The sequence below is a fragment of the Methylophilus sp. E2MeOHC9 genome (assembly GCF_058744375.1).
Map to the genome: position 1 here is coordinate 689,168 of NZ_CP196024.1, position 230,686 is coordinate 919,853.

Here is a 230,686-nt window from a genome sequence, read left to right on the forward strand (position 1 = left end):
CAGGGCCTGGAACAGTATATCCAGGCGCATCACGGCCAGGACATCATGATCGTATTACACCAGATGGGCAATCATGGCCCAGAATATTACCGCCGCTACCCAAAAGCTTTTGAGAAATTCACGCCGGTGTGCCGCAGCAGTGATTTATCCCAATGCAGCCAGCAGGAGATTGATAACGCCTATGACAACGCTATTTTATATACCGATTACTTTTTGAGTGAGGTCATTCAATTACTGAAGAAATACGACAACAGCCATGAAACGGCAATGCTGTATGTGGCTGACCACGGCGAGTCGCTGGGTGAGCACGGCCTGTATCTGCACGCAGCGCCTTATATGATTGCACCCAAAGAGCAAACCCATGTACCAGCCATCTTATGGCTAGGTAAACAATTTGATTACGCCATCAACCAGGTGCAGCCCTACCGGGATTATCCTCTGAGCCATGATGACCTGTTCTGCACCCTGCTGACAGCTTATGAGTTGAAATCAGATACTTGCCACTCACATTACAACTGGCTGATTGCTAATCCTGAGGTACGTGCAGAACTTAAACTGCCGCCTTTACCTGCATTGCCGGCAGCGCCGCAGGTGATGCCAACGGTGGTCCGTCAGGAAACACCACCAGACACAGCGAAAGCCATCCGCAACGCAGCGTTAAGGCGTAGCAGCGCTGCAACGTAGACTGGGCGGCGGGTCGCTGAGGACTTTATTGCCCGCAACCCACAAAATGGCGCGCACGCGGTCATCGAGTTTGCAGGCATCGATATAGCCAATTGCGCTTTCGGTATAAGCCACATAGCGGATCATTGCCTCTTGCGACTCCACGGTATAGGGCGGTTGCGTGCCGTGGAAGTAAAGCTCGTTCCAGTACCCCACCTGCGACCTGGGGCTACTATGTAATACCTGCTGCGAAAAGCGCAGGCGTAACGGGTGGTCACTGGATAAATTAGCCGGGTGTAAGGGTTTGCCGTGGTTGTCGTATAACTTTTTGCGCCAGTAAACTGGTGCCAGGTCATTGGTTGACACCGGCACGCTATACGCTGGTTGCGCCGATACAATGACGGCAATCACAGCGTCATCAGCCATGGCGACTACGGGCAATAGCGCCATGAGTAACAAGCAATATATGCGGTAGTGCAAATGCATCAATACATCATCGCAAATGAAGTGGTAAAGCCACGCGGAACATCTTCATATTCGCCGCTGCCGCCCACCACCTCAAACTTCAGCAACTGATTCGGTTTGAGCCTCTTGGTTAACCCGATCACCCAGCGGTCTGCATCCTGGTCAGCCCGCTGATGCAGGCTTTCGAACCTGGTGATCCAGTACCAGTCATCCTTGATCAGGAAGGCACTTTGGAGATAGGAGCCTTTGCCGCCGATTTTTCCTTGCTCCGATTTACGGGTATAAGCTTCACCGCTGAACTCCCAGCGACCAAATTCCAATAGAAAATCTACCCCCACTAACTGGTATTTTGGTCCGTTCGGTTTCTCGTCACGGAACCTGGAAACATTGAGGCCTATCGTATTCAGGCCGGCGTTTTCATCGGTGAAATTAAAAATATTATTAATGGCAATACGGGCACCCTGCATGTCCTTGTATTGTGTCTCGCCACGGCTTTCAGGTTGCGCATTCATGGTCGCCATATACAATTGGTAGTCCAGCGAACGTTCTTGAAATGGCAGGTTACCAAACAGCTGCAAGCCGCTGGTGAAACTCGGGAATAGTTCAGTGGTCGCCAGCGGCCTACTGGCCGTCCACACCAGCGGAGAGGCATGCAATTGGTTCCAGCGGCCTAATGGCGTCAAAAAACGCCCTATGCGCAAGTTAGCGCTTTGATTCAGGTTCACATCAAAATACAAACGCTCGGGATTGATATAGGCATCGCGAAAATCGAGCCCTTGCTTATGGGTATAAGTCGCGACATTTTCCAGGTCGAGCTCGCCGAAAAACTTGATACGTGAGTTCTTATCCCAGGTCACGATCATGCTTAACTCGTTCCAGTTCAACCGGGTAGGTTCCGTGCGTGGCACATGCAAATCCACGCTGGTATATCCTCCGACGCGGAAACCATCCCAGAAGGATGACTCCTCCTCGGCCAGCAGTGGCTTGCACATCATGCACAGGCTGATTACACTGACCGCGCAACGCAGTAAAATAGTGGACATAAACATTTTCCGATTAAGCTAACGCAACGCCTGGGGAAAGCGATGATTCAATAACAATGTCTTAGCCCGCCTAGGCGCGAATAAAGATTTCGACGTAGTATATGTTGAATATATTAAGTAGAAAATTTTTATGCGTCACACCGTAAGGCGACCAAGCTTTATTGAATCAATGCTTCCCTATGATTGAGCCTCTATTTTCTCATACTCCATGCCAAAACACGCCCCTTTAACCATCCGGAAAATGCTGCTGATCGCATTCTTGCTGGCCGGATTACTGCCCGCACTGCTGGTGAGTGTGCTCAGCTTTTACCAGGCACGCACAGCCTTACGCACCGAGATCAAACATGACCTGCAAACCACAGGTAAGGCAGTCGGCGAACACATAGACCGTGTATTGTTTGAGCGTGTACAGAACGTACGCAGCTGGAGCCAGCTGGCCATCATGCAGGATATGCAGATTGGCGATATCGATAAACGGTTGTCGGTATTTCTTGAAGAGACGCGCTTAAGTTACGCCGCACAATATATTTCAATTGATGTTGCCGACCTACAATCCACCATTGTTGCATCCAGCGATCCGCGCCACATCAACCAGCGGCTAAGCAGCCCACCGGTCTGGTTTTCGTTCAAAGAGGATGACCAGCCGATTACCATCTACCATCTGCAAAATGATCAATTGATGATTTCCACGCCAATCAACTCTGATTTCACCTTGCAACCCATGGGCCACCTGATCGCAACATTTAACTGGTCAGTGATCCAGGATTTACTCAACCATGCCGCTCAACATGCAACAGAACTGGCACTGGTTGACGAGCATGAACGCCTGCTGGCGCAATCCAGAAACTGGTCGCAGCCGCGCTACAACCTGCATACCCATATCCCTATGCAAAGCACCCTGCCCATCTATGGCTGGGAAGTAAAACTCAATAAAGAGCATGATGTAGCAGTCGCCCCTGTGCACAGGCTGGGGCTTATTTTCCTGATCCTACTGATTGTGATCCTGCTTTTCTCCCTTATCCTGGTCAGGCCCATTGCCAGGCAGATTACCCAACCACTGGATGATTTACTACGCTTTGTGAAAAAACTGCGGCAGCCGGATGTGGTGACCCCACCCCTCAGCGGCCCGGTCGAAGTACAAGCGCTGCACCAGACATTTACCAAGATGGCGGCAGATCTGGCCGAATCAGAACAGCAACTGACGCGGGCAGCCAAACTGGCAGTAGTGGGTGAAATGGCCGCGGCCATGAGCCACGAAGTACGCACGCCCTTAGGCATCATGCGCTCTTCTGCCGATGTACTGAAACGCGAACCGACACTCAGTGACGACGGCCGTGAAGTATTGGGGTTTATTATTTCCGAGACCGAACGCCTGAATAAGCTAGTGACAACCTTAATTGATTCGGCGCGGCCACGCTTGCCCAGCAAGACGCCTCTGGAGCTGCAATCGCATCTGCAACACGTATGCGATATGCTGCAAAAACAGGCGCTCGATAAACATATCCAGTTGTCCTTACATGCTCCAGCGCCGCTGATCATTCCGGTAGACCAGGATCAGATGACACAAGTCATGGTGAACCTGGTCATCAATGCCATCCAGATATTGCCCGAACACGGCCAGGTCGCCGTCTCGCTTTCGCATGACTCCCAGTTCGCGCATATCTCAGTGGCAGATAATGGCCCTGGCGTGCCGCCCCCACAGCAAGCCCATTTATTTGAAGCCTTTTTTACCCAGCGGGCTGGGGGTGTAGGCCTGGGGCTGGCGGTGGTCAAACAAATCGTGGAAGCACACGGTGGTACAATTACCTATAGCACCAGCCCATGGCAAGGTGCCCAATTTAACCTGGCACTGCCGTTAAACCCTTAACCATGCATTCAGCAGATTCCAGATACCCAATGTCCACCCCACCACTCACTATACTGGCCGTTGATGATGAACCGAATATGCGGCGCCTGCTGGAAATCAGCCTGCGTCAGGCCGGTTATCGCGCGTTATCAGCGGGCAATGGCCGTGAAGCACTGGAGATTATCCGCCAGCAACAAATAGACCTGGTGGTCAGTGACCTGCATATGCCGGGCATGAATGGCCTGCAGCTGCTGGAGGTTTTGCGTAACGAACATGAACATTTGCCCTTGATCATGGTCACGGCACAAGGTGAAATCAAAACCGCGGTGGAGGCCATGAAACTGGGCGCCAGTGATTATATTCTGCGTCCGTTTGAGCTGGAAACACTGGAAATCGCCATTGAAAAAGCACTGACCGTCAAACGCATTCACCAGGAAAACACTTTCCTCAAGCAAAACCAGCAGCCGGATATTACCGGGCTGATCGGCAACAGTCCGGCCATGCAATCCCTGAAACAGATGATTCAGCAAGTCGCGCCGGAGCGGGCCACGGTATTTATTGTGGGTGAAACCGGCACCGGCAAAGAACTGGTGGCGAAAGCCTTGCATGAAGCCTCTCCCCGCCATGCGGCACTATTTGTCGCCATCAACTGTGCGGCTATCCCGGCGGATATCCTGGAATCCGAATTATTCGGCCATGAGAAAGGCGCGTTTACTGGCGCAGTGAAAGAGCGTATCGGTAAATTCGAACTGGCGAATGGCGGCACGCTGTTCCTGGATGAGATCACCGAAATGCCTATCCAGTTGCAGTCAAAATTACTGCGGGTCTTGCAGGAAAATGTAGTGGAAAAGCTGGGTGGTAACCGTCAGATCGCACTGGACGTGCGGGTAGTGGCCGCCACCAATAGAGACCCGATACAAGCGGTTAAAGAAGGCAAACTGCGTGAGGATTTGTATTACCGTTTGAACGTGCTGCAATTACAGATTGCGCCATTGCGCGAACGTCATGACGACATCGCCCTTCTGGCTGAGTTTTTTCTCGGTAAACGGCAATGTCAATTAAGCGAAGAGGCGCGCTTATGCCTGCAGCATTATGACTGGCCAGGCAATGTGCGCGAGCTGGAAAACATTCTGGAACGAGCAGCGATTCTGGCAGGTAACCAGACCATACAACCGCAGCATCTACCAGCCGATATCGGCCAGCACCCGGCGCAGGTGCCTGCCGAAATAACTGCCACTGCAGAGACAAATATGCTTTCGATTCCGCGTACGACAGAAGCCATGGAACGCAGGTTGATCATGCAGGCGCTGGATACGTGCCAGGGAAATAAAACCAAGGCAGCTAAGTTGCTGGAGATCAGTGAGCGTTCACTCTGGAACAAACTGAATCAATATGAATTACGTTAAAGTGATTATTGTTGCTTGCTGTTGCATGGCGTTTTTTAACTAGCTTTGCCAAACATAGGCATCCATCGCCAGAATGCCGTAAGTGGTTTCCGGCGTGAATCTTTTGGGCACTCCCTGCCCACTACCTGCCGCGACAAACAGCGGCATCAGGTGATCCTCACTTGGGTGCGCCTGTATGCCATGGTCACTTTCATGCCGGTAATTCAACAATGTCTCTGCCTGTTGTGCACCTAGCTGACCAGCCACCCAATCGGCAAAACTTGCCACATATGCCAGTGGTGTAGCATCCCGGTTGGCGCTGAAAAAATCTGACAGATTATGGGTAACCGCGCCAGAAGCCAGTATCAGGACATTCTGCGCATGCAGGGACTGTAACGCCTGGCCTAAAGCAAACTGTTCCGCCGGGGTACTGCGGCTTTGTATCGATAATTGCGTGACCGGAATATCGGCCTCGGGATACATCAGCGCAAGTGGCACCCAGGCACCATGGTCTAAGCCACGCTCGGTATGGGTATGCACTGCGATTCCGCTTGCTTGCAACAAGGCAACGACTTGATTGGCTAGCGCTGGTGCGCCCGGTGCCGGATATTGAATCTCGTAAAGTGCCGGCGGGAAGCCGGAGAAATCATGAATGGTGGCCGGATGTGCCGCCAGGCTAACCGTAGCCACGCGGGTATCCCAGTGCGCGGAAACCACCAGAATCGCATCCGGCCTCGGCAATGAAGCAGCCAGATGTGCCAGCATCTGGCCGGTTTCACCCGACTCCAGTATCAACGTAGGCGCCCCATGCGAGACAAACAAGGTGGTCATTCAATGACTTCCGGCAAATATCTACAACTAAGGGCAGTGTTTAACGGCGTCGATTATCCAGGCTATAAGCGCCTGCACCAAACGCCACCACAATCAGCAAACCACCGGCAATGGTGAGGTTTTTCAGGAACATGATCTGCTGAATCTGGTCAGCGAGGTTGAAGTGGAACAGGAATGCCGTAGCAAAGGTAAACAGTGCAATCCCTGCAGCAGCCCAGCGTGCCTTAAAACCCACCAGCAACGCGATACCCAGGCCCAGCTCTACAATCAGGGCAATCGCGTAAGCGACTTCTGGCAATGGCGCCCCTAAGCTCTGGATATAACCGATGGTTCCCTCAGGATTAGCGGCTTTACCCACACCGCTGATAATAAAAATCTGCGATAACAAAATGCGGCCAATCACGCTGACAACGGCTTGAAATTGAGTCATGTTGTACTCCTCCAGTTTAATTTTATTGGGATGACCGGCCACTTTGATTGTAGCTGGCAATGCGTATTGTATGCCTGAATTCGCATTTGGGAATCCCTAATCATATCGTGATAACTGCCTGACGTTAACTAGCTTCACACTGCCATTCATTGAACACCTGACTCACTGCCCGAACCTGATCCGGGCAGTGACCTTCACTCGAGCGCGCTTAAGCGCCTGCCGCCATCCACACTGTAGCCGCCAGGGCCAAACGCGATCACCACCAGCAAGCCACCAATAATCGTCGTGTTTTTCAGAAACATCACGACCTGCACCGGATCAGCCATATTGCTGTGAAACATCAATGCCGTGATGAAGGTAAAGATGGCAATCCCGGCAGCAGCCAGTTGCGCGTGAAATCCCACCAGCAAAGCAACACCCAAACCCAGCTCGACAAACAAGGCCACCACATATGCCACCTGTGGCAGCGGTAGATGTGCGCTTTCGATATAAGCGATGGTGCCTGCGGGATCAAGTAATTTAACGACCCCGCTGATGATAAAAATCAAAGATAACAATACCCGCCCCACTAAACTGACCCAACGTTGCCGCACATTCATATTCATCGCTCCTAATCATGATTGGACTCGGCGTCCGCGCATCTCTATGGACGCTACGGACATCGGTATGATGCATGCCGGACGGTTGGGGCACTGATCACCACTCAGCAACTCAGCCCTGCCTGACTACCGGTGTATCACATTTGTTACTCTGCACCATTCTGGCGCGAAATACCAGCACATATCCCTACTGGCGTTGACTTTATAAATTAACGGTGTTAAGTTAACGATGTTAATGTTTAAAAACCGCACTTTTCCATGCCGCCAAAAGTAAAAACCGAAGCTGAAAAACAGGTCCTGCGCACCGTGATCATCGATGCAGCGCGTGAACTGTTTATTCATCAGGGGGTAGAAGCGGTGACCATGCGCGCCATTGCCACCAAAATCGGTTATTCCGCCACCAGCCTTTACCTTTACTTTAGCGACAAGGAACAATTACTGCGCGAGGTGGTAGACACCGATGTACTGAAACTGGCACACGCGCTGCAATCCACACTAACAATTGCCGACCCCTTACAACGCTTTCTGCAATTCGCGCAGCACTACGTGCAGTTTGCGCTGACCAACCCCAACCACTACCGCATGATGTTTATGACCCAGCATCCGCCCTGTGACCCGACCCTCTCCAGCATAGAGCAAAATAATCCCGAGCAGGATGCCTATGCACAACTGATAGGCGTGGTCAGCAGCGCTTATGAAGCCGGTATTTTCAAACCGGCATTTACCGATGCGACCTTGATTGCCCAAACAGTGTGGGCCGCCATGCATGGGCTGTGCTCATTGCAGATCAACATGGCGGAAGATGCCTGGATCAATTGGCGTCCGCTGGAAACCCGCATCGATTCCATGGTGCAGATGTGTATGCATGGACTCCTGAAAGAGGCGCAGCATGAATAAACTCATTATCATTTTGACTAGCACGGTGCTGCTTGGTGCCTGCCACAAGGAAAGTCAGGAAACCGCAGCGCCACGCCCGGTCTGGGTGATGACAGTCGGCGCAGCCGACCAAGTGAGCAGCAGCTATACCGGTGAAGTGCGCTCCCGCTATGAATCAAGCATCGGCTTTCGCATTGCAGGCAAAATCACTGAGCGCGCTGCCAATGTCGGCGATCAGGTAAAAAAAGGCCAGCTGATTGCGCGGCTGGACCCGAATGACTCTAGGCTAAACGCACAAGCGGCCAGCGCCGATGTGCAAGCCGCACAAGCCAACCTGGCTCTGGCGCAATCTGAACTGGAGCGCCGCCAGCAACTTTACCGGCAACAATTCATTTCAAAATCTGCTCTGGACAGTTACGACACCCAGGTCAAAACAGCCCAGGCGCGCGTGACGCAGGCGCAATCGCAAGCCGCCGTCAGCCAGCACCAAACCGCCTATACGCAACTGCTCGCTGACCGTGCCGGCGTGATTGGCATGATCCAGGCCGAGCCTGGGCAAGTAGTGGCCGCCGGACAAACCGTGGCGCAAATCTACGATCTGCAAACATTGGAAATACAGATCTCAGTGCCCGAAACCGCGATCGCCCGTTTACAGGTCGGAGACCAGGCACAGGTGACACTAAGCGACGCGGCACAAACCCACTCCGGACGCATCCGCGAAATCTCGCCAGCCGCTAACAGCCAGACACATGCATTTGATTTGCGTATCCAGTTACTACAGCCTGACCCGCGCATCAAACTAGGTATGACGGCACAGGTGGCTTTCAGCCCGGCAAACGTGACACAAAAAATCATCGTCCCCGTCACCGCTGTCACACAACATGGCGGCCAGCCTGCGGTATGGGTGATCGCTAAAAACAATCAGGCACACAAACGGCCAGTCACCACTGGCGCCCTCAGCGAAGCGGGCATAGAAGTCACTTCTGGCCTGCAAGCACAGGAAACCATCGCCGCCATAGGCGTGCACACCCTGACTGAAGGCATGCAGGTGCGAGCAGTGACGCCGGCGCCGGAGGTACTCCACTGATGCCAGAGCCGCATATGCCCACACCGAGTATGCCGGATGAGCAGCTACACCATCGTTTCAACCTTTCCACCTGGGCACTCAAAAACCAGGCGCTGGTACTGTATTTTATTATTCTGACATTGCTGGGCGGCATGCTGGCCTATACCCACCTCGGCCAATCCGAAGACCCGCCTTTCACATTCAAAGTCATGCTGATCCGCAGCAGTTGGCCTGGGGCTTCCGCGCAAGAAGTCGAACAGCAGGTCACCGACAAGATTGAGAAAAAGCTACAGGAAATTCCGTCTATCGATTACATGAACAGCTATTCGCGCCCCGGCGAATCGGTCGTATTCGTAGTGATCCGCGATGACATTTTCTCGGAGAAGATTCCCGAGTTGTGGTACCAGATACGTAAAAAGATCGGTGATATCCGCCATACCTTCCCCGGCGACTTGCAAAGCCTGACTTTTAACGATGAGTTCAGCGATGTCTACGGCACCATGTACGCCATGACAGCCGATGGCCTGACGCCACAACAACTGAAACGTCAGGCGGAATGGGTGCGTGCCCGCCTGCTCAAATTGCCGGATATCGAAAAAGTCGACCTGTTTGGCGAACAGCCGCAAAAAATCATTATTGAGCTGTCTAACCAGAAACTCACTTCCCTGGGCATCAGCCCCGCGCAACTGGCGCAAATACTGCAACAGCAAAATGCCGTGACCGGCGCAGGCACTTTTGACGCCGGCCCTGAGCGCATTCGTATGAGTGTAAGTGGTCGCTTGCAAACCCAGGAAGACCTGCGCAACCTCCCTATCCGCACTGGCAACCAGAACCTGACCTTGGGTGAGATTGCGACGATTAAGCGCGGCTATGCAAACCCGCCTGCACAACGTATCCACTTTAACGGCAAAGCCGCGTTATTGATTGGCGTCAGCATGCAACAGGGCGGTGATGTCATCGCGCTGGGTAAAGCTTTGCAGCAAAATATCACCAGCGTACAAAAACAATTACCGGTGGGTGTGCAGTTGCAACTGGTCACCTCACAACCAGAGATCGTTCAGCATTCAGTGCAAGACTTTGTCCATTCACTGACTGAAGCGCTGCTGATTGTGCTGGCAGTCAGCCTGCTGTCGCTGGGCTGGCGCACCGGCATTGTCGTCGCCGTGGCCATTCCCATCGTGCTGGCAGGTACATTCCTGCTGATGGACTGGTTCAATATCGGCCTGCACAAAATATCCCTGGGCGCATTGATTCTGGCATTGGGCCTGTTGGTGGATGACGCGATTATTGCGGTCGAAATGATGGCAGCGAAAATGGAACAAGGCTGGGAGCGCATGCAGGCGGCCTCATTTGCATTCACCTCTACCGCCATGCCCATGCTGACCGGCACCCTGGTGACTGTGGCCGGCTTTTTGCCGATTGCCACTGCGGTTTCTTCGACTGGCGAATACACGCGTTCTATTTTCCAGGTGTCAGCGATTGCCCTGACCTTGTCCTGGGTGGCAGCCGTGATTGTGGTGCCGTTCCTGGGCTACCACCTGTTACCTGGTGCGGCGCAGCATAGTAACGATTCCCCGAGCAGACTCTCCAGAATCAAGCAATCTTTAGGTTGGAAAGCAAAGCCTATAAGCGCAGCAAGCACTCACCACACCGCGCTTTACGAAACGCGTTTTTACCAGCGCCTGCACAGTGTCGTCAGCTGGTGTGTGCTGCATAAGGGCAGTGTGATCATCGCCACCATTCTGCTGTTTGCGGTGTCCATGCTCAGCTTCAGCAAAGTACAACAACAGTTTTTCCCTGATTCCACGCGCCTGGAAATCGTGGTCGATTTACGACTGGCTGAAAATGCCAGCGACCAGGCCACGGATGATGCGGTCAAACAACTCGAGCGCTGGCTGCAACAATGGCAACAAAGCCATGCGCCATTACAGAATGTGGTGTCTTATGTAGGCTCCGGTGCGCCGCGCTACTACCTGCCGCTGGACGTGCAACTGCCGCATCGCGCATTTGCGCAACTGGTGATCCTGTGTAGCGACCTGCAACAACGCGAAGCGTTGCGCAATGATTTACTCACGCTGTTTGAACACGATTTCCCGCAGTTGCGTGCGTCCATCCTGCGCCTGGAAAATGGCCCGCCAGTGGGATTCCCGGTCCAGTTCAGAATCAACGGCCAGGATCTGCAGGCCATCCGGAAGGTATCAAACCACATTGCCGATGCCATGCGCGCCAATCCGCACCTGCGCAATGTGCAACTGAGCTGGGAAGAACCAAGCAAAGTCATGCGGGTGGACATAGACCAGCATAAAGCGCGTTTGCTAGGCGTCAGCTCTGCCGATATCGCACAACTGCTGAATACCCAGTATTACGAGCAAGTGATCAGCGAGTTCCGCGAAGGCAACGAACGCATAGACTTGGTCATGCGCAGCACCGATGACGAGCATGCAAAATTATCCCAGCTGGCGCAATTGACAGTATTAAGCCAGCGCGGTGAACGCGTGCCATTAGCGCAAATCGCCAATATCCATTATGGCTTTGAAGAAGGCGTGATCTGGCGCCGCAACCGGATACCCTCGATCACTGTCAGGGCACATTTGAACGGCAATATGCAGGCGCCTGTGATTTCGGGACAAATCCAGCAAGCCATCCAGCCGGTATTACAAACACTCCCGGCTGGCGTGACAGTGGATACTGGCGGTGCGATTGAAGAATCCGCCAAAGGCGCACAATCGGTGGTCAAAGGGGTGCCGCTGTTTTTAGCAGCCGTGTTTACCTTATTAATGCTGCAACTGCGGAGTATCAGCAATGTGCTGTTAGTCGTACTCACCGCGCCGCTGGGAATGATAGGCATTACTTTCGCCCTGTTGATATTCAACATGCCATTCGGCTTTGTTGCCATGCTGGGCAGTATTGCATTGTCGGGCATGATCATGCGTAACTCGGTCATCCTGGTGGACCAGATCAACCAGGATATTGCCGAAGGCGCTACGCTGCAACAGGCAGTGGTGCAATCCACCGTGCGACGCTTCCGGCCCATAGTACTCACTGCGGCGGCAGCGATTCTGGCCATGATCCCGCTGACACGCAGCGTGTTTTTCGGGCCTATGGCAGTGGCGATCATGGGTGGCCTGGCAGTAGCGACGGTGCTGACAATATTATTTGTCCCCGCACTGTATACATTCTGGGCCGGATTCACCGCCAGAGCCGCGAAATGAGGGCGCAATAAACTATAATAGTGAGAGAAACAGGCATTAAATGCAGGGCAGCATGCAATGGCGATTGCCTTGCATTCTGCAAGTAGATGGACATTGAACTTATAGACAGGACTAGACCATGACAGACCAGGCAACCGCACGTTTTAACATGATTGAGCAACAGATCCGCACCTGGGAGGTGCTGGATCCCAAGGTATTGGCGACGCTCAATAGCATCCCGCGTGAAAACTTTGTGCCGGATGCCTACCGCGGGCTGGCTTTTGCCGATATTGAAATCCCCCTGGCGCATGAGCAGCAAATGCTGAGCCCGAAAGTGGAAGGCCGCTTTTTGCAGGCACTGCAACTACAGGCGACCGACAAAGTATTACTGATTGGGGCCGGTAGCGGCTATCTGGCGGCGCTGATGGCGCAGCATAGTGCACAAGTGACAGCACTCGAAATCTTCCCTGATCTATGTGCACTGGCCACGCAGAACCTGAGCAAGCAAGGTATCCACAATGTGCAAGTCATAGAAGCAGACGGCCACAGTGGTTATGAATCGCATGCGCCGTTTGACGCCATTGTATTCACCGCTTCCAGCCCGGTAGAAGCCGAAGGTGTTCGCCGCCAGTTGAGCATTGGTGGCCGCATGCTGATCGTGCTCGGCAAAGCGCCGGTGATGCAGGCAACCCTGATCCAGCGGCTGGCTGAGCACAGCTACAAACAGGATGTGCTATTTGAGACCAGCCTGACCGAGATGCAGAATGCCCCGCAAGCGCAGGCATTTTCATTCTAGGCTATTAGCACCCATGCCAGTCGCCAGTTTCATCCGCAGCTTATTGCTGACAGGGCTCAGCCTGGCATTACCGGCCTGGGCCTCTTCACAAAGCCTGCTGGATATTTACCAGGAGGCCAAAGCCAATGACCCGGTACTGGCTTCTGCCGGCAGTGCCAATCAGGCAGCACAGGAAATCATAGAGCAAGCCAAGGCCGGTTACCGGCCTTCGGTCAACTTTCTGGCCGGGGCCAATGCCAACCGTACCGATTTAAAGATTGTCGGCAGTCAGGCGCCTTTTCCTGGCGGGCGTAATAACTTCGAAGGCTACCAGGCCCAATTGCAAGCCAAGCAGCCCATCTTCCGCAAAGAAAATCTTGAGCGCATAGATCAAAGCAAAGTGCAGGTGAGCATCGCAGACAAGCAATATCACCTGGTACAGCAAAACCTCATGCTAAGGACGACGCAGGCGTATTTTGATACGTTGCTGGCGCAAGACCGTATTACCCTGATCGACGCACAGAAAAAAGCCATTCAACGCCAGCTACAACAGGCCAAAGCCACTTTCGATGTAGGTTCGGCCACCATTACCGATGTCAATGAAGCGCAGGCCCGCTATGACCTGATTGCCGCGCAAGAACTTTCTGCGCTGAATGACATGGAGATCGCCAAACGCAGCCTGCAGGCGCTGACTGGCAAACTGCCGGAACAGCTCGCCAGTGTCCGTCAAGATATCCAGGTCACCCCCAGCCTGAAACCCATGCAGGAATGGCAGGATGTGACCAATGCCAGCAACCTGAATATCCAGATCCAGCAGGAAACCATACAGGTCAGTGAAAAAGACATCGAAATCGCCCGCGCCGGTCACTATCCATCAGTAGATGCGGTCGCTAGCTACCAAGACAGTTACAGCAATGGCGGCCAGTATGGTTTTGGCGGCGACCTGAAAAGCGCCAGCATAGGCGTTGAAGTATCCATGCCCTTATACCAGGGCGGCGCCGTGACTTCGCGCGTACGCCAGGCCGCTTTTAACCGGCAGAAAGCACTGGATGATTTGCAGAACGCCTTCCGCCAGACCACCCTGGAAACCCAGCGCGCTTATTTGAACCTGAATACCAGCATCGCTCAGGTCAAAGCACTGGAACAAGCCCTGAAAAGCAGCCAGAGCCAGGTGGATTCTACCCAGCTGGGATACGAAGTCGGCATACGCACCAGCGTAGATGTGCTAAACGCGCAGCAGCAGTACTTCAGCGCCAACCGCGATTTATTGCAGGCGCGTTATAACTACCTGGTGAATATCATCCGCCTCAAAACCGCCAGTGGCATTGTGTCAGAAGCGGATTTGCAAGATATCGATCAGCAACTCGCCAAAAAGTAAAAAGGTCATCAGTATGAATCCTGTCATCGCCAGCACTGACGCCGTCTGGATGTTAATCGATGTGCAAACGCGTTTGTGCCAGGTCATGCTGGAAGCGCACATGGCAACTGTCATCCGGAATATCCAGCGCCTGCTGCAAGCCGCGCAACTGCTCAATATTCCGCTATGGGTCACCGAGCAGTATCCGGAAAAGCTGGGCGAAACACTGCCGGTTTTGCAGACGCTTTTACCGGATTACACCCCCCGCTATGGCAAACTGGCCTTCTCAGCCTGGCAAGAACCTGCCCTGCAGAAGTCCTCCGTCAGCGTCGCCCCGCAAGTGGTGCTGTTCGGCTTAGAAGCACATATCTGTGTATTGCAAACCGCACTGGATGCGCTGGCGGCAGGCAAACAGGTGTTTATTGTGGAAGACGCCATCATCTCCCGCACTGAAGCGAATAGGCAGAATGCCCTCGCGCGATTGCGTGACGCCGGTTGCATCATCACCAACACCGAATCCATGTTGTTTGAGCCATTGCAAGGCGCAACCCATCCGCAATTCAAGGCGATTTCAGCGTTGATTCGTTAACCAGCACGCGACTTTGAGCGCCGCTTTTTTCTGCGATAATGTGCTGTCGCTATCTAGTGTTTATCGCAAAAATGCATCACATAGAATGGAATGATTTCACCAAAATAGAATTACGTGTCGGCCGCGTGATTGCTGCTGAAGCGTTTCCCGAGGCGCGGAAACCCGCTTACAAACTGCATATTGATTTCGGCCCCGAGATAGGCATGCGAAAATCCAGCGCACAAATCACTGCACATTACTCACCGCAAGATTTGATAGGCAAACTGGTTGTTGCCGTGGTGAATTTCCCCGCCAAACAGATAGGCCCGTTCGTTTCCGAATGCCTGGTCACCGGCTTTAACGATGCCAATGGCCATGTCACGCTTTGCGTCCCCGAACATGAAGTGCCACTAGGCACCAAACTCCTTTAAGCCATCAAGAAAAACCTTATTCATGCATATCCGTGAAGCCACCCTGTCCGATTTTGAACAAATATGGCCCATCTTCCAGGCCATTGTGGCCGCCGGGGAAACCTACGCCTACCCTCGCGACACCACCCGTGAGCAGGCCATCGTCCTCTGGCTACAGACGCCGAGAAAAACCTTTGTTGTAGAAGAAAACGGCGTCATCCTCGGCACCTATTACATCAAGACCAACCAGCTAGGCGGCGGTGACCACGTCTGTAACTGCGGCTACATGGTGTCGTCTGCCGCGCGTGGCCGTGGCCTGGCAACTACCATGTGTGAGCACTCTCAAGAAATTGCAAAATCTTTGGGTTACAAAGCCATGCAATTCAATTTTGTCGCCTCGACTAATGAAGGTGCAGTGAGATTGTGGACCAAGCTGGGTTTTGAAACAGTGGGCAGGTTACCAAAGGCATTTCACCATCCGAGCCAGGGTTATGTCGATGCATTAGTGATGTATAAATGGCTGTCAGAAGTAGCAAGCACTTGAGAAATATGTGGATGCGCTAAATCAATAGCAAATCCCGTGGGGAAATGATATGACAGCTAAAAAATCAATGACGTTAATACGTGGTCTTGCCACTGCCCATTCATTTTTAAATAGGCTTCAGCATATCCCTCTTTCTTAAAATTTAAGCGCAGCAATAACTTCTCACTTTTATGATTATGCGGCATGTAGTTTGCCATGACCCGGTGTAGATTCAGGTCGTCTCTCGCGTATTGAAGGGTTTTTTCTAATGCAGCATGCATATACCCTTTACCCTCAAAATCCTGGTCAATTGAAAAACCAAGATGACACGCCATGAATGGTCCTCTGATGATATTGGTGTAATTAATCACGCCAATCACTGATTGATTACTAAGAATAACGAAATGCATGGCATTGCCATGCGCCATGGCAGAGAGCATATTCAATACTCGGCCTTCTGCAGCAGCCAGAGAAAAGTAACTTTCTTCTCTTGATGGTTCCCACTCTTTAAGATGCATGCGATTTCTGAGCGCATACTCATAAAGCGAGGGCGCATCTTCATGAGATATTGCACGTACTGATATTTCTGGCGTCTCGCACATTCGAGTGTAGTCTTTCTCGTTTTGAAATAGTAAATGCTCTGGCACACCTAGGCGTTATGCCACGGAATCAATATTATGCGAGGAAATACCTCAACTGATTCGCACGCGTATTATAGTAAGCAAACGCCAGCCAACAAAAAAGCCCGCTTGCGCGGGCTTTTAATTGACTGCAACCTTACTCAGCAGAAGGTGTTTCTTCTCTTGCTGGTGGTTCGATCAGGGCTTTGATGCTTAAACGCACTTTGCCTTTGTCATCGATTTCGACCACTTTCACTTTTACCACGTCACCTTCTTTGAGGTAGTCGCCTACCGCTTTGACGCGCTCGTGAGCAATTTGTGAAATATGTACCAGGCCATCTTTACCTGGCAACAAGGTCACCACTGCACCGAAATCAAGAATCTTGACTACAGGGCCTTCGTACACCTGGCCGATTTCAACTTCAGCGGTGATGGCAGCGATACGGCGTTGGGCTTCAGCGCCTTCTTCTGCACTGGTGCAGGCGATTTTCACGGTACCGTCATCTTCAATATCAATGCTGGTGTTGGTTTCTTTGGTCAGTGCCTGAATGACAGCGCCGCCTTTACCAATTACGTCACGGATTTTGTCCGGATTGATTTTCATGCTGATGATACGTGGTGCAAATTGTGACATCTCGGTGTTTACACCAGACACAGCCTGTTTCATCAAACCGAGGATATGCGCGCGGCCTTCTTTGGCTTGTGCCAGCGCAACTTCCATGATCTGTGCAGTGATGCCGGTGATTTTGATGTCCATTTGCAGGGCGGTGATGCCTTGGTCAGTACCGGCTACTTTAAAGTCCATATCGCCCAGGTGGTCTTCGTCACCCAGAATGTCGGTCAATACCGCGACACGGTTACCTTCTTTGATCAGGCCCATCGCGACACCAGCAACGTGTGCAGTCAATGGTACGCCAGCGTCCAGCATGGACAGGCAACCACCACAGACAGATGCCATGGAGCTGGAACCGTTAGATTCAGTGATCTCGGAAACAACGCGGATGGTGTAATCAAACTCACCTTTAGGCGGCAATACCGCTTTCAATGCACGTTTTGCCAGGTTGCCATGGCCGATTTCACGGCGTTTTGGCGTACCGACACGGCCAGTTTCACCAGTAGCGAACGGAGGCATGTTGTAGTGCAGCATGAAGTTTTCGTAGTATTCGCCACCCAGCGCATCGATCAGTTGCTCATCTTTGCCAGTGCCCAGTGTTGTTGCCACCAGCGCTTGTGTTTCACCACGGGTAAACAGGGCTGAACCGTGTGTGCGTGGCAATACACCAGAACGGATCACGATAGGGCGCACAGTGCGTGTATCACGGCCATCGATACGTGGCTCACCGTTCAAGATCTGGCTACGCACTGTTTTGGCTTCCAGTTTAAAGAACTCGTCTTTGATCTTGTTGGCTTCCAGGGTAGAAGTTTCTTCAGTGATCAGGGTGCTCATCACTTTAGACTTCACTTCATCCAGCTTGGCAGAGCGCTCGCCTTTGGATTTGATCTGGAAAGCGGCATTGATATCAGCGGCAGCAATGGTCTCGATTTTTGCAATCAAGGCAGTGTCTGGCTCTGGCACAGCCCAGTCCCAGGCATCTTTACCAGCTTCATTCGCCAGTTCGTTGATGATTTTGATCACAGACTGCATTTGCTCGTGGCCGTAAACAACCGCGCCCAGCATCACGTCTTCTGGCAATTCTTTCGCTTCTGATTCCACCATCATCACAGCAGTTTCTGTCGCTGCAACCACCAGGTCCAGTGCAGATTCTTTCAGTTGTGAAGCGGTTGGGTTCAATACGTATTCGCCATTGATGTAACCCACGCGGGCAGCACCCATAGGGCCATAGAATGGAATACCTGACAATGCGATCGCTGCAGAAGCACCGATCATGGCCGGGATGTCTGCATCAATTTCAGGGTCGTAAGACAATACTGTGGCAACGATTTGCACTTCGTTGTAGAACGCATCAGGGAACAGAGGGCGCATTGGGCGGTCGATCAGACGCGCAGTCAATGTCTCTTTTTCTGAAGGGCGGCCTTCACGCTTGAAGTAGCCACCAGGAATACGACCAGCAGAATAGGTCTTCTCTTGATAATCAACGGTCAGTGGAAAAAAGTCCTGGCCTTCTTTGACGCTGGTTTTGGCAGTAGCTGCGACCAATACGACTGTATCGCCATAGCTCACCATCACGGCACCGTCAGCCTGGCGTGCGACTTCCCCTGTCTCAATCGTCAGGGTATGCGCACCGAACTGGACGCTTTTTTTAGTAATTTCAAACATTGTTTTTCCTTTATCTACCATGGCTATTCACTACCTAATAGCCAATCTCAACAATAGAAACATCGAATAAGGATTTATTCTACGTTTCGCGATATGCGGTGACTTCTATCAGTACGCTATTTGCTTGAGGCATCAAACAAACGCACTCACAGAAGCCACCCCGTTAGTGAAGTTTAAATCCTGGTCTTTCATGCAAAATCTCAGGATTTTTAAAACAAAAAAGCCGAGGCAATCACCATGCCGTCGGCTTTTATTTCGTTATAAGTGAGTTGTAACTTTCGTCACTTTAAACCAAATTATTTACGCAGGTTCAGACGCTCGATCAATGTCTGATAGCGGCTGACATCTTTACCCTTCAGGTAATCCAGCAAGCTACGACGTTGGCTAACCAGCGCCAGCAGACCACGACGTGAGTGGTTGTCTTTTTTGTTGGATTTGAAGTGCTCTGTCAGGTAAGTGATGCGGTTGGTCAATAATGCAACCTGCACTTCTGGGCTGGCAGTATCGTTAGGACTGCGTTGGAAATCTTTGATAATTTTTGCGGATTGTTCTGCGGTAACAGCCATCTTTATCTTCCTAATTAGCGTCAATATCGTTGCAGCCAGACAACCTATTTGCCTTACCGCGTCGATAATCAATTTACTCGAACCCAGCATTATAGTGACAAAGCCCTGCCTTGCAAAGTGATTTGTGCAAGTAAGTTTCTGTTTTTGCTAATTTTTTGCCGATTTCAGCGTAAAGCTGGCTATGCGAAATCCTTATAAAACGCTACACCTTCAGGCACAGCACCACGGATACCACAAATGGCCGCGGCAAATCTGGCAGCCTCTGCCAGCATGGTTTGCCTGGGCATATCGGCCAGTAGGCCGCGTATGACGATTGAAGTGTAAGCATCTCCTGCGCCCACGCTATCAACAAATGGCACACGCAAAGGCACAGGTGCCTCACGGAAACTGCTGCCATGCGCATCCAGCCAGAAACTGCCTTGCTCGCCGCAGGTGACAAACATCTCGCGTAAATCGAATGCTGCCAGTAGCTGCTTTGCCTGCGTGTTTAAATCCGCTACAGCAGGCAATCCCAGCAGCTTGCTGACCTCAGGTAATTCTTCATGGTTGATCTTCAGGATATCTGCCGCACTCAAAGCCAGCGTCAAGTTGCTTTTGTCATACCAGGGCGCGCGTAGATTGATATCGCAAAACACAGTCGCGCCATGGCAAAGTTTCAGCCACTGCTTAGCCACGCCTTGCATGGGCGCATGCCTGAGCGCCAGCGTACCGAAATAGACCAAGTCAGGGGAATGCTGTTCGGCCAACGCTTCTACAGGCAGCCAATCCAGCGCATCATAGGCCTGTTCATCCAGGATTTCAAAGCGATGCCCATGTTGCTCAAAATGCACTTTCACCTGCCCGGTGGGTAAGTCAGCGTGCTGCTGCACGCCTTTGGTGGACAAGCCAGCATCATGCATTTCATCCAGGATGCGTTGCCCCAAGGCATCTTTACCCACCGCAGTTAATAAGTGCACATCGAGGCCAAAAGCATGGCAATGACGGGCGACGTTATAAGGCGCACCACCAATAATGGTTTGCTCGGGGAAAACATCTCCCAGCACTTCGCCTAAAATCATGACTGAATTTGACATACGTTTTACCCTAATTTTTTATTTAGCCACTCACAAATGCCAGGGACGAAGCTGCCGCAACTGCATGAGTGCGCGCTAAAATCCGCGCTTGCATGCCCTGCCAACCGCTTACATTCACTGCCAGGCGCAAGTGTTCGATGTTTGACCATGTGTAGAAACCATTGTTGCACCTGATTGCGAGAACGAGCAATGTTAACTGGGCAGATGCGCGAGACACCATGGCTTTCACAGAGAAAGGCAACCCGCCCGCTTGTGAAATAATCCTCCAAAAGGAAGCTGCAAAATCTGCCAGGAATTTTTTTATCTTTTGTGTGCATTCGCGAATATCTTTGCTATAATGCGCCTCTTGCAATTCGGGGCTAACTCGAATTGTTGTTGGCCAGATAGCTCAGTCGGTAGAGCAGAGGATTGAAAATCCTCGTGTCGGCAGTTCGATTCTGCCTCTGGCCACCACTTCTTCCATGCCTTCCGGCATCTTATTCCTGGGTTTGTTGATGTCATTAAAACACTTAACACCGGATGAATTACACCCCTTATTGAATGACCCGTCCTTATTGCTGATAGACATCCGCAATGATCACGAGCTTGTTTCCGGCATATTACCCGGCGCATTGCATGTGCCTTTAGGTAACCTGGCCAGCGCCTTTCACCAATTACCGCAAGATAAAAAACTGGTGTTCTATTGCCGCAGCGGCGTACGCTCTGTGTCAGCTGGTGAATTTGCCCTTGCGCAAGGCGTCGCCGATGTCTCACATCTGGCGGGTGGCATATTGGCATGGGCGGGCGCAGGTTTGCCCATCAAAGCATTGTAGTCAGCACGACATTCCAGGATATTTCGTATGGTGAGTGATAAAGAAGTTGATGCCCGTAACTTGAATTGCCCGTTACCTATCTTGCGCTGCAAAAAAGCCCTGAATGATATAGGCCCGGCGCAAGTGCTGAAGATCATGGCCACCGATCCTGGCTCAAAAAAAGATTTTGATGCCTTTTGCCGCCAGACCGGCCACACGCTACTTGAATTACAGGAAACCGATGGCGTGTTTACCTTCTGGATCAAAAAACGTACAGACTAACACCCAGTTTTAAAATGAAAAGATCAAAACAAAAAAGCCCGCATGGTTGCGGGCTTTTTTGTTTTTTGTTGCTAACACTGAGAGTTACTTCGCGTTTTCCAGGCTACCCATGGCTTTAGGGAATGTGACTACGCCCCAAGGCATGTTTTTCACTTCAACCTGCTTGGTCACTTCGAGCTTCTCGGCATCAATGACAAACACTGCGTCAGACTTACCACACGCCAACAGAATGTCTTTGTTATCCGGCGTAAAGCTGAAATGCCAGCAACGATTGCCGGTCGGGACTTCCTTGATTTTCTCAAAGGTTTTAGCATCGAATACTTGAAGCAACTTGGCTTTATTAGTTGCTACAAAAATACGCTCACCTTTAGCATCATAGGCAATACCGTACGGTGTTTCGGCAGTATCGACTGTGCGCACTACGTTAAACTCTTTATCCAGCACCAGGAATTTATTGCCGAATTCCAGGGTTGCCAGGTAAGTATTGCCGTCCGGTGAAACCTTGATACCACGAGGGCGATCGCCATGCGCATGCGTCTGCACGGTTTTGATCAACTCGCCGGTTTCAATGTTATGTACCGTCACGGTATTATCGGCTTCGTTAGTGATGACCAGCTGTTTACCATCGGCTGAAAACTCAATGCCTTCGGTTTCCGGCCCGCCAGTGATTTCGCGTACTTTTTCACCTTTGGTTAAATCAACCACTGCGATCTTGGCAGGGACTTTTTCTTCATCATCGTCATCGTCGTCTTCCTCACCTGCTTTAGGTGGCGGGCCGCCTTTAGAACTGGGCTCTGAAGACACAAATGCAAAATTGCCACTCACGCGTACAAACTCAGGGTTTTTACCGACATTGATTTGCTGTAATACTTCACCCGTCGCCGTATCAATCACAGAGATACTTTCGTTATCCTTGGTTGCGACAATCAGTTTTTTACCATCGTCAGTCACTGCCAGGCCGCGCGGGCCCGTTGCCTTTACGTCAAAGTGTCTGGCAACTTGCCAGGTGGCAAGGTCGATGACGTCCACGCCAGCATCTTGCGTGGACACATAGGCCACAGCGCCAGCAGGGGTGCTATTCGCGGCAGGGGCTGTAGCCTCTGTCGCGGATTCATCTGCCTTGTTACAGGCAGCCACGCTGGCAACCAATGCCAGCAATAGCAAACTGATGCGCGTGCGACGCGCGAAAGGTGAGTTCAACATGCAATGTATCTCCTGATTATTATTTAAAGTCTAATGACACCAGCAAAAACCATTCTCGCTCATGAAACGGGCACCCAACGCCACTTATCGCTGATTGATCACAATACATAGGCTGTGGTGGCTGATATAAACCACCACAATGGCTAATATCAGCCAATTAAATATGCATCACCCCAGGAATAATTGATAGGCGGGGTTATCACTTTCATCCCAGTAAGGATAGCCTAATTGCTCAAGAAACTGCTCAAAAGCCACTTTCTCTTGTGGTGGTACTTGCATACCCACCAGCACGCGACCGAAATCCGCGCCATGGTTACGGTAATGAAACAAACTGATGTTCCAGTTGTGACCCATAGATTCGAGAAAGTTCATCAATGCGCCGGGTTTCTCCGGAAACTCGAAGCGGTAAACCACTTCATTCTGCGCTTGCGGCGCATGGCCGCCGACTAGGTGACGCAAGTGCAATTTGGCCATTTCGTTGCCGGTCAGGTCTAAGGCTTTCAAACCGGCTGCATCCAGCGCACGCGTGATTTCCGCGGGCTCGGCTGTGTTTTGCACCGATACGCCGACGAAAATATGTGCCTGCTTAGCATCGGCATAGCGGTAATTGAACTCGGTGATATTGCGGTTTCCCAGTAGGCGGCAAAATGTTTTAAATGCGCCTGGAGTTTCCGGGATAGTCACGGCGAAGACCGCTTCCCGGTGCTCGCCCAATTCGGCCCGTTCTGCAATAAAGCGCAGGCGGTCAAAATTCATATTGGCGCCAGAGGCGACAGCCACCAGGTTTTTGCCTTGCAGCTGATGTTGCGCGGCATACGCTTTTAAGCCGGCGACTGCGAGCGCCCCGGCCGGTTCGAGTATGCTGCGGGTATCTTCAAACACATCTTTGATCGCGGCACAGATTTCATCGTTATCGACCACAATCATGTCATCGACAAACTGCTGCACCAGCGAAAAGGTATGCTCACCCACCTGCTTGACGGCGGCACCATCGGCAAACAACCCTACTTGTGCCAGCATGACGCGCTCACCGCTTTTCAGCGATTCGGTCATGGCTTCAGCATCTTGCGCCTCTACACCAATGACCTTGATCTCAGGCCGTAAAGCCTTGATGTAAGCAGCCACACCGGCCAGCAAACCACCACCGCCGACACAGCAGAAGATCGCCTCTATCGGTTCAGGATGATCCTGCAAAACTTCCATCGCGATGGTGCCCTGCCCGGCGATCACATCCGGGTCATCATAAGGGTGTACGAAGGTGAGGCCTTCGCTTTTTTCCACTTCCAGCGCATGCGCGTAAGCATCGGAATAGCTGTCGCCAAACAATAGTACTTCGGCGCCACGCGCCCTGACGGCATTGATCTTGATCGCAGGCGTGGTGGTAGGCATCACAATCACGGCCCGGCAGCCCAGCTTTTGCGCACTTAACGCCACCCCTTGCGCATGGTTACCGGCACTGGCGCAAATCACGCCACGCGCAAGCGCCTCGGCAGGGAGGTTGGCCATTTTGTTATAAGCACCACGCAATTTAAATGAGAATACCGGCTGCATGTCCTCACGTTTGAGCAAGACCTGGTTTCTCAGCCGTACGCTCAGGTTTGGCATCAGATCCAGTGGCGTGTGGCGTGCTACGGCATAGACTTGGGAGTGTTCGATTTTTTCGCGGTAGTCGGTGGTCATCAAGTGCTTTAAGGTTTTAAAACCGCAAGGTTGCAGTGTATGATAGGAAATTGTTTGTATTATAAAGAATTAATCAAGGATTTAAGCAGATGGCATTGGATAAAGCACAACAAGACGCACTAAAACTGGAAGTGGCAAAAGCAGCGATTACCTACGTAAAAGACGGCATCATCGGTGTGGGCACCGGCTCAACCGCTAACTTCTTCATTGACGAATTAGCCAAGGTCAAACATAAAATCGAAGGTGCGGTTGCCAGCTCAGAAGCCACTGCTCAACGCTTGCGTGGCCATGGCATTGAAGTATTTGACTTAAACAGTGTCGACAGCCTGGATATCTATGTCGATGGCGCCGATGAAATCACCGAGCATCTGCATATGCTCAAGGGCGGCGGCGGCGCGTTGACACGTGAAAAAATCGTGGCGGCAGTGGCGAAATCATTCATCTGTATCTGCGACGAAAGCAAATTTGTACCAGTGCTGGGTAAATTCCCATTGCCAGTTGAAGTATTGCCTATGGCGCGCAGCCAGGTAGCGCGCGAGTTAGTCAAACTCGGCGGCCAGCCAAAATTGCGTGATTTCACGACTGATAATGGCAACCTGATTCTGGATGTGCATGGCCTGACCATCAGCGACCCTATCGAGCTGGAAACCAAAATCAACCAAATCGTCGGCGTAGTAACTAACGGTTTGTTTGCGTCACGCCCAGCCAATGTCTTGCTGCTGGCAACGCCAAACGGCGTTAAAACGCTGACCAAATAATTGAACACTATCACGCTAAAAACTATCATATAGTTGTCATATTGTACTGGTAACCTAGCGGGCACAATAATTAGGAAATTACGTCATGCAATTTGAACATACCTCAAAACAATATGATGTTGAACTGGAATCGGTACGCGCCAAGGTTCTGGAAATGGGGGGGCTGGTTGAACAGCAAATTGTAAACGCGCTGGAATCGCTTACGACTGCCGATGTCAACCTGGCCAAAGACGTGATGGCGCGTGATGCACGCGTCAATGCGCTGGAAGTACAGGTCGATGAAGACTGCAGCCATATCATTGCACGTCGCCAGCCGGCAGCTCGCGACCTGCGCATGATCATGATGATGGTAAAAACCATTACCGATCTGGAGCGTATCGGCGACGAAGCAACCAAGATCGCGCGTACTGCACAACGTATTTACGAGCAGGACCGCATGTACAAGCCTCGTTTTAATGAAATTAAATCGATGGTAGGTCTCGTACGTGAAATGCTGCGTACTTCGCTGGACTCATTCGCACGCCTGGACGTGAGCCAAACCGTAGAAGTAGCCAAGCAGGATGAGCAGGTGGATGAACAGTTCCGCGCTGCCATGCGTCAACTGATTACATTTATGCTGGAAGATCCACGCACCATCTCCATGTCACTCGAAGTGTTGTTTGTGGCAAAAGCGATTGAGCGGATCGGTGATCACGCGAAGAATATTTCTGAATATGTGGTCTACATGGTGAAGGGTAAAGATATCCGCCACACCAGCCTGGAAGACATCAAACGCGAAACAATGTCTTGATCACCCAAACAAAAAGCACTCCGAGGAGTGCTTTTTTTCAGCCTGATGATTTAAGCACTGGGCGGCACATAGCCAGTGGCAACATCCGCACCATCGCCAAAGAAATACTTTTCAGTCTGCTCGGAAAGATATTTCCTGGCACTGGCATCAGCCAGGCTCAGGCGGTTCTCATTGACCAGCATGGTTTGCTGCTTAAGCCAGCCTGCCCATGCTTCCTTGGACACATGCAGATAAATCTTTTTACCCAGTTCGCCCGGATACGGTGGGAAATCCAGCCCGTCCAATTCTTTTCCCAGTTTCACGCATTGCACCAATCTTGCCATGTTCATCCTTATTCCACCGCTAAAAGCGTTATCATAGCGCATGATGTAGATTTTTAGAGAGTATCCATGCAAAACAAACCTTCACCCACTCACGAAGAAAGCCCGTTCAAAGGTAAAACCGGCCTTCGCCGCCTGGTCAACGCTTTTGGCTATTCCATGGATGGTTTCAAAGCCGCCTACCAGCACGAAGATGCCTTCAGGCAAGAAGTGTGGCTATCGCTGGTATTGATTCCACTGGCCTTTTACCTGGAAGCAGAAGCCTTGCACCGCATCCTGATGGTCGGAAGCGTGCTGCTGGTCATGATTGTGGAGTTGCTGAATTCTGCCGTGGAAGCTGTGGTAGACCGCGTATCGATAGAGCGACACGCACTGGCTAAACGCGCCAAGGATATCGGTAGTGCCGCAGTGCTGCTGGCACTCATTAACCTGGGCGTGGTCTGGGGCTTGATTCTACTCAGTTAATCTGCTCGAGTAATATTACCGGCAAATAAAAAAGGTTGGCAATCGCCAACCTTTTTTATTGCATCGTGTTGATTTGATTAAATCACGCTAACCTCTAGAAATCAGCCCTGGCACCTATCAGTACCGAACGCGACCCGGCTGGAGAAATATCCTTTAAGAAAGACGCATGTTCACGAATCTCATCATTGAGCAGGTTATTCGCTTTGGCAAATAATTCTACGTGATATTTCACTGGCAGCTTGTAAGCCAGCAGCGCACTTAGGTTGGTATAGCCATCGGTTTTCAGTTCATTTTCAGCGACGTCATTTTGCTTGAAGGCACGCAACACATCCACGCGGGCATTCCAGTTACCTAACCGATAATCCAGGCCGCCGCCTACACGCCATGGTGAAATACGCGGCAAATACTCATTGTTGCGCGTATCTTTGGCATGCACGTAGTCACCGCGTAGTTTGAGCGTCCATTCATCGTTGAGGGCGAATTTCCCGTCCAGTTCCAGGCCTTTAAATAAGGCAGGTACGGCCTGAAAGTTAGCAATCGGTAAGCCAGAAACTGCGTCTGTGGTACCGGAATCAAACAAGCCGATAAAATTCTGGAAGCGGGTGGCATAGCCACCAAAAGTGACACTATGCCCGTTAGCTTTCCATTTTAACTGCGCATCGATGCCGTTCGATACCTCTTTATCCAGATTGACACTCCCGACTTCAAATTGCCCGGTCGCCACATGCTCACCATTGGCATATAACTCGAAGTAGCTAGGCGCGCGCTCGTTATGCGACAGGTTGGCAGTCGCACTCCAGGCATCATCAATGGTATATAAGCCACCTAACGCAAAGCTGTTAGGATTAAAACGGTTGTTGAATGCCTGTGTAAACTTGTCATCAGCAGTCGAATTGACTGAGGTCTCGCCCAGGCGTCCGCCGAAAGTGATTTTGTGTTTGTCTATCGGTAATTCTTCATACACATACAGTGCCTGGGTTTGCGTGACCACGTTGGGCACAAACGCTTCTTCGCCCAGTGCCTGGAAACGCGTATTCTGGAACTGATACCCAACCACGCCGTTGACGCCGGCCCATGGCACATGCGTCGCTTCCAAGCTGCCTTCCATACCGCGGTTCTTGAAGGTGGTACCTACTTCACCATCTTCCAACTCCACGTGCTGGTAATCGGTATGCGCCACCCGCAATTTCAACTTCTGCAGCGGGCCGCGCAGCTCCCTGACTTCACCCGCCAGTTCCCAGCGTTGCTGCTCCATATCAATGCGCACATTGTCTTCAGCCACTACACCATAATTATTATTTAAACTGGCGTAGGAAATACCCAGGTAACCAGTATCAAATGTCCAGGCAGCCCCTAAAGCGCCACCGTTCGACAATGCATTACTGTTATTCAGTTTGCCTTTGCCTTTGCTATCGCGCGGCTCGCCGTCTGCCAGGCTTTTACGCTTGGACACCGCATAACCTGGGATATCAAGATGGCTGGTTTCCCGCGAATAGACATCGGCATGGATTGCGAACGTCCCGTTACCTATATCTACGACTGCGGCACCGTTACGGGCATTATCCGGCCCGCCAAAACGTGCTTCACCACGCCCGGTCATGCCATTTAAAGACTCTTTGGGGATGCGGTGATCAATCGCATTGACCACACCACCGACCGCACTGCCGCCGTAGAGCAAAGCCGCGGGCCCGCGCACGACATCAATCTGTTCAATGATCAGAGGGTCAATCGCGACTGCATGGTCAAAACTGAGCGAGCCTGCGTCAAGAATGCCTACGCCGTTTTGCATGATACGTACACGTTCACCATCCAGGCCGCGAATAATCGGGCGCGATGCATTGGGGCCAAACTGGGTGGCGGTGACGCCGGGGATGCCATTCAGCGTTTCGCCCAGCGTACCCTGGCGACGCAAACTCAATTCGCGCCCACCAAGCACCGAGACTGGCACCACCATATCATCAGAGGCAACGCCTAATGGATTACCCGTGACTGGCACATTATCGATATCCAGGGTATGGCTGTGCTCCTCGGCGTGCAAAGCTGTCATCGGCAGCGCTAATGCTGCCGTCAACGCCAGCCAGACAGGGTTTAGGGTTAACTGGGCCACATGCGTTGTGCGCTTAACTGTGTTCATCATAGTTCTTTCTCAACAATTATCCGTTCACAGGCAAGTGCTCACACCACAGTGATGTGGCAGCAGTCTCTGCAAACAATGGTTCAAACGCGCAGACGCGCGGAGATAAGGGGGTTAAAGCTGAGTAAGAACAGGTGGGGCACGTGCAGCGTAGGCCCTGGCAAAGGACTGCACACAAGCGGGAGTATTACAGGTTTGGGCGGACTGTGTCTCGATGACAACCGGGCAGACAAAAGCCGCTGTTGGCAGGGCACCTGCCATTAAAGACAAGCCTAAACAAAGCGTACACGGCTCACTGCCGGTGTGTTTAGAATCAGGCTGTGATTGACTGGCAAGATCGTTTAAGTGGCTGATTTCATGCGCAGCCAGGCTGATTTGCGAAACCGCAAATAGCATGGAAAGGAGCACAAGAATATAAAACCGCTTTAACATGTTGAATATATTAACATATTTAATAGCACCGTAAATGCAATTTTGTTGCAAAAATATGACTACTGTACTATCAAGGTCTGCAATATTGACTCAACCGCATGGGCATTATTCGCTGGCACATACCCGCCTTCCAACACCCAAACCGTTTTTTCTTTAGTGTATTGACTCGCTAGATTGATCAGTTTGCGTGCAATGGCGGCGTACCCGGCATCCGAATAACTCAACTCGCCAAGCAAATCCCCCTGGTGCGCATCCAATCCAGCTGAAATCAAAATCAGCTCTGGTTGAAAGCGTTGCATGGCAGGCACTAGTTGTTTTTCAATGGCAGCCAGCAGCAGGGTTTCGCTAGTGCCTGGGGGTACATCCACATTCATGGTGTAGCCTTGCCCATTACCATGCCCAATCTCTTCTGGCCGACCAGACCTTGGATAGAGCGGGTGTTGGTGCGCACTAAAATAAAACACACTATCATCCTGCTCAAAAATAGCCTGTGTGCCGTTGCCATGGTGCACGTCGATATCCACAATCAATAGCTTGCGCACACCATATTGCTTTTGCGCATAGCGTGCTGCCACCGCGACATGATTGTAAATACAGAAGCCCATGCCACGATTAGCCGTGGCGTGATGCCCGGGTGGCCTGACCAGCGCAAACGCACTTTTGGTCCTGCCTTGCATCACGGCATCTATACCCGCCATGGCGGCACCGCTGGCCAGCTTTGCCACAGCTAGCGAATCTTTAGAAATCACAGTGTCGCCGGTACTCAAGGTGAGATACGGCTGAGTGGTGGTCAGCTGTTGCTGCTCGTTTTCCAATAAATCCAGATAACTGGCCTGGTGTACAGCGAGCAAATCTTCACGGGTAGCCGCAGAAAAGGCGGGCCAACGCAGATCAGAGTTTAGGGTTTTGTGTTGTTTGAGATGCTGGATGATCGCTGCAAGCCGGTCCGGCTTATCCGGGTGGCCAGCGCCGGCATCATGCTGCAGGAAGCGATCACTGTAGAGGATGGTGACCGGTGAAGCCTGCGTTTCGAACGGCAAGATGGATAGCAAAAAGAAACTCAGACAATAACTGCATAGCCAGAAATGCATGCCCCCTCCTCAATTATCGTTTTACAAGGATGCGCTCAAGCAAGCAAAGCCAGGGCGCTATAAATTCACGATGCGCTTGGGCGCGATACGCCCATTCGCAAGCTGCACACCCAGTCCTAGAAACAGGCCCGCTTCACTGTAGACTCTCAAATCACCTTCAGGAATCAGCCCTGGTAACCATACCGGATTGCCCTGCTTGAAATAATACGCGGCATCCGTTGTCAGCTCTAATCTTGGCAGCGCGGTAATGGCGGTGTCTACTGGCAACAACAGCGCATCCCGTGCCTCCATCGTCATGGCTTCCAAAGCGTCCAGCGTCACAGTATGTGTGATCTGGTAAGTGGCTGTCGCCGTTCTGCGCAAGTCAATCAGGTGGGCACCTACCTTCAGCGCATGGCCAATATCTTCAGCCAGCGTACGGATATAAGTGCCTTTGCTACAAGTGACTTCAATGCGCGCAATATTATCCTGGCAATCCAGCAATTGCATCGCGAAAATCGTCACCTGGCGTGGCTTGCGTTCCAGCTCTATGCCTTCCCTTGCATAGGCATATAAAGGTTTGCCATCTACCTTGAGGGCAGAATACATAGGAGGAATCTGGGTGATTTCGCCCCTCAGTGCAGGCAAGACCGCGTTAATTTGCTGAGACTGCACATCACAAGCGACCTGCTGCAAAATATCGCCTTCTTTGTCACCTGTTGTGGTGGTGACGCCAAACTTGACTGTTGCGATATAGGTTTTATTTTCGTCTGTCAGGTGTTGCGCAAATTTAGTCGCTTCACCCAGACAAATGGGCAATACACCTGTGGCCAGCGGATCCAGTGTGCCGGTATGCCCGGCCTTTTGTGCCTGGTAGAGCCATTTTACTTTTTGCAGTGCCTGGTTGGATGAATAGCCATGCGGCTTATCCAGCAGTAACACGCCGTGAACGGCGCGTTTGATGCGTTTGGTTTGCATAGAAAGTTATTCTTGCGAGGGGGTATCGGGTGTCGCTGGCTCAGGCACCGGTGGTTCGGAGACTGCCTGATTGATCAGCTTATCCATATGCATGCCACGGTCTATGGATTCGTCATAGACAAAATGCAGTTGTGGCATGGTACGCAACATCATGCGCTTGCCTAATTGCGAGCGCAAAAAGCCGGCGGCTTTCTCAAGACCTTCTTGCAGGCCTTTACTGCTTTTAGATGCAGTGTAAAACACTTTTGCATGTGCCATGTCGCCAGCGACCTCAACATCGGTCAAGGTCACCATTTGCACACGCGGGTCTTTCACCTCGAACATGAGCAAATCCGCCAGTTCGCGGCGTATTTGTTCAGAGACACGGTCGTTACGTGAGAATGCTTTAGCCATTTATTCCTCCTGACTTTAAAAGCCTAAATGAGGCTAGGCGTCACACAAAAAATGGCGCGCGACATAGTTTGAATATGTAAGCGCACATTCTTTGGATGGCGACAATGCCTCATGACGGACTTTAAAATCAAAGCGTACGTGCCACTTCAACCACTTCGTAGATTTCCAGCGTATCACCGACTTCAATCTCATTGTAGTTCTTGAGTGACAGACCACATTCAAGGTTGTTTTTCACTTCCTTAACGTCGTCTTTAAAGCGCTTCAACGAATCCAGCTCACCGGTATGAATAATCACATTGTTACGCAGCAGGCGGACTTTAGCGTTACGCTTGACCACGCCATCCTGTACATAACAACCAGCCACGGAGCCAACTTTGGAAATGCGGTACACTTCGCGGATTTCCACGGTACCAATCATTTGCTCTTTCTGCTCTGGTGCCAGCATGCCACCCAGTGCGGCTTTGATTTCGTCTACTGCTTCATAAATAATGTTGTAGTAACGTAGATCTACACCCAAGGTTTCAACCAGCTTGCGCGCACCGGTATCGGCACGCACGTTAAAGCCGATCAACACAGCTTTAGATGCAGCCGCCAGGTTGACATCAGACTCACTGATGGCACCCACAGCGGTGTGAATAATATTCACGCGTACTTCGCTGGTAGACAGTTTTTGCAGGCTGGTCGTCAGCGCTTCGAAAGAACCCTGAACATCTGATTTAACAATCAGGTTCAGTGTCTGCACAGCGCCTTCACCCATATTTTCAAAAATATTTTCCAGCTTGGCTGCATGCTGTTTAGCCAGTTTCACATCACGGAACTTGCCTTGACGGAACAAGGCAATTTCACGTGCCTTGCGCTCGTCATTCAGCACAATGGTTTCTTCACCGGCACTTGGCACGTCAGACAAACCAAGTACCTCTACCGGGATAGAAGGACCGGCTTCTTTGATGTCATTGCCGTTTTCATCCAGCATGGCACGAACACGGCCATAAGCAGTCCCTGCCAGCAGCATGTCGCCACGGCGCAAGATACCGGATTGCACCAATACGGTAGTGACCGGACCACGACCTTTATCCAGACGGCCTTCAATCACCAGGCCAGTAGCCGGCGTATTTAGTGGTGCCATCAGTTCAAGTACTTCTGCCTGTAACAGCACGGCTTCCAGCAACTCATCAATGCCTTTACCTGTTTTAGCGGAAACCTCACGGAACATGGCTTCACCGCCGTACTCTTCCGGTACCACTTCATGGGTAATCAGTTCGCTTTTCACGCGCTCAGGCTGCGCTTCTGGTTTATCGATCTTGTTGATCGCAACCACGATAGGCACATTACCCGCTTTCGCATGGTGAATCGCTTCAATCGTTTGCGGCATCACGCCGTCATCGGCAGATACCACCAGAATCACAATATCGGTCGCTTTGGCACCACGGGCACGCATGGCTGTAAACGCCTCGTGGCCCGGAGTATCCAGGAAAGTCACCATGCCACGTGGTGTTTCCACATGGTAAGCACCGATGTGCTGGGTAATGCCGCCGGCTTCGCCAGAAGCGACGCGGCTACGACGGATATAATCCAGCAAGGAAGTTTTACCATGGTCAACGTGGCCCATGACAGTGACGACAGGCGGACGTGATTGCAACACGGCTTCCGTCATGTCGGTTTCTTCGAGGAAGCTCTCAGGATCGTTGGCAGCAGCGGCCTGGGCTTTGTGGCCCATTTCTTCCACCAGGATAATCGCTGTGTCCTGATCAAGTACCTGGTTGATGGTGACCATCATGCCCATTTTCATCAAGGCTTTGATCACTTCAGCCGCCTTGACCGACATTTTATGTGCCAGGTCAGCCACTGAAATGGTTTCAGGAATCATCACTTCTTTGATCACAGGCTCAGTTGGCGCATTAAATGCGTGCTGATCATCCTTGTTGGACTTGTGATGCTTGCCTTTAGGAGTGCGCCAGCCTTGGGAGGCGCCACCAGCGGCATCACCGCGGGTTTTGATACCGCGTTTTTTGTTCTCGTTATCGTTCCAGTCACGATTACCAGGCTTGCTCTTTTTATCTTTGCTTTCTGCTGGTTTGTCAGCGACTTTGTTCGCTGGCTTGTGCAGGGTACCTTCAGATAATTTGGTAGGTGCTGGCTTGTTCTTGGCTGCTTCAGCATCGGCCTGACGCTTCGCTTCTTCTTCTGCACGACGTAGTGTCAATGCCTGTTTGCGTTGTACATCTTCGGCTTGCAGGGCTAACAATTTCGCATGGCGTACCGCTTCGTTTTCACGTAGCGCGATTTCTTGCACAGATAAGACTGCGCCTTTGGCCTTTGCAACAGGTGCTGCTGGCGCTTCCGCTTCAACAGCAGGCTCGACGACTTCAGCCACTGGCTCTACCACTGGTTCAGGTTCAGCCTCAACCACCGGCACTTCGATTTCCGGCACTTCAACTTCTGGCTGAATATCAGCCACGATTGTTTCTTCCGGCGCTTCAGGCAGCGTAATGCCAACTTCTTCAACGGCTGCGGCGTCCACTGCAGATTCGTAACCGCCTTCTTCAGAGCGCTCTAATACACGTTTTTTGCGTACTTCAACCTGAATGGTGCGTGCTTTACCAGAGCTATCCGTTTTTTTGATTTCGGTGTTCTGTTTGCGCATCAGGGTGATTTTGTTTTTTGGGGCATTGGCAGCGCCATGCTCTTTACGCAAGTAATCCAGCAGTGCAGCCTTGTCACCTTCTTCCAAAAAATCATCCACAGACGTTTTATTGACGCCTGCGCCTTTCAGTTGCTCGATAAGCAGGGTCGTTGGAAGACCCAGCTCTGCGGCAAATTGTGCGACGGTTGAAAGTGCCATGTACTGCTCCAGTTCAATTACTTTATATTCTAATTTAAGGTGTACGCATGATTCTTGCCTGGCGGGTTATGAGAACCGCTGATTACTTAAACTCAGGTTATGCAAATCCAGACTGTTTAAACCACGATTGCTTAAATAGTGATTATTTAAACCAAGGTGCCCGTGCAGTCATAATCAATGACTTGGCACGTTCCTCATCTATTCCAGTCAACTCAACCAGCTCATCCACGGCCAGTTCAGCCAGATCTTCACTTGAATGGATGTTATTCGCAGACAGCTTGTGGGCTGTGTCCGCATCCATGCCTTCAAGCGTCATCAGGTCATGCGTGTCTTCTTCAACTTTTTCTTCTTTGGCAATCGCCTCAGTCAGCAAAGCAGCACGCGCACGCGAACGCAATTCATTCACTGTGTCTTCATCAAAGGCGTCGATTTCGGCCATTTCTGCAATCGGCACATACGCGATTTCTTCCAGCGTACTAAAGCCTTCCTGCACCAGGATATCGGCCACTTCTTCATCCACATCCAGTTTCTCGATGAATAACTGGCTGATTTTTGCGTATTCGTCCTGGTTTTTCTGGGCGGCCGCTTCTTCAGTCAAAATGTTCAGGCTCCAGCCGGTCAGCTCAGAGGCCAGGCGTACGTTTTGGCCATTACGGCCAATGGCGACAGCCAGTTGCTCTTCACTCACCACCACATCCATGCTGTGGGCATCTTCATCGACAACAATAGAGCTCACTTCAGCAGGGGCTAGTGCATTAATCACAAACTGTGCAGGATCCATGCTCCACAACACGATATCAACACGCTCGCCACCCAACTCAGAAGTCACTGCCTGTACACGTGAACCACGCATACCGACACAGGTACCTACCGGGTCCAGGCGCTGGTCATTGGTTTTTACTGCGATTTTCGAACGCAAGCCAGGATCACGGGCTGCTGAGCGGATCTCCAATAAGCCCTCTTCAATCTCAGGCACTTCCAGCTCAAACAGACGCTTGAGGAAATCAGGTGCAATACGTGACAGAATCAGTTGCGGGCCACGTCCACCACGGTCTACGCGTGACAAATAAGCACGTACGCGATCACCAACACGCAGGTTTTCTTTTTGGATCATCGCCTCACGCGGTAACAGGCACTCAATACGGCCGACCTCGATAATGGCATTGCCTTTTTCCATACGCTTGATCACGCCAGTGACCAGGCTTTCGCCACGACCCAGAAAGTCCTGGATCATTTGTTCACGTTCAGCTTCACGTACTTTTTGCAGAATGACTTGCTTGGCTGCTTGTGCGCCAATACGGCCAAAAGAGATAGACTCTAGCGGCTCCTCAACATAATCGCCAATCTGGCGACCTTCTGCGCGCGCGTCTTCTTCGTCGAATTGGTAAGTCGAACTCTCAAGTAAATCGTACTCCACATATTGCCAGCGTCTGAAAGTGCTGTAATCGCCACTTTCGCGGTCAATCTCCACACGAATGTCGGCACCTTCTTCATGGTTCTTTTTAGTTGCCGAAGCCAATGCCAGCTCCAGAGCTGTAAAAATCACTTCTTTACTGACATTCTTTTCATGTGCCAGAGCATCAACCAACAACAATATTTCACGACTCATCGCAATCTCCAACGCACCGTACGAATTAACTAAACAAATTAATCAAAAACCGGGCTCAAGCGAGCCTTGTCTATATTATCCAGCGATAAACTGTAGTTCCAGCCATCGCAATCAATCTTTACTTTACCTTCTTCAACACCTTGCAAAATACCCAAAAAGGTTTTTCTCGGCAGTGTTGTTGGCGTGGCTTTAGGGCCATCATCCTTAATCCCGATCCGCAACTTGATCTGGACGCGCTCACCGGCAAAGCGCACAAAATCACTCTCTTTACGCAATACACGGTCCAGTCCGGCAGAGGAAACTTCCAGCCGGTCATAATCAATATCCAGCTCGACTGTTAACACGTTGCCCAGCTGATTACTGACCAGCACGCAGTCATCAATGTTAACGCTGTCCTTAGTATCTGTAGGTGCCAGCTTGTCGATAAACACGCGCAGCAACTTACCGCGGTTGGATGTTTCAAAATCAACCAACTCATACCCCAATTGGGTAACCGTCTTTTCAACAACCGACTGCAAATCTTGCATGGCGATCCTTATTTCCCAAACATATCGACCAGAAACGAAAAATGGGCGCAAAGCCCATCAATCCACAGCATTATACCAAAATTCCTTTTAAATTTAAAGCCATAACTTGAAGCATCCTCCTGCCACCTGCCTAGTTAAGCGCGGCGAATAAAAACTCACTCCCCCTGATTAGCCCCAATGGGCCAATGACATATGCAGTGAGTTTTCATATGATGCTTGCAAACGAGGGAGAAGACTCAAACAACAGCCGTACAGCGCAGAACCATACTGCCACAGCGGCGTTAATAACCAGGTAGTAAGCAGTGTAGCAAGACAGATTTCATGGCAGTCTATTTAATGTTTTATCCTAATAGACTTTGATAACCCGGTGCGTGCACCGGGTTTTTTTATGCGTGTTTTGTGGTTTGTTGGCGTCAGCCAGGTCGCTGTTGTTCTATGCTGACACCGTAAAAGCAAAAACCCCGCTATTGCTAGCGGGGTTTTCTTGTAAGGAGCTTGGGGATGACCTACTTTCGCATACGAAGAGTACACTATCATTGGCGCAAGTTCGTTTCACGGCCCTGTTCGAGATGGGAAGGGGTGGTTCCAAACCGCTATTGTCCCCAAACATAACTGGTAATGTTATGCATGGTGCTGAGTGGTAGCTCAGCCTGCTTTAACAAATTGGAAGAAGTAAAGGATTCAAGCGTTTACGCTTGTTTTCAATGGGATTTAGATGTTGAAACAACGTGTTGTTTCAGTATTTCTAGATGATTGCCAAATCATATTGCTTTGAACTACACCTTATAGATTTTCTCAATGGTTTCCCATTCAGGTCGTCTAAGTTTTAAGGTTATAGGATCAAGCCTCACGAGCAATTAGTATCAGTTAGCTTAATGCATTACTGCACTTCCACACCTGACCTATCAACGTCCTGGTCTTGAACGACTCTTTAGCTGGCTTAAAGCCAGAGGCAAGTCTCATCTCGAGGCGAGTTTCACGCTTAGATGCTTTCAGCGTTTATCTCTTCCGCACTTAGCTACCCAGCTATACCATTGGCATGATAACTGGTCCACCAGAGGTGCGTCCACTCCGGTCCTCTCGTACTAGGAGCAGGTCCCCTCAAACTTGCAGCGCCCACGGCAGATAGGGACCAAACTGTCTCACGACGTTTTAAACCCAGCTCACGTACCACTTTAAATGGCGAACAGCCATACCCTTGGGACCGGCTACAGCCCCAGGATGTGATGAGCCGACATCGAGGTGCCAAACTCCCCCGTCGATATGAACTCTTGGGAGGAATCAGCCTGTTATCCCCAGAGTACCTTTTATCCGTTGAGCGATGGCCCTTCCATACAGAACCACCGGATCACTATGACCTGCTTTCGCACCTGCTCGACCTGTCCGTCTCGCAGTCAAGCAACCTTTTGCCATTGCACTATCAGTACGATTTCCGACCGTACCTAGGTTACCTTCGCACTCCTCCGTTACTCTTTGGGAGGAGACCGCCCCAGTCAAACTGCCTACCATACACGGTCCCCAGTCCGGATTACGGACCTAGGTTAGAACCTCAACAACATCAGGGTGGTATTTCAAGGTTGACTCCACGATATCTAGCGACACCGCTTCATAGTCTCCCACCTATCCTACACAAATCTTGTCAAAGTCCAATGTAAAGCTGCAGTAAAGGTTCATGGGGTCTTTCCGTCTAGCCGCGGGGAGATTGCATCTTCACAAACATTTCAACTTCGCTGAGTCCCGAGAGGAGACAGTGTGGCCATCGTTACGCCATTCGTGCGGGTCGGAACTTACCCGACAAGGAATTTCGCTACCTTAGGACCGTTATAGTTACGGCCGCCGTTTACTGGGACTTCAATCAAGAGCTTGCACCCCATCATTTAATCTTCCAGCACCGGGCAGGCGTCACACCCTATACGTCCACTTTCGTGTTTGCAGAGTGCTGTGTTTTTATTAAACAGTCGCAGCCACCTTTTCACTGCAACCCCATCACGCTTCTAGAGCAAGTCTATACACGTTACCGGGGCGCACCTTCTCCCGAAGTTACGGTGCTAATTTGCCGAGTTCCTTCTCCCGGGTTCTCTCAAGCGCCTTAGAATTCTCATCCTGCCCACCTGTGTCGGTTTGCGGTACGGTCTTATACAACTGAAGCTTAGTGGCTTTTCTTGGAAGCATGGTATCAATCACTTCACGTACAAGTACGCTCGTTATCACGTCTCAGTCTTAGCTCTCCGGATTTGCCTAAAGAACCAACCTACACGCTTGAACCGGGACATCCAACACCCGGCTGACCTAACCTTCTCCGTCCCCACATCGCATTGTATAGAGGTACAGGAATATTAACCTGTTTCCCATCAGCTACGCATCTCTGCCTCACCTTAGGGGCCGACTCACCCTGCGCCGATGAACGTTGCGCAGGAAACCTTGGGCTTTCGGCGAGGGAGCTTTTCACTCCCTTTATCGCTACTCATGTCAGCATTCGCACTTCTGATACCTCCAGCGCCCCTCACAGGACACCTTCGCAGGCCTACAGAACGCTCTCCTACCATGCACATAATAAATTATGGCATCCGAAGCTTCGGTTACGTGCTTAGCCCCGTTACATCTTCCGCGCAGGACGACTCGACCAGTGAGCTATTACGCTTTCTTTAAATGATGGCTGCTTCTAAGCCAACATCCTGGCTGTCTATGCCTTCCCACTTCGTTTTCCACTTAGCACGTCATTTGGGACCTTAGCTGTCGGTCTGGGTTGTTTCCCTCTTGACCACGGACGTTAGCACCCATGGTCTGTCTCCCGTAATTGCATTTCTCAGTATTCGGAGTTTGCAATGGTTTGGTAAGTTCTTATGAACCCCCTAGCCATAACAGTGCTCTACCCCCGAGAATGATATACGAGGCACTACCTAAATAGTTTTCGGAGAGAACCAGCTATCTCCAAGTTTGTTTAGCCTTTCACCCCTATCCACAGCTCATCCCCAAATTTTTCAACATTTGTGGGTTCGGACCTCCAGTACCTGTTACGGCACCTTCATCCTGGCCATGGATAGATCACTTGGTTTCGGGTCTACACCCAGCGACTAAAACGCCCTATTCGGACTCGATTTCTCTACGCCTCCCCTATCGGTTAAGCTTGCCACTGAATGTAAGTCGCTGACCCATTATACAAAAGGTACGCAGTCACGGAACAAGTCCGCTCCCACTGTTTGTATGCATACGGTTTCAGGATCTATTTCACTCCCCTCCCGGGGTTCTTTTCGCCTTTCCCTCACGGTACTTGTTCACTATCGGTCGATTACGAGTATTTAGCCTTGGAGGATGGTCCCCCCATGTTCAGACAAGGTTTCTCGTGCCCCGCCCTACTTTTCGTTACCCTAGTTCCACAGACGGGATTTCGTATACGGGACTATCACCCACTACGGTCGGACTTTCCATTCCGTTCTACTATCGCATCTGCTAAAAATAACAGGCTATTCCATGTTCGCTCGCCACTACTTACGGAATCTCGGTTGATTTCTTTTCCTCGAGCTACTTAGATGTTTCAGTTCACTCGGTTCGCCACCATCTCCCTATATATTCAGGAGCGGTTACCCTTGCGGGTGGGTTTCCCCATTCGGACATCTCCGGATCAAAGCTTATTTGCCAGCTCCCCGAAGCTTTTCGCAGGCTATCACGTCCTTCATCGCCTGTAATCGCCAAGGCATCCACCATATGCACTTATTCACTTGACCCTATAACGTTAAAACCTAAACCCTTTTTAAATCTAGATTTCGTCGTGCATGAGACACGCGTTACAGGTAATTCTAAAGCACTATCAAACCTCGTTAGATTTGCTTAAGTTATTGATTACTCAACAACCCAAGCTTCTCAACTTGCGTTTAATATATTTATGATTTTGCAATCAATCGATATTATTTCCGGTTAAAAAATAATATCGCCCATTGAATATAAGTTGTCATCACACAACCTATATTCCTTTACTTCTTCCATTTTGTTAAAGAGCAGACTAGTTAAAAAACTAGAAGCAAGCACTACGCAAGTAACGCTTGCTTCTAATCTCTAAATCTACAACAAAGATCTATTCACTCAAACCATCAATGAAGTGGTGGAGGATAACGGGATCGAACCGTTGACCCCCTGCTTGCAAAGCAGGTGCTCTCCCAGCTGAGCTAATCCCCCGATATAGACTGGTGGGTCTGGTTGGGCTCGAACCAACGACCCCCGCGTTATCAACACGGTGCTCTAACCAGCTGAGCTACAGACCCTAAGGCGGTTCGCCTAAATCTTTGTTGCTGCTTAATTCCAGATGACTGATAAGAGTGAATGCTTGAAGCCGAGTGATCTTCTCTAGAAAGGAGGTGATCCAGCCGCACCTTCCGATACGGCTACCTTGTTACGACTTCACCCCAGTCATGAATACTACCGTGGTAAGCGTCCCCCTTGCGGTTAGACTACCTACTTCTGGTAAAACCCACTCCCATGGTGTGACGGGCGGTGTGTACAAGGCCCGGGAACGTATTCACCGCGACATGCTGATCCGCGATTACTAGCGATTCCGACTTCATGCTCTCGAGTTGCAGAGAACAATCCGGACTACGATCGGCTTTCTGAGATTAGCTCCCCCTCGCGGGTTGGCAACTCTCTGTACCGACCATTGTATTACGTGTGAAGCCCTGGCCATAAGGGCCATGAGGACTTGACGTCATCCCCACCTTCCTCCGGTTTGTCACCGGCAGTCCCATTAAAGTGCCCAACTAAATGATGGCAATTAATGGCAAGGGTTGCGCTCGTTGCGGGACTTAACCCAACATCTCACGACACGAGCTGACGACAGCCATGCAGCACCTGTGTCCACTTTCCCTTACGGGCACCTAATGCATCTCTGCTTCGTTAGTGGCATGTCAAGGCCAGGTAAGGTTTTTCGCGTTGCATCGAATTAATCCACATAATCCACCGCTTGTGCGGGCCCCCGTCAATTCCTTTGAGTTTTAATCTTGCGACCGTACTCCCCAGGCGGTCTACTTCACGCGTTAGCTGCGTTACTCATGGATTTTACTCCACCAACAACTAGTAGACATCGTTTAGGGCGTGGACTACCAGGGTATCTAATCCTGTTTGCTCCCCACGCTTTCGTGCATGAGCGTCAATATTATCCCAGGGGGCTGCCTTCGCCATTGGTATTCCTCCACATCTCTACGCATTTCACTGCTACACGTGGAATTCTACCCCCCTCTGACATATTCTAGTCTGGCAGTTTCAAACGCAGTTCCCAAGTTGAGCTCGGGGATTTCACATCTGACTTGCCAAACCGCCTGCGCACGCTTTACGCCCAGTAATTCCGATTAACGCTCGCACCCTACGTATTACCGCGGCTGCTGGCACGTAGTTAGCCGGTGCTTCTTATCAAGGTACCGTCAGCCTCACACTTTATTAGAATGTAAGTTTTCTTCCCTTGCGAAAGAGCTTTACAACCCGAAGGCCTTCTTCACTCACGCGGAATGGCTGGATCAGGCTTTCGCCCATTGTCCAAAATTCCCCACTGCTGCCTCCCGTAGGAGTCTGGACCGTGTCTCAGTTCCAGTGTGGCTGGTCGTCCTCTCAGACCAGCTACTGATCGAAGCCTTGGTAGGCTATTACCCCACCAACTAGCTAATCAGATATCGGCCGCTCTTATAACGTAAGGTCCGAAGATCCCCTACTTTCCCCCTCAGGGCGTATGCGGTATTAGCTAATCTTTCGACTAGTTATCCCCCATTACAAGGCACGTTCCGATATATTACTCACCCGTTCGCCACTAATCCCCCTAGCAAGCTAAGGTTCATCGTTCGACTTGCATGTGTAAAGCATTCCGCCAGCGTTCAATCTGAGCCAGGATCAAACTCTTCAGTTTATTCCTAACTATTACTTTATACCTCTTTCGAGGCGGTATTCGTTTCGCTTAATTTCTCAAATTCATTTCAAGGTATGTGTGTAAAAAACACTGTACATACTTGTCATAAATCTAAGTGTAAAGCATTTGTATTTTCTGAGTTTCTACGCATTGAATGCGCTTCACTCAACTACAAACACCCACACTTATCAGTCATCCTAATTTTTAAAGAACACAGCCACTAGGGCCTTCATCACTAACGCTTTGCGTCAACGAGGTGCGCATTATACAGAGGTTTTTAAACCGGTCAACAACTATTTAAACGGCTGCTGATTGTTTCTGCTTATGGCATATTTCTTACTGCATTCCTTCGAATTAACGTTTCGTTTTCTCGAAGGAAGCCGCGCATTTTACAGCGCTGAAGATTTTCGTCAAGAAAAATATTATTTATTTTTCATTAAAAAAATCGACTATTGACATAAAAAATAGAGCCTCGCATTCACGAGGCTCTATTCGGTATAAGGAGCTTGGGGATGACCTACTTTCGCATACGAAGAGTACACTATCATTGGCGCAAGTTCGTTTCACGGCCCTGTTCGAGATGGGAAGGGGTGGTTCCAAACCGCTATTGTCCCCAAACATAACTGGTAATGTTATGCATGGTGCTGAGTGGTAGCTCAGCCTGCTTTAACAAATTGGAAGAAGTAAAGGATTCAAGCGTTTACGCTTGTTTTCAATGGGATTTAGATGTTGAAACAACGTGTTGTTTCAGTATTTCTAGATGATTGCCAAATCATATTGCTTTGAACTACACCTTATAGATTTTCTCAATGGTTTCCCATTCAGGTCGTCTAAGTTTTAAGGTTATAGGATCAAGCCTCACGAGCAATTAGTATCAGTTAGCTTAATGCATTACTGCACTTCCACACCTGACCTATCAACGTCCTGGTCTTGAACGACTCTTTAGCTGGCTTAAAGCCAGAGGCAAGTCTCATCTCGAGGCGAGTTTCACGCTTAGATGCTTTCAGCGTTTATCTCTTCCGCACTTAGCTACCCAGCTATACCATTGGCATGATAACTGGTCCACCAGAGGTGCGTCCACTCCGGTCCTCTCGTACTAGGAGCAGGTCCCCTCAAACTTGCAGCGCCCACGGCAGATAGGGACCAAACTGTCTCACGACGTTTTAAACCCAGCTCACGTACCACTTTAAATGGCGAACAGCCATACCCTTGGGACCGGCTACAGCCCCAGGATGTGATGAGCCGACATCGAGGTGCCAAACTCCCCCGTCGATATGAACTCTTGGGAGGAATCAGCCTGTTATCCCCAGAGTACCTTTTATCCGTTGAGCGATGGCCCTTCCATACAGAACCACCGGATCACTATGACCTGCTTTCGCACCTGCTCGACCTGTCCGTCTCGCAGTCAAGCAACCTTTTGCCATTGCACTATCAGTACGATTTCCGACCGTACCTAGGTTACCTTCGCACTCCTCCGTTACTCTTTGGGAGGAGACCGCCCCAGTCAAACTGCCTACCATACACGGTCCCCAGTCCGGATTACGGACCTAGGTTAGAACCTCAACAACATCAGGGTGGTATTTCAAGGTTGACTCCACGATATCTAGCGACACCGCTTCATAGTCTCCCACCTATCCTACACAAATCTTGTCAAAGTCCAATGTAAAGCTGCAGTAAAGGTTCATGGGGTCTTTCCGTCTAGCCGCGGGGAGATTGCATCTTCACAAACATTTCAACTTCGCTGAGTCCCGAGAGGAGACAGTGTGGCCATCGTTACGCCATTCGTGCGGGTCGGAACTTACCCGACAAGGAATTTCGCTACCTTAGGACCGTTATAGTTACGGCCGCCGTTTACTGGGACTTCAATCAAGAGCTTGCACCCCATCATTTAATCTTCCAGCACCGGGCAGGCGTCACACCCTATACGTCCACTTTCGTGTTTGCAGAGTGCTGTGTTTTTATTAAACAGTCGCAGCCACCTTTTCACTGCAACCCCATCACGCTTCTAGAGCAAGTCTATACACGTTACCGGGGCGCACCTTCTCCCGAAGTTACGGTGCTAATTTGCCGAGTTCCTTCTCCCGGGTTCTCTCAAGCGCCTTAGAATTCTCATCCTGCCCACCTGTGTCGGTTTGCGGTACGGTCTTATACAACTGAAGCTTAGTGGCTTTTCTTGGAAGCATGGTATCAATCACTTCACGTACAAGTACGCTCGTTATCACGTCTCAGTCTTAGCTCTCCGGATTTGCCTAAAGAACCAACCTACACGCTTGAACCGGGACATCCAACACCCGGCTGACCTAACCTTCTCCGTCCCCACATCGCATTGTATAGAGGTACAGGAATATTAACCTGTTTCCCATCAGCTACGCATCTCTGCCTCACCTTAGGGGCCGACTCACCCTGCGCCGATGAACGTTGCGCAGGAAACCTTGGGCTTTCGGCGAGGGAGCTTTTCACTCCCTTTATCGCTACTCATGTCAGCATTCGCACTTCTGATACCTCCAGCGCCCCTCACAGGACACCTTCGCAGGCCTACAGAACGCTCTCCTACCATGCACATAATAAATTATGGCATCCGAAGCTTCGGTTACGTGCTTAGCCCCGTTACATCTTCCGCGCAGGACGACTCGACCAGTGAGCTATTACGCTTTCTTTAAATGATGGCTGCTTCTAAGCCAACATCCTGGCTGTCTATGCCTTCCCACTTCGTTTTCCACTTAGCACGTCATTTGGGACCTTAGCTGTCGGTCTGGGTTGTTTCCCTCTTGACCACGGACGTTAGCACCCATGGTCTGTCTCCCGTAATTGCATTTCTCAGTATTCGGAGTTTGCAATGGTTTGGTAAGTTCTTATGAACCCCCTAGCCATAACAGTGCTCTACCCCCGAGAATGATATACGAGGCACTACCTAAATAGTTTTCGGAGAGAACCAGCTATCTCCAAGTTTGTTTAGCCTTTCACCCCTATCCACAGCTCATCCCCAAATTTTTCAACATTTGTGGGTTCGGACCTCCAGTACCTGTTACGGCACCTTCATCCTGGCCATGGATAGATCACTTGGTTTCGGGTCTACACCCAGCGACTAAAACGCCCTATTCGGACTCGATTTCTCTACGCCTCCCCTATCGGTTAAGCTTGCCACTGAATGTAAGTCGCTGACCCATTATACAAAAGGTACGCAGTCACGGAACAAGTCCGCTCCCACTGTTTGTATGCATACGGTTTCAGGATCTATTTCACTCCCCTCCCGGGGTTCTTTTCGCCTTTCCCTCACGGTACTTGTTCACTATCGGTCGATTACGAGTATTTAGCCTTGGAGGATGGTCCCCCCATGTTCAGACAAGGTTTCTCGTGCCCCGCCCTACTTTTCGTTACCCTAGTTCCACAGACGGGATTTCGTATACGGGACTATCACCCACTACGGTCGGACTTTCCATTCCGTTCTACTATCGCATCTGCTAAAAATAACAGGCTATTCCATGTTCGCTCGCCACTACTTACGGAATCTCGGTTGATTTCTTTTCCTCGAGCTACTTAGATGTTTCAGTTCACTCGGTTCGCCACCATCTCCCTATATATTCAGGAGCGGTTACCCTTGCGGGTGGGTTTCCCCATTCGGACATCTCCGGATCAAAGCTTATTTGCCAGCTCCCCGAAGCTTTTCGCAGGCTATCACGTCCTTCATCGCCTGTAATCGCCAAGGCATCCACCATATGCACTTATTCACTTGACCCTATAACGTTAAAACCTAAACCCTTTTTAAATCTAGATTTCGTCGTGCATGAGACACGCGTTACAGGTAATTCTAAAGCACTATCAAACCTCGTTAGATTTGCTTAAGTTATTGATTACTCAACAACCCAAGCTTCTCAACTTGCGTTTAATATATTTATGATTTTGCAATCAATCGATATTATTTCCGGTTAAAAAATAATATCGCCCATTGAATATAAGTTGTCATCACACAACCTATATTCCTTTACTTCTTCCATTTTGTTAAAGAGCAGACTAGTTAAAAAACTAGAAGCAAGCACTACGCAAGTAACGCTTGCTTCTAATCTCTAAATCTACAACAAAGATCTATTCACTCAAACCATCAATGAAGTGGTGGAGGATAACGGGATCGAACCGTTGACCCCCTGCTTGCAAAGCAGGTGCTCTCCCAGCTGAGCTAATCCCCCGATATAGACTGGTGGGTCTGGTTGGGCTCGAACCAACGACCCCCGCGTTATCAACACGGTGCTCTAACCAGCTGAGCTACAGACCCTAAGGCGGTTCGCCTAAATCTTTGTTGCTGCTTAATTCCAGATGACTGATAAGAGTGAATGCTTGAAGCCGAGTGATCTTCTCTAGAAAGGAGGTGATCCAGCCGCACCTTCCGATACGGCTACCTTGTTACGACTTCACCCCAGTCATGAATACTACCGTGGTAAGCGTCCCCCTTGCGGTTAGACTACCTACTTCTGGTAAAACCCACTCCCATGGTGTGACGGGCGGTGTGTACAAGGCCCGGGAACGTATTCACCGCGACATGCTGATCCGCGATTACTAGCGATTCCGACTTCATGCTCTCGAGTTGCAGAGAACAATCCGGACTACGATCGGCTTTCTGAGATTAGCTCCCCCTCGCGGGTTGGCAACTCTCTGTACCGACCATTGTATTACGTGTGAAGCCCTGGCCATAAGGGCCATGAGGACTTGACGTCATCCCCACCTTCCTCCGGTTTGTCACCGGCAGTCCCATTAAAGTGCCCAACTAAATGATGGCAATTAATGGCAAGGGTTGCGCTCGTTGCGGGACTTAACCCAACATCTCACGACACGAGCTGACGACAGCCATGCAGCACCTGTGTCCACTTTCCCTTACGGGCACCTAATGCATCTCTGCTTCGTTAGTGGCATGTCAAGGCCAGGTAAGGTTTTTCGCGTTGCATCGAATTAATCCACATAATCCACCGCTTGTGCGGGCCCCCGTCAATTCCTTTGAGTTTTAATCTTGCGACCGTACTCCCCAGGCGGTCTACTTCACGCGTTAGCTGCGTTACTCATGGATTTTACTCCACCAACAACTAGTAGACATCGTTTAGGGCGTGGACTACCAGGGTATCTAATCCTGTTTGCTCCCCACGCTTTCGTGCATGAGCGTCAATATTATCCCAGGGGGCTGCCTTCGCCATTGGTATTCCTCCACATCTCTACGCATTTCACTGCTACACGTGGAATTCTACCCCCCTCTGACATATTCTAGTCTGGCAGTTTCAAACGCAGTTCCCAAGTTGAGCTCGGGGATTTCACATCTGACTTGCCAAACCGCCTGCGCACGCTTTACGCCCAGTAATTCCGATTAACGCTCGCACCCTACGTATTACCGCGGCTGCTGGCACGTAGTTAGCCGGTGCTTCTTATCAAGGTACCGTCAGCCTCACACTTTATTAGAATGTAAGTTTTCTTCCCTTGCGAAAGAGCTTTACAACCCGAAGGCCTTCTTCACTCACGCGGAATGGCTGGATCAGGCTTTCGCCCATTGTCCAAAATTCCCCACTGCTGCCTCCCGTAGGAGTCTGGACCGTGTCTCAGTTCCAGTGTGGCTGGTCGTCCTCTCAGACCAGCTACTGATCGAAGCCTTGGTAGGCTATTACCCCACCAACTAGCTAATCAGATATCGGCCGCTCTTATAACGTAAGGTCCGAAGATCCCCTACTTTCCCCCTCAGGGCGTATGCGGTATTAGCTAATCTTTCGACTAGTTATCCCCCATTACAAGGCACGTTCCGATATATTACTCACCCGTTCGCCACTAATCCCCCTAGCAAGCTAAGGTTCATCGTTCGACTTGCATGTGTAAAGCATTCCGCCAGCGTTCAATCTGAGCCAGGATCAAACTCTTCAGTTTATTCCTAACTATTACTTTATACCTCTTTCGAGGCGGTATTCGTTTCGCTTAATTTCTCAAATTCATTTCAAGGTATGTGTGTAAAAAACACTGTACATACTTGTCATAAATCTAAGTGTAAAGCATTTGTATTTTCTGAGTTTCTACGCATTGAATGCGCTTCACTCAACTACAAACACCCACACTTATCAGTCATCCTAATTTTTAAAGAACACAGCCACTAGGGCCTTCATCACTAACGCTTTGCGTCAACGAGGTGCGCATTATATAGGGCTGAGGCCTGTGGTCAACCCTTATTTTTCATTTTTACAATTTTGTTACAAATTACTAGAATTACCTTTTTCAACACCTGCGATCAAGCGAGTTTCAAGGCTGCTTTCAGACGCTTCCATGCCTGCGTCAATGCATTGCCATCCAGCTTGTAATGTTTATGCAAGGGCTGTTTGACTTCCCACTTCACTTTTAGCCCAGCAGGGAATATAACGAAGTCACCTTTACCAAAAGACACCGGCGCGCCATTAGTTGGCGTGACTACGCATTCGCCTTCTAATATATAGGCCTGCTCTTCTTCATGAAATGTCCAATCAAAGATGGAGACTTCTTTTTGCCAGGTAGGCCATTTGGAAACACCAAGGCTGTTTAATTGTGTTTCGGCAGGATTGTGTTGAACTTGAATCTGCATGATGGAAATCCCGTGATATGAATCGTTAGCTAAAACGCGCATTTTATAGGAAGCCGATATTCAGCAGTGAAGTTGTTCAGTAGTAAAATAGCTTTTTTGTATTTTTAGAGTGTGTGATGCGCATATCCTTGGCGAAGGCGATTGAACTGTTAAAGCAGGGTGAGGTGGTCGCTATCCCGACGGAAACGGTCTATGGGCTGGCAGCGGACGCCCGCAATGCGCAGGCGATTGCAAAAATATACGCCACCAAAGAGCGGCCTGCCAATAACCCACTCATTGTGCATATTGCTGGCAGCGACCAGGTATCAGACTGGGCAAGTGAATTCTCACCCTTGGCGCAAAAGTTGGCTGAGGCATTCTGGCCAGGGCCTTTTACATTGGTGTTGCCTGCGCGCGAGGATGTTTGTTCTGCCGTGCGCGCGGGCGAGCCTACGGTTGCCTTGCGGGTGCCTGCACATGCGATTACCCAGCAGTTGTTGCTGCAAAGCGGATTAGGGCTGGCAGCGCCCTCTGCCAATAAATACACGCAATTAAGCCCGACCACGGCTGCGCATGTTGAACTGGGTCTGGGTGATGCCATCCCCGTGCTGGACGGCGGCGCTTGCCAGGTCGGCATCGAATCCACCATTGTCAGCGTCTCTGGTGATCGCTGGCAACTACTGCGTCCGGGCATGATTGCTGAAGCGGACATTGCACTGGCCGCAGGTTCGCCAGCCAGCCAGAGAGCGCTGGCTGAAACACCGAAGGCGCCAGGACAACATTTATTGCATTACTCCCCCCGCACGCCGTGCCTGCTGTTCGATTCGCGCCAATCACTAAATGACTATGCGGCGAAGAACCGCGATGCTGCCGCCTTGTTGATAGGTAACAATGCTTTGCCTGGCATTAAAAACCTGACCCTGGCAGCAGACCCTGCGCTAGCTGCCGAACAACTTTATGCGGCATTGCATACGCTAGATGCCATGCATGCGACAGTCATCCTGATTGAGTCGCCCCCGGATACTCCAGACTGGACGGCGCTGAAAGACAGGCTGCAGCGCGCGGCTTACCAGCCAGCCGCGTAAAAAGATTGAGTCTGCCAACCATGACTGGCACAATGCTAGGCATTCATCCATTTCAACGACATCAGAGCAATATTACACAATGAAGAACGCTTATCACTTTTTAATCCTGGCTGCAGTTTCAGCTTTATTGTTCGGCTGCAAAAGTTTTGAAATGCCACGCGTATTTGAGAAGGGCACCAGGGAAACGCCACGCTACGGTAAAGATGCTGTTCATTACCAATGCGAAAACTACCAGTCGTTTGGCCTGAAGCTTTCGGAAAACAAGGAAGATGCCTGGGTCATGCTGCCCGATCATGAAGTGGGCCTGGTCAGGGATGCTACTGACAAGCAGCTTTATCATTACGGCACGATGGATTTACGCTTAAACGGTGACCAGACAACGCTGGATGATAGCGACCACCTGCACCTAAAAGGCTGCAAGCCGCCAGCTGCAAGCTAGTGACTTTATTCATTCCCCAAAAACCCATCAAGTCAGCAGTTTGTATGGGCAATGCGCTGATCAGAAAATTGTCCGCGGATACGCTGAATAATCGTTTGTAATGTGCGCTGAATCAGCTGCAGTGAAGAGGGCTGGCTCAACACCGTCAGCTGTTTTGCATTAGCTGGTAGCGCTTTCTGCAAGCTTTCCAGTTGGCAAGCTGCTTGCCCCAGCGGCGCCTCATCAACAATCACCGGAATCTCATATTCATTTTTGCCGCCATAGGCATTGAATAACAACGTTTCCAGCCCCACCACCAGCGCCAGAATATGGTCACCCGTATACTCAGGGTCAAAAATCAACCCAATCGCTTCAGATTGCTGGGTACGCCGGATCGCATCAAATCTCCAGTTGGCCTTGCCATCAAATACCCATTCCGTCATTTCGCGCGCGCCGACCTGGGTGCTTTTGGCAAGCTCTTCAGGATGTTGCTCGTACAGCGTTAGCATCAGCGTGCGCAGATCATCCGTATGCTGACTCATCACCTGTTTCGCTGTTTGAGACTGACTAACAGGGGCGGCTAGCTGGGTTTTCTTTTTAGGTTGCGCTTGCGCAGCCCCTGCCACCAACCCAAACATGACCAGCACACTTGCCCATTGAAATATTCGCCAGCAACCCATTTTACGCTTGTGTTCCATAGCCACCCTACGCTCGCAATCAGTCAACAATAAAAAAGCCCGAAATGCTTCGGGCTTTAGATGCTATCGCTAAAATGATTTGATTAGAATGGGATATCGTCATCAAAATCGTCAAAATTGCCTGCGGGTTTGCTAGTTGCGGGCTGGCTAAAAGCATTACGGTTGCCGCCAGCATTCGCACCAGCAGCTGGCTGGCGAGCGGGCGCCTGGTTGTAATTATCCGCACCGCCGCTTTGATCCATGTCGCCGCCCTCATAAGAGGTACTGCCACCTTCGCGGCCGGAACCTAACATCTGCATCTGATCAGCGACGATTTCAGTCGTGTAGCGGGTGACGCCGTCTTTTTCCCACTTGCGGGTTTGCAAACGGCCTTCAATATAGACCGGACGGCCTTTTTTCAGGTACTCACCGGCGATCTCGGCCAGTTTGCGATAAATCACAATGTTGTGCCATTCGGTTTTTTCCTGCTTGACGCCGGATTTGTCTTTCCAGTTTTCAGTCGTCGCGATACTGAAGTTGGCAACGGCTTCGCCATTAGGCATAAAGCGTACTTCCGGGTCACGCCCCAGATTGCCCACCAAAATAACTTTATTCACTGATGCCATGACGACTAGCTCCCTATCCTATTCATGATTGCTTGCGACAATGTCGCCTGAAATTCTTTACTGCGCTGATTCTCTAACTTTACCATGAGCATGGTTTCCGATGGAATCGCAACCGCTTCATAGACGCCTGCCATCGCACGTACATCTTGCGCCAACTGCGCGGCCTGGTCGTCATTATACCCTTGAATATGGAACATTTTGGTCTTCACGCTGGGGGGCGGCTGCATGCCTAGCGCCAAGCCAAACCAAACCAGCATGGCAATCGCGCAAATTAAAAATACGGCGCCGCCAGCATTACTGCCAAAATAATTGGATAAACATCCACCCATGGCCGCACCTAAGAACATGCCGAAAGATTGCGCAGTATTATGCACACCCATGGCCGTGCCCTTGGCCGCGACCGGTGCCATTTTGGAGATTAACGAGGGTAGGGTGGCTTCCAGGATATTGAATGCAAGGAAATAGCTGAACAAGGCGAGCACGATGCCAGTCAGCGAATTCAAACTGAATATAAAGGCGATTTGCGTGAACATCATCAAAGCGACAGCGCTGACAAAGACCGGTTTTAACTTGGCTTTTTTTTCTGCATAAATAATCACCGGCACCATCAGTAGAAATGAGACCAGCAACACCGGCAGGTAGATTTTCCAGTGCAGGTTTTCATTAAGCCCAGTGCTATGCTTGATGGCGAACGGCACCACCATAAACATGGCCATTTGTGCCCCATGCAGACAGAAGGTGCCGAAATTCAAACGCAGCAATTGCTTGTCTTTAAGCACTTCACGCATTCTGGCAGGCACTGCTTGCGCATCGGAATGCACATGCGCATTCACAGGGTGCGGCACACCGAATTTCACCACCGCAATCGCGACAATGGATAACGCCGCCATCAGCCAGAACATGCCTGGCACACCGATATACTGGTTTAGCACCGGCCCCAGCACTAGCGAGACCGCGAACGTCAATCCTATGGTTGCGCCTATCATGGCCATGGCTTGTGTGCGATGCTCTTCACGTGTGGAATCTGCCACCAGCGCGGTAATCACGGCAGAAATCGCGCCGGCACCCTGGATGGCACGGCCAAAAATCACCATATAGATATCGGTAGCGGTGGCAGCAAACAGGCTGCCAATCGCAAACAATATCAGCCCGACATAGATCAGCTTTTTGCGGCCAAAACGGTCAGAGGCAATACCAAACGGCAATTGGAAGATCACCTGCATAAAGCCATAGGCACCTAGCGCCAAGCCAATCAGGGTGTGGTTGCTACCACCTTCCAGTTTTTCAGCGTAGATGGCAAAGATAGGCAGAATTAAAAACATGCCAAGCATGCGCAAGCCGTAGATGGAAGCGAGCGCGATGGTCGCACGTGTTTCCAGTCGGGTCATTTTTTCAGAGAACTGCATGGCAATAGTGATAAGAAACGTTGGAGCCGGAAGAAACTTTGGCTTAATTCAGAATAATTGCGTATATTATCAGGTTGGCTGTCAGTTCGTGAAAGTATCATGGAATTTATCAAAATTCGCGGGGCGCGCACCCACAATCTGAAGAACATCAATCTGGATATCCCACGCAACCAGTTAGTGGTTGTCACTGGCCTCTCCGGCTCAGGGAAATCCTCTCTTGCCTTTGATACCTTGTATGCAGAAGGGCAGCGCCGTTACGTCGAAAGCTTGTCCGCTTATGCCCGCCAGTTCCTGGCACGTATGGACAAGCCGGATGTGGACTTGATCGAAGGCTTATCGCCGGCGATTTCCATCGAGCAAAAATCCACTTCGCATAACCCGCGTTCAACTGTGGGCACTGTCACCGAGATCCATGATTATTTGCGCCTGCTGTTCGCACGCGCCGGTGACCCGGAATGCCCCGACCACGGCATCAAACTGGAATCACAAACCGTCAGCCAGATGGTGGATAGCATACTCAAACTGCCAGAAGACACCAAGCTGATGATTCTGGCGCCGGTGGTTGCTAACCGCAAGGGCGAGCAGCTGGATCTGTTTGATACGCTAAAAGCACAAGGCTTTGTACGCCTGCGTATTGATGGCAAAGTCTATGAAATGGATGAGTTACCCCAGCTGGCTAAAACCACCAAACACAGTGTGGATGTGGTGGTCGACCGCCTGAAAGTGCGCGAAGACATGAAACAGCGCATTGCCGAATCACTGGAAACGGCATTGCGACTGGCAGATGGCAAAGTCATTGTCCAGGAAATGGATGACGAAAAAGAACATTTATTCTCAGCCAAATTCTCCTGCCCTGTATGTGACTACTCACTGGCAGAACTTGAACCACGCTTGTTCAGTTTTAACAACCCGATGGGCGCTTGCCCCAAGTGCGATGGCTTGGGCAACGTCACCTTTTTTGACCCGAAACGCGTAGTCGCTTTTCCACACTTATCCCTAGCCAGTGGCGCCATCAAAGGCTGGGATAAACGTAACCAGTTTTACTTCCAGATGCTTGCCAGCCTGAGCCAGCATTATGATTTTGACCTGGAAGCGCCATTTGAGAACTTGACCGAAGAAGTCCAGCAAACCCTGTTATTTGGTTCCGGACGCGAACAGGTGACATTTAAATACCTGAACGAACGCGGCACCTTCTTCAGCAAATCACATACCTTCGAAGGCATTATCAATAACCTTCAGCGCCGTTATCGCGAAAGTGACTCCAGCGCCGTGCGCGATGAACTGGCGAAATACATCAATGCCACCACTTGCCCGGAATGCAGCGGCACGCGCTTGCGTAAAGAAGCGCGCCACGTCAAAGTGGGCGACAAAAACATCCACCAGATTTGTGAAGTGCCACTTAAACAGGCACTCAACTTTTTTGAAAGCCTGCAGCTCAGCGGACAGAAACTGGCTATTGCAGAAAAAATCGTCAAAGAGATCGAGAATCGCCTCAAATTCCTCACTAACGTTGGCCTGGATTATTTATCGCTTTCACGCTCAGCAGAAACCTTGTCCGGCGGTGAAGCACAGCGTATCCGCCTCGCTTCACAAATCGGTAGCGGCCTGACGGGGGTGATGTATGTGCTGGATGAACCTTCCATTGGCTTGCACCAACGCGATAATGACCGCCTGCTAGAGACACTCAAACGCCTGCGTGACCTCGGCAATAGTGTGATTGTGGTTGAGCATGACCAGGATGCGATTTTACTGGCCGATTTTATTGTGGATATTGGGCCTGGAGCCGGTGAGCATGGCGGCAACATTGTGTCATTTGGCACTGCCGCCCAAATTCAAGCCGACCCGAACTCTTTGACCGGGCAATATATCAGCGGCAAAAAACAGATCACCTTCAAATTACCGCGCACGCAGCCTGATCCGGCGCGCATGGTGAAACTGAATGGCACCACGGGTAATAACCTGAAAAATGTCAGTATCGAAATTCCGGTTGGCCTGCTGACTTGCGTCACCGGCGTGTCAGGCAGTGGCAAATCGACGTTGATCAACGATACGCTTTACCGCGCCGTTGCCGCGCATTTATATGGCAGCACCACTGAACCAGCGCCTTACCAGGACATTGAAGGCATGGAGTTTTTTGACAAAGTGGTGGATGTCGACCAAAGCCCGATTGGCCGCACACCGCGCTCTAACCCGGCCACTTACACCGGGCTGTTTACGCCGATTCGTGATTTATTTGCCAGCGTGCCGGATAGCCGCGCGCGTGGTTATGGCCCGGGACGCTATTCGTTCAACGTTAAAGGCGGCCGCTGTGAAGCCTGCCAGGGCGATGGTGTGCTTCGCGTCGAAATGCATTTCCTGCCTGATGTGTATGTGCCGTGTGATGTCTGCAAAGGCCACCGCTACAACCGCGAGACACTGGAGATCCAGTTCAAGGGTAAAAATATCCGAGAAGTGCTGGAGATGACGGTAGAGCAGGCGCATGACTTCTTCAATGCGCAACCAGTCATTGCACGAAAACTGAAAACGCTACTGGATGTCGGCCTTGGCTATATCACTTTAGGGCAATCTGCCACCACGCTATCTGGTGGTGAAGCACAGCGCGTGAAACTGTCTCTTGAGTTAAGCAAGCGCGACACCGGCCGTACCTTGTATATCCTGGACGAACCGACTACTGGCCTGCACTTTGCCGATATTCAGTTATTGCTGGACGTGATTCATCGCTTGCGTGATGCGGGAAATACCGTGGTGATCATTGAACACAATCTGGATGTGATTAAAACGGCAGACTGGCTGATTGATATGGGGCCGGAAGGCGGCGATGGCGGCGGCATGGTGGTTGGCGTTGGTACACCGGAGACACTGGCAAAAAATACGGCCAGTTATACCGGCCGTTACCTTACACCCTTGTTAAAACATCTCGCTGTAAAGAGCTAAGGTCAACATGCAACCTTCATGCTTCAGCATCATTGCTAGTGAGCCGTACTACATACAACTAATCTGATACTCATTGTATGTTCATCAATTCGTTATTGATTGCTTAAACAGAGGCTTTAAGTCAGGGCACTTTTACCAATCGCATGCGTGCCTGAATGGTGGCTGCATGCCGGTTTAAAAAGCGCGTGCTGCGGTGTTTATCATAAAATCGGGGGTTAGGAATCATGGCCGCCAGGCGCGACGCTTCTGCCGGGCCAACTGCGCGGGCGCTGGCATGAAAGTAATGCTTTGCCGCCGCCTCTGCACCGAACACGCCATCGCCCCATTCAATGACGTTCAGGTAAATTTCCAGGATACGACGCTTGCTCATCAGGCTTTCCACCATAAAGGTGATGATGGCTTCCTGTGCCTTACGCCAAGGCGTTCGGTGGCCGGACAAAAACAGGTTCTTTGCCAGCTGCTGGCTAATGGTTGAACCGCCAGCCACGATTCTGCCTTTTTTCAGGTTCTTTTCAAACGCCGTTTCTATCCCGTTCCAGTCAAAGCCGCGGTGCTCAACAAACTTGCTGTCTTCTGCCGCGATGACTGCGCGTTTTAAATGTGTGCTGATGCGCGCATAAGCAACCCACTGCTGTTGTAACTTGGCGTTGGGGTTAGCCTCTTGCATCGCGTCCAGGCGCGCTTCCATAAATGCGGTCGAATCAGGATTGTGATCTACCCACCACAGGATGTGTAGCAATACCCATATCTGGTAAAGAAAAATCCACAACAACAACATGCCGAAAAACAGTTTGATGACGCGCTTCATGATGTGGATGTTTGATCGTTTTGTAAGTAATCAGGATAGGCGGAACGACTGGATCACGGGCGCAGTCTCTGGGCGTACACCATGCCAGATGAAAAAAGCTTCGGCAGCCTGTTCTACCAGCATGCCCAGGCCATCGGCTACTTGCGCGCCGGCCGTATGTGCCTGCTGCATAAAAGGCGTTTCACGCCCATACATCATATCGTAGGCCAAACTGTGGGCGTAAAAAATCGCATGGCTGACAGGCAAGGCTTCCGCCTGCAATCCGGCGGAAGTGGCATTGATGACCACGTCATAGCCTTCGGATAATTCAGCAAACGTTTTCACTTCCAGGCTGACCTGGTGCAATTGTGCATCTGCGGCAAATCGGCCAGCCATGGCTTGCGCCTTATCCAGGCTGCGATTGGCTACCGTCAGCACGGCAGGTTTCTGTGCCAATAGCGGCAACATCACGCCTTGAGCAGCACCTCCTGCGCCCAGCAATAATACTTTCTGGCCATCAATCGTGCGCTGCCAATGCTTGAGGATATCATTGACCAGGCCGCAACCATCCGTGTTATCACCACTGATGTGCTCACCTTGAAAACTTAAGGTATTGACTGCGCCTGCAGCGGTTGCGCGTTCTGAAAGTGTCTGGCTCACCTCAAATGCTTCAAACTTGAATGGCACGGTCACATTCACCCCTTGATAGCCCTCAAGTTGTAACTGTTTAATCGTTGCGGCAAAGCCATCCAGGGGTGCCAGCAGTTTTTCGTAGGTCATTGTTTTACCAAACTGCCTGGCAAATGCCTGGTGTATGAAAGGCGATTTGCTGTGTTCGATTGGATGTCCAATCACTGCGAATTTTTCAGTGGTCATGTACGTTTATCAATTAGGGCGGTGCCGGTTAGTTAGTCCAGGGCAATCCGGCGTGTTTCCAGCCATTAATCAGCGTGCGCTGCTTATGCTCGTTGGCTTCACCTTCAAAGCCTTCCAGCATGTTGTAGGCTTTGCCAAACCCTAACTGTTGTGCCAGCAAGGCCGCATTGTGGCTGCGGCCACCAGTGCGGCACATGAATACAATCGTGCTTTCTTTATCGACCTGCGCTTGCAATTGCGCGGCGAAATCAGGGTTAGCCACCATACCCGGGTAAAAAGCCCACTCGATATGTGTCGCTAAAGGCACGCGGCCAACCAGTTCCAATTCTGCCCGCGAGCGTACATCGACCAGGACGACTGACTGGCCTTCACTAATCAATTGATATGTTTCTTCTGGAGTAAGCGCCCCGGCGTAGGGCAGGTTATTTTGTGTGCCGCGCGTTTGGGCACTGCCTAAAATATTTTCTACATTACTCAATGTGACACCTTTAATGTTGATCAGACTTGATAAGATAGCGAGTATACCTTTGAAAGGTAGCCTATGAACGCATGCACTATTTTTGTGCTTAATTTGTTGCAATGCACACAAATGGTGCTTAACGTTTTTACTATTTTATGCAGGTTACGTCTAAACCACGTAAAATGCATATTTTTGGGTGGCATGCTTCCTGCTAATATTACACTCTAAGATTTAGCGGGATTCAGTGTTGAGCAGAATCCCAAATCATTATTTGTATTTGCCCACGTTCCGGGACATCCGCAACATGTCCCGTTTTTTGTGTGTGCAACTTAAAATTTAGACCTTGCTCACTGAGGAGAATGTAATGTCCGTTGCAAACGTAATGAAATTGGTTGCTGAGAATGACATCAAATTTGTCGATTTCCGTTTTACCGACACCAGAGGTAAAGAGCAGCACGTGACCGTGCCAGTTTCTCACTTCGACGAAGATAAGTTTACTGAAGGTCATGCATTTGACGGCTCCTCCATCGCTGGATGGAAAGGCATTCAAGCATCTGACATGCAACTGATGCCTGATGCAAACACTGCATTCATCGACCCATTTTTTGACGAGCCAACATTGGTTCTGACCTGTGACGTTGTTGACCCTACCGATGGTAAAGGTTATGACCGTGACCCACGTAGTCTGGCTAAACGTTCTGAAGCCTACCTGAAATCCAGCGGCCTGGGCGACACAGCTTACTTCGGTCCAGAACCTGAGTTCTTCATTTTTGACAGCGTACAATGGGACGCCACCATGGGTGGTAGTTTCGTTAAAATCAACTCTGAAGAAGCTGCCTGGTCATCAGGCGAGAAATTCGAAGGCGGCAACACCGGCCACCGTCCAGGCGTGAAAGGTGGTTACTTCCCAGTACCACCAGTCGATTCATTACATGACATCCGTTCTGCCATGGTATTGACCCTGGAAGAGCTGGGCGTGCCAGTTGAAGTGCACCACCACGAAGTGGCGACTGCTGGCCAATGTGAGATTGGTACTAAATTTGCAACGTTGACACAACGTGCTGACTGGACGCAAATCCTGAAATACGTGGTGACCAATACAGCGCATGCTTACGGCAAAACTGCCACCTTTATGCCTAAACCAATGTTTGGCGATAACGGTTCTGGTATGCACGTACACCAATCTGTATGGAAAGATGGCAAAAACCTGTTTGCAGGTAATGGCTATGCAGGTTTGAGCGATTTCGCCCTGTACTACATCGGCGGTATCATCAAGCATGCGCGCGCATTGAATGCGATCACCAACCCAGGTACTAACTCATACAAACGCCTGGTTCCGCATTACGAAGCGCCGGTAAAACTGGCTTACTCTGCTAAAAACCGTTCTGCGGCTATCCGCATTCCGTTTGTACACTCAGATAAGGCACGTCGTGTTGAAGCGCGTTTCCCTGACCCGATTGCTAACCCATACCTGGCGTTTTCAGCTCTGCTGATGGCTGGCCTTGATGGCGTTCAGAACAAGATCCACCCAGGTGAACCAGCGACTAAAGACTTGTACCATCTGCCACCAGAAGAAGATGCACTGATCCCAACCGTGTGTTCATCACTGGAGCAAGCGCTTGAGTACCTGGACAAAGACCGTGAATTCCTGACACGTGGTGGCGTTTTCACTGATGACTGGATTGATGCTTACATTGCATTGAAAATGGAAGAAGTCACTAAATTGCGTCAGACACCACACCCGGTTGAGTTTGGCTTGTACTACTCCTGCTAATCACTAGAGTACGCACTAAAACAGGGCAGCTTAGGCTGCCCTGTTTTTTATTGCCGTCGCCAGCGTCAACCGTTTTAATTTTAGCGCCGTTGATAAGCATTACAATCTACTCTAAACTGTTGCCATGAAAAGACTTTTTTACTTTATTGCCACGCTGCTGGCAACCAGCCCAAGTCTTGCGGATATTTATAAATATACCGACAGCAACGGTGTCACAACCTATACCAACATCAGGCCAGATGGAAAACAAAAACCCGAGTTAGTCATTAGCGGACCCAAGGAAAGCGAAGCACCGCCCGCAGCCCGTGAAAAAAAGCCAGCCGCGAAAACGCCGACGCCTAACAACTTTCCCAAGGTGGATAACCAGGTGCAAACGCAACGCGACATGAAGCGCCGGGAAATATTACTGACTGAATTAGATCAGGAAAAACAAGCACTTGATAATGCTAGAGCGCTATATGAAGAAGCTAAAAACACACCTGAAGTGTACAAAGGTGCCAACGGAAAAACCTTCAGGAATGTCGCAAAATATGAAGAAAAACTCCACATTATCGAAGCTGAAATCCAGGCGCACGAACGAAATATCGAGCTATTAAACAAAGAGCTGAATCACTAAATGCACCATTTTGGGATTTTTTAATTTGAGATGAGATAAATCATATAGAATTGGCTTGGCTTTTGCTTTAAAACAGGGCGTCATCACTTATTTTAACAAGCTAAGGATATGGTTCAGATATCTCCACATGGGTTTAACGGTTTAGAGCATATTGCCACTGCGGTCATCTTGCTCAATAACCAGCTCGAAGTGACTTATGCCAATTCCAGTGCAGAGATTTTATTTGCCTTTAGCGCCAATCAAATCCATGGCCTGCACATCCATGATGTGTTTGTAAACTGCGAAATCCTGCAAATGGCGGTCACCAATGCCATCCAGACCCAGGGGCCTTTCCGCGAACATGAATTCACATTAACCACCCAACGTGGGCATACCACGGCTGTCACTTGTACGGTGACGCCGATTTCAACCAGCATCAACCAGACCTCTGAAGATATGTTGATCCTGGAGTTTGTACAGATGGATCAGCAATTGCGTATCGCTAGGGAAGAGCGCATGCTGATTCAGCAGCAGGCCAATTCTGAATTATTACGTAACCTGGCGCATGAAATCCGCAATCCTTTAGGTGGCCTGCGCGGCGCAGCGCAATTGCTGGAATTTGAATTGCCGCAACCGAGCCTGAAAGAATATACCCAAGTCATTATTAAAGAAGCGGACCGCCTGCATAGCCTGATGGACCGTTTGCTAGTCCCGCATCGAGTGCCAAAATATGAGCCAACCAATATTCATGAAGTTTTGGAGCGCGTGCGCAGCTTGCTGCTGGCGGAATCACCTAACAATATCAGAGTGATCCGCGACTATGACACCAGCCTGCCTGAACTGATCGGTGATCGCGAAAAACTGATACAGGCAGTACTGAATATAGCGCGTAATGCAGCGCAGGCCATGCAGCAGAACCACACTAAAGATGCCAGCATCACATTCCGCACGCGTGCCGAACGCCAGATCACGCTGGCAAGAAAACGTTACCGGGTCGGCATTCATCTGGAAATTATTGATAACGGCCCTGGCATTCCTGCCGACATTAAAGAACGCATTTTTTACCCGCTAGTATCCGGCCGGGAGGGTGGTACTGGCTTGGGCCTGGCACTGGCACAAACCTTTATCACCCAGCACCACGGCATGATTGATTGTGACTCACAACCGGGAAAAACCATTTTCCATATTTTGTTGCCCATTGAAAGCACGCTATTTAAATAATAACCATGAGATTTTTGCCGAAAAGTGGAGCCACACTTTCAGCATCTGCCTCACCCTAACATTCATCAAACAGCAATAATTCAAAGAGAAATGCCATGAAGCCAATCTGGATCTTAGATGACGACAAATCAATCCGCTGGGTATTTGAAAAAGCCCTCGCTCGCACCGATTTTGAATTTAAAACCTTTTCATCACCCGCTGAGGCGCTCAATGCCCTCAACCGCGAACAACCACAGGTGATCGTCAGCGATATCCGCATGCCCAATGGCTCAGGGCTGGACTTTTTATCCGAAGTTAAACAGCATTACCCTGAAATCCCGGTCATTATCATGACGGCGTATTCCGACCTGGAAAGTGCTGTCGCAGCGTTCCAGGGCGGCGCATTCGAGTATCTGGCCAAACCATTTGACGTCGACCAGGCGATAGAAATTATCAAACGCGCTGTCGATGAAAGCATGCGCCAAGCGGTGGAAAAAGTTGAAGATAACGAACCCACGCCAGAAATTATCGGTCAGGCGCCTGCCATGCAGGAAGTATTCCGCGCCATTGGCCGCCTAAGCCGCTCGCACTCAACCGTGTTGATTAATGGTGAATCCGGCAGCGGTAAAGAACTGGTCGCCAGCGCCTTGCACAGGCATAGCCCACGCGCTGACAAACCGTTTATTGCGATCAACACCGCCGCCATCCCTAAGGACTTGCTGGAATCAGAACTGTTCGGCCATGAACGCGGCGCGTTTACCGGCGCCGCCGCTGCCAGGCGAGGGCGTTTTGAACAAGCAGATACTGGCACCCTGTTTCTGGATGAAATCGGCGATATGCCGGCAGACCTGCAAACCAGGCTGTTACGTGTGCTTTCTGATGGCCAGTTTTATCGTGTTGGCGGCCACCAGCCGATCAAGGTCAATGTACGCGTCATTGCCGCCACTCACCAGGACCTGGAAGAGCGCGTAAAACAAGGTTTATTCAGAGAAGACCTGTTCCATCGCCTGAATGTCATACGCCTGCGTTTACCGCCTTTACGCGAACGCAGAGAGGATATCCCGTTCCTGACAAAGCACTTCCTGTCACATAGCGCCCAGCAACTTGGTGTAGAGCCGAAACAACTCTCTCCTGCCGCCTTGAAATACCTGATGTCAGTGAACTGGAGCGGTAACGTCCGTCAGCTCGAAAACGTCTGTCATTGGCTAACAGTGATGGCACCCGGCCAAAATGTAGACGTCAACGATTTACCACCAGAACTAAAAGAAGACTCGAGCAAGCACAATAGTGGCGGCTCTTGGCAAGAAGCGCTGGCGCAGGAAGTCACCGACGCACTAAACCGCGGCGAAACCAATATCCTGGATGCAAAAACCAAAGAGTTTGAGCGTATATTAATCACCCGCGCCTTGACGCATACTGATGGCCGCCGTATCGAAGCAGCCAATCAGCTGGGTATGGGACGTAACACGCTTACACGTAAGATCCAGGAATTGGGAATTGATGATTAATTATTATAAACGCATTTGTTGACTGCTATGGCTTTGAATGCCGCTATTCACTTTCTTATTCATAGCAGATTGGCTTTTTAACATCGGCACGACCAGCCTCTACCAATTAATGTGCTCTAAACGAAATAAAAAACGGCAACCGAAGTTGCCGTTTTTTACTGAATCTAACTTAAGCAGAGTAATCTGCAGTTAAACTAGAAGAACAGAATCGCGCCCAGAGAAACTGTTTTAGCATTGCCTTCAACAGTTGTTGTGCGGTTATCAAATTCACGCTCAGATTTAGAGAACTCTGCAACCAGGTTCAAGTGCTTGGTCAGTGGGTGGTAAGCACCAACTACCCACAGGCTGTCTTTGATTTGATCCAAAGCTACATCAGCAGAGTTGCCATCCAACTTAGATTGACCCCAGCTCAGACCCAATTTTGTACCAACGCCTGGCAATGTGTATGTACCTTGAACGTAGTAACCATTAGAGTCACGACGGTTACCAGCAGCGTCTAAACCACCAGCGAACTGGAATGTTTGACCGATACCTTTACCATCGTAGTAGTAACCTGTCAGGCCAAAACCAGCCAGATTAACTGTTGTACCAACGTCCCATGAGTAAGCGTTTTCGCTACCACCAGCACCTGTTACACCAGCGATTTTTTGGCTAATTGCAGAAGCCCAAACTTTACCAGCAACATCGCCTGTCCACTCGTAAGAAACTTTACCTTCGTAACCAGTGCTAGAAGCTGAACGGTCAGTAGAAGTTGCGCCAGCAGCTACACCTGGGATACCTGTGTTAGTTGCGTTCCAACCTTGTGTCAAACCAACAGTGAATTGCAGACCATTCCAGTTTGGTGAAGTGTAAGCAACTTGAGATTTCCAGTCAGCATACATGAAACCTGAACCGATACGGCCCAAAGTTGTTGTGTTACCAGACAGTGAACCAGCACCACCACCAACACCCAGCAATGTCATGTCATTCAGGATAGCGTCTGAACCGTAAATGCCCAGATCTTTACCCAGTTTGAAAGAGCCCCAAGAAGCGTCACCGAATGTCAAGAATGCTTGACGGTTTTCAGCACCACCACCGTTAGCACGATCGTTGTCTTGAATACCAGAGTTGTTTGATGAAGAACCTGGGTTGATGCTGATTGTGAAACCAACATCCAGATCGTTCTGACGTGTTTTACCAGAAACGCTCAGATAGTTTGGCAACAAACCTGTAGTGATGTTGCTTTGTGAGCTAGCATCGCCAGCACCCAAACCCAAAGCGGCTGTACCAGCACCTGCATCACCACCAAATTTTGTGTTTGTATAGTAAGCGTTAACCACACCACCGATGTCCAGTGTCCAGTCACCAGCTGGGATAACGATACCAGCTTGAGCGCCAGTAGTAGCAGCGAACAGAGCTGCTGCAACTGCAACGTTTAATTTTGTATTCATACGAATCTCCAAAAATGTTGTTTTTACAACTTGTGTAAGGATATTGCTTTTGGCCGGATAATTTAAAAAACACCCTGACCTCCAGTAACTCCCTCGGAATCGCCATGCATTTCCAAGAAGGTCAGTGCAATTTTTGCAAAATGCGCCTGTTTGGCGCAAGTGAATACGTCAAATTGCTTAGTCCTAGTTGAGATTGTTGTAGATTTGCAACAAATTCGCGTCTTAAGTTGAATGGATTTTTTAAACAGTGCGCACATACCCAGATTTTCACACTGCCTTTATTAATTAGTTTCTGCTAGCATTGTGGTGGCTCCCAGTTCTTTGCATATCGAAGCCATATTCAATAACCATAAATATATATACAATCCTTACTAAATATATATAAAGGTCCCTCATGATTTCCGATATTCAGTTATGTAGTCGATTTATAGATACATTAGACTGGATCTGCCAGGTGTTGGTCAGGCACGCTGATGACTTTAATATCGCTTTGGTCAAAATCGCCTATGGCGATGACAATAGCCTGGGAGAGGCTTACGGCGCACCCGAGGCGCTACGTCAGCTTTCATCGTTGACGCATGACTTGCAAAATTCATTCAGGAAGTCCGACCTGGTCGGCCGTGAAGGTACAGATTTCTGGATCCTGTTTCCGTATACACGCGTCACAGACAATGTTTATGACAAATTGATGGATGTATTGCAGGGTTCCGCGCACAACAACCTGAACATTGTCGAGCGCGAAATCGCGATTTTTGAATTGCCCATGATTTATCAGAAAGCCACGGTGAAGCCTGAAGATGGGCTCGCCTTATTGCATTACGCAAAAGCCAATCAGACAGAGTTAGCCAGCCATATTTTCCGCCTGGCTAATGTAACGGCTTAAATAGCGCAGCAATATCAATAGTGTGATTGCTGTAGCGTCTTAAGCAATGTCCGCACCGGGGTAGGCAAGGCGGCTTCAATCGCATCCGCCAGCGGCAACCATTGCAAATGCGCAGGCAACGCTGGCCGCTTGCCAGTAAGTTGCAGTGGTTGCGGCGTAATCTCCAGCTTGAAGTGCGTAAAGGTATGCCATAACACCGGCAAACCTTCCAATGATTCGGCCTGCATGCCATACCTTTCCTCAGTCTGCTGCACAGAAATCTGGTCTGGCTTGCACTCAGGAAAACTCCATAAGCCGCCCCATATCCCTTTGTCAGGCCGCTTTTCGAGCAGTATCTCTCCACGATCCATAATCATCAGCATGGTCGTCTGCCTTTCGGGGATGGCTTTACGCGGCTTGGTGGCAGGCAGTTGCGCGACACGTTGCTGCTGAAAAGCCTGACACTGGTCCTGCATCGGGCATTCGTGACAGCGTGGCTTGCTGCGGGTACATAAGGTGGCACCGAAATCCATCAATCCCTGGATATACGCTGGCAGATTTTTTGTAGGCAGCAGGCTTTCTGCTAATGACCATAATCGCTTTTCAATCAGCGGCAGCCCTGGCCAGCCTTCAATGGCATGCAGCCTTGCCAGCACCCGTTTTACATTACCATCCAGAATGGTCTGCGGTTGCTGAAAAGCAAATACTGAGACCGCCGCTGCGGTTGAGCGGCCAATGCCTTTCAGGCTTTGGATTTGTGTAAAGTCTTGCGGAAAAACACCACCATGCTCGCGCACGATGGTTTGGGCAGCATGGTGCAGATTACGGGCGCGGGAGTAATAGCCCAAGCCGCTCCAGTGTTGCATGACATCATCCTGCGAGGCTTCGGCCAAACTGGCAATGGTAGGGAAACGTGCCATAAAGCGGCCATAGTAGCCGATCACTGCGCTGACCTGTGTTTGCTGCAGCATGACCTCTGAGACCCATACCGCATACGGATCGCGTGTTTGCTGCCACGGCAAATCGTGCCTGCCGTGCACTTGTTGCCAGGCGATCAGTTTTTCTGCAAAAACACTCACGTTAGAAATTGAGCAGCTTTTTCAAAGCCTTTTGTTTTAATTTATCCGCAGGTTTTTCTTCTGCGGGCTTGGCTTCTTCACTACTTTTTTCGGATTCGGGTTTTGCGGCATCGCCCTCAGTATTTTTTGAAGAAGACTTGCCGTTCAGCAGCCCCTTCAAAGCGTCTGCCTTGTTTTCGCCACCAATTAAAGATTTCACTGCGCCGGCCTTGTCGCCACCCAGCTTGTCGGTCAATGCATCCAGGGCAGCAGACTTTGCCAGCGCCTGGCCTAAGGCAGCCATATCTATGCCAAACTTGGGCGCAGCGAATGTACCGGTGACTTTAACAGGGACACTAATGCCGGCCAGCTGCTCGGCGTCTTTGCCGCCTTGCCCTTTCAGGGTATTTACCAATGTAGGTTTGGCCAAGTAGTTAATTTGCTCTTTACCGATATCAATATCGCCTTTGCTTTCGCCTTTAGGCAGGCGGAAAATTGGTGCTTTCATCGCCAGATCATCATTGTGGGCAACGCCACTCTTGATATTAAAGAGCGCGGTCAGCTCACTGAAATCTGTCTTTTTGGTTTGATCTGCTTCCGCACTGGATTGGCCTTTTAACAGGTTAAGCTTACCTTTGGCGTCACGGATGGTCCCCGCCAGATCAAACCCCTTTACGGCGCCATCGGCCATACGTAGATCAACCGAGCCGCCCAGTGACTTTTTTAGTGCAGTCACCGTATTACCTTGTGCAGTGATATCCAGCGTGACATTGCCGGTGCCGGAAAGCATATCGTTATTAATGGTATCCACCAGCAAGGGGCCAACTGCGATATTCTGCAGCGTTTGCTTGATGGCAATGGCAGGGGTCGCGCGGGCGTCCACTTTCACAGCGCCACGCACAGTACCTTGGTAGACATCCACATTCAGTGGATCCAGGCTCGCCAGGCCATCCTGTGCTTTCAGGCCGATATTCAGGTTCTTGGCTTCAGTTTTGCCATATTTTAACCAGCCGATCCGGATACTACCTTGTGCATTCAGGGCTTTCAACGCAGACAAATCTAATGGCTGCTCTTCAGCAGCGGTTGTTTTGGCAGCAGGTTTACTTTCAGTCGCAGCGGATGTTTGCGGTTGTTGCGGCAGATAACGGTTCAAGTCCAGCTTGTCGATATTCAAATCAAAGGTATACAGCGGCTTGTTAAATTGGCTGATGCCGACATTGCCGTGAATACGCGAGTCATCCAGTTTCACATCCAGGCCTTGTAGCGCCAGCTTTTGCCCATCGGCCTTGATGCCTACATTCAACCCTGTCAGCGTATATGGGCTATATAAGATCTTGCCGATATTGATGCTGCCATCCAGGAACAAAGTTTTTAATGCGCTCAAATCAGTTGCCTTGGCCGGCTTTGTGTCCGCGTTGGCGCTACTGGTCGATGCAGGCGCGCTCTTTTTGGCATTGGTGTTGCCCAGCAAGGCGTTCAGGTTTAAGGTATCCGCATGCACTTTAAAACCGATATGCGGCGTTTTAAATCCGGCTACACTCACATCGCCGTTTAACCTGGTTTCTGCCAGGTTTAAATCAAAACTGGTTTTCACTTTCTCCTGCTTGACGTCAGCGTTGGCCGAGAGCTTGAACTGGCCTTGCATGGCGCCGTTCGGCAATGCCGGATCTTTGATATCAAACTTGCCCGCCAGCGCAGGCACATCAAAAATCATATCCGCCAGATTCGCTTTCACAGGCGATTCAAAGTGGCCGTCAACCTTGCGGGCACCAGCATTGACTTTCACATCGGCGGTGATGCCCTTGCTTTCAACCGCCTGCTGATTCCCTTTCAGTTCAGCCAGCACCACTTCCAGATTGATATCACCCTGTGCGTCCTGTTGTTTTAGCGCTAACAAGACTTTCTCGCTGGAGATCTGCTTAGGGTTCACCAGCAAAGCAGGTGCCTGCAAACTGACATCGCGCTTGGCACCATTAAAGTCACCCTGCATGGCCAGTTTCAAACCAGAAATATTCAGCGCTGTCTGGGCAGCATCAATATCCACTGCACCGAGTGCGGTCACATTCACATCTTTGCCGTCCAGCAATGCGCCTTTAATGCTGGCGTCCAGGCCCTTCACCACAAAGTGCTTGGCCTCCGGGTCAACCATCACATTGGCTTTGATCTTGGCCAATGCATCCACCACCGGTTGATTCGCCACCAAATGAAAATCTGCTGCCAGGTCAAACGGCGTCTTCAACGCGACTTGGCCCGTGGTCAAATTAAATTGGTCCACGCTGTATTTCGCACCGCTGGCCTCGTTGATAAAACTGGCCTGGGTGTTAGTGATCTTCACGCCCTGCACATCAAAATTGATCTGCTGAGACTCTTCCTCTTCTTTGCTGAGCAAGTCATCAAAGTTGAAGCTGCCATCCGCATGCTGGATCACATTCACCTGCGCACCATCCAGGTAAACAGTATCAACCACGATTTCTTTTCTCAGCAAAGGCAGTACAGCCAGCGCCACTTTGGCACCTTTGATTGCAGCAAACTGTTTATCTGACTGGTGCTCGGACAAGGTGATTTCACCAAGGTCAGCACCGATCTTTGGCCAGAAACTCAGTTTGATATCGCCTTTGATATCCAGCGTGCGTTGTTTTTTGTCTTTCACTAGCTGGATGACGGTAGCCTTGTAATCGTTAGGATCAAAAGTCACGGCCAGGTAAACAACCAACAGCAAAACCAAGCCAATGATGGCGGCCACTGCGTAGAGGATTTTTTTCAGAAGTGTATTTTTCATCCATTACACCTTTAAGTGAAAACTAGGCAAATTAACGCGCAAAGAACAACAGGATAAGAATACCGAACACAATGCGGTACCAGGCAAACACGGCGAAAGAATGCTGGCCGACAAATTTAATCAATGCGCGTATGACCACCAGCGCAGATAAAAATGCCGTGACAAAGCCAATCAGGAAAATAAATGCATCATCCAAAGAGAGCAAATCACGCGCCTTGAGCAGGTCATACCCCGTTGCCGCAAACATGATAGGCAAGGCCAGAAAGAAGGAAAACTCGGTGGCCGTTTGCCGGCCCAGGCCAAAACACATGCCGCCAAGAATAGTTGCACCAGAGCGCGAAACGCCTGGAATCAGCGCCAATGATTGGGCAAAACCAATCTGCAACGCCTGCTTGGCACTGATAGCGTCAATATCCTGCACCTTGCCGGCGGGGACAAACTTCTCAATCAACAAAATCAGCACGCCACCCACGATCAGGGCGATACCAACGGTGAAGGATGAAAACAGGAATTCTTTAATTTCGTGATGGAAAGCCAGGCCAAGGATAGCGGCCGGCAGGAAAGCGATAAACAGGTTACGCACCAGATGTTGCGCGTTAGGGTCGGTTTGAATGCGCTGTACCGTGTGCACCAGCCGTTGCCTGAACTCAACGCAGACAGCCAGTACCGCGCCCAGCTGGATCATGATTTCAAATACATCACGTTTATCTTTATCCAGAAAATTCAGCCACTCACCTGCAATAATCAAATGTCCGGTGCTACTAACCGGTATAAATTCGGTCGCGCCTTCGACCAGGCCCATGATGATGGCCTTCAGCATTAAGTAAATATCCATGGTTGTATTCTAGCAGACACTGGAAACTAGATTCGCCATGTTCGTGAAATTTGAGGTATTTACAGCAGGGGTAGCGTTATTGCCTGAGGACTTTGGTCATTGCTAGGCTTAACCGCTCTTGGGAGTAGTGATGGAGTTTTTATGCGTTGCTTTTCGCCCCTAGGCGAGTGACTTTTCTTTGCTTGCCCAAAGAAAACGTAACCAAAAGAAATGGTGAAATAGAGTTCTGAACCACCCAAAAAATACCGATTAGAACTTCCAAGAAATGCAATAGCAGTTCACGTATTTTCACTAAGCTACGCCTGGATTCTCCATTGCAGGCCGCACTGATTTCCGCATAGCCCACGCTATCCAAGGGCAAAGCACTGATACGCAATCTTAGTGAGTAGGTTTATCAACAAATAAAAAAGCGCCTCGATTCCTCAAGGCGCTTCCTCTTGCTACATCAACATTACTTCAAATCGAATCTATCCGCATTCATCACTTTAGTCCATGCCTTCACAAAATCCTGCACGAACTTTTGCTTGGCATCATCCTGCGCATACAATTCTGCATAAGCGCGCAATATAGAGTTAGAACCAAACACCAGGTCAACACGGGTTGCGGTCCATTTGACTGCGTCGGTAGTGCGTTCCCGCACTTCATACACATTACTGCCTACCGGTTTCCAGGTGTACTGCATCTCGGTCAAATTGACGAAGAAATCATTGCTGAGCACGCCTGGCCTCTCGGTAAACACACCATGTTTGCTGCCACCATAATTGGTATCCAGCACCCGCATGCCACCAATCAACACTGTCATTTCCGGCGCGGTTAATCCCATCAGCTGGGTTCGGTCCAGCAGTAACTCTTCTGCTGTCGGCACATAGTCGGTCTTTTGCCAGTTGCGGAAACCATCATGCAGAGGTTCCAGTACCGCAAAAGATTCCGCATCGGTCATGTCGTCTGTGGCATCGCCTCTGCCCGGCGCAAACGGCACTTCAATCGCGACACCTGCTGCATTGGCTGCCTGCTCCACGGCAGCAGAACCACCTAGTACGATCAAGTCGGCCAGGCTGACCGGTTGGTTAAATGCCGACTGGATGCCTTCTAATACCGTCAGCACTTTCTGCAATCTGGCGGGCTCGTTACCTTGCCAGTCTTTTTGTGGCGCCAAGCGAATACGGGCGCCATTAGCTCCACCGCGATAATCCGATGCGCGGAAAGTGCGTGCGCTATCCCAGGCAGTCGCCACCAGTTCAGCCGTCGTTAAGCCACTTGCCAGGATCTGCGATTTTAGTGCTGCAATATCCGCCGCACTCAGGTTGGCATTGCCTGCTGGCGTCGGGTCCTGCCAGATCAGGTCTTCCTGTGGTACATCCGGCCCCAGATAACGGGCTTTGGGGCCCAGATCACGGTGTGTCAGCTTGAACCAGGCTCGCGCAAACACCTCGGAGAAATACGCCTGGTCACGGTAAAAGCGCTCGGAAATCTCACGGTAGATGGGGTCTTTAATCATCGCCATATCCGCATCTGTCATGATAGGGTTATAACGGATAGAAGGGTCTTCTACATCCACCGGTTTATCTTCTTCCTTAATGCTTACCGGCTCCCACTGCCATGCGCCTGCTGGGCTCTTGCTCAACGCCCATTCATGCTCAAACAACATTTTGAAGTAGCCATTGTCCCAGCGAGTAGGGTGCGTGGTCCAGGCGCCCTCGATGCCACTGGTGACTGAATCGCGACCCACTCCGCGCCGGGTATGGTTGTTCCAGCCCATACCTTGCTCTTCCACACTCGCGCCTTCCGGGTTTGGCCCGAGATGCGCGGCATCGCCATTACCATGCGCTTTACCCACTGTATGGCCGCCAGCCGTCAGTGCGACCGTTTCTTCATCGTTCATCGCCATACGGGCAAAGGTCTCGCGGATATCTTTCGCCGTGCGTAACGGGTCAGGGTTACCATCCACCCCTTCAGGGTTCACATAAATCAACCCCATCATGACTGCTGCGAGCGGGTTTTCCAGATCGCGTTCACCTGAATAGCGGCTGCCCTGTGCGCCTGTCTTAGCCAGCCATTCTTTTTCATTGCCCCAGTAAATATCTGTTTCCGGATGCCAGATATCAGCGCGGCCACCCGCGAAACCAAAGATTTTCAAGCCCATGGATTCATAGGCAATGGTGCCAGACAGCACAATCAGGTCCGCCCACGAAAGCTGGTTGCCGTATTTTTTCTTGATCGGCCATAGCAAGCGGCGCGCTTTATCCAGGTTAACGTTATCCGGCCAGCTATTCAGTGGCGCAAAACGCTGGTTACCGGTGCCTGCGCCACCACGGCCATCTGCCACACGATAAGTACCTGCTGCATGCCAGGACAAGCGGATCATCAAACCGCCGTAATGGCCCCAATCGGCAGGCCACCATGACTGGCTATCCGTCATCAGCGCATGCAAGTCGGCTTTCACTGCCGCTAAATCGAGCTTTTTAAACTCCTCGGCATAATCAAAACTTTCACCTAAAGGATTGGTTTTACTATCTTGCTGATGCAAGATATCCAGGTTTAGGGCATTCGGCCACCAGCTGGTGTTCGATTTCTCTGTTGCGGTGTTACCGCCATGTCCGAATGGACATTTTCCGGTTGTGCTTTGTTGATTTTCCATTTTTTTAAGCTCCTTTTTCTTATGGCTGACCACCCTTGAATGGCCAGGTGCCAGATATACTACTGGTTAAATGTTGCGATAATTATTTTCTAGCTAATAAAATTAGCTTTGCCTAATTGCTTGCAGCATAAGCCGCCAATATTTCCTGTAATTGCGATAAATCCTGAAACCATCTTGTCATCATTTTTGTCTCCACGAATCAATGTTGGGTGATACATGAAGGCCATTTTAGGTAAGCCTGCATTATTTGTATAATTGTAAGTTTTGATATTATTGATAAATAAAATTAATGAGATTACACTATCCATTGAATCCACGCTTGGTGAGAAAAACATGACCCTGATTGAATTGAAATTTGTGCTGGCAGTAGCGCAGGAACGTAACTTTCGCCGGGCAGCGGATAAATGCTTTGTCACTCAACCGGCCTTGAGTCTGGGCATAAAAAAGCTGGAAGAAGAATTAGGACTGTTACTTTTTGAGCGCAATCGTAACGATGTGACGCCGACGCCGATTGGCGAGCAGATCATTACGCAGGCGAATATCGTGCTGGAACAGGCGGCCAAAATCAAGGAAATGGCCAAGCTTGGCAGCGACCCGCTCAATGGCTCATTTAAACTGGGCATGATTCATTCGGTAGGGCCTTACCTGCTGCCGGAAATGATTCCGCCATTGGTAAAAGCAGCGCCCAACATGCCGCTGGAAGTAGAAGAAAACATTACCGCGACACTGGAGCAGCAGCTGAGGAATGGTGTGATTGATGCAGCAGTCGTAGCTTTGCCATTTAATGTGCCTGGCATTGAAATCACGCCGCTTTATGACGAAGACTTTAATGTCGTAGTGCCCGCCAGCCATCCTTGGGCACAACGTAAAACAGTGAATCCGGATGAATTAGGCAATGAGAAAGTCTTGTTGCTGAATAGCGGCCACTGCTTCAGCAACCAGGTCACTCAGGCCTGCCCGGAGCTAGGTCGTAAGGGCGAAGTATTACAAGGCAACTCACTGGAAACCATACGTAATATGGTGGCCTCTAATCTTGGCATCACCGTGTTACCCGCTATGGCAACGGTAGCGCGCTACCAGAACCCGTTGATCCGGGTGATCCCTTTTAGCAAGCCTGCGCCCAGTCGCCGCATTGCCTTGGCCTGGCGTAAAAGTTTTGTGCGTACAGCTGCGATCGAAGTATTGGGCAAGGTGATGTCAGATATCGGTGCGCAGGCAACATTCACAGGCGAAGCCTGATTCAGAATAGCTCAATAGGCGATCGCGACACGAAAACCGGTCACGGCTTTTTCTTCCAGGCCCAGCGTGGTTTTCACCGCTTGCTCTTGTTGCGCAGCTAAACCCTCAGTGACTTTAGAAGCGGCGGGTAAATACTCGGCGGGTTTCAGGATTTTGCGCAATACCGGTTCATCCGCCATATTGGTCAGGGTCAGCTCTATCATCGGATAAGCCTGTGCGACTGCGCCGTGATTGATCAGCACACTGGAAAATACCAATACACCTTCCCGCTCCCGGTGCTCCTGGATGTCAGCATCATCAATCGTCAATTGGGTAATATCGTTAGGCAGGGCCACTGCACAATGCAAGGCTTTGCAGGCGGCCTGCAACAGCGGCTTGGTGGATGGGTAATTAGCAGCCAGGCTAGTGCGTGTGAAATACACCAGTTGCAGCAAAATGGCGATTAACAACACGCCAGATAACAGCGGGAATATCCAGGGTAACGTGATTTTTTCAGGTGCAGGCGGACGGTCATCCGTTAATGAAACATTGCGTAAAAATGCCGGGATGTCTGGATCATGCGCTTCTTCATGGCCAAGATTCCATGACAGCGCAGGCGCTTGCTCAACCACTTCAGGTTCAGCATGCGTCGGGCTGGTCTCTAATGTTTCTGTAGGGCTGTCGAGTGTAGCGACTGGGACTGCTTGAATTTCTGAATCATGCGCTTCGGAAGTAGAGACTTCTGCAGTACCAGGCTCTGCAGTCCCCGCTTCTAAAGTAAGCGTCTCTGAAACCTGTGCCGCTGGCTCAGCTATTTGTGCCTCGGTAACCAGCGCGGATTGCGCATCGAACACATGGTTACACTCGCCACAACGCACTTTGCCAGCGTAGGCTTGCAGTTGTGCGTCGTTGACTTCAAATTGTGTAAAGCAGGCAGGGCATTCAGTGATTAGAGACATTTTCTGCTTCCCGTCAGCAAGACCCATCCATCTTGCTGGATGGGGGCATCCATTTCAAACCATTCTGAGTAACGCGCCAGCAGCATTTCCTGTTGGCTATCCAATATGCCGGATAATGCAACTTTACCGCCATTTTTGCAAGATTTAGCGATCACCGGTGCCAATACCATCAAGGCACTGGAAAGAATATTGGCGACCACGATATCAAACGGTTCATGCAGATAGTCTGCCGAATCATAAAACACCGCTTCTACCTCGTTATTGGCTGCATTGTCACGGCTGGCGATCACCGCCTGCGTATCAATATCCACACCTATCACCTGACCGGCACCCAGCTTTTTGGCAGCAATGGCCAGAATGCCGGAACCACAGCCGTAATCCAGTACATTGGCTTGCTGCAACTCAGCTTTAGGTAATTGTGCCAGCCAGCTCAAGCATAAATGCGTGGTCGGATGGCTGCCGGTACCAAATGCCAGGCCGGGGTCGAGTACGATATTAATCGCCTCTGCATTCGGTGCCTGGTGCCAGGAAGGGACGATCCACAAATTGTCTGTGACGCGAATCGGGTCGAATTGCGCCTGGGTGGCGCGCACCCAATCCTGCTCTTCGATTTGCTCCAGTTGATATTTCAGGCCGTCCAGCTGCAACTCTGCCTGTACAGTAGCCAATAGCGCCTGCACATCGGCTTCATCATCCAGCATGGCAGTGACGATATTCTGTTGCCAGATACCGGGCGGTGGATCACCCGGCTCGCCGAAAATGGCCTGCTCGGCCAGCGTGTCGGCATGCGCATCTTCTATGCTGACCGACAACGCGCCATGCTCCATCAACACATCGCTGAGTGACTCCGCCTGTGGCTCGGTCGACTGAATTTTAAGTAACAACCAATGCACAATTACTTCGAGCTGATACCCAGCTTTTGCTCCAGGTAGTGAATGCTGGTGCCACCTTGCTGAAAGGCCAGGTCAGCCATCAGGTCAGAATGCAATGCAGTGTTGGTTTTAATGCCTTCTACATTCATTTCGGACAAGGCCACACGCATTCTGGCAATCGCCTGCTCGCGCGTTGCGCCATGTGTGATCAGCTTGCCTATCATGGAATCGTAGTGCGGAGGCACGGTGTAACCGCCATAGACATGGGTATCCATGCGTACGCCAGGGCCGCCAGGCATATGGAAGCGGTTGATAAAGCCTGGCGAGGGCACAAAGGTGTATGGGTCTTCAGCGTTAATCCGGCACTCAATGGCATGGCCATTGAGCACGATATCGCGCTGACGGAACGGCAGTTTTTCACCGGCAGCAATAAAGATTTGCTGTTGTACCAGGTCAATCCCGGTAATCATTTCCGTCACGGTATGCTCAACTTGCAGGCGTGTATTCATCTCAATGAAATAGAACTCGCCGTTTTCATACAGGAACTCAAAGGTGCCGGCACCGCGGTATTTGATTTTACGGCAGGCTTCGGCACAACGCTCACCGATCTTGTCACGCAATCTTGCCGGCAATAACGGTGAAGGCGCTTCTTCAATGATCTTCTGATGGCGACGCTGCATGGAACAATCACGGTCACCTAGGAACACCGCATTGCCGTGCTCGTCGGCCAGAATCTGGATTTCAATATGGCGCGGATTTTCCAGGAACTTTTCCATGTAAACCACAGGGTTGCCAAACGCGCTTTGCGCTTCGGCCTTGGTCATATTGACCGCATTCAACAATGCCGCCTCTGTATGCACCACACGCATGCCACGACCACCACCACCGCCAGCGGCTTTGATGATGACCGGATAGCCTACACGTTTGGCAGTTCTGATGATTTCAGCCGGGTCATCTGGCAAGGCTCCTTCGGAACCAGGTACACAGGGCACACCCGCTTTTTTCATCGCATCCTTGGCGGATACTTTGTCGCCCATCAGGCGAATAGTGTCCGCACGTGGCCCGATAAATACAAAACCACTTTGCTCCACACGCTCGGCAAAATCGGCATTTTCGGACAAAAAGCCATACCCAGGATGGATCGCTTGCGCATCGGTGACTTCAGCGGCGCTGATGACAGCTGGAATATTCAGGTAACTTTTAGCTGAAGGCGCCGGTCCGATACAGACAGATTCATCAGCCAATTTGACGTACTTGGCATCGCGATCAGCCTCGGAATGCACTGCAACGGTTTTAATCCCCAATTCACGGCAGGCACGCTGCACGCGCAGGGCGATCTCTCCGCGGTTGGCTATAAGGATTTTTTCAAACATAGATGCTTAACCAATCAGGAATTTTAGCCAATGAGGAATAAAGGTTCGCCGTATTCAACAGGCTGCCCGTTTTCAACGAAAATCTTCTTAATCACACCGGCATATTCACTCTCAATTTCATTGAGCAGTTTCATCGCCTCGATGATACATACGGTTTCACCGGCGTTAATGCTGCTGCCTACATCCACAAATGCTTTTGCATCGGGAGACGAAGCACGGTAGAAAGTACCTACCATAGGGGATTTGACTATTTTGCCTTCCAGCTCAGGGGCTGGCGCTGGTGCACTCGCCGCAGGTGCTGCGACCGGTGCCGCATAAGCAGGTGCCGCAGGCGCAGCTACATATTGTGTGACTGGTGCAAGGCCAGTAATCGTGCGGCTGATACGTACTTTTTCTTCGCCTTCGGTCAGTTCCAGTTCGGAAATTCCCGATTCCTCGACCAGATCAATCAATTTTTTAAGTTTGCGTAAATCCATAGAAACCTCGATTTAAGATGTTTTAGTTATAGTTGTTGGATATGGCGATAAGCGGCGTAATAGCCTTCTGCGCCCAAACCGCAGATAACGGCCGTCGCAATATCGCTGAAATAGGAGTGATGCCGAAATGGCTCTCGTGCATGTACATTTGAGAGATGTACTTCAATAAACGGCACTTTGACCGCTGAAATTGCATCACGAATCGCCACCGAAGTATGTGTGAAAGCCGCAGGATTAATAATGACATAATCAACGCGGTTAACAGACAATGTGTGTATTTTCTCAATAATGTCCGCTTCAGAATTGCTCTGAAAGGTTTCAAGCCTCGCCTGATCAGCGCGCGCAAGCGTTTGCAACCCCTGGTCGATATCTGCCAGGGTCTGGTTGCCATAATGCTGCGGCTCGCGCGTGCCAAGCATGTTGAGGTTGGGTCCATGAATCACCAGGATAGATTTGGTGCCCATTTCACATGCCTTTTAGAGAGAAATATACGACCTTCATGGCGCGAAGTTTGCCGAAGTTATTGCATTTTGTCCAGCAGAATTCGTGATTCAGGCGAAAGGGGAAAATCGCTAATCCTGCTGTTAAGTGTGGTATTTCTGCACCTAACATGCAGCCATCCAAGCACTGTCAGGGGTGTGAAAACGGTTGAAATATCCTACAACTTGAGCGCTTTTTGCAGCATGTCTCGGTTAACACGGCCAAAGAAAATATGCGTGATTTCACCTTTTGCAGACACAATCACAGTATATGGCAACACGCCTTTATTGTTACCCAACACCTCTGCCAGTGGCATGCCTTCGTTCTCTGCGATTAGTAGCGGATAAGCTACCGGGGTGCTTTCAACGAATTCATGCACTGCGGCGGCTTCATCTATCGCTACACCTAGCACAACAATTTCGGGATGTGCGGTAGCAAGCTCAGAGATTTCAGGCATTTCATCGCGACAAGGTTCGCACCAGGTGGCCCAGAAATTTAAAATCATCGGCTTGCCTTGAAATTGTGCCAGCGGGTAAGCCTTCCCTTTTTGATCACTTAAAGTCGTGTTCCACAGCGTAGCGACTGCCGATTGATCCGGCAGCGTCGTATCTGTAGCCAGAAACTGGTGCCGATTCAGGTAAAGCCAACGGAAACCGCTGCCTAGCACCACGATCAGCAATATGGTCATGACGATGCGTGCCACGTTACGCATGGGCTTGACCCTTCAATGCACGCAAGATACCCAGAAAACGATCAGCCCCCTGATAGCCTTTGATGACAGGCTGCACAGGCTGGCCTTGGGTATCAAAAAACACGATACCTGGCGGGCCAAACAAGTCGAATTTTTTCAATAAGGCGGCATCCTGGGCATTGTTAGCGGTCACATCTGCCTGCAACAAGACTATTTGATTCAACTCAGCCTGCACCTTGGGGTCGGTAAATACAAACTGCTCATATTCTTTACAAGAGACGCACCAGTCAGCGTAGAAATCCAGCATAACCCGCTTGCCTTGCGCAGCCCGCACTGCCTGCTCGAGTTCTTGTACGCTGTGCACGCGCTGAAAACGCACAGCCTGTTTACTGGTGTGGTCCCCAGAGACAAGATTTTGCAGAGGCCTGAGTGGTGAACTCGCACCTGACCAGGCGCCTATCACCAGCGCAACCCCATACAACAGCAAAAAGACGGCTGCGCCCTTGCTTAGCCTTTGTGCTGTGCTGGCAGTGGTTGGCAACGGGTCAATCGCTCGCAAATAAATCGCCGGAACGATGCTTAAGAGCGCCCATAACAGCATTTGCACTGTCACCGGCAATATAGGACTGATCACCCAGATAGCGACGGCCAGCATCAATACCCCGAATAATCGGCGGATGGCATTCATCCACTCCCCCGCTTTGGGCAATACAGACCCAGCAGAGGCACCAATTAATAATAACGGCACGCCCATGCCCAATGAGAGTGAAAACAGGGCAACAGCGCCCAGCACCACGTCATGCGTCTGGCTGATATACAGCAATGCACCTGCTAACGGCGCAGCCACGCATGGGCTGATGATCAGCGCGGAGATAGCGCCCATCAGAAAATCACTGAGCAAATGGCCGCCTTTAAAACGGTGGCTCCAGTTAAAAAAAGCATTTTCTACCGCGCTTGGCAGTTTCAGCTCATAAAAACCAAACATGGAAAAAGACAAAGCCACAAAAATCAATGCGCCGGCGGTCAACGCTAGCGGTGTTTGCAGGGCGTTGCTTAATAACTGGCCAGATAACCCGGCCGCCACGCCTGCCAGGGTATAGGTCAGGCACATGCCCAGCGTGTAGGCAAGTGATAAAGTAAACGCTTTGGCGCGTGAAGATTGCGCATTCTTTCCGACAATGATGCCTGACAGAATCGGGATCATAGGAAACACGCACGGCGTGAAAGCCAGCAATAAACCGGCGCCGAAAAAACCGGCGACGATTTGCCACCAGTGGCCGGAAGACAGTAGTTTTTCGGAGACGCCATCCTCAACCTCTATCGCAGGCGAGGTGCTGGCACTCATGGGCACAGATGACGCGGCTGCAGCCGCCAGCGGAGCTAATGGCAGTGACCTGGTTTGCGGCGGATAACATAATCCCTTCTCACTGCAGCCCTGATAACGTATTTGCAACGCGGCTGGCGCAGCGCCGGTAAAAGCGACTTCTGCCACCGTATCATGATGAAAAACTTGCTGTGGACCGAAGTTGGGGTCATTCTTGGCTTCGCCAGGCGGCAATGTGATTTGCGCAGTTTCACCAGCAGGCAATACCAGCTGTATGCGATCTCTATATAGATAATGGCCGGGCGCAATCACAAATTTAAGCTGCGCATGGGTTGGATCCACCAGCGCAGCTTCTACTTTAAATGCCTTATCGACCGGCAAGAACTCTTGCGTATCATCATTGGTAAACAGTTGGGAAAACCCTGAGTCTGCCTGCACCGGCGCCATTGTTGCCAATAGCACTGCCAAGGTCACCCACGCTTTGTTCCAGATAGTCATCATGTTTCCTGCACCCTTTATCTCACCAGTCTTATGCCAGCGTTTCCGCCGCTACCCAACGCAGGTATTCCGGCAAGCCCTCGTTCACATGGATAGCCACAATCTCGGGAAGTTCATAAGGATGCAAAGCGCGTACTCTTTCAGCCACTTTGGCATAGCCGCGGCGCGGGGTTTTGATGGCCAAGGCGATCTCTTCCGCCGTCTCGATTTGCCCCTGCCAGCGATAAACCGATTTGACGGGGCTTGAAATATTCACACATGCCGCCAACTGTTCATTAACCAGCGCGTGCGCCATGCTTTCTGCGCACGCCATATCCGGCACATGGGTAAACACGATTATAATTTCCTCTTCTGGCGTCATGGACGCTGACTCTTCAACAGGACTACTGACATGCGGTTTATCATCTTTGCTATTTTACTGGCTTTTCCGTTTCTGGAGATAGCGATCTTGATTGAACTCAGTCAACGCTATGGTTGGTGGGTACTCGCTTACCTGCTGATCATCGGCTATCTTGGCCTGAAACTCATCCGCAACGAAAAAGATCTGATCGCCGCGCGCATGTTCCAGCAATTAGGCGCGGGCGGCAATCCGATCTCCGCCATGTTCTCTACAGCACGCAATATGTTTGCTGGTGTATTGCTGCTGATCCCTGGTGTGATCAGTGATGTGATTGCGGTAGTGTTACTGTTGATGCCTGGCAATTCGCCCACCGCTGGCAAAGCCTCTAATCAAGCCAATTTTGATTACCGGGCCAGTGCCAATGACGAAGCGATTGAAGGCGAATATACTGAAATCAATGAAACCAAACCCAAAGACAACGTCGTGCGCCTGCCAGGAAAAGATTAGGCCTGCTAAAACACTGCTTGATAAAGACAACGCTCTGACACTATAAGCCATGAACCGTGTATTGATAGAAAACAGCGGCCACACTTTTGATGTGCGCCCCAGCCAAACCGTGCTGGAAGCGGCGATTGAGGCTGGCATCAACATGCCTTATGGCTGCCGCAACGGCGCCTGTGGTGCCTGCAAAGGCAAAGTGCTCACCGGCAAAGTCTTCCACGACGACTATCAGGGCAGCGCCATGAGCGATGCAGAACTGGCAAGCGGGCAAGCGCTGTTTTGTTGCGCCAGGCCGCTGGAAGACCTGGTCATTGAATGCCGCCAGATCGATATGGTGCAAGGGATCAAACCGCGCATACTCCCCGTACGTGTGCAAAAAAAAGAGCAGCTCACCGACGATGTCATGGTGTTGCACCTGCAACTACCAGGGACTGAACCGCTGACATTCATGGCCGGGCAATATCTTGAATTTTTGCTCAAAGACGGCCGCCGCCGTGCTTTTTCCATCGCCAATGCACCGCATGAAACCGGCTTTATTGAACTACATATCCGCAAGATTGCAGGCGGGCACTTTACCGAACAAGTGTTCAACGAGATGCCCTTGAAAACCATTCTGCGCGTGGAAGCACCGTTAGGCAGTTTTTTCCTGCGCGAGCAAAATGACAAACCCATCATCATGTTGGCTGGTGGCACCGGTTTTGCACCGATCAAGGGCATGATAGAGCACATGATCTACCAGAATATCCAGCGGCCAGTGCTGCTGTATCGTGGTGCCCGTCACGTGAATGACCTGTATATGGATGAGCTTTGCCAGCGCTGGGCAGAATTTATGCCTAATATTACTTATATCCCGGTGATTTCAGAGGGCGAATCTAACGAGGACTGGCATGGGCGGCGTGGATTAGTGCATCAGGCAGTGCTTGAAGACCATACGGATTTGGCTGGGTTTGAGATATATGTTTGTGGCGCGCCGGGGATGGTAGATATTGCGAAAGAAACGTTTGTCGCGCGCGGATTGCCGGAGCAAGAGTTTTATAGTGATGCGTTTACCTTCGCGCCGAAATAACCCTGCTTGTATCGTTAAATAAGATTTATTTTCGCCGCTAGGCGAGCTCCTTTTCTTGCCCAAAGGATAATAAACAGGACCCCTATCGGCGAAAAGAAACGTTACAATCTTCTGGAAAGTCATGCAAAAGACGCTCTGTTGATGGGCACAAATAAAAATTTAACAACATAGGAGCCACAATGGGATTATTCGACAATATAGCCGGTGCCATGATGAACAAAGTCATGGGCGACAAAGCCCCGATGGCGAAAATGGCGATGGAGCTGTTTCAGCAATATGGTGGTTTGCCTGGCATTCTGCAAACCTTAAAAAATGGCGGTTTGAGCGAACAAGTCGATTCTTGGGTAGGCACCGGGGCGAATGCGGATGTCTCCGCCCAGCAGATAGGCGCCGCATTGGGTACCAGCGTATTAAACGGCATTGCGGCCAAGCTGGGGATGAGCAATGAAGCACTTACAGCCAAGATTGCGGAATATATCCCGGATGTTGTCAATCAACTGACGCCAAACGGGGTGGTGGAAAATAATCCGGCACTGATCATGTCCAGGTTAATGGGCATGCTCAAATAAAAATAGCGCGTTTGATACGCGCTATTTTTAAGCAGAAATACCTATTACAAAATGCAATATTGAGCGCGATATGCCTGGATCGCCGGGAAATATTGCGCCAGGCTCTCGTTGCCTTGCAGATAAGCAAATAAATCAGCCAGCTTGGCAATGCTCACTACCGGCATCTGGTTGGTTTGTTCCACCTCTTGTACCGCCGATAATTCGCCCAGGCCTTTTTCCTGCCGGTCTAGCGCGATGCTGACGCCGCAAGGGGTTGCGCCCGCCTGGCGTATCATGTCTACCGATTCACGAATCGAAGTCCCGGCAGAAATCACATCATCGATAATCAACACGCGACCTTTGAGTGGCGCACCCACCAAGGTACCGCCTTCGCCGTGATCTTTGGCTTCTTTGCGGTTATAGGCATAAGGCAAATTCTGCCCCATGCGCGCAAATGCGATACTGATCGCGGATACCAGCGGAATACCTTTATAGGCCGGGCCAAACAGCATGTCGAATTGCAAGCCAGACTGTAGAATACTATGTGCGTAGAATTCGCCCAGTTTGAGCAGGCTTTCGCCATCATCAAACAGGCCAGCATTAAAAAAATACGGGCTTAAACGACCCGCTTTGGTTTTAAATTCCCCAAAACGTAACACCTGTTTCTGGATGGAAAAAGTAATAAAATCGGCACTAATTGGTTTTGCAGTCATTTGAGAAAAACAGAAAGAATTTGAACAATGCGTATTATAACCTTGAACCTGAATGGCATACGTTCAGCCTGCAACAAAGGCTTTTTGCCATGGCTGGCGGCCAGCCAGGCCGATATCGTCTGTTTGCAGGAGCTCAAAGCACAGGCGGCGGATCTGCAGCCGGAGATGTTGCAACCGCCCGGCTATCACGGCTACTTTCACTATGCCGAAAAAAAGGGCTATAGCGGCGTTGGCATTTACAGCAAACAGCCTGCAGATAAAGTCATTATCGGCTTGGGGCATGCATCCATCGATGCCGAAGGCCGTTACCTGGAATGCCAGTATGGCAACCTGAGCGTGGTGTCTTTATACCTGCCCAGTGGTTCTAGCGGTGAAGAGCGACAGCAATTCAAGTTTCAGGTGCTGGCCTTATTTCTGCCGCATCTGGAGCAACTGATTGCCGGCGGCCGCGAGGTGGTGATTTGCGGTGACTGGAATATTGCGCACCAGGAAATCGACCTTAAAAATTATAAAGGCAATCGAAAGAACTCCGGCTTTCTGCCTGAAGAGCGTGCGTGGATGACAGATATCCTGGGGCGGGTAGGCTGGGTAGATGTCTACCGCACTTTACACCCTGAAACCACCGATGAATGTTATACCTGGTGGAGTAACCGCGGCCAGGCCTGGGCGAAAAATGTAGGCTGGCGTATCGATTACCAGCTGGTCACGCAGGCATTGGCGCAGCGGGCAACCACGGTGAGTGTGTATAAAGCAGAGCGCTTCAGTGACCACGCGCCACTGATAGTGGATTACCAGGATTAGTCACTAGCTTATTGCTTAAAGGGGTGGATATGCATAAACAGCAAAACATATGGGCGATCATTATCGCAGCTGCTGCCATCCTGGCTGTGACTATGGGCATACGGCAATCGTTAGGCCTGTTTGTTTCGCCGCTAAACACCAGCACTGGGCTAGGCATAGTCACCATAAGCTTTGCCATGGCCATGGCCCAGTTTGCCTGGGGCTTGGCGCAACCCTTATTCGGCATGCTGGCTGACCGCGTCGGCTCATTCAAAGTGATTGTGATCGGCACCTTGCTTATGGCAGCCGGGTTGGCCGTGACCCCATTTGTCAGCTCCGAATTCGGCCTGGTATTTTCTATTGGCATCCTCACGGCGGTGGGCGCAGGGGCAGGCAGCTTCTCCATCCTGATCGGTGCTGTAGCAGCGCGATTGCCCGCCGAACGCCGTTCTTTTGCGGCCGGATTTATTAACGCCGGCGGCTCGTTCGGACAATTTATATTTGCACCCCTGGCACAAGCGCTGATCCATTCTTTTAACTGGATCAATGCCCTGCTGATGCTGGCACTCACCTCGTTAAGCAGTATTTTTCTGGCGCTACCGTTGCGAGAAAACCGGGCTGCCAGTGCACAAAACGCTGTCAATGCACCAGCAACGATTACCCTCAGGCAACAAATACGCATCGCCTTTAAAGATCGCAGCTATCTTTGCCTGCATGCCGGGTTTTTCACTTGTGGTTTCCATATTGCCTTCCTGGTCACGCACCTGCCCGGTGAAGTGAATCTTTGTGGATTATCACCAGCAGTGGGTGCCACTTCACTGGCGATTATCGGCCTGGCCAATGTGGTGGGCAGTTTATACGCAGGATGGCTGGGACAAACACAACGCATGAAAATGATCCTGTTCTGGATGTACGCGTCGCGTGCCGTTGCCGTGGGCCTCTATCTGGCAGCGCCGAAAACGGAATGGACGTTTTATCTATTTGCGGCAGTGCTTGGCTTTACCTGGCTCTCTACGGTGCCACCCACTGCCGGGCTGGTGGGCAAGTTATTTGGTCCTAGATATTTAGCTACCTTGTTTGGATTAACCTTGTTAAGTCACCAGATCGGCGGTTTTTTTGGTGCCTGGTTGGGTGGGCTGGTGTTTTATGCCAATGGGGATTATCAGTGGATGTGGGTGGGAGATATTGTGCTGGCTACATTAGCGGCGGTGGTTAACTTGCCCATTAGAGAGGTAAAGCCTAAGTAGGATTTCTCATCTGCTGTACGATTGGGTAACGGTTGAATTATGTGCGAAGCAGGTACCCCCTCCTGCAACAGGTCGTCATTCTGGCTTAGGCCAGAATGACGACCTGTTGCAGGGAATATCTGTTTAAAACGGCCTTGCTCTGTGGTTAACCGCAGAACACTTAGCGCACCCGCCACGGCGCTACCCTAAACAACAACACCATCCCCGGAATCGCCAATAACGTACACACATAAAAAAACTGTTCCCAGCCCAGGCTTTCAACCATGCCACCGGTCAGCGCGTTAAATATCGAGCGAGGCACCGCAGATAAGCTTGTGAATAATGCCAGTTGCGTCGCGGTATAGGCGGGGTTGGTTTCACGCGCCATATATGCCACATACGCAGCCGTGCCCAAACCGATGCCAAAAGCCTCTGCGCCAATCACAATGGCCAGCATGCTGCGTTCAGCCGCGCCAATCTCGAGAAAGGGGCCGCTGTGTGCCAGCCAGGCAAAACCCAAAATGGATAAAGCCTGTACCACGCCAAAAATCCACAAACCGCGGTTAATGCCAAGTTTGAGCATCCATAAGCCGCCGACAAAGGCACCGGCAATCTGCATGACCAGGCCACTGCCTTTGGCAATCGCGCCGATATCGGTCTTGCTAAAGCCCATATCAATGTAAAACGGCGTAGCCAGCGCTGTCGCCATGCTGTCGCCCAGTTTGTATAGCAGGATAAACAGCAGTACCCATAGCGCGTATTGCCAGCCATTGCGTTGCATGAATTCTTTAAAGGGCTCTACCACTGATTGCAGTAATGTTTTGGGAATAATGGTGACAGCAGGTTCTTGCGACCATAAGGTGAATCCAATGCCGGGCAGCATGAATAAGCCAACGATCAAAAATACTTGTGACCAGGCCATATGGTCTGCCAGGATCAGTGCTAGTGAGCCGGGCACCAGGCCTGCGATGCGGTAAGCATTGACGTGTATGCTGTTGCCCAGGCCCAGCTCTTCATCACTGAGTATTTCGCGGCGGTAGGCATCAATCACGATATCCTGGCTGGCGGAGAATAAGGCCACCAGCGTCGCAAGCAGGGCCACGGTGGAAATATCCAGTTGTGGCTGGCACATGCCCAGGCCAACAATACTGGCGAATAACGCCAGTTGCGTCGCCAGAATCCAGCTGCGCCGGCGGCCAAACCTGGCCAGCAATGTGTATCTGTCCATCAATGGCGCCCACAAAAACTTCCAGGTATAGGGCAGTTGCATAAAGGCAAAGGCGGCGATGGTTTTGAGGTTGAGCCCCTCGCTACGCAGCCAAGCTGGTAATAGCTGCAATAAAAGGTAAAGCGGCAGGCCGGAACTGAAGCCTAGCGCCACACACATCAGCATGCGACGGTTGAATAGCGTTTTTGCAATGGTCATGCCAGCATTGTAATCGCTTTTATTTGGCCGCCACTGACCGGGCAAAAAAAAGCCAACCCTTCCGGGTTGGCACACTCGGAGATCAAACCGTGCAAATAGGGGTACTACAAACTTAATATCCACTGGACCAGGGTTTTAATGTCCTCGTCCTTCACTTGCGGACTATTGGGCGGCATAGGCATATCCCCCCACGCGCCACTACCGCCAGCTTTCACTTTCTGGATCAGCTTGGCTTCAGCCGTTTTGTCGCCTTTGTATTTCGCGGCAACCTCTTTATAAGCTGGGCCCAGGATTTTTTTATCTATACTGTGGCACATCAAACAATTACTTTTTTGTGCCAGTGCTTCTGCGTTTGGCGCTGCCATGGCTGTGGTTGCCGTAGCAAGCAAAGCGCCTGTGATTAAGATTTCTAATTTGGTCATAGATGTTCCTTGATGATCTATTTATAAACTGAACACGTTCATGCCACCGCCACCAGGGGCAGCGTTGTACTTGGTCAGCTCTTTGTAGCCTCCGGCAGCCCCCAGGCCATCGGTTTCATTGGTCAGGCCGAGGTTCATCGCCACCCCTGCCCAGCCACCAATGCCTGACAATACCCCCACGTATTGTTTGCCTTTGTGGCCGTAAGTGATGACGTTGCCTACCACGCCGGAGCCTACCTGGAATTTCCAGAGCTCTTTACCGGTTTTGGCATCCAGTGCTTTTACCCAGCGGTCCAGCGTGCCGTAGAACACCAGGTCAGAAGCAGTCACCAGCGCACCACCCCAGGCCGAGAATTTCTCTTTGTTGTACCACTGTGCTTTGCCTTTTAACGCATCCCATGCCATAAAGCCGCCCATCACGCCGTCAGGCCCGGCAAACATGGTTAAGGTCGCTCCTACCCAAGGCTGGCCTGCCACGTACTTAGACTCAACTGGCTCATAAGTCATGCACACGTGGTTAAGTGGCACGTAGAACATTTTGTTCTTGGGTGAGTAAGCGGCGGGCTGTTCGTCCTTTACACCTAACGCTGATGGACAAATGCCTTTGGCGTTGTAATCCTGGTGCGTGGAGTATTTGGCATCTTTCACCGGGATGCCGGTTTTCAGATCAATCTTGCTCGCCCAGTTGACGAACGGATGCATTTTTTCTGCCACCAGCAGGCTGCCGTTGGTGCGGTCAAAGGTATAGCCAAAGCCGTTGCGGTCAAAATGTGAAGCCAGTTGCTTACCATTGGCTTCCCACAGGATGATTTCGTTCATACCGTCATAATCCCACTCATCGTGCGGGGTCATCTGGTAGGCCCAACGCGCCATGCCGGTGTCGAGGTCACGCGCAAAAATCGTCATCGACCACTTGTTGTCGCCAGGGCGTACATCCGGGTTCCAGGTACCAGGGTTGCCGGTGCCGTAATACATCAGGTTCAATTTCGGATCATATGAATACCAGCCCCAGGTCGGGCCACCCCCGTTCTGCCAGCCATCTTTTTGCTGCTGCGGTTTATGCCAGGTGCGTACACCCAGGTCAGCTTCCGGGTATTTCAGTTGAGATTTATCCAGAGGCTTGAAAGAACCGCCTTCTTTGTTGCCACCGTTCACATCCTGGTAGACAGACAACGCGCTGTAATGCGGATTCTCTTTGTTAAAGTCTTTGCCGATCAGCATTTCGCTATCCGGGCCGGTGCTGTAGGCTTTCCACAACAGGCTGCCGTCTTTGATGCTGTAGGCAGAGATATGGCAACGCACACCGAATTCGCCGCCTGAACAGCCGGTCACTACTTTGTCTTTAAACACGTGAGGCACGTTGGTATTGGCCGCGCCTGTTTTAGGATCGTTGACTTTTACGTCCCATAATTTGGCGCCGGTTTTTGCATCCAGCGCTACCAGCACACCATTGTTCTGCTGCAGGAAAATCTTGCCGTCGCCGTAACCCAGGCCTTTGTTCACGTTGTCACAACACAAGACAGATTGCACATCCGGATCCTGCTTGGGAAAGTAAGACCACAGGATTTTCTGGTTATCGTCCAGATTGAGGGCATACACATTGTTAGGAAACGCAGTGTGGATAAACATTGTGTTGCCGATCACCAGCGGTGCACCTTCGTGACCACGGTTAACACCAGTGGCAAATGTCCAGGCCAGTTTGACGTTTTTGACATTGCCTTTGTTGATTTGTGACAGTTTGCTATAACCCTGATTCGCGTAATCTTTACGCGCCATGGCCCATTGGTTATCGTCCTTCATTAAAGCGTCCAGCTCTGCATTGGCCCATGCGCTGGTGCTCATGCCGGCTAGCATCATTGCAGTGATGGCAAGCTTGATGTTGTGTTGCATACATACCTCCAAAAAATGGTGTGTTTGAAGCTGGAATAAGTGATTTGCACGCCAGTAAACAAAAGCTTCTTTTGCTACTCGCAGGGCAATGATTGCAACGCCTGTGCCAACAGCGTGTTTTATTTGGGTTAATGAAAAAAATGAATTAAAATCAAACGGTTATTTATTGGTACCAGGCACGACATTCCGCATTGCAACAGTGAAAACTGTTCAATGTTGTGTCAGATCGGTACAGTTGTTCAATCACGTGATACAGGTGTGCAAGCGGTCATGTCCAAGTTTTCTCCAGCCTCCTCGCAAACATCATTGCCAGCCATGCGCGATGATCAACTGGCGATTGCCGAAGCGATTGAACGCTCCTGGCGTCGCTGCATGGTCAAAGGGGTGGATGAGCAGGCACCCGCACATGACCAGATCATTACGGCACAGGAGTTGACACAGCGGCTGGAAAAAAACAGTTTGTTGCTCACCCACGCCGAACCCGAGATGCTGACCCTGAGCGGGCAGATCGCGCACACGCGTAGCCTGGTGATACTCACAGATAGCGATGGCGTGATTTTGCGCACCATGGGTGAAGGCGTTGAACAAGGCGATATCCGTGCATCGTTGTTACCCGGTGCTTCGTGGAGTGAAGAGCACCGAGGCACCAACGCCATAGGCACTGCCCTGGTGGAGCGGGCGCCTATCAGCGTCCAGGGCGCCGAACACTTTATGGCCTATCATCATTCGCTCAGTTGCTCGGCAGTGCCTATCTTTGCGGCTAACAATCAGCTGGTCGCCACGCTGGATGTGTCGAACGACTTGAACCAGCCACAGCAACACACACTGGCCCTGGTCAAAATGGCGGCACAAATGGTGGAAAACCGTTTATTCCATGCCACGGCACAAGGCGACATCGGTGTGCATTTTCATGCCCGTGCCGAGTTTATTGGCACCTTGTGGGAAGGCCTGGCGCTATTTGGCAGTGATGGCCAATTGCGGGCCATCAACCGCAGTGGCCAATTCCAGTTCGGGTTGCCGTTGGATGAGGATGTGCTGGCCAATCGCCGTGTGCTTTTTGATGATGTGTTTGATGAACCCTGGAGCGCATTCAAGCAGCGTTGCCTGGGAAGTGATGTGTTGTTTCCACTGCAATTACGTAACGGCGCCCGCCTGTTTGCACGCGCCTCGGTGAAAAATACTTCGCCTGCACGGCCGGTTGTTTCCCAGGCGCGCGAATCCGCTGCCAGCCTGGAGATGCTGGATACCGGCGACCCTCAACTGAAACAGGCCATCACCCAGGTCAAACAGGTGTTGAATCGCGATATCCCCATGCTGGTGCTGGGCGACACCGGTGCGGGCAAAGAGCTGTTTTCTCGCGCCATCCACGATGCCAGCAGCCGTCGCCATCATCCTTTTATCGCGGTCAATTGCGCCGCTTTGCCAGAAGGGCTGATTGAAGCTGAATTATTTGGCTATGAAGAGGGCGCCTACACCGGCGCCAAGCGCAAAGGCAATCAGGGCAAGATACAACAGGCAGATGGCGGCACTTTATTTTTGGATGAAATCGGTGATATGCCACTGTCTTTGCAGGCGCGGCTGTTACGCGTACTGCAAGAGCGGTGCGTGACGCCGTTGGGTGCCAGTAAATCCATTCCGGTTAATTTCATGTTAATCAGCGCCACCAACCAGAAGTTGAAAGATAAAGTCGCTGCCGGTGAGTTTCGCAGTGATCTGTATTACCGCATCAATGGCCTGGCCGTGCAGTTGCCCTCCTTAAACCAGCGCCAGGATCTGCAGCGCCTGATCAGCTTGATTTTGCAGGTAGAGCAATCACCGCACACTGAAATCAGCCCTGAAGTCATGGCGTTGTTTGCCCGCCACCCATGGCCTGGCAACGTGCGGCAACTGCATAATGTCTTGCGCACGGCAATCGCGCTGGCAGATGGTGCCGCGATCAACTTGCCACATCTCACGCAGGATTTCCTGGAGGAGCTAGAAGTCACCAGCAGTGAGCCGCTTTCACGCCCGGCACTGACTTTAAAAGCGCAATCAGATGAAGTCATACGTTCGGCAATGCAACAGCATGCCGGCAATGTCTCCGCCGTTGCACGCCAGCTCGGCATGAGCAGAAATACGCTTTATCGCCGTTTAAAAGCGTTGCATCTCACTTGATCATTCTGTAAAAAATAAAAGCCCCGGCATAAGACCGGGGCTTTTTTCATGGCTTTATTTAAAGTTTACTGGCGCCGACGTACAACAGCGCCCATCACACCCGGGCCCAGCAACATCATGGCGTAGCTGTCGGCTTCTGGTGCGCCTTTTACTTGCGCCAACTGGAAAGTCACGGATTTGCAATGACCACTGATGCTGCAGTTAACGCCGTAAGAAGTGACCGGCGCAGACAGATTGGTCAGCTGCGAGCACTTTTCAGTCGGTACATGGCCAGGTTACCCATCAGGTTCGGTAATACATGCACATCTTCGCCATCGGTGATGACTTTGCGTTCAATGACCTGGATGTGGTGATCGGTACAAAACTGGTCAAAATCATGAATGGTGCATAAGTGCACGTTGGGTGTGTCATACCATTGGTAAGGCAGGGTTTTTGATACGGGCATATTGCCCAGCGTAATTTGCATCCGGTTACGCCAGTAACCAAAGTTAGGGAAAGTCACAATCGCTTCGCGGCCGACGCGTAACATTTCTTCAACAATGGTTTCGGTATTGTGCATGGCTTGCAAAGTTTGCGACAAAATCACGGTATCAAACGATTGATCTTCAAAGCCGGATAAGCCGTCTTCCAGGTTCATCTGGATGACATCGACGCCATTCCTGAGCGCTTCCAGCCAATTGGCGTCGTCTTTTTCCACACCATAACCGGTGGTATCCAGCGTTTCGTGCAAATGCGTGAGCAAAGTGCCATCGCCGCAACCAAGGTCAAGAACTTTGGTTTTCGAACGCACCCAATTTGTTATTAATGCAAAGTCTGGGCGAATATTTGTAATATTTGCATTTTTCATACTTTGACCTGCTCTAAATAAGCACGCATGATGTCGTGATAATGTGGGTCCGGCATTAAAAATGCATCATGGCCATGCGCCGAAGTGACCTCAGCATATTTGACCGGCAAGGCGTTATCCAGCAATGCCTGCACGATTTCACGCGAGCGACTGGGTGAAAAACGCCAATCGGTGGTAAATGAGATGACGATAAACTTGGCTTGTGCCTTACTTAGCGCCTGGCTTAAATCACCACCGTATGCTTTGGCCGGGTCAAAATAATCCAGTGCGCGCGTCATGCGCAAATAGGTGTTGGCATCAAACTCACCGGCAAATTTATCGCCTTGGTAACGCAGGTAAGACTCCATCTCAAATTCAACATCGAAGCCGTATTTGAGCTCACCATGGCGCAGTTTGCGGCCGAATTTTTCACCCATCACATCGTCAGAAAGGTAGGTGATATGGCCTAGCATGCGTGCAATGCGCAAACCGCGGCGCGGCACGGTGCCATGATTGTAATAGTCGCCTTCGTAAAATTCCGGATCGGTGATAATGGCCTGGCGTGCAACTTCATTAAACGCCATGTTTTGTGCGGTCAAATTGGGGGCAGAAGCAATCACGAATGCATGCCGCACACGTTCGGGGAAAGCGATATTCCATTGCAGGGCTTGCATGCCGCCCAGGCTGCCGCCGATGACCGCAGCCAGTTGTGTTATCCCCAGATGATCCAGCAGGCGCGCTTGCGATTCCACCCAGTCTTCAACCGTCACGACCGGAAACGTCGCGCTGTAAGGCCTATCCGTCAGCGGGTCCACGCTCGATGGCCCGCTACTGCCATGACAGCCGCCCAGGTTATTGAGGCCAATCACAAAAAACTTGTTGGTATCCAGCGGCCGGCCCGGACCGATCAGGTTATCCCACCAGCCCGGGTATTTGTCATCTTCAGAATAACGGCCAGCCACATGATGATTGCCGGATAACGCATGACAGATCAGCACCGCATTGGATTTGGTCGCGTTGAGTTCGCCGTAGGTTTCATACGTAAGATGGTATTGTGGCAACACGGCGCCACTTTGCAAGGTGAGTGGCTTGTTGAAATGCGCTACCTGCGCTTTCACAATACCAACAGAATTCAATTCAGACATGCCGGGATTATACTATGTGGCGTGTATAAACGGCGAGTGGGAGCGCTGCCGCGTTTACTGCGGCGCGGCAGACAGGCAACCGAGCAAGGCCGGCAGGTCTGCCACCGAGTGGATGACCGCATCGGGGTCGACAGCAGACAGCCGCGTATATGTTTCACGGTATTTGCCGGTTTTCACCAACACGCCATGTAACCCGGCATCTTGCGCGCCACCGACATCCGCATCAATATCATCGCCTACCATCATCACCTCAGAAGGTTTCAGGCGTAAGGCATCCACCGCAATATTGAAAAAATGCCGTGAAGGTTTACCCATCAGCATGGCTTTGGTATTGCTGGCATATTCGAGACCAGTGACAAACGCGCCAATATCCATTTGCAGCCCGGTTTCGGTCTGCCAGAAACGGTTTTTATGGATGGCGATCAGTTGCGCGCCATTCACCAGGCAGTGAAACACTTCATTAAGTAATTCATAAGACCATTGGTCACCGATATCGCCAATCACCACATAGTTGGCCGCCGTGTCCGATTGATCAAAACAGGCGAAGTCCTGTTTGACGTCTTCCGCCAGGAGCAGTTTGCATACCGGGTTAGGCTGTTTATTCAAGTGTTGGATGGTCGCTTGTGGTGCACTCATGATTTCTTCAGGCACCGTATTGAAGCCAAGCCGGTTCAGCTTTTGTTGTAAAGAGGCTAGTGACAACGTGCTGGTGTTGGTGACAAAACGCACGGCGATGCCGGCTTTGCGCAACTGTGCAACCGCTGCCAGTGCGCCCGGAATCAGCTGGTTGCCGATATACAAGACCCCATCCAGATCGAACAGGACGGCTTTTATTGCGTTGAAATTAAACATAGGCGACCTTTCTTGCTGCAATCATATTGACCTGATGCAGCAAGAATCGTGCACAACGGTGAATTACTTTTTAAAGGGATACAGCAATTGTTTCCAATAACCATTGGGTACTGGATGGCCGCCGATACCATAGCCGCTAGGCCATTGGTTTTTTGGCATGTAATAAGTACCGAATAACCTGTCGAATAAGGGAAAGTGGATGGCAAAATTCACATCGATCGCTTCTTTCTCAATGCCGTGGTGCCAATGGTGAAAACGTGGCGTCACAATCAATGGTTTCAGCCATTCGACATTGAAACGCACGTTGGCGTGCACAAAAGTGGCATTCAGGTAGACCAGCAAAATATAGATATGCAATGCCGCTTCAGCAAACCCGAGTGCATACATCGGGATCACGGTCATGCTGCGCAGGCCGATGATTTCCACAATATGCATGCGCGAACCGGCCAGCCAATCCATCTTTTTGGCCGAATGATGCACGGCGTGGAATCCCCACAGAAACGGCACCTGGTGAAACGCACGATGAAACCAGTACTGGACAAAGTCCGTCAGGAACATGATTTCAATCACTTGCAACCATAGTGGCTGGCTGGCAACGGCATCTCTAAACGTTGCCCAGTCACCGGTGTAGTGTAATACCGTCATTGAGGGTGCCAGGGTAAATAGCGTCAGCGTCTGCACAAACACGCTGCTGATTAAAAAGTAAAACAGGTCCTCGCGCCATTCATCCCTGAATAACGCCTGCTGGGTCAGGCGGCCAAACAGTTTTTCCAGCGGGATAAACAAAAAGCCGGTCAGGAATATATTGAGCACAAACCAGTCCAGGCTCAGCGCGAGGCTATTTGTGCGGGCCGCCTGCGCCGCCAGCGTTTGCGCGATAGTCATGGTGACCAGCACCAGCAGGATAGCGCTGAAGCCCAGGATACGGTTCCTGCGCAACACCAGGTTGGTGCAAGCCAGCAGAAAGCTGAGCACCAACAAGCCCTGAATGATCAGTGTGAATTGTGGCAGCGCATACAATGGCGCCAGCATTTGTGTGGAGAACACGCCTTGCAGGCGCTCGCCAAGCAGCAGGCACAGGCTGGCAATGCCAAACACCAGTGCGGCCACGCCACTTAACCAGCCCGAACCAAAACGCCTTAATTCTTCCGGTGCTTCCAGGTCGTTGCGTATCGCCAGACGTAATTTATGAATCATGATTCCCCCTTTTTTGTCGTTGATTATTTTTAGCGAGTTTAAGTGTTTATAGCCACTGCGCCAGCGTAACCCTGGGATTGTCGCCTAAATCGCGCAAAGTTTGAATATGCTGAAATCCGGCCGTTTGATAGAGGGATTGCACCGCCTCAGCCTGGTTGTAACCGTGTTCCAGCATCAGCCAGCCGCCTTGATTTAAATAGCCCGGCGCCTGCGCGATAATCTGTCGGATATCCGCCAGGCCATCGTCGCCCGCAGCCAGTGCTGACAAAGGCTCAAAGCGTAGATCGCCCTGGGTTAAATGCTGGTCAGCCGCTTCGATATACGGCGGATTGCTGACGATAAGGTCGAATCTCTGCTGGGCGAGCTGAGAAAACCAGTGGCTATGCAGCAAGGTGACGTTGCCAAGCTGCAAGTTTTGCCGGTTTGTTTCAGCCACCTTCAAGGCCGCGGCTGAAGCATCCACGGCGGTGACATGCGATAGCGGTGCATGCCGGGCAATGGCCAGGGCGATGGCGCCGGTGCCGGTGCCTAAATCCAGTACCTGCAATGGTTGCGTGATTTTCTGCAGGGCCGCTTCAACCAGGGTTTCAGTATCAGGGCGTGGGATCAGCGTGTCTGGTGTGACGCGGAGCTGAAGGCCAAAGAATTCACGATAGCCGAGAATGTAAGCGATGGGCTCACCTTGCAGGCGGCGTTGCAGTAAGTGGGTGAAATCTTGCGTAGGCTTTTCAGGCACGTCATCTGTAGCATGTGCCAGCAACCAGGCGCGGTTCACATTCAATACATGCATCAGCAATAGCTGTGCTTCTATGGAAGCCTCGCTGGCAGGCACAGCTTGCGCCAGCTGTTGCCGCGCTGCTAGCAACAATTGTTGCACCGTCTGTGGCATGGCTACCTGCCCCCGGCAGCTTTGCGCAAGGCAATCGCGGTGGCATTACCTTGTTTCGCCGGATGGCGCACCGCGTGGCGGATCACCCATTTCAACTCTTTGTCGGCGTTAGTTAACCAGCGGTCACACAGCTCAAAAGCAATCTGCGGATGGTCTTTGGCAATATCACCGACATGGTTGGCCACACTACGCCGCACATACAGGCTGGGGTCGCTTTTCAATGCTTCCAGGATAGGCAGGGTCGGCGTCGGGTCTTTGATCAGTTGCGGGATGCGCGCACCCCACGGTAAGCGGGAGCGGGTGCCTTCCGAACACAGGCGTCGCACATGCGGATCCGGGTCATCCAGCCACTGCGTGAGCTGGTGCAGCGTACGCTCAAAATCATGCGTTAAAAAGGGACGGATGGAAAATTCGGCAGTGAAGCGGCGGGTCAACTCATATTGCGCGCGCATGGCGGCGTCAAAAGGGTCTTCCCCGGCATTGTGCAAAACATCGCGGCCATATTCCGCAATAAAACGGGTATGCGGCAAATAGAAAAACACGCTCAACCCCAAGCGCTCGGTATGTATATTAGGGGGCGTCAGTGTATTGATTAAAACTTCAGTTGCCTCGGCAAACTTGGCCGGCAAGGTCGCTTTCAGTGCCGCGGCAATATGGGCAGAGCGGTCCATAAAACCCAGTGGGGCGATGTTAGTAAGCGCCAACTGTGTGAATGCCTGCGCATCAAAACCAGGATGCACCAGCGCAATATTGTGCGCCAGGCAATCAATGGCTTCCGTATCCAGGATGAATTTGATCGGCTGGTCTTTTTGAATACTGCGTGGCGCCGCAGGTAGGCGGAAAGAGTGCATGGTTGCCCCTAAACAGGCCGCTCTTCATATTGCGGAGCATCATCATGAATGTCATACCATTCGGCTTTAGAGGCGACAAAAATATGCGCTGTTAGCTTTTCCGCTAGGGGCGTATCCAGAGACCCTACCCTGACCCTGATGGTATCGGGGTCACTCTCGCGGTAACCGATGATAGGAGAGCCGCATTGATCGCAGAAGTCGCGATGCACACCAGCTTCGCTACGGTAACTTTTTAAATGTTGCTGGCCTTTTGTAATGACAAAATGACTTTTTGCCACTGGCGCCACAGCGGCAAAGGCAGAGCCATTGGCTTTACGACAGCGGCGGCAATGACAATAGAACACTTTTTCGATAGCGCTGATAATCTCGTAGCGCACCGCTTCGCACAGGCAACCGCCTTGATGGTGAGATGTTTTTGTCATTGCGTCCCTAAATGCCAGATTTAATTATCTTCACCCAGGCTCGCCAGCAAATCGGCCTGGTACTCGTTGGAAAGTGCGCCTATCAGCTCGTCCATATCACCTTCGGTAATTGCCTCAATTTTGTATAAGGTCAGATTGATGCGATGGTCGGTGATACGCCCTTGCGGGTAATTGTAGGTACGGATACGTTCTGAGCGGTCGCCGGAACCAATCAGGTTGCGGCGCTCCGAAGCGATTTTGCTTTGCTGTTCATCCACCTGCTTGGCTTTGATACGTGCTGCCAGTACTTGCATGGCTTGTGCCTTGTTGGCGTGCTGGCTGCGGCCATCCTGGCATTCCACCACGATGCCGGTAGGTGCATGGGTGATGCGCACCGCAGAGTCAGTTTTGTTGATGTGCTGACCACCGGCACCACTGGCACGGAAGGTATCGATGCGGATATCAGCCGGGTTGATTTCCACATCGCCGACTTCTTCTACCTCAGGCAAAATCGCCACCGTACAGGCAGAGGTGTGGATACGGCCCTGCGTTTCGGTATCCGGCACGCGCTGCACACGGTGACCGCCGGACTCGAATTTGAGTTTTGAATAAGCGCCGTAACCATTGATTTTGGCGATGATCTCTTTATAACCGCCGACTTCGCCTTCGTTGGCAGATACGATTTCCACCTTCCAGCCCTGGCGGTCAGCATAGCGCGAGTACATACGGAACAAATCACCAGCAAACAGGCCGGATTCATCGCCACCGGTACCGGCGCGGACTTCCAGGAAAATGCTTTTATCGTCGTTGGGGTCTTTAGGCAACAACAGTTTTTGCAGCGCCAGTTCCACTTGTTCCAGTCGCTGCTTGCCGCTGTCTATCTCTTCCTGTGCAAACTCTTTCATCTCCGGATCTGAAAGCATGGCATGCGCTTCTTTCAGGTCGGATTCTGTTTGCACATAGATATGATACTGCTCAACAATCGGCGTGATTTCCGTATGTTCCTGCATGATCTTACGGTAATTATCCATATTATCAGTCACGCCTTCGCTACTGAGCAGGCGGTTGATTTCTTCGAGACGCTCGCTTAAGTTAGCGAGCTTTTGCAACATACTTGGTTTCATTGGTTACCCTAAATGCTGGAGGAATATTTCCGCCAATTTATTTCTTTCAATTTATTTCTTCCACGCTTTTCCTGGCCTTCATTGCCGCATGCGCAGGCAAGCCTATGAAAAGGTGTGTGTTAAAAACTTATTCTTTCAACTGGAACAGTTGTTTCACCAGATGCTCAAGGTGGGCATGCGCGTCGCCATTGCTGTTGTTGAGCGCATGGCTGGGGCCATGCAAAAATTTATTGGTCAGGGCATTACTGAGTACTTCCAGCACCTTGTCAGCAGATTCGCCTTTTTGCAGCAGCTTAAGCGCTTTTTCCAGTTCGGCCTGCCGCACGGCGTCTATCTGGTCGCGCAGGGCTTTAATGGTCGGTACCGCTTCGCGCTGCTTGAGCCACTGCATAAAGTGCTCAACGCGCGCGTTGACGATCAGCTCGGCATTCACCGCTGCTTCCTGGCGGTTGCCTATGCCTTCGGAAACCACTTGCGCCAGGTCATCCACCGTGTATAAAAACACATCATCCAGTGCCGAGACTTCAGGTTCGATATCGCGCGGCACAGCCAGATCGACCATGAACATAGGGCGGTGTTTGCGGATTTTAATCGCGCGTTCGACCATGCCCAAGCCCACCATGGGTAACTGGCTGGCGGTGCTGGTGATCACAATATCAAATTCGTGAAAACGTTCAGGCAGGTCATTCAACAAAATGGCCTGCATGTTCAGCCCCTGGCTGCGGATTTTTTCTGCCAGCTGTTCGCCACGCTCTAATGTGCGGTTGGCGACCGTGATTTTTCTCGGTTTTTGCGCGGCAAAATGGTCGGCACACAGCTCTATCATTTCGCCGGCGCCAATAAACAACACACTTTGCGCGCTCAAATCACCAAAGATACGCTGCGCCAGCTTCACCGCCGCCGCGGCCATCGAGATGGAGCTGCCGCCGATATCGGTATTAGTGCGTACTTCTTTGGCGACTTCAAACGTGCGCTGGAACAATTTGTGCAGCATGGTGCCCAACGTACCAACGTCCTGCGCGATTTTGACCGATTGCTTGAACTGGCCCAATATCTGCGCTTCACCCAGCACCATGCTATCCAGACCGCTGGCAACGCGGAAAGCATGCTTCACCGCTTCATGGCTGCTCAAGGTGTAGGTATACGGCAGCAGCTTGTTGGCTTCCAGCTTGTGATAGTTGGCCAGCCAGTCGATCACGATCTCCGGGCGGATGGATTGCACATAGATCTCGGTACGGTTGCAGGTGGAGAGAATCGCCACTTCGGCCACGTTGTGGCGCGTCAGGTCTTCCAGCGCATGCGGCAGGCTTTCGTTGTTAAACGCAACGTTTTCGCGGATAGCGATAGGGGCGGTGGTGTGGTTTACACCAATGGTAAACAGTTGCATGGCGCTATTTTACCTTTGAGATCAGGCAAAAGGATAAATTAACTAGCGCGTGCGAGTCGTTCATGGTTGATTTGAATGGTGCCTGTAGCAAAGGTGCCGACATTTTCTTACATTAGTGCTTAGCAATCAAGAATCCTGTCAATTTAGCCCAGAATGGCAATTTGACCCAGAATGGCGTTAAAATATTGGTTTTACAATAAAAACACCAGACTAATTCACTGAACTTCAGATACGGAACACCAGCATGGACAAAACTTTTCGCATTGCCCCCAGTATTCTTTCTGCCAATTTTGCCAAATTAGGCCAGGAAATTGAAAACGTTATCAAATCCGGTACCGATATCGTCCACTTTGACGTGATGGACAATCATTATGTGCCTAACCTGACCATTGGACCTTTGGTATGCGACGCCATTCGCGAGTTATCCCACAACGTGGGCGCGCTGATCGACGTGCACCTGATGGTAAAACCGGTTGACCGCATTATTCCCGACTTTGCCAAAGCCGGTGCCGACATCATCACTTTCCACCCTGAAGCGTCTGACCATATTGACCGCAGCCTGGCCCTGGTGCGCGACAGCGGCTGTAAATCCGGCCTGGTATTCAACCCGGCAACGCCATTGCATTACCTGGACCACGTGATGGATAAAGTCGACATGATTTTGCTGATGTCGGTGAACCCGGGTTTTGGCGGCCAGAAATTTATTCCGGAAACGTTGAACAAATTAAAAGAAGCACGTGCACGTATTGATGCTTACTACGAAAAAACCGGCCGCCAGATCTGGCTGGAAGTAGACGGCGGCGTGAACGCCAACAATATCGCCGAGATCGCTAAAGCCGGTGCCGATACATTTGTGGCAGGTAGCGCGATTTTTGGTTCACCTAATGAATCAGATGCTAACCGTTACGACACCGTTGTGGCAGCCATGCGCGCGGCATTGGCAACTGTTTAACAGCAATCGTTTTTCACTATGCGCGCGAGCTGCATAAAAATTCAGGGCTTACCTATCGTTAATAGGCTAAGCCCTGTTTTTTATCCAGGCCTGGCTAAAGTAGTGTTGTTTTAAGGGTAATAGATGCGTTTTCAAGTCAAGCTGGTGATGTTCGACCTGGATGGCACGTTGCTCGATACTGCCCCTCAAATTGCTGAAGCCGCCAACCGTATGCTGGTGGCATTGGGTAAGCCCATGTTGCCGCAGGCGCAGATCACTAGCTATATTGGTGAAGGCGTGCACAAGCTGATCAAACGCTGCCTCACTGGCGATATGGACAAAGAGCCCGAGCTTGCTTTATTCGATAAAGCGCAGCCTTTATATCATGACTCCTATGCTGCGCATGCCAATGACAGCCAGCCGTTCAGCGGCGTAGTGCCGGCGTTGCTACAGTTGAAGGCACAAGGCTATCTGCTTGCCTGTGTGACTAATAAACCTGAGGCATTTACGCTCCCCCTGCTGGAAAAAGCAGGATTATCCGGTTTTTTTGAAATGGTCGTCTCAGGCGACAGTTTGCCTAAAAAGAAACCAGACCCCATGCAACTGTTGCATATTTGCCAAAAACTAGCTGTGTTGCCTGCCGAAGCCATGCTGGTCGGTGACTCGGAAACCGATATTCAGGCCGCACATGCTGCAGGGTGCTTTGTCGTGACCGTCCCTTATGGGTATAATCAGGGGCGCGCCATTGATGTGGCAACCGTGAATGCCACGGTGCAGCAGTTAACCGACCTGGCGAAGCTGCTTGAGCTACCCGCTCTCTTAAAGCGGGGTTTAGAAAAAACGATTCCAATATCATGATGTTTTGTACAGATCATTCTTCCAGTTGGCCAGTGTTAAGCTGGCGTCGTTCATGGCGAGGCTAACTCAGCCCGCAAGCGTCCGACCCTAAAAGCGTCGTACACGCACTGCTCTGACCTGTCGTGGTGTTTACCGCGACACACTCAACGAATCAAACTGGAAAAAGCATCATGTTAAGCACATTAAGCAAGACTGAATTCGACGCGCTGGCGGCGCAAGGTTATAACCGTATCCCGCTGGTGCTTGAGACCTTTGCCGATCTCGATACGCCGCTGTCGCTGTATCTCAAACTGGCGAATCAACCCTACTCTTATCTGCTGGAAAGCGTACAAGGCGGCGAACGCTTTGGCCGTTATTCGATCATCGGTTTGCCAGCGACTATCCGCATTGAAGTCCGCGACCAGCAATTGCAGGTGATCCAGGGCGACACCGTCATAGAATCGCACACAGACCAGAACCCGCTAGACTTTATCAAGGCCTACCAGGCGCGTTTCAAAACACCGCCCTATGAAGGATTGCCGCGTTTTACCGGTGGCCTGGCCGGCTATTTTGGTTACGAAACCATCCAATATATCGAAAAACGCCTGGGCAAACAGAAAAAGCCGGATGCGATAGGTACGCCGGACATCCTGCTGATGGTGTCCGAACAGATCGCAGTCATCGATAACCTGACCGGTAAGTTATATTTTATTGTCTATGCCGACCCGGCACAGGCGAACGCCTATGAAGCCGCCCGTGACCGCATGCAGGCACTCCTGGCTAAACTGCGTACGCAAGTCGAGATTCCCACCGCTTTGGCCACGGCCAAGACAGCAGCAGTCTCAGAGTTTGGCGAAGAAAACTTCAAGGCGGCAGTGAAAAAAGGCCAGCAATATATCCTTGAAGGCGACATCATGCAGGTGGTGCTCAGCCAGCGCATGTCACAGGATTTTGACGCCTCGCCTTTAAGCCTTTATCGCGCGTTGCGTAGCTTGAATCCATCCCCATATATGTTTTATTACGATATGGGCGACCATCATGTCGTGGGCGCCTCGCCAGAAATCCTGGTGCGGCTGGATAATACGACCGTCACTTCACGCCCGATTGCCGGTACACGCCCGCGCGGCAAAAACCGCGACCATGACCTGGCACTGGAAGCCGAGTTGCTAGCAGACCCTAAAGAGCGTGCCGAGCACGTGCAGCTGATGGATCTGGGCCGTAATGATGTCGGCCGTGTGGCACTCACCGGCACGGTGAAAGTCACCGACAATATGACGATTGAGCGCTATTCACACGTCATGCATATCGTCAGCAATGTCGAAGGCCAGCTTAAACCCGGGCTGGATGCGATTGATGTGCTGAAAGCGACTTTTACCGCAGGTACTGTTTCTGGCGCGCCTAAAGTACGTGCCATGGAAATCATTGAAGAACTGGAGCCTTCCAAACGTGGCATTTATGCGGGTGCGGTGGGCTATCTAGGCTTCAACGGCGATATGGACGTGGCAATTGCCATCCGTACCGCTGTGATTAAAGACAAAAAATTGTATGTACAGGCCGGGGCGGGCATTGTGGCAGATTCGATTCCGCAAAATGAATGGGATGAAACCCAGAACAAGGCCAAAGCCGTTATCCGCGCCGCCGAGCTGGTGCAAGACGGCCTGGACAGCGCCGCCCAATTAACAGGAAAAGGAGCCTGATATGTTGTTAATGATTGATAACTACGACTCTTTTACCTACAACCTCGTGCAGTACCTGGGCGAGTTGGGGCAAGACGTGCATGTACACAGAAACGATGAGATCACGCTGGAACAGATCAAGGCGATGAAGCCGGAAAAAATCGTGATCTCACCAGGCCCCTGTACCCCGAATGAAGCTGGGATTTCGGTCCCGCTGATTCATGAATTCGCTGGCAAGATTCCATTGCTGGGTGTGTGCCTGGGTCACCAGAGCATAGGCCAGGCGTTTGGCGGCAACATCATCAAAGCCAAAACGCTGATGCACGGTAAAACTTCATTGATCCACCATACTAATACTGGTGTCTTTAAAGACTTGCCTAACCCTTATACGGCAACGCGTTATCACTCACTGGTGATTGAGCGCGCAACCATCCCCGATTGCCTGGAGATCACCGCCTGGACTGATGATGGCGAGATCATGGGCGTCAAGCATAAAACCCTGGCGGTTGAAGGCGTGCAATTCCACCCGGAATCTATCCTGACTGAATACGGGCATGAGTTGCTGGATAATTTCCTGAAGGGGTATTGATGAGCATCACGCCTAAAACGGCCCTGCAGCGGCTGATTGATCATACCGATTTCACGCATGAAGAAATGCTGGAAATCATGCGCCAGATCATGAGTGGCGAGTTCACCCAGATTCAGGTCGCCGGCTTTCTGTCCGCCCTGCGTGTCAAGGGCGAAACCGTGACCGAGATTGCCGCCGCGGCACAAATGATGCGCGACCTTTCCAGCAAGGTCACTATTCACGATGCACGTCATTTGATTGATACCTGTGGCACCGGTGGGGCACCTAATAAAGCATTTAACGTCTCTACTGCATCGGCATTTGTCGCTGCAGGTGCTGGCGCAAAAATCGCCAAGCACGGCGGTCGTGCGGCATCCTCTAAAAGTGGTTCAGCCGATGTGCTCGAAGCGCTAGGCGTCAATATCAGCCTGACGCCTGAACAAGTCGCACGCTGCGTAAACCAGGCCGGCATAGGATTCATGTTTGCGCCTAACCATCACGCGGCCATGAAATACGCAGCGCCGGTACGTCGTGAACTAGGCGTGCGCACCCTGTTTAATTTGCTGGGGCCTATGACCAACCCCGCGGGTGCCAAACGGCAGGTGATGGGCGTGTTTCACCGCGATTTAGTGCCTTTGCTGGCGCAGACCTTGCAAACACTGGGCAGCGAGCATGTGATGGTGGTGCATAGCGCCGACGAGATGGATGAAATCTCTTTTTCTGCCGATACTTATGTGGCTGAACTGAAAGATGGCAAAGTCACTGAGTACACAGTGAATCCGACCCAGTTTGGCATGCCATTGCATGATATCAACAGCATCCGTGTTGAGAGCGCCCAGCATTCCAGCACCATCATCCTTGGCTTGTTATCTGGCGAAAAAGGCTCGGCACGTGACATCGTATTGTTGAATGCAGGCGCCGCCATTTATGTGTCTGGCCTGGCAACTGATTTGTCATCAGGGATAGAAAAAGCCGCGAAGTCCATCGATACTGGCGCGGCATTAGATAAGCTGCAGCAACTAAAAGCGCTAAGCCAGGCCGCATGAAGCGTTTGCTGATTTCACTATGCTTGTTGTTAACGGCCTGCGAGCAGGCGGCACAGAGCACAAGTAATCGGCCACAGTCGGCGATTGAAGTTAAATCGCAGGTACAGAAGCTTAACCTAAAATCATTGTCTTCTGGCCTGGCCACTGAAGATAATGCAGCTGTCAGACAGGCATTTGCAAAAAAACAAAGCCATGTCTGGCTGCAAGGGAATGGTATCGTTAAAAAACTGCTAGCAGATGACACTAAGGGCGCAAGACACCAGCGCTTTCTAGTCAGTGTGTCATCTGAACAAACGTTGTTATTTGCACATAATATTGATCTGGCGCCGCGCGTTGCTGACTTGAATGTAGGCGACCAGGTGCAGTTTAAAGGTGAATATATTTACAACCCCAAGGGCGGCATCATGCATTGGACGCATCATGACCCGCAGGGTCGTCAGGGCGGTTGGATTAAGGTTAACGGACAAATCTATGAGTGATATTTTAAACAAAATCCTGGCCACCAAAGCCGAAGAAATCGCTGCCGCACAAGCCAGACTGCCATTGGCCGAGGTGCAAGCGCTAGCCGCACAACAAGCGCCTGCGCGTGATTTTGTCGCTGCGATTCGCAACAAGATTGCTGCAGGTAAAGCCGCAGTGATTGCAGAGATTAAAAAGGCCAGCCCTTCAAAAGGGGTGATACGCGAAGATTTTAAACCGGCCGAGATTGCCGCCAGCTATGAGCAAGGTGGCGCCGCCTGTTTGTCGGTGCTGACTGATGAGCAGTATTTCCAAGGCTCTGCCGAATACCTGAAACAAGCCCGTGCTGCTTGCCAGCTACCGGTTTTACGTAAAGACTTCATGATAGATGATTACCAGGTCTATGAAGCGCGTGCCATGGGTGCTGACTGCATCCTGCTGATCGCCGCTGCGCTGACACTGGCACAAATGCAGCAGTTAGAATCTCTGGCACATCGTTTAGGCATGGCTGTGCTGGTGGAAGTGCATAATGCTGAAGAGCTGGCACAAGCGGTTCAATTGACCACGCCATTATTAGGTATTAATAACCGTAATCTGCGTACGTTTGAAGTGACGCTGGATACCACTCTAGGCCTTTTGGCTACCATTGCCAGCGACAAGATCGTGGTGACTGAAAGCGGTATTTTCACACCCGATGATGTCAAACTGATGCGCGACCATGCAGTACATACTTTCCTGGTCGGCGAAGCATTTATGCGTCAGGAAAATCCTGGTGCTGAACTCGCCAAGGTATTTGCCTGAGTATTTTTAATCGAGTTGTGACCGGATGTTTACGCACAACTTGCACTATCTTTAATCCTCCGCCTGCGCTGTAGAGCGTTTAGGCAAATATGGAGATTATTTTGAGCCAATTTCTAGCTATCCGCCCTCGCCGTATGCGTAAAGATGACTTTTCACGTCGTTTGATGCGTGAAAATGTCCTCACCGTGAATGACCTGATCTACCCGGTCTTCGTCCTCGAAGGTGAAGGCAAAATAGAGGAGGTTAAATCCATGCCCGGCGTGCAGCGCCAGAGCATAGATGTACTGCTGAAAACTGCCAAAGAATGCGTAAAACTGGGCATCCCGGCCCTGGCGTTATTCCCGGTAGTGCCGCAAGAGTTTAAAAGCCTGGATGCCAAAGAAGCCTACAACCCCGAAGGCTTGGTGCCACGTACAGTGCGGGCACTCAAAAAGGCATTCCCCGAGTTAGGTGTGATCACCGACGTGGCCCTGGACCCCTACACCACCCATGGGCAGGATGGCCTGATAGACGACACTGGCTACGTGCTCAATGACGAAACAGTCGAGATACTGGTCAAACAGGCGCTGTGCCACGCTGAAGCAGGCGCTGACGTTGTCGCGCCTTCTGACATGATGGATGGTCGTATCGGTGCCATTCGCGATGCGCTGGAAGATCAACGTTTTATCTACACCCGTATCATGGCCTATTCCGCTAAATATGCCTCGGCCTTCTATGGCCCATTCCGTGATGCGGTTGGCTCAGCAGGCAATCTGGGTAAAAGTAATAAATACAATTACCAGATGGACCCCGCCAATTCAGACGAAGCATTGAAAGAAGTTGCGCTGGATATTGAAGAGGGCGCGGATATGGTGATGGTGAAACCGGGTATGCCGTACCTGGATATTGTGCGGCGGGTGAAGGACGAGTTTGGCGTGCCGACCTATGCTTATCATGTGAGTGGTGAGTATGCGATGTTGAAAGCCGCAGCGCAGAATGGCTGGCTGGATGAGAAAGCCTGTGTGCTTGAGGCGATGCTCGGGTTCAAGCGTGCCGGGGCGGATGGAGTATTAACGTATTATGCGATGGATATCGCAAGGTGGTTGAAAGAATAGGCTCTCTGGAGGGGTTTTTCACCATCGCAAAGGTGGTGCATATAGGTTCTAATGTTGGATGCCGTTTTGCCCCTAAGGGCAAAAAACAAGCGTTACCATCCTCTGCCCGCTAGTGACGGGCTATCAAAACTTCTCATTCTCCGCCAAATACCGCCATTGCCCGGCCGGTAGTTTCCCCAAATTAATCCGCCCAATGCGAATGCGCTTCAAGCCTACCACTTTCAGGCCCACCAGCTCACACATCCTTCGAATCTGCCGTTTGCGCCCCTCACGCAATACAAAGCGCAACTGATCTTCATTCTGCCAGGAGACTTTGGCCGGTTTGAGCTGTACTCCATCCAGGCTCAGGCCGTGGTTCAATTTTGCCATACCATTGGCACTCAGCTCACCCTCTACCCGCACCAGGTATTCTTTTTCCGTGCTGGAATCATCCCCGATCAAGACGCGCGCAATCCGCCCGTCTTGCGTCAGTACCAGCAAGCCGGTGGAGTCAATATCCAGTCGTCCGGCAGGCGCCAGGCCATGAAAAATCCCACGGTGGAAGGTTTTCTGGGTAGGGTCTTCTGACCACTGGTTTTCGGGTTTCACCAGCACAACTGCGGGTTCATAGCCGTCTTCCGCCTGACCGCTGACATAACCTATCGGCTTGTGCAGCAGGATGGTGACATTTTCGGCCTGGTATTCTTTGGCGTAGGTGCTGATGATGATTTCGGCATCCGGATCTATGCGGGTGCCCAGGGCTTCGATGATCTCGCCATTGACCTTGACCCAGCCGTTGACGATCCAGTCGTCGGCTTCACGGCGGGAACACAGGCCGCGGTCCGCCATCACTTTGGATAAACGAGGCTGGGCATCTGGATCCGCTGGCGCGATCTGGCGCCTGGGTGCGGCGTCATCACGCCTGACAGGGCGGTCGGCGCTATATTCCTTGCGAGTATCATGCCGGGTGTCACCTCGCGATTCCCTTCGCGGTTCATTGCGTGCGTCTTTACGTGCATAGGGTTTATCGCCCGGCTTGCCCTCATGCCGGCTGCGCTCCTGGCGTGCCGGTTTATCTGCATAAGATTTTTTCGCAGCTGCGGGCGCTTTATCACCCGCTGCCTGCGTTGCTTTTGGTGGCACGGGTTTAGGCGGCGGTTGTGTGCGGTCACGCAGGGTAGAGGCGATACGACGTACCGGTTTGCTGCGCTTCGGCTCTTCGTCAGCGCCAGCAGGGGGTTTATTCAGTTTGATTGTACTCAAGATACGGGTCCCGGCTTGATTGGGAAATAAAGTGCTATTGTAAGTTATCCAGCGACTTTCACCGGACGAAAATTCAAATTGCCTGGTTCTTTGCGTGCACTACGCGGCATAAAATGCAGGATATCTTCCGCACGCTTTAAATCCGGCTGCTGCTGGATATACTGTTTTTTCCAGGCGCGGTGCGGATTACTGATAATGCCAGCCAACCAGGCCGCCTGTATAGGATTCAATTTATCAGGCGTGAGATCAAAATAATAACGAGAAGCCGCATGTGCACCGCAAAGACTGGGGCCTAAATCCACCGTATTCAGGTAAAGCTCCAGGATATCGGTTTTGGTCAGTGCAGCTTCCAGTTGCACGGCATAGAGCAATTCTTCTACTTTGCGTTTCCAGGTGCGCTCGCCATTTGTGAACATGTATTTTGCCAGTTGCTGGGTAATGGTACTGCCACCAACCTGTTTATCTGCGCTTTCCTTGCCTAGCAAATGCTGCATTTGTGCCATCACATAACCGGGATGATGTTTGAACTCGGCATCCTCGGCGATGATGGCAGCCACTGGCAGCCAGCGCCCCAGTTTGTCGTAAGAGACCCATTGCATGCTTTCCGGGTGCTTATGCTCATCCAGTAACGGGCAATCATATTGCAAAGGCAAAGTGGTCGCAGCGCTTATGTTCAGGCCGGAGACTGTCATCGCATCCAATTGCGGTTGTGCACTCCACTCCTGCTTGGGCCAGCGCAAGGTGCCCGAAGCGGTTAGCGTACCGGAAACAATGGCATCGCGTATCACTGGAGAATGTGGTTGCAACGGTTTAAGCAATGCCTGCAAGGGCGTTTGCGGCAGTTCCCAGGTCAGTTTCAGGCTACGCATACTGACTTTGCCATTAAAATCTATTTTAAACAGCGGCTGGTGTTCGCCTACCGAGAGATAGCCATGGATATGCTGCTGGTCCATTTGCAGCCAGAGTTCTACGATGGGGATGACAATGGGCTGGTCACTGACTGATTTTGCCTCTATCGAGCAATGCAGGCAGCGTGCCCGCAAACCATCTTCGTCATATAACTGGATATCGCCGTGGTGCAGATTAAAGGCGCGCCGATCCAGTAACCAACGCCCGGGGGCAGAGGTCGCCAGCATCAGCACCGGCACCACCCGCACTTGTACGCCGCCAGCCACTGGCAACTTGACGCGCCAGGCCTGGGTGTCATAGGGTTGCCAGATCCATGCAAGCAATGCCAGTACCGTCACCAGCATGACGACCAGCAACGTAAGCACCAGCCTTTTAAACCACAATAGCAGCATGTGTGTTTGCCTTAGACCAGCAAGCGCTCCACCACTTTGCCGTGCTGCAAATGGCTTGCGATGATCTCGTCGATATCTTCATTATCGACAAAGGTATACCACACGGCCTGCGGATAGATGACCATCACCGGCCCCTCGCCACAACGGTCCAGGCAACCGGCACGGTTGATACGGACTTTCCCCGTACCTGCCAGACCGTGTTTCTTGACGCTTTTTTTCATGTAATCAAACGCTGCTTCCGCCCCTCGATTCATGCAACAATCCTCTCCCTTTTCGCGCTGGTTGAGACAGAAAAATACATGATATTGAAAGTGACTTTGATTCATAAGGTTGCTTTCTGGTGCCGCTTATACATAATGATCAATGAAAAATACCACAGAAAAAGACCTGCCATAGAAAAACTTTAGACGTTTTATTCTGTTGAAAGTTGGTCTTCTTTGCTGAATGTCCAGGTGCGGGTGATGCTCAGCACATCGGTATCCTGGCGGATATCTTCGGGAAACACAGGGAAAGGCGCGGCGAGTTGCACAATACGGCGTGCGGATTCGTCGAGCAACCTTTTTCCCGAACTCTGCTGGATTTTAATGCTTTCTATACTGCCATCGGCGCGGATAGCCACGGTCAATTGCAATTTTCCATACAGCTTTTGCGTGCGTGCCGCTTCCGGGTAGTTAAGGTTACCCACCTGCTCGATCTTTTGCCGCCATTGATCTACATAATTGGCAAAGCGGTACTCACGCGTACGCGCCCCTATAAACTGGCGTTTGGGGCGCATTTCGTATATATCCTGCTGCTTGGCGATCAGGGCTTCGAGTTTAGCCATTTCCTGCATGGCCATGATTTCACGCTGGGTTTGCACCGGCTGGTTCAGGGCTTGCGGGGTTGGCTTTCTGGCAGCCGCCTGTGTCTGTGACAGCGGTGGTGCCTGCACGGTGGCCACTGCCTGGCTCGCTTTGAGCTGGGTCATCAGCGCTTGCGCTTCTTGCTCCAGTTGCGCCACGCGCTGTTGATGGCGCTGCAATTCTGCATCCTGCGTGGTGGCTGGCATCGCTGGTTGCATAGTCGCTTCAGCTGCTTGCGGTGTTGTCGCAGGCATTTTCTGTACGCTGGGCAACGGGCTTTTCATCTGTCGTTTTTCGTCGGTATTGCCGCCACGATCAAGATTGGCTTGCGCCAGGGCATCCGCATTTTTAGGCGCCTGCTGGGTTTTGCTGTTAACCAGCATCACTTTGAGTGAGGGGATCTGGTCTTTCAGCGCTTTTAATTCAGGCTGGAAATGTAGCGTTAGCAGCACCGCATGCGCGATCAGCGAAAACCATAAAGCCCACACCAGAGGCGAACGTTCACGGAAGCGCATAGGGCATCTGCCGCCTGTTTAGCCCTGCAAAGCCTGTAATAATTGCTGGTGCACGCCACCGAAGCCGCCGTTGCTCATCACCAGCACATGGTCGCCAGGTTGTGCCGCCTGGCTGACGGCTTGCACCAGCTGGGATAAATCCTCAAATGTTTGTGCTTTGCTTTGCATGGGGGCGAGGGCAGCAGCCGCATCCCAGCCCAGGTTATTGGCATAGCAAAACACAGCATCTGCATCACGTAAACTGTCGGGTAATGCGTCTTTCATTACGCCCAGCTTCATGGTGTTAGAGCGCGGTTCCAGCACCGCCAGAATACGGGATTTCCCCACCTTGGCACGCAAACCTGCAACCGTGGTGGCGATGGCGGTAGGATGATGGGCAAAGTCATCATACACAGTGACATTGTTAACGACGCCTCTGACTTCCATGCGGCGTTTGACGTTTTTAAATTCGTTTAATGCTTCAATCGCGATACAGGGCGCGACACCGACATGACGGGCAGCGGCAATTACGGCTAGTGCATTACTGCGATTGTGTTCACCCATCAGCTCCCAGCTGACATTGCCCTGACGCTCGCCGTTAAAGAACACATCAAAACGCCCTTGTGCATCTACATTCTGTACTTGCCAGCCTGCAGCGCTGTCTATGCGCTCGACAGCACTCCAGCAGCCGCGCGCCAGCACCCGGTCCAGGCTTTCCTGCTGATTCGCCACTACCAGGCCTTGTTGCGGCACAGTGCGTACTAGGTGGTGAAATTGCTTTTCAATTGCGGGCAGGTCTTCAAAAATATCGGCGTGATCAAATTCCAGGTTATTCAGCACCGCCGTGCGCGGACGGTAATGCACAAACTTGGAACGCTTGTCGAAAAAGGCGGTGTCGTATTCGTCCGCCTCAATCACAAAAAAGGGGGAAACAGATTTGGGGTCCTGCTTAGGCGTTTGTGGCAAACGGGCAGAGACGCCAAAGTTCTCCGGCACGCCGCCGATCAGGAAACCAGGTGCCAGACCTGCGTATTCCAGCACCCATGCCAGCATGGAAGAAGTCGTTGTTTTGCCATGGGTGCCGGCGACAGCCAATACCCATTTACCTTGCAACACATGTTCGGCCAGCCATTGCGGGCCAGAAATATATGGCAAACCTTGATTCAGTATTTCTTCCATCAAGGGGTTACCGCGTGTGACGACATTGCCAATCACATACATATCAGGCTTGAACGCGGTCTGGCTGGGGTCAAACCCTTCGATCAGCTCTATGCCCTGGGCTTCCAGTTGTGTGCTCATCGGTGGATACACATTGGCATCACAGCCGGTGACACGGTGCCCGGCCGCTTTTGCCAGCACGGCAATGCCGCCCATGAACGTGCCGCAAATACCAAGGATGTGAATGTGCATAGAATTTACCGAATCAATTTAACGAATGCATTTTACCAAACTAACGTTTGATAAAGCGGTAGCGAAAAAACTCAATTTTTCGCAAACAATGGCAGGTATATGCTACAACGTGCTGCAATATCACTGGCCTGGAAAATATCTGTGATCACAGCCAGCGCATCTGCGCCAGCGGCGATCAATGGCGGCGCGTTATCCAGTGTAATCCCGCCTATGCCGACCACGGGCAATGTCAGTGATTGTTTGGCGCGGGTGAACAAGTCTGCGGTAGCGCGCGGCGCATCGGGCTTGGTAGGCGAGGGGTAACAGGCACCAAATGCGATGTAATCCGCACCGGCGGCTTGTGCCTGCTCTGCCAGTTCAAAACGGTTGTAACAGGAGGCGCCTATGATTTTGTCCGCCCCAAGTAGCGCTCGTGTTTGTGAAACTGCTTCATCATGCTGGCCGACATGCACGCCGTCAGCGCCCAGCGTCACCGCCAGGGCCACGTGGTCGTTGATCAATAAAGGCACATTGGCCTGGCGGCAGATATTTAACAGCGCGCTGGCCTGTTCAAAACGCAATGCTTCACTGGCTGTTTTATGGCGGTATTGCACCATGGAAACGCCACCTTGCAGCGCCTGTTCAACCTGGGTGCACAGCAATGCGGTGTCATCGCAATCTGGCGTGACCAGGTATAGCCCTTTAATGCTGAAGCTCACTGGCTTTTTCCTGCACCTCGGTTTCGCGCGCCCAGAAGAAACGGTCCGGGATAAATTGCCCCATGCCAGGACGGAAAGCGTGGCGCAAAGTCTGCCAGGTGAATTCCTGCGCTTCATGCACGGCTTCTTCAATCGTCAGCCCATGTGCCAGGCAGGCGGTGATCGCGCTGGTCAGGGTACAGCCAGAGCCATGATAGCTGCCTGGTAACCGTTCCCAATGGTAATCCTTGATCAGGCCTGGCATATTGCTCAGCTGCATGCCGTACAAGCTATTCACTACATCAATAGAGCGCTCATGCGTGCCGGTGATCATGACGTATTCGCTGCCCATTTCCAGCAGCCGCAACGCGCATTCTTCCAGTGAGCTGTGCTTCACTTCATCGCCCTCATCGTAATAGGCGAGGCGGCGCGCTTCCAGGCTGTTTGGAGTAATCAGCGTGGCCTGCGGGAACAGCAGTTCACACATGGCGGCCTGCATTTCTTCATTAGATAGCTCATCCCCACGCCCTGAAGTGAGGATAGGATCAATAATGAGCGGCACATCCGGGTAATCGGCCACGATTTCGGCGATGATGGCGACATTTTCTACACTGCCCAACAAGCCCAGTTTGAATGCGCTGACTGAGACGTCTTCAAGTATGGTACGTGCCTGGTCATTGATCCAGTCAGCATCCAGCGGCATGACACTTTCTACACCAACGGTATCTTGCACCGTGATACCCGTGATCACTGAGAGTGGGTAACAGCCGATACTGGCGAGCGCCATGATATCCGCTTGCACACCGGCACCGCTGCTGGGGTCTGTTGCTGCAAATGTAAGAACGGTTGGGGGAGTGATAGCCATGAAAATTCCTTTGGAGCGGCTGACGGGAATCGAACCCGCGTATCAAGCTTGGGAAGCTGGCGTTCTACCATTGAACTACAGCCGCGAATAGCCATTATTTTACTTGTATTTTACTTGCTTGGCTAAGCACCTAAATAAAATGTTATGACACACAAAAGAAAAAGCCGGGCAATTGCCCGGCTTTTTCTTCAAGCGCCGTCAAACCAGGCGCGAGAGCACTAGCTGACCTGTACTAGATACAATTCGAGCTGACACCATCCGGCAATTTCACGCCAGAGTTCAACACCGGTGTACTACCCAGGCTATCTTCATTGACCGGACATGCTACCGCGTCCAGATCTTCTTCATCACCCGCAGCAGGGTTCAATGAAACGATAGTCATCGTGTTCAGTGCCGGGTTGTTAGGGATCAAACCGCCTAAACCAGCATCATCCCGTGGGGAAGCGAAGCCCAATGTTGTGACTGGTGCAGGCAACGCCACGATAGTGCCTGTGGCGTTTGAATTCGTTACGACTGTATAGCCATCAAACGAACCTGCGGTTGGGTTGAATATCTGCTTGCCTTCGTTGGTTGTAATGCTGACCACATTGTATGTACTGGCGATGGACTTGCCTGTACCGGCTGCGGCATTATCATAAGTAGCAGCAGTGATCGGCGTTGGTGTGATGGTGACGATATCGCCATCCAGCGCACCTGAGGTAGTGACTGACAAGCCACTCACATCAGTGACCACATTAGTGCCATCGAAAGTCTTGGTTGCGGTACCGTTCAACGTGGCGGTCACGGTTGGGCTGACTGCATGCACAAAGCCATTACCCGTGCCTAGCAGCGCGCCACCAAACGTGGTGCCATATTGCTTATAGTCATACGCGGCCAACAAATTCGCGCCTTTGACATCGTTGGTCGGGTCGCTGCTGTAAATGGTCCAGTTTCCGTCCGTACCGGTAGTGATCGTAGCATCTACATTATTTTTGAAATTGCCACCGGCCACCAGTTGCACCGCATCATCTGTTCTGCTGCTGGTCAGAATGTTGCCATTCAGGTTCAAGTCGCCACCTGCTTGGGCAAAGACATTGGCTGCTTTACCGGCAGTCCCAAAGAATGACGCAGTACCGGCCAGATTACTCACCGCACCCATATTCACAGTACCATTCGCCGCGATTAACTCTACTTTACCAGCCGCACCACCAGATGGATTCAACAGAACGCCATTGCCGCCATTGGCATTAATGGTGCCTACATTAATATTGTTGTTCGCATTCACCTTCACATTACCCGCGCTCATGCCCTGGGTAATGGGCGTGCTAGCACCAGCACTGGTATTGATGTTCAACGCTGTGACGCTGCCACCTTTGGCATCCAGCGTGACGCTACCGCCTATCCCATTCGTGCCACCATTGCTGTTGATATTGCCAGCGTTAATGTCGCCAGCGTTGCTGGTGATATTAACGGCGCCTGACAGTCTGGAACCCAATGCGGTTAAGCCTGCATTGCCTGAGCTGGTGGTGATGTTACCAACTGTTGCAGCGTTGGCTGTAGTAATGGTCACTGCACCACCCTGACCGCCGCTTAACAATGGATTAAGCGAAGCACCACCGGCAGTATTGATATTTCCGGTCATCGTCAAACTGTTGGCATTGATTTGTACTTCACCACCTTTATCGCCAGCAAAAAGCAGGCCGGTACCACCAGTGGCATTGATGTTTGCGCTACCAAGGTTAGCACTGCCCGTGGTATCAATTTTCACATCACCGGCAATGCCCAGCGGGTTGCCAGTGGTATTGATATTGCCTGCCGTGTGGGTAATTGTGGCTGCTGAAAGCGTGACGCCTGCAGAACCCGTAATGTTCGCCCCAATGGCGATGTTGCCACCACCGACGCCATCTGCGTCAGCTTTCAACGTCACCTTACCAAAGGTGCCTGAAGTAATGTTGGCATTTACATTGATATCGTTACCGGCTTCCAGGCGAACACTGCCTGCCAACTTCGTCATGGTCAGCGCACTATTGACAGTAATATTGTTAGTCGCTTGCAGGAACAACTCATTAAAGCCTTTAACGCTATTCACGTTGACTGTCGTTGTCGTACCTGGGTTGCCAAAAGCGATGTCTGGCGTGCCATTTGCAAGATCAGGCAATGGTAGCTGAGGGTTGGTATTCAGGACGATATTGGTTGGATCCAGCAGCACGGTACCACCTGCACCATGCGCAGCGCCCACATCAACGCCGCCATGGAAATCCAGGTCTTGCTTGCCGGACACCTCAACGAAACCACCATTACCGCTGACCGCACCGCCTTGTGCAGAAATATCACCGTAGTGGCGTGTCAACTGGTCTGCCCATACAACGACTGTACCGCCGTCACCTTGCTGGATGGCATCTGCCTTGATTGTTGCGCCAGCGCCGATATAGGCAGTTTGAGCGTTGTAAACAGCCTCATTCTTGCCTTGGTAATCACCGCCTACCAGCACTTTACCGCCGCCTTTATCGCCAGAAGCATCCAGCACGGCACCATTCAGCAACGCCACTTGTTCGCCGGTCACGGTAATCGTACCGCCGGTCGTGTTCTCACCTTTTGCCAATAGTTGACCAGAAACCTGTACCTTGGCGTTATCTCCACCTTCCAGGCGGATCACACCATCACGTTCAACCAGTTGGTTGGCTTCTACAATACCAGTGATATTGATTGCAGCAGAACGGGCATTGGTCGCTAATTGCACCAAACCGCCATTGGCCTGGATCAAGCCGCTATTTTTAACAATGCCTTCAACCGCTTGTGCAGTTAAATTGGCTCTCACCAGCCCATTGCCATAGAAATCTAAAACAGCTTCCTTGGCAGAAGCAAGTACAACGCTACCGTTATTGGCTACTAACGTACCGGAGTTTTCGACTTCTTTACCCAGCATGACGATATAACCTTCGTCCTGGGCTTTAATCGCACCTTTGTTAACGACGCTGCCTGAAATATCCCCACCAGAGAAATGGTAGCGGCCTTGCAGGAAATCGTCATTGGAAATGTTCAGTGTAGAAGCAACGATATTGCCAACGTTGACTTCAGCGTTTGGGCCAAACAGCACACCATTCTGGTTAATTAAAAACAGGGTACCATTCGAATTTAATTTCCCCATGATCTCTGAAGCGCTGTTTCCCAGCACACGGTAAAGTGCGCGGCCAGCATCAGGCATCACCACATCCAGCTGATGGCCTTCAAGCACACCAAACTTGTAGAAATTCACAATGTTGACGTTGGCGGTGTGGGTATATTGTGTATGCGTGGCGCTGATATCTTTGATGGTCAGATCACCTGCCACAACACCTGCCACAACGTTGGTATCCGCAAATGCAGAGAAAGGCATCAATGCTGCGGCGAAAGCACTCGCAATCACAACACGCCATTTTGTATCCGAGCTAAAAGATACTTCTGTTAAAGAATGGCGATTACCTGACTCGCTGGAGTCATTCACTTGGCCATTCAAAGACGATTTACCGCTGGTGCGCGTACCTTCGGCAACGGCGACCCATGCTTGTTGGACTTTGCTCCAGATCAAACGATAAACGTGGTTTAGGGATGCTGCTTTCATGACATTCTCCTCTAAGGGGGTCCACCGATTCTCCAAGAATCGGTGGTCTTCCATAACTTCTCTTAATTCCTGATAGTCGCTAGTTTGCTTCAGGAAAATTTTTTTGTATGTAGCCCAGTATGACTAATGGGCAACAATTATATTTATTTTTATATAGTTCTTTTTCGACTTCGCAATGTGCCTTGCAATCATCTAAAAGTTTTTACGCAGCTGAGCCCATAACTGATATTCAGTATCGCTGGCAGCACCATCCAGATCACGTTTTTGCTGTGAGTAGGTGGTGGTCAGTATCCACTGCGCCGGGAACTGGATATCAGTACCAACACCCACGTGATTTGACCGGACATAATTATTACTGCCAGATGGATCATGGTTCAGCTTGCCGCGACCTGCGTCATAAAAGGCAAATGGCGTCACAGATTGAATATAAGGCGTGACATCGGCAGCAGTAGACACGAACGTTCTACGTATATCAGTGCCTACCATCCAGCCCTGGTCAGCCTGGCTAGGAATCTCTGAGAACTGACGCCAGCGGTTAATTGCACCAATACCGAATCTTTCGGCAATATCCAGGTTGCTGTCGGTGCCCTGATAATCTGCACGCACAATCCAGTTGATCCCATTTTCAAAAATTTGCGTGCGGCTTGAAGTCCAGTTCCATTTCAGGAAACTACCCTGGGTATCTAACTGCGCTCTATCGTTTGCTTTGGCGGCGTTGTCTTTAAAGGAAACATTGCCTTGTGTGACGAGGAAACTCCACTGGTAAGCGACATTACCGCCATCATTGATCCAGTCACCCACCAAACCTAGTTCCAGGCTGGCGATATCACGTCGGTTATTGATCAGGAATGCATCCACATCATCATCCAGGATCTTGTAGTTGCTACCGATCTTGAATGCAATGCCTTTTTTGGTTTCGCGTAACAATGGATGCTCTAAAGAACCATAGAAATAATGCGCATCACCAGAAGCATCGAACACCTTGAAATCTTTGCCTAGCTTGTAATCAACGTAGCTATAGGCGACGTTCAAGATAGTGCCCGCATCTCCCACTGGCGTGAAGTACAAGCTGCTCAGCGAGCGCTGCCCTTCATCATTGGAGACTTTACCAACCACTGCCAGCTGGTCACCGCGCCCATTGAGGTTATTCACAGCCAAGCCAAAACCCACTGTTTCACGGCCGGTATAACGGTTGCCATATGTGTTGGCATTGATAAACCCGCTGTACTTCGCTCTTGGTTCTACTGAAACAGCCACATCCGAGCTACCTACTGCTTCGCCCGGGTTAAGTTGCGAGGTCACTTGTATGCCTGGCAGGCCATTCATCACCATCAGGTTGCGCATCAAATTGCGCTCATTCAGGACTTCGCCTTTATCCAGGCCATATTCTGAAAGTGACTGGAAATACGGCTGGTTAAGGCCTTCGCCAGCTTCGGTTTTGACGTCGCCCAAGGTACCTTCAAGGATAGAAAGCTCAACAACAGCATCAGTAGCACCAGATTTTTGCAAATCTTGTGTCGGTAGATACACTTGTGTCAGCAGGTAGCCGCGTTGACGGTAATAATTACGGATGGTGCCCACGGCTTCATTGAGTTCACGCATGCCGATTTCATGGCCGGTCAGGTGCGCAACTTGTGCAGCCAGTACTTCACTTGTAAATTGTTTATTGCCAGAAAATTTAAATTCTTTGACGACGATCTGCAGGCTGGATTTTTTTTGTTTCTTTTCAGGGACTGGTGTCTCTTCTGGTACCTGGATGACAGGGTTAGGTTGTGGCAGGATAGGTCTGGGCAAATTCTGCTGAATATCGGGTAAAGACACACCGCCAGCAAACGCTTGCACTGTATAACCTACCGCTAATAAATTTAATACGCTCCACCGGGTTATTTGTTTTTTCAAGATGATTCCTTATAACACCCTCAATATAAGGTCTCATCATATATCACTACAAATTATACTATATATGCTTAATCAAATTGGTAACAATAAATTACAATACTTAAAGTTTGAATACAATAACTGTTGCAAAAACAATGCAAAAATCAATACTCAAGCGCATCCACATCGACCACCCAGCGTATCTTAGCCTGTAGCCGATGCTGCCTTGCCCAGGCGACCGCCGCCTGTAAAAGTTGTTGCAATGCACCTCGTTGTGCACATTGCAACATCACATAGCCCCGCTCCATGCGATTCAGCCTGGCAATACCGGGTCGCACCGGGTCATAAATCATCGGTTTTTCCGGGAAATTTTGCGCGTGTTGCGCGACAAATTCGCGAGCAGAATGTGTCAAATCTGTCAAGAATTGCTCTACCAGCGCATAGTCAGCAGCTTCAGCTTTCATGACTGCAATATAAGCCGCCGGCGGAAACTGCAAGGTGATGCGTTCCTGCAATAAAGTGTTGGCGAATTCGGCATAATTTTGCTGCTGCAAAGCGGCGAATAAAGGGTGCTGCGGAAACGCCGTCTGTATCAATACTTCACCCGGTTTATCGCCACGGCCTGCGCGCCCTGCCACTTGCATCAGCTGGGCAAACAGGCGCTCGCTGGCACGATAATCGGGGCTATACAGCGCACTGTCGGTATCCAGCACACCGACCAGTGTCAGGTTGGCAAAGTCGTGGCCTTTGGCCAGCATTTGCGTGCCGATCAGGATATCTATTTTTCCGGCATGCACGGCGGACAGCAGCTCGGTGAGTGCGTCTTTACCCTGTATGGTATCCCTATCTACCCGCGCCACCCGCGCTTGCGGAAATAACTGCTGCAAGGTTTCTTCCACACGCTGTGTCGCCTGGCCGACCGGACGCAGATCGGCATTGCCGCAACTCGGGCATTGCAGGGGCACCGGTTGCTCATCGCCGCAGTGATGGCAGCGTAATAGCCGCTGCCGCAGGTGCAGCACCACTTTGGCAGAGCAGCGGCGACAATCTGCCAGCCACTGGCAGGCGGAGCAATGCAATACCGGCGCATAGCCACGACGATTGATAAACAATAAACTTTGTTCGCCACGTTGCAGGCGTTGCTCTATCGCTTGCTTCAATTGCGGCGTCAAGCCAGCCTCTGGCGGCGAGTGCGTGGTATCTACACAAAATATGCGTGGCAGTTGTGCTTGCGCGGCAGCCCGATTGTTCAGGGTCAGCAGGCGATAAGTCGGTTTTTTTACCGGGTGATCCGCCTGCCCGAGCGCGTTGTACCAGCTTTCCAGCGAAGGGGTGGCACTGCCTAGCACCACCGGAACCTGGCATTGCTTGGCGCGCACCAAAGCCACGTCACGCGCATGGTAACGCATGCCGTCCTGCTGCTTATAGGAGCTGTCATGCTCCTCGTCGAGTATCATCAACTTGAGATGTGGCATAGGCGTAAACACACTCAGGCGTGTACCGATGACGATGCGTGCTTCACCTGACTGTGCGGCCTGCCAGTGTTGCAAGCGCTCACTTTCACTTAAATGACTGTGCAAAGTCACCAGTGAAAACTGGCTCAAACGGCTGCGGAAACGCCCTTCAAGCTGCGGGGTGAGGTTGATCTCCGGCACCATGATCAACACCTGTGAATGCGGCTCAGCCAACACGGCTTGCAACAGGCGGATATAGACTTCAGTTTTGCCCGAGCCGGTCACGCCAAACAGCAGCCAGGGCTGAAAACGGTCTGCCTTATTCAAAATGGATTTGACGGCAAGTGCCTGCTCATCATTTAAGGTGGGCTCATGGTCAGAGGCCGCTAGCGAGGGACGTATCGCCACCACTTCGCGCCTGGTGACCAGGCCACTTTCCAGCAATGGCTGCATGGTTTTGCGCCAGCTGGAAGACACTTCCGCCAACTGGGCTTCACTGCATTCCTTGTGCTGCTGCAATGCATCTATCAATCTGGAAAGTACGAGCTGACGCTTACCAACCAGCCCCTCAGGCACCGCTTGCGCCAATGCATACATCCACATTTTGCGCGACACCGCCGGTTTGATTTGCCGCAGGCGCAATGGCAAACTGGACAGCACGGTCTGCCCGAATGGGTAATGATAATAATCAGCGCAAAATCGCAACAGCTTCAGCGTGGCCTCATCAAACGGTACATCGTCAAAAGCCTGTATCACCGCTTTTAATTTATTTGCGGGCACTTCACTTTGTGTGGGCAGGGCCATCACAATGGCGATCAGTTGCCGCCCCGCAAAAGGCACGACAACACGATTGCCTACGCGAATATCCAGCCCCGGGTTGAGATAATCAAACTGGCGATCCAATGGCACATCCAGCACCACGCGGACGATGCCGGTGGAAGTGATGGCCGGAGAGGAAAGGGCTGCTGAACACATGGGTGAAAGTGGTTTATTAGGTTAAAATGGCGGTTTGATTATTCAGCACCATTTTAACCTTGAAACAAACGATCACAGAATTGATTCTGCAAGCGGTGACTCCGCTGGTGGAAGACACCTCCAGCCTGAATATCATTCTTGAGCGGCCGAAATCTGCCGAGCATGGTGACTTTGCCTGCAATATTGCCATGCAGCTGGCCAAACCCCTGAAACAGAATCCTCGTGCCATTGCACAAACGATTATTGATGGCTTGCCAGCCAATCAAGTGATCAGCAAGGTAGAAATCGCCGGTGCCGGATTTATTAATTTTTTCCTCTCGGCACAGAGCAAGCAGGATATCGTCAAAAGTATTTTCCAGGCTGGCGCAACGTTTGGCCGTAATACTGCTGGCCAGCACGAAAAAGTGCAGGTGGAGTTTGTCTCGGCCAACCCGACCGGCCCGTTGCATGTAGGCCACGGACGTGGCGCAGCGGTGGGTGACTGTTTATGCCGCTTGCTGGATGCCAATGGCTGGGATGTCACACGCGAGTTCTACTACAACGACGCCGGCGCACAGATCGATAACCTGACCAAATCTGTACATGCACGAGCACAGGGCATTGCTACTGACGATGCGCGCTTCCCCGAAGATGGCTACCGCGGTGAATATATCGCTGATATTGCCCAGGCTTATTTAGCCAAAGAAACCGTGACCGCGGATGATATGGCAGTCACCGCCAGTGGCGATATCAATGATGCTGAATCTATCCGCAAATTCGCCGTGGCTTATCTGCGCCATGAGCAAGACCTCGACTTACAGGCTTTCCAGATCAAGTTTGATGTGTTTTCGCTGGAAAGTGCCTTGTATACTGAAGGCAAAGTAGACAACGCCGTACAAGCGTTAATCGGCAGTGGCCATACCTACGAGCTGGATGATGCGCTGTGGCTACGCACCACCGATTTTGGCGACGATAAAGACCGCGTGATGCGCAAGAAAGAGGGCGGCTATACTTACTTTGTGCCCGACGTGGCTTACCACCGCGAAAAATGGAACCGTGGGTTCAAACGCGTCATTAACGAGCAGGGTGCCGATCACCACAGCACCATCACCCGTGTGCGCGCTGGCTTGCAGGCATTGAACACCGGCATCCCGCAAGGCTGGCCGGAATACGTGCTACACCAGATGGTCACCGTCATGCGCGGTGGCGAAGAAGTCAAACTCTCGAAACGGGCCGGCAGTTATGTGACGTTGCGCGACCTGATTGAAGAAGTCGGTTGTGACGCGACCCGTTACTTTTTGGCCGCGCGTAGTGCAGATTCCCAACTGGTATTCGACATTGACCTTGCCCGTGCGCAAACCAATGACAACCCGGTTTATTACATTCAATACGCACACGCACGTATTTGCAGCGTACTCAACCAATGGGGCGATGATAGCGCCAGCCTGGCAGATGCTGACCTGTCACCATTGGCATCTGCGGCAGAAACCGCACTGATGCAGGCACTCAGCCAATATCCGGAAGTAGTCAGCACGGCTTGCCAGGCATTGGCGCCGCATATGGTGGCCAATTACCTGAAAGAGCTAGCCAGTGCCTTGCATAGTTATTACAATGACACCAAATTTTTGGTGGATGACGTGCAAATCAAACAGGCCCGCCTGGCGCTGATCACCGCCACACGCACGGTATTGCGCAATGGATTGCAACTGCTCGGCGTGAGTGCGCCAGAAAAAATGTAAGCGTTAATGGTCGCTTTGTAACAGAAGCAGCTTTGAAAAATCAGTTGCGTTAGCACATGCGCTGAAACATAACGAGCTAGCAATAGCTCACCGAAATGAATGGTCAAACACTACACATGAGTCGCGATTACAAACCCTCTCAAACAAAAGCCAAAGCTAAAAGCAGCGGCAGCTCGTTTTTTAACGGCCTGCTGGTAGGGCTTTTTTTGGGGGTCGCCCTGACAGTGGCCCTGATCATTTACATCAAAGGCGACCATAGCCCTTTTTCCAGCGCCTTTAAAAAAGATGAAGGCCAGCAGGAATTACCGATTAAAAACACTGTGACGGAAGAAGAAGTCAAACCCGGCAGTGCGGCGATTGAAGACCCGAACAAATTTGATTTCTACACCATCCTGCCAGATACAGAGAGCAAGATCAGTGAAGAACAGGTGAAAAAGAACCCCACCATCAAGCAAGAAAGCTATTTTGTGCAGGTGGGTGCTTTCGCTAAAGAAGATGATGCAAACAACCTCAAAACCAGGTTGGCTTTAGTCGGATTTGAGGCATTCGTGCAAACGGCCGAGATCCCTAACAAAGGCACCATGCACCGCGTCCGCATTGGCCCGCTGCGTGATTTAGGCAAGATCAGTAAAATCAGCCATGATCTGGAAACCAATGGCTTCCAGGCCAATCTGATCAAGGTCAATATCGAATCCTCTGCCCATTAATCTCATGGATGCATTTGGGCTGTCATCGTGTTGTCACCCAGACACGTTAAATCACTAGTACATGAATTCTGGGTGTATTAAAAATCAGAGATACGTTTAATCATTACTTTCCACCGAACAAGGAAACTCACTATATGAAAAAAATGTTGTTAAGTTTGCTGCTACTGGCTGGTCTCACCTCCACTGCGGCGTTGGCAGATCCACAAGCGGGTGACCAGTTTGACCAGGTCGCGCAACAAATCGCTACCGACCAGCCTGCCAAAATCGAAGTCATGGAAATCTTCTGGTACGGCTGTCCGCATTGCTATCACATGGAACAGCCGCTGGAAGCATGGGTGAAAAAACTACCTGCCGACGTTTATTTCAAACGTGTACCGGCCTTGCCAAACGCCAGCTGGGCCCCCATGGCCAAAGCCTACTATGCCATGCAGGAACTAGGCGTACTGGACAAATTGCATAGCCAGCTGTTTGATGCGATCCACAAAAGCAAAACATTAAACCCGGCGGATGAAGCTGCCGCCATTGACTGGGTGATAAAACAAGGCGGCCTGGACAAAATCAAAGTTGAAAAAGCATTCAAGTCATTTGCGACCACCATGCAGATGAATAAAGCGATGCAAACTTTCAAGGCCTCGGGTGCTACGGGTGTGCCTAGCCTAGTGATTGATGGTAAATATATTACCGGTAGCTCGATGGCTGGTGGTAATGATGCTGCACTGCAAACGGCGGACTTTATTATTAATAATGTACGCAAAGACAAAGCCAAAAAATAAGCTTAGCCTGTAATGAAAAAGCCCTGCACCTGCAGGGCTTTTTCATGCTCTCAACCTAGCAGCTGTAGGAAGTAGCCTAGTGCATCGCTCATGCTGCATCACATGATCTACACATCGGGATGTTGGTTTTCTTCACGCGCGTTTTTATTCCAGCGCTTCCCCGTAAACACCCAGCCGCCCAGAATCATTTCAATACATACCCTGAAAATCCTGCTGATTGATACCCTTGAATCGCGTTTAATTGCTTGTGGTACGGGCTGTATAAAATCAATTAATAACTCGCGTGCAACCGCTTGAAACTCAGCCGGCACCATCACAGTCTGCGTGTTGTAATCTTTGATTTGCAGGCCTGGATAAAGCTTGCTAAAAGCACCGCCACGGATGAAATATGGAATGTCATACGCGTCCAGCATGGACGAAATCACAGCGACTTCAGACTCAGTTTGTGGTGTATAGATTGCAATCACTGGATTTCCCTCACATCAACATCATTACTTGAATATTTTTTTAATAAAGTGGCGTGCATCTCTCTCTAATGGGCACTTCTCAAAATGATGGCCAACGAACCCCAGGTTTTGCACCGGGATTAAATTAGCAACACTGATGACTAAATCAGCAGCTTCGGGATGCTCTGTTTCAACTTCCAAGGACCAGAGTTTTCTACCACCTTTAGGGGTGAAGCTGGATAAAGGCAAACTGCCGGTACCATCATTGGTGATCAGTTCGACTACATTTCTCGCTTGATTACCGAGTGAAATATAAGACCGGATCGCCCCAAAATACATCACCGGATAGTGCTTCTTTTGCCTGCCGCCAAAAAAAGTATAGGTAGTGACAACGATCTGCTTGCTGGCCTTATTGATCAGTATTTTCTTTTTTGAAGCGATGTGCACACGCCTGGCCCCATAGACGGCGAGCATGAGCGTCACAAACAGCAGGGCTTGAGTGACTACGTTGAAGCCTTTACCCAGATAGTTTGCAATCGTTAAAAACAGCAGGGTAACAAGCAATAAAACAGGTTGGGCTTTAAGCGTACCCTTGGCAGGGGTTATTAATAATTCGGTCATACAGCCCTAGCAAAAATTCAGCAACACCTGCACATGTCAGCACGATACATTTGGCTGATAGAGGTTGCGATGCGTGTATTAGCACGCATTTAATCATGCCGATACTTTAAACTTAAAAGTGTTAATTATGTTTTTATTTGATGAAATTTCACGCTTTCAACCAGCGCCCAATCCAGGTTTCCGGCATCTCGGTGCCGGTGACGATGTAATGCAGTGTTTTGATGTCATACATGACATACCGCTGTATCGATTTTGCCTGATCCATCCCGCAACACAAGATTTTGTCTCCTATCTGCAGCGGCGTAGAAAGCTCGGGTAACATGGATTTTTGTTCACCTCGCACCAGCATCAAGGGCACAACCGGCATCTCGTGCCGCTGCCCGGAAGGGCTCATCACCAGGTGCTTGAGAGTAGGTTGCAAGCCTTGTTGCATCAATGAGCAGACGGCAAATGCCATCTCACCCTCGATGGTGATATCCCAGGTATCGGGCACCTGCTCACCCAATTTGGACACCAGTTGCGCAATCACCGCATTAGCCCAGGCATTGGTTTGATGCCTGGCATTTGCCAGAAATTCAGCCAGCATGGGCGACACCATATAAGACAAGCAAGTATGCGCAATCACGTCACTAGGCTGCATGGTGATATCGGCATTAAAGTGGTCGAACAGCGGATCGTTATGGCGTTTGTTTTTGCGGATAATCACGAATAGTTCGGGATTCACCTCCAGCGCCGTCATCACAATCGACAGGTTATTAATGTCGTTATCGGTGCCTGCGACGATACCTATGGCGTGTTCTATGCCAGCTTGTTGCAAGACATGTGACTCCACGCCACTGCCGACAATACAGTCCTCACATTGCGTGCCTTCCGGGTCCGCCTCAATAATGGTCACGTCCATGGCGCCATTTTGCAAACTACTCACTACCGACTTGCCAAAGCGGCCAAAACCACAGGCGATCCACTTGCCCTTGGGGATAGCTGCCGGCGGCGCAATGGCATCACCCGGCGCCATGGTCAGCCATTCATGTAGCAGGTAAGTCCCCAGCGCATTGAGCCGCATGGCCAGATGCTCACCAAAGATCTTATAAGGGTTAATGATATGGTCAGTGCCAAAAGACGCCATATTGGCGGCCACCACATCATTTTCCACCCTGGCCAGTACCGGCAGTTCTGGCTTGATCAGCTTGATGGCGACCGAGATGGCCAGGTTGGCATGATCATCATCGGTGAGGGCAGCCACACCACGGCACATGGGGTTCTTGATGCCGGCAAACAACAGTACTTCAGACAGTTTGGCATCGGCACACAAGTGCGGAACATAAAACTGGTAATCGGTCATTTCCAGTTCATTGATGCGCTCCGGTGAAATCTCCAGCACCACCACCCGCAATTCATTTCTATCCAGGGCACGCACCAGTTCACTACCGGTTTCACCATAGCCGCAAATCAGGTAGAACGGCTCCATCAGGTTACACACATCGCGCTTAAACCTGGCCGTTTTGATCGCCTGTTTGAGGGTAGCCTCCTGAAACAGGGCAATAATCGCCCCTATCGCATAAAACCAGGCAATCACCGTGAAATAAATCGAGAAGGTCATCCACATGCGTTGATGGCCGGTGAACGGGTAGGGGATCTCGCCAAAACCGATGGTGGTCGCGGTATAACTCAGGATATAAAACGCGTCGAAGAAACGCAGGTGATAAACCTGGCCATGATCATCCGCGCCGGGAATCAGCACAAAACCGATCAGCGCAATGGCATAGCTGATAATCACCATCAGCAGCGGCGCACGCATGCGCCGCAGAATCAGGAAGATGATCTGATTGAGGTTCATCGCTTGAATATCACTAGCGGCGCAGGGTGACGGTTTCGTAAATCAGCAGGATCACCGAAGTCACATTCGCCAGGAAAGCCCCGCCAGACAGCGACACAATACCGACAATCACTTCTGCCTCGGTGGATTGTGTACCGGCAGCGGTCCAGATAATCGCGGCGGCGATCAACTGCAGATCAGCCACCAGGCTGGTGGCGAGATGGATAGCGCCTATCTGCGTACGATCGCCAAATTTCAGCACAGTCGCAATCAGGTTGACCACAATCGCGGCATATAACTCATAATGCAAGTGGTGTTTGGGATTATCAATTTGCCCGACAAAAAAACCAAAATTGAGCGTCATGGCTAAAATAATAAAAAAACCAAAGATCACTTTTTCCAGATTCATGATTGTTTCCCCGTATTGTTTTATGGCATTCTAACCCAACCATTTTCTCCTGTAACTTTTATGCAACAAGCAACTCCATCCCATCTACGTATCGTCATCACCGGCGCCTCCAGTGGTATCGGCCAGGCATTGGCTAAAGCGTATGCCCGCCGCTACGGCGCGCACTGTACCTTGGCTTTGATAGGGCGCAAACAGCACGCGCTGACCACCCTGCAAAATGAAATCACCGCTACTTTTGGCAGCCAGGCGCATTGCTATACGGCTGATGTGCGTGATGCCGCGCGTATGCAAGCAATTGCACACACATTTCTTGCCGAGGTCGGCACCCCGCATATTGTCATTGGCAATGCCGGGGTCAGCCGGGGCACACTGACGGAATATCAGGAGGATATCGCCGCCTTCCAGGCCGTGTTTGATACCAATGTGATGGGGCTGGTGCACACCTTCCAGCCGTTTATCGCCGCCATGAAAGCAGTTGCAGGGCAAGGTGAGCCTGCGCAACTGGTAGGCATCGCCAGCGTGGCAGGGATACGCGGTTTGCCGGGTTCCGGGGCTTACAGCGCCAGCAAAGCAGCAGCCATCACCTATCTGGAAAGCCTGCGCGTCGAAATGCAGCTGCATCATATCGGCGTCACCACCATCTCGCCCGGCTACATCCGCACGCCGATGACAGATATCAACACCTATGCCATGCCCTTTTTGATGGATGTGGATGTATTTGCCGACAAAGCATTGCAGGCGATTAACGCAGGCAAGCGTTATACCGTGATCCCCTGGCAAATGGGCATCGTCGCGCGCCTGTTACGCCTGATCCCGGCCTGGCTGTGGGACTATCTGACGAAAAAAGCCCCGCACAAAGAGAGGCTTTAACTCAAGAGAGCGATTGATCAGGTCAAATCTTTAATTGTTTCGGTCGTGCCATTGTTCTTGACTGAGGCGATGCCTTTATCGCGCGCATCAGCTGAGGAGTACATCTGGCTGGTACCGATGATCTGGCTATTCCCTGCCAGTAAATTGAAATAAGGGCTGCCATCTTTGGCGACCAGTTTTTGATAGCGCTCATCCGCAGGACTATTTTTCTGCACAGACTCAATGCCATTTTGTGCAGCGGCTTTGGTCGTATACTGCTCGCTTCTCAGAATAGTCTCCGCATTACCGGCCTTCAGTGCAAAACTAAACTGACCATTTGCTGCACTTTTTGTAAGTTCAAACCAACCTGCCATCGCTCGCTCCTTTTATTTCATGAATAAAGAAATTCCTACAAATAACGCATGACTATCATGAACAATGTTGTTTTATTTGTAAACAATCCCTTTCTAAAAAATCTCGCGTTCGATCATGTGTATGCTTTAAATCATACTGATCAGTACCGGTGCCAAAAAAATCCCATTCAATGAATGGGATTTTTGTTTTAGCGTGCAATCGGTTTGTATCGGATACGTTTGGGCTTGGCGCCTTCTTCACCCAGGCGCTTCTTCTTATCAGCTTCGTATTCCTGATAGTTGCCGTTGAAAAACGTCCATTGTGAATCACCTTCCGCCGCCAGGATGTGGGTTGCAATCCGGTCCAGGAACCAGCGGTCATGCGAGGTCACCAATACGCAACCGGAGAACTCCAACAATGCATCTTCCAGCGCACGCAGAGTTTCCACATCCAGGTCATTTGAGGGTTCATCGAGCAGCAACACGTTAGCACCTGAAATCAGGGTTTTTGCCAGGTGCAGGCGGCCACGCTCACCGCCTGACAGTTGGCCGACGATCTTCTGCTGGTCACCGCCTTTAAAGTTAAAGCGGCCGATATAGGCACGGCTAGGCATTTCGAATTTGCCCACCGTTAATATATCCAGGCCACCAGAAATAGCTTCGAATACCGTTTTATCGTTATCCAGCCCTTCACGGCTTTGGTCTACCGCTGCCAGCTGCACGGTTGGGCCTGTGATGATTTCACCGCTATCTGGTTGCTCTTTGCCTTGCAGCATGCGGAACAGGGTAGATTTACCGGCACCGTTAGGGCCGATGACGCCGACGATCGCACCTGGCGGAATGCTGAAGGACAGGTTATCGATCAGCAGGCGGTCACCAAAGCCTTTGGAGACATTGTTGAACTCAATGACCTGGTTACCCAGGCGCTCACCTGGTGGAATAAAGATTTCCTGGGTTTCGTTGCGGCGCTGGTACTCGACACCGGACATTTCTTCATAGCGGGCCAGACGCGCCTTGCTTTTGCTCTGGCGTGCCTTGGCACCCTGGCGCACCCATTCCAGCTCTTGCTTCATGGCCTTGCGGTGAGCATCTTCCTGTTTGTGTTCCTGGGCCAGGCGCTCTTCTTTCTGTTCCAGCCAGTTGGAATAATTACCTTTCCACGGAATGCCTTCGCCACGATCCAGTTCCAGGATCCACTCGGCGGCATTATCCAAGAAGTAGCGATCATGCGTGACGGCAACGACGGTGCCGGGGAAGCGCACCAGGAACTGCTCCAGCCAATCGACAGATTCAGCATCCAAGTGGTTGGTCGGTTCGTCCAGCAGCAGCATGTCAGGCCGGGAGAGCAACAATTTGCATAAGGCGACGCGGCGTTTTTCACCGCCTGATAAAGGACCGATTTTGGCATCCCACGGCGGCAGGCGCAGCGCATCGGCGGCGATTTCCAGCTGTTGCTCGACATCGCTACCGCTGGCAGTCAGGATATTTTCATATTTGGCTTGTTCTTCGGCCAGCTTGTCAAAATCGGCATCCGGCTCCGCGTAGGCGGCGTAGATTTCTTCCAGCTTTTGCTTGGCTTCCATCACGGCACCCAGGCCAGCTTCCACTTCCTGGCGTACGGTTTTTTCCGCATCCAGTTCAGGCTCCTGTGGCAGGTAGCCGATGGAAATATTCGGCTGCCATTGCACTTCACCTTCATAATCCTTGTCAGCCCCGGCCATGATACGCAAGACGGTCGATTTACCGGAACCGTTCAGGCCCAGCAGCCCGATTTTGGCCCCGGGGAAGAAAGACAGAGAAATGTTTTTGATGATCTGCCGTTTAGGCGGCACGATTTTGCTCACGCGGAGCATGGACATCACATATTGGGCCATAGGATTTGCAAGCCTTCAAAAAATTCTAAAAACGTATTTTAATACGCATCACCCAACTGCGCTTGGTTAAACGCAAAACCAATGCGGTATTCAGCATGCGCATATGAAAAAAGGGCCCGGCGGGCCCTTTTTTATCGCTGGCTGATTAAGCCGCTTTTTGCTCAATGAAGCTTGAGACATTGGATTGCACTTGCGTGCCGATTTCGATTTTGCGCGGTTTGAGCGCTTCTGGAATTTCTCGCACCAGGGCAATACTCAATAAGCCATTCTCCAGGTTGGCGCCAGTGACTTTGACGTGATCGGCCAATTGGAATTTATGCTCAAAATCGCGGTTGGCGATGCCTCGGTGCAGGAAAGTGGTTTCCTGCTCTTTTTTGGCTTTGCGGCCAGTCACGCGTAAGGTTTGGTGTTCGGTTTCTATTTCCAGCTCGTTGAGCTGGAAGCCGGCGATGGCCATGACAATTTTGTAGGCGTTTTCATCGACCAGTTCGATGTTATAAGGCGGGTAGCTGATTTCGTTTTCGCTGCGCTGGCCGTCGTTGAGCATTTTTGCCAAACGATCAAAACCAATGGCAGTGCGGTAGAGTGGGGTTAAGTCATAAGTACGCATACGTTTATCCTTTTAAAATTAAGCGATTAACTTGAATCACAGACCTCAAACTGCAAGCATCTGTGATTTCAATATGGGAATGCGCCTGATTTTTTCAAGTGGATAAATGCGCGCGTTTTCTAAACGCCTAACTTTTCAGTCCAGGCCAAGGCTTCCATATGGCACTGGTTTACTTTCTCCGGGTTGAGCTGCAACATCTCAGCCAGATGCAGGATTTGATCACTGTTGGCATCTTCGCAAGCTTCAGTCAGCTTGAGGAAAGGACCAAAAATGCCTGATCGTTCTGTCAGTGCATCGACAATCTGTTCCGGTAGCTGCAGTTTGTCCAGAATGTCTTCCATCGGCACCTTCAGCATGACATCCAACAGCGAAAATACGCCGACCACAAACAGGTTGTCGCGGTCTTTTTTATCAAAGAAAGGCTCGCCGAGTAACTCGGTCAGGCGGCCCCGCGTGATCGATGTTTTCATCAGGGCAGGGGAGGTGCTGTTATTGCCTGCAGTAACCATTAACAAGGTGAGCCAGCGATAGAGCTGGTTACGCCCAAGGATAGTTAAAGCATGCCCTATCGATTGCACTTCGCAAGACAAGCCAAAGCCGACAGAATTAATGTAGCGCAAGAGCTTGTAACTAAGCGTGGTATCGCGTTTGAAACCGTTTTCAATATCTCTGTTATCCGCTTCCTGGCTGACCAGGTTCAATAAATTCAATACACCTTCAAAACTGGGGTTTATGACCTTGGCATTCAGGTTTTCTGGCCTGGCGTAAAAGTAGCCCTGAAACTGCTGGTAACCTGCTTCCTGCAAACTCTTGAACTGTGCGTTTTGTTCTACTTTTTCTGCAATCAGCTTGCAGTCAGGTTTTTGATATTTCTTTAGCCATGCTTTGGCTTCTTCGATATCCACATCGCGCATATCCAGCTTGATGTAATCGGCTATGCTCACCAAAGCTTCCAGTTGCGGGTAGCGTTGCGGATTATCCAGCGCGATTCTGAATTTTGCGGCTTTCAGCGCCTGGCAACGTGCAATGATTTCAGTCGTCACATCGACCTGGCGCACGATCTCCAGCACCGTTTTTTCGGCTGGCATTAACTCGAGGAACTCGCTGTTGAGCATGACATGATCGACATTGATAAATGCCAGCTGCTGGCCCAGCAGCCAGCTTTCATGCATTTCATCCATGGTGGTGGAGAGAATTTTGGCGCAGGTCTGGATATCTTCTTCAAACGGCGTATCACTGCCGTCGGATTCTTTCCTGAAAAAGAATTCGTAGCCAATGATTTCCTGCTTGTCATTAACAATAGGCTGGCGCCCGATAATACTCTGCTGTGATGTGGTCATGACTACATTTCCTAATTAGCACCGTGTAACCGGTGGCTAGTGTACAAATACTAGTACCAATGACAAGTGTAAGTGAAAGCAATCTACTTCTTAATTGTAAAAAGGCCCCAATTGCTGGGGCTTTTCTAGGTTTGGGTTTATTCTACGGTGACGCTTTTGGCCAGGTTACGTGGTTTATCCACATCCGTCCCTTTAAGCAAGGCCGCATGATAGGCCAGCAATTGCACCGGGATCACATGCAGGATAGGTGACAGTACGCCTACATGCCGTGGCGTACGAATCACATGTACACCTTCAGACGCATTGAAGTGACTGTCAGCGTCAGCAAACACAAATAACTCACCACCGCGCGCCTTTACTTCCTGCATATTGGATTTCACTTTTTCCAGCAGTGCGTCGTTAGGCGCAATCACCACCACCGGCATATTGCTATCTACCAATGCCAGCGGGCCATGTTTCAGTTCGCCCGCGGGATAGGCTTCGGCGTGGATGTAGGAGATTTCCTTGAGCTTGAGTGCCCCTTCCATCGCGATCGGGAAATGTACGCCACGGCCCAAGAACAATGCATGCTCTTTATCGCCAAATCTAGCGGCCCATTCACGGATTTGCGGTTCGAGGTTGAGGGCGATTTGCACGCTGCTTGTTAATTGGCGCAAGTCGGTCAGGTAGGCCTGCTCTTGCTCGGCTGCCAATAAGCCACGTTCTTTCGCTAACGTCACCGAAAGCACAAACAGTGCAATCAACTGCGTAGTAAACGCCTTGGTGCTGGCAACGCCGATTTCAGCCCCGGCGCGGGTGTAGAAAATCAGTGACGACGCCCGTGGAATAGCGCTTTCCTGCACATTACATATTGCCAGGCTGTATGGATGCCCCAGTTTTTGCGCATGTTTGAGCGCTTCCATGGTATCCAGTGTTTCGCCAGATTGCGAGATAGTGACCACTAACTGTTTAGGATTAGGCACTGAATCGCGATAGCGGTATTCACTGGCGATTTCTACCGAGGTAGGGATTCTGGCGATGCTTTCCAGCCAGTATTTAGCGGTGAGGCCGGCGTAATAGCTGGTGCCTGCCGCCAAAATTAACACGCTATCTATTTGCCGGAAAATATCGGCAGCAGCAGTGCCAAACAACTCACTTCTAAAAGCACCATCATCAATCAACGCTTCTATCGTATCGCTGATGGCGCGTGGTTGTTCATGGATCTCTTTCTGCATGAAGTGGCTGTAAGGGCCGAGCTCTAGCGAGGCCAGCGATACATCACTCATATGCACTTTACGTTGCACCGTTTCGCCTTGCCTGTCATAAATGACTACCGCATCGGTACTTAACGTGGCGACATCACCATCTTCAAGGTAAATCACTTTACGTGTCGCAGACAATACCGCAGACACATCAGAAGCGACAAAATTCTCCTGCTCACCCAAGCCAATCAACAACGGGCAACCCAGGCGGGCAACCACTAATTGCCTGGGATTATCCAGAACGACAGCACTGATGGCATAAGCGCCGGTCAGTTCATTGATCGCCTGTTGCACCGCTTTCAATAAATCTTTGGTCTGCTGGTAATAATAGTGCACCAGATGCGCAATGACTTCAGTATCTGTCTGTGAATAAAACTGGTAGCCTAATGCCGTCAGGCGGTCACGCTGTTCGTCGTGGTTTTCAATAATGCCGTTATGTACCACTGCGATCTGCGCATTATCCTGCCCTGGCGAGACATGCGGGTGCGCATTCTGCTCAGTCACGCCGCCGTGAGTGGCCCAACGCGTATGACCGATGCCGATATGACTCTGTAAGCCTTGTGCTTTGTTCTCAAGCTCAGCCACGCGGCCAACCGAACGCACACGCTCAATCTGCTGGTTGAGCACTGCAATCCCTGCTGAGTCATAGCCCCTATACTCAAGGCGGCTCAAGCCCTCTATGAGTAATGGAACGATATTTCTGTTTGCTACCGCACCGACAATGCCACACATACGCTTATTTTTTCACCTTTTGTGGACGTTTCCATCCTTGAATTGAACGTTGCTCACGGGCACGACACAGGGTCAGTGAGTCAGCCGGGACATGTTTAGTAATGGTTGAACCTGCCGCAATGGTAGCGCCTTTGCCGACGGTCACCGGGGCAACCAGTTGCGTATCAGAGCCGACAAATACATCATCTTCGATAATGGTCTTATGTTTGTTCGCACCATCGTAATTGCAAGTGATCACGCCAGCGCCGATATTCACATTGGCACCAATGCTGGCATCGCCGACATAACTTAAGTGATTAACCTTGCTGCCGAGGCCTATCGTTGCATTTTTAATTTCAACAAAATTGCCTACATGGGTTTCAGCCGCGAGCTGGGTTCCCGGCCGCAACCGTGCAAACGGGCCGATTTTGCTGTGTTGGCCTATAGTCGCATCATCAATATGGGTGAATGCCGCCAGCCTGCTGCCTTTGGCAATCACGGCATTCCTGATCACGCATTGCGGGCCTATCTGTACATCATCTTCAATGACGACATTGCCTTCAAAGACGCAATTGATATCAATCAGCACATCACGGCCACACGAAAGTTGACCGCGGATATCAATGCGGCTGGCATCCAGCAAAGTCACGCCTTGCGTCATCAACGCGGTTGCCTGGCGCAGCTGGTGTTGTCTTTCAATCTGTTGCAGGTCGATTTTGGAATTAATGCCAGTCACTGACCAGGCGTCTGCCACGACTTGCGGCAATACAGCACGGCCTTCATTGACTGATAATGCGATGATATCGGTCAGGTAATATTCCTGCTGTGCATTATCGTTTTTAATCTGTGCCAACCAGCTTTTCAATTGCACATTGGGCATGGCCATAATGCCCGTATTCACTTCCTGGATAGACCGTTGCGCTTCGCTGGCATCTTTATGTTCAACAATCGCTAAAACTTCATTATTGCCATTGCGGACAATCCGGCCATACCCCGTAGGGTCATCCTTGATAAACGTTTGTACGACCAGGTGCTGGTTGGCCTGCTGCAACATTTGCTGACAGGCAGCGACATCTACTAAGGGTACGTCGCCTAGCAAGATCAGTGTTGCGCCATTATCGTCCAGCAAGGGCAGGGCCTGTTGTACCGCATGCCCAGTGCCTAGCTGCTCGGCTTGTAACACCCATTGCAGATCTTCACCTGATATTTGCTGCTGCACCTGTTCGCCGCCAAAACCATACACGACAATGATTTTTTGCGGGTTGAGCTGCCGTGCGGCATCAATCACATGCTGCAAAATCGGCTTGCCACCCACGGCATGTAATACTTTAGGCAAGTCCGAACGCATACGCGTCCCTTTACCGGCTGCCAGGATAATAATATTCAGGTCACTCATACCGTTATTTTAGCTTAGAAATAAAAGGGATGGCATTTTAGCTCAGCAACAAAAAAGGCGACTCGAGAGCCGCCTGTTTTTTGTTTTGCACTTGCTTAGTGTACAGATTTACGCAATTTCTGGATTGCCTGAATTTGTGCCACCGCTTCGGCCAATTCAGCTTGCGCTGCTGCATAATCAATTTCAGAAGAACGATTTTTCAAGGCTTCTTCTGCGGCTTCTTTCGCAGCAATCGCTTTGGCTTCGTCCAGATCCTGGCCGCGGATCGCAGTATCAGCCAACACAGTGATCACACCTGGTTGCACTTCCAGCATGCCGCCAGAAATATAAATCACGGTTTCATCTTTGTCAGCCGACTGCTTGATACGCAAAGCACCTGGCTTGATAGTTGTGATCATAGGCGCATGGTTAGGGTAGATACCTACTTCACCAGCACCTGCTGGCGCCACGACAAATTCAGCTTCGCCGGAGAAGATTGATTCTTCCGCGCTTACTACATCGATATGCACAGTATTTGCCATAATGTTCTCTTTTCTATTTCACTGAAAGAAACAAGCAGGGATAAAATCGCCTGCTTGTATTCATACACACATTAGTTCAGTGTTTTAGCTTTCTCAACAGCTTCTTCGATACCACCCACCATGTAGAACGCTTGCTCAGGCAAGTGATCGTATTCGCCGGCAACAATCGCTTTGAAGCCTTTGATGGTTTCTTTCAATGGTACGTATTTGCCTGGTGCGCCAGTAAATACTTCAGCCACGTGGAAAGGTTGTGACAGGAAACGCTGGATTTTACGTGCACGGCCTACAGACAGTTTGTCTTCTGGTGACAATTCATCCATACCCAGAATCGCGATAATGTCGCGCAATTCTTTGTAGCGTTGCAGTGTTTGTTGAACGCTACGTGCCACGTTGTAATGCTCTTCACCAACAACCAGTGGATCCAGCTGACGTGAGGTTGAATCCAGTGGGTCAACCGCTGGGTAAATACCCAGGGAAGCAATGTCACGTGACAACACAACGGTGGAATCCAAATGCTGGAAAGTCGTCGCTGGTGATGGATCGGTCAAGTCATCCGCTGGTACGTAAACCGCTTGGATAGAAGTAATGGAACCCACTTTAGTTGAAGTAATACGCTCTTGCAAACGGCCCATTTCATCAGCCAGGGTAGGTTGGTAACCTACGGCTGAAGGCATACGGCCCAGCAACGCAGATACTTCAGTACCGGCCAGTGTGTAACGGTAGATGTTATCCACGAAGAACAATACGTCACGGCCTTCATCACGGAATTTTTCAGCCATGGTCAAACCTGACAAAGCGACGCGCAGACGGTTGCCTGGAGGCTCGTTCATCTGGCCGAACACCATCGCTACTTTTGATTCTTTCATGTTATCCAGCTTGATAACACCTGCATCTGCCATCTCGTGGTAGAAGTCGTTACCTTCACGGGTACGCTCACCTACACCGGCAAACACGGATAAACCGGAGTGCTGTTTAGCGATGTTGTTGATCAGTTCCAGCATGTTAACGGTTTTACCTACACCGGCACCACCGAACAGGCCCACTTTACCGCCTTTAGCGAACGGGCAAACCAGGTCAATCACCTTAATACCTGTTTCTAACAGGTCAACAGAAGGGGACAGCTCTTCAAAAGCAGGGGCTTTCTGGTGGATAGAACGGAATTCTGTAGAATCGATTGGACCGACTTCGTCGATTGGGCGACCCAATACGTCCATGATACGGCCCAGTGTGCCTTCACCCACTGGTACAGAAATCGCTGCGCCAGTATTTTTGAATGCGGTACCACGCGCCAGACCATCTGAGGAACCCATGGCAATGGTACGTACCACGCCGTCACCCAGCTGTTGTTGCACTTCCAGTGTCAAACCGGCTTCTGCATTGGAGTTTTTGTCATCGATGATCAACGCATCGAATACTCTAGGCATTTGATCGCGTGGAAATTCCACGTCAACCACAGCGCCAATACACTGCACTACTTTACCTGTTACTACTTGATTTGCCTTTGCCATTTTCTTTTCCTAACTGTATGAGTCAGATCTAATTGAATTCTTTCACTTGCGCTTGATGCGCGCGCCTTAGGACGAAACTGCTGCCGCACCGCCGACGATTTCTGAAATCTCTTTGGTGATCGCAGCCTGACGGGCTTTGTTGTACACCAGTTTCAGTTCGCCGATCACGCTCTTCGCGTTGTCGGATGCAGACTTCATCGCCACCATACGTGCAGATTGTTCTGACGCCATGTTTTCGGCCACTGCGTTGTAAATCAGTGATTCGATATAACGTGTCATCAATTCATCCACCACTGGTTTAGCTTCCGGCTCATAGATGTAATCCCAATGGCCATTCGGGCTGCCCAGTTGCTCACCAGACAATGGCAGCAGTTGCTGCATGGTCGGTTCTTGCTTCATGGTATTGATGAATTTGGTATAGCAGATGTAAAGCTGATCGATTTCACCGGCAATATAAGCATCCAGCATCACTTTGATGCTACCGATCAGTTTTTCCAGATGCGGTGTATCGCCCAGACCAGTGATATGTGATTTCACCTGTGCGCCGATACGGTTCATAAAGCCATAGCCTTTGTTACCAATCGCGCTGACGCTGATGCCTTTGCCTTCAGCTTCCCAGGCTTTCATCTGGTTCAGCGACAAACGCAATACGTTGGTATTCAAACCACCGCACAGGCCTTTATCTGAACTGACCACAATCAGACCGATATTTTTCACCACATCGCGCTTGATCAGAAACGGATGTCTATACTCGGATTGAGCAAAGGAGAGGTGAGCAGCCACATTACGGATTTTATCCGCATACGGGCGCGAAGCACGCATTCTTTCCTGCGCTTTACGCATTTTAGAAGCGGCCACCATCTCCATCGCCTTGGTGATCTTGCGTGTATTTTCTACACTCTTGATCTTGGTTCTAATCTCTTTACTACCTGCCATGTTAGGTTCCTAAGTCGAAGTGTCAGAGATTAATAAGCGTTAGTTGCTTTGAAATCTTGAATCGCAGCTTCCAATGCTTTCTCGTTGTCGCCACTCAGATCTTTACTGGAATCAATCGCGTCGATGATGTTCTTGTACTTGGAGTTCAAGAAACCATGCAATGCGTTTTCAAATGCCAGCACCTTGTTGGTTGGTACATCGTCAAAGTAACCTTTGTTTGCTGCAAACAAGCTTACGCCCATCGCTGCAACGCTCAATGGTGAGTACTGTGCCTGTTTCATCAACTCGGTAAACATACGACCGCGGTCCAGCTGTTTACGGGTTGCTTCATCCAGGTCAGACGCAAACTGCGCAAACGCAGCCAGTTCACGGTACTGTGCCAATGCCAGACGTACACCGCCACCCAGTTTCTTGATGATCTTGGTTTGTGCAGCACCACCTACGCGGGATACTGAAATACCGGCGTTGATCGCTGGACGCACACCTGCGTTGAACAAGTCAGTTTCCAGGAAGATCTGGCCATCGGTAATCGAGATCACGTTAGTTGGCACGAATGCAGATACGTCACCAGCCTGGGTTTCAATCACTGGCAATGCAGTCAATGAACCTGTTTTGCCTTTGACTTTGCCTTCAGTGAATTTTTCTACATATTCTTCGTTTACACGCGCAGCACGCTCTAACAAACGTGAGTGGATGTAGAACACGTCACCTGGGTAAGCTTCACGGCCTGGTGGGCGGCGCAGCAACAGGGAGATCTGACGGTAAGCAACCGCTTGTTTTGACAAGTCATCGTAAACGATCAGTGCATCTTCACCACGGTCACGGAAATATTCGCCCATGGTACAACCGGCGTAAGGCGCCAGGAATTGCAATGCAGCAGAGTCAGAAGCAGAAGCAGCCACGATAATGGTGTAAGCCATCGCGCCGTGCTCTTCCAATTTGCGCACCACGTTAGCAATGGTAGAAGCTTTCTGACCAATCGCAACGTAGATACAGGTCATGTTCTGACCCTTCTGGTTGATGATCGCATCAACAGCCACCGCTGTTTTACCAGTCTGACGGTCACCAATGATCAATTCACGTTGGCCACGACCTACCGGTACCATGGAGTCGATAGACTTCAGGCCAGTTTGCACTGGTTGTGACACAGATTTACGCGCAATCACGCCTGGCGCAATTTTTTCAATCTTGTCTGTCAGTTTGGTATTGACCGGGCCTTTACCATCAATCGGTTGGCCCAGTGAGTTCACTACACGGCCAATCAGTTCCGGGCCAACTGGTACTTCCAGAATACGACCGGTACATTTACATACGTCACCTTCGGTGATGTGCTCGTAGTCACCCAGCACAACGGCACCAACGGAGTCACGCTCCAGGTTCAATGCCAAACCAAATGTGTTGCCTGGAAACTCAATCATCTCGCCAGCCATGACATTGGACAAACCGTGAATACGCACAATGCCGTCTGTCACAGAAATCACAGTACCTTGGGTACGCGCTTCAGCGGTAGTAGAGAAGTTTTCCAAACGGCTCTTAATGAGCTCGCTAATCTCTGATGTTGATAACTGCATTTAAATCTCCTATGCCTTATGCTGTGAGCGTATAGGCTAAATTTTGTAACTGACCTTGGACAGACGCGTCGATGACCGTGTCGCCAACAATAATTTTGATGCCGCCGATGATTTCCGGATCTACGGATACGCTTGCTTCAATCTTCTTGCCGAACTTGGCTTCCAGACGTTTGATCAAATCTTTAGTCTGCGCAGCTGTCAGTTTTGCAGCAGCAATAATTTGAGCGTCCAGCGTGCCTTCATCTTGCGCTTTCAAAGCCTCAAAAGCTTCAGCAATAGCAGGCAATAAGGATAAACGGCCGTATTCAACCAAAATCTTGATTAAATTTTGCCCATGATCGTCAAGATTGTCACCACCCACCTTGAGGAATGCCGCTTCAATATCAGCAGCATTCAGTTTGGGGCTGTCAATCAGCGTTTTCATGTGTACATCTGATGCAACTGCCGCAGAAAATGCCAGCATTTCGGACCATTTTGCCAATGCCTTTTTTTCTTTGCCTAACTTGTAGGCGGCAACGGCATAAGGCCTTGCAATGGTTGAGAGTTCAGCCATGTTTTATCCTTATAGTTCCGCAGCAAGTTTAGACAACATCTCGCTATGTGCCTTGGCATCGATCTCTTTGCGCAGGATTTTTTCTGCACCGGCCACAGCCAATGTAGAAACTTGAGCGCGCAGGCCTTCTTTAGCGCGGTTCACTTCCTGATCAATCTCGGCTTTGGCACCAGCAATAATGCGATCACCTTCAGCTTTGGCATTACCCTTAGCTTCATCGATGATCTGCGCAGCGCGTTTTTCAGCTTGCCCAATAATCTCACTTGCTTTTTGTTTTGCTTCATTCAGTGTCGCGTCAGATTTCTTAGCCGCTACTTCCAAGGCACTTCTACCTTCTTGAGCAGCAGCCAAACCATCCGCGATCTCCTTTTGGCGCGCTTCGATCGCTTTTAACAGCGGCGGCCAAACGAATTTCACTGTGAACCAAATCAACACTGCAAATGCGATAGCTTGCGCGATGAGTGTGAAATTAATATTCATTTTTGATCCATCTTACTGGGTTGTTGAAAGGTTTAAGTCACTACTTAAACCCTACCTGGCGTGAATTACTGTGTAACAACGCTCAACAATGGGTTTGCGAATGCAAACATCATGGCCAAACCAACACCGATAATGAAGGACGCGTCGATCAAACCCAACAGCAGGAATACTTTACCTTGCAAAGCTGGGATCATTTCTGGTTGACGTGCAGCACCTTCTAGGAAACTTGCACACATAATACCAATACCGATACAGGCACCTGCAGCGCCCAAACCGATGATCAAACCGATACCAATGCCTGTGTAGGCCTGAATCAATGCTAAAGCTTCCATTATGTATTACCCTCTCTTATATTAAGAAATAAAAACAACTACAAAATTAATAACCAAAAACTTGAAACTAGTGCGATTCATGCGCCATGGCCAGGTAGACCACAGTCAGCATCATGAAAATAAACGCTTGCAGAGCCACAATCAGGATGTGGAAGATAGACCAGCCAGCACCCAGCACTGCACCTGCGATTGTCCCGGTGATGCCTGTGGCTGCCCACAGACCCAATAACAGGAAAATGACTTCACCGGCATACATGTTGCCGAACAAACGCAATGAGTGGGAAAGTGGTTTTGAAACGTATTCGATGAGGTTAAAAGCGAAGTTTGCGACGAATAACAACGGGCTTAAAACGAGACCAATAAAGCCAAGAAAGCTTTTCGGTTTGAAGAATTTGGCAGAACCGAACGGGGCACAGAACAATTCGTGGATCCAGCCGCCCAGGCCTTTGGCCTTGATCGAGAAGAAAATCATCAGGAACCAGACCGCCAGCGCTAACGCAAAAGTCGTGTTGATATCTGAGGTTGGCACTGCACGCCAGTGATCGAAACCTAAGGCATGGATGAATTTGGCAAAGATGTCGACCGGCAGGAAGTCCATGGCATTCATGGCAAACACCCACAGGAAAACGGTCAGTGCTGTTGGTGCGATAAAACTGTGTCTGTCACCGTGGAAAATGTTTTTTACTTGGTCATCGATAAAACCAAACACTAATTCAACGAAAGCCTGGCGCTTGCTTGGCACGCCAGACGTTGCACCGCGTGCGACCCACCAGACCAGACCCATCACGACAAAACCCAGGATAACTGACATCGCCAGCGTATCCACATGCAAGGTCCAGAAACTGGTATCACCAACAGATTGGGCGTTAAAACCCAGGTGATGCTGGATGTAGCTGGAAGGAGTCAGCGCGTGTTCTGCTTGTTGTGTGTGTTCGGTTGTCATAATCTCAAACTATTTTTTTAAAATAAACGTGTCTACACAGGGGTTTGCGATTTTGCCAGGGCAGCACCCGAGAAGAGGGCAGCGGCCGCCAGACCGGCAATCAGTGCAAACGGCACCAACGATTGATACAACTTGAATACCGCCAATAAAATAATGGCAATAATCAGAATTTTTACTGCTTCAGCCTTAAGCAGGTTCAACAATACATCTGTCGCCTGCGTTTTAGACTGACCTCTTGCTGCGATTCTTGCGGCAAACCAGGCACCTACTATCACCGCCGTACCACCAAACAATGCTGAAACACCTGCGGGAAATCCGGAGATCAAACTCGCTGCGATCGTTACAGCAGCCGTTGCCATCACTTGCCAACGCAGCATATTGCGGTACATTTGTGCGTCGGAGAGGCTGGTTTCCGGTGTGGTCATGGGGTTTAACTGCAAAAAATCAAGGCAAATTGCTACAAAGACGCGAGATTTTGAATTATTCACCGTGTGAAGTCAAGCTTTCAACACGACATAACTGCCTGAATGTGCTGGAAAAATCCTACACCAGGCTAAAATTTTGCTTTTTGCCGGAACTTTTGCTTATTTGCCCGTGAGTTTTGCTATCCAATCATCCAGCTGGTCTAAATTTGCATAGCTCAGTTTCAGCACACCGGAACCATTGGTTTTAGCGCTGATATTCACGCCGGCACCCAACTGCTCACTCAATTGTGTTTGCAGGGAAGCGATATCCGGCTGCTCATTTTCCTTGGCTTTCTTTTTCCCGCCCGGTGCTTGTTGCATCAGACGCTCGACTTCGCGTACAGATAAGCCATCCTGCACTACTTTATTCGCCAACAGGATTTGCTGGGCTGGCTCAACGCCTACCAATGCCCTGGCGTGACCCATATCAATCTGGTTATCCAGCAGCATATCCTGCACCATCGGTGTCAGTGTCAGCAGGCGCAACAAGTTGGAAACCGCTACGCGGGAGCGACCAACGGCTTCAGCGGCTTTTTCATGCGTCATGTCAAATTCATCAATCAGGCGTTTGATGCCCATGGCTTCTTCAAGCGGATTGAGGTTTTCGCGCTGGATGTTTTCAATCAGCGCCATTGCCAGTGCCGCTTCATCAGCGATCTCGCGCACCAATACCGGCACTTCAGTCAGCCCGGCTTTTTGCGACGCGCGCCAGCGGCGTTCGCCGGCGATGATCTCAAATTTATCCTCAGCAATTTCTCGCACCAGGATAGGTTGCATGATGCCCTGCGTGCGTATGGAATCGGCCAGCGTCTGTAAGGCCTCTTCATTCATATATGAACGAGGCTGATATTTGCCCGGCTGTAGCTGGCTGACATGCAGCGTACGTAACGTGTCCGATTGAGCGATGGTTTCTACATCACCGGATAACAATGCATCAAGTCCACGTCCGAGTCCTTTGAGCTTAACCATACTGCTGATTCCTTGTGTTGAATGTCTGTGAAAAGTTTGGGTAAAAAATTAATTCTTCTGGATCAGCTCTTGTGCCAGCTCCAGATAGGCCTGCGCGCCTTTGGAGGCACGATCGTACAACAACACCGGCATACCATAACTGGGCGCTTCGGCCAGGCGCACATTGCGCGGGATAATGGTCTGGTAGACTTTTTTGCCGAAATGGCTGACCAGTTGCGCCGACACCTGTTGCGCCAGCATATTGCGATTATCAAACATGGTACGCAACAGGCCTTCGATTTCCAGTATCGGGTTTAAGTGAGCGCGCACTTTCTTGATGGTATTGACCAGGTCTGACAAACCCTCCAGCGCATAGTACTCACATTGCATAGGGATCATGACCGAATCTGCGGCCGTTAAAGCGTTTACTGTCACCAAGTTAAGCGAGGGCGGACAGTCCAGTAACGCATAATCATAGCTGTCACCCAGCTTGAGCAGGGCGTTCTTTAAACGTGTCTCGCGCGCCATTTCATTGACCAGCTCGACCTCAGCACCTGCCAGATCACGATTGGAAGGGGCAACATCAAACTTTGCTGCTTCCGCATGCAGAATCACCTCTTGCAAGGTCTTATTGCCGATCAGCACCTGGTAGATACTATCTTTCAAATGTGTTTTGTCTATGCCGCTACCGGTACTGGCATTGCCTTGTGGATCAAGATCGACCAACAACACTTTTTTACCATGCTCGGCCAGGCTGGCAGCCAGATTCACGCAAGTAGTGGTTTTGCCCACGCCGCCTTTTTGGTTGGTGATCGCGATTATTTTCATTATGAATTCTCAAACACAATTAAATGTCTTTCCGCTTGCAGGTTAGGTACTTGCAAACGAATAATTTCGGTTGGGATGATACTCGCCAGTTGCAACTCATCATCAGGCACCACCCCCTTCATGGCTAACCAGCGCCCATGCGCAACAATCAGGTGCATGGTCAGGCGCCTAAATAGAGCGATATCTGAAAATGCCCGGGAAATAACCTGGTTAAAAGGCGAGGGTGGCAGGTACGCTTCTACGCGCCCGTGCACTACCTCTACATTACTCAAACCCAGTTCTGCTTTCACCTGGCGCATAAAGATGGCTTTTTTCTGCACGGTATCGATAGTGGTTACCTGCACATCCGGGCGGGTAATGGCAATAATCAGCCCAGGCAAACCTCCGCCACTACCAACATCCAGCAAACGACCGGATTGTATATGCGGCAATACACTCAGGCTATCCAGTATATGCAGGTTCACCATTTCCTGCGGGTCACGCACCGCAGTCAGGTTGTACACTTTATTCCATTTATGCAGTAACGATATATAGGCCAGGCATTGTGCCTGCATCTCCGCAGAGACAACAGACTCCAAACCCAGCGCCTGCACACCGGCGGCCAATTGTGATTCTAAAGTCATCATGCGGCGGCAATATCGCCAGCGTGGCTTTGCTTTTTCTGTTTGCGCTTGATATATACCAACAACAAAGAAATGGTGGCTGGCGTAATGCCCTGGATACGACTAGCCTGACCTACAGTCTCAGGTTGTTGCATCAGCAACTTCTGACGTGCCTCATTACTTAAACCATGCACATCATTGTAATTAATCACGTCACCCAGTTTTATATGCTCACTATTCTTCTGGCGCGCAATCTCTTCGTTTTGTCTATCTATATAGCCCTGGTATTTAGCAGCGATCTCCACCTGCTCCAGCACATCCTCTGTCAATATTTCCGGGGAGGGCACAATATCCAATAGCGATTGATATGTAATCTCTGGACGACGCAATAATTCGAACAGGGAATACTCGTGCTCCAACGCTTTACCAAAAACAGCTACCTGTGTTTCACGTGAAACAATCTTGTTTTGACTGCTGCTATTTACCTGACCGCCCTCTGGCTGCAAATAAGTATGCTTTAATCTTGCTTGTTCACGCTCAACCATTTCCTGTTTTTTACTAAAGGCTTCCCAGCGCGCATCATCCACCAGGCCCAATTTTCGGCCAATTTCGGTGAGTCGCATATCAGCGTTATCTTCACGCAACTGCAAACGATATTCCGCACGACTGGTGAACATACGATAAGGCTCACTCACTCCGGAGGTAATCAAGTCATCGACCAACACACCCAGGTATGCCTGCTCGCGGGAAGGGCACCAGCCATCTTTCTCTTGTGCGTACAGCGCCGCATTTGCGCCTGCCAGCAACCCTTGGGCAGCCGCCTCTTCATAACCAGTTGTACCATTGATCTGGCCTGCAAAAAACAAACCTTTAACAGTTTTAGTTTCCAGAGTCGATTTCAATCCTCTTGGATCATAGTAGTCATATTCTATGGCATATCCGGGGCGCAAAATATGTGCGCTCTCCAACCCACGGATGGAACGCACCAGCGATAACTGGATATCAAAAGGCAAACTGGTAGAAATCCCATTCGGGTATATCTCATGCGTCGTCAAACCCTCAGGCTCAAGAAATACCTGGTGTGAATCTTTATCTGCAAAACGGTGAATCTTGTCTTCAACAGAAGGGCAGTAACGTGGGCCCACCCCCTCAATCACGCCGGTATACATAGGCGAGCGATCCAGGCCACTGCGGATAATGTCATGCGTCTGCTGGTTTGTATGAGTGATCCAGCAAGGTAATTGCTGCGGATGCTGCGCCACATTACCCAAAAATGAGAACACCGGCACAGGTGTATCGCCAGGTTGCTCAGTCATGACACTGAAATTAATAGTGCGCCCATCAATGCGTGGCGGAGTACCCGTTTTAAGACGGCCAGCCGGGAGACCAATTTCACGCAATCTTGCAGCCAATGAAATAGCTGGCGGATCTCCGGCGCGCCCAGCACTGTAGTTCTGCAAACCGACATGTACCAAACCACCCAGGAAAGTACCCGCTGTCAACACCACAGCTTTGGAGTGGAAACGCAAACCGATCTGTGTCACCACACCGACTGCTTTTTCACCTTCCAGGATAATATCATCCACCGCTTGCTGAAACAGCCACAGATTAGGCTGATTTTCCAGCCGATAGCGTATGGCCGCCTTATACAGGATGCGATCGGCCTGCGCACGCGTGGCGCGCACGGCAGGGCCTTTGCTTGAATTCAGGATACGAAACTGGATACCACCAATATCAGTGGCAGCAGCCATGGCGCCGCCAAGTGCATCCACCTCTTTGACCAGATGCCCTTTACCAATACCACCAATGGAAGGGTTACACGACATCTGCCCCAATGTTTCGATGTTATGGGTCAGCAGCAAGGTTTTTTGACCCATACGCGCAGCAGCTAGCGCCGCTTCGGTACCGGCATGGCCGCCACCGACAACGATGACATCGAATTTATCAGGGAAATCCATCATAAAGTGATTGAACTATTTGATTTAAAAAGAGTTGTGATTTTAGCGTAAACTAGGCTGGTGGTCATTTTAATTCACACCTTAATCACATCTTAGTTACACTTGAGCAGCGTTTTAATACAAATTGATAACGGTTTAATACAAATCAATTACACGCAGGCCATAATTATTTAACATAAAAATACTAAAATTAGTCTCAATAATAACCAAGGAGCTCTTACCATGAAAATCAAAACAATAATTGCTGTATTCGGGGTAGTTTTTTCTGTGCATGCACTGGCAGACGTTACCAATGCTGAAAAACTGGTTTATAAATATACCAATATCGCGCACTCAGTAAACCCAACCTTTCAAGCCCCGTCTATCACTGACGGCAAGATATTCTTTAATCGCAAGTTTCAGACAGCTAGCGGTAGAGAAGCAGCTTGCGCGTCATGTCATACCAACAATCCGGCAAACGTTGGCAAGAACATCGTTACCAACAAGGAGATTCCTCCTTTAGCGCCACGCGTCAATACCAAACGCTTTACCGATATCGATAAAGTAGAGGAGGAATTTACCAAGCACTGCAACGATATTTTAGGTGCAGATTGTGCACCAGCTGAAAAAGCTAACTTTATTGCCTATTTACTGACTGAAACCAAGCCAACTAAATAATCAAGCCGAGTTAACAACCGGTATGTTGCGCTACGTATGGGATCCATTTATCCGGATCTTCCACTGGTCCCTAGTGGCGGCTTTCTCATATGCGTTTTATACCCATAGTTCCATGTGGGATAGACTGCACCATGCTTATGCAGGCTATGTAGCAGGCACCTTAATCGTTGCGCGTATTATTTGGGGCGTAGTCGCTACCGGCTACGCCAATTTCCAAAGCTTTCCGTTAAACCCCGTTTGGGCAATGAAGCATTTATTCAAACTGCTTAAAGGGACAGCCAGGCATTATGTTGGCCACAACCCTGTCGGTTCTATTGCAATCTACGCCATGCTGGGCTTAGGTATTTTGGCAGTGGGATCAGGCTGTATCGTTTATAACAGCGGCTGGGGATTTATTGATGACGATTTAGCCCAAGTGATTCATCACTACGTTACTTGGGCCTGGTTAGGGGTAGTTGTGATTCATGTCTTAGGCGTGTTGTTTGAAAGCTTTATTCATAAGGACAACTTGATCTGGGCCATGATTACCGGCAGCAAACGGGTGTGCAGCATTGATGAACGCTTCAGCCAAAGAAACACACCATTCCCCAGACGAAAAAAAACCCGCTAAGGCGGGTTTTTTATTTGCCTATACAAAAGCGGCTGAAAATCTCACCTAGTAAATCGTCAGGCGTGAACTCACCAGTGATCGAAGCCAGCGCCTCTTGTGCACCACGCAACTCTTCGGCAATCAACTCAGCAGCATGCATTTGTTGAGCTGCCTGCTGCAAATGTAACTCAACTTGCTGCAATGCCAGAAGGTGACGGGCACGCGCCATAAAAACACCTTCATTACCGGGTTGATAACCGACTATTTTCAGAAGCGTTTTTTGCAGGGCGTCGATACCTAGACCTGTCTTGGCTGATAAAAACAAGTGTGTCTCATTTTCTCGATTTTCGACACGCGATGTTTCACGTGAAACATCTATCTTATTATGCACCCAGATTTTTTCTACTTGCGCAGGCAACTGCTGCAAAATACCTGTTTCATAAGGCCCAATGCCATGCTGGCTATCGACCAACAGCAAGGCCACCTGTGCGGTTTCTATCGCCTTCCAGGTGCGCGCAATGCCTACTTGCTCAACAACATCCTCGGTGTCACGCAAGCCCGCTGTGTCTATGATATGTAAAGGCACACCTTCAATTTGAATCACACTTTTGATCGTATCGCGGGTAGTGCCGGCTATCGGCGTCACAATGGCAACGTCTTCGCCGGACAGTGCATTGAGCAAACTTGATTTACCGACATTAGGTTGCCCAATCAAGACGACATTCATGCCTTCGCGTAGCAGTGCACCCTGTTTTGCGCGTTGGTAGATTGTTTGCAAAGTTAGCTGATTGGCCCGCAGTTTTTCCAGCACACGGCCCTGACTGATAAAATCAATATCTTCTTCAGGGAAGTCTAAACAGGCTTCGACATACATGCGCAAGTCTATTAACTGCTGCAACAAGGCCTGGATAGCATGGGAAAACTCACCGGATAAGGAGCGCACCGCACTGCGTGCAGCTTCGGCTGTGGCTGCATTAATCAGGTCAGCGACTGCTTCAGCCTGCGCCAGGTCGAGTTTATCGTTCAGGTAGGCGCGTTGGGTAAACTCACCGGCAACTGCATGCCGTGCGCCACATTCAATACAGCGCGCCAACAGGATTTGCATGAGCGCAGTACCGCCATGCGCTTGTAGTTCCAGCACATCATCACCGGTATAAGAATGCGGGTTGGGGAAATAAATCGCGATACCACGATCAATCAGGCTGTCGTCCGCCTGGTAAAAAGGCAAATAAGCCGCATGCCGTGGGGCAGGGCAGTGACCGAGGACTTGCTCGGCAATTTGTTTAGCTAAAGGGCCGGATACTCGTACCACGCCGATGCCACCGGCACCAGGCGCGGTGGCAATCGCTGCTATCGTTTCAGTGGTTGCATGACCTGGCGCAGGATTGTGCTGCGCCAGGTCAGCCGGGTTAATATCACCCGATCGCTGACTATTTGCCATGTCCTTTTTTAGCAACCGCTTCTGCATGGATCATGCGGTTGATCGCCCATTGTTGCCAGATCGAAAGAATATTGTTCACCAACCAGTACAGCACCAGGCCGGCCGGGAAGAAGAAGAAGAACACACTAAACAGCACTGGCATGATTTTCATCACTTTGGCCTGAATCGGATCCGTAGGTGGTGGATTCAAGCTTGTTTGAATGATCATGGTGGCGCCCATCAGTATAGGCAGAATAAAGTATGGGTCTGTGGCTGACAAATCCTGGATCCAGCCAAAGAACGGCGCATGCCGTAATTGTACTGAACCCAGCAACACCCAATACAGTGAGATAAATACCGGAATCTGCACCAGGATAGGCAAGCAACCGCCCATAGGGTTGATTTTCTCGGTGCGGTACATCTCCATCATGGCTTGCTGAAGCTTTTGCTTGTCATCGCCAAACTTGTCTTTCAACGCCTGCATGCGCGGAGCCATTTCACGCAGGTGGGCCATATTACGGTAGCCGGAGGCAGACAGTTTGAAGAAAGCAGCTTTGATCAGCACTGTCAGGATAATGATGGCAATGCCCCAGTTTTTCACAAGGTCATAGATATGCGTGAGCAACCACATCAGCGGCTTGGCGATTATGGTCAGGATACCGTAATCAACCACGTACTCCATGCCCGGCGCGGCAGCTTCCAGATCATCTTGTTCCTGTGGACCACTGAATAACTTGGCATCTATGGTTTTAGTCGCACCAGCGGCAATCTCACCCACAGGCAAAATGGTGCCGATAGAGAAATCCTGTTCGCTGAGTTTTGTGGTGTAGAACTTACGCTCGGCTTTGGATTGTGGAATCCAGGCACTGACAAAATAATGTTGTACCAGGCCTACCCAGCCATCTTTGGCATTGATGGACACATCTTTTTTGGCCATTTCATCGAATTTGACCTTGTTGTATTTATCCGCTTCAGTGAAATAAGCACCACCGGTAAAGGTAGGCATCATTTTTGAGCCCTGGTTAGACTCGCTGTCATGGATGATCTGGTAATAAACAGAAGGCGAAATCGCTTTTTCGCTATTGTTTTTGATCTCGTAACGGACATCAATCTGGTATTCGCCACGGTGGAAGGTATAGATCTTATCGACCGCTACACCATTGGTTTCCGGTGCGGTTAAACGCACTTCCAGCGAGTTTTCACTCTCTTGCATCACATAACTAGTATTAGGCGCTGTAAACGTCTCGTAATGCGTAGGCAGACCATCGCCTTTCAGGCCGGTCTGTGCAACATACAACTTTTCCTTGCTCTGATCACTCATCAGCTCATAAGGGCCGGAGTTATCATCCGCTTTATGCTCCAGCAGAGATAATTGACGCAAGTCGCCACCCACAGTGTCGATCACAGCAGCATAACGATCTGTTTTGACAGAAATACGCTCGCCCTTTTTCAGGCTGAAACCACCATTTTCCAGCGGTTTATCAGCAGGCGCGCCTTGTGGCGTCGCAGCGGTTTGTACGGCTGGTGCCTCAGGTGCATGCTCTTTTTGCCAGGCATCCCAAAGCAGCATGATAGAAAAGGAAAAAATGACGAACAGAATTAAACGGCGAGTATCCATAAGGTTTCGTTTTTACAAGTCAAGGAAGAGGGTCCACACCACCAGGATGCCAGGGATGACAGCGGCCGATTCGGGCCAATGCCAGCCAGGAGCCTTTTACAGAGCCATAGCGCTGTAAAGCCTCGATCGCATAGTGTGAACAGGTTGGATGAAAACGACATTGACGCCCCAGCCAGGGACTCAAGCCCCACTGGTAACACTTTATCAAAGTAATCAGTAGCATTTTCATCAGCGTAATCAGGAAACTGTAGAAGGTTTTTTAAGCTTGCTCAGCAATACTGACAAATCACGTTGCACGGCTTGAAAATCCGCGTGTTGAAAAGTCTTGCGTACCTGAAGCACAACATCATAACCGCTTGTTGTTGAAGAAGGTTGATTTCTTAACAATTCGCGCAACACGCGCTTCATATAATTACGTCTCACCGCCAGTTTGGCAATTTTTTTCGGCACGACTAATCCATACCGATTGAGCGGTTGCTGGTTAGGTTTGATATTGGCGAGCAGCCATTCACCATATAAGCGTTTCCTGAAAGTAAAAACGGATGAAAATTCATCCGTTTTTCTAAGCTTATACAATGTCATGGCTGGTAGACTGTCATGCATTGGCAAAAGCAATGCAACGCCGGGATTACAGACCCAGGCGTTTACGGCCTTTAGCGCGACGGGCAGCAATCACTGCGCGGCCACCTTTGGTTTTCATACGCACAAGAAAGCCATGGGTACGTGCACGACGGGTTTTAGATGGTTGGTAGGTACGTTTCATTATTTAGCTCCTGCGCCAAGTAGGGAAATAAATCCCGACAATTAAAATCTGTTTCGGCCCGCTGATTTCGCAGCTGAAATTTGCCGATTTCAAAAACCCTTAATTAAACATGAATTCAGCTTGGTATGTCAATGATTTTTTTTATATTTATATAGTCTAAGGCTGTGGATAACTCTAGTTAAAACGTTTAAAATAACTCCAGTGAATCAGTCTATCTGACAGCTTTGATTCCCACTTCTGCCACTCTTTCCTGGCACATACGAATAAATAAACGCAAACTTCTCCCAGGCTAATAGGCCGGAGCAAGCATTTTGCATACTTTGAAAATACTGGAGCAATGGAAAATTTTTGGGCGCATTGTCTGCTGAAGTTCGAACAGGAACTATCCGCACAGCAATACAATACTTGGATTAAACCCCTGCGTGCACGCGTGAATGGTCAGGCTGTGCAAATTGTCGCGCCTAACAAGTTTGTCATGCAGTGGGTGAAAAGCAAGTTTTTTAACCGTATTGAAACCATTGCGCTCGAGTTATCCAATACAGTGGTGGTTGAGTTGATTGTCGATAGCAGCATTCTGCAAACAGAACCTGCGCTGACGAATACGGCTACAGCCAGTAATGGTCACTCGCCCAGCGGCAGTGCAGCGCCAGCTGAAAAAAGCCAGCCCAGGCAAAGCGAAAAGCCTGTTGAGAAAAAAACTTTTCCGACCCGCGCACCAGTTAAAAATATCAAAGCCGAAAAAAGTAGCGGGCTTAATAACAGCTTTCTGTTTGATAACTATGTCACCGGCCGTGCCAACCAGCTAGCCCGCGCTGCGGCGATACAAGTCGCTGGCAACCCAGGGCAGGCATATAACCCTTTGTTTATTTATGGCGGAGTGGGCCTGGGCAAGACGCATTTGCTGCAGGCGATTGGCAATGAGCTGAAAAAGATTAAACCAGAAGCCAATATCCGCTACCTGCATGCTGAACGTTATGTGTCTGACGTTGTGAAGGCTTATGAAAACAAGGCGTTTGATGAGTTTAAACAGCAATATCACTCGCTGGACTTGCTGCTGATCGATGACATTCAATTCTTTGCCAAAAAAACGCGTACGCAAGAAGAGTTCTTCTATGCCTTTAATACGCTGATTGAAGAAAAGAAGCAGATCGTCATTACCTGCGATACCTATCCTAAGGAAATCGTGGATATGGATGAACGCTTGCGCACACGTTTTAGCTGGGGCCTGACGGTCGCGGTTGAGCCACCAGAACTGGAAATGCGTGTTGCTATTCTGCGCAAAAAAGCCGAGACACTGAAGATCAATCTGCATGAAGATGTGGCGTTTTTTGTCGCCAAGCAGATCCGCTCCAGTGTACGTGAGCTAGAGGGCGCCCTGAACCGTATTATCGCTATGGCCAACTTTACCGGGCATGCTATTGATGTGCACTTGGCTAAAGATGCCTTACGTGATTTGATTGCTGTGCGCGGTCGCCAGATCACGATTGAGAATATCCAAAAAACCGTGGCTGATTATTACAAGATCAAAGTCAGTGATATGTTCAGTAAAAAGCGTTCACGTAATGTCGCCAGGCCACGCCAGGTGGCTATGGCACTGGCAAGAGAATTAACCAACCATAGCTTTCCCGAAATCGGTGAAGCCTTTGGCGGACGTCACCATACGACGGTGATGCATGCCTGTGATGAAATCGAACAACATCGTTTAAATGACCAGACGCTCGCGCGCGATATTGGTTTTTTAACACAGGTGATTAGAGATTAGTATTAAGGATTAACGCTAGAAAATGCAAAAACAAAAGCTGTGGATAAGGTGCGAATGAAGTGTGCTTAAATATTGCGTATAGACAGGATAAAATCGGTTTACAATATCAGCCACAAACTATGCATGTTTAAATCGCAATTTATACACAAGTTAAATGGGTAGCAAGTAACTGAATATAAAAGGTTTTTTTAGTTACCCACAAATAAATGCTACATTACTATTAATCTTATCTTTTATATATTGAAATAAAGTTATTAATCAGGTCAGGCCATGCAAATCAAAATCAGTCGTGAAGTATTGCTTAAACCACTTAACAATGTCACCGGAATCGTTGAACGCAGACATACGTTACCTATTCTTTCCAATTTGTTGATTAACATCAAACAACAGGAAATGCATTTGACAGCGACAGATCTGGAAATGCAGATTTCACTGAAAGTGAATAGTGGCGTAGAAGGTGAACTGAGCACGACGATTTCTGCTAAAAAATTACTGGATATCTGTCGTTCATTGCCTGAGAACACGGCAATCGAAATGAACAACCAGGATAACCGCATCACGTTGAAAGCAGGCAAAAGCCGGTTTAACCTGCAAACACTGCCGTCTGCCGATTACCCATTGATGAGTAAAGCCAGCGGCCAGAACATCAGCTTCAGCCTGGCGCAATCAGAATTGAAACGCCTGTTGAAACAGGTTGAATTCGCCATGGCGCAACAGGATATCCGCTATTACCTGAATGGTTTGCTGCTTGAAGTACAAGGCAACCAGCTACATGTAGTGGGTACTGATGGGCACCGTTTAAGCTACACCAATACCACGCTGGATAAAGATTTTGAAAAAACAGAAGTCATCCTGCCACGCAAAACCGTGCTGGAACTGACAAAACTGCTGGATGATCAATCTGATTCACCTGTGGTGATTGATTTATTGAATGGCCAGGTCAGTTTTGAATTCGGTGATATTCAACTGATCAGTAAAGTGATCGATGGTAAATTCCCTGATTACAACCGTGTGATTCCAAATGGTCACCAAAACACGTTTGAAGTGAATCGCCAGGAGATTTTGAGTGCATTGCAACGTGCCTCAATTTTGTCTAACGAGAAATATCGCAGTATCCGCATGGTGATCACTGATGGCCAACTCAAGCTGATCAGCACCAACACCGAGCAAGAAGAAGCCGAAGAAGAACTCGATATCAATTACAGCAAAGCTGCACTGGATATAGGCTTTAACGTCACCTACCTGATTGATGTACTCAATAACCTCGGCGATGAAAATATCCAGTTTGCGTTTGCCGATGCCAACAGTAGTTGCCTGATCACGACAGCGAGCGATGCCAACTATAAATACGTTGTGATGCCAATGCGCATATAATGCAAGGTTACCGTGTTTCACGTGAAACACGGTCGCTATTGGTTTCAGTCGTTTTTTAATCTTATTAAAGAAACTTTTGTTATGGCACAGCCACAAGAATATAACTCAGACAGTATCAAGATTTTAGAAGGTTTGGATGCAGTACGTAAGCGTCCAGGCATGTATATCGGTGACACGTCAGACGGTTCAGGCTTGCACCATATGGTGTTCGAAGTACTGGATAATGCGATTGATGAAGCCTTGGCTGGTCATTGCGATGATATTAAAGTCATTATCCATCCGGATAACTCCATCAGTATTTCCGATAACGGCCGCGGCATTCCAACCGATGTCAAAGACGACGATAAACACGAGCCCAAGCGTTCAGCGGCTGAAATCGTCATGACTGAGCTGCATGCTGGTGGTAAGTTCGATCAGAACTCCTACAAGGTATCTGGCGGCCTGCATGGTGTGGGTGTGTCTGTGGTGAATGCCTTGTCCGATTGGCTGAGACTGAAGATCTACCGCAAAGGCCAAGTGCACCAGATGGAATTCCACCGAGGCGTGCCACAAGCGCCGTTAGCGGTGACCGGCACTACCGATAAAAAGGGCACAGAAGTGCACTTCCTGGCCTCTGTAGATACATTTGTGCTGGTTGAATACCACTTTGAGATCCTGGCCAAACGTATCCGTGAACTGTCTTTCCTGAATAACGGCGTCAAGATCGAGTTGATCGACCAGCGCACCGGCAAGTCAGAAAACTTTGCTTTCAGCGGCGGCATCAAAGGTTTTGTGGAATACATGAACCGCAGCAAAACCGTATTGCACCCAAAAGTGTTTTACGCTGTGAGTGAAAAAGACAATATGACGGTTGAAGTTGCCATGCAATGGAACGACAGCTACTCAGAAACCGTACAGTGTTTCACCAACAATATCCCGCAACGTGATGGCGGTACCCATTTAACCGGTTTGCGCACAGCGATGACGCGTACGCTGAACCAGTATATCGAGCAAAACGAATTCGCGAAAAAAGCCAAAGTGGAAACCACTGGCGACGATATGCGTGAAGGCATCACATGTGTGTTGTCAGTCAAGGTACCGGATCCGAAGTTCTCCTCACAGACCAAAGACAAACTGGTTTCCAGTGAAGTGCAACCGGTAGTGTCTGAAATCGTGTCGGCTAAACTGGCCGAATTTTTGGCTGAAAACCCTATCGATGCGAAAATCGTCTGCGGCAAAATCGTAGAAGCTGCCCGTGCGCGCGAAGCTGCCCGTAAGGCGCGTGAAATCACCCGTCGTAAAGGCGTGATGGACACCATGGGTTTGCCGGGAAAACTGGCTGATTGCCAGGAAAAAGACCCGGCACTCTGTGAAATCTACCTGGTCGAGGGTGACTCCGCGGGCGGTTCAGCCAAACAAGGCCGTGACCGTAAAAACCAGGCCATCCTGCCACTCAAAGGTAAGATTCTTAACGTAGAAAAAGCCCGCTTTGACAAACTGTTAGGCTCGCAAGAAATTGCGACACTGATCACCGCGTTAGGCACAAGCATAGGCAAAGCGGATTTCAATGTTGAGAAACTGCGTTATCACCGCATCATCATCATGACCGATGCCGACGTCGATGGTGCGCACATCCGTACTTTGCTGCTGACTTTCTTCTACCGTCAGATGCCTGAGCTGGTTGAACGCGGCCATATCTACATTGCGCAGCCACCACTCTACAAAGTGAAACAGGGCCGTGATGAACGTTACCTGAAAGACGAACACGAACTGGACGAGTACCTGCTGAATTCAGCCTTAAAGGGTGCCGAACTGCTGACGCGTGAAGGCGGTAATGTCTTGAAGGATGACGCCCTGAACAGCATTGCCAAACAAATGGTGCTGACAGAAGCCGTGATCCGCCGTATTGCCAATCTGTATGACGAAAGCGTGTTGCGTGCGATTCAAGACTTGGGTGACCTGGAACTGAATACAGAAGCCGCAGCCAATGCCGCAGCTGAAAAATTGCGTCCTATCCTGGGTGCGATCGGTTCTGAAGTGATCGTGGCGCAGGATACCGAAACCAGTGCTTATCGCCTGGAAGTGAATAAATACGTACACGGCAACTTGCAAAGCTGCGTCATTGACGCTGAGTTCTTAAGCAGCGGCGATTACCGTCAGATCAACCGCACCTCACAAATGGTCAACAACCTGCTGGGTGAAGGGGCTTTGATCAAACGTGGTGAGAAAGAGCAAAAGGTCAGCACTTTCAAACAGGCACTGGATTGGTTGTTAGGCGAAGCCAGACATAACCTGAATATTCAGCGCTATAAAGGTTTGGGCGAGATGAACCCGGAACAATTGTGGGAAACCACCATGGATCCTAAAGTACGTCGCCTGCTGAAAGTGCAAATTGATGATGCGATCAGCGCCGACGAGATTTTCACCACCCTGATGGGCGATAACGTGGAACCACGCCGCGCATTTATTGAAAGCAATGCACTCAGTGTGAGTTCGCTGGATATTTAAATTCACATGTAGGTTCGCAGAAATAGTGAAAACTTTCGCACAATTGTGAAAACTCAGTTGTGCGAATTTTTTTGAAAATTATGGATATAAAGGCTTTTAAAAAATTGGGTTGCAAAAAAAGCTTCCTATATAAGAAATAATACAATATTTATATAACTAAATTTCCTTTTAAAACAATAAGTTAATCAACATTTTTGTTGAGAAAATAATCCCGGTGATGTAATCTTTCTATTCGAAGATTATTAAATCCGGGATTTTTTTTGAGCCCTTTCGCTGCACATCTTTATCAACTTCGCCAAAGACTTAAATTAAGTCAGCGAGAGCTTGCTGTGCATGTAGGTTACGAGCAAGGGCTGATCTCTGCGCTGGAGTTGGATAAGAAATCCCCAACGGATGAGTTTGTAGAAAAGTTAGTACGAAAATTCAACTTGAGCTTGGTTGACGCTGAGGAGCTGAGAAAGCTCGCTAAGGTTTCTCAACGTAAACTTGTTATTCCACCACAAACACCACCAGAAACATTCCATATGCTGCATCGCTTATGGAGTGCCTTACCAGAACTCCAATCATCCGAGATACGCATTTTTGAAGAGTTACTGAGTTTGCGAGAGCAAAGAAGTCTTGCTTTGAAAAGGGGAGCGGAAGTGACTAACAGGCTTTGCATGACACCGCATTGTCAATCAGCATCAATACCACTATAATTGAGAATGATTCCTATCTAATTATACGCCGGACGCTGCTTTGATTCGAGAGCTTCACCAAGAAATTCACACGCTCTATGTGACGCATCATAGCTGGCTGTTGAAATGGCTAAAGCGCCGGACAAACTGCATGCACCATGCGAGCGATCTGGCGCAAGACACTTTTCTACGCGTGATCGACAACCCTCAAAAACTGGTCAATCACACTGAACCCAGAGCGCTTTTAAGCACGATTGCGCATGGCTTGATGGTTGACCACATCCGCAGGAAGCAACTAGAGCAAGCTTATCTTGAATCAATCGCCCATCTGTCCAGTGATCACCTTGAGTCGCATGAGTATCGTATGATGGTGATTGAGAGCCTGATGCAGTTTGATGCATTGTTTGATGGGCTCAATGCAAATATCAGAAGCGTATTTTTGTTGTCGAAACTAGAGGGTTATACCTACCCTGAGATCGCTGATATTCTCGGTGTATCTCTACGAACCGTTGAAAATCATATGGCCCAGGCGCTTAGGCATTTTCTTGCTAACGCCTAGAAGATTCATGTAGTCTTACGCACTCCTCCATTGGTTAAACTCCCCCTTGAAAAATAGCGCACTTTCTTCTGCTGAAGTCCCGTCTGAAAAAGTCATTCCCCAGAATGTGAACGAGGAGTTGATTTCCTGGACGGTAAAACTCAGCTCGGGTAGTGCAAAAGAAGAGGATAAAGCCGCTTTCATTCGCTGGCGTCAATCTGACCCACTGCACGAAAAAGCCTGGCTCAAACTTCAGTCTATACATGCAAAATTTGAACGCGTTGATAAAGAGGCAGCACCATTTTTAGCAGGCACCATGGATCTGGCCGATAAGAAAAAAACAGCCAGCGAACAACGACGCAAACAGCTCAAGCTGCTTGGTTTGGCTGCGTTTACCCTTATAGGCAGTAGTATTTTGGTGACTAGCTATGCACCAGGATTAAAAGATCAGTCCTATGTCGCTGCTGTAGGCAAAAAAGAGACTGTGTTGCTGAGTGACGGTACCAGGCTGGTTTTAAATACAAATACTAAAATCGATGTTAAATATACTTTCTTCAAACGAGAAGTCGTCATGCAGCAGGGTGAAGTTTATGTTGATACCGGTGATGATAAAGAATCCTTGATCGGGCGCCGCTCTTTCTGGGTCACAACCAAACAAGCAGGGCTGGAAGCGATAGGGACACGCTTTGCAGTGAAACAATCTATAAATGCTACAAGGCTGCATGTCGCAGAGGGCATCGTCGCGATACACATCGCTAATAATCATCCTGTCAGCGCGTATGCCAATGAAACCTACACCATCACAGATGCAAAACACTTGCCTGTCAAAGCGAATGCTTTGACTATGGACCCGGTAGGCTGGGTTGATAATGTGCTGGTTGCCAGACAAATGCGTTTGGAGGACTTTGCGGCTGAGCTTTCAAACTATAGTCGTCACCCAATTTACTGTGACGCCAACGCTAAAGACCTCAAGGTTTCCGGGATTTACCAGCTAGATCCAACTGAGCCGGTTGCGCCTATCCTCAACGTCATTGTCAGGACATTCCCAGTGAAACTGGCTCAGCAAAAAGATGATTCCATCCTTATTGTTGGTCAATAAAAATAATTCAGTCAACGTGCGGTTTTTTCCTGAGCTATTCGGTAAGTAAACATTACTACGAAATCTCAAGGGAATCTTTAATGTCGCGCAGTACCAGTCATCGCATGGCCCTGGCCATTCAAACACTTTTTTTAAGCACAGTGATAGGCGTGGTCTCTACCCAGACTATCGCTCAGGTGCATGCTGCTGAGCTTGAGCGCGTCGCTTATGATGTCCCTGCCGGAAGCCTGGAGGATGCGCTTTACGCCTTCGCCAAGCAATCCGGTGTCACCATCTCTTTCAAATCAGATTTGGTGAAAGGCAAGACTGCCCAGGCTTACAAGGGGTCCGCGACCAAAAACGAGGTGCTGGATAGCCTGCTTAAAGGGACTGGACTAACACCTGAAATCAAGGATGGCGCCGTGGTCATCAAACAGGGTGCAGGTTCAAACTCAAGTTCAGGCGCAGGTCACGCAGATACTTTACCTGAGGTGAAAGTCACGGATAAAAAGGATGATGACTCAGGCATACACAGCTATCACGCAACGACTTCTCAATCCGCGACCAAAACGGAAGCGTCTTTAAATAAAACACCACAATCTGTTTCTGTGGTTGGTGCAGACCAGATACGTGATCAAGGTGCCCAGGCTTTATCAGAAGCTTTGCGCAGTGTTGCGGGCCTGGACGCAGGACAACGTGGCAGACGCGGGTTTGATGACCTGTCTGTCAGGGGCTTTGTACAGAGCTCGTATTTACTACGGGATGGCATGCGGGTCGATAATGACTTGTGGGTTCAAAATGAAGTGTTTGGCCTGGAAAAGATAGAAGTCTCTAAAGGGCCTGGTTCGGTGCTATATGGGCAAATACCGGCAGGTGGCGTTGTCAATCTGATCACCAAGCGACCAACCAGTAAACCGCTGGCCGAAGTGGGTGTGGGCTATGGTAACTATGCGCAGAAGCGGCTAACGGCGGATTTTTCTGATGCGCTCAATGAAGCTGGTACGGTGAAGTATAGACTGACGGCCATTTCCTCTGCCAGTGACGACCAGGTTGATTTCGTAGACAGGCAAAGGTTTTATATTGCGCCCACCTTATCTTGGGACATTAGCGATAATACTTCCATCACATTACTAGCCAACTATCAAAAAGATGACTACATACGTGTGTTTGGTTTACCCGCATTAGGCACAGTGTTACCGAATGCCAACGGCAAACTTTCATATAGCACTTTTACCGGTGTACCTGGATTTGACAATATCACCAGAAAAAGCAGCCAGGTCGGCTACTTTTTTGAACACAAATTCAACGAAAACGTCACCTTCAAGCAGAATCTGCGCTATATCCATTACACGCTGGATGGCGCATTTACCAGTGTCACTGCACTCGCAGCAAACCAGCGCAATCTCTCGCGCTCCGGCAGCCTTCAGGATATTGATGGAAAAATCCTCACCATTGATAACCAGCTGGGGTTTAAATTTGATACTGGCGAAGTGCGTCATCATGCTCTGGTGGGTGTGGACCGTTTTAAGTTTGATAGCCATCGCTATTTAAGCTCCAGAACCATGACGCCAAACTTCATTAATATCTACAATCCAAACTATGCCATGCCCGCCCTGGGGCCTGAAGTGACTAACAACCTGAGCAGTAACGATGAGCTGGTACAAACCGGCTTTTATGTGCAGGACCAGTTGGCCTATGGCAATTGGAACCTGATTGCTGGTTTACGCTATGACAAATCTAACCTGGATGAGAACAGGGTCACTGGTGTACGTACGCTGACCAATACGCATGCGACAACAGGCAGGTTAGGGTTGTTGTACGCTTTTGAATCAGGTTTTTCACCTTTTATCAGCTACAGCGAATCATTTTTGCCAGTCACGGGTACTACTCAATCCGGGGGCTCACTTGATCCTGAAACAGGCGAACAACGGGAAGTCGGCCTGAAATATGAATCACCGGATCAGCGCTATGGCGCCACACTGGCTGCTTTTGATATTCAGCGACAAAACGTGACTACCACTGTGACGGATGCTTCTGGCACCTATAACGTTCAAGTGGGCGAGCAGCGTCACAAAGGTTTTGAATTTGAAAGCAGCGGGCAGGTGACTGACAGGCTCAAAGCGATCATTACCTACACTTATATTGATGCAGAAGTCGCGAAAAGTACGCAGGGAAATGCAGGTTTGCGGCCTATCCAGGTGCCAAAAAACATGGCCAATATTTGGCTTACCTATGACTTTAATACTTGGATATCCGGGTTAAGCGTGGGCGGCGGCGCTCGCTATATAGGCGAGCAGGCGGGTAATAACCTCAACACTTTCAACGTGCCGCACTATACTGTCTACGACGCAGCCATTTACTACACCACAGGCCCATGGAGATTTGCCTTGAATGGGCGCAACCTGCAAAACAAAAACTATATCGCCTCGTGCTTTCCGACTAACTTTACCACAGCAGTGAACAATGCCACCTGCGGTGCAGGCGATCCAAAAATGCTGTTTTTAACGGCTAATTATTCGTTTAAATAAATATGACTTCATCCACCATTCCACATAAAACTAAAAGATTGCCTGGCAAAACCGGGCAACGCTCTCGCCGCAGCACGTTCTTAAAATGGTTGCGTGATATCCACGGCTGGCTAGGCCTGTGGGGGGCGATCCTTGGTTTACTGTTTGGTGTGACTGGCATCATTCATAATCACCGCACAGTTTTAAAGATCGAGTTAGAGAAACCAACGTCTAACCAGATTCAAATGGTCGTCCCAGAAGTCGCCATGAAAAACCCTGAAGCGATGGGCGTCTGGTTGCGTCATGAGCTATCCATGGACAGGGCGCCCCGTATCAAAAAAGACAAGGCTGAGACTGTTTCATGGAGTGGCCAGGACGTAAAACAGCCCGAACATTGGGATATTCGTTTTGTGGCGCCTCAATATAAAGTCGTCGCTGAGTACTGGGTGGGCGCAAATATGGTGACGGTCAAACGCACTGACGAAACATGGGTGGGTGCACTGAATAATTTCCATAGAGCGAACGGGGCAGGGGTGGGCTGGGTTTTGCTGGCTGACAGTATAGGCGGCAGCATGATTTTGCTATCCCTGACCGGCATCTTGCTGTGGACAGAGCTGAACCGCAGGAAAACAGTGGGTGCGATTATCTTTATAACCTCTATTGCAGCCATCATCGGCATTGCCATGCAGACCATGTTTGCCTAGCGTTTGAATCAGGTGGCATGCTGATCAGAAACTGATAGCCAGCGCAGTGGTAGCCAGTAAGCTGCGGCTGCTCAAATCGTGATCATCTTGCATGAAAATGCGGTCTTTGCTGATGAACTGGCGTAGCTCTGCCCGCAGCAGTATGGCAGGGTGTAATTGATAATCCATATTGATTGAATAACCCTGAGTTTTGAACCCGTTAGGCGTATCTGCGCTGACGATCACGCCTTGTTTGTCCTGATAATATTCCGCCCTGGCAGCCATACTCAGCTGATCCGAATAGCGGTATCTTAAGATCAGGTTAGGCGTGTACCACACATTGTAGCGGCCCCTGTCATCCAAGCGTTGCTCTGCGCCGATATCAAATCCGGCCAGCATCGCCCACTGGTCATCCAGCTGCACCTGCGCATACAAATTATGAAAGTAGCGCATCTGGCGATCGGCATCTGATTTGTCATTGCCTATGAAAGAGCTGCTATTGATAGTCAGCCTGTCACTAGGCCTGTAGGTGATCTGATGGCCCAGTGAGGGCGTGGTGTTTCCCTCTGGCCTATGTATCCGTTGCCAGCCATTCAACAGCAAAGCGCTGGCATACCACTTGCCATCTGTACTGGTATAAGAAAGCTTTGCGCCTGTCTCAAAATAGGGCGAGTTTTCTGCCATCATGCTTCTGGTCAGGGTCCAGTTTTCAGCGCCGACCGCACTCTCAAAACCAATGTGCGAAGGCATCACCCCCACATCCAGCCAGACATCGTGCTGATCTGAAAGCTTAATGCCGACGTTGGCTTCATACAAATGCTGCAACATACGGTTCTCAGCCGCATAGTTGGCTTTCATATAGGTGCCAGAGGCAACACCCAGATGCGCTCTGAAATGGCTGGCAGTGAAGTCGGCCTTAATGAGGGCAAGGTTAATCTGCAGGCTATCATCCTGGTTATAGCTGTAGATAAATGACGGCCTTTTTTGCATTGAAGGATCATTGAAATCTTTGCTGTAATAAGACTCAAGATATCCACTCAACTTGAACTTGGAATCACTAAAACTTTGTGACTCTTCCGAGAGGCTTTCATTTGCCATGAATGGCATTGCCAGCAAGCAACCATAAAAGAAGCTATGGATGATGGATTTATTCACGTGTTACCCTTAAACAAATGAATCGCTTTTTGAAAGACTGCTTATTTTAGAAATGAAATGAATTTTTTGGATAGGTTTAATCAGCGACGTGTAATTGACACTTAAAAACAAATATTTCTCGGCGCAAGACCAACCAATAAATGATTCCAGACCCAGCTATGGTGTTGTATGTATCAAGAAATTCTATTGCAAGTGAACAGACCTTTCTGTATATTAAATTCATGGGTAATTATTTTAATTACCTGGCAATGGTGAACACACATTATTCACTAAAAGACTGTCTGAAAACAACAATACATTAGCAACAGCGGCCTTAGAAAGACTAATTGTGTTTCACAATTTTTCATCATGAATACAGGGGAATTCAACATGGAATCAGCAATTGATGCACACTTAAAATGTCCACGCACAGTCAACAGAAATATGGAAGAAGGCTATGAGCCGGCTTTTCCACTGTGGGCTGCACGTGCTGGCACAGATTTAAAACAGGTAGTCATGGGTTATTTTGGCGTGCAATTCAGTAAACAGGAGTTACATGGCCAAGCCTGTGCAGTATTGGGTAAATATCTGCGCAGCTTTGCTTCTGCGAATGGGCCACAACATTACGACATTACACAATTTAAGGACGCTTCAGGTTTTGAAAATATCATTGTGATTGCCTATTGGGATCAGCCGGAAAAATACACGCAATGGCAAACCAATGCTGAGATTGATGACTGGTGGAACTCTGATGATCGCTTAACAGATGAATTGGGCTATTTCCGCGAAATTTTAATGCCGCGTGTAGAGAATTTTGAAACTGCTTTTAGTGGGCCCGACTCGCTTGAAGGCATAGGCGTTGTGATGGGTAATATCAGTGGCGAAATCCAGGAACATGGTTACTGGGGGTCCATGCGCGATCGCCTGCCTTCTGCGCAAACAGATGCGCTGGTAACAAAGGAAAGTCTGGCTGATGGCCTGGTGTTTGATCAGAGCAAGAAACGAATCAAACTGGCAGGACATGAGAATTTAGCCGTCATCCGCTCCGGACAAAACTGGATAGCAACCGAGGGCAAAGAGCGTGCTTTATATCTGAATGAAATGGAACCCACGCTACGCAAAGGCATGGATTTTTTGCACCATGATGGGCTTGATATTGGCTGCTATGCCAACCGATATATGCGGCATGCCGACAGTAAAGGCCAGATACTGGAAAAAAGTTTTGGTATGAGTTTTTGGCGGTCACTGGCAGACCTTGAAAACTGGTCAAAATCCCACCCTACGCATCTAGCCATTTTTGGCACCTTTACCAGGATCGTTCAGGAACTGGATGCTGAGTTAAGCATGCGGCTTTATCATGAAGTTTCAGTACTCAAAGCGGATGAGCAGTCTTACGAATACATCAATTGCCATCCTAAAACAGGGTTGCTGAATGGTTTAAGCGAGATCGCTGCTTAAAAGCCAGCAGGCTGGATTCAAATGTATCCGCTAAACGGTGTATGGCATGCGAAGGCATTAAAGTAATAAGCAATTGATCAAGGTCAGTGCTTATCTTTAATGGCCTCAATAGCAGGCGCAAACCATGGTTCATCAGCGCGCATACTCACATAAAAGTAGCATGCGTGCTACTAATAGGCGAAGGATGCTGCATACGTATTGAACCTGGTTTGCGTTTTGACACGCTTCACAGAAGTGGCAGCGGGCTTTAAAAATGCATCTACAGCTGCGGCCAGGCGTGCCGGTTCATCATAGGGAAGCCCATGTCCGGCATCAGGAATCAATTTGTACTGCAGGTCCGGGTTGAGTCTGTGCAACGCCAGGGCCGTTTCAGAAGACACGATGCCTTCGCTGCCAAGTACCAATAGCGTAGGCACATATACATTGCGGATCAATTCATCAAACTCCGGGTTGGGCGGAATAAGGACATCAAACGCTTTCACGTTAGTCTGTAACCTTGCTTGAATGATATGCTCGATCAGCTCAGATGAGCGGTATCTATGCCTGGCTTTTGCTTCCTTAAATAGCACTTCCTTGCTGGATTCCAATAGCTGCAGATGCTGCTCGACCACACCACTTTCATAAACACCTTCCTGCCATTCAGGGCTGATGAAAGTCGGGTCAGCCAACACCAGGCCACTGATCGCGAACCCTAAACGGCTCGCCACCATGGCAGCGGTCATACCGCCCATGGAGTGTCCGAGCAGATATGGAGATTTAATGCCCAATGTCCTGATCAGTTCGATGACATCATTCGCATGGTCCTGATAGGTATAGCCATGCAGTGGCGCGCTCGATAAACCATGGCCTCTGGCATCAGGCATGATGACGTCATAGTCTTTCTCAAGCGCACGTGCCAGTTGCGACCAGCAGGCGCCACTGCCTGCCAAGCCATGCAGAGCGATCAAAGGCGGCTTGTTGCCACCCGTCCTTAAATAATTGATGTTGATATCGTTGGCCCGGCAAACGCCATTGGCCCAGCTGGTAGAAATAATGTTTTTACGTGTCATGATCAAAACTTTCTAAAAGAACCGGTGACTACACCCCAGATTTGAAACTCCATCCGGGTTTGAATCAGGATAGGGCTGTATCTGCCGGAAGAGTTAGCAGGTAATAATTTGGGCAAGCCGTTCGATTGTTTGGCCAGGGTTTTAACTGTGAATTCGCCATCAATCATGGCTAGTACGATATCGCCCATCGCCGCTTGTTTGCGCTTTTGCACAATGGCTTTATCCCCTGGCATTAGGCCGACTTCTATCATGGACTCCCCCTGTATCGTGATGAAAAAGGTGTCATCGGTATTGGCGATCAGGTATTGGTAGAGGTCCAGCTGTTCTTCGATATCGTTGTTAGCGGGCGATGGCAAACCTGCAGGCACCTTGGATTGATACAAGGGCAGGCTGATACTTTCAGATGCCAATAAAGGTTGCGCGAATGTATCAACCGCATCCAGATGATCATTGAGTTCATGCAGGCGTTGCTTTTTAGCATAGGCTTCAAGAAAGTCAGCAATGACTGCCTTTTGGCTGTTTGGGATACGGATGACAGAGGTTTCCTCGCGAAAAGTACCTGAGCCAGGCTTACGCCCGGAACCTGGTTTTCTGCCAGTCATTTTCAATTCGTCTTTTTTCATAATTTTTATTGTAACAAAAATAATTATTTTATTGTTACAATAAATAAATATATTTTTGAGCGCCTTGGCGACACCTCACTATCGACTTGCCAAGACTTGAATCGAGCCAGCGTGACTAACTGGATTCGAATGGCCGAGCTGATCTGTCCACTTTGTAAATTAACTAATGATTCATCATAAAGAGCCCTATGGAACTCAAGCAAAAACTCGAAATACTGGCGGACGCCGCCAAATACGATGCTTCATGTGCTTCCAGTGGCACTGATAAACGCACGTCAACAGACGGCAAGGGCATAGGTTCCACCACCGGCATGGGTATCTGCCATAGCTATGCGCCTGACGGACGTTGTATTTCACTGCTGAAAATCCTGCTGACCAATTTCTGCGTCTACGACTGCATTTATTGCGTCAACCGCGTCAGCAGCAATGTGCCGCGGGCACGCTTCAATGTGGAAGAGGTGGTCAACCTCACCTTGAGTTTTTACCGCCGCAATTATATTGAAGGCTTGTTCCTGAGCTCTGGCATTATCCGCAACCCGGATTACACCATGGAACAAGTGGTGGAAGTCGCGCGCGTGCTGCGCGAGGTGCACGATTTCCGTGGCTATATCCATCTCAAGACCATCCCCGATGCCAGCCCGGAACTGATGGCGCGTGCCGGTTTGTATGCTGATCGACTCAGCATCAATGTCGAACTACCGACCATCGCCAGCCTGCATACCCTGGCGCCGGAAAAAGACGGCCAGGCCATACGCCGTTCCATGGGGCACTTGCGGCTGAAGATAGACGAGAGTAAAGACAAGACACTGACCGGCAAAAAGCCGCCACGTTTTGCGCCTGGCGGGCAGAGCACGCAGATGATCGTCGGCGCCGATGCCACCGATGACCGCGCTATTCTCGATACCAGCGCCAACCTTTACGGTGCCTACCGTTTGCGGCGCGTCTATTACTCGGCTTTCAGCCCTATCCCCGATGCCAGCAAGATGCTGCCGCTCAAAGCGCCGCCGCTGGTGCGTGAGCACAGGCTGTACCAGGCCGACTGGTTGTTGCGTTTTTATGGTTTTAACACAGATGAGATCGTGACCGGGCAGGATGGCATGCTAGACCTCGACGTCGATCCCAAGATGGCCTGGGCACTGCAACATAGAGAGCAGTTTCCGGTGGATCTCAACCGTGCACCCAAGGCCATGCTGTTGCGTGTGCCAGGGCTGGGTGTGACCAGCGTCGCACGTATCATTTCGGCGCGCAGGGTACGCGCCATCCGGCATGACGACCTGGCCCGTTTGCGCGTGTCGCTGAAAAAGATACTGCCCTTCGTCGTGCTGCCGGACCATCACCCGGGACGTAGCCTGGACCACCAGCACCTGAAACAGCACGTGCAGCAGGCTACGGTACCGCAACAGTTCGCTTTGTTCGGGCCGGTGTAGCCAGATGCAGGTCATCCGGCTGGCAAATGAAACCGATTTCGACGGCTGGCGTGCCGCCGCACGTACTTTATTGGCGCAAGGCATTGCCCCTGAACATATTGAATGGCGTGTGGGCGAAGAGCGTGGCGGTTTATTCGATACCCCTGAGCCGGATGTAGTGCAAAGCCAGCCATTCCAGCAACTCCCCCCGTTCAAGGTACCCCGTGATTTTCTTGAGTTGTGCAGCAAGGCCATCCTGCATCGCGATCCAGCGCGCTTTGGTTTGTTGTATCGCCTGCTGTGGCGTTTAAAACAGGTGCCTAAATTGCTGCAGGTTGCATTTGATCCTGATGTGGCAAAGGTGCAGGCCATGATCAAAGCCGTCAGGCGTGACCTGCATAAGATGAAGGCATTCGTGCGCTTTCGCGAAATAGAGATGGAAAGCGGAGAACCCGAATTCATTGCCTGGTTTGAGCCTAGCCAGCATATCGTACAGGCGTCGGCGCCGTTTTTCACCGGACGGTTCACCAATATGCGTTGGTCCATACTCACCCCAGACATTTGCATGCATTGGGATGGCAAAACACTGAGCTACAGGCCAGGCGCCAGCAAGGCTGACGCACCGACTGAAGATGCCGGCGAGGAGCTATGGCGTGCCTATTACCGCAGCATTTTTAACCCGGCACGGCTAAAGGTGTCGGCCATGCTGGCGCAAATGCCGAAGAAATACTGGCGCAATCTGCCTGAGGCGCCACTGATCGCCGGCCTGATCGCAAATTTTTCGCAGCGTATGGATAACATGATGATCGCCCCGTCGACTGAACCACAGCGAAAAATCGTGAAATATATCGCGAAAAAAGCGAGCACTATGCCATCAGCAGAAGCAAGCGATGCTATGCATGCTTTGCACGCGTTGAACGCGTTGAACGAGCGCATGCTGGCCTCAATTGAATTCCCGCTGGCAGTCCATGCCACGCAGGCGGTGTTAGGGATAGGTGCCGCGCCAGGAGCTATCATGCTGTTGGGTGAACAGCCGGGCGAGCAGGAGGATCTGGCGGGACAGCCCTTTATAGGCCCAGCCGGAAAATTACTGGATCAGGCATTGTTGCAAGTCGGTATACAGCGCTCCGGGATGTATGTGACCAATGCCCTCAAACATTACAAATTCAAGTTACAGGGGACGCGACGTGTGCGCATGCTGCCTGGGGTTGCTGATATCAAAACCTATTTGCCGTGGTTGCAAGGTGAGATCGCAATTGTGCAGCCGCAAGTGGTTATTGCTTTGGGAACCGTTGCCGCACATGCCATCACTGGCGTAGCGCTTGAAATGGAAGTCAATCGCGGCAAATTTTTTCAGCTTATGGATAACCGGCAGGCACTAGTCACTTACCACCCATCCTATATCCTGCGCTCAAAGGATGAAGCAACCAGGCGCCAACTTTATGAAAAGTTAGTGGCTGACCTTAGATTGGCGATCAGCATGGTGATGATCGCCGCTGAATAAGTGTACAGAAACCGCAATAATTGCAGTCGGTTGCATCAAATAAAGTTCAGGCGGCTTTTGCTGAGCGATACATATACAGCTGTGACAGCTCACCAGTCAGCAGCTTGCAGGCTTCATCATAAGTGATGCGGGAGAGCAGTATCCGGTCACCCTCGGCAGGCACAAACAGAAACGATGCACTTACTTCATCCGAAATAAACTCGCCTGCGAATACACCGTTAATATGCACAAAATCCAGGCTGGATTGCGTTTCTGATTTTTTAAATTCTATTTTCATGAAAATGCCTTGCTCATGGATAGGACACAAAAGCGGCGGCTCCCGTAGAAGCCACCGTATTTTTAGCATGCCGGAACCTGAAATGCAGCCTAAGGTTTAAGCCGACGATTTGCTATATATGAACATTAACGGCAAGCAATGAAAAAATTTATAGGGCGAATACGATTTAGTTTGTAGGAATATCTTTACGCCTCAGGATTTGGGCTTTCCAGTTCCAGCAAGGTTTTCAGATCCTGGCGGCCTTGCTCCATTAAACTGGAAATCGCTTTACGGTCATGACGGATTTTCAGGGTGGCTTCCAGTTGATCTAAATCGTGCTTTTCAAACTGATCGACGATCTTTGCCGCTGAACTGGCGCTTTCACCAATGGCCAGTAATGATTGCCTGGCCGCTTCGAGTGAAGAATAAAAGGTTTCCCTGATCGGGTTTAAATCCAGCTCACGCAAATCAAAAGCATCAGTCCTGCTTCTGGCGCGTGCAACAATGGCCACGCCGGGCCAGCGCTCTTTCACCAGTTTCGCCATTTCCAGCGCAGCCGCAGAGTCGTTGACGGCGATCACCAGTAGTTTTGCTTCGGCGATGCCGGCTTCTTCGAGTAGATCCAGCCGCGATGCGTCGCCGTAATAACAGCGCCAGCCAAATTCGCGCATAAGGTCGACCTGGTTGGGGTCGTTATCAATCAGCGTCGGCGTGATGCCTTTGGCCACCAGCACGCGGCCAACGATTTGCCCGAAACGGCCAAACCCGGCAATGATGACGGCGTTATTTTCCGGAATGGCATCTTTGGGCCGCTCGCTACATTGCAGGCTGAGAAAGCGCTCATACAGTAACAGCAGGATAGGCGTAGTCAACATGGAGACGGCGACAATGGCATTGAGGATATTGTAGGTTTCACGCGAGATAGAGTCTTGCGCCAGGGCCAGGCCAAAAATCACAAATGCAAATTCACCGATTTGCGAGATGGAGACACCGAATAATAACTTGTCGCGCAGTGGGTATTTAAATAGCCAGCCCAGGCCCATCAGCACCGCGATTTTGATGGCGACGATCAGCAGGGCAAACCCGAAAATCAGTAGTGGCTGGTTGGCCACCAGGTTTAAATCCACGGTCATGCCCACCGCAATAAAGAACAAGCCTAACAACAGGCCTTTGACCGGCTCGATATCCAGCCGTAATTCATAGCGGTATTCCGAATCGGCTAACAGCACGCCGGCGAGAAAAGTACCCAGCGCCATGGATAAGCCGACTGACTCCATGGCTAACGAAATGCCGATCACCAGCAACAGTGAGAAGGCGACAAAAATCTCCCGCACGCCGGTTTGCGCGATCATGCGCATAATCGGGCGCAATATGGTGCGGCTGGCCAGCACGATGGCAATGATCACGGCAATCGCCTCAGCCACTGCCAACAGGTCAAAACTGGAGGCAGAGCGGTTAGGTGCCAGGAAGGCAAGCAGCATGAACAGCGGGATCACGGATAAATCCTGGAATAGCAGCGTGGCGAATGCCGCCTGGCCGCCAGAGGTATGCAGCTGCTTTTTTTCGATCAGCGCGGTCAGCCCGATTGCGGTGGAAGACATGGCCACGCCCATGCCTATGATCAGCGATTCACTCCATGAAAAATTCAGCGTGTGAGCGATCACTGTCACCAGCAGTATTGTCAGCGTTACCTGAGTACCACCCAGACCAAATAACAGCTTGCGTAATTCCCACACCTTTTGCGATTCCAGTTCCAGCCCGATCAGGAACAGCATCAGCACCACGCCAAACTCGGCAAAATGCAGCACGTGCTCCGGGTCTGCGATCAATTTGAGCGCAGAAGGACCGATCAATATGCCCGCGATCAGGTAGCCGAGCACCGACCCCAGGCCCAGCCGCTTGAACAGCGGCACCAGGATAATCGCGGCAGACAGGTAGATGGCAGCCTGGAAAAGAAAATGCGAGGTATTCATTAAAGCCTTTGTACATGGTTGGGTGTCTGGCATGCCTGTGATTGACTGACAGCCCGGCAACCCGTGAATTGAAAGAGTGGATTAGCGGAAATTACCATAGATAGCGCCTGAGTCAAAATCATCAGAATATGCAATAAAAAAACTGGAAATGACTGATCGCCTGTCCACCAGAAAAAATCCTGTCTTGTAGGAGAAACTTACCATTATCCATCGCTAATAAGCACTAAACTAATCTTTACCCGCCAAATATGGGCATAGGCTAGCCATCCCATGCTATCTACGGTATCTTTATCAGGTTAAGCAGAGATATTTTCAGGGATAGCAATGACAGGCCAGCAGCAAGTTGATCAAATCGGTTTTCGCAGAATCCTCACGCGCAATGTCACCTTACCTTTAGCGCTCGGTGTGCTGAGCGCGCTAATTTTTGTCGTACTTATCTACAACTTGCTGGCGGCGCTGAACTGGGTGGAACACACGCAGAAAGTCATAGGCAAGCTCAATGAATCAGCCAAACTCTCCACCGACATGGAGTCTGGCATGCGCGGCTACCTGTTGACTGGCGATGAAAGTTTTCTGACGCCTTACCAGGTCGCGCGGCCCCTGGTGCACTCTGAACTGGATAGCCTGATAGCCCTGGTGGGTGACAATGACTACCAGGCCAATCGCCTGCGCAAAATCAAGAGCCAGATCACGCAGTGGGATGAGTATGCGCAATCCATGATAGAGATGCGCCAGACAAATCAGGATTATCTATCCATCGTCAGGTCGCAACGCGGCAAGACGCAGTTCGATGAGTTAAGAAAAGAGTTAGGCCTGGCGCTGGAAACCGAGCAGCGCCTGCTCAAGGATAGAAACGACAAAGCCATCAGTACGACCACCACCAGTGTGATCGCCTTCCTGGTCATCAGCCTGCTGGTGAGTGCGATTTTGGCACTGCTGGGGCGCCGGGACCTGATGGGGCTTTCCAATAATTACAACGCCATCCTGAAACAGCAGGATGAGCATGGGCAGTACCTGCAGGAACAAGCCCGCATGCGCGAAGGACAGGCGGAGATAGTGCAAAGCGGCCTGGGCCAGCTAGCCTTGCCGGAGCTAGGCAGTTCGGCGCTGGCGATCTTGTCCAGATATGTGAATATGCAGGTCGGTGCCATTTACGAATATAAAGAAGATGGCACGCTCAGCCTGTTCGCCAGCTATGGCTATAAAGATAATGCAGATCACCTGCAGCAGCACTTGCTCAAACATGAAGGCCTGGCCGGTCAGGCGGCGCTGACTGGCAATATTATCCAGCTGGCCAATCTGCCGGAAACCTACCTCAGTATCAATTCTGCCCTGGGTTCGGCAGCGGCAAACGGTATCGCCATCATCCCGCTCAAAAGCGAAGGGCATGTGAATTCGGTGATGGAACTGGGGTTTATCGAAGCCATCCCGGCCAAAGACATGGCATTGCTGGAATTTATTGCCAGCAACCTGGGCTCAGCGATTGAAGCTACTCTCGCCAAACAAAAACTGCAAAGTGCCTATGCCGAAGTACAGCAGCTCAACGAAGAGTTACAGGTGCAGCAGGAAGAGCTTAAAACCGCCAATGAAGAGCTGGAAGAACAATCTACGATTCTTGAAGAATCGCATTCCATGCTGGAAAACCAGAAAGCCGAACTGGAGCAAACCAATGAGCAATTAGCTAATCAGGCGACACTGATTGACCAGCGCAATGATTCGCTGATCCTTGCGCAGCAGGCTCTGGAGAAAAAAGCCGAAGAGTTGCAGAAATCCAGCCAGTATAAATCCGAGTTCCTGGCCAATATGTCGCATGAGCTACGCACACCACTCAATAGCGCATTGATCCTTTCCAAACTGCTCGCGGATAACACGCAGGGTAACCTCGACGAAGAACAGGTTTCGTTTGCAGAAACGATTTACGCATCTGGCAATGACCTGCTTAACCTGATCAACGATATCCTGGATATTTCCAAGGTCGAGGCAGGCAAACTGGAGCTGAACTTGCTGCCGGTCAGTGTGCAGAGCATCGCTGACGCCATGAAAATGAGCTTTGACGCGCAAGCCAAACAGAAGGAATTGCAGTTCCAGATCTCCGTCAGCAAGCAGGCACCCGCCAATATCACCACCGATAAATTCAGGCTGGAGCAGATATTGAAGAACCTGCTTTCCAATGCGTTTAAATTCACACAGGCAGGCAAAGTATCGTTTGCGATAGCCGCATCTGCCAGTGGCCAGGTGTCGTTCAAAGTGCAGGACAGCGGCATAGGCATCGCCAAGGACCAGCAGGAAAATATCTTTGAAGCCTTCCACCAGGCCGATGGCTCTATTAGCCGCAAGTATGGTGGTACCGGGCTTGGCTTGTCGATTTCACGCGATCTCGCGCGCTTACTGGGCGGTGAGCTGACAGTGGAAAGCACGCCTGGCACTGGCAGTACATTTACGCTGACCTGTCCGCTGGAAGTCACTGCAGCGATGGCGACTCAGGGCGTCGCCGCTGAGATAAAAGCGCCGTTGATCCCGCGTGCCGTGCCGACTAAACCTGTTGAACCTGCGCCGTTGGCTATGCCGGCGTTTCCGGATGACAGGGATGATATCCAGCATGCCAACCGGCTGGTGCTCATCATCGAAGACGAGACCGATTTCGCCAGGATACTGTATGACATTTCGCACGAGATGCAATACAGCTGCCTGGTAGCGCACAGTGCCGCTGAAGGCTTGCGGCTGGCAAAAGCCTTCAAGCCGCAGGCGATCCTGCTGGATATCCGTCTGCCAGATGCCTCCGGGTTAACCGTGTTGCAGCAACTGAAAGAAGACCCCGAAACCCGGCATATCCCGGTGCATGCTTTGTCTGCTACTGAACAGCAGGATGCCGCCTTGCAACTGGGCGCGATCGGTTTTGCAGTCAAACCGAAAACGCGCGATGAGCTAAAAGAAGTCTTCCTCAAGCTGGAAGAGAAATATACCCAACAGATCAAACGTGTGCTGGTGGTGGAGGATGATGCCAGGCAGCGTCAGAGCGTGATCCAGTTATTGTCTGACGAAGATATCGAGATTGTCGCGGTCGAACTCGGTGAAGAGGCTTTGCAGCAACTGCACAAGCAGGTGTTCGACTGCATGATCATAGACCTGAAACTGCCGGATATGAAAGGCAACCAGCTGCTACAGCGCATGTCGACCGAGTATATCCTTTCTTTCCCGCCTGTCATCGTTTATACCGGCCGCAACCTGACCCGCGAAGAGGAAATGGAGTTACGCAAATATTCCAACTCCATCATCATCAAAGGCGCCAGGTCGCCGGAACGCCTGCTGGACGAAGTGACCTTGTTCCTGCATAAAGTCGAGTCGCAACTGTCGGCCGAGCATCAATCCATGCTGAAAACCATACGCAGCCGTGACCGCGTGTTTGAAGGCCGCAAGATCCTGCTGGTGGATGACGATGTGCGCAACATCTTCGCCCTGACCAAGGTGCTCGAGCATAAAGGCCTCAATGTGGATATCGCCCGCAATGGACGTGAAGCGATCGAGAAACTACAGGCGCTGGATGACATCGACCTGGTACTGATGGATATCATGATGCCGGAGATGGATGGCTACGAAGCCATGCGCGAGATCAGGAAAGATGCGAAATTCAGCCGTTTGCCTATCATCGCGCTGACCGCCAAAGCCATGAAAGACGACCAGGAACTGTGTATGAACGCAGGCGCCAGTGATTACCTGGCCAAACCGGTGGATATCGACCGCCTGCAATCGCTGCTACGCATATGGATGCCTAACCTGGAGCGCTTGTAAGCATGCAGTTGCAAGACGCAGAGATTGAGATCAAGTTGCTGATAGAGGCTATCTATCTCAAGTACAACTATGATTTCAGGGATTACTCCAAGGCCTCGCAGAAACGCAGGATAGAGCAGGGCATCACCGCGCTCAAATGCCAGTCTATTTCAGAGTTGCAGTCGCAAGTGCTGCACGACCCGGCTGTATTCATGCAGTTGCTGCAATACCTCACCATCCCGGTGAGCGAGATGTTCCGCGACCCATCGTATTTCCTGTCCATCCGTGAGCAGGTGGTGCCGGTGCTCAAAACCTATCCTTCGCTGAAAATCTGGGTGGCAGGCTGTAGCACTGGTGAAGAAGCCTATTCGCTGGCTATCCTGTTGCAGGAAGAAGGCCTGCTGGAACGCAGTATTATTTACGCGACCGACATCAACCCGGTCTCGCTGGAGAAAGCCAAAAAAGGCGTGTTCCCGCTGGAGCGCATGGCGCTATACGCCGAGAACTACCAGGCTGCGGGTGGCAAACGTTCCCTGGAGCACTATTACACCGGTGCCTATGGCGGCGCTTTGTTTGATAAAGCCCTGGCCGAAAAAATCACCTTCTCTGACCATAGCCTGGCGACAGATTCTGTGTTTTCTGAAACGCATTTTGTCTCCTGCCGCAATGTGGTGATCTATTTCAACAAGGCATTACAGAGCCGCGCGTATGGTTTGTTCCACGAATCCTTGTGCAGGCGTGGTTTCCTTGGGCTGGGCCATAAGGAAAGCCTGGATTTTTCGACCTGTTCGCACCTGTTTGAAGCAGTGGTGAAACGGGATAAATTGTTCAGGAAGCTATAAATAATGAGCGAGCCACTGGCAGATGAACGGTTACAGGCGATCCAAGCCATTGTGGTGGGCGCCTCTGCGGGCGGCATAGAAGCCATGATGCACATCTTCTGCCCGTTACCGCCTGACTATCCGTTGCCTATCATCTCGGTTATCCATATGCCGGATAACCATGACAGCCACCTGGCGGAAGTGTTCCAGCAATGGACGCGCATCAAGGTGGAGGATGCCGAAGACAAGGCGGCTATCCATAAGGGCAGGTTGTATTTTGCCCCGGCCGGCTACCACTTGCTGGTGGAAGAGGACGCGACGTTTTCCCTGAGTTGCGAGATGCCGGTCAATTACTCGCGGCCATCGATAGACTTGATGATGCAAACCGCGGCCCAGGCTTACGGCAGCGGCTTACTGGGTATCTTGTTAACCGGGGCGAACCTGGATGGGGCCATGGGTATGAAAAGTATTAAACAGCACGGCGGCGTCACTATCGTGCAAGCGCCGCTGGAAGCAAAATCGGGTACTATGCCGAAGGAAGCCATTAAATTACAAACGCCGGACCTGATTCAGGGATTGACCGAGATTAAGAACATGTTGCTGCGACTTGGGGATATGCATGCCGTACAGTAACGAAAAGATCAAGGTATTGATCGTCGATGACTTGAGCGAAAACCTGCGTGCGCTGGATGCCATCCTGCGCGCACCGGATAGGGTGATCATGCAGGCCCGCTCTGGCCTGGACGCCCTGGAATTGTTACTGGAGCACGACTTTGCGCTGGCGATGGTCGATGTCGAAATGCCGGAGATGGATGGCTTCCAGCTGGCAGAACTGATGCGCGGCACCGAAAAAACCAAGCATGTGCCTATCGTGTTCGTCACCGCAGCGGGCATGGAACTCAATTACGCTTTCAAAGGCTATGGCGCCGGCGCTGTCGATGTCTTGTATAAACCATTGGATATCAATGCGGTCAAAAGTAAGGCCAATGTGTTTGTCGAGCTGTTCCGCCATCGCACCGCGTTTGAAAACCAGGTCAAAGCGCTGGAAGAAAGCCGCAAAGAACAGGAATGCCTGCTCAAGCAACTGCAGGCGACGCAGGCAGAGTTGCAACATTCACTAAATATGCGTGAGGAATTTATGTCACTGGTGGCGCACGAGATGAGGACGCCGTTGAATACGCTGTTCCTGGAAGTGCAGGTCAGGTTATCGCAGCTCGCCAAAAACAACCTGTCCATCTTTACGCCTGAGAATTTGCAGAAGATGCTGGGCCGCGGCGAGCGCCAGCTGAAAAGCATCATGCGCCTGATTGAAGATATGCTGGACGTTTCCCGCATCAAAAACGGCAAACTCTCCATCCAGCCGCAAGACGCCAATCTATCCACCTTAGTCAGGCAACTCGCTGAAGACCTGGCGCCGTTAGCCAAAGAGTCGGAGACGGAGTTTGTGCTGGAGATCGCCAGCGAAGTCGAAGGCCACTGGGATGCTTTCCGCATAGAGCAGATCATCATCAACCTGCTGACCAACGCCATACGTTATGGCAAAGGTAAGCCTGTGCATGTCTCGTTAGCTATGGAAGGCGAGCATGCCGTGATCAAGGTCGCAGACCAGGGTGTCGGTATCGCCGAACATGAGCAGAAAAAGATCTTCGAAGCGTTTGAACGCAGCGGTGACAACGAAGTAAAAGCCGGCTTAGGCCTGGGCCTGTATATCTCGAAAAAACTGGCCGAAGCGCATGCAGGTGAAATCAGCGTCATCAGCCAGAAGGATATTGGCAGTACTTTCATATTGCGCTTACCCCTCAAGAGTACCGCTGCATGAAAATCCTGGTCGTAGAAGATGATATCGATACGCGGGAGATCCTCGGCGAACTGCTGCAAATGCAGGGGCACGACATTGTCACCGCCAGCGAAGCGCAGCAGGCCCTGGCGTGTATGCGCCAACAGCCGGATATCGACCTGCTGATCACCGATGTCAGCCTGCCTGGCATGTCCGGCATTGAGCTGGCGCGTGTGGCTAAAGAAACCTATGCCAACCTCGCCATCATGATCTGTTCCGGCTATGGCGAGCAACATTTTGAAGCCTTGCCGTTTACCGCCACCTGGATACAGAAACCGCTGGAGATGGACTCGTTTCTACAGGCGATCGAGCAGTTTTCCGGGGTGAATCAATGACTATCCCTGCCCACTCGGAAGCTTTTGAAAAATTACGCACAGAAGTGCTTAACCGCGTGATGCCAGGCCTGCGCCACAAGATGCTGGGCAAATTGCAGCCGGTGACTTTGCTGTCCCAGGTACTCAGCAGGAAATTGGCGCTGGGCAGTGCCGATAACGCCTACGTACAAACCCAGGTCGATGAGATCAAACTCAATGCGCGCTTGGTCACTGCCGCCACGCAAAACCTGTTTACCTGGGTGGCACTCGATGCACCCGTGCAGCTCCCTGCCGATGAGCTGCTGAACGAGTGTGTAGACTTGCTCAAGATGGAGTGCTATACCAACCACCTCATCATCACCAATCATGTCACTTCCAGGCAGCAACTGCCGGCGCTCGAAGCCAGGGTACTGATCTGTGCCGGCATTATCCTGCTGGCAGACAAGCAGGCGCTGGAAAAAACGCTGGAGATCAGGGCTAGCGATAACGCAATCCAGTTCCAATGGAACAAAGCCTGTACCGGCGCAGGTTCCAGCAATCCTGGAATGTTAAGCAACTGGGATTGGATCACCGATATTTCGCCCAAGTGCCAGATCGAAGAGATGGATTCCGGCATACAGTTCAATTTCCAGGCTGTCGCCTGAGCATAGCCACGCGTGCGTGCGACGCCTTCAATGACAGCCCTTTCACCCACAACAGAACCGACCCGCGCAGAAGTAGATGGCCTGGCAGGCGCCACTCTGCTGGAGTTTGGCGCCACTTGGTGCGGCCATTGCCAGGCAGCACAACCGGCCATTACGTCTGCCATGCAGATGTTCCCGCAAGTCCGCCATATCAAAATCGAAGATGGCAAAGGTCGCCGGTTGGGCAGGTCGTTCCATGTCAAATTATGGCCAACGCTGGTCTTTTTGAAAGATGGCGTCGAACTCCACCGATTAGTCCGGCAGATCCAAACGCATGAATTAAACGATTCGCTGCAACGCATCACAGCACCCTGAATATCCGGGCGGGTTCCTTCAGCTTTTTGCCAGATTAATCTGACAAGAAAATCAGATTACCGCCAGTATGCCACCTACCTGTTTCACCCTACACTGACGCCATTCTTGCTTGATTGCAAAACGATCATTAATCACAGGCTGAACGACATGCGTACCCCTAACCAATTTGCAGAACAGATTTTTGAAGTACTGAGTTTCTCAATCAACCAGGCATGCAATGAGCAAGATTGGTTTAATGTCAGACGCGATGCCTTAGCCTACGGTTTCAAGCAGACAGATGTCTCCACCAGCTCTGCCTACGGGCAACGGTTTGACCTGTTGATTGAGCCTGGCATTTACCTGTGCCTCAACTATCGCTCGTTCGACCCTTCCGGCCCGTTCCAGACCCTGCCGGTCATCAGCCGTTTTGAACTCACTTGCGCCATCGAAAACGAAAAGATCAAGTCATACCAGAACGGCTTTGACGAACCTGTCGCCGCCAACGATAAATCCATCTGGCACGAGCTTTCATTTGCTTGATGCTTTAAAAAAGGCCTGACATCGCTGTCAGGCCTTTGCATTAGTACACCCCTGATTTTAAACTGGCAAGGAGAAGGCGATATGAACCGTCCAAACAAGGTAAATGTATGGTCCGGCTTCCTGAAAAAATGCCTGCTGGTTTACAGCGGCCTGTATACCGCAGTCGTCATCGCTGCCGAGCCAGCCCAACTGTTTGAACCCATACGCTCCGTACTGCAACATCCGCGCTGCCAGAACTGTCATATCCCCGGTGACCAGCCCTTGCAATATGATCAGGGCAAGCCACACGCCATGCTGGTGCAGCGCGGCATAGATGGCAAAGGCATGCCGGCCATGGAATGCAGCTCCTGCCACCAGGAGAAAAACTCACCCACCGTGATGGGCATGCATGCGCCACCTGGCGCACCACACTGGCAATTGCCGCCACCCGGCAACAAAATGGTGTTTATCGGCCTCTCCCCCAAAGACCTGTGCATGGTGCTCAAAGACCCGGCGCGTAATGGCGGCCGCGATGGTCAAAAACTGATCACTCACTTTGCCGATGACAAACTGGTCGCCTGGGGCTGGAACCCAGGTGGTAACCGCACATTACCGCCACTCACCAAGGCGCAGACCGTCACCGCAGTCAAACAATGGGTAGATGCAGGTATGCCTTGCCCGGCTTAATGCCTTAATCCTTAATTGGGTATGAGTTGCTTAATCTACAACCTGGAGATTATTCAGGCTATTAGATTGCCAGGCCCACAAATGCGCCGCCAGCAAAGCGCGCCAGGGGCTGAATGCTTTCAGCCATTGCTCTGCCTCTTTCTCGCTGATCTGCTCCACCGCCATCAATCCCCTAATCGACCGCCGTACCGCTGCATCGCCATGCAAAGAGCCATCCAGCCAGCCATAACCGCGTAGTAGGGTGTAACTGATAGTCCACGGCCCTATGCCTTTAATCGCGGCGAGCGCCGTGGCAATCACTTCGGAAGATACCTGATTTCGCAGCCAGTCATCCATAGGCAACTCGCCCGCCAATACCAGTTCACTTACCCTCAACAAAGTATTGGCCTTATTCTGCGAAAGGCCCGCCTGCCGCAATGACTCAGCTGATAACTGAAACACCTGCGCTGGTGAGGGGTAGCAATAAAAACCGGATGAATGTTGCGCATTAGCCAGCTGGATAAACTTGCGCCGCAACGAAATCGCCGCATGTAAGCTCACCTGTTGCCCTATGATCGCCCACGTCAGCGCCTCAAACGGGCTCACACTCACCGGCACCCGCAAACCCGCCTGCTGCGCTATCATCACTCCCAGCAATGGGTGGTCGGTATAGGCCTGCTCAAACCCTGATATAGGCTGCGTAAAGCCCAGCATGTGCTGCACTATGTGAATCACCGCATCCGCATTTACCTCAAGCACGGCATCATCTATCGCCAGGCTGTATTCAACCTCACGTTCACCAAAAGTCAGCGTCAACAGGGCAGGACGATCTTGCAACACAATCGCCTTTTCCAGCACATTGCCCGTGATTTTTTCCGACACCGCCAGCTTATCCCGTCCATGAAACGTCAGGAAATCCTGCGCGCGGAATCCATCAGGTAATTGAATACGTTGTATAGTGTGCACAGGAAATTCGCTTTCAAACAGCAGTACAGGTGTTAGCGGCCCACATAAACGTGAGTTGGTTTAATAGAATGCAATTTCATTGAAACACATACGCTGATACTTTGTCTGACTAATCAGCAAGCCTACCGTTTCGATATTCATGGAGATAAGCATGTCTGATGTATCAAAAAGCAAAGAAAACCCACCCGCAACCCCCGTGTATGACGAAACGTCACTGTTACCACCCACACACCCTAAATCAAAAGACAAACCTAACTCCCACTCGGCTGAAATAGCAGAAGAAATTGAAGAAGGCCAGGTATCACCCGGCGAGTTGAGTAGTGAGAATGACATTTAATCGCTGAGCTGCTTCCACACTCAGGCAAATTTAAAAAGCTCCTTAGGGGGCTTTTTTTGTTAAGGTAACGCGTGATTATTTTCTTTAAAGGCAAAACGCATGAGCCAGCTAGAACAAAACTTCCAAAACACCCTGTTCAAACTCATCCCGCAAACCAAAAACCTGGGCATACAGATATTCAGGATAGATGAAAACCAGATCACAGTCCGCGGTTCCTACGCTTTAAACAAAAACCATCTCGATATCGTATTTGGTGGCAGCATTGCAGCCATTTCGATTACCACGGCCTGGTCGTTAGTACAGTCGAAAATTGAGCAAGCAGGCTTAAAAGGCAACTTGGTGATCAAGCGCCAGGAAATTGATTATTTATTGCCAGTGAAAACCGATTTTGAATGTGTGGCGAGTTTTCAATTAGCGGATGATTGGGAGGGTTTCGAAAGGACTTATCAGGAAAAGGGCAGGGCGAGAATTGTAGTGATTGCACAGATAATTAGTGAATCGAAAGCGACTTCAAAATTTCAGGGGGTGTTTGTGTTGTATAGATAGCAATTCGGTCGCTATAAAATGAAAGGCTATGATTTGATCAAATGCACGTTCTTCACCAGTTTAGGAACCTGAATATAGTCATCTGTATTTTTAGTCCATCTAAGAGCTGAATAACCAGCAATTATTCTGTGACCAATCCATCTAGGATCAACAATTGAATGTTGTTGGGGCTGATTTACGAGTAATAGCCTTCCCATTAATTTAATCCACATATCAGGATCAATAAGATGTGTACCATACCCGTAATTAAGCCTACTGCTGATCACTCGATCATAATTAAACCAGATGATCAGGAAAAATAAATTTGATTTACTAGGTATGGTTTAAGGGCTTTTGAAGTTTTATGTTGATGCAACGCCCCATGAAGTCTGCATATCAATCTCATCAAATGGCTTAGGCTTACTAAAGTAAAAACCTTGCACCACTTTGCAATCACAACCTAGTAAATACTTAGCCTGTTCAGCCGTTTCCACCCCTTCTGCTACCAGCTCTTTCCCCAAGCTTTTCGCCATTGAAATAATCGCCTGCACGATCAGCCGGTGGTCATTGTTATCGGCGATGCCTTGCACGAATGACTGATCAATCTTGATTTCGCTGACTGGGAATTTATTTAGATAACTAAGTGCTGAATAGCCGGTGCCGAAGTCATCGAGGGAGATTCTGAAGCCCAGGCTATCCAGGCTTTTCAGGGTTTTTCTGATGTGCAGGCTGTCGCTCAGCAGCAGGCTTTCGGTGATTTCCAGGGTGATCCATGCCGGGTTACAGTGGGTTTTCTTTAACAGGTGCTTGATGGAGTTGAGCAGGTTGTTATGGATAAACTGGCGGCTGGATAAGTTGATGGCGACGCTGATGGGTTCTGCGCGGCCGGTGTTCCAGCGGACTGCATCTTTAAATGCCCTCTGCATGATCCATTCACCGATCTCGACGATAAAGCCTGAATCTTCGGCGATGCCGATAAACCGGTTGGGCGGGATCATTTCGTTGTGGTTGCGGTGCCATCTGAGCAGGGCTTCTACGCCGACAATTTTGTTGGTCTCCAGATTCACCTGCGGCTGGTAGTGCAACAGGAATTCATCGTTTTGCAGGGCTGTGCGTAATGAGCGCTCGATATCTATGCGTTCAATCGTGGTTTGTGACAGGTCAGACGAATAAAACTGGTAGTTGTTTCTGCCGTGCTTTTTGGCCTTGTACATGGCGATATCGGAATATTTCACGATATCGCTGACATCATTGCTATGATCAGGGCAGATGACGATGCCTATGCTGGCAGAAATAAACAGTTCGGTGCCGCGGATGAGGATGGGTTGCTTGATAGTCTCAAGGATTTTTTTCGCGACGATGCCTGCATTTTTCGGGTCTTTGACTTCTGACAGCACGATGGCAAATTCGTCGCCGCCCAGGCGGGCCACGGTATCAGTAGGGCGCACTGATCGTTCTATGCGTCTCGCCATTTCGTAGAGCAGCAAGTCACCTTCCGAGTGTCCGAGTAAATCATTGACGGCTTTAAAGCCATCCAGGTCTAGCATCAAAAACGCGAATGAAGATTCTGACTGTTGCGATTGTTTGATGCAGTGATCCAGTACTTCAAGCAAGGAGATACGGTTGGGCAGTTTGGTGATGGAATCAAAGTAAGCCAGGTTATTGATGCGGTCCAGGTTTTCATACGACTGCGTCATGTCTTGCCCGATGGCGATCACGGCGATGACTTCGTGGATGGCATTAAATTCGGGCGTTAACACGGTGTCCATGATTTTGTGCTTGCCATTCTTGGTGGTCAGCCTGAATGCGACATGTTGATTCTCGCCACTTTCAAACACCTCTCGTATGCTCTGCTCAAGTGCTTCGGCAGATGCGCCACCCGGATATTGCGACGGTGTTTTGCCGATCAGGCGGAGGGAATCGACTTCATAAAATAATGAATTGGCGTTGTTAAGAAAGATACGCTCGCAGGCCTGGTTGTATTTGGCGATACAGTTGGACGAGTTTTCGACAATGGATTTGTATTCGTTTTCTTTCTGGATATCTTCAGTGACATCCCTGGCGTAACCTAGCGAGCCGACCACTTTGCCGTCTACCACCACGGCAGATTTATAAGACTCTATCCAGTAATACTCGCCTTCTGCGTTTTTGATGGGCACGGTGACTGGGCTCGGCGAGGTGCTGAGCATGGCTTTTTTATCGCCATCTACATATTCCTGTGCCAGGTCAGGCGGGAAAAAATCAAAATCAGTTTTGCCTATCAACTCGGCACTTGAATCTACGCCCACCATGTTGGCGTAGGCAGTATTCGCCACCAGGATGCGGCTGTTCACATCCTTCAGCCAGACCATGAATGGAAAATTATCAATCAGTGTCTGGATGTATTGGTTGCTTTCAATATTTTGTTTTTTAATATTTTCCATAAAATGAACGAATATTTAATATTGATCTATTACTATCTTCCCACAATAAATTAAGTTGATTGCTAATAAATTGTTTTCGGTGATATTTGATTTTTCTTAAATATCAATATGTTGCTTATTTACCTCACACAGATTGTGCTTTAACTGTGCTCTAAAAATTCTCCGTTTCTGTATCTGGTTTCCTTGCGCTACCTCCCTTACGATGATTGCAATCCTCAATCCGTATTTATTCGCTGTTCTGCTTTAACCAGCCCCCAGCTTTTATTCGCAAGCAAGTAGGAAAAATGTCGCAACAAAAAGCCTCCATCAAGCCATATCACCACCCTGCCGCCGGTTGGGGTGCGATCAAGCAAGTGGCCGCGCAACTCGCGCTGCAGAAGATCCCTGTCAAGGGCATCATGACTTTGCTTGCCCAGAACCAGCCGGATGGCTTTGATTGCCCGGGTTGTGCCTGGCCGGATAAGGAACACACTTCTACCTTTGAATTTTGTGAAAACGGCGTAAAAGCGGTGGCCGCTGAAGCGACTGCCAAACGCACACCGCCTGCGTTTTTTGCCAAACACACAGTAACTGAACTAATGGGGTGGAGCGATTTTGACCTGGAGAATGAAGGTCGATTGACGCATCCTATGCGCTATAACGCTGCTACGGATAAATACGAAGAAATCTCCTGGGATGGCGCATTTGAGTTGATCGCTGCGCACCTGAATGCATTGGCTGACCCGAACGAGGCGATTTTTTATACCTCTGGCCGCGCGGCGAATGAAGCGGCTTTTCTCTACCAGTTATTCGTGCGTGAATTCGGCACCAATAATTTCCCGGATTGTTCCAACCTTTGCCATGAATCTACCAGCATGGCCTTACCGCCTACCGTGGGCATAGGCAAGGGCTCGGTGACTCTGCATGATTTTGAGCATGCCGACACCATACTGATCTTCGGCCAGAACCCGGCCACCAATCATCCGCGCATGCTGGGCGAGTTGCGCGAAGCAGCCAAACGCGGCGCGCGCATTGTCGCGATCAACCCGTTGAAAGAGCGCGGCCTGGAGCGTTTTGCCGACCCGCAAAGCCCGTTTGATATGCTGTCTTTCAAGGGTAGCAAGATCAGTGACCTGTTTATCCAGCCAACACTGGGTGGTGACCTGGCGCTGGTTAAAGGCATGATCAAGTTCATCATCCAGTGGGATGACGAAGCGATCAGGCAGGGCACTGAGCGGGTGGTGGACCTGGAATTTATTGAACAGCACACCAATAATTTTGAGGCAATTGCGGAAGATGCACGCCAGGAAAACTGGGACTTGATCGTTGCTGAATCCGGCGTGCCTTTGTCACAGATCGAGGAAATCGCCCGTATTTATGCCACTGGTGACCGCGTGATTGCGACCTGGGGCATGGGCATCACCCAGCACAAGCATGGCGTGGCCACCATTAAAACGCTGGTCAACCTGATGTTGCTGCGTGGCAATATCGGCAAGGAAGGCGCTGGCCTGTGCCCGGTGCGCGGCCATAGCAATGTGCAGGGCAACCGCACAGTGGGCATTTATGAAAAGATGCCTCTGGAATTCCTCGAAAGCCTGGAACGTGTGTTTGATATCAAGGTGCCGAAAACACCAGGGTATGATGCTGTCGCAGCTATCCAGGCGATGATAGATGGTAAGGGCAAAGTATTCTTTGGCCTGGGCGGCAATTTCTCGATTGCGACGCCGGACACCGACCGTACCTGGGAAGGCATGCGCAAATGCGACCTGACCGCGCATGTGACCACCAAGCTGAATCGCAGCCATCTGGTGCATGGCAAAGAAGCACTGATCCTGCCATGCCTGGGCCGTACCGAGATCGACACCCAGGAAAGCGGCCCGCAAGGCGTGACCGTGGAAGACTCCATGAGCATGGTGCATGTGTCTTACGGCATCAACAAGCCTGCTTCAACAACGCTGCTCTCCGAACCTGCCATTGTGGCGCGCCTGGCGCATGCCACACTCAAGCACAGCAAAACACCATGGCTGGAAGTGATCAAGGATTACAGCAAGATCCGCGACCTGATAGAGCAGACCATGCCAGTGGCATTCAAGGATTACAACGAGCGCATCAAGACACCGGGCGGTTTCCGCATGCCGGTGCCTTCCAGCGAGCGTATCTGGAAAACACCTTCAGGCAAGGCCGAATTCACGGTGCAGGCGATCCCTAACCAGTCGCCTATCCACCTGGCGCGTCAGCAATATGGCGACCAGTTATTTGTGTTGATGACCACCCGCTCGCACGACCAGTACAACACCACCATTTACGGCATGGATGACCGCTACCGTGGCGTGTTCGGTCAGCGACGCGTGGTGTTTATGAACCCGGTGGATATTGCGCGCCTGGGACTTGAGGCCGGTGACTGGGTCAACCTGGTCAGCGTCTGGCAGGATGGTGTCACCCGCCGCGCAGATAAATTCCTGGTGGTGTCTTATGACATTCCGCAGGGCTGCCTGAGCGGCTATTACCCGGAAACCAATAACCTGGTGCCGCTGGAAAGCGTGGCTGATGATTCGCGCACACCTACCTCTAAATCTATCCCGGTGATCCTCGAAAAAACCACTGCGCCTGAGGTTGCCCGTGCTGCTTGATCGTCATTACATACAGGATGCATTGCCTGTAGAAGAAGCGTTTATCGCTGACTATGCACCGCTGGACAGGAGCACAGTGCTGATGCTGAGTATCCTGGAGTTGCTGCATGCCGAGCATGCAGAAGGCCGCGCGCAGGTATCGCTCGCCGTCATCTGCAAGCGGCTGGATATTCGCATGAGCACCGTGCAGCGGTTAATGACCGCCCTCAACGAGCAGCAACTAGTGGACGTATTTATGCAAAAAGACCGCCTGGTCGCTGCCCTCACCACTAGCGGCAAAGAAGTTTCGCAGGTATTGAAAATCGCCTAGGCCGGCGCACACGCCATTCGTAGAACGACAGCCAGGGCCAGGCTGACGTATAATGGAAAACACCTGAATTTTCCTCCCTCGCTTGGCCACCATGAAGCTTTATGTCTCGTTTGCCGCCCGCATACGCGCAATGATCGATGAAGGCGTTTTACGGCCTGGGGACAGGATTTTCTCGGTACGCCAGGCCAGCCAGAAGTATGGGCTGAGCATCAGCACCGTGTTGCGCAGCTATTTGCTGCTGGAGCAGGAAGGGGTCATCAGCAGCCATCCACAGTCTGGCTATTACGTCACCTTGCGCAAACGCCTGCAGCAAAAACACACCTCGCCACTTGCCAAAGATATCAACCTTTCTGAAGTGGATGCCAGTCGGCTGGTGCTGACTACCCTTAAATCCATCCGCGAATTCGGTACCGTGCCGCTAGGTTCGCCATTCCCTGATCCGCAACTGTTCCCGCTCAAAAAAATCCACCAGTATGAAAAAGCCCTGACAGATGACCAGGGCGAGTGGGGCGTGCTAAGCGACCTGCCGCCCGGCAATGAAATGCTGCGCCAGCAGATCGCGCGCCGCTACCTGGCTAATGGCATGGATGTGTCGCCGGATGATATCGTCATTACGCATGGCGCAACAGAAGCGATTACGTTGTGTTTGCAGGCGGTGGCCAAGGCCGGCGATATCATTGCCATGGAATCGCCAGGGTATTACGCCCTGGCACACACGGTAGAGCGCCTGGGTATGAAAGTAGCTGAAATAGCCACGGACCCGGAATCCGGCATAGACCTGGAGGCCTTGCGTGCCATGACCGTCCAGGTGCGTATTGCTGCCGTCATCCTCACCAGCAATTTCCAGAATCCACTCGGTTTTGTGATGCCGGATGCCAAGAAGCAGGCCTTAGTGGCGTTTCTGGCCGAGCAGCAGATCCCGCTGATCGAAGACGATGTTTACAGCGAACTGTATTTCAGCGACGAGCCGCCTATGCCTGCCAAAGCCTATGATAAAACGGGCATGGTGCTGCATTGCTCGTCGTTCTCCAAATCGCTGGCGCCGGGTTATCGTGTCGGCTGGACCACTGCCGGGCGCTATCGCCAGCAGGTGGAACAGCTGATGTTCCTCAATAGCCTGTCGCTGACTTCGGCACCGCAGATTGCGATTGCCAAGTTTATGCAGCGCGATAGTTTTGAGCAGCACCTCAAGCAATTGCGGCATACCTTGCGCTCGAATTATGTGCTGATGCGTAACGTGATCGCGCAAAGCTTCCCGCCAGGCACGCAGCTTTCAGAACCTAAGGGCGGTTACGTCATTTGGGTCAAACTCCCGCCAGCGCTGGATGCACTGGCGTTGTACCGCGCCGCTATCGACAACGGCATCACGGTTGCGCCCGGCACTATTTTTTCCCTCAAAAAAGACCTCACCCACTATATCCGGCTGAATTTCAGCCATTTGTGGACATTAGCCATTGAGCAGGCGGTGCGGGATGTGGGGGCGATCGCTTGTGAGATGCTGTCGTCCGAACAACCGCATCAGGAGTAACTTGGTTTAAGGTTTGAATCACTTTTTTCCAACAAGTAGACAGCATGCAATAAAACCGGATCTTTTGATGCGCTTTGCGTTATAAAGCCGTTTCAAAAGCCATCTTTAAAGCCAGGACACCTTTTTCCAGTTCAGTCGTCGTCAAACTACCGAAGCCCAGCCTGATCGCATGCACGCTTTGTTCGGATTCTGAAAACAGGGTGCCGGGCAGGATGCGTACCTGATGTTTCAATCCGTGTGCCGCGACTGTCTCTACATTTATCCCTTCTTTCAGACGTAGCCAGATGGCGAGGCCACCATCCGGTGCATCAAAGGTCACATATTCTTTCAGTTCTTTTTTAACCAGCGCAATCAGCAGGTTTCTACGTTCGTTATAGACTTTGAAGGTGCGGCGGATATGGCGCTTGATTTCACCGGAATCCATCAGTTCAGCCACCGCCAGTTCAGTGATGGAATTACCTTGCCGGTCTATCAGCATGACTTCTTTGGCACAGCGGTCTATCAGGCCGGGTGTTGCCACCAGGTAACCTACGCGTAAACCCGGGGCGAGCACTTTGGAGAGGGAGCCTACATACATGACGCGGCCGCCGTGGTTGGTACTGGCCAGTGGAAACACCGGGTGATGCGAAAAATGGAATTCGTGGTCGTAATCGTCTTCAACAATGGTGAAGTCATATTGTTCGGCCAGCATCAGCAGTTTCAGGCGTCGTTCGGCAGTCATGATCACGGTGGTGGGGAACTGGTGATGCGGCGTGACATAAATGGCGCGGATAGGCTGTTTCTGGCACAGTTTTTCCAGCGCGGTGACGTCTATGCCGTGTTTGTCTTGCCCTACAGTGAGGATGGTTGCGCCGCAAGACCGGAATGCTTCTTTTGCCGCCGGGTAGCTGAGCTGCTCGACCACGATATGGTCACCTGGCCGGGTCAATACGCGTGCGGCCAGGAAAATGCCCATCTGGCTGCCGCGTGCGATACAGATCTGGTCTATATCTACACTCAGGCCCCTTTCCATATTCAGCATGGTGGCAATCGATTGGCGTAACGCCAGTGTGCCGCGCGGATCACCGTAACCCAGGCTTTTGCCCTTGCTGGAACCTATCAGTGCATGGCGGAAAGCGCGCGACAGGATATTGAACGGGATCAGCCGCGAATCGGGGATGCCATCATTGAAATCTATGACGCCATCCACCGGTGATTGATAACTCAGTAACGGGTGATTGGTGGCTTCCACCACGTTGGCGGGTTGTTTGCTGGTTTTTGAGTTTTGCGGCTGCGCATTGAAGTTGGGCAGGTTGGCCGAAACAAACGAACCTCTGCGCTGCTCGGAAACCAGCCAACCCTGGGCGATCAGTTCATCATAGGCCAGGATCACTGTTTTGCGGTTCACCTGCAATTTCTCGGCCAGCTCACGCGTGCCGGGCATGGCGGTGGAAGGGGCTAAACGACCGCGCTGGATCTCTTCCATGATTTGCTGGGCGATTTGCAGGTAGACCGGTAAACCCGAAGTTTCGGTAATGGTTAGTTTAAGGCTCCACGAACGTAGCATTTTTCACGTCTCCACCCGCCTGGAAAACTCCAAACGGCGGGAAAAAATCCCTTTTCTTTAGTCTGAATCTGGACTATGTAACCTTCACTATATCGCATATTCAGCTGGACCAGCAAAGTTCTCAAAACTGGAGGATTGTGGACTAGTTACATTCTGTTACATTTTTGAAACATTCTATTAAAGGAAAGATTCATGTCCGCTTCATTAGATATTCAATTGGCAGATTGGCGTAACCATGCACTGAACCTGGAAAAACAGGTCAACCAGGTGATCGTAGGACAGAGCAAAGCCATTCGTTTGATGAACATTGCGATTTTTGCTCGCGGGCATGTGTTGCTGGATGGCGGCGTAGGCGTGGGTAAAACCACTTTGCTGCAATCGATTGCACGCGGTATCGGCGGTGCTTACGAGCGGATCGAAGGCACGGTCGATCTGATGCCGAACGACCTGATCTACCATACCTTCCTCGGACCGGATGGTCGCCCGCAGATCGACGAAGGCCCGTTGCTGCGTGCCGGTGAAAACTTGTCCGTGTTTTTCTTTAACGAGATCAACCGGGCGCGGCCGCAAGTGCATGCGCTGATGTTGCGAGTGATGGCTGAACGCCATATCAGCGCGTTTAAAAAAGAATACCGCATGCCGCACATGATCGTGTTTGCCGACCGTAACCAGGTGGAAAAGAACGAGACGTTTGAGATCCCGTCTGCGGCGCGTGACCGTTTCATGATGGAGATCCCGATTGAGATCCCGACTGACCGCGAGCTGAAAAAATCACTGGTGTTCAATACCAAGTTCCAGCATGCCGAAAAACTGACGCAACAGGTGGAGAACGATATCCTGAAATTCGACCAGTTGAATGCGTTTTCTGACCTGCTGCAAGACCACATTAAATCCAGCGATGTACTGGAAGAGTACACCATGGACTTGTGGGATGCGACGCAGAGCCCGGAGAAATTTGGCGTGACCATGGACAGTGTCGATGTCGGTCGCGTGATCCAGACCGGCGCCAGCCCACGCGGCATGGGCATGCTGATGAAAGCCGCGCGTGTGAATGCCTGGCTGAATGGCCGCGATAGCCTGTACCCGGAAGATATCCATGCGGTGTTCCACGAAGTGATCTCGCACCGCCTGGTGTTTAACGCAGCTTATGAAAACCGCAGGACGGCACTGGCGCGTGAACTGACCACCAATATCATCCGCACGCTTGCGGTGCCTAGCCTGGCATTCAGCAAAGCAGCTTAAAGCCAGCAATGATACGTTCATTCATTAAAAAGACTGACAAGCAGCCGCCTGAGCAGCAGGACGATGCGAGCTATGCGCGGCCATTCGAGTATGTGATTGGCTGGAAATCAGACAGCATACAACTGGGTGACCATGCCGGTACGCAGCGTGGCCTGGGCTCGGACTACCGCGGCACAGTCAACCTGGTCGATTACCCGGATGCGCGGCGCATGGATTTGCGCCAGACCATACGCGACCCGTTTGAGCAGGTGCAAGTGCGGCAGTTTAACCAGGACAGCACGACGCCGATTTATGCCGTCTGTGATTTATCCAGCTCCATGCAATTTCGCGGCCGCAAGCGCAAGCTGGATACCGCGATCGAGATCGCCACGGCGGTGGCGAATTCGGCTTACAACGCTGGCGATCTGTTTGGGTTTATTGGCTATAACCAGCAGGTGATCGAAGACTTTACCTTGCCGCTGAGCCGCAATCTGCACCAGAGTAAAGCGGCGATTGCCTTGTTGCAGGACTACCAGCATTTGCGCATAGGCGTGGAGGGCGTGACGGATGTGCCCAATTTCCTCGGCCAGACGCGTGCGCTGGTGTTCTGGATCTCAGACTTCCATATGCCACTGCACCTGATCGAAAAAACCTTGCTGGCGATGTCGGCACATAAAGTCATTCCTATCGTGCTGTGGGATGACGAGGAATACAAGAAACTGCCCAAGTTTGGTTTTGGCACCATGATAGATCTAGAAACCGGACTCAACCGCACCCTGTTTTTCCGCAGCGAAGTGAAAGCAAAATTCCTAGCTGCATTCAATGCACGCAGGCACGCACTGGAAGCATTGTTCTTGCGCTTTGATAGCCCGGCCTTGTTTATGCACGGTGACTACAGGCCAGAGCTGATGACGCATTATTTTGAACAAGCCATGTGACCACGTTTTGTGAACAGACAAACAGTGATAACCCGTTAAATAAGCGAAATATACAACCATGTACAATCAAATTTCAACCATGACAAACCGCCAGGCGCTGCAACGCCTGCTGCTAGTCGCCAGCTTATTATTCACGGCCGATAGCGTGATGGCAGAAGAGGCAGTGTCCCCTGCCAACCCTTCGGCGCCATCGGTGACAGTGACTAATCCACCGTCTACCAATGGCGTGCATATTGGCGATGTGCTCAACAGAACGGTGGTGGTAGATGCGCCAACAGCGTATACACTGGCCGAAAATGCCCTGCCTAAAAAAGGCAGCAAGCATGACGGCATTGAGTTGGTCGATGTGGCGCTACAAGCCCAGCCGCAATCTGGCCACACTCAATACACCCTGCAACTCAGCTACCAGGTATTTGCTGTCAGGACTTACCCCAGTGTGATGCATCTACCCACTGAAAAACTCACATTCACCGGTGCGAGCGCCGCGACTGTTGACGTGCCTGCCTGGGGCTTCTGGTTTTCGCCCCTGGTCACCGGTGGTACTGCCACCGCCAAGAAAAACCTGCTGCCAGAATTCAAGACGCCATTGATCGCTAGCGGCGCAGACCAGCAACGCCTGGGGCTGTTTTTGACCTTGCTGATTGCCAGCCTGGCGGCCTTGCTTTATATCAATGCCGATGGCCACTGGTTACCATTCATGGGCGGCGCTTTTGCCCGTGCACATCGCCAGCTCAAGCGCCTGGCAAAGTCATCCAAACCGAAAACAGCGGTGGAAGAGAAAAAAGCCCTGGTGTATTTGCACCAGGCATTTAACCAGCATTACGGTGCCAATATTTTTGCGCGGGATATCGAAGAGTTTATGCGTTTGCGCCCTGGCTTTAAGGGCATGCAACGTGAAATCACGCAGTTCTTTGAGGCGTCTAATCAATCCTTGTATGATGTAAAGACGCATGACAGCCAGCAGGTGATTGCGCAACTGGTGCAACTCAGCAAGCAGCTGCGTGATTGCGAGCGGGGCGTGGCATGATTATTTTGCATCCGTGGGCATTTGCGCTATTGCCGATTGCGCTGCTGCCTTTCTGGTTAAAAGGCCATCAGGGCCAGCATTACAGCTGGCTGGATATCGTCCCCGAAGACCAATTTTCTGACCGCCTGAACCTGGCAGTCAAAGTCATCATGTCGTTGTTGTTGCTCAGCATTGTGTTTGCGCTGGCCTCCCCCAGAGGTTCGGATGAGCAGGTGCCAAGGGTAGGCAAGGGCGCACAAACGGTGATGGTGATAGACCGCAGTGTGAGTATGGATCACCCGTTTGCCGGTGATTCTTCAGGACACGTGGCGGAGATCAAATCCGCCACTGCGCGGCGGATTATTACCCAGTTTATTGATTCACGGCCCAACGATATGATGGGCGTGGTCGGTTTCACCAACTCCGCGCTATACGGCATCAAAATCACCACCAACCGTGATGCTATCCATGCGGCGATCGTGGCGGCAACCAGTCCATCACTGAACCAGACCAATATCGGCGCCGGGTTGACTGAAGCGGTCGGCCTGTTCGACAACATCCAGAGCTCCGGTTCGCGCGCCGTGATTTTATTATCAGATGGGGCGGGCAAGCTGAGCCCACGCGTGAAATTCTTACTGAGCGAACGCCTGAAGAGCCGCAAGCTGAGTATCTACTGGATCATGCTACGCGAACCGGGCGAGGCCAGCATTTTCTCCAAAGAGGAATATGACGAAGGCCGCACACCCAACTCTATCGTGTTGCACAAATATTTCCAGTCACTGGGGCTGAAATACAAGGCGTATGAAGCTGATAACCCGGAGACCTTGCAATCAGCGATCAATGACATCGATTCACGTGAGAAAAAGGTCATTAAATATAACGAGACCATTGCCGGTTTTGATTATTCCAAAATATTTGTGATCAGTGCACTGGTGTTGGTGTTGTTGATCCTGGGCATTAAAAATCTAAGGGTGTATGAATGAAAAACCATTTAACGCGCAAAAACCAAGTACTGGGGCTATTGTTCTTCGTCGGGCTGGCCGGCAGTGTTTACGAAGGTTTCCAGGTGAGTAATATCGCCTCTGCCAACAGCATTTTGCAAGGTGGTGAGGTGCTGGAAGGCGACCAGTTTGCATTCCACCGCAAATTTGCCGATGCTTACCAGCAAGGTAAAACCGGCAATTTCAAACATGCCAGCCAGAATTTCGGCCAGTTGCTGGAAGCCCCAAAAAAGCAGGATGAGCATGTGTTCGAGCCTGACCAGTTGCTGAAATCAAAGATTCATTTCAATATCGGTAATCACTTGTTCCGTGCTGGTTTGCAGCGCCTGGTTGAAGCTGATGGTGCGATTCAGGAGCAGGCAAAATTCGATTATCTGCAGGCACGTGCCTCCTATGAGCAGGCACTGAAGCTGGACCCACACAACCAGGCAGCCAAATTCAACCTGAGCCTGTTGCATGGCGTGATTCCCAAGCATATCAAGACCGTGCCGCAAGATCCTTCAGGCCTGGAGATCAGTAATCTGCCGCAGGGGCTGCCATGAAACGCTTTTTTACACTGTTAAAAGAAAACTACGAAACGGCCTTGCTGCTGGGCGCCATGATTTTCCTGGTGCTAGCGCTGGTCAAACCGGAGATTCAACTCAAGCAGGAAGTGCATAACTATCTGTTACTGGCCGATATCTCGCAAAGCATGAATGCAGAGGATATGAAGGTGGCTGATAAGCCTGCAACACGGCTGGCTTATACACAACACCTGATGAAGCAGGTAGTGAAAACTTCGCCTTGTGGCACCTATGTCAGCGTTGGCGTGTTTGCGGCCGAGAATGTGGCGCTGTTGTTTATGCCACTGGAAGTGTGCGCTAACTTTGACATCATCACCGATAGTATTAATCACCTGGAATGGCGTATGGCCTGGAGCGGTAATAGCCGTATGACGTTTGGTGTGAAAGCGGCAGAGGCCACTTTTGACTACCTGAATATTCCCGCGCAAATGCTGTTTTTTACCGATGGCGATGAAGCCCCGAAAGCCAACGGTATTAACAAGCTGGATATCAGCGATGTGCGCATAGGCAAAAATGTGATTTTTGTTGGCATAGGCGGCACTGAGCCTTCGCCCATCAAACGCTTTAACGCCAACAACAAGTTTGTCGGTTACTGGGGCACCGATGCAGCCGCCGAAAGCGCGGGCGGCGGTGTGAATTACAACGATGCCAGTAAAGACGACCCGGACCCCCCGGTGGCTTATGCTGAATTTGACCGTTATTTATCCAGCCAAGATGTGGAGCATTTGAAAGAGTTGGCTTCGGATATCAAAGGGCAATATATTGAAGGTGTGGACCAACCGGCGTTTTATGAGTTTGTGCAATCGCAAACCCCGGCAGCAAAATTTGTGACCAGTTATTCAGTGAAATGGTTGTTCTTGACACTGGCTGCACTGATGGTGATCGCGACTTATATTCCAGATTTGCTGGCTTATCGGTTGCGTTACCGCAATGTTGCCAGGTGAGTGTTGACCGCGTGAAAGCGCCAAGTTAAAAATAGACCAGTAAGCGCTTTCACAAACCCCATCAATAAAAACGGCGACCAATCTGGTTGCCGTTTTTCATCAAGATCTGCAGCCATTTAATACGAGGCTGCTAGCACAAGTCATCTAAATGAGTAGGTTCAGGAATGGCTTTTCCGATCGACATGGCATTGGTGTGTTTGGACATTTCATATGTGATTTTGCGCAAACGCATCACCGAGCCCAATGGCCGGTGCGATTTGATGCCATGCCAGGGCGAGAACATCATGCCATTATCCACCACTTGTGAGCGATAAGGGCTCCAGGCAATTTGCGGTTTGGCGGTAATCTTGGCCACCGGGAAATACGGCGATACATCTTCAGACCAGACCACCGAGGAATCCTCAATCGGCATTTTGTTGATATCGGTGCACAACTGGATACGCAACTCCCATTCGGCCGTGTGCGTAATAAAAAAATCCACCACCGATTTTTTCAGGCTATCGGAAGCAAAGCTGACATCGATAGGCTTATTGGTCAGGGCAATCAGCGAAGGCGCAATCGGCACGAGCGCAACTTTTGCCATGAAATTACCATACAAAATAGGGTCCTGGCTAAAGTAGGTTTCGCCGAGGATATTGGTTTCCGGCTGCCCCTCATTGTTCATCAGCCTTTCGCGGCCACCGCTCAATGAGGCTATCAGTGTCGAGGTGGCTTGCAGTATTTGGGCGAGAAACTGTTTGAATTCAGGCGTGTTGTCTGTGTTGGCGAGTATCTTCAGGTTGGATAAAAATTGCTGCACGCTGGAAGACAAAAAGCTGGAGCCGTTCACAAACAGGAAGTTTTGCGTAGTGGCTTCTTCGCTGCCGCTGAGTCTTTCACCTTCTACACCCAGTATCTTGATGGCCAGGCTGCGCGGCGTGCATAATTTGTCATTCAGGATATCGCCTGGCACGGTAGAAAAACGCATCACCAGAGGCAGTTTTTTCGGCGTTGCAAACATGCCTTGCGCTAAATGTTCAGGCAGATGGTCATAAATCTCCATTTCTGCATAAATCAGCCCATGGCTTTTGCCATGCACACTACGTGCGGAATAAGCGGAATGATGGTTAGTGGTTTCAGAGATCTTGCGCAGGGTATATTGCAGGTTTTCTTTACGCCTGGTTTTACTTTCGTCCGGCACGATTTCCCCCGATGCGCCTTCGGTCATTATTTGCTCATCAAGCACTTCATAGGCTGGATGATATTCGAGTGGCGAAATTCTTGAGCCCACGGTTGGTTGCATATAAACCCCCACTTCCCATACGCAAGAGTGTTTATTGACAAACAAACTTGTGATTTACATTTTTAGATAAAACATAAAAGCCATTCATCAAAAAGACTGAAAGTGTTGCCGCCGTGAGCATGGGCTGAATGATTGATCGCCCTTGCTATTAGGCCACATTCCAAAGCTCACGACTTTAAAACATTCAAGACTCTTTAGTTTCGCCAGCGCGTTTTCTTTGTTTATTCACAATCCTGGCGGCGACTTCTTCTTCACGGCCCGGGTATCGGTGATCTTTTTTGAATTCGGTCTTTAAGGCTTGGTATTCACGTTCACGCTTGGGGTTGGAGCCTCTGGGCATTTGAATACTCCTTAATCAGATTCAAGTGAGTGCAAACGGCAGCCGCTAAGGCTGCCGTGTGTCTTGTTGTGAAAATGAATGCGAGATCCATTTCAAACGCGACAATTGCAGGTTACGCCTTAAATTGTAAATATTTAATAAGGATTTTTCTTATTGTTTTGTAGGAATTTCTTTATCATCCTTGCAGTGATCAGGTCACCGGCGACTGCCAGTCTACGGTCATCGGTGTCCTGCGTGAGAACAGCGCAATGTGTTCATTCAACACGAATTGCAGTTGTTTCAGGTTTTCATCGGAAATGGCATGGCATTCAAATTCCAGCGCGCCTTCCTGTGCCTTGAGTACGCAGTCACCCCAAGGGAAATGGGCAAGCCCTTGTTGCTCGTTATATTCGACGTCGATTTTGCGCCGGAAGTGACTACATAGACCTACCAGATAGCGGCTAGGTTCATGGGTGGGCAAACGGCCTTTCAAGTGGTGCATGTATCTCTCTCCTGCGTTTTTATAGTGGGTAGTGTTTTTGGGATGATTGACTGACACGCTATTTCAAGTTTGTTTCGTCATGGGTTCAGGTTGATCGCCCGTTCGGCAATCACCATGGCAGAGCCGAGTGAACAGGTCTCGATGCGCGCGGTGATGCCATAGGCTTGCGCTAAAAGTGCAGGTGTCAGTATCTGGCCAGGTGCACCACGGGCAATCAGGTGTCGGTCAGCCAGCACCAGCATGCTGTCGCAAAAACGGATCGCCAGATTGAGGTCGTGTATCGCCATCAGGCAGATGGTCTGGTGTTGCCGTACATGCGTGCGCAGGGCTTCTAGCAGGCATAGTTGCCAGCGCAGATCCAGTGCGCTGGTGGGTTCATCCAGTAACAGCAGGCGCGGTTCGCGCGCCAACAGTTGCGCCAGGCCTATCATCTGTCGTTGGCCGCCGGATAATTGATTGAGGGGCTGCATGGCCAGGCTTTCCAGTCCCAGTTCGCTAAATACCTGCGCGTTACGCGCATGGCTGGTTGCCGCGCTCAATTGCGGACAAGCCGTGCGCAGGGCGCTCAACACCGACTCATAGACGTTGAGCGATGAAGCTTGTGGCAAGCTTTGCGGCATATAAGCCACCTGCCGGGCACGTAACAGCATGGGCATGCGTCCCAGGTCATGGGCATCGAGCAATGCCTGGCCATGCATCTGACCAAGGCCAGCCAGCGCACGCAATATGGACGATTTGCCAGCGCCATTGGCGCCGACCAGGGCGATGATCTGGCCAGCAGGCAACGCATCGATATTGATATCTTTCATCAATGCGGTGTTGCCATAACTGACACCAAAGTCTTTGAGGATCAGGCTCATGTGCGCAGGCCTCCCTGGTTGCGCAGGATCAGCAGCATGAACACCGGCACACCGACCAAGGCGGTTAAAATGCCCACCGGCAATACAATGCCGGGGATTAAAGTCTTGCTCAGGATAGAAGCGCACGACAGCATCAACCCCCCAGCCAATGCACTGGCTGGCAGGTAGAAACGATGATCTTCACCCAGCATCAGCCTGGCAATATGCGGCCCGACCAGGCCCACAAAACCGATGGTGCCGACAAAAGAAAGTGCCGTGGCCGTCATCAGGCAAACACGAACCAGGCTCATTAAACGCAAGCGTTCCACCGCCACGCCACTGCTACGGGCGTGATCTTCGCCTATGCGCAAGGTGGTCAGCGACCAGGCTTGGGTTTGCGACCATAGTGCGCATAGCAAAAACACCGTTGCCAAAACGCCGATTTTTGGCCAGGTGGCGCGAGCCAGGCTACCCATACTCCAGAACACGATTTGCTGTAATGCATTGCTATCAGCCAGGAATTGCAGCAGCCATAGCACCGCCTCAAACGTAAACATCAGGGCAATGCCGAACAACAGCACGGCATGGGCAGAGGCGCCAGAACGCCACGCCAGGAACTGGATCAGTAAAGCCGCCACCGTCGCGCCTATAAACGCACAAATGGGCAAGGTCAGGTCTGGCCCCAGGCCAAAAAATGAGAAACCAGTGACGATAGCCAGCGACGCGCCGACGGTGGCCGCCGCGGATAAACCCAGGGTGAAAGGGCTGGCGAGCGGATTATTGAGCACGGTTTGCATTTGCGCCCCGGATAGCCCAAGCGCGGCACCCACCAGAATCGCCATTACCGCGTAAGGCAGGCGTACATCCCACAGGATGATCTGCAGGCTTTCATCCAGTTGTTGCGGTGCGACTAAGCCTTGCCAGAGCGTATGGTAAGAAAGGCTGGCGGGCCCGGTCGCCAGGTCAAGCACAAACGCAGTTGTCAGTAGCAGCATAAGCAGCAACAGTGCAAACAAGCGCCGACGGATATGTGCGGCATACTGCTGCGCCAGGGTGAGCGCTGGCCTTGGAGATGGTTTCATCGGGAAGGGGTATTCTGTGGCGTGGCTGGCAGTGACGTCCAATACTCTCCGTCTAGCGGCACTGGCTGGAAACGTTCGTAAAACAGCGACAGGGTTTTTTGCGGGTCGAGGTCGGCGAATAATTGCGGATGTAACCATTTGGCAAACACCTGCACCGCGACTACATTAAATGGCGAAGAATAAAAGTGGTGCCAGATGCCATGCGCATCGCCTTTTCTGACGGCGGGCAACGTGGCAATCCCTTTGCGTTGCAAGGCGAGTTTCAATGAGTCATCGGCGGTTTTGCGGTCTACCCCTGCGCCCAGCACAATCCGCAGCGGCATTTTCTCTATGGTTTCCGGCGCGCCGATGGCGGTGCCTATATATTGATCTGGCGGGTGGCTGATCAGGTATTCAAGGCTCAGATTGCCAAATGCGCCGGGAATCATTTCACTGGCAATATTACGGCCACCGGCAGCTTTAAGCATGATGCCCATCAAACCATTACTCATGGTGGCGCAGCATTCATCACTCAGGCCAACACGGTTTTCAAGAAAAACAGTCGGGCCTGGTGTTTTTAAAGTTGCCAGTCGATGAGTGACGATGTTCAACTGACGCTGATATTCAGTGACAAACGCCTGGGCCTGTTTTTCCCGGTTTAGCACCTGGCCCAATACCTCAATACTGCGGGCCGTATTCAACAAGGGCTCTTTACGGAAATCGACAAACACCACAGTGACGCCAGCCTTGGTCAACTGTGCGATGACTTCTTTATTGTCAGGGCTGGGGCCATGACCTTCAAGGCCAAAAATAGCGATGTCCGGTTTGAGCGAAAGCGCTAATTCAACGCTGAAACTTTCAGCATTGGTACGGCCAGTATGTGCCACATTACGCAGTTCAGGATAACGTTGCACAAACTGCGCAAATCCGCGTGGATCCAGTTGCTCAAAGTCTCTAGGCATACCGATAATACGGCGGTCAAGATTTGCCTGTTCCAGAATGGCAATGGCTGGCAATAAGCGTGCTTCACCCAGCAATATACGCTCGTTTTTTACCGGCAGCGTAATGTGACGCCCGGCCAGGTCAGTCACGCTATTGTGAGCTGCTTGCGCAGAGAGTGGTGCTAAACCACAGGTTAATAGCAAGCTTGCTATCCATGCAAAAACAATGCGGGCCATGCGTCTGTAGTGCGCAGAAATCATACAAATACATCCAATCAAATAAGCAATGAACCCACTCGGCCAGTCAATCACATTGGCGGAGTGGGTAATCCTGCAATGCCGTGACGGCACAGCGGGTGGGGCAACTAGAATGAGCTATTCACTAATACATAGAATGCGCGTCCCGGTTCGTTGTAGGTTTCAGCACCTGCGCCAGAAATTGCACTCGTGACGCCAGCAGCCGTGTTACTCACACCTGAAGCGTTACCGCGGCTGTAAAGACGTTTATCAAACAGATTGCTGACGCCGGTGGTCATGCGCCAGTTTTTGTTGAACTGGTAGCTGGCGTTGATTCCGAACAGCGCGTAGCTGTTGCGCACATTGTCAGCATCCCCCGTCACTCGCCTGCCTTGATAGTCAAGTCTTTTCGGTTCCTGTTTGCCGAAAAGTGACATGGTGGCTTGCAGGCCCAGCTGGTTATTTACTTGCCAGTCCATCACTGAATTTAAAGTGACTTTAGGGATAATAGACAAAGGCTCATCAGTCTTCTTATTGATGGAATCGATCATATAAGTGAAGTTGTTGGTCCATGTCACCTGGGTGAACAACGGAAACTTCAATGTGCCCTCCAGGCCTTGTACCAGCGCATCCGGCACATTCACCCATTGGAAAATATTTGCCGCACCCTGGCCAGGGACACGCGCATTGGGGGTAATCCCGGCATCAATCTTGTTCTTGTAATCGTTGCGGAAGAAGGTCAGCCCGGCCAATACGTCTTTGGTCTTATACTCAATTCCCACTTCTTTATTGATGCTATGTTCGGCATCGAGGTCGTCATTACCTTGCAGGTAACACGCGGTCGTCCCGCCACCAAAACAGCCATTGCCGTTGCTGAAAAGCAGGTAGTTACTGTTGAGCTGATACAGGTTAGGTGCTTTGTAGGCACGGGCGATCCCGGTTTTGAGTGTCCATTGATCGTCTATCATATGAGACAGGTTCAACGAAGGACTCCAGTTATCACCGACCCGGGTATGGTGGTCGAAACGCAGGCCGGGGATCAATAGCGTGCTGTCAGTCAGGGCGATATTGCTCTCAGCAAACACCGAAAATATATTGGCTGCCGTGAAAGTATTGCGGCCGGTACTGGTGATGCCAGGCACAGCGCCACCAGTGCCTCCTCCGGCGGTCGCCTGCGTCATCGAGTTGGGGTCATCCAGCGTCTGGCGTACCCATTCGGTGCCCACAGTCAGCATCTGGCTCAGGCCCGCGACCTTACCAGGGATACTGGCCTCGGCATGGCCGGTGTATCCTTTCAGCTCAGAGGTAGTGAAAGAATCGCTATTGAACAACCCGGCGACGCCACCCGCCAGACCCTCATTCAAGCGGTTGTTGCGCGTATGCTCATACTGTAAATAAGCCATAGAGGTGCCAAAATCATATTTACCGTGATGAGTCAGGGCATAGTTATCCCGGTACATGATATTGGTTTCGCGGCCCAGATAGGCATTCAATCTTTGAGTCGCCGCGTTGGGGACGCCGGCTTGCAGCGTGTTATTGTTTGTGTTTTCGGTAGAGCCGGCATAGATATTCCCCTGGCGACTGAAAGTTGCGTCGAGGTCTAGCCTGTGGTTTTCGTTGACTTGCCAGCTTAGACGGCCATTGAGGTCACGATTACGCACGCCTTCGCGGCCAGAAGGATAGGAGTTTGCATAGATGCCGGTACGCGGAGATGCGTGGCCTTCGTTAATATCGAAATCATCAGCATCGGTCTTGTTCATATTGCCGAAAATGCGGTAGGAGATACTTTCTGAAATCGGGCCGCTCAAGCCAAAGTTCAGGCGGCGGGTAGCACCATCCACAGAATCTTGCGGGATGCTGGTATAGGCGGTAACGTTGCCATGCGTTTCTTTGGCGGCGGCCTTGGTGATGATATTGATCACACCACCGGCAGCACCGTTACCGTAACGCGCAGCTGCCGGGCCACGCAGGATTTCAATACGCTCGACCTGTTCCGGCGGCACCCAGTTGGTGTCACCGCGTGTATCACGCTCACCGCGCCAGCCATAGCGCACCGAGTTACGGCTGCTGACCGGGCGGCCATCAATCAGGATCAGGGTGTTTTCCGGGCCCATGCCGCGGATATCGATCTGGCGGTTATTACCGCGCTGGCCGCTGGTGGAGTTGCCGGTCAGATTCACACCTGGCATGGTGCGGATGATTTCTGATAGATCATTGGTCGGCGGGCGCCTGGCAATATCTTCCGCTGTGATGACAGACACACCAGGCGCTTGCTTGAGCTCTTCCTGGGCAGAGGTGATCACGACTTCTTCCAGTTGCTGTGGTTGATTGCCTGCCTGCACTTGCTCTTCAGCGATGGCAGAATGGTTGGCATAAGCCATCAGTACGATGGCGGCGAATGTATTTTTTCTAAAGTGTTGCGAGGGATGTGCACTGCGTAACGACATGTTTTTTTCCGTATGATGAGAGCCTCTGCCATCAAATTGCATGTAGCAGATGAGTTGTTGTAATAAGAATCATTATCATTCATAATTTTATCATCTGTCCTCTTAATGGATGGCTCAGTTTTGTTTGTTTGAACAAGAAAGATGTTTGTGCGCACACTCTCACACGGCAATAGCAGTGGTAAACGCAATGCAGGACGCGTCTCTGCAACGCGCAGGCTTTCGCCAGACCACGATATCGACATGGAAAACCTGCATGCCAAGATCGGTGACGATCACCGTTTGCTCTCCCCGCATATTGGTAAAAGCTCGCCGCTGATGCAGGGCGATTTTTCGTTTAACCGGGTGCGTGAAGGCATGACCCTGCATTGCACGGACATTGTGCATTTACACGACATGAACACGCAGTTCATGATCCGCGACCAATGCATCAAGATCATGCTAAAGATCGAAGGCAACGCGCGCGTGGTGATGGGGGAAGAGACGTTGCAGCTGGATGTCGGCGAAGGCGCGGAGGCGATCCCGCAGGGTGTAGTGGTCAGCATTAACCAGCCAGTGAATTTTGAGCGCTATTCGCGTGCCGGCAGCCGCCAGCGCATGGTGGTGCTCACGTTGACACGTGCCTGGCTGCAGGCGGCCGGGTTTGATCCTGACCTGTTTCAGGACAGCCTGGTGATTCACGACTGGAAACCAACTGCGCGGGATATTGCGATTGCCGAGCAACTGATACACCCTGTCAGCGGTGAAGGGCCGTTGCAGATGCTGCATCAGGAAAGCCGGGCGCTGGAATTGATCGTGCATGCATTGTCGCAGATATTACCAGCTGAACCGACGCTGCCCGTGAGCATGCCGACCACGGCCTACCAACGCGTGTTGCGCTTGCAGGCGCTGCTTGATAGTGGCGAAGCCGATCACCTGGATATGCGCACGATTGCCAAAACCATAGGTTGCAATGTCAATACCTTGCAGCAGCAGTTTCGCCAGATTCGCAGCCAGACCATTTTTGATTATTTGCGTCAAAGCCGGTTAGAGCGTGCCGCGCATGCCTTGCGCGATGATGGCGTCAGCGTGACACGGGCGGCCGAAATTGCCGGATACAGCAGCCAGGCGAACTTTTCGACCGCCTTTCACCGCCATTTCGGTACTTTGCCTAAACACTATCGCAATAAAAACTGATCGCATTGCCTGCCTGGCTTTCATTTAAATCAAAGCCACGGCTGCGGCATAGCCAGCACTGACAGGTAATTGCCAGGCCTGGATATCCGTAGTGTTGCCATCAAGAGATACCTGATAGCGCTGATGTCTGGCCGGCAGTACGCAGACGGTTGCGAGGGATGTTTGGATGCCCGTTGCCAGCGCCTTCAGTACCGCTTCTTTGGCTGTCCATAATGTAAAAAAGGCGGCAGGGTGATTTTGCTGCGCACAATACCACTGTTCCTCGGCAGACAACACATTGCACATGACCTGGTGATCTAATAAAGGCGTGACCGCTTCAATATCAACGCCGACCGCACGCCGCTCAGACAAGGCAATCAGGCCGGCATCGCCGCTGTGTGAAATATTGAATTGTAGTGTCGTTGCCGGCATATCCAGGTAGGGTTTGCCAAACGGCCCGTAGGCAAGACGAATATGCGCATACGGTTGCTGCAAACGTTCAGCCAGCAATTGACGTAACACGATGCGCATGACGGCAAAGCGGATACGGTCCGCTAGTTGTCGATAACGCAGGCAACGCGCACGTTCATTTTCGTGCAGTAAATCCATTAAATGCTGTAATTTTTCAGCATCTTTTGACTGCTGCCCGGCGCCGGGAGTCATTGCTACCTGCCAGAGGCTGATATCCGCTGCTAACTCATCTGCCGGTAGAAAATCCAGCGCTAATGGCAACACCTGCCCGATAAACGGCAGCCTATGTAACGCTAGTAAACTCGTGGTGGATGGTTGCAATGATGCAAGCATTTACTTACGCGCCAAGCGTCGCTCCGCCATCTACACGTAGATCATGCATGGTGATATGGCGGGCCTGGTCACTGAGCAAAAACAAGATAGTTGCGGCGATATCTGCTGCATCGGCAATCCGTCTTAGCGGTATCCCGGTGCGGTAGTGTGGCAGCGAACCGGCAATCACTTTGCTGGCATCACTGCCTGATTGCCACAGTTGCCTTTGCATGTCGGTGTCGGTGGAGCCCGGCGATACGATATTGCAGCGTATGCCGTACTCCGCGAGTTCCAGCCCCAGGCATTTGGCGAAATGACAGGCTGCCGCTTTGGAAGCGGCGTAAGCAGCCATCTGCATACGTGGGATCGCCGCGGCATTGGAGCCGACGGTGACGATGCTGCCGCGTTGACGTTTGATCATATAACCTGAAACGGCGCGCGATAAATAAAACAGACCGTGCGTGTTCACGGCAAAGGTCTGCTCCCAATCCTCATCGCTGCATTCAGTGATACTGCTCATACGCAGTATGCCCGCCACATTGGCCAGCATATCTACCGCCCCCAGTTCTTCTTCTATACGATCAACCACGCTGCTCACATCGCGGCTACGGCTGATATCGACCGCAAAGGCTGTCACCAGGCCAGCATGCTGCGCTACCAGGGCTTGCAGTGGCTCGGCCTGGATGTCCAGCGCTGCCACGCGTATGCCTGCCTGCACCAATGCTGCCACCACTGCCGCGCCTATGCCTTGCGCGGCACCGCTGACTATCGCCAGTTTGCCTGTCATGCGAGGCTCATTTCCGGTTGTGGCATATGCTCCGGCGACTGTTTATTTAACAGCCGCTCAGCCAGCGCCTGGCCAATCGCTGCCATGGGCGCCGGGTCACTCATGCCGAAGTGGTTGCAATTCAACACCACACAGTCCAGCCGCCCCTCTACATAAGGCAGCCAGGACGAAGGCAGTGGCGCATGCGCTTCACGCTGGGATGCCTGGAACAGCAATAAATCTCCGGCATAACGTGGCGTGTGGCTGGTGCGGAACAGCTGCATGCCATGTAAAGCCGTTGCGCCCAGGCGTTCTAGTGCCTCGCGGCCTATGCTTGCCAATGGGCTGCCTGGGCGTAGCAGGCGCTGGTAAATGGCTTCAGGGGTCTCGGCATCTACTTCACCGGTCACGCTGAGCAGGGTGATCAATGCATCGTGCAAGGTCGGTTCGCGCCAGTCAGCAAAGGCGGCCGCCGGGTAACTATCCATCAGGGCGACCAGCTCGACCGGTTCGCCGATCTGGTTCAGCCGTGTTGCAATGGCTTGCGCCAGTGCCCCACCCAGCGACCAGCCCATCAAGCGGTAAGGTCCATGTGCCTGTTGCGCGCGTATGCGTGCCACATAGTCATCCACCATGGTCTCGAAAGTGTCTGGCAAATCGATATCCGCTGTTGCCTGCAAGCCATAAATGGCCACGCCCGGTAAATGGCGCGCCAGGCCCAGGTAGCACCAGGATAAGCCTTCTGCCGGATGCAGGCAGAACAGCGCCGGATGCGTGCCTTGCTGTATGGTCAGCATAGGCGCAAAAGCCTGGCTGGCATTGTCTGATGGCGCACGATGGGCGACAGGAGCACTCAGCGCTTTTGCCAGCGCCTGCACGGTGGCATGGGTGAATAAGGCCGAAATGGGGATTTCACGTTGCAGCAACTGCCCCAGCTTGCTGGACACCTGAATGGCTTGCAGTGACTTGCCACCCAGGTCAAAAAAGTTGCTGTGTACGTCTTCCGGCATCACGCCCAGCACGTCTACCCAGACCTGCATGATTTTCTGTTCCATGGGTGAGGCATCCGGCAATGTGGCGGCCGATTTGGTTTCAACCAGTGTGGCAAGGTGTTTGCGGTCTATCTTGCCGTTGAGGTTGCGCGGCAGGGTGGGCAAGAAATGCCAGTGGTCGGGCAGGGCGGCTTCTGGCAAAACGGTGGCCAGTTGCTGGCGTAATTCGGCTTGCTGGTGAGTAGTTTGTGTTTGTTGATTGGTGCAGACGATAAACGCTGCCAGTGCTACCCCGGTAGGTTTGCGCGGGAGCGCGATCACCGCCACTTCTTGCACCGCCGGATTAGCCAGTAACGCATTCTCCACTTCGGCCGGGTCTATGCGCAGGCCGCTGATTTTGACTTCATTATCCAGCCTTCCTAAGAATTGAAGTTGCCCTTGATCCAAGCGCACCAGGTCGCCGGTCCGGTACGCGCGTGCCGAGAACTCTTCGCCTGCCGAAGCATGCACACGTGGTACGACAAAGCGCTGCGCAGTCAAGGCGTCGTTCTGGTCGTATTGCAGCGCCAGTGCTTCGCCGCATAACAGTAATTCTCCTGGTTGGCCGATGGCGACCGGGTATAGCCGTTCATCCACGATCATGGCTTGCACGCCAGGGCGAGGTAACCCGATAGGCACGTTGTCACTGCCATCCCAAATAGCACCAGGGCCACTCAGTACCGCCGTGGTGGCAATCACGGAGGCTTCGGTAGGGCCATAGCTATTCAGCAATACGCTGGCTGGTAATAGTGATTGCCAGCGCCGTGCGCGTTCCGCCAGGGCGGCTTCACCGCCAATAATGGTCAGCCTGACATTGGACAACTCGGCGGCTAGCGCTGGCGTCAGGGAAAATGCCAATTCGTGCCAGTAGGCGGTGGGCAGATCGAGTACGCTGATGTGCGCCTGTTGCAGAAAGCCGGTAAAAGTCGAGATCGAATCCAGCACCTCATCTGTGCGCAGTACTAGCGTCGCGCCCTGGCAAAGCGATAAAAAGATCTCTTCGATACTGGCATCGAAATGCAAGGGCGCAAATTGCAGCACGCGGTCGTGCGCATCAATCTGGTAAAGCTGGCCAGTACTGGTGACAAAGTGTGCCAGCGCGCCATGACTCATGAGCACGCCGTTAGGTTTGCCGGTAGAGCCCGAGGTGTATAACAGGTAGGCCGGGTCTTCCGGGTTGACCGGCACTGGCCGTGCGAGGACATGATTGGTGAATATGGCTGATAACCCGGTTTGTTGCAGGACCTGCTCATCTATACAAAGTGTATTCGATGTACGGCTGATGTGAGCCCATTCCTGCCGGGTAATGACTTGTTGTGCTGCGGCAGCGCTTAACACCATCTCCAGCCTGGCCGATGGACCTAACGGGTCCAGCGGTACATAACAACCGCCTGCCCAAAGCGTGGCCAGAATAGCGATGATGGCTTCCGGGCTGCGCGGCAGCAGGATCACCACCCGCTGCTGGGGTTGCAGGCCATTGGCTTGCAGGCGTTCAGCCATCTGGATCACCTGGTGCAGCAGGGCCTGGTAAGTCAGTGTTTGCTTGCCGTTGGTGGCATCTTGCCATTCCAGGGCAATATGGGTGGGTGATTTAAACGTGGTTTTATACAAGCGGTGCAGTACCGATTGCGCAGGTTCCAGTAACGGCGCACCACGCAGCAATGACAGCGCTGGCAAGTCTTGCAGTAACGGCGCCAGCGACGCATGCGGCGCATGTGCTGCTAGTTGGTTCAGCCATTGCGATAAATCCTCATGCAGTGTTGCCAGGCGCTCACTGCTATAGGCATTCGGGTTGGCTTCCAGCAATAATTGCCATTCGCCATTCAGGGCAAATACGCTGATGTTGAGGTCTTTGACCGGGCCGGCACTGATGGGGTGTATGGTGCTTTCCAGGCCAGTAAATGGTGCATGCCGGTCAAACGGCATGATATTCACCGCCTGGTTAAACAGGTGCTTCTGTATTTCCAGCAGGCCCAAGTCGCCGCGTATCCAGCCGTAACGGTAGTACAAATGCGGCCTGATAGTGCGCAGGCTGTCGGCCAGCTGTTTGCTCATGCTTTGCATGTCTTGCTCGGAGTCTACATAAACGCTCATGGGCACAATATTCATCGCCATGCACGGGATACTGATGGCTGGCGTACCCAGGCGATTCATCACCGGCAGGCCAAAGGTCAGGTTTTGCTGGCCTGATTGACGCGCCAGCCACAGGCCAATCGCGGCCAGCATCCAGCTGCCCCAATCCTGGCCGCATTGTTTGGCCGCCTGTTCCAGTACTGCGACTTCTTCCTTGCGCAATCTTTTGCCATGACGCAGTACTTCGTCAGAAAAATCCTGTGCTGGTGCGACCACCGCCGAGGCGGGCGCATGTTGTAAATGGCTGCTCCAGAAAGCCTTGTCGCGCTCGAATTTGCCATTGGCTTTATAGGTGCGCTCTGCTTCCAGTACTTTATCCAGCGACCAGTCCGGCAAGTCTGGCACTGGCTGGCCACTGACAATGGCGCTGTAACGGGCAGCCACCGCCTGGCACACCATGCCATAACCATAACCGTCCAACGCAATATGGTGGGCCTGGAAATACCACAGGTGGCGATCATCAGCCAGTTGCAACACGGCTGTGCGATAGAGTGCGTCTTCGGTCGGCCGGCATACGGTGGCGAGTGACTGCCTGGCCCATGCCCATGCCGCAGCTTCCGGGTTTGCCTGGTCACGAAAATCATGCGTCTCCAGCACGGTGGCAGCAGTTTGCGGCCATTGCCACAAGCCTTGGTTATTCATTTCAAAGCGCATATGCAAAGTTTGGCAATGGTCGAGAATAGCGGTGACGCTTGAGCGCAGTGCTTCAATATCCAGCGGCCCGCGCAATTCGATGGCTTCTGCGGTCAGGTAACTTGGGCTGTCCGGGACCATTTGCTGGCCCATCCAGATACCATATTGGGCAGAACTGGTTGGTAAACGTGCAAGAGTTGAGTTCATATCATCGTCCTAGGCTTGGGCACTGCCACTTGCGCAGTGCAGTAAAGTAATCAGTAAGTGCCAAGTCACCGGTGGCGTTGGTACAAGGCGCGTAGCTCACCTGACGCTAACATTGCATCGGCGAGGTGCAGGGTATGTGTAGGCAGGCGTTAAGGTGAAAAAGCAAAGTCCAGTACACGCCGTGCGCCGTGCATCAACATATCCATATGATCGTGGTCGCTTAGGCGCTGGAGTTTCACCTCTATGCCCGGCGGGCCGTCTTGCTTGAGTAAAGTGGCAAAGCGTTCGGCGTTATCTACCATGGTGCGGGTTTGCAGTTTTGCCTGTTCTTCCGCCGAGCTGAAACTGGCAGGGTATTGTTCGTTGTTGCCAACAGTGATCATGACCTTGCGTATGGATGCGGTATTTTTAAGCGCCTGCAGGCGTTCAGGTAATAACTGCATGGTTTGGTGCTCGGCAAACCATAAAGAAGGGCTGGCTGCCCAATAACGCTGGAAATATTGCGGCTGCGTTGACAGCGTATTCAGCGTGAACAGGCCGCCGTAGGAAAAACCGAATAAGGTATTTTGTTGTGGATTTAGCGCAAAGTGTTGGGCAATCAAGGGCCGCAGTTCCAGGGTCAGAAACTTCAGGAAAGCTTCGTCCCCGCCATGTTTGCTCGAGAATGAGTCGCCGGTCTTGGCACTGGTGGCAGGCGTGTAGTCCTGCGCCCTGGCATTGATATCCATGGGGTCGCCGCTGGCATAGCCTATGCCCACAATCAAGCCGGCAGGTTCGTCGCCGATTTTCTTGCGCCATTGCGCACTATCGTTATTGGAGGCTGGCCTGGGCCGCGCGACTTCCATGAATGGCACACTGGCCAGGCCGTCTAATGCCCACAACACCGGATAGCCATCGGCAGGCGCTGCTTTGTGTGGCAAGCCGATCACAATGCGGTATTGCTGGCCGGTATAGCGTGAAGTCATCTCAAAAGTCAGGCTGCGCGAGAGTTGTGCTGGTGCCCAGCTTTCAGGGATGGCAAGCAGCTTGGGCTCGGCTGCCTCACCACTCTGGGGAAAATGCAGCAAGGCTGCGCACACCATCAATAAGCTGGCCTGCCATACCGTCAATAAACGCAAGCTGCAAGGTGACTTAAACACAGTCAGAAAAAATCGGGTCACTGATTACTCCTGGGGATAATAAGTAAATACGGGCTGGCACAAAACACCGTTTGTAGCCGATTATGCATGCGCCGGTTCTTCATGGCTAAGCCGTGCCCACCATGCTTCCAGAGAAGGGTTTTCTGCCAGAGCCGTAAAATTCAGGTCCAGGCCCGCACTCCGCCAGCGCTCCACCAGTGACATGATACGAATCGAATCCAGGCCCCAGTCCAGCAGGTTGTCGTCATCTTGTAACTGGCCAGGTTCTATATTGAGCAGGGCGGCGATATTGTTGCGTAATGCTTGCAGCGAAGCGGGTAGCGCCGGGCGTAAACTTTCAAGCATGGCGTCTGTGGTTAACGCCATGCCGCAACGCTGTGACGCATAATCCAGTGCCATGGCGTGGTCCTGCGCAGAAAAATCGGCCAGTGCATCAGCAACAAAAAATGGCTTAATATCACGCATAAAGGCGTCAGATGCCGTCATCATGCAGCCAATATGCGCGTAAATTCCACAAATGATCAGCTGGTCACGCCCCTGGTCAAACAGCATTTCCTGCAGGGTCGATTTCTGGAAAGCACTGTAGCGCCATTTATCCAGCACAGTATCTTGTGGTTGCGGTGTCAGTTCCCGCGTAATGTTTTTACCCTCGGGATGAGCAGTCAGGCCTGGCCCCCACATATCCTGCAGCAAGCCACGTTCTTGCGCAGATTGTTGCGGCAGTTGCGCGGTATAGATCACCGGTATGCTCAATGCATGAGCCTGGTCGATCAGGCGTTTGCTATTGGCGAGTAACTGGGGAACCGGCGTGAGGCTACGGTCATAAAAATCCAGGAAATAGTCTTGCATATCATGTACCAACAGTGCGGCACGTTGCGCATCTGCTTGCCAGTTGACGCGGTTTTTAGACACCAGCGGTGGCATGACATAAGAAGCGATTTTTGGGATTGCCATAAATAAACCTTAATTTGAGATCAGTGATACTTGCGCGTCAGTATTCGCAAGCCGTGTTGCAATGCGCTGGCGCAGCTCTTTTTTATTGATTTTGCCGACGCCGGTTTTCGGTAGCTCGCTCACAAATTCAATGCGGTCAGGGATTTTGTAAGCCGCCAGACCACGCGCACGCAAAAAGCGTACACAATCGATCTGGCGCAGACTAGCGTCCCGCGCAACAACAAATGCGCAACTCTTTTCGCCCATATAGGCATCAGGCATGGCGACAATCGCGCAATCAATCACCAGGTGATGGACCAGCAATTGATGTTCGACTTCTTCAGCCGAAATTTTCTCGCCACCGCGATTGATTTGATCCTTGTTGCGACCTTCTACCACCAGATTGCCGTCGGCTGTGATGCGCACCATGTCGCCGGTACGGTAAAAACCATCGGCCGTGAAAGCGCGTGCGTTATGTTCGGGTGCTTTGTAATAGCCACGAATGGTGTAGGGGCCGCGGGTGAGCAAGTGGCCGATTTCACCAGGCGCGACCGTCTGGTCTTCATCGTCGACAATGCGGATCTCGTCATCTGCGGAGATAGGTCGGCCCTGGCTATGCAGCGTCACTGCCAGCGGGTCATCCAGCCGGGTGTAATTGACCAGCCCTTCGGCCATGCCAAATACCTGCTGCAAGGTGACATCCAGTGCATCGGTCAAGCGTTGTGCCATGGCGCTATTAAAACGCGCGCCACCGACCTGGATCACTTTCAGCTTTCCCAGGTCAGGCTGGCTGCGGTGAATGGCATCCAGCCACACGGGTACCAGTGGCGGCACTAACGCTGCCATCGTCACCCCTTCCTGCACCATCCATGCGATAGCGGTATCCGGATCGGGCTTATCGCACATGACAACACTTCCGCCTGCATACAGCACACCGAGTGAACCGGGTGAGCTAAGCGCAAAGTTATGTCCGGCGGGAATCACACTTAAATAAACGCTGTCTGGCGTCAGCTGGCAAATGTCTGCGCTGGCCCGTACGCTGTATAAATAATCATCATGGGTGCGTGGGATCAATTTAGGCGTGCCGGTACTGCCACCGGAAAGCTGTAAAAATGCGACATCCTCTGCCACAGGTGCAGCGGGTAATTCACCTTGCGGTGCTGGTAGATCAGCCAATGAATGAAATTCTTCGGGCTCGCCCAGCACGATCACATGTTGCAAGGTCAGGCTGGTTTTTTTCACTTCCCGCGCCAGTTGCCGATAATCAAAATTCTCGTAACGGTCAGCAATAATGTAGGCGACCGCTTCGCTATGCTGGCAAAAGTAAGCAATTTCGAATTGGCGATGCGCAGGTAACGCAAATACCGGTAATGCGCCTAACCGGAATAATGCAAAGATCGTGGCCAGGAATTCGGCAGAATTCGGCAGTTGCACGATCACGCGGTCACCATGACCAATGCCAAGCTGGTGAAAGCCTTGTGCCATGCGCATCACTTCAGCGCCTAGGTCACTATAACTCCAGCGTTGGGTGTGGCTGACGACAGCCAGTTTATCGCCATATTTTGCTACGCGAGCAGCCAGCATTTCCGGAAAAGTTTCGCCCTGCCAATAACCTTTGGCACGGTAGTCGGCCGCGACTTCCGGCGGCCATGGGGTGCAGTGTGCCAGCATCAGTAAACGGCTTCCTGCACTAACCCGAGTGCGTTTAACATGGTTTTGAATTTGGCCGTGGTTTCGGCCAGCTCATGTTGCGGTTCTGAATCAGCCACCACGCCGGCACCTGCGAACAGACGTACTTTTTTACCGGATACTTTCGCGCAACGCAGGGTGACTATCCACTCGCCATTGCCATCGGCATCGCACCAGCCGACCATGCCGGAATAAAAGCCGCGGTCAAAGCCTTCCAATGTATGGATCAGGTTGCGTGCGATGCTAAACGGATGGCCGCATACCGCCGGGGTTGGATGCAGGCTGGCGGCCAGTGCCAGAGCACTCGCATAAGGCTCAGCCAATTCGCCATCGATATCACTGGATAAATGCCACATGGTTTCTGTATTGATCAGTGACGGCAGCGCAGGTACTGAAAGCATTTTGCAGTAAGGCCGCAGCGCCTGGGCGACCGCATCAGCAACGAATTTGTGTTCATGCAGGTCTTTTTCGGATTGCAACAACCCCTGGCTACGCTGAAAATCCGCGCCATGTTCCTTCACGCGTGGTATAGAGCCTGCCAGCGGATTGGAGCGCACATGCTTGCCCTGGCGACTCAATAACAATTCAGGGCTGGCGCCTATCAGTGTGCCTTGGCCAGAAGGCCCAGTGTTGCACAGATCCACGGCAAAGGTGTAGCCCAGCGCATTGCTCCAGGCCAGGCGTTGTAACAATGCCTGTAGATCGACCGGCTGGCTGGTGGTTAATTCCAGCGAGCGTGCCAGCACTACTTTACTTAAAAGATGGTCGCGGATCTGGCGTACGGCAGTGCCTACACCTTGAGCATACATTTCCGGCGCCGGCATTGGCGTGATTTCGCAAGCGGCAGCGCGCGGCGGGGCCAGATAGCCTTCACGCGGCAATGGCCCGGCGCGCAACACTTGTTCCGGAATCATCAGGCAGGCGGGCTGATGCGTATCAAATGGGATAGCGCCTACTACGATCGGATTGGGATGCCCGTTTTTTGCTGCCTGTGATAACGCTGCATCCACGGCCTGGTTGAGTTCGGCCATATTGCTGGTGGCAGGTATCGTGGCATAGCAGCCTTGCGCCAGCATGGTTTGTTCCGGCGTGGTAAAAAAGAAAGGCGTTGCCTGGCTGTAACTGCTTAACAGCTTTTCTGCTTGCGGGTCACCGATGAAGCCTCTGAAAATATCATTCATATTGCTATCCTCATATTGGTTTAATGTAAATGTGGTTGCGGGGCAGGGCCATTGGTCAGGCCGCGGCAGGTTTGGCTGCGCCAGGTGGTGGCATTGACAGCATCTGTATGCGTCCGGCCAGCACGATAGTGAATACGGTCAGGCCGACTGCCAGCCAACCGGCATCGCCATAACCGCTGATGCTGCCATCCGCCGCTGGCGTGATCATGACTCCTCCCACCAGTGCCGCTGCGCCACAGGCCAATTGCTGGATGGCGGCATTGAGTGACATAAAGGTGCCGCGCAGGGGCGGGTGGATGGCTGAAATGGTGATGGCCATGGCTGGGATCGCGCGACCGGTGCCGACCAGGAAGAATGCTGTCGTGCATAGCAATACCCAGCCTAGCGCCAGTGGCTGCAAATGGGTCTGCAGCAGGATAGGCAGGATGGACAGCGTGGCGATCAGGCGGTAAGTGCGCACCTTGCCCCAGCGGTCGGCCAGGCCACCAATCCAGCGTGCGCTGACGAAACTGGCTAGGCCGCCCAATAAATAGACATACGGCATTTGCGCCATACTCAGGCCGACATTGCCGGTCAGGTACAAAGTCAAATAAGGGATCACCGTAAAGGTAGAAAATGCCCCCAGCGCCATAAATAACAAGCCGGTGAGATGATTGCTGTTTGCCAGCACCGCTTTCATATTGCTGGTGACCTGTTGCCAGCTGCGTGGCGCAAGCTGTTGTGCTGATAAGGATGGGATATGACTCGCGGCCAGTAACAGGAAAATACTTGCCACGGCGGCAATCGCTACAAAAGGCGCCTGCCAGCCGATGTGGTTGGTCAATAATAGTGAAATCGGCACGCCGAGGACAGTTGCGGCTGCCGTGCCGGACATGACCGTGCCACTGGCTTTGCCGCGGCGCTCGAATGGAATAAGGTCGCCGACCAGGGTTTGCAGCATCGCGCCGAGCACACCACCGAATACACCAGCCAGCCCTCGCGTCAGCAATAGCGTCTCATAATTTGGCGCCAATGCACACGAGAGCGTCGCCAGCACAAACAGCGAGAACAAGATCAACAACAAGCCTTTGCGTTCGAACAGATCGACAAAGGTAGCTGCGACCAAGCCACTGACCGCGGCAGCCAGCGTATAGATAGAGAGCAGTAATGCAAATTGCGCCGGACCGATTTGCAGTGTTTGCATGAGGATAGGCCCGATAGGCATCATCACCATAAAGTCCAGGATGTGGGAAAACTGGATGCCCGCCAGCGTGAACAGCAGGGCTTTTTCCTGCTGGGGATTAAGAGGTGTCGCTTGAGGAGTAGAGTGACTGCTTGCCATGATTTTCGTGGTTCCTGATTGGTTGCGTATGTAAAAAAGGGCTGGTGTTGCAATGGATCTACGCAGTACCTGCCAATCAATGAGATGTATTTAACTGAGAATAATTCTCATTCGTGAATAATACACCAACCTCAGGCAATAAATTTTTGTTGAAACAAGAAAGACGTTTGCGCAACCACATGTCCTCGGCACAGTAAATGTGCGCTTGGGTAATCGTTTGCTAATCGCCATCGGGCAAGTTCAATGCTCCCGAGCGATGGATTCATCACTTTGGAAAACCTCAGGCCAGCGCTATTTGGCAGGCGTGATGGATTGCAGCTGGTGGCGCAGTCCTGCGGGATAATCTGCATGACAGGGAGGGAGTGCTGGTAGCTAAAAAGCAAAAAAGGCCCGCAGGCCTTTTGCTAAAGCATGATGTAGTTGATTACTTTGCTTGCAGGGTATTGTAAGCAGTCATCAGGTTGCGGTAATCGGGGATATGGTTAGCGCATAATGCGCCCAGGCCTTCAATATCGCGGCGCCAGTCGCGGTGCAACTCGCAGGCAACGCCAAACCAGGTCATCATCTGTGCCCCGGCTGCTTCCATACGGCGCCATGCTGCATCGCGGGTCAGTTCGTTAAAGGTTCCGGAAGCATCGCCAACGACAAACACTTCAAAGCCTTCTTCGATCGCAGACAGTGCAGGAAAAGCCACACATACCTCAGTCACCACACCGGCAATAATCAATTGTTTTTTACCGGTGGCTTTAATCGCCTTGACGAAATCTTCGTTGTCCCAGGCGTTGATCTGGCCGGGGCGGGCGATATAAGGCGCATCTGGAAACAGGGCTTTTAATTCCGGCATCAATGGGCCATTGGGGCCGGTTTCAAAGCTGGTGGTGAGTATGGTCGGCAGGTTAAAAAACTTGGCCGCATCCGCCAGCGCCAGTACATTGTTCTTGAAGCGGTCAGGTTCAATGTCACGTACCAGCGATAATAATCCGGCTTGATGGTCGACCAGTAAAACCACTGCGTTGTCACGGTCCAGGCGTACATAAGGTTTGTTATTCATGATAAATCCTCTCAAAGATGTATGTTGTTTTAAAAATTAAGGGTTAAAAAATCAACGACTATGCGGTTGCAAAACGGCCCAGGTTATAGTCATTAATGGCCTGGTCTATCTCTTCCCAGGTGTTCATCACAAATGGGCCATGGCCTACGACTGGTTCGTTCAATGGTTCGCCGTTCAATAACAACAGCACGGTGTCCTGCTGGGCCTGCAACACAAGCTCAGTGCCTTCGCGTTGCATGACGGCCAGCTCGGAAGGGCGGATGGTATGCACGCTGCCGGTTTTGACTGCGCCTTTAAGCACAAAAATCGCAGTCGTGTGGCCTTCAGGCAGTGTGAATACAGTGCGTGTCCCTGCGTTCAAACGTACATCCCATACATTCATTGGGCTGAAGGTGCTAGCGGGCCCAGCTTGTCCTGCATATGCTCCGGCAATCACACGTACTTTGCCTGCCTCATCCGGCAATGCCACTTCAGGGATATCTGCACGAGTAATGCCCTGATAACCTGGTGCGGTCATTTTGTCTTTAGCAGGCAAATTCACCCATAGCTGGATCATTTCAAACGGGCCACCATTTTTAGCGTAATCGTCGCCATGGTATTCCTCATGAATAATGCCTTTACCGGCTGTCATCCATTGCACTTCGCCTTCGCCTATGGTGCCGCCGGCATTGGTTGAGTCATGGTGTGACACCTGGCCGTCATAGACTATGGTCACGGTTTCAAAACCACGGTGCGGGTGCTGACCGACGCCACGACGTTGCTCGGTGGGCTCAAAGCGGGCCGGGCCTGCATAATCCATCAGCAAGAATGGAGACATTTCTTCAGCGATATCCCTGTAGGAAAAAATGCTTTGTACCGGAAAGCCATCGCCTACCCAGTGATTGCCGTTGCTGCGTTTGATAAAAGCCAGTTTTTTCATGATGCGCTCCTTGTGTATTCATGTCGTGTTGCGATGGTTCACACTATAAACAGATGACTTTTAGGGCACTAGATGGTTAAATATGAAATTACTTTTCAATATAATGAACAATCATGGATTTGAACGAGGCTGCGGTATTCGTTAAAGTGGTGCAAGCTGGCAGTTTCAGCGCTGCAGCCCGCCAGTTAGGGTTGCCGACCTCAACCATCAGTACACGCGTGGCCCGGCTTGAAAAGCGGTTGGGCGTGACCTTGTTGCAGCGCACCACGCGGCGCTTGCATCTCACAGAGAGTGGCGCCTTGTATTTTGAACAAGCCGCGATCGGGCTGGGTTATTTACTGGAAGCCGAAGCCGCGCTGGATGCCGCCAGGCAGCAACCGCAAGGCACTTTGAAAGTCACCGCTCCTGCTGACCTGGGCGATGCCTTACTGGCGGGCCTGATCAGGCGTGTACAAATCGAATTCCCTGAGTTAGTGGTTGAAATGCTGCTGACTGACCGCTATGTCGATTTGATTGCCGAGGGGGTGGATGTGGCGATCCGTACCGGTGAGTTGCGTGATTCCAGCCTGATTGCCAAATCCCTGGGTACCATCCAATGGGCCTTGTTCGCCAGCCCGCAATACTTGCAGCAGGCGCCCAAGCTTAAAGCGCCACAGCATCTGCATGCGCATCCCTGCCTGCAATTCAGCCCGATGGGGCGTGAACATTGGGTGCTCACCAACGAAAGTAGTGAGATCAGTGTACCCATGAGTGGCCGCACGCTGGTGAATAGCATAGGTGTGGTCAAAGCCATGGCTGAAAACAGTCAGGGCGTGGCCTTGTTGCCTACTTTTATCTGTCAGCCTGCACTACGCAGCCAACACCTGCTGCGGGTATTGCCTGGCTGGCTGGGGCTCGCAGATAATGTGCATCTGGTCTACCCGCAACAACGCTTTATGCCGCCAAAATTAAGGGCATTTATTGACCTGGCGCTGGCAGAATTAAAACCACAGTTTAAAGAAGCGCCTTGAAGAAACCACCTGCAACAAAGGTATATGAAGCCTGCGTTGTCACGGACAACTTGAGATAAGAGGATTTCTCCTGACTATGAGCCAAGCTACAAACATCAATCTGCAACACGGCGCCAGCGCGGTGATTACCCACAGGGTCAGTGCCGCGCAACAACCCGCCTACGAACAATGGCTGCAGGAGATAGGCCCTGTGTGCAAGGCATCAGCGGGTATGCTTGATTGGCACCTGATCCGCCCTATCGCCGGTTACACCGATACTTATACGGTGGTGATACGCTACGACAGCGAGCAGCACCTGAAACAATGGATGTCGTCCGATATCCGCCAGCAACTGATAGCTAAAGTTGAAAGCCTGTTGAGTGAGAAAGACAGTTACCAGATCAAAAGCGGGCTGGATTTCTGGTTTGCCGCGGAAACCGGCAAGGTATTGCTGCCCGTGCGCTGGAAGCAGTTTTTATTGACCTGGTCAGCCATTTTCCCATTGGTGAGCGGGGTGTCGTTGTTGATGATCCCTGTCATGGATAAGGTTGGGTTGCCGCAAAACTGGCTGCTACATACCTTTTTGATCACCGGCGTAGTGGTGGCGTTGATGGTATATGTGGTGATGCCACGTTACACCAGGCTGGTGCGAAACTGGTTGCATGGCTAATCTGTTGTCTATTTGTCGTCAAAAGCGTCTATTTTTAGGCGATATTCCCGAAATTCAACCAACAACGGTAAAACGGATTTAAGAGTAGTGTTTTTGCCTGATTTTTGGTGCATGATTTAAGCAGAAATTAAAGTGTGGATTCAAAACCACCGATGAATATTGCATAAATACAATATCAGGGGGTACGGCGTTGAGCACCACGGCGGAATCAATAGCATTGCACGCAGAAATTGTGGAAATGCTATATGCAAATAACCGTAGATCATTGATGGCTGCCATCGTGGTCATGGGCGCGCTTTTGTTAACGCAGCGTGATTTCATTGACCACACCATCCTGGCCATCTGGACGGTGATTTTCTTGTGCGCATACGGCAGCCGCGCTTACTTCACCTTTTTCTATTACAAAGATCAACAACGTGTTGTGCATAGCAGGCGTTGGTTACACTGGTTCCGTTTCACGACCGGTTTTTGCGGTTTGGCCTGGGGACTGGCCGGTATTTTGCTGTTCCCCGAGGCGGCACCCGCCAACCAGGCTTTTCTGATTTTTGCACTGGTAGGTGTTTCCGGCGCCGGCATCGTCATTTATTCTGTGGATAGTTTAACCACCAACCTGTTCACCGGCGGCATCCTGTTATTTATGATTCCGCGCTTTATCGTGCACGGCAGTTCGGTCTCTATCGCGCTGGCAGTGCTGTTTATAGTCTATGTACTGTACGTCACCGTTGCCGGGCACGCCCTGGCTAAAAGCCTGCGTGAAAATATCTCTTTGCGCATTGCGGCCAACCTGGACAATAAAAAAGTCCACCAGCTGGCCTATTATGATTTTTTGACCAACCTGCCGAATCGCCGCCTGCTGTCTGACCGCTTGCAGCAGGCGTTTGCGCGTTGCGCCCGTAGTCAGTCTTTTGGTGCAGTGTTATCGCTGGATCTGAATAATTTCAAAGGCCTGAATGACAGCAAAGGCCACCAGGCCGGGGATGAATTGCTACAGCAGGTCGCTGCCAGGTTGCAGCAATGCCTGCGCAAAAAAGACACCATTGCGCGTATGGGTGGCGACGAGTTTATTGCCGTGCTGGATGAGCTGGGCACTGAAAAAAATGAAGCGATCAAGTCTGCGCAGGTAGCAGCTGAAAAAATGATGGCGGTTTTTTCGCAGGCTTTTCAGTTGCAGCAAAGCAAATACCGTACAACGCCTAGCATAGGCATCTGCCTGTTTCTTGGCGATGACTACAGCGAAGCCGAGGTGTTAAGGCGTGCGGATATTGCCATGTACCAGGCAAAAAAATCCGATAACCTGAATAGCGTCGAGATGTACGACGAAGTATTGCATCCGGCGGTCAAGACGCGCGCCACGCTGGAAACCGACCTGGCATTCGCCTTGCAGGGCAACCAGCTCTTGCTGTACTTTCAGGTGCAGGTGGATGAAACCCATCAGCCGATAGGTGCCGAGGTATTGCTGCGCTGGCAGCATCCGACGCTGGGCATGATACCGCCTGATCAGTTTATCCCGATTTCAGAAGAAACCGGCGAGATCGTGCCGATAGGGCAATGGGTATTGCAGCAGGCATGCCTGCAACTCAAGCGCTGGGCCAATGCGCCATTGACGCGGGCGCTCAAACTTTCGGTCAACGTCAGCGCCGTGCAATTTAATCAGCCGGATTTTGTGCAGATGGTGACCGATACCGTGCTGCAAAGTGGGTGTGATCCGCGCTTGTTGCGGCTGGAGCTAACGGAAAGCCTGATTGTGCGCAATGTGGAAGAAATCATAGGAAAAATCCAGGCCCTGAAAGCCTTAGGAATGACTTTTTCACTGGACGATTTCGGTACCGGTCAGTCTTCATTATCGGTGCTGAAACGGCTGCCACTCGATGAGCTGAAAATCGATAAAAGCTTTATCAGGGATATCCTGCACAATACCTATGACACCTTCATCGTCGAAACCATTATCAAGATGGCGAAAAACCTGGGGCAAACTGTGATTGCAGAAGGCGTTGAAATGCAGCCGCAAAAAGCCTTGCTGCAAACCATGGGCTGTCATAGGTTCCAGGGCTATTTATTCAGCAAGCCACTGCCATTAGAAGCCTTTGAAGCCAGTTTGCAATCTGGCATGACGGTATCGGTGCTAGGTCATGACAATATGTTGAATAACGGAACTGCCAGTGTGGCGGGTAACTAAGTTATACCTTCACCAGTTCGTCACCGTGACTCAACCAGCGTTGCAGATGCGCGGCGACTGCTTCGGGTGTCTTAAGCAAAAGTTGATCTGCCACCTGCTTGGCCTGTTCCAGTAAGTCGACATCGCGTTCCAGGTCAGCAATTTTCAGCATGGGCACGCCACTCTGGCGCGTGCCGAGCAATTCGCCAGGGCCGCGCAATTGCAAGTCGGCCTGGGCAATGTGGAAACCATCATTACTTTCGTAGATCACCTTTAACCTGGCGCGGCCTATCTGCGAACATTGCTGTTTACTATAGAGCAGGATACAGGTACTTTTTGCCGCGCCGCGTCCCACGCGCCCGCGCAACTGGTGCAATTGGCTCAAGCCCATGCGTTCCGCATGATCAATCACCATCAGGCTGGCATTCGGCACGTCTACGCCGACTTCAATCACTGTGGTCGCCACCAGCAAATGGGTTTCGTTGGCGGCAAATGCCTGCATCACCGCCTGCTTTTCCGCTGGCTTCATGCGGCCATGCACCAGGCCTACCTTTAATTCAGGAAAAGCTTCCTGCATATAAGCATAGGTATCGTTAGCCGTTTGTAATTGCAGGGTTTCCGATTCCTCAATCAGCGGACACACCCAGTAAGCCTGATGGCCCTGGGCGCAGGCCTCGCGTACCCGTTGCAAAATCTCTTCACGGCGGTCATCTGCCACCAGCTTGGTCGCCACTGGCGTACGGCCGGGTGGGAGTGCATCAATGACGGAGACATCGAGGTCGGCGTAATAACTCATGGAGAGGGTGCGCGGAATCGGCGTGGCCGACATCATGAGCTGGTGCGGTTCGAGGTTGGTGCGCTGGCCTTTTTTACGCAGTGCCAGCCGCTGGTGTACGCCAAAACGATGCTGTTCATCGACAATGGCTAACCCCAATTGTTTGAACTGGACTTCTTCCTGGAATAAGGCATGTGTGCCTATGGCCAGTATGGCTTCACCATTGGCAATGCGCGCCAGTGAGTGCTCACGTGTTTTCTTATTCTGGCTACCGGTCAGCCAGGCGATCTCTATGCCCAAAGGCTGTAACCAGCCGCTGAGTTTCTTGTAATGCTGTTCCGCCAGGATCTCCGTTGGCGCCATGATGGCAACCTGCCAGCCTTGTTCTATCATCTGCAAGGCTGCCAGGCAGGCGACGATGGTTTTGCCACTGCCGACATCGCCTAGCAAAAGACGCTGCATCGGGTGTGGCTGGCTCAGGTCGTGGCTGATCTCGGCGACCACTTTCTGCTGCGCCATGGTCAAGGCGAATGGCAGGCTGGCCAGTAATTGTGACACCAGTTGTTTAGAGGGTGCAGCAGCAGGGGCATGGCCTTGTTTGCGACGCGCATAGTGCTGGCGCATGGATAATTGTTGCGCCAGCAACTCGTCATAAGCTAGCCGCTGCCAGGCGGGATGGCTGCGGTTTTCCAGGGCGGATAAAGCAATCTCCGGGCTGGGCTGGTGCAGTTGCTGCAGGCTGCTGGCAAAGTCTGGTAATTGCAGCGTGTGATAGGCCCAATCCGGCAGTGTTTCCTGCAAATAATCAGCGTTTAACACCAGGTTGACGGCTTTGCGGATAGTGTTCTGGCTCAGGCCTGCGGTGGTCGGGTACACCGGCGTCAGCGCGGTACTGACTGGCGTGTCTTCTTTGACCTTGCGCTGCTGGGGGTGCACCATCTCATAGCCGAAGAATCCGGGACGAACTTCCCCAAACGCACGGATACGGGTGCCGGTTTGCAGGGCGGTGATCTGGCTGGGGTAGAAATGGATAAAGCGTAAATTGATGATGCCGGAGTCGTCCTGCACCCGCACATTGAGCATTTTGCGTGGCTTGTAACTGACTTCATTATGCACCACCACGCCTTCAATCTGGGCTTGTTCGCCCAGCCTTAAGTCACGAATGGCGGTGACATGTGTTTCGTCCAAGTAGCGTAGCGGTAGATGCAGCAATAAGGCCTGCGGCGTGTATATGCCCAGCTTTTCCATCTGGCTGCATACGGCAGGGGTGAAACCTCGGATATCGCTCAAGGAAGGCATGCTGGCCAGTCACCCGCCGTTTACTGGATACGTTGTTCCAGCTGGTTGCCCTTGACCCGGTTGATACGCACCACTTGCTGGATTTTGCGCAGGTTACGGATCAGGGTCGCCAGATGCACGCGGTTGTGTACCTGTACGGTGAAGTTCACATTGGAGTACTGGCTGCCATCACTGGATTCAACGCTGACGTTATCAATATTGGCGTCTGCATTGGCAATGGTGGCTGCAATTTTTGCCAGCATGCCGCGCTCATCCACCACAGAGATACGCAGGTTGACGCTGAACAGTTTTTTCGGGTCAGCATCCCATTCCACATCCAGCCATTTTTCCGGATCCAGCTTGAATTTGCGTATGGCCTGGCAATCATGGGTATGGATGACCAGTCCTTTGTCTTTATTGATAAAGCCCAGGATAGGGTCACCAGGGATAGGGCGGCAGCAAGGGGCAAACTGCACCGCCATGCCCTCGGAACCGCGGATAGTAATGGTGTCCAGTGTCTTGCTGGTTTTATCTTCAGCATCCGCCGGGTGTGCCAGCAATTGGTGCGCAACCATCAGGCTGTTACGTTTGCCCAGGCCAATATCCGTAAGTATGGTTTGCCGGGTTTTGGCACCGTAGTCATTCATGACTTTTTGCCATTGCTTGTCAGAAATATCGCCCGGCTGTATATGCATGGCGCGCAAAGCCACGTTGAGCATGCGCTCGCCCAGTTGGGCAGATTCTTCTACTTTCACTGTTTTCAGGTAATGGCGGATATGCGAACGCGCCTTGCCAGTGACCACATAATTGAGCCAGGCCGGGTTAGGTTTGGCCAGCGGTGCCGTGATGATTTCAACATGGTCGCCATTACGCATTTCAGTACGCAGTGGTGCCAGTTCGTTATTGATCTTGACCGCCACGCAACTATTACCGACATCTGAGTGTACGGCGTAGGCAAAATCCACTGCGGTAGAACCACGTGGTAGCGCCATAATGTTGCCTTTGGGCGTGAAAATGTAGACTTCGTCCGGGAAAAGATCGACTTTGAAGTTTTCCAGGAACTCATGACTGTCGTCACTCTCGGTCTGGATCTCTACCAGGCGCTGCAGCCACTGATGTGTTTGCTGTTGCAGTTTAGTCAGGTGCGCATCTGTGGTTTTGTATAACCAGTGCGCCGCCACGCCCGCGTCGGCGATATTGTGCATTTCCTGGCTGCGGATCTGTACTTCTATCGGCGTGCCGAACGGGCCAAACAAAGTGGTATGCAGCGATTGATAACCGTTGGCTTTGGGGATAGCGATATAGTCTTTAAAACGGCCGGGGATCGGCTTGTATAGGGCATGTAGTGCGCCCAGTGCCAGATAGCAGGCGGCCGTATCTTTCACAATCACGCGAAAACCGTAAATGTCGCCAATTTGCGACAATTTCATCGATTTTTCGCTCATTTTCTTGTAAATGCTAAAAAGGTGCTTTTCGCGACCTTCTACATTGAATTCAAGTTGATAATTCGTGAGCTGGTTCTGGATCGCTTCCAGGATTTTGCTGATGACTTCTTTGCGATTACCGCGCGCGGTGCGGATGGCCTTATCAATCACGCGATAACGGTTGGGGTATAAATACTTAAGGCTCAGGTCTTCCAGCTCGTGAAAGATAGGGTTCAGGCCCAAGCGATTGGCAATCGGCGCGTAAATATCCAGGGTTTCACGCGCAATGCGCTTTTGTTTTTCCGGACGCATGGCGTCCATGGTCTGCATGTTGTGCAAGCGGTCGGCCAGTTTGACCAGGATCACGCGTACATCCTGGCTCATGGCCAGCAGCATTTTACGGAAGTTTTCTGCCTGCGCCTGGGTGGCAGTTTGCAGTTCGACTTTGTCCAGCTTGGTCAGGCCATCGACCAGGTCAGCGACCTGCTTGCCAAATTTTTCGGCGATCTCGGCGCTATTGATATCCGTATCTTCCACCACATCGTGCAGCAACGCAGCGAGCAGGGTGGGCAAATCCAGGTGCAGCTTGGCCAGTATGCAGGCCACAGAAATCGGGTGGGTGATGTAGGGTTCGCCGGTTTTACGTGTTTGACCGGCGTGCGCCTGCTCGGCGTAACGATACGCCTGCCAGACCAGCTGTACTTCTTCTTCGTTGAGGTATTTACGGATCAGCTGCGTGAGGGGGGAATCCTCACGGTCGGCTGGGAGTAAGTCTGCTTCTTCTAGCGGTGATTTAGACTTACGATAGGCATGGTCACCTTGGGTGTGCGGCATGACTGCTTAAGCCTGCCCTTTTTTTTCCAGGATCTCAACACCAATTTTGCCGGCTGCAATTTCACGCAGGGCAATCACGGTCGGTTTGTCTTTCTGTGCATAACCGGCAACTAGCGGGTCGGAACC

General features: G+C 51.0%; 201 protein-coding genes, 6 tRNA genes and 6 rRNA genes (2 of these 213 cut by a window edge). 81 read left to right on the top strand and 132 right to left on the bottom strand.

The features are described 5' to 3' along the window. On the top strand, window positions 1-684 hold the end of the coding sequence (locus ACSSVF_RS03355) for a phosphoethanolamine transferase (RefSeq protein WP_492405486.1). Its footprint begins 1,083 nt before the window's first position; the window shows 684 of its 1,767 coding nt (coding positions 1,084-1,767); its start codon lies beyond the left edge, outside the window; it ends in the stop codon at window positions 682-684. Here ACSSVF_RS03355 and ACSSVF_RS03360 read toward each other — a convergent pair. After that, entirely contained in the window at window positions 658-1,113 is a 456-nt protein-coding gene (locus tag ACSSVF_RS03360) for a hypothetical protein (RefSeq protein ID WP_492405488.1), read from the bottom strand. The genes ACSSVF_RS03355 and ACSSVF_RS03360 overlap by 27 nt on opposite strands. Before the next feature lie 35 nt (window positions 1,114-1,148). Further along, complete coding sequence (locus ACSSVF_RS03365) at window positions 1,149-2,171, bottom strand: hypothetical protein (RefSeq protein ID WP_492405489.1); 1,023 nt, start codon at window positions 2,169-2,171, stop codon at window positions 1,149-1,151. Window positions 2,172-2,379: 208 nt separating this feature from the next. Here ACSSVF_RS03365 and ACSSVF_RS03370 point away from each other — a divergent pair, with 208 nt between their 5' ends. After that, window positions 2,380-4,038 (top strand): sensor histidine kinase, encoded by a 1,659-nt coding sequence (locus ACSSVF_RS03370; protein WP_492405491.1) that lies wholly within the window; start codon window positions 2,380-2,382, stop codon window positions 4,036-4,038. Between the two features lie 29 nt (window positions 4,039-4,067). Continuing rightward, a complete protein-coding gene (locus ACSSVF_RS03375) occupies window positions 4,068-5,423 on the top strand; it encodes a sigma-54-dependent transcriptional regulator (RefSeq protein ID WP_492405493.1) in 1,356 nt (451 codons plus the stop codon). Window positions 5,424-5,462: 39 nt separating this feature from the next. Here the strand turns inward: ACSSVF_RS03375 and ACSSVF_RS03380 are convergent, their stop codons facing one another. The 3 genes from ACSSVF_RS03380 to ACSSVF_RS03390 all read right to left on the bottom strand — a co-directional run bounded on the left by ACSSVF_RS03380 (window position 5,463) and on the right by ACSSVF_RS03390 (window position 7,262). Further along, the gene (locus tag ACSSVF_RS03380) at window positions 5,463-6,233 is read right to left on the bottom strand and encodes a DODA-type extradiol aromatic ring-opening family dioxygenase (RefSeq protein WP_492405495.1); all 771 of its coding nucleotides are present in this window, start codon (window positions 6,231-6,233) and stop codon (window positions 5,463-5,465) included. A 40-nt stretch (window positions 6,234-6,273) separates the two neighbouring features. After that, a complete protein-coding gene (locus tag ACSSVF_RS03385) occupies window positions 6,274-6,663 on the bottom strand; it encodes a DoxX family protein (protein WP_492405496.1) in 390 nt (129 codons plus the stop codon). 194 nt (window positions 6,664-6,857) lie between these two features. Continuing rightward, a complete protein-coding gene (locus tag ACSSVF_RS03390; protein ID WP_492405498.1) occupies window positions 6,858-7,262 on the bottom strand; it encodes a DoxX family protein in 405 nt (134 codons plus the stop codon). Between the two features lie 258 nt (window positions 7,263-7,520). On the opposite strand from ACSSVF_RS03390, the gene ACSSVF_RS03395 reads away from it, so the two are divergent. The 8 genes from ACSSVF_RS03395 to ACSSVF_RS03430 all read left to right on the top strand — a co-directional run bounded on the left by ACSSVF_RS03395 (window position 7,521) and on the right by ACSSVF_RS03430 (window position 16,049). Continuing rightward, window positions 7,521-8,159 carry a TetR/AcrR family transcriptional regulator gene (locus tag ACSSVF_RS03395; protein WP_492405500.1) on the top strand — a complete coding sequence of 213 codons (639 nt, stop codon included), beginning with the start codon at window positions 7,521-7,523 and terminating at the stop codon, window positions 8,157-8,159. After that, window positions 8,152-9,225: an efflux RND transporter periplasmic adaptor subunit gene (locus ACSSVF_RS03400; protein ID WP_492405502.1), complete on the top strand. Its 1,074-nt coding sequence runs from the start codon at window positions 8,152-8,154 to the stop codon at window positions 9,223-9,225. Before ACSSVF_RS03395 ends, ACSSVF_RS03400 begins: the two co-directional genes overlap by 8 nt. Continuing rightward, entirely contained in the window at window positions 9,225-12,416 is a 3,192-nt protein-coding gene (locus ACSSVF_RS03405) for an efflux RND transporter permease subunit (RefSeq protein ID WP_492405504.1), read from the top strand. Before ACSSVF_RS03400 ends, ACSSVF_RS03405 begins: the two co-directional genes overlap by 1 nt. A 118-nt stretch (window positions 12,417-12,534) precedes the next feature. Continuing rightward, window positions 12,535-13,191: a protein-L-isoaspartate O-methyltransferase family protein gene (locus tag ACSSVF_RS03410; protein WP_492405505.1), complete on the top strand. Its 657-nt coding sequence runs from the start codon at window positions 12,535-12,537 to the stop codon at window positions 13,189-13,191. A gap of 13 nt (window positions 13,192-13,204) precedes the next feature. Further along, window positions 13,205-14,548 carry a TolC family outer membrane protein gene (locus tag ACSSVF_RS03415; protein WP_492405507.1) on the top strand — a complete coding sequence of 448 codons (1,344 nt, stop codon included), beginning with the start codon at window positions 13,205-13,207 and terminating at the stop codon, window positions 14,546-14,548. A gap of 13 nt (window positions 14,549-14,561) precedes the next feature. Then, the gene (locus ACSSVF_RS03420) at window positions 14,562-15,116 is read left to right on the top strand and encodes an isochorismatase family protein (protein ID WP_492405509.1); all 555 of its coding nucleotides are present in this window, start codon (window positions 14,562-14,564) and stop codon (window positions 15,114-15,116) included. A 71-nt stretch (window positions 15,117-15,187) separates the two neighbouring features. Further along, window positions 15,188-15,526, top strand: a complete 339-nt coding sequence (locus ACSSVF_RS03425) for a tRNA-binding protein (RefSeq protein ID WP_492405510.1) — start codon at window positions 15,188-15,190, stop codon at window positions 15,524-15,526. Window positions 15,527-15,548: 22 nt separating this feature from the next. Further along, window positions 15,549-16,049: a GNAT family N-acetyltransferase gene (locus tag ACSSVF_RS03430; protein ID WP_492405511.1), complete on the top strand. Its 501-nt coding sequence runs from the start codon at window positions 15,549-15,551 to the stop codon at window positions 16,047-16,049. A 56-nt stretch (window positions 16,050-16,105) separates the two neighbouring features. On the opposite strand, the gene ACSSVF_RS03435 is transcribed toward ACSSVF_RS03430, so the two are convergent. The 4 genes from ACSSVF_RS03435 to ACSSVF_RS03450 all read right to left on the bottom strand — a co-directional run bounded on the left by ACSSVF_RS03435 (window position 16,106) and on the right by ACSSVF_RS03450 (window position 20,565). Continuing rightward, on the bottom strand, window positions 16,106-16,546 hold the full coding sequence (locus ACSSVF_RS03435) for a GNAT family N-acetyltransferase (protein ID WP_492405512.1): 441 nt from the start codon (window positions 16,544-16,546) through the stop codon (window positions 16,106-16,108). Window positions 16,547-16,805: 259 nt separating this feature from the next. Beyond that, window positions 16,806-18,926, bottom strand: coding sequence for a polyribonucleotide nucleotidyltransferase (pnp, locus tag ACSSVF_RS03440; RefSeq protein ID WP_492405513.1), 2,121 nt, complete (start codon window positions 18,924-18,926; stop codon window positions 16,806-16,808). Window positions 18,927-19,222: 296 nt separating this feature from the next. After that, window positions 19,223-19,492 (bottom strand): 30S ribosomal protein S15, encoded by a 270-nt coding sequence (gene rpsO / locus ACSSVF_RS03445; RefSeq protein WP_379034001.1) that lies wholly within the window; start codon window positions 19,490-19,492, stop codon window positions 19,223-19,225. A gap of 179 nt (window positions 19,493-19,671) precedes the next feature. Further along, window positions 19,672-20,565, bottom strand: coding sequence for a PfkB family carbohydrate kinase (locus ACSSVF_RS03450; protein WP_492405515.1), 894 nt, complete (start codon window positions 20,563-20,565; stop codon window positions 19,672-19,674). A 377-nt stretch (window positions 20,566-20,942) separates the two neighbouring features. Between ACSSVF_RS03450 and ACSSVF_RS03455 the strand changes: the two genes are divergently transcribed. The 3 genes from ACSSVF_RS03455 (at window position 20,943) to ACSSVF_RS03465 (ending at window position 21,638) form a co-directional block, all read left to right on the top strand. Further along, window positions 20,943-21,018: transfer RNA gene (locus ACSSVF_RS03455), tRNA-Phe, on the top strand. 41 nt (window positions 21,019-21,059) lie between these two features. Beyond that, entirely contained in the window at window positions 21,060-21,377 is a 318-nt protein-coding gene (locus ACSSVF_RS03460; RefSeq protein ID WP_492405516.1) for a rhodanese-like domain-containing protein, read from the top strand. 27 nt (window positions 21,378-21,404) lie between these two features. Further along, on the top strand, window positions 21,405-21,638 hold the full coding sequence (locus ACSSVF_RS03465; protein WP_492405518.1) for a sulfurtransferase TusA family protein: 234 nt from the start codon (window positions 21,405-21,407) through the stop codon (window positions 21,636-21,638). A gap of 84 nt (window positions 21,639-21,722) precedes the next feature. On the opposite strand, the gene ACSSVF_RS03470 is transcribed toward ACSSVF_RS03465, so the two are convergent. After that, window positions 21,723-22,841, bottom strand: coding sequence for a YVTN family beta-propeller repeat protein (locus tag ACSSVF_RS03470; RefSeq protein ID WP_492405519.1), 1,119 nt, complete (start codon window positions 22,839-22,841; stop codon window positions 21,723-21,725). Window positions 22,842-23,009: 168 nt separating this feature from the next. Next, window positions 23,010-24,521, bottom strand: coding sequence for a threonine ammonia-lyase, biosynthetic (gene ilvA / locus ACSSVF_RS03475; RefSeq protein WP_492405521.1), 1,512 nt, complete (start codon window positions 24,519-24,521; stop codon window positions 23,010-23,012). A gap of 89 nt (window positions 24,522-24,610) precedes the next feature. Between ilvA and rpiA the strand changes: the two genes are divergently transcribed. Both rpiA and phoU read left to right on the top strand, forming a co-directional pair. Then, window positions 24,611-25,279, top strand: a complete 669-nt coding sequence (gene rpiA / locus ACSSVF_RS03480) for a ribose-5-phosphate isomerase RpiA (protein ID WP_492405523.1) — start codon at window positions 24,611-24,613, stop codon at window positions 25,277-25,279. An 85-nt stretch (window positions 25,280-25,364) separates the two neighbouring features. Continuing rightward, on the top strand, window positions 25,365-26,069 hold the full coding sequence (phoU, locus tag ACSSVF_RS03485) for a phosphate signaling complex protein PhoU (RefSeq protein WP_055829012.1): 705 nt from the start codon (window positions 25,365-25,367) through the stop codon (window positions 26,067-26,069). A gap of 50 nt (window positions 26,070-26,119) precedes the next feature. Here the strand turns inward: phoU and ACSSVF_RS03490 are convergent, their stop codons facing one another. Then, the gene (locus ACSSVF_RS03490; RefSeq protein WP_379033986.1) at window positions 26,120-26,392 is read right to left on the bottom strand and encodes an oxidative damage protection protein; all 273 of its coding nucleotides are present in this window, start codon (window positions 26,390-26,392) and stop codon (window positions 26,120-26,122) included. Between the two features lie 66 nt (window positions 26,393-26,458). Between ACSSVF_RS03490 and ACSSVF_RS03495 the strand changes: the two genes are divergently transcribed. Next, window positions 26,459-26,854: a diacylglycerol kinase gene (locus ACSSVF_RS03495; protein ID WP_442585228.1), complete on the top strand. Its 396-nt coding sequence runs from the start codon at window positions 26,459-26,461 to the stop codon at window positions 26,852-26,854. Window positions 26,855-26,948: 94 nt separating this feature from the next. Here ACSSVF_RS03495 and ACSSVF_RS03500 read toward each other — a convergent pair whose 3' ends face one another. The 19 genes from ACSSVF_RS03500 to ACSSVF_RS03590 form a co-directional block, all read right to left on the bottom strand. After that, window positions 26,949-28,991, bottom strand: a complete 2,043-nt coding sequence (locus tag ACSSVF_RS03500) for a TonB-dependent receptor (RefSeq protein ID WP_492405526.1) — start codon at window positions 28,989-28,991, stop codon at window positions 26,949-26,951. Window positions 28,992-29,102: 111 nt separating this feature from the next. Then, window positions 29,103-29,471 carry a hypothetical protein gene (locus ACSSVF_RS03505; RefSeq protein ID WP_492405527.1) on the bottom strand — a complete coding sequence of 123 codons (369 nt, stop codon included), beginning with the start codon at window positions 29,469-29,471 and terminating at the stop codon, window positions 29,103-29,105. Window positions 29,472-29,479: 8 nt separating this feature from the next. Beyond that, on the bottom strand, window positions 29,480-30,511 hold the full coding sequence (locus ACSSVF_RS03510) for a histone deacetylase family protein (RefSeq protein WP_492405529.1): 1,032 nt from the start codon (window positions 30,509-30,511) through the stop codon (window positions 29,480-29,482). 57 nt (window positions 30,512-30,568) lie between these two features. Beyond that, on the bottom strand, window positions 30,569-31,468 hold the full coding sequence (gene truB / locus ACSSVF_RS03515; RefSeq protein ID WP_492405530.1) for a tRNA pseudouridine(55) synthase TruB: 900 nt from the start codon (window positions 31,466-31,468) through the stop codon (window positions 30,569-30,571). Between the two features lie 6 nt (window positions 31,469-31,474). After that, entirely contained in the window at window positions 31,475-31,861 is a 387-nt protein-coding gene (gene rbfA, locus ACSSVF_RS03520) for a 30S ribosome-binding factor RbfA (RefSeq protein ID WP_379033975.1), read from the bottom strand. A 127-nt stretch (window positions 31,862-31,988) separates the two neighbouring features. Next, window positions 31,989-34,703 (bottom strand): translation initiation factor IF-2, encoded by a 2,715-nt coding sequence (gene infB / locus ACSSVF_RS03525; protein ID WP_492405531.1) that lies wholly within the window; start codon window positions 34,701-34,703, stop codon window positions 31,989-31,991. Between the two features lie 142 nt (window positions 34,704-34,845). Beyond that, window positions 34,846-36,312 (bottom strand): transcription termination factor NusA, encoded by a 1,467-nt coding sequence (gene nusA, locus ACSSVF_RS03530; protein WP_442585221.1) that lies wholly within the window; start codon window positions 36,310-36,312, stop codon window positions 34,846-34,848. Window positions 36,313-36,350: 38 nt separating this feature from the next. Beyond that, entirely contained in the window at window positions 36,351-36,839 is a 489-nt protein-coding gene (rimP, locus tag ACSSVF_RS03535; protein WP_492405534.1) for a ribosome maturation factor RimP, read from the bottom strand. A 493-nt stretch (window positions 36,840-37,332) separates the two neighbouring features. Next, window positions 37,333-37,446 (bottom strand): 5S ribosomal RNA (gene rrf / locus ACSSVF_RS03540). Window positions 37,447-37,675: 229 nt separating this feature from the next. Then, a 23S ribosomal RNA gene (locus tag ACSSVF_RS03545) occupies window positions 37,676-40,564 on the bottom strand. 372 nt (window positions 40,565-40,936) lie between these two features. Beyond that, window positions 40,937-41,012, bottom strand: a tRNA-Ala gene (locus ACSSVF_RS03550). A 9-nt stretch (window positions 41,013-41,021) separates the two neighbouring features. Next, window positions 41,022-41,098, bottom strand: a tRNA-Ile gene (locus tag ACSSVF_RS03555). An 86-nt stretch (window positions 41,099-41,184) separates the two neighbouring features. Then, a 16S ribosomal RNA gene (locus ACSSVF_RS03560) occupies window positions 41,185-42,723 on the bottom strand. 504 nt (window positions 42,724-43,227) lie between these two features. Beyond that, window positions 43,228-43,341, bottom strand: a 5S ribosomal RNA gene (gene rrf, locus ACSSVF_RS03565). Window positions 43,342-43,570: 229 nt separating this feature from the next. Further along, window positions 43,571-46,459, bottom strand: a 23S ribosomal RNA gene (locus tag ACSSVF_RS03570). Window positions 46,460-46,831: 372 nt separating this feature from the next. Then, a tRNA-Ala gene (locus ACSSVF_RS03575) sits at window positions 46,832-46,907 on the bottom strand. Between the two features lie 9 nt (window positions 46,908-46,916). Next, a tRNA-Ile gene (locus tag ACSSVF_RS03580) sits at window positions 46,917-46,993 on the bottom strand. 86 nt (window positions 46,994-47,079) lie between these two features. Further along, window positions 47,080-48,618, bottom strand: a 16S ribosomal RNA gene (locus ACSSVF_RS03585). The 16S, 23S and 5S rRNA genes sit together here with 4 tRNA genes alongside, the layout of an rRNA operon. 355 nt (window positions 48,619-48,973) lie before the next feature. Next, a complete protein-coding gene (locus ACSSVF_RS03590) occupies window positions 48,974-49,300 on the bottom strand; it encodes a cupin domain-containing protein (protein WP_492405536.1) in 327 nt (108 codons plus the stop codon). A 116-nt stretch (window positions 49,301-49,416) separates the two neighbouring features. Here ACSSVF_RS03590 and ACSSVF_RS03595 point away from each other — a divergent pair, with 116 nt between their 5' ends. Next, entirely contained in the window at window positions 49,417-50,364 is a 948-nt protein-coding gene (locus tag ACSSVF_RS03595) for an L-threonylcarbamoyladenylate synthase (protein ID WP_492405537.1), read from the top strand. Between the two features lie 151 nt (window positions 50,365-50,515). Then, window positions 50,516-50,803, top strand: a complete 288-nt coding sequence (locus ACSSVF_RS03600; RefSeq protein WP_492405538.1) for a hypothetical protein — start codon at window positions 50,516-50,518, stop codon at window positions 50,801-50,803. 32 nt (window positions 50,804-50,835) lie between these two features. On the opposite strand, the gene ACSSVF_RS03605 is transcribed toward ACSSVF_RS03600, so the two are convergent. The 3 genes from ACSSVF_RS03605 to ACSSVF_RS03615 form a co-directional block, all read right to left on the bottom strand. Beyond that, complete coding sequence (locus ACSSVF_RS03605) at window positions 50,836-51,420, bottom strand: hypothetical protein (RefSeq protein ID WP_492405539.1); 585 nt, start codon at window positions 51,418-51,420, stop codon at window positions 50,836-50,838. Between the two features lie 143 nt (window positions 51,421-51,563). After that, window positions 51,564-52,085: a single-stranded DNA-binding protein gene (gene ssb / locus ACSSVF_RS03610; protein ID WP_492405541.1), complete on the bottom strand. Its 522-nt coding sequence runs from the start codon at window positions 52,083-52,085 to the stop codon at window positions 51,564-51,566. Between the two features lie 5 nt (window positions 52,086-52,090). Continuing rightward, window positions 52,091-53,491 carry an MFS transporter gene (locus ACSSVF_RS03615; protein ID WP_492405542.1) on the bottom strand — a complete coding sequence of 467 codons (1,401 nt, stop codon included), beginning with the start codon at window positions 53,489-53,491 and terminating at the stop codon, window positions 52,091-52,093. A gap of 99 nt (window positions 53,492-53,590) precedes the next feature. Here ACSSVF_RS03615 and uvrA point away from each other — a divergent pair, with 99 nt between their 5' ends. Then, complete coding sequence (uvrA, locus tag ACSSVF_RS03620; protein ID WP_492405543.1) at window positions 53,591-56,425, top strand: excinuclease ABC subunit UvrA; 2,835 nt, start codon at window positions 53,591-53,593, stop codon at window positions 56,423-56,425. Between the two features lie 121 nt (window positions 56,426-56,546). Here the strand turns inward: uvrA and mtgA are convergent, their stop codons facing one another. Genes mtgA through ACSSVF_RS03635 form a run of 3 tightly spaced genes read right to left on the bottom strand, consistent with a single transcriptional unit; the run spans window position 56,547 to window position 58,566 of the window. Next, a complete protein-coding gene (mtgA, locus tag ACSSVF_RS03625) occupies window positions 56,547-57,233 on the bottom strand; it encodes a monofunctional biosynthetic peptidoglycan transglycosylase (protein ID WP_492405544.1) in 687 nt (228 codons plus the stop codon). A gap of 30 nt (window positions 57,234-57,263) precedes the next feature. Beyond that, on the bottom strand, window positions 57,264-58,088 hold the full coding sequence (gene aroE, locus ACSSVF_RS03630; RefSeq protein ID WP_492405546.1) for a shikimate dehydrogenase: 825 nt from the start codon (window positions 58,086-58,088) through the stop codon (window positions 57,264-57,266). A 28-nt stretch (window positions 58,089-58,116) separates the two neighbouring features. Continuing rightward, window positions 58,117-58,566: a rhodanese-like domain-containing protein gene (locus tag ACSSVF_RS03635; RefSeq protein WP_492405548.1), complete on the bottom strand. Its 450-nt coding sequence runs from the start codon at window positions 58,564-58,566 to the stop codon at window positions 58,117-58,119. 346 nt (window positions 58,567-58,912) lie between these two features. Between ACSSVF_RS03635 and glnA the strand changes: the two genes are divergently transcribed. The 4 genes from glnA (at window position 58,913) to ntrC (ending at window position 63,625) form a co-directional block, all read left to right on the top strand. Then, window positions 58,913-60,322 (top strand): type I glutamate--ammonia ligase, encoded by a 1,410-nt coding sequence (glnA, locus tag ACSSVF_RS03640; RefSeq protein ID WP_492405549.1) that lies wholly within the window; start codon window positions 58,913-58,915, stop codon window positions 60,320-60,322. Between the two features lie 124 nt (window positions 60,323-60,446). Further along, window positions 60,447-60,938 carry a DUF4124 domain-containing protein gene (locus ACSSVF_RS03645; RefSeq protein WP_492405550.1) on the top strand — a complete coding sequence of 164 codons (492 nt, stop codon included), beginning with the start codon at window positions 60,447-60,449 and terminating at the stop codon, window positions 60,936-60,938. A gap of 108 nt (window positions 60,939-61,046) precedes the next feature. Beyond that, entirely contained in the window at window positions 61,047-62,138 is a 1,092-nt protein-coding gene (gene glnL, locus ACSSVF_RS03650) for a nitrogen regulation protein NR(II) (RefSeq protein ID WP_492405551.1), read from the top strand. A gap of 95 nt (window positions 62,139-62,233) precedes the next feature. Next, entirely contained in the window at window positions 62,234-63,625 is a 1,392-nt protein-coding gene (gene ntrC / locus ACSSVF_RS03655) for a nitrogen regulation protein NR(I) (RefSeq protein WP_492405552.1), read from the top strand. Window positions 63,626-63,819: 194 nt separating this feature from the next. Here the strand turns inward: ntrC and ACSSVF_RS03660 are convergent, their stop codons facing one another. Further along, complete coding sequence (locus ACSSVF_RS03660) at window positions 63,820-65,055, bottom strand: porin (RefSeq protein WP_492405553.1); 1,236 nt, start codon at window positions 65,053-65,055, stop codon at window positions 63,820-63,822. Window positions 65,056-65,449: 394 nt separating this feature from the next. On the opposite strand from ACSSVF_RS03660, the gene ACSSVF_RS03665 reads away from it, so the two are divergent. Then, window positions 65,450-65,938, top strand: a complete 489-nt coding sequence (locus ACSSVF_RS03665; RefSeq protein WP_492405554.1) for a hypothetical protein — start codon at window positions 65,450-65,452, stop codon at window positions 65,936-65,938. A 14-nt stretch (window positions 65,939-65,952) separates the two neighbouring features. Here ACSSVF_RS03665 and mutY read toward each other — a convergent pair whose 3' ends face one another. From mutY to ACSSVF_RS03690, 5 genes are all read right to left on the bottom strand, one after another. Then, entirely contained in the window at window positions 65,953-66,996 is a 1,044-nt protein-coding gene (gene mutY / locus ACSSVF_RS03670) for an A/G-specific adenine glycosylase (RefSeq protein WP_492405555.1), read from the bottom strand. 1 nt (window position 66,997) lies between these two features. Further along, window positions 66,998-69,754 (bottom strand): AsmA family protein, encoded by a 2,757-nt coding sequence (locus tag ACSSVF_RS03675; RefSeq protein ID WP_492405556.1) that lies wholly within the window; start codon window positions 69,752-69,754, stop codon window positions 66,998-67,000. A gap of 31 nt (window positions 69,755-69,785) precedes the next feature. Next, window positions 69,786-70,589, bottom strand: coding sequence for an undecaprenyl-diphosphate phosphatase (locus ACSSVF_RS03680; protein WP_492405557.1), 804 nt, complete (start codon window positions 70,587-70,589; stop codon window positions 69,786-69,788). Between the two features lie 451 nt (window positions 70,590-71,040). Beyond that, complete coding sequence (gene katG, locus ACSSVF_RS03685) at window positions 71,041-73,227, bottom strand: catalase/peroxidase HPI (protein WP_492405558.1); 2,187 nt, start codon at window positions 73,225-73,227, stop codon at window positions 71,041-71,043. 89 nt (window positions 73,228-73,316) lie between these two features. Further along, window positions 73,317-73,535 (bottom strand): hypothetical protein, encoded by a 219-nt coding sequence (locus ACSSVF_RS03690; protein ID WP_492405559.1) that lies wholly within the window; start codon window positions 73,533-73,535, stop codon window positions 73,317-73,319. A 25-nt stretch (window positions 73,536-73,560) separates the two neighbouring features. Here ACSSVF_RS03690 and ACSSVF_RS03695 point away from each other — a divergent pair, with 25 nt between their 5' ends. After that, the gene (locus tag ACSSVF_RS03695; protein WP_492405560.1) at window positions 73,561-74,466 is read left to right on the top strand and encodes a hydrogen peroxide-inducible genes activator; all 906 of its coding nucleotides are present in this window, start codon (window positions 73,561-73,563) and stop codon (window positions 74,464-74,466) included. Between the two features lie 11 nt (window positions 74,467-74,477). On the opposite strand, the gene ACSSVF_RS03700 is transcribed toward ACSSVF_RS03695, so the two are convergent. The 8 genes from ACSSVF_RS03700 to cutA all read right to left on the bottom strand — a co-directional run bounded on the left by ACSSVF_RS03700 (window position 74,478) and on the right by cutA (window position 81,479). Continuing rightward, window positions 74,478-75,404: a DUF3426 domain-containing protein gene (locus ACSSVF_RS03700; protein ID WP_492405561.1), complete on the bottom strand. Its 927-nt coding sequence runs from the start codon at window positions 75,402-75,404 to the stop codon at window positions 74,478-74,480. Next, window positions 75,395-76,297 carry a 50S ribosomal protein L11 methyltransferase gene (gene prmA, locus ACSSVF_RS03705; RefSeq protein WP_492405562.1) on the bottom strand — a complete coding sequence of 301 codons (903 nt, stop codon included), beginning with the start codon at window positions 76,295-76,297 and terminating at the stop codon, window positions 75,395-75,397. Before prmA ends, ACSSVF_RS03700 begins: the two co-directional genes overlap by 10 nt. Window positions 76,298-76,299: 2 nt before the next feature. Next, window positions 76,300-77,649, bottom strand: a complete 1,350-nt coding sequence (gene accC / locus ACSSVF_RS03710; RefSeq protein WP_492405563.1) for an acetyl-CoA carboxylase biotin carboxylase subunit — start codon at window positions 77,647-77,649, stop codon at window positions 76,300-76,302. Between the two features lie 23 nt (window positions 77,650-77,672). Further along, window positions 77,673-78,125: an acetyl-CoA carboxylase biotin carboxyl carrier protein gene (gene accB / locus ACSSVF_RS03715; protein ID WP_492405564.1), complete on the bottom strand. Its 453-nt coding sequence runs from the start codon at window positions 78,123-78,125 to the stop codon at window positions 77,673-77,675. A 26-nt stretch (window positions 78,126-78,151) separates the two neighbouring features. Then, window positions 78,152-78,589: a type II 3-dehydroquinate dehydratase gene (aroQ, locus tag ACSSVF_RS03720; protein ID WP_442585196.1), complete on the bottom strand. Its 438-nt coding sequence runs from the start codon at window positions 78,587-78,589 to the stop codon at window positions 78,152-78,154. Between the two features lie 194 nt (window positions 78,590-78,783). Continuing rightward, on the bottom strand, window positions 78,784-79,317 hold the full coding sequence (locus tag ACSSVF_RS03725; RefSeq protein WP_492405565.1) for a TlpA family protein disulfide reductase: 534 nt from the start codon (window positions 79,315-79,317) through the stop codon (window positions 78,784-78,786). After that, window positions 79,310-81,121, bottom strand: coding sequence for a protein-disulfide reductase DsbD (dsbD, locus tag ACSSVF_RS03730; RefSeq protein WP_492405567.1), 1,812 nt, complete (start codon window positions 81,119-81,121; stop codon window positions 79,310-79,312). Before dsbD ends, ACSSVF_RS03725 begins: the two co-directional genes overlap by 8 nt. A gap of 28 nt (window positions 81,122-81,149) precedes the next feature. Beyond that, window positions 81,150-81,479: a divalent-cation tolerance protein CutA gene (gene cutA, locus ACSSVF_RS03735; RefSeq protein WP_492405568.1), complete on the bottom strand. Its 330-nt coding sequence runs from the start codon at window positions 81,477-81,479 to the stop codon at window positions 81,150-81,152. 30 nt (window positions 81,480-81,509) lie between these two features. On the opposite strand from cutA, the gene ACSSVF_RS03740 reads away from it, so the two are divergent. The 3 genes from ACSSVF_RS03740 (at window position 81,510) to ACSSVF_RS03750 (ending at window position 83,594) form a co-directional block, all read left to right on the top strand. Beyond that, window positions 81,510-81,965, top strand: coding sequence for an FxsA family protein (locus tag ACSSVF_RS03740; RefSeq protein WP_492405570.1), 456 nt, complete (start codon window positions 81,510-81,512; stop codon window positions 81,963-81,965). A gap of 49 nt (window positions 81,966-82,014) precedes the next feature. Next, entirely contained in the window at window positions 82,015-83,025 is a 1,011-nt protein-coding gene (locus ACSSVF_RS03745; RefSeq protein ID WP_492405572.1) for a CDP-6-deoxy-delta-3,4-glucoseen reductase, read from the top strand. 179 nt (window positions 83,026-83,204) lie between these two features. Then, complete coding sequence (locus ACSSVF_RS03750) at window positions 83,205-83,594, top strand: YidB family protein (RefSeq protein WP_492405573.1); 390 nt, start codon at window positions 83,205-83,207, stop codon at window positions 83,592-83,594. Window positions 83,595-83,638: 44 nt separating this feature from the next. On the opposite strand, the gene pyrE is transcribed toward ACSSVF_RS03750, so the two are convergent. Then, on the bottom strand, window positions 83,639-84,286 hold the full coding sequence (gene pyrE, locus ACSSVF_RS03755) for an orotate phosphoribosyltransferase (protein WP_492405574.1): 648 nt from the start codon (window positions 84,284-84,286) through the stop codon (window positions 83,639-83,641). Between the two features lie 27 nt (window positions 84,287-84,313). Between pyrE and ACSSVF_RS03760 the strand changes: the two genes are divergently transcribed. Both ACSSVF_RS03760 and ACSSVF_RS03765 read left to right on the top strand, forming a co-directional pair. Then, window positions 84,314-85,087: an exodeoxyribonuclease III gene (locus ACSSVF_RS03760; RefSeq protein WP_492405576.1), complete on the top strand. Its 774-nt coding sequence runs from the start codon at window positions 84,314-84,316 to the stop codon at window positions 85,085-85,087. A gap of 29 nt (window positions 85,088-85,116) precedes the next feature. After that, window positions 85,117-86,313 carry an MFS transporter gene (locus ACSSVF_RS03765; RefSeq protein WP_492405578.1) on the top strand — a complete coding sequence of 399 codons (1,197 nt, stop codon included), beginning with the start codon at window positions 85,117-85,119 and terminating at the stop codon, window positions 86,311-86,313. Between the two features lie 160 nt (window positions 86,314-86,473). On the opposite strand, the gene ACSSVF_RS03770 is transcribed toward ACSSVF_RS03765, so the two are convergent. The 3 genes from ACSSVF_RS03770 to ACSSVF_RS03780 form a co-directional block, all read right to left on the bottom strand. Continuing rightward, complete coding sequence (locus ACSSVF_RS03770; protein ID WP_492405580.1) at window positions 86,474-87,718, bottom strand: AmpG family muropeptide MFS transporter; 1,245 nt, start codon at window positions 87,716-87,718, stop codon at window positions 86,474-86,476. A 104-nt stretch (window positions 87,719-87,822) separates the two neighbouring features. After that, window positions 87,823-88,083, bottom strand: a complete 261-nt coding sequence (locus ACSSVF_RS03775) for a c-type cytochrome (RefSeq protein WP_492406301.1) — start codon at window positions 88,081-88,083, stop codon at window positions 87,823-87,825. 78 nt (window positions 88,084-88,161) lie between these two features. Continuing rightward, the gene (locus ACSSVF_RS03780; RefSeq protein ID WP_492405581.1) at window positions 88,162-90,030 is read right to left on the bottom strand and encodes a methanol/ethanol family PQQ-dependent dehydrogenase; all 1,869 of its coding nucleotides are present in this window, start codon (window positions 90,028-90,030) and stop codon (window positions 88,162-88,164) included. A gap of 270 nt (window positions 90,031-90,300) precedes the next feature. Here ACSSVF_RS03780 and ACSSVF_RS03785 point away from each other — a divergent pair, with 270 nt between their 5' ends. Next, window positions 90,301-92,184 carry a sigma-54-dependent Fis family transcriptional regulator gene (locus ACSSVF_RS03785; protein WP_492405583.1) on the top strand — a complete coding sequence of 628 codons (1,884 nt, stop codon included), beginning with the start codon at window positions 90,301-90,303 and terminating at the stop codon, window positions 92,182-92,184. 238 nt (window positions 92,185-92,422) lie between these two features. Here the strand turns inward: ACSSVF_RS03785 and metW are convergent, their stop codons facing one another. From metW to hemA, 9 genes are all read right to left on the bottom strand, one after another. Then, entirely contained in the window at window positions 92,423-93,031 is a 609-nt protein-coding gene (gene metW / locus ACSSVF_RS03790) for a methionine biosynthesis protein MetW (protein WP_492405585.1), read from the bottom strand. Then, window positions 93,028-94,155, bottom strand: a complete 1,128-nt coding sequence (gene metX, locus ACSSVF_RS03795; RefSeq protein ID WP_492405587.1) for a homoserine O-succinyltransferase MetX — start codon at window positions 94,153-94,155, stop codon at window positions 93,028-93,030. Before metX ends, metW begins: the two co-directional genes overlap by 4 nt. Before the next feature lie 54 nt (window positions 94,156-94,209). Beyond that, entirely contained in the window at window positions 94,210-95,007 is a 798-nt protein-coding gene (locus tag ACSSVF_RS03800; protein WP_492405589.1) for a TIGR01458 family HAD-type hydrolase, read from the bottom strand. Window positions 95,008-95,070: 63 nt separating this feature from the next. Next, the gene (locus ACSSVF_RS03805) at window positions 95,071-96,204 is read right to left on the bottom strand and encodes a sterol desaturase family protein (RefSeq protein ID WP_492405590.1); all 1,134 of its coding nucleotides are present in this window, start codon (window positions 96,202-96,204) and stop codon (window positions 95,071-95,073) included. A 46-nt stretch (window positions 96,205-96,250) separates the two neighbouring features. Beyond that, entirely contained in the window at window positions 96,251-97,093 is an 843-nt protein-coding gene (gene prmC / locus ACSSVF_RS03810; protein WP_492405592.1) for a peptide chain release factor N(5)-glutamine methyltransferase, read from the bottom strand. 2 nt (window positions 97,094-97,095) lie between these two features. Continuing rightward, window positions 97,096-97,944, bottom strand: a complete 849-nt coding sequence (locus ACSSVF_RS03815) for a DNA alkylation repair protein (protein WP_492405594.1) — start codon at window positions 97,942-97,944, stop codon at window positions 97,096-97,098. An 8-nt stretch (window positions 97,945-97,952) separates the two neighbouring features. Next, window positions 97,953-98,366 (bottom strand): GFA family protein, encoded by a 414-nt coding sequence (locus tag ACSSVF_RS03820; protein WP_492405596.1) that lies wholly within the window; start codon window positions 98,364-98,366, stop codon window positions 97,953-97,955. 20 nt (window positions 98,367-98,386) lie between these two features. Next, window positions 98,387-99,469 (bottom strand): peptide chain release factor 1, encoded by a 1,083-nt coding sequence (prfA, locus tag ACSSVF_RS03825; RefSeq protein ID WP_492405597.1) that lies wholly within the window; start codon window positions 99,467-99,469, stop codon window positions 98,387-98,389. 127 nt (window positions 99,470-99,596) lie between these two features. Further along, entirely contained in the window at window positions 99,597-100,856 is a 1,260-nt protein-coding gene (gene hemA, locus ACSSVF_RS03830; RefSeq protein ID WP_492405598.1) for a glutamyl-tRNA reductase, read from the bottom strand. A gap of 244 nt (window positions 100,857-101,100) precedes the next feature. On the opposite strand from hemA, the gene rpe reads away from it, so the two are divergent. The 8 genes from rpe to hemB all read left to right on the top strand — a co-directional run bounded on the left by rpe (window position 101,101) and on the right by hemB (window position 108,268). Beyond that, on the top strand, window positions 101,101-101,808 hold the full coding sequence (rpe, locus tag ACSSVF_RS03835) for a ribulose-phosphate 3-epimerase (RefSeq protein ID WP_492405599.1): 708 nt from the start codon (window positions 101,101-101,103) through the stop codon (window positions 101,806-101,808). Window positions 101,809-101,931: 123 nt separating this feature from the next. Next, on the top strand, window positions 101,932-102,645 hold the full coding sequence (locus ACSSVF_RS03840) for a phosphoglycolate phosphatase (RefSeq protein ID WP_492405601.1): 714 nt from the start codon (window positions 101,932-101,934) through the stop codon (window positions 102,643-102,645). Window positions 102,646-102,815: 170 nt separating this feature from the next. Next, entirely contained in the window at window positions 102,816-104,321 is a 1,506-nt protein-coding gene (gene trpE, locus ACSSVF_RS03845; RefSeq protein WP_492405602.1) for an anthranilate synthase component I, read from the top strand. A gap of 1 nt (window position 104,322) precedes the next feature. After that, window positions 104,323-104,889, top strand: coding sequence for an aminodeoxychorismate/anthranilate synthase component II (locus ACSSVF_RS03850; RefSeq protein ID WP_492405604.1), 567 nt, complete (start codon window positions 104,323-104,325; stop codon window positions 104,887-104,889). Continuing rightward, the gene (trpD, locus tag ACSSVF_RS03855; protein ID WP_492405606.1) at window positions 104,889-105,914 is read left to right on the top strand and encodes an anthranilate phosphoribosyltransferase; all 1,026 of its coding nucleotides are present in this window, start codon (window positions 104,889-104,891) and stop codon (window positions 105,912-105,914) included. The genes ACSSVF_RS03850 and trpD overlap by 1 nt, the downstream gene beginning before the upstream one ends. Then, the gene (locus tag ACSSVF_RS03860) at window positions 105,911-106,393 is read left to right on the top strand and encodes a DUF3465 domain-containing protein (protein WP_492405608.1); all 483 of its coding nucleotides are present in this window, start codon (window positions 105,911-105,913) and stop codon (window positions 106,391-106,393) included. Before trpD ends, ACSSVF_RS03860 begins: the two co-directional genes overlap by 4 nt. Next, window positions 106,386-107,174: an indole-3-glycerol phosphate synthase TrpC gene (gene trpC / locus ACSSVF_RS03865; RefSeq protein ID WP_492405610.1), complete on the top strand. Its 789-nt coding sequence runs from the start codon at window positions 106,386-106,388 to the stop codon at window positions 107,172-107,174. Before ACSSVF_RS03860 ends, trpC begins: the two co-directional genes overlap by 8 nt. 89 nt (window positions 107,175-107,263) lie before the next feature. Then, window positions 107,264-108,268, top strand: a complete 1,005-nt coding sequence (hemB, locus tag ACSSVF_RS03870; protein ID WP_492405612.1) for a porphobilinogen synthase — start codon at window positions 107,264-107,266, stop codon at window positions 108,266-108,268. A gap of 123 nt (window positions 108,269-108,391) precedes the next feature. Here hemB and ACSSVF_RS03875 read toward each other — a convergent pair whose 3' ends face one another. From ACSSVF_RS03875 to ACSSVF_RS03925, 11 genes are all read right to left on the bottom strand, one after another. Further along, complete coding sequence (locus tag ACSSVF_RS03875) at window positions 108,392-109,510, bottom strand: pseudouridine synthase (RefSeq protein WP_492405613.1); 1,119 nt, start codon at window positions 109,508-109,510, stop codon at window positions 108,392-108,394. 44 nt (window positions 109,511-109,554) lie between these two features. After that, a complete protein-coding gene (locus tag ACSSVF_RS03880) occupies window positions 109,555-110,811 on the bottom strand; it encodes a biosynthetic peptidoglycan transglycosylase (protein WP_492405615.1) in 1,257 nt (418 codons plus the stop codon). Window positions 110,812-110,822: 11 nt separating this feature from the next. Then, window positions 110,823-111,137, bottom strand: a complete 315-nt coding sequence (locus ACSSVF_RS03885) for a (2Fe-2S) ferredoxin domain-containing protein (RefSeq protein ID WP_492405617.1) — start codon at window positions 111,135-111,137, stop codon at window positions 110,823-110,825. Window positions 111,138-111,223: 86 nt separating this feature from the next. Next, complete coding sequence (locus ACSSVF_RS03890) at window positions 111,224-112,168, bottom strand: energy transducer TonB (RefSeq protein WP_492405619.1); 945 nt, start codon at window positions 112,166-112,168, stop codon at window positions 111,224-111,226. 18 nt (window positions 112,169-112,186) lie between these two features. Further along, the gene (gene mpl / locus ACSSVF_RS03895; protein ID WP_492405621.1) at window positions 112,187-113,557 is read right to left on the bottom strand and encodes a UDP-N-acetylmuramate:L-alanyl-gamma-D-glutamyl-meso-diaminopimelate ligase; all 1,371 of its coding nucleotides are present in this window, start codon (window positions 113,555-113,557) and stop codon (window positions 112,187-112,189) included. Between the two features lie 71 nt (window positions 113,558-113,628). After that, on the bottom strand, window positions 113,629-114,255 hold the full coding sequence (thiE, locus tag ACSSVF_RS03900) for a thiamine phosphate synthase (protein WP_492405622.1): 627 nt from the start codon (window positions 114,253-114,255) through the stop codon (window positions 113,629-113,631). Then, window positions 114,239-115,099, bottom strand: coding sequence for a bifunctional hydroxymethylpyrimidine kinase/phosphomethylpyrimidine kinase (gene thiD, locus ACSSVF_RS03905; protein WP_492405623.1), 861 nt, complete (start codon window positions 115,097-115,099; stop codon window positions 114,239-114,241). The genes thiE and thiD overlap by 17 nt, the downstream gene beginning before the upstream one ends. Before the next feature lie 11 nt (window positions 115,100-115,110). Then, window positions 115,111-115,184: transfer RNA gene (locus ACSSVF_RS03910), tRNA-Gly, on the bottom strand. A 147-nt stretch (window positions 115,185-115,331) separates the two neighbouring features. After that, on the bottom strand, window positions 115,332-118,679 hold the full coding sequence (locus tag ACSSVF_RS03915) for a two-partner secretion domain-containing protein (protein WP_492405624.1): 3,348 nt from the start codon (window positions 118,677-118,679) through the stop codon (window positions 115,332-115,334). A 192-nt stretch (window positions 118,680-118,871) separates the two neighbouring features. After that, window positions 118,872-120,578: a ShlB/FhaC/HecB family hemolysin secretion/activation protein gene (locus ACSSVF_RS03920; protein WP_492405626.1), complete on the bottom strand. Its 1,707-nt coding sequence runs from the start codon at window positions 120,576-120,578 to the stop codon at window positions 118,872-118,874. 143 nt (window positions 120,579-120,721) lie between these two features. Beyond that, window positions 120,722-122,986: a primosomal protein N' gene (locus tag ACSSVF_RS03925; RefSeq protein WP_492405628.1), complete on the bottom strand. Its 2,265-nt coding sequence runs from the start codon at window positions 122,984-122,986 to the stop codon at window positions 120,722-120,724. A gap of 59 nt (window positions 122,987-123,045) precedes the next feature. On the opposite strand from ACSSVF_RS03925, the gene argS reads away from it, so the two are divergent. The 3 genes from argS to ACSSVF_RS03940 all read left to right on the top strand — a co-directional run bounded on the left by argS (window position 123,046) and on the right by ACSSVF_RS03940 (window position 126,184). Beyond that, entirely contained in the window at window positions 123,046-124,704 is a 1,659-nt protein-coding gene (gene argS, locus ACSSVF_RS03930; RefSeq protein ID WP_492405630.1) for an arginine--tRNA ligase, read from the top strand. 116 nt (window positions 124,705-124,820) lie between these two features. Further along, window positions 124,821-125,411, top strand: coding sequence for an SPOR domain-containing protein (locus tag ACSSVF_RS03935; RefSeq protein WP_492405631.1), 591 nt, complete (start codon window positions 124,821-124,823; stop codon window positions 125,409-125,411). 134 nt (window positions 125,412-125,545) lie between these two features. Next, complete coding sequence (locus tag ACSSVF_RS03940; protein ID WP_492405633.1) at window positions 125,546-126,184, top strand: thiol:disulfide interchange protein DsbA/DsbL; 639 nt, start codon at window positions 125,546-125,548, stop codon at window positions 126,182-126,184. 107 nt (window positions 126,185-126,291) lie between these two features. Here ACSSVF_RS03940 and ACSSVF_RS03945 read toward each other — a convergent pair whose 3' ends face one another. From ACSSVF_RS03945 to ACSSVF_RS03960, 4 genes are all read right to left on the bottom strand, one after another. Next, on the bottom strand, window positions 126,292-126,651 hold the full coding sequence (locus ACSSVF_RS03945) for a hypothetical protein (protein WP_492405635.1): 360 nt from the start codon (window positions 126,649-126,651) through the stop codon (window positions 126,292-126,294). Between the two features lie 24 nt (window positions 126,652-126,675). Beyond that, window positions 126,676-127,251 (bottom strand): hypothetical protein, encoded by a 576-nt coding sequence (locus tag ACSSVF_RS03950; protein WP_492405637.1) that lies wholly within the window; start codon window positions 127,249-127,251, stop codon window positions 126,676-126,678. Between the two features lie 148 nt (window positions 127,252-127,399). Then, on the bottom strand, window positions 127,400-129,088 hold the full coding sequence (locus ACSSVF_RS03955) for a potassium channel family protein (RefSeq protein WP_492405639.1): 1,689 nt from the start codon (window positions 129,086-129,088) through the stop codon (window positions 127,400-127,402). Window positions 129,089-129,101: 13 nt separating this feature from the next. Beyond that, a complete protein-coding gene (locus tag ACSSVF_RS03960; RefSeq protein WP_442585147.1) occupies window positions 129,102-129,476 on the bottom strand; it encodes a DUF6394 family protein in 375 nt (124 codons plus the stop codon). Between the two features lie 60 nt (window positions 129,477-129,536). Between ACSSVF_RS03960 and ACSSVF_RS03965 the strand changes: the two genes are divergently transcribed. Continuing rightward, window positions 129,537-130,346: an SDR family oxidoreductase gene (locus tag ACSSVF_RS03965; RefSeq protein WP_492405641.1), complete on the top strand. Its 810-nt coding sequence runs from the start codon at window positions 129,537-129,539 to the stop codon at window positions 130,344-130,346. A gap of 17 nt (window positions 130,347-130,363) precedes the next feature. Here ACSSVF_RS03965 and ACSSVF_RS03970 read toward each other — a convergent pair whose 3' ends face one another. The 19 genes from ACSSVF_RS03970 to mnmG all read right to left on the bottom strand — a co-directional run bounded on the left by ACSSVF_RS03970 (window position 130,364) and on the right by mnmG (window position 149,494). After that, window positions 130,364-130,699: a YegP family protein gene (locus ACSSVF_RS03970; RefSeq protein WP_492405643.1), complete on the bottom strand. Its 336-nt coding sequence runs from the start codon at window positions 130,697-130,699 to the stop codon at window positions 130,364-130,366. Between the two features lie 188 nt (window positions 130,700-130,887). After that, window positions 130,888-132,552 carry an energy-dependent translational throttle protein EttA gene (ettA, locus tag ACSSVF_RS03975; RefSeq protein WP_492405645.1) on the bottom strand — a complete coding sequence of 555 codons (1,665 nt, stop codon included), beginning with the start codon at window positions 132,550-132,552 and terminating at the stop codon, window positions 130,888-130,890. Between the two features lie 145 nt (window positions 132,553-132,697). Further along, window positions 132,698-133,162, bottom strand: a complete 465-nt coding sequence (locus ACSSVF_RS03980) for an Hsp20 family protein (protein WP_492405647.1) — start codon at window positions 133,160-133,162, stop codon at window positions 132,698-132,700. 119 nt (window positions 133,163-133,281) lie between these two features. Continuing rightward, window positions 133,282-134,502, bottom strand: coding sequence for an EAL and HDOD domain-containing protein (locus ACSSVF_RS03985; RefSeq protein ID WP_492405649.1), 1,221 nt, complete (start codon window positions 134,500-134,502; stop codon window positions 133,282-133,284). A 137-nt stretch (window positions 134,503-134,639) separates the two neighbouring features. Beyond that, window positions 134,640-136,475: a glutamine--fructose-6-phosphate transaminase (isomerizing) gene (gene glmS, locus ACSSVF_RS03990; protein WP_492405651.1), complete on the bottom strand. Its 1,836-nt coding sequence runs from the start codon at window positions 136,473-136,475 to the stop codon at window positions 134,640-134,642. 4 nt (window positions 136,476-136,479) lie between these two features. After that, on the bottom strand, window positions 136,480-137,850 hold the full coding sequence (gene glmU / locus ACSSVF_RS03995; RefSeq protein WP_492405652.1) for a bifunctional UDP-N-acetylglucosamine diphosphorylase/glucosamine-1-phosphate N-acetyltransferase GlmU: 1,371 nt from the start codon (window positions 137,848-137,850) through the stop codon (window positions 136,480-136,482). Window positions 137,851-137,945: 95 nt separating this feature from the next. Beyond that, window positions 137,946-138,371 carry a F0F1 ATP synthase subunit epsilon gene (locus ACSSVF_RS04000; protein WP_492405654.1) on the bottom strand — a complete coding sequence of 142 codons (426 nt, stop codon included), beginning with the start codon at window positions 138,369-138,371 and terminating at the stop codon, window positions 137,946-137,948. A 71-nt stretch (window positions 138,372-138,442) separates the two neighbouring features. After that, window positions 138,443-139,879 carry a F0F1 ATP synthase subunit beta gene (atpD, locus tag ACSSVF_RS04005; RefSeq protein WP_492405656.1) on the bottom strand — a complete coding sequence of 479 codons (1,437 nt, stop codon included), beginning with the start codon at window positions 139,877-139,879 and terminating at the stop codon, window positions 138,443-138,445. 66 nt (window positions 139,880-139,945) lie between these two features. Continuing rightward, window positions 139,946-140,815, bottom strand: a complete 870-nt coding sequence (gene atpG / locus ACSSVF_RS04010) for a F0F1 ATP synthase subunit gamma (RefSeq protein WP_492405658.1) — start codon at window positions 140,813-140,815, stop codon at window positions 139,946-139,948. Between the two features lie 29 nt (window positions 140,816-140,844). Then, window positions 140,845-142,386 carry a F0F1 ATP synthase subunit alpha gene (gene atpA, locus ACSSVF_RS04015; protein ID WP_492405660.1) on the bottom strand — a complete coding sequence of 514 codons (1,542 nt, stop codon included), beginning with the start codon at window positions 142,384-142,386 and terminating at the stop codon, window positions 140,845-140,847. 16 nt (window positions 142,387-142,402) lie between these two features. Then, on the bottom strand, window positions 142,403-142,939 hold the full coding sequence (locus ACSSVF_RS04020) for a F0F1 ATP synthase subunit delta (protein WP_492405661.1): 537 nt from the start codon (window positions 142,937-142,939) through the stop codon (window positions 142,403-142,405). 9 nt (window positions 142,940-142,948) lie between these two features. Further along, on the bottom strand, window positions 142,949-143,419 hold the full coding sequence (locus ACSSVF_RS04025) for a F0F1 ATP synthase subunit B (RefSeq protein WP_444700691.1): 471 nt from the start codon (window positions 143,417-143,419) through the stop codon (window positions 142,949-142,951). Window positions 143,420-143,484: 65 nt separating this feature from the next. Next, on the bottom strand, window positions 143,485-143,751 hold the full coding sequence (gene atpE / locus ACSSVF_RS04030; protein WP_492405663.1) for a F0F1 ATP synthase subunit C: 267 nt from the start codon (window positions 143,749-143,751) through the stop codon (window positions 143,485-143,487). Between the two features lie 67 nt (window positions 143,752-143,818). Then, the gene (atpB, locus tag ACSSVF_RS04035; RefSeq protein ID WP_492405665.1) at window positions 143,819-144,694 is read right to left on the bottom strand and encodes a F0F1 ATP synthase subunit A; all 876 of its coding nucleotides are present in this window, start codon (window positions 144,692-144,694) and stop codon (window positions 143,819-143,821) included. A gap of 32 nt (window positions 144,695-144,726) precedes the next feature. Then, entirely contained in the window at window positions 144,727-145,119 is a 393-nt protein-coding gene (locus ACSSVF_RS04040) for an ATP synthase subunit I (protein ID WP_492405667.1), read from the bottom strand. A 159-nt stretch (window positions 145,120-145,278) separates the two neighbouring features. Beyond that, entirely contained in the window at window positions 145,279-146,127 is an 849-nt protein-coding gene (locus ACSSVF_RS04045) for a ParB/RepB/Spo0J family partition protein (protein ID WP_492405669.1), read from the bottom strand. A 48-nt stretch (window positions 146,128-146,175) separates the two neighbouring features. Further along, entirely contained in the window at window positions 146,176-146,934 is a 759-nt protein-coding gene (locus tag ACSSVF_RS04050; protein ID WP_492405671.1) for a ParA family protein, read from the bottom strand. Then, complete coding sequence (rsmG, locus tag ACSSVF_RS04055; RefSeq protein WP_492406302.1) at window positions 146,934-147,557, bottom strand: 16S rRNA (guanine(527)-N(7))-methyltransferase RsmG; 624 nt, start codon at window positions 147,555-147,557, stop codon at window positions 146,934-146,936. The genes ACSSVF_RS04050 and rsmG overlap by 1 nt, the downstream gene beginning before the upstream one ends. Beyond that, window positions 147,557-149,494 (bottom strand): tRNA uridine-5-carboxymethylaminomethyl(34) synthesis enzyme MnmG, encoded by a 1,938-nt coding sequence (gene mnmG, locus ACSSVF_RS04060; RefSeq protein ID WP_492406303.1) that lies wholly within the window; start codon window positions 149,492-149,494, stop codon window positions 147,557-147,559. Before mnmG ends, rsmG begins: the two co-directional genes overlap by 1 nt. Window positions 149,495-149,716: 222 nt before the next feature. Here mnmG and cycA point away from each other — a divergent pair, with 222 nt between their 5' ends. After that, a complete protein-coding gene (gene cycA, locus ACSSVF_RS04065) occupies window positions 149,717-150,151 on the top strand; it encodes a cytochrome c'' (RefSeq protein WP_492405673.1) in 435 nt (144 codons plus the stop codon). A gap of 22 nt (window positions 150,152-150,173) precedes the next feature. After that, window positions 150,174-150,761, top strand: coding sequence for a cytochrome b/b6 domain-containing protein (locus ACSSVF_RS04070; RefSeq protein WP_492405675.1), 588 nt, complete (start codon window positions 150,174-150,176; stop codon window positions 150,759-150,761). A 10-nt stretch (window positions 150,762-150,771) separates the two neighbouring features. Here the strand turns inward: ACSSVF_RS04070 and mnmE are convergent, their stop codons facing one another. From mnmE to rpmH, 5 genes are read right to left on the bottom strand one after another with little or no spacing between them, the layout of a single operon-like run. Further along, on the bottom strand, window positions 150,772-152,181 hold the full coding sequence (mnmE, locus tag ACSSVF_RS04075; RefSeq protein WP_492405676.1) for a tRNA uridine-5-carboxymethylaminomethyl(34) synthesis GTPase MnmE: 1,410 nt from the start codon (window positions 152,179-152,181) through the stop codon (window positions 150,772-150,774). Then, a complete protein-coding gene (yidC, locus tag ACSSVF_RS04080) occupies window positions 152,171-153,778 on the bottom strand; it encodes a membrane protein insertase YidC (protein ID WP_492405678.1) in 1,608 nt (535 codons plus the stop codon). Before yidC ends, mnmE begins: the two co-directional genes overlap by 11 nt. 19 nt (window positions 153,779-153,797) lie before the next feature. After that, window positions 153,798-154,007, bottom strand: coding sequence for a membrane protein insertion efficiency factor YidD (gene yidD, locus ACSSVF_RS04085; protein WP_492405680.1), 210 nt, complete (start codon window positions 154,005-154,007; stop codon window positions 153,798-153,800). An 8-nt stretch (window positions 154,008-154,015) separates the two neighbouring features. After that, window positions 154,016-154,450, bottom strand: coding sequence for a ribonuclease P protein component (rnpA, locus tag ACSSVF_RS04090; protein WP_492405681.1), 435 nt, complete (start codon window positions 154,448-154,450; stop codon window positions 154,016-154,018). After that, window positions 154,407-154,541, bottom strand: coding sequence for a 50S ribosomal protein L34 (gene rpmH, locus ACSSVF_RS04095; RefSeq protein WP_018987191.1), 135 nt, complete (start codon window positions 154,539-154,541; stop codon window positions 154,407-154,409). The genes rnpA and rpmH overlap by 44 nt, the downstream gene beginning before the upstream one ends. A 337-nt stretch (window positions 154,542-154,878) precedes the next feature. On the opposite strand from rpmH, the gene dnaA reads away from it, so the two are divergent. From dnaA to ACSSVF_RS04135, 8 genes are all read left to right on the top strand, one after another. Beyond that, on the top strand, window positions 154,879-156,303 hold the full coding sequence (dnaA, locus tag ACSSVF_RS04100; RefSeq protein WP_492405684.1) for a chromosomal replication initiator protein DnaA: 1,425 nt from the start codon (window positions 154,879-154,881) through the stop codon (window positions 156,301-156,303). Window positions 156,304-156,573: 270 nt separating this feature from the next. Beyond that, the gene (gene dnaN, locus ACSSVF_RS04105; RefSeq protein ID WP_492405685.1) at window positions 156,574-157,677 is read left to right on the top strand and encodes a DNA polymerase III subunit beta; all 1,104 of its coding nucleotides are present in this window, start codon (window positions 156,574-156,576) and stop codon (window positions 157,675-157,677) included. A gap of 81 nt (window positions 157,678-157,758) precedes the next feature. Next, window positions 157,759-160,164: a DNA topoisomerase (ATP-hydrolyzing) subunit B gene (gyrB, locus tag ACSSVF_RS04110; RefSeq protein WP_492405686.1), complete on the top strand. Its 2,406-nt coding sequence runs from the start codon at window positions 157,759-157,761 to the stop codon at window positions 160,162-160,164. Between the two features lie 260 nt (window positions 160,165-160,424). After that, the gene (locus ACSSVF_RS04115; RefSeq protein WP_492405688.1) at window positions 160,425-160,862 is read left to right on the top strand and encodes a helix-turn-helix domain-containing protein; all 438 of its coding nucleotides are present in this window, start codon (window positions 160,425-160,427) and stop codon (window positions 160,860-160,862) included. 40 nt (window positions 160,863-160,902) lie between these two features. Further along, window positions 160,903-161,400, top strand: a complete 498-nt coding sequence (locus tag ACSSVF_RS04120; RefSeq protein WP_492405690.1) for a sigma-70 family RNA polymerase sigma factor — start codon at window positions 160,903-160,905, stop codon at window positions 161,398-161,400. A gap of 46 nt (window positions 161,401-161,446) precedes the next feature. Beyond that, window positions 161,447-162,478: a FecR family protein gene (locus tag ACSSVF_RS04125; protein WP_492405692.1), complete on the top strand. Its 1,032-nt coding sequence runs from the start codon at window positions 161,447-161,449 to the stop codon at window positions 162,476-162,478. A gap of 80 nt (window positions 162,479-162,558) precedes the next feature. After that, on the top strand, window positions 162,559-164,985 hold the full coding sequence (locus ACSSVF_RS04130; protein WP_492405694.1) for a TonB-dependent siderophore receptor: 2,427 nt from the start codon (window positions 162,559-162,561) through the stop codon (window positions 164,983-164,985). A 2-nt stretch (window positions 164,986-164,987) separates the two neighbouring features. Further along, complete coding sequence (locus ACSSVF_RS04135; RefSeq protein ID WP_492405696.1) at window positions 164,988-165,668, top strand: PepSY-associated TM helix domain-containing protein; 681 nt, start codon at window positions 164,988-164,990, stop codon at window positions 165,666-165,668. A gap of 24 nt (window positions 165,669-165,692) precedes the next feature. Here ACSSVF_RS04135 and ACSSVF_RS04140 read toward each other — a convergent pair whose 3' ends face one another. Next, complete coding sequence (locus ACSSVF_RS04140) at window positions 165,693-166,802, bottom strand: porin (RefSeq protein WP_492405697.1); 1,110 nt, start codon at window positions 166,800-166,802, stop codon at window positions 165,693-165,695. 369 nt (window positions 166,803-167,171) lie between these two features. Between ACSSVF_RS04140 and ACSSVF_RS04145 the strand changes: the two genes are divergently transcribed. Then, window positions 167,172-168,239, top strand: a complete 1,068-nt coding sequence (locus ACSSVF_RS04145; RefSeq protein ID WP_492405699.1) for a phenylacetaldoxime dehydratase family protein — start codon at window positions 167,172-167,174, stop codon at window positions 168,237-168,239. Window positions 168,240-168,409: 170 nt separating this feature from the next. Here ACSSVF_RS04145 and ACSSVF_RS04150 read toward each other — a convergent pair whose 3' ends face one another. Continuing rightward, window positions 168,410-169,288: an alpha/beta fold hydrolase gene (locus tag ACSSVF_RS04150; protein ID WP_492405701.1), complete on the bottom strand. Its 879-nt coding sequence runs from the start codon at window positions 169,286-169,288 to the stop codon at window positions 168,410-168,412. A gap of 2 nt (window positions 169,289-169,290) precedes the next feature. Then, window positions 169,291-169,911 (bottom strand): LexA family protein, encoded by a 621-nt coding sequence (locus tag ACSSVF_RS04155; RefSeq protein WP_492405703.1) that lies wholly within the window; start codon window positions 169,909-169,911, stop codon window positions 169,291-169,293. A 188-nt stretch (window positions 169,912-170,099) separates the two neighbouring features. On the opposite strand from ACSSVF_RS04155, the gene ACSSVF_RS04160 reads away from it, so the two are divergent. Further along, window positions 170,100-171,338 carry a putative DNA modification/repair radical SAM protein gene (locus ACSSVF_RS04160; RefSeq protein ID WP_492405705.1) on the top strand — a complete coding sequence of 413 codons (1,239 nt, stop codon included), beginning with the start codon at window positions 170,100-170,102 and terminating at the stop codon, window positions 171,336-171,338. 4 nt (window positions 171,339-171,342) lie between these two features. Beyond that, on the top strand, window positions 171,343-172,821 hold the full coding sequence (locus tag ACSSVF_RS04165; RefSeq protein WP_492405707.1) for a UdgX family uracil-DNA binding protein: 1,479 nt from the start codon (window positions 171,343-171,345) through the stop codon (window positions 172,819-172,821). 46 nt (window positions 172,822-172,867) lie between these two features. Here the strand turns inward: ACSSVF_RS04165 and ACSSVF_RS04170 are convergent, their stop codons facing one another. After that, the gene (locus tag ACSSVF_RS04170; protein WP_492405709.1) at window positions 172,868-173,098 is read right to left on the bottom strand and encodes a hypothetical protein; all 231 of its coding nucleotides are present in this window, start codon (window positions 173,096-173,098) and stop codon (window positions 172,868-172,870) included. A 185-nt stretch (window positions 173,099-173,283) separates the two neighbouring features. Beyond that, window positions 173,284-175,050 (bottom strand): monovalent cation:proton antiporter-2 (CPA2) family protein, encoded by a 1,767-nt coding sequence (locus ACSSVF_RS04175; RefSeq protein ID WP_492405710.1) that lies wholly within the window; start codon window positions 175,048-175,050, stop codon window positions 173,284-173,286. 324 nt (window positions 175,051-175,374) lie between these two features. Between ACSSVF_RS04175 and ACSSVF_RS04180 the strand changes: the two genes are divergently transcribed. The 9 genes from ACSSVF_RS04180 to ACSSVF_RS04220 all read left to right on the top strand — a co-directional run bounded on the left by ACSSVF_RS04180 (window position 175,375) and on the right by ACSSVF_RS04220 (window position 183,973). Beyond that, on the top strand, window positions 175,375-178,839 hold the full coding sequence (locus ACSSVF_RS04180; RefSeq protein WP_492405711.1) for a response regulator: 3,465 nt from the start codon (window positions 175,375-175,377) through the stop codon (window positions 178,837-178,839). A gap of 2 nt (window positions 178,840-178,841) precedes the next feature. Then, window positions 178,842-179,660 carry a CheR family methyltransferase gene (locus tag ACSSVF_RS04185; RefSeq protein WP_492405712.1) on the top strand — a complete coding sequence of 273 codons (819 nt, stop codon included), beginning with the start codon at window positions 178,842-178,844 and terminating at the stop codon, window positions 179,658-179,660. Between the two features lie 3 nt (window positions 179,661-179,663). Further along, window positions 179,664-180,272 carry a chemotaxis protein CheB gene (locus ACSSVF_RS04190; protein ID WP_492405713.1) on the top strand — a complete coding sequence of 203 codons (609 nt, stop codon included), beginning with the start codon at window positions 179,664-179,666 and terminating at the stop codon, window positions 180,270-180,272. Next, a complete protein-coding gene (locus ACSSVF_RS04195) occupies window positions 180,259-181,458 on the top strand; it encodes a hybrid sensor histidine kinase/response regulator (protein ID WP_492405714.1) in 1,200 nt (399 codons plus the stop codon). Before ACSSVF_RS04190 ends, ACSSVF_RS04195 begins: the two co-directional genes overlap by 14 nt. Then, window positions 181,455-181,811, top strand: coding sequence for a response regulator (locus tag ACSSVF_RS04200; protein ID WP_492405715.1), 357 nt, complete (start codon window positions 181,455-181,457; stop codon window positions 181,809-181,811). Before ACSSVF_RS04195 ends, ACSSVF_RS04200 begins: the two co-directional genes overlap by 4 nt. Next, window positions 181,808-182,434: a hypothetical protein gene (locus ACSSVF_RS04205; protein WP_492405716.1), complete on the top strand. Its 627-nt coding sequence runs from the start codon at window positions 181,808-181,810 to the stop codon at window positions 182,432-182,434. Before ACSSVF_RS04200 ends, ACSSVF_RS04205 begins: the two co-directional genes overlap by 4 nt. 30 nt (window positions 182,435-182,464) lie before the next feature. Continuing rightward, window positions 182,465-182,788: a thioredoxin family protein gene (locus tag ACSSVF_RS04210; RefSeq protein WP_492405717.1), complete on the top strand. Its 324-nt coding sequence runs from the start codon at window positions 182,465-182,467 to the stop codon at window positions 182,786-182,788. Window positions 182,789-182,935: 147 nt separating this feature from the next. After that, a complete protein-coding gene (locus ACSSVF_RS04215; RefSeq protein WP_492405718.1) occupies window positions 182,936-183,307 on the top strand; it encodes a hypothetical protein in 372 nt (123 codons plus the stop codon). Window positions 183,308-183,388: 81 nt separating this feature from the next. Further along, a complete protein-coding gene (locus ACSSVF_RS04220; RefSeq protein WP_492405719.1) occupies window positions 183,389-183,973 on the top strand; it encodes a hypothetical protein in 585 nt (194 codons plus the stop codon). Window positions 183,974-184,003: 30 nt separating this feature from the next. On the opposite strand, the gene ACSSVF_RS04225 is transcribed toward ACSSVF_RS04220, so the two are convergent. Then, window positions 184,004-184,918, bottom strand: a complete 915-nt coding sequence (locus ACSSVF_RS04225) for a DNA-3-methyladenine glycosylase family protein (RefSeq protein ID WP_492405720.1) — start codon at window positions 184,916-184,918, stop codon at window positions 184,004-184,006. Between the two features lie 151 nt (window positions 184,919-185,069). Between ACSSVF_RS04225 and ACSSVF_RS04230 the strand changes: the two genes are divergently transcribed. Then, on the top strand, window positions 185,070-185,255 hold the full coding sequence (locus ACSSVF_RS04230) for a hypothetical protein (RefSeq protein ID WP_492405721.1): 186 nt from the start codon (window positions 185,070-185,072) through the stop codon (window positions 185,253-185,255). A gap of 99 nt (window positions 185,256-185,354) precedes the next feature. Beyond that, window positions 185,355-185,801, top strand: coding sequence for a YiiD C-terminal domain-containing protein (locus ACSSVF_RS04235; protein ID WP_492405722.1), 447 nt, complete (start codon window positions 185,355-185,357; stop codon window positions 185,799-185,801). A 26-nt stretch (window positions 185,802-185,827) separates the two neighbouring features. On the opposite strand, the gene ACSSVF_RS04240 is transcribed toward ACSSVF_RS04235, so the two are convergent. Further along, window positions 185,828-186,013, bottom strand: a complete 186-nt coding sequence (locus tag ACSSVF_RS04240) for a primase 1D-like protein (RefSeq protein ID WP_492405723.1) — start codon at window positions 186,011-186,013, stop codon at window positions 185,828-185,830. Between the two features lie 129 nt (window positions 186,014-186,142). Beyond that, window positions 186,143-188,203 carry a sensor domain-containing protein gene (locus ACSSVF_RS04245; protein ID WP_492405724.1) on the bottom strand — a complete coding sequence of 687 codons (2,061 nt, stop codon included), beginning with the start codon at window positions 188,201-188,203 and terminating at the stop codon, window positions 186,143-186,145. A gap of 284 nt (window positions 188,204-188,487) precedes the next feature. Between ACSSVF_RS04245 and ACSSVF_RS04250 the strand changes: the two genes are divergently transcribed. The 3 genes from ACSSVF_RS04250 (at window position 188,488) to ACSSVF_RS04260 (ending at window position 192,650) form a co-directional block, all read left to right on the top strand. After that, window positions 188,488-190,812 (top strand): FdhF/YdeP family oxidoreductase, encoded by a 2,325-nt coding sequence (locus ACSSVF_RS04250; RefSeq protein ID WP_492405725.1) that lies wholly within the window; start codon window positions 188,488-188,490, stop codon window positions 190,810-190,812. Further along, window positions 190,802-191,122 (top strand): hypothetical protein, encoded by a 321-nt coding sequence (locus ACSSVF_RS04255; protein ID WP_492405726.1) that lies wholly within the window; start codon window positions 190,802-190,804, stop codon window positions 191,120-191,122. The genes ACSSVF_RS04250 and ACSSVF_RS04255 overlap by 11 nt, the downstream gene beginning before the upstream one ends. Before the next feature lie 91 nt (window positions 191,123-191,213). Then, on the top strand, window positions 191,214-192,650 hold the full coding sequence (locus ACSSVF_RS04260) for an aminotransferase-like domain-containing protein (protein WP_492405727.1): 1,437 nt from the start codon (window positions 191,214-191,216) through the stop codon (window positions 192,648-192,650). Between the two features lie 79 nt (window positions 192,651-192,729). Here ACSSVF_RS04260 and pdxR read toward each other — a convergent pair whose 3' ends face one another. After that, window positions 192,730-194,196 (bottom strand): MocR-like pyridoxine biosynthesis transcription factor PdxR, encoded by a 1,467-nt coding sequence (gene pdxR, locus ACSSVF_RS04265; protein WP_492405728.1) that lies wholly within the window; start codon window positions 194,194-194,196, stop codon window positions 192,730-192,732. Window positions 194,197-194,388: 192 nt separating this feature from the next. On the opposite strand from pdxR, the gene ACSSVF_RS04270 reads away from it, so the two are divergent. Genes ACSSVF_RS04270 through ACSSVF_RS04295 form a run of 6 tightly spaced genes read left to right on the top strand, consistent with a single transcriptional unit; the run spans window position 194,389 to window position 199,869 of the window. Then, window positions 194,389-195,438, top strand: a complete 1,050-nt coding sequence (locus tag ACSSVF_RS04270) for an AAA family ATPase (protein ID WP_492405729.1) — start codon at window positions 194,389-194,391, stop codon at window positions 195,436-195,438. Window positions 195,439-195,446: 8 nt separating this feature from the next. Then, window positions 195,447-196,355 (top strand): DUF58 domain-containing protein, encoded by a 909-nt coding sequence (locus tag ACSSVF_RS04275; protein WP_492405730.1) that lies wholly within the window; start codon window positions 195,447-195,449, stop codon window positions 196,353-196,355. Window positions 196,356-196,413: 58 nt separating this feature from the next. Then, the gene (locus ACSSVF_RS04280; RefSeq protein WP_492405731.1) at window positions 196,414-197,382 is read left to right on the top strand and encodes a hypothetical protein; all 969 of its coding nucleotides are present in this window, start codon (window positions 196,414-196,416) and stop codon (window positions 197,380-197,382) included. Continuing rightward, entirely contained in the window at window positions 197,379-198,344 is a 966-nt protein-coding gene (locus tag ACSSVF_RS04285) for a vWA domain-containing protein (RefSeq protein ID WP_492405732.1), read from the top strand. The genes ACSSVF_RS04280 and ACSSVF_RS04285 overlap by 4 nt, the downstream gene beginning before the upstream one ends. Next, window positions 198,341-198,904: a hypothetical protein gene (locus tag ACSSVF_RS04290; protein ID WP_492405733.1), complete on the top strand. Its 564-nt coding sequence runs from the start codon at window positions 198,341-198,343 to the stop codon at window positions 198,902-198,904. Before ACSSVF_RS04285 ends, ACSSVF_RS04290 begins: the two co-directional genes overlap by 4 nt. Continuing rightward, a complete protein-coding gene (locus ACSSVF_RS04295) occupies window positions 198,901-199,869 on the top strand; it encodes a vWA domain-containing protein (protein WP_492405734.1) in 969 nt (322 codons plus the stop codon). The genes ACSSVF_RS04290 and ACSSVF_RS04295 overlap by 4 nt, the downstream gene beginning before the upstream one ends. Window positions 199,870-199,999: 130 nt before the next feature. Here ACSSVF_RS04295 and ACSSVF_RS04300 read toward each other — a convergent pair whose 3' ends face one another. The 7 genes from ACSSVF_RS04300 to ACSSVF_RS04330 all read right to left on the bottom strand — a co-directional run bounded on the left by ACSSVF_RS04300 (window position 200,000) and on the right by ACSSVF_RS04330 (window position 207,497). Continuing rightward, window positions 200,000-201,151, bottom strand: coding sequence for a catalase family protein (locus ACSSVF_RS04300; RefSeq protein ID WP_492405735.1), 1,152 nt, complete (start codon window positions 201,149-201,151; stop codon window positions 200,000-200,002). 184 nt (window positions 201,152-201,335) lie between these two features. Then, on the bottom strand, window positions 201,336-201,491 hold the full coding sequence (locus ACSSVF_RS04305) for a hypothetical protein (RefSeq protein ID WP_484180018.1): 156 nt from the start codon (window positions 201,489-201,491) through the stop codon (window positions 201,336-201,338). Window positions 201,492-201,681: 190 nt separating this feature from the next. After that, on the bottom strand, window positions 201,682-201,972 hold the full coding sequence (locus tag ACSSVF_RS04310; RefSeq protein ID WP_492405736.1) for a DUF2218 domain-containing protein: 291 nt from the start codon (window positions 201,970-201,972) through the stop codon (window positions 201,682-201,684). A gap of 77 nt (window positions 201,973-202,049) precedes the next feature. Further along, complete coding sequence (locus ACSSVF_RS04315) at window positions 202,050-202,832, bottom strand: ABC transporter ATP-binding protein (protein WP_492405737.1); 783 nt, start codon at window positions 202,830-202,832, stop codon at window positions 202,050-202,052. Then, window positions 202,829-203,893, bottom strand: a complete 1,065-nt coding sequence (locus ACSSVF_RS04320) for a FecCD family ABC transporter permease (protein WP_492405738.1) — start codon at window positions 203,891-203,893, stop codon at window positions 202,829-202,831. The genes ACSSVF_RS04315 and ACSSVF_RS04320 overlap by 4 nt, the downstream gene beginning before the upstream one ends. Next, on the bottom strand, window positions 203,890-205,074 hold the full coding sequence (locus tag ACSSVF_RS04325; protein ID WP_492405739.1) for an ABC transporter substrate-binding protein: 1,185 nt from the start codon (window positions 205,072-205,074) through the stop codon (window positions 203,890-203,892). Before ACSSVF_RS04325 ends, ACSSVF_RS04320 begins: the two co-directional genes overlap by 4 nt. A gap of 104 nt (window positions 205,075-205,178) precedes the next feature. After that, the gene (locus ACSSVF_RS04330; RefSeq protein ID WP_492405740.1) at window positions 205,179-207,497 is read right to left on the bottom strand and encodes a TonB-dependent siderophore receptor; all 2,319 of its coding nucleotides are present in this window, start codon (window positions 207,495-207,497) and stop codon (window positions 205,179-205,181) included. Window positions 207,498-207,644: 147 nt separating this feature from the next. Here ACSSVF_RS04330 and ACSSVF_RS04335 point away from each other — a divergent pair, with 147 nt between their 5' ends. Then, window positions 207,645-208,670, top strand: coding sequence for a helix-turn-helix transcriptional regulator (locus ACSSVF_RS04335; protein WP_492405741.1), 1,026 nt, complete (start codon window positions 207,645-207,647; stop codon window positions 208,668-208,670). Window positions 208,671-208,694: 24 nt separating this feature from the next. Here ACSSVF_RS04335 and ACSSVF_RS04340 read toward each other — a convergent pair whose 3' ends face one another. The 10 genes from ACSSVF_RS04340 to ACSSVF_RS04385 form a co-directional block, all read right to left on the bottom strand. Beyond that, window positions 208,695-209,453, bottom strand: a complete 759-nt coding sequence (locus ACSSVF_RS04340; RefSeq protein ID WP_492405742.1) for a 4'-phosphopantetheinyl transferase family protein — start codon at window positions 209,451-209,453, stop codon at window positions 208,695-208,697. Window positions 209,454-209,457: 4 nt separating this feature from the next. Next, a complete protein-coding gene (locus ACSSVF_RS04345) occupies window positions 209,458-210,219 on the bottom strand; it encodes a 2,3-dihydro-2,3-dihydroxybenzoate dehydrogenase (RefSeq protein WP_492405743.1) in 762 nt (253 codons plus the stop codon). After that, complete coding sequence (locus ACSSVF_RS04350) at window positions 210,216-214,202, bottom strand: amino acid adenylation domain-containing protein (RefSeq protein WP_492405744.1); 3,987 nt, start codon at window positions 214,200-214,202, stop codon at window positions 210,216-210,218. Before ACSSVF_RS04350 ends, ACSSVF_RS04345 begins: the two co-directional genes overlap by 4 nt. Before the next feature lie 149 nt (window positions 214,203-214,351). After that, window positions 214,352-215,362 carry an alpha/beta hydrolase gene (locus ACSSVF_RS04355; protein ID WP_492405745.1) on the bottom strand — a complete coding sequence of 337 codons (1,011 nt, stop codon included), beginning with the start codon at window positions 215,360-215,362 and terminating at the stop codon, window positions 214,352-214,354. Between the two features lie 60 nt (window positions 215,363-215,422). Beyond that, window positions 215,423-216,295: an isochorismatase family protein gene (locus ACSSVF_RS04360; RefSeq protein WP_492405746.1), complete on the bottom strand. Its 873-nt coding sequence runs from the start codon at window positions 216,293-216,295 to the stop codon at window positions 215,423-215,425. Window positions 216,296-216,304: 9 nt separating this feature from the next. Further along, window positions 216,305-217,945, bottom strand: coding sequence for a (2,3-dihydroxybenzoyl)adenylate synthase (locus tag ACSSVF_RS04365; protein WP_492405747.1), 1,641 nt, complete (start codon window positions 217,943-217,945; stop codon window positions 216,305-216,307). Further along, window positions 217,945-219,144, bottom strand: a complete 1,200-nt coding sequence (gene dhbC / locus ACSSVF_RS04370; RefSeq protein ID WP_492405748.1) for an isochorismate synthase DhbC — start codon at window positions 219,142-219,144, stop codon at window positions 217,945-217,947. Before dhbC ends, ACSSVF_RS04365 begins: the two co-directional genes overlap by 1 nt. Before the next feature lie 55 nt (window positions 219,145-219,199). Next, window positions 219,200-220,465 (bottom strand): MFS transporter, encoded by a 1,266-nt coding sequence (locus ACSSVF_RS04375; protein ID WP_492405749.1) that lies wholly within the window; start codon window positions 220,463-220,465, stop codon window positions 219,200-219,202. Window positions 220,466-220,889: 424 nt separating this feature from the next. Next, window positions 220,890-221,516: an isochorismate family cysteine hydrolase YcaC gene (gene ycaC / locus ACSSVF_RS04380; protein WP_379058389.1), complete on the bottom strand. Its 627-nt coding sequence runs from the start codon at window positions 221,514-221,516 to the stop codon at window positions 220,890-220,892. Between the two features lie 58 nt (window positions 221,517-221,574). After that, window positions 221,575-222,435: a pirin family protein gene (locus tag ACSSVF_RS04385; protein WP_492405750.1), complete on the bottom strand. Its 861-nt coding sequence runs from the start codon at window positions 222,433-222,435 to the stop codon at window positions 221,575-221,577. A 113-nt stretch (window positions 222,436-222,548) separates the two neighbouring features. On the opposite strand from ACSSVF_RS04385, the gene ACSSVF_RS04390 reads away from it, so the two are divergent. The 3 genes from ACSSVF_RS04390 to ACSSVF_RS04400 all read left to right on the top strand — a co-directional run bounded on the left by ACSSVF_RS04390 (window position 222,549) and on the right by ACSSVF_RS04400 (window position 226,270). After that, window positions 222,549-223,445 carry a LysR family transcriptional regulator gene (locus ACSSVF_RS04390; protein ID WP_492405751.1) on the top strand — a complete coding sequence of 299 codons (897 nt, stop codon included), beginning with the start codon at window positions 222,549-222,551 and terminating at the stop codon, window positions 223,443-223,445. A 76-nt stretch (window positions 223,446-223,521) separates the two neighbouring features. After that, the gene (locus ACSSVF_RS04395; RefSeq protein ID WP_492405752.1) at window positions 223,522-224,094 is read left to right on the top strand and encodes an antibiotic biosynthesis monooxygenase; all 573 of its coding nucleotides are present in this window, start codon (window positions 223,522-223,524) and stop codon (window positions 224,092-224,094) included. A gap of 238 nt (window positions 224,095-224,332) precedes the next feature. Continuing rightward, window positions 224,333-226,270, top strand: a complete 1,938-nt coding sequence (locus tag ACSSVF_RS04400) for a putative bifunctional diguanylate cyclase/phosphodiesterase (protein WP_492405753.1) — start codon at window positions 224,333-224,335, stop codon at window positions 226,268-226,270. 1 nt (window position 226,271) lies between these two features. Here the strand turns inward: ACSSVF_RS04400 and recG are convergent, their stop codons facing one another. The 3 genes in view from recG to rpoZ are tightly spaced (at most 20 nt apart) and all read right to left on the bottom strand, a layout consistent with a single transcriptional unit that may run on beyond the window. After that, entirely contained in the window at window positions 226,272-228,323 is a 2,052-nt protein-coding gene (recG, locus tag ACSSVF_RS04405; protein ID WP_492405754.1) for an ATP-dependent DNA helicase RecG, read from the bottom strand. 20 nt (window positions 228,324-228,343) lie between these two features. Continuing rightward, window positions 228,344-230,560, bottom strand: a complete 2,217-nt coding sequence (locus ACSSVF_RS04410) for a RelA/SpoT family protein (protein WP_492405755.1) — start codon at window positions 230,558-230,560, stop codon at window positions 228,344-228,346. Between the two features lie 6 nt (window positions 230,561-230,566). Then, window positions 230,567-230,686, bottom strand: partial view of a DNA-directed RNA polymerase subunit omega gene (gene rpoZ, locus ACSSVF_RS04415; protein ID WP_492405756.1) — the 3' portion only. 96 nt of this gene lie beyond the right edge of the window; 120 of the gene's 216 nt are visible here — the last part of the coding sequence; the start codon falls outside the window, past its right edge; it ends in the stop codon at window positions 230,567-230,569.

Excerpts from the sequence above, each read along its gene's own strand:
- ACSSVF_RS03860 (WP_492405608.1), top strand. The coding sequence starts at position 105,911 with ATGAAGCGTTTGCTGATTTCACTATGCTTGTTGTTAACGGCCTGCGAG.
- ssb (WP_492405541.1), bottom strand. The coding sequence starts at position 52,085 with ATGGCATCAGTGAATAAAGTTATTTTGGTGGGCAATCTGGGGCGTGAC.
- ACSSVF_RS03940 (WP_492405633.1), top strand. The coding sequence starts at position 125,546 with ATGAAAAAAATGTTGTTAAGTTTGCTGCTACTGGCTGGTCTCACCTCC.
- ACSSVF_RS04250 (WP_492405725.1), top strand. The coding sequence starts at position 188,488 with ATGTCGCAACAAAAAGCCTCCATCAAGCCATATCACCACCCTGCCGCC.
- ACSSVF_RS04275 (WP_492405730.1), top strand. The coding sequence starts at position 195,447 with ATGATACGTTCATTCATTAAAAAGACTGACAAGCAGCCGCCTGAGCAG.
- rimP (WP_492405534.1), bottom strand. The coding sequence starts at position 36,839 with ATGCAAGATTTGCAGTCGGTTGTTGAAAAGACGGTTACCCAATTGGGG.
- ACSSVF_RS03805 (WP_492405590.1), bottom strand. The coding sequence starts at position 96,204 with ATGATTCATAAATTACGTCTGGCGATACGCAACGACCTGGAAGCACCG.
- rpsO (WP_379034001.1), bottom strand. The coding sequence starts at position 19,492 with ATGGCTGTTACCGCAGAACAATCCGCAAAAATTATCAAAGATTTCCAA.
- rpmH (WP_018987191.1), bottom strand. The coding sequence starts at position 154,541 with ATGAAACGTACCTACCAACCATCTAAAACCCGTCGTGCACGTACCCAT.
- ettA (WP_492405645.1), bottom strand. The coding sequence starts at position 132,552 with ATGGCCCAATATGTGATGTCCATGCTCCGCGTGAGCAAAATCGTGCCG.
- dhbC (WP_492405748.1), bottom strand. The coding sequence starts at position 219,144 with ATGAATGATATTTTCAGAGGCTTCATCGGTGACCCGCAAGCAGAAAAG.
- dnaN (WP_492405685.1), top strand. The coding sequence starts at position 156,574 with ATGCAAATCAAAATCAGTCGTGAAGTATTGCTTAAACCACTTAACAAT.
- ACSSVF_RS03965 (WP_492405641.1), top strand. The coding sequence starts at position 129,537 with ATGCAACAAGCAACTCCATCCCATCTACGTATCGTCATCACCGGCGCC.
- ACSSVF_RS03390 (WP_492405498.1), bottom strand. The coding sequence starts at position 7,262 with ATGAATGTGCGGCAACGTTGGGTCAGTTTAGTGGGGCGGGTATTGTTA.
- ACSSVF_RS03590 (WP_492405536.1), bottom strand. The coding sequence starts at position 49,300 with ATGCAGATTCAAGTTCAACACAATCCTGCCGAAACACAATTAAACAGC.
- ACSSVF_RS03605 (WP_492405539.1), bottom strand. The coding sequence starts at position 51,420 with ATGTTTGGGTTGGTGGCAGGGGCTGCGCAAGCGCAACCTAAAAAGAAA.
- mnmE (WP_492405676.1), bottom strand. The coding sequence starts at position 152,181 with ATGGCAAATAGTCAGCGATCGGGTGATATTAACCCGGCTGACCTGGCG.
- infB (WP_492405531.1), bottom strand. The coding sequence starts at position 34,703 with ATGGCACTTTCAACCGTCGCACAATTTGCCGCAGAGCTGGGTCTTCCA.
- ACSSVF_RS03770 (WP_492405580.1), bottom strand. The coding sequence starts at position 87,718 with ATGACCATTGCAAAAACGCTATTCAACCGTCGCATGCTGATGTGTGTG.
- ACSSVF_RS04410 (WP_492405755.1), bottom strand. The coding sequence starts at position 230,560 with ATGCCGCACACCCAAGGTGACCATGCCTATCGTAAGTCTAAATCACCG.
- ACSSVF_RS03645 (WP_492405550.1), top strand. The coding sequence starts at position 60,447 with ATGAAAAGACTTTTTTACTTTATTGCCACGCTGCTGGCAACCAGCCCA.
- ACSSVF_RS04300 (WP_492405735.1), bottom strand. The coding sequence starts at position 201,151 with ATGCAACCAACCGTGGGCTCAAGAATTTCGCCACTCGAATATCATCCA.
- ilvA (WP_492405521.1), bottom strand. The coding sequence starts at position 24,521 with ATGACCACCGACTACCGCGAAAAAATCGAACACTCCCAAGTCTATGCC.
- ACSSVF_RS03885 (WP_492405617.1), bottom strand. The coding sequence starts at position 111,137 with ATGAATCAAAGTCACTTTCAATATCATGTATTTTTCTGTCTCAACCAG.
- pyrE (WP_492405574.1), bottom strand. The coding sequence starts at position 84,286 with ATGACTGCAAAACCAATTAGTGCCGATTTTATTACTTTTTCCATCCAG.
- dnaA (WP_492405684.1), top strand. The coding sequence starts at position 154,879 with ATGGAAAATTTTTGGGCGCATTGTCTGCTGAAGTTCGAACAGGAACTA.
- ACSSVF_RS04000 (WP_492405654.1), bottom strand. The coding sequence starts at position 138,371 with ATGGCAAATACTGTGCATATCGATGTAGTAAGCGCGGAAGAATCAATC.
- atpA (WP_492405660.1), bottom strand. The coding sequence starts at position 142,386 with ATGCAGTTATCAACATCAGAGATTAGCGAGCTCATTAAGAGCCGTTTG.
- glmU (WP_492405652.1), bottom strand. The coding sequence starts at position 137,850 with ATGAGTGACCTGAATATTATTATCCTGGCAGCCGGTAAAGGGACGCGT.
- hemB (WP_492405612.1), top strand. The coding sequence starts at position 107,264 with ATGGAGATTATTTTGAGCCAATTTCTAGCTATCCGCCCTCGCCGTATG.
- ACSSVF_RS03510 (WP_492405529.1), bottom strand. The coding sequence starts at position 30,511 with ATGCATTTCTGGCTATGCAGTTATTGTCTGAGTTTCTTTTTGCTATCC.
- ACSSVF_RS04180 (WP_492405711.1), top strand. The coding sequence starts at position 175,375 with ATGACAGGCCAGCAGCAAGTTGATCAAATCGGTTTTCGCAGAATCCTC.
- ACSSVF_RS04155 (WP_492405703.1), bottom strand. The coding sequence starts at position 169,911 with ATGAAAAAAGACGAATTGAAAATGACTGGCAGAAAACCAGGTTCCGGG.
- ACSSVF_RS04310 (WP_492405736.1), bottom strand. The coding sequence starts at position 201,972 with ATGCACCACTTGAAAGGCCGTTTGCCCACCCATGAACCTAGCCGCTAT.
- glnA (WP_492405549.1), top strand. The coding sequence starts at position 58,913 with ATGTCCGTTGCAAACGTAATGAAATTGGTTGCTGAGAATGACATCAAA.
- ACSSVF_RS03745 (WP_492405572.1), top strand. The coding sequence starts at position 82,015 with ATGAACCGTGTATTGATAGAAAACAGCGGCCACACTTTTGATGTGCGC.
- ACSSVF_RS03725 (WP_492405565.1), bottom strand. The coding sequence starts at position 79,317 with ATGCGTAACGTGGCACGCATCGTCATGACCATATTGCTGATCGTGGTG.
- yidC (WP_492405678.1), bottom strand. The coding sequence starts at position 153,778 with ATGGATACTCGCCGTTTAATTCTGTTCGTCATTTTTTCCTTTTCTATC.
- ACSSVF_RS03690 (WP_492405559.1), bottom strand. The coding sequence starts at position 73,535 with ATGGATAGTGTAATCTCATTAATTTTATTTATCAATAATATCAAAACT.
- ACSSVF_RS04135 (WP_492405696.1), top strand. The coding sequence starts at position 164,988 with ATGACTTCATCCACCATTCCACATAAAACTAAAAGATTGCCTGGCAAA.
- ACSSVF_RS03955 (WP_492405639.1), bottom strand. The coding sequence starts at position 129,088 with ATGAACCTCAATCAGATCATCTTCCTGATTCTGCGGCGCATGCGTGCG.
- ACSSVF_RS03430 (WP_492405511.1), top strand. The coding sequence starts at position 15,549 with ATGCATATCCGTGAAGCCACCCTGTCCGATTTTGAACAAATATGGCCC.
- ACSSVF_RS04385 (WP_492405750.1), bottom strand. The coding sequence starts at position 222,435 with ATGAAAAAACTGGCTTTTATCAAACGCAGCAACGGCAATCACTGGGTA.
- ACSSVF_RS03660 (WP_492405553.1), bottom strand. The coding sequence starts at position 65,055 with ATGAATACAAAATTAAACGTTGCAGTTGCAGCAGCTCTGTTCGCTGCT.
- ACSSVF_RS03405 (WP_492405504.1), top strand. The coding sequence starts at position 9,225 with ATGCCAGAGCCGCATATGCCCACACCGAGTATGCCGGATGAGCAGCTA.
- ACSSVF_RS03850 (WP_492405604.1), top strand. The coding sequence starts at position 104,323 with ATGTTGTTAATGATTGATAACTACGACTCTTTTACCTACAACCTCGTG.
- ACSSVF_RS04325 (WP_492405739.1), bottom strand. The coding sequence starts at position 205,074 with ATGATTTCTGCGCACTACAGACGCATGGCCCGCATTGTTTTTGCATGG.
- ACSSVF_RS04020 (WP_492405661.1), bottom strand. The coding sequence starts at position 142,939 with ATGGCTGAACTCTCAACCATTGCAAGGCCTTATGCCGTTGCCGCCTAC.
- thiD (WP_492405623.1), bottom strand. The coding sequence starts at position 115,099 with ATGGCTATCACTCCCCCAACCGTTCTTACATTTGCAGCAACAGACCCC.
- ACSSVF_RS03820 (WP_492405596.1), bottom strand. The coding sequence starts at position 98,366 with ATGACAAAAACATCTCACCATCAAGGCGGTTGCCTGTGCGAAGCGGTG.
- ACSSVF_RS03370 (WP_492405491.1), top strand. The coding sequence starts at position 2,380 with ATGCCAAAACACGCCCCTTTAACCATCCGGAAAATGCTGCTGATCGCA.
- pnp (WP_492405513.1), bottom strand. The coding sequence starts at position 18,926 with ATGTTTGAAATTACTAAAAAAAGCGTCCAGTTCGGTGCGCATACCCTG.
- ACSSVF_RS04390 (WP_492405751.1), top strand. The coding sequence starts at position 222,549 with ATGGATTTGAACGAGGCTGCGGTATTCGTTAAAGTGGTGCAAGCTGGC.
- mpl (WP_492405621.1), bottom strand. The coding sequence starts at position 113,557 with ATGCACATTCACATCCTTGGTATTTGCGGCACGTTCATGGGCGGCATT.
- ACSSVF_RS03490 (WP_379033986.1), bottom strand. The coding sequence starts at position 26,392 with ATGGCAAGATTGGTGCAATGCGTGAAACTGGGAAAAGAATTGGACGGG.
- hemA (WP_492405598.1), bottom strand. The coding sequence starts at position 100,856 with ATGCAACTGTTTACCATTGGTGTAAACCACACCACCGCCCCTATCGCT.
- ACSSVF_RS04150 (WP_492405701.1), bottom strand. The coding sequence starts at position 169,288 with ATGACACGTAAAAACATTATTTCTACCAGCTGGGCCAATGGCGTTTGC.
- ntrC (WP_492405552.1), top strand. The coding sequence starts at position 62,234 with ATGAAGCCAATCTGGATCTTAGATGACGACAAATCAATCCGCTGGGTA.
- ACSSVF_RS04365 (WP_492405747.1), bottom strand. The coding sequence starts at position 217,945 with ATGCTGGCACACTGCACCCCATGGCCGCCGGAAGTCGCGGCCGACTAC.
- ACSSVF_RS03665 (WP_492405554.1), top strand. The coding sequence starts at position 65,450 with ATGATTTCCGATATTCAGTTATGTAGTCGATTTATAGATACATTAGAC.
- ACSSVF_RS04340 (WP_492405742.1), bottom strand. The coding sequence starts at position 209,453 with ATGCTTGCATCATTGCAACCATCCACCACGAGTTTACTAGCGTTACAT.
- atpG (WP_492405658.1), bottom strand. The coding sequence starts at position 140,815 with ATGGCAGGTAGTAAAGAGATTAGAACCAAGATCAAGAGTGTAGAAAAT.
- ACSSVF_RS04270 (WP_492405729.1), top strand. The coding sequence starts at position 194,389 with ATGTCCGCTTCATTAGATATTCAATTGGCAGATTGGCGTAACCATGCA.
- ACSSVF_RS04040 (WP_492405667.1), bottom strand. The coding sequence starts at position 145,119 with ATGACCACACCGGAAACCAGCCTCTCCGACGCACAAATGTACCGCAAT.
- ACSSVF_RS04235 (WP_492405722.1), top strand. The coding sequence starts at position 185,355 with ATGAGCCAGCTAGAACAAAACTTCCAAAACACCCTGTTCAAACTCATC.
- ACSSVF_RS03985 (WP_492405649.1), bottom strand. The coding sequence starts at position 134,502 with ATGACCACATCACAGCAGAGTATTATCGGGCGCCAGCCTATTGTTAAT.
- ACSSVF_RS04200 (WP_492405715.1), top strand. The coding sequence starts at position 181,455 with ATGAAAATCCTGGTCGTAGAAGATGATATCGATACGCGGGAGATCCTC.
- ACSSVF_RS03360 (WP_492405488.1), bottom strand. The coding sequence starts at position 1,113 with ATGGCGCTATTGCCCGTAGTCGCCATGGCTGATGACGCTGTGATTGCC.
- ACSSVF_RS03800 (WP_492405589.1), bottom strand. The coding sequence starts at position 95,007 with ATGTTTAATTTCAACGCAATAAAAGCCGTCCTGTTCGATCTGGATGGG.
- ACSSVF_RS03980 (WP_492405647.1), bottom strand. The coding sequence starts at position 133,162 with ATGCGTACTTATGACTTAACCCCACTCTACCGCACTGCCATTGGTTTT.
- ACSSVF_RS04220 (WP_492405719.1), top strand. The coding sequence starts at position 183,389 with ATGAACCGTCCAAACAAGGTAAATGTATGGTCCGGCTTCCTGAAAAAA.
- ACSSVF_RS03950 (WP_492405637.1), bottom strand. The coding sequence starts at position 127,251 with ATGACCGAATTATTAATAACCCCTGCCAAGGGTACGCTTAAAGCCCAA.
- ACSSVF_RS03465 (WP_492405518.1), top strand. The coding sequence starts at position 21,405 with ATGGTGAGTGATAAAGAAGTTGATGCCCGTAACTTGAATTGCCCGTTA.
- ACSSVF_RS03410 (WP_492405505.1), top strand. The coding sequence starts at position 12,535 with ATGACAGACCAGGCAACCGCACGTTTTAACATGATTGAGCAACAGATC.
- ACSSVF_RS03750 (WP_492405573.1), top strand. The coding sequence starts at position 83,205 with ATGGGATTATTCGACAATATAGCCGGTGCCATGATGAACAAAGTCATG.
- ACSSVF_RS03420 (WP_492405509.1), top strand. The coding sequence starts at position 14,562 with ATGAATCCTGTCATCGCCAGCACTGACGCCGTCTGGATGTTAATCGAT.
- ACSSVF_RS03740 (WP_492405570.1), top strand. The coding sequence starts at position 81,510 with ATGCGGTTTATCATCTTTGCTATTTTACTGGCTTTTCCGTTTCTGGAG.
- katG (WP_492405558.1), bottom strand. The coding sequence starts at position 73,227 with ATGGAAAATCAACAAAGCACAACCGGAAAATGTCCATTCGGACATGGC.
- ACSSVF_RS03385 (WP_492405496.1), bottom strand. The coding sequence starts at position 6,663 with ATGACTCAATTTCAAGCCGTTGTCAGCGTGATTGGCCGCATTTTGTTA.
- accB (WP_492405564.1), bottom strand. The coding sequence starts at position 78,125 with ATGGATTTACGCAAACTTAAAAAATTGATTGATCTGGTCGAGGAATCG.
- ACSSVF_RS03380 (WP_492405495.1), bottom strand. The coding sequence starts at position 6,233 with ATGACCACCTTGTTTGTCTCGCATGGGGCGCCTACGTTGATACTGGAG.
- ACSSVF_RS04190 (WP_492405713.1), top strand. The coding sequence starts at position 179,664 with ATGAGCGAGCCACTGGCAGATGAACGGTTACAGGCGATCCAAGCCATT.
- trpD (WP_492405606.1), top strand. The coding sequence starts at position 104,889 with ATGAGCATCACGCCTAAAACGGCCCTGCAGCGGCTGATTGATCATACC.
- phoU (WP_055829012.1), top strand. The coding sequence starts at position 25,365 with ATGCAATTTGAACATACCTCAAAACAATATGATGTTGAACTGGAATCG.
- rbfA (WP_379033975.1), bottom strand. The coding sequence starts at position 31,861 with ATGGCTAAAGCATTCTCACGTAACGACCGTGTCTCTGAACAAATACGC.
- metW (WP_492405585.1), bottom strand. The coding sequence starts at position 93,031 with ATGAAAAATGCAAATATTACAAATATTCGCCCAGACTTTGCATTAATA.
- prfA (WP_492405597.1), bottom strand. The coding sequence starts at position 99,469 with ATGAAACCAAGTATGTTGCAAAAGCTCGCTAACTTAAGCGAGCGTCTC.
- ACSSVF_RS03435 (WP_492405512.1), bottom strand. The coding sequence starts at position 16,546 with ATGCATCTTAAAGAGTGGGAACCATCAAGAGAAGAAAGTTACTTTTCT.
- ACSSVF_RS04185 (WP_492405712.1), top strand. The coding sequence starts at position 178,842 with ATGCAGTTGCAAGACGCAGAGATTGAGATCAAGTTGCTGATAGAGGCT.
- recG (WP_492405754.1), bottom strand. The coding sequence starts at position 228,323 with ATGCCTTCCTTGAGCGATATCCGAGGTTTCACCCCTGCCGTATGCAGC.
- mnmG (WP_492406303.1), bottom strand. The coding sequence starts at position 149,494 with ATGGATTTCCCTGATAAATTCGATGTCATCGTTGTCGGTGGCGGCCAT.
- ACSSVF_RS03600 (WP_492405538.1), top strand. The coding sequence starts at position 50,516 with ATGCCACGCGTATTTGAGAAGGGCACCAGGGAAACGCCACGCTACGGT.
- ACSSVF_RS03425 (WP_492405510.1), top strand. The coding sequence starts at position 15,188 with ATGCATCACATAGAATGGAATGATTTCACCAAAATAGAATTACGTGTC.
- accC (WP_492405563.1), bottom strand. The coding sequence starts at position 77,649 with ATGTTTGAAAAAATCCTTATAGCCAACCGCGGAGAGATCGCCCTGCGC.
- cutA (WP_492405568.1), bottom strand. The coding sequence starts at position 81,479 with ATGACGCCAGAAGAGGAAATTATAATCGTGTTTACCCATGTGCCGGAT.
- ACSSVF_RS03500 (WP_492405526.1), bottom strand. The coding sequence starts at position 28,991 with ATGATGAACACAGTTAAGCGCACAACGCATGTGGCCCAGTTAACCCTA.
- atpD (WP_492405656.1), bottom strand. The coding sequence starts at position 139,879 with ATGGCAAAGGCAAATCAAGTAGTAACAGGTAAAGTAGTGCAGTGTATT.
- ACSSVF_RS04130 (WP_492405694.1), top strand. The coding sequence starts at position 162,559 with ATGTCGCGCAGTACCAGTCATCGCATGGCCCTGGCCATTCAAACACTT.
- ACSSVF_RS03925 (WP_492405628.1), bottom strand. The coding sequence starts at position 122,986 with ATGTGTTCAGCAGCCCTTTCCTCTCCGGCCATCACTTCCACCGGCATC.
- aroQ (WP_442585196.1), bottom strand. The coding sequence starts at position 78,589 with ATGGGCACCAAATCTATCCTGGTGATTCATGGACCCAACCTCAACATG.
- ACSSVF_RS04210 (WP_492405717.1), top strand. The coding sequence starts at position 182,465 with ATGACAGCCCTTTCACCCACAACAGAACCGACCCGCGCAGAAGTAGAT.
- ACSSVF_RS04205 (WP_492405716.1), top strand. The coding sequence starts at position 181,808 with ATGACTATCCCTGCCCACTCGGAAGCTTTTGAAAAATTACGCACAGAA.
- yidD (WP_492405680.1), bottom strand. The coding sequence starts at position 154,007 with ATGAAAATGCTACTGATTACTTTGATAAAGTGTTACCAGTGGGGCTTG.
- ACSSVF_RS03780 (WP_492405581.1), bottom strand. The coding sequence starts at position 90,030 with ATGCAACACAACATCAAGCTTGCCATCACTGCAATGATGCTAGCCGGC.
- ACSSVF_RS03880 (WP_492405615.1), bottom strand. The coding sequence starts at position 110,811 with ATGCTGCTATTGTGGTTTAAAAGGCTGGTGCTTACGTTGCTGGTCGTC.
- ACSSVF_RS04345 (WP_492405743.1), bottom strand. The coding sequence starts at position 210,219 with ATGACAGGCAAACTGGCGATAGTCAGCGGTGCCGCGCAAGGCATAGGC.
- ACSSVF_RS03760 (WP_492405576.1), top strand. The coding sequence starts at position 84,314 with ATGCGTATTATAACCTTGAACCTGAATGGCATACGTTCAGCCTGCAAC.
- ACSSVF_RS04295 (WP_492405734.1), top strand. The coding sequence starts at position 198,901 with ATGAAACGCTTTTTTACACTGTTAAAAGAAAACTACGAAACGGCCTTG.
- ACSSVF_RS04145 (WP_492405699.1), top strand. The coding sequence starts at position 167,172 with ATGGAATCAGCAATTGATGCACACTTAAAATGTCCACGCACAGTCAAC.
- ACSSVF_RS03450 (WP_492405515.1), bottom strand. The coding sequence starts at position 20,565 with ATGTCAAATTCAGTCATGATTTTAGGCGAAGTGCTGGGAGATGTTTTC.
- ACSSVF_RS03460 (WP_492405516.1), top strand. The coding sequence starts at position 21,060 with ATGTCATTAAAACACTTAACACCGGATGAATTACACCCCTTATTGAAT.
- ACSSVF_RS04400 (WP_492405753.1), top strand. The coding sequence starts at position 224,333 with ATGCTATATGCAAATAACCGTAGATCATTGATGGCTGCCATCGTGGTC.
- ACSSVF_RS04230 (WP_492405721.1), top strand. The coding sequence starts at position 185,070 with ATGTCTGATGTATCAAAAAGCAAAGAAAACCCACCCGCAACCCCCGTG.
- ACSSVF_RS04285 (WP_492405732.1), top strand. The coding sequence starts at position 197,379 with ATGATTATTTTGCATCCGTGGGCATTTGCGCTATTGCCGATTGCGCTG.
- ACSSVF_RS03595 (WP_492405537.1), top strand. The coding sequence starts at position 49,417 with ATGCGCATATCCTTGGCGAAGGCGATTGAACTGTTAAAGCAGGGTGAG.
- metX (WP_492405587.1), bottom strand. The coding sequence starts at position 94,155 with ATGTCTGAATTGAATTCTGTTGGTATTGTGAAAGCGCAGGTAGCGCAT.
- ACSSVF_RS04320 (WP_492405738.1), bottom strand. The coding sequence starts at position 203,893 with ATGAAACCATCTCCAAGGCCAGCGCTCACCCTGGCGCAGCAGTATGCC.
- atpE (WP_492405663.1), bottom strand. The coding sequence starts at position 143,751 with ATGGAAGCTTTAGCATTGATTCAGGCCTACACAGGCATTGGTATCGGT.
- ACSSVF_RS03675 (WP_492405556.1), bottom strand. The coding sequence starts at position 69,754 with ATGAAAAATACACTTCTGAAAAAAATCCTCTACGCAGTGGCCGCCATC.
- ACSSVF_RS03815 (WP_492405594.1), bottom strand. The coding sequence starts at position 97,944 with ATGCACTCTTTCCGCCTACCTGCGGCGCCACGCAGTATTCAAAAAGAC.
- cycA (WP_492405673.1), top strand. The coding sequence starts at position 149,717 with ATGAAAATCAAAACAATAATTGCTGTATTCGGGGTAGTTTTTTCTGTG.
- ACSSVF_RS03680 (WP_492405557.1), bottom strand. The coding sequence starts at position 70,589 with ATGGATATTTACTTAATGCTGAAGGCCATCATCATGGGCCTGGTCGAA.
- ACSSVF_RS04160 (WP_492405705.1), top strand. The coding sequence starts at position 170,100 with ATGGAACTCAAGCAAAAACTCGAAATACTGGCGGACGCCGCCAAATAC.
- trpC (WP_492405610.1), top strand. The coding sequence starts at position 106,386 with ATGAGTGATATTTTAAACAAAATCCTGGCCACCAAAGCCGAAGAAATC.
- ACSSVF_RS04045 (WP_492405669.1), bottom strand. The coding sequence starts at position 146,127 with ATGGTTAAGCTCAAAGGACTCGGACGTGGACTTGATGCATTGTTATCC.
- pdxR (WP_492405728.1), bottom strand. The coding sequence starts at position 194,196 with ATGCTACGTTCGTGGAGCCTTAAACTAACCATTACCGAAACTTCGGGT.
- ACSSVF_RS03495 (WP_442585228.1), top strand. The coding sequence starts at position 26,459 with ATGCAAAACAAACCTTCACCCACTCACGAAGAAAGCCCGTTCAAAGGT.
- gyrB (WP_492405686.1), top strand. The coding sequence starts at position 157,759 with ATGGCACAGCCACAAGAATATAACTCAGACAGTATCAAGATTTTAGAA.
- ACSSVF_RS04215 (WP_492405718.1), top strand. The coding sequence starts at position 182,936 with ATGCGTACCCCTAACCAATTTGCAGAACAGATTTTTGAAGTACTGAGT.
- uvrA (WP_492405543.1), top strand. The coding sequence starts at position 53,591 with ATGGAATTTATCAAAATTCGCGGGGCGCGCACCCACAATCTGAAGAAC.
- ACSSVF_RS03400 (WP_492405502.1), top strand. The coding sequence starts at position 8,152 with ATGAATAAACTCATTATCATTTTGACTAGCACGGTGCTGCTTGGTGCC.
- ACSSVF_RS04260 (WP_492405727.1), top strand. The coding sequence starts at position 191,214 with ATGAAGCTTTATGTCTCGTTTGCCGCCCGCATACGCGCAATGATCGAT.
- ACSSVF_RS03700 (WP_492405561.1), bottom strand. The coding sequence starts at position 75,404 with ATGTCTCTAATCACTGAATGCCCTGCCTGCTTTACACAATTTGAAGTC.
- ACSSVF_RS04330 (WP_492405740.1), bottom strand. The coding sequence starts at position 207,497 with ATGTCGTTACGCAGTGCACATCCCTCGCAACACTTTAGAAAAAATACA.
- ACSSVF_RS04350 (WP_492405744.1), bottom strand. The coding sequence starts at position 214,202 with ATGAACTCAACTCTTGCACGTTTACCAACCAGTTCTGCCCAATATGGT.
- glnL (WP_492405551.1), top strand. The coding sequence starts at position 61,047 with ATGGTTCAGATATCTCCACATGGGTTTAACGGTTTAGAGCATATTGCC.
- ACSSVF_RS03765 (WP_492405578.1), top strand. The coding sequence starts at position 85,117 with ATGCATAAACAGCAAAACATATGGGCGATCATTATCGCAGCTGCTGCC.
- ycaC (WP_379058389.1), bottom strand. The coding sequence starts at position 221,516 with ATGAATAACAAACCTTATGTACGCCTGGACCGTGACAACGCAGTGGTT.
- ACSSVF_RS03615 (WP_492405542.1), bottom strand. The coding sequence starts at position 53,491 with ATGCAGTTCTCTGAAAAAATGACCCGACTGGAAACACGTGCGACCATC.
- glmS (WP_492405651.1), bottom strand. The coding sequence starts at position 136,475 with ATGTGTGGCATTGTCGGTGCGGTAGCAAACAGAAATATCGTTCCATTA.
- ACSSVF_RS03890 (WP_492405619.1), bottom strand. The coding sequence starts at position 112,168 with ATGCGCTTCCGTGAACGTTCGCCTCTGGTGTGGGCTTTATGGTTTTCG.
- ACSSVF_RS04175 (WP_492405710.1), bottom strand. The coding sequence starts at position 175,050 with ATGAATACCTCGCATTTTCTTTTCCAGGCTGCCATCTACCTGTCTGCC.
- rpe (WP_492405599.1), top strand. The coding sequence starts at position 101,101 with ATGGACAAAACTTTTCGCATTGCCCCCAGTATTCTTTCTGCCAATTTT.
- ACSSVF_RS04375 (WP_492405749.1), bottom strand. The coding sequence starts at position 220,465 with ATGGCAAGCAGTCACTCTACTCCTCAAGCGACACCTCTTAATCCCCAG.
- ACSSVF_RS03960 (WP_442585147.1), bottom strand. The coding sequence starts at position 129,476 with ATGAATCTGGAAAAAGTGATCTTTGGTTTTTTTATTATTTTAGCCATG.
- aroE (WP_492405546.1), bottom strand. The coding sequence starts at position 58,088 with ATGACCACTGAAAAATTCGCAGTGATTGGACATCCAATCGAACACAGC.
- atpB (WP_492405665.1), bottom strand. The coding sequence starts at position 144,694 with ATGACAACCGAACACACACAACAAGCAGAACACGCGCTGACTCCTTCC.
- rsmG (WP_492406302.1), bottom strand. The coding sequence starts at position 147,557 with ATGACTTTAGAATCACAATTGGCCGCCGGTGTGCAGGCGCTGGGTTTG.
- rpiA (WP_492405523.1), top strand. The coding sequence starts at position 24,611 with ATGGCATTGGATAAAGCACAACAAGACGCACTAAAACTGGAAGTGGCA.
- ACSSVF_RS03935 (WP_492405631.1), top strand. The coding sequence starts at position 124,821 with ATGAGTCGCGATTACAAACCCTCTCAAACAAAAGCCAAAGCTAAAAGC.
- ACSSVF_RS03915 (WP_492405624.1), bottom strand. The coding sequence starts at position 118,679 with ATGAAAGCAGCATCCCTAAACCACGTTTATCGTTTGATCTGGAGCAAA.
- ACSSVF_RS04070 (WP_492405675.1), top strand. The coding sequence starts at position 150,174 with ATGTTGCGCTACGTATGGGATCCATTTATCCGGATCTTCCACTGGTCC.
- ACSSVF_RS04315 (WP_492405737.1), bottom strand. The coding sequence starts at position 202,832 with ATGAGCCTGATCCTCAAAGACTTTGGTGTCAGTTATGGCAACACCGCA.
- ACSSVF_RS04305 (WP_484180018.1), bottom strand. The coding sequence starts at position 201,491 with ATGCCCAGAGGCTCCAACCCCAAGCGTGAACGTGAATACCAAGCCTTA.
- trpE (WP_492405602.1), top strand. The coding sequence starts at position 102,816 with ATGTTAAGCACATTAAGCAAGACTGAATTCGACGCGCTGGCGGCGCAA.
- ACSSVF_RS04170 (WP_492405709.1), bottom strand. The coding sequence starts at position 173,098 with ATGAAAATAGAATTTAAAAAATCAGAAACGCAATCCAGCCTGGATTTT.
- ACSSVF_RS04280 (WP_492405731.1), top strand. The coding sequence starts at position 196,414 with ATGTACAATCAAATTTCAACCATGACAAACCGCCAGGCGCTGCAACGC.
- ACSSVF_RS03840 (WP_492405601.1), top strand. The coding sequence starts at position 101,932 with ATGCGTTTTCAAGTCAAGCTGGTGATGTTCGACCTGGATGGCACGTTG.
- truB (WP_492405530.1), bottom strand. The coding sequence starts at position 31,468 with ATGCAAACCAAACGCATCAAACGCGCCGTTCACGGCGTGTTACTGCTG.
- ACSSVF_RS03695 (WP_492405560.1), top strand. The coding sequence starts at position 73,561 with ATGACCCTGATTGAATTGAAATTTGTGCTGGCAGTAGCGCAGGAACGT.
- ACSSVF_RS04025 (WP_444700691.1), bottom strand. The coding sequence starts at position 143,419 with ATGAATATTAATTTCACACTCATCGCGCAAGCTATCGCATTTGCAGTG.
- ACSSVF_RS03375 (WP_492405493.1), top strand. The coding sequence starts at position 4,068 with ATGTCCACCCCACCACTCACTATACTGGCCGTTGATGATGAACCGAAT.
- ACSSVF_RS04240 (WP_492405723.1), bottom strand. The coding sequence starts at position 186,013 with ATGTGGATTAAATTAATGGGAAGGCTATTACTCGTAAATCAGCCCCAA.
- ACSSVF_RS04290 (WP_492405733.1), top strand. The coding sequence starts at position 198,341 with ATGAAAAACCATTTAACGCGCAAAAACCAAGTACTGGGGCTATTGTTC.
- ACSSVF_RS03395 (WP_492405500.1), top strand. The coding sequence starts at position 7,521 with ATGCCGCCAAAAGTAAAAACCGAAGCTGAAAAACAGGTCCTGCGCACC.
- mtgA (WP_492405544.1), bottom strand. The coding sequence starts at position 57,233 with ATGAAGCGCGTCATCAAACTGTTTTTCGGCATGTTGTTGTTGTGGATT.
- ACSSVF_RS03785 (WP_492405583.1), top strand. The coding sequence starts at position 90,301 with ATGTCCAAGTTTTCTCCAGCCTCCTCGCAAACATCATTGCCAGCCATG.
- ACSSVF_RS03365 (WP_492405489.1), bottom strand. The coding sequence starts at position 2,171 with ATGTCCACTATTTTACTGCGTTGCGCGGTCAGTGTAATCAGCCTGTGC.
- nusA (WP_442585221.1), bottom strand. The coding sequence starts at position 36,312 with ATGAGTCGTGAAATATTGTTGTTGGTTGATGCTCTGGCACATGAAAAG.
- ACSSVF_RS03775 (WP_492406301.1), bottom strand. The coding sequence starts at position 88,083 with ATGGCAGCGCCAAACGCAGAAGCACTGGCACAAAAAAGTAATTGTTTG.
- prmC (WP_492405592.1), bottom strand. The coding sequence starts at position 97,093 with ATGCCACAGACGGTGCAACAATTGTTGCTAGCAGCGCGGCAACAGCTG.
- dsbD (WP_492405567.1), bottom strand. The coding sequence starts at position 81,121 with ATGATGACTATCTGGAACAAAGCGTGGGTGACCTTGGCAGTGCTATTG.
- ACSSVF_RS03970 (WP_492405643.1), bottom strand. The coding sequence starts at position 130,699 with ATGGCAGGTTGGTTTGAACTTACAAAAAGTGCAGCAAATGGTCAGTTT.
- ACSSVF_RS04050 (WP_492405671.1), bottom strand. The coding sequence starts at position 146,934 with ATGAAAATAATCGCGATCACCAACCAAAAAGGCGGCGTGGGCAAAACC.
- ACSSVF_RS04360 (WP_492405746.1), bottom strand. The coding sequence starts at position 216,295 with ATGGCAATCCCAAAAATCGCTTCTTATGTCATGCCACCGCTGGTGTCT.
- ACSSVF_RS03415 (WP_492405507.1), top strand. The coding sequence starts at position 13,205 with ATGCCAGTCGCCAGTTTCATCCGCAGCTTATTGCTGACAGGGCTCAGC.
- ACSSVF_RS03470 (WP_492405519.1), bottom strand. The coding sequence starts at position 22,841 with ATGTTGAACTCACCTTTCGCGCGTCGCACGCGCATCAGTTTGCTATTG.
- ACSSVF_RS04165 (WP_492405707.1), top strand. The coding sequence starts at position 171,343 with ATGCAGGTCATCCGGCTGGCAAATGAAACCGATTTCGACGGCTGGCGT.
- ACSSVF_RS04195 (WP_492405714.1), top strand. The coding sequence starts at position 180,259 with ATGCCGTACAGTAACGAAAAGATCAAGGTATTGATCGTCGATGACTTG.
- ACSSVF_RS04395 (WP_492405752.1), top strand. The coding sequence starts at position 223,522 with ATGAGCCAAGCTACAAACATCAATCTGCAACACGGCGCCAGCGCGGTG.
- ACSSVF_RS04245 (WP_492405724.1), bottom strand. The coding sequence starts at position 188,203 with ATGGAAAATATTAAAAAACAAAATATTGAAAGCAACCAATACATCCAG.